Raw genomic sequence first — 230,686 nt, 5'->3', positions numbered from 1 at the left:
ACAGACTATTGATTTTCAATACCATCATCAGACGAACCGTTTCGTCTGACATAAACTCACCGATACCTGCCGCATGAGAAAGAACGATACTGCGTTGCAGTGTTTCTAAATCTTCCGGGGCTATTCGTGTGTTAGCCAATAGCCCAAAACCAGTGTTAATTCCGTAAACCGTTCTATCTTCCGCGATGACTCGGTCTACGACTTGCGTGCTTTCTTCAATGGCCGGAATGGCTTCAGGATCCAAAGTAAGGTTGACTGGTGAACGGCTCACTTGGCGTAGTTCGTTTAAGCTAATATGACCTGGCTTTAGCGTTAAATTTAACATCTCTTTCATCCTTACTTGAGCTTCTTCAGTTCTTCGTTGAGCATTGGCAAATCTAGCCCTTGCTCTGCTGCACATTGTTTAGCAATATCGTATCCCGCATCAGCATGACGCATCACGCCTGTTGCTGGGTCGTTATGCAGCACGCGGGCAATACGTTTTGAGGCATCTTCACTGCCGTCACAGCAGATAACCATACCTGAGTGTTGCGAGAAGCCCATACCTACGCCACCACCGTGGTGCAGTGAAACCCAAGTTGCGCCGCCCGCCGTATTGAGTAGTGCGTTTAATAGTGGCCAGTCTGATACGGCGTCAGAACCGTCCATCATGCCTTCTGTTTCTCGGTTCGGGCTTGCTACGGAGCCAGAGTCTAAGTGGTCACGACCAATGACAACAGGCGCCTTAAGTTCGCCATTTTTCACCATTTCATTGAATGCTTGACCAAGACGCTCACGATCTTTAAGACCAACCCAGCAAATACGTGCAGGTAAACCTTGGAACTGAATGCGCTCGCGCGCCATATCTAGCCAGTTATGTAAGTGCGGATTATCTGGAATTAGCTCTTTTACTTTTTGGTCGGTTTTATAGATATCCTCAGGATCGCCAGAGAGAGCGGCCCAGCGGAAAGGACCAATACCTTCGCAGAATAGAGGGCGAATGTAGGCTGGAACGAAGCCAGGGAAATCAAATGCGTTCTCTACGCCTTCTTCCAGAGCCATTTGGCGGATGTTGTTACCGTAGTCGAGTGTTGCGGCGCCGCGATTTTGCAGCTCTAACATGGCTTGAACTTGCACTGCCATGGATTTTTTGGCTGCTTTAACAACCATTGCTTCATCTTGCAAACGCATTTCTGCAGCGTGAGACATGCTCCAGCCTTGTGGTAAGTAGCCATTGAGCGGGTCGTGTGCAGATGTTTGGTCTGTTACTACATCAGGCGTGATATTACGTTCTACCAACTCAGAGAAAACGTCTGCTGCATTACCTAGTAGACCAACCGATACTGGTGTGTCCGATTCTTTGATGATAGCAAGCGCTTCATCTAAAGATGTCGCTTTCTTATCGACATAGCCTGTACGTAGGCGGTAATCGATACGCGATTCATCACACTCTACCGCAATCATGGAGAAGCCCGCCATCGTACCAGCTAGAGGCTGAGCACCACCCATACCACCAAGACCGCCAGTTAGAATCCATCGGCCTTTTGCTTCGCCGTCAAAGTGCTTTTTCGCAACAGATACGAATGTTTCGTATGTGCCTTGGACGATGCCTTGTGAGCCAATGTATATCCAGCTGCCAGCGGTCATTTGGCCGTACATCATCAAGCCTTGTTTATCGAGCTCGTTGAAGTGTTCCCAGTTTGCCCAATGAGGAACGAGGTTTGAGTTTGCGATAAGCACGCGTGGGGCGTTTTTATGGGTAGGGAAAACACCAACAGGCTTGCCTGATTGAACTAAAAGCGTTTGGTCATCTTCGAGTCTTTCAAGTACTTCAACAATCTTGTCGTAACATTCCCAGTTTCGTGCCGCACGGCCAATGCCGCCATATACAACCAGCGAATGTGGATGTTCTGCAACATCAGGATCGAGGTTGTTCATCAGCATACGAAGAGGGGCTTCGGTTAGCCAAGATTTTGCGCGCAGTTTATCTCCGTGAGGTGCACGAATTGTTCTGCTTGTATCAAGTCGTGGATCTTGTCCCTGGCGCTGTGTCATTTCAGACTCCTTTAGTTTCTCGTGATGACCAAGTACTTGCTTGGTCGTAATAATAAGTGGCATCTAGGATGCGTTATGGTTTGTGTTGCTTTTCCGCCATCGCGTTGGCGATATCCCAACACAAACGGGCAGCTAAGCGTGCAGTTTGACTATCGACGTCATAATTAGGGTTGTATTCGGCGATATCAGCCAGCATGAGCTTATTTTTGTAATGAAGAATTCGATCTAAAAAGGGGGCAATAGTGTCGTAACTAACTCCCCGAGCTGCTGGTGCGCTGACCCCAGGTGCGGTTGCGGCGGGAAATACATCCAGATCAATGGTCAAATAGAGGTAATCACAGTCGTCAATAAAATGTTGAAGCTGAGTTAAGTGATAACTGTGGTTTAGGTAACAAAGCTGATTGTCTTCTACATACCAAACATTTAACGCATCTGCTTTTTCAAACAGCGCTTTAGTGTTGCTACTGCGGCTTACGCCAATGCAAGCGTAATGAAAGTCCCAATCATTGCGTTGGCAAAAATGATGAATTTGGTTGAAGGGAGTGCCAGAGCTTGGTTTGATGTCGGCGATGCCGCTCTCGAATGCGCGTAAATCGAAATGCGCATCGAAATTTATGATACCGATTTTAGGCTTCTTCTCTGGATAGTGCGCTTTAAAATACTCCGCTAAGCCGGAAAACGAGGCCCACGCAATCTCATGCCCGCCACCTAACACGATGACAGGCGTATGAGGTAGTGCGCTTGAAATGGTTGCCGCACATAGAGATTGGCTCTCTTCCAGTAAGTCGTCTTCGCACACCACGGTGCCTAAGTCATATAGTGGGACGTCTTGGTGCCATGCTAAATTAGCGAGTGCTCGTCGGATTAAGTCTGGCGCTTTTTTCGCACCAATGCGTCCTTTGTTTCTCGCAACGCCAGCGTCGGTAGCAAAACCCAGTAATGAGACGCCATGCGCAACTGCCCCTAACTCATCTGCTTTCTGGCGTTGAACCACGTGATGAATTCGCTGACCAAGTTTGCCGTCCTCGGCATCATGACGGCCTTGCCAATGAAATAGGGGAGAGTGTAAGTCGAATTGAGACATATTATTGGCCTCCGTGTGAAATGTATTCACCATTTACTATACGACCTACCAGACGTTTTGCTCCGACTTGATAGCTTAAATCTGCAGGGCTTTCGATATCCCAGATAGAGAAGTCCGCATCAAACCCTACTTTGATTTCGCCACGTGAATTTTGATAACCCAGAGCTTTGGCTGCATGTTGCGTTACACCACGCAGTGCTTCTTGCGGTGTAAGGCGAAATAGTGTGCACGCCATATTCAGCATGAGTGTGAGATCAGAAAACGGTGATGTACCTGGGTTGACGTCCGTAGCAATTGCCATCGGCACGTTATGCTCTCTCAACAACTCAATCGGTGGTAACTGAGTTTCTCTTAGAAAATAAAAAGCGCCAGGCAGTAGAGTGGCGACAGTGTTTGAGCGAGCAAGTGCTTTAACACCTTGCTCATCTAAAAACTCGATGTGATCCGCTGACAGACCGTTGTATTGCGCAGTGAGGGCTGTACCACCGAGATTCGAAAGTTGCTCTGTATGCCCTTTAACCTTTAAGCCGTGGCGTTTTGCAGCTACAAACACTTTTTCTGTTTGTTCAAGATTGAAACCAATCGATTCACAAAAAACATCGACACTCGTGGCTAATTCTTCCTTTGCGACAACAGGGATTATGTCCTGACAAATGTGCTCAATATAGTCATCTGCACGGCCTTGGAACTCAGGCGGAATGGCGTGAGCGGCAAGAAGTGTAGTGGTGATTTTAACTTTGCGCTCTTGTTCAAGCATTTTGGCTGCACGGAGCATTTTTACTTCGTCATTCAGTGTCAATCCGTAGCCTGATTTCACTTCGACAGAAGTGACACCACTTGCGAGTAGCCCGTCTAAACGTGGCAACGCTAACTCAACTAATTGCGCTTCGGTTGCTGAACGCGTCGCATGCACCGTTGAAAGTATCCCACCGCCTTGTTTGGAAATTTCTTGATATGGTACGCCGTTTAAGCGCATTTCAAATTCGTTGGCACGATTGCCCGCGTAAATAAGATGAGTGTGGCAGTCGATCAAACCTGGCAGAACTAACTTGCCTTGAAGGTCGATACTCTGAGCGTAATGTTGGGCAGACAGCAGAGACTCAGTTTGCGGTTCGTCTTCACCAATTGCACAGGTGCTGATCGCAACGATTTTTCCAGATTGAATGCCAATACGAGCAGGAGACGTTGGCAGATAACCGCGCTCTCCCGGTTGCATGGTGACCAGACGTGCGTTTTCAATCAGCAAATCCATGTTTGTGTCCCTGTGTTTATTTGTATCATTAAATGTATATACAAATAAATAGAGCAAAATAAGAACACTGACAAGATTGATGTTGCTAAAATGTGATCAAAACGTAGATCTATAGGACCAATCTTGTCATTAAATGAGCACTTTTGAGCTCAGCTTATATTTGTTACCAGGGTGATAAAGTAGGGCGGTACTGACTAACTTATCTTGGCTCCACGTTCTGCGATTCAAGAGAAGGCAAGGCTCATTGGCTTGCATTTTTAAGTCTTGCTTAATACGGCCGTCAGGCACAATTGCCTCTACGGTATGTTCAATAGCGCTGAGTGGGCAATTATCTGACAGGTATTGATTCGGAGTGATTTGTGTGAAGTCTTGATTTAAATAACTCGGGGCATATTGGCTGTTAACCCAGCGGAGTTCCAATTGAATAGGCGTTTGGTCTTCATAGTGAATGATTTCACTGTAAAACACCGTTGTGCCAAGCATGACGCCGAGTTTTGTCGCAATGCTGTCATCTGCTTTTATGGCAACTTGTTTGAGCACTTTACTGCTATATTGTCGCCCTCGGTCGCTGACTTCTTCGGCAATGTTTCGAATGTCTAACAGAGGAGATTCTGACTTTTCACCAGGATCACACACAAACGTACCTAAGCGTGGGCGACGTTGTAATCGGCCCTCATTAACTAAGTCCCGAATTGCTTTGTTCACTGTCATTCTACTGACACCAAATTGCTCGGTAAGCTCAATCTCTGTGGCGATACGATGACCGACTATCCACTCTCCAGAATCAATTTTATCGAGGATAAATTGTTTGATTTGAATGTAGAGTGGTGCAGACATAATGATTCCCTTTTATTTGACTATACAAATACTGCTTAATTTAGGTACAAATTGCAAACATTTCTCGACGAATGCACCACTTAGTGACAGAACAATCCTATTGTGGGGCTGAATGATTCTTGCTGCTGAGCATTATTTGGATTGATGATGGAATTCGAACATTTTCTTGTGGTCTATTGCTTGCAGAGTATAAAACAATTGTGTAAACAAACGATTATTAGAAGAAAAGTCGCTAAAAAGGAAAAACATGTTTAAAAAATTGAAAGCATCACTGGGGATTGGTTCTGCAAAAGTAGATACGATTTTAGACGAAATGAGCGTGTTTCAAGGAGCGACGCTGAAAGGGCATGTTCATATCAAAGGCGGAGACGTCGAACAACAAATTGATGCTATTACGATTAAATTGAACACAGAGATGAAAGTCGAAGTGGATGATAGCGTAAGTTACCAAACGTTCACTATTGATCAGCTGAAGGCGGTAGACCCCTTTGTGATTCAACCTAATGAAGAGAAGCAGGTTCCGTTTGAGCTAAAACTGCATGATGAAACGCCAATTACTGCGGTTAGCGCACTTAAGAATCAATGCCATGTTTGGGTTGAAACGACGTTAGATATTGATTTTGCGATTGACCCGCGTGACCGTGACTATATTGAAGTGAAACCACTACCAGTAGCATCTCGGGTTATTCAAGCGATCGAGCAAGCTGGTTTCACTATGGTTAAAGCCGATGTTGAAAAAGGCTTTTTGCGCGGTGGCTCGTTTGCTTCTCGCTCTGGAATTTATCAAGAGCTAGAGTTCCGAAATAACGGCTTTATCTCATCAAAAGAAATTGAGCTTTCTTTTATTCTGGAAGGGCAGGTCATGCATTGTTTGGCAGAGATTGACCGTTCGCTCAGCTTGGCTGGTGACCAATATCGCTCGTTTACGTTACCGATCAATGCAACTGATGCTCAAGTCGCTGCCGCGGTTGCACCAACGCTAAATCTATAGTTCTCATCAACTTGATGAGAATATGTACCGATATCCTATTGTGAAAGCGATATCGGTACTGTTATCCATGTTTCGTGCGTTCTCAACGGCTAAAAACTCAAGCGCGGAGTTTTCCATGAGATATCGATAGCCTAATACCAGTTCATTAGAGGCATCAGCAAACTCTGCGGGTCCTTCTGTTGAGCCTTGATACCAATGGTATTCAAACATCAGGTGGTGGTTATCTTCCAATGCATAACGGTACCCAGCTGCAACGGCAATCGTATTATGCCGATAGGGTAGATCCAGCAAGGCGCGATCATCTGAGCGAAAAGTCATGCCAACCATCGAGTAAAATGCATGGGCGTCACTCAAATAACTGTAATTTATTTGGAAGCCTTGCTCGAAATTACTGCCTTGAAAAGTCCCGTGAGCAACATCATTAAAATATAAGCTGCCACCAATAGATAGGCCGTGATGTTCATTCTGAAACACTTGATATTGCAAATAAGTAGATAAGTTGTTGGCAAGCGTTTGTCCTTCGAAATCATCTTCTAGCACATCATATTGCGGCATTGAAATGTAAAAACGATCTCTGTCTACTTTGTCTCGGCCATTCTGTCCGATACCGAAAAGGTTATGGAAGCTTTTAGTCAGTCCATCTAAATGGTTATCAGCGGCAAAAACCCACCGATAATTGAGTTCCCATTGCCAACGGCTATTGATTTGCCACTTGCTGCCAATTTCGATTTGGTTGTGGTAATAATCCAGTGCGTATTCATCAGTATGAGCCCAAACACTAGCCACGGTTCCTGAGCCATAGGTTTCGACAAAGTCAGAGGGAAGGCTATGTCCCGAGCGCAGTATATTGGTATGGCTAACTACTTGCATCGGAGATTGTGCGTAAGAACGTAGCGGCCCATACAGGTCATTTGATGCCATGGCTGGTACACAGCATATCGAAGTGCTTAGAAGCCCCATAAAGCGAGATTTGAAATAGATCATGATGAACACCTACATGCAAACTACTCAATAAAACAACTATATACCTAAATTGCACTTTGAGGTGGAACTAGGTGTGCTGGGTCCTGTGTTGGTTAATATGTATCAGGAACTATTATACCAGTTGTGTATTCAAGTTCTATTGGGAGGGGGTAACTCTGTCTACAAGTGATGTGAGCCCTTAAGAAGAATCATCAGATTGTTGCCACGAGGCCTGAGGTTAAGTTCTTATGATAAAACAAAATCGCGCTTTGCAATCTAAATGTGAGCTAGGTACAATCCCATTTTCGATAACGGTCCGGTATTCGTGTTACCGAGAGGCCTTTATTGACTCTCAACTATTTTCAACAAATAGCTTCTAATTTGAATAACATGTGTTGCTTGGTGTGCAACACCACTGTAAAGGACATAGCATGCCTATTATTACTCTTCCTGACGGCAGTCAGCGTCAATTTGACAACCCAGTTTCTACTATGGAAGTTGCGCAATCGATCGGTCCTGGTCTTGCAAAAGCAACGATCGCTGGTCGTGTAAACGGTAACCGCGTTGATGCGTGTGACCTAATTGAAGAAGACGCAAGCCTTGAAATCATCACCGTAAAAGATGAAGTAGACGGTCTAGAAATCGTTCGTCACTCTTGTGCTCACCTTCTTGGTCACGCTCTTAAGCAGCTTTACCCACAAGCTAAAATGGCGATTGGTCCAACCATCGACAACGGCTTCTACTACGATATCGACCTAGATGAGTCTCTAACGCAAGAAGATCTTGAAAAGATTGAAAAGCGTATGAAAGAGCTAGCGAAAACCAAGTACGAAGTTGTTAAGAAAAAAGTAAGCTGGCAGGAAGCGCGTGATACGTTTGAATCACGTGGCGAACCATACAAAGTGGAAATCCTAGACGAAAACGTATCTCGTGATGATCGTCCAGGTCTTTACCACCATGAAGAATACATCGACATGTGTCGTGGTCCTCACGTTCCTAACATGAGCTTCTGTCAACACTTCACTCTATTGAATGTGGCAGGTGCTTACTGGCGTGGTAACAGCGACAATAAAATGCTTCAACGTATCTACGGTACGGCTTTCCACGATAAGAAAGCACTGAAAGCGCATCTAACTCGCCTAGAAGAAGCGGCGAAGCGTGACCACCGTAAGATTGGTAAGCAACTAGACCTATTCCACATGCAGCAAGAAGCACCGGGTATGGTGTTCTGGCATCACAATGGTTGGTCTATCTTCCGTGATCTAGAAGTATTCATCCGCGCTAAGCTAGATGAGTACGGTTACCAAGAAGTAAAAGGTCCGCTAATGATGGACCGTGTTCTTTGGGAACGCTCAGGTCACTGGGATAAATACGCTGATGCAATGTTCACAACTTCTTCTGAGAACCGTGAATACGCAATTAAGCCAATGAACTGTCCAGGTCACGTACAGATCTTCAACCAAGGTTTAAAATCGTACCGCGACCTACCGCTACGTATGGCAGAGTTCGGCTCATGTCACCGTAACGAACCATCTGGTGCACTACACGGTATTATGCGTGTACGTGGCTTTACTCAGGATGACGCTCACATTTTCTGTACTGAGAGCCAAATTCAAGAAGAAGTAACAAACTGCATCAAGATGGTGTACGATACGTACCAAACATTTGGTTTCGATAACATCGTAGTGAAACTGTCTACTCGTCCAGAGAAACGTGTAGGTTCAGATGAAATCTGGGATCAATCTGAAGAAGCATTGAAGCAGTCTCTTGAATCGATGGATATCCCATACGAAATTCAAGAAGGTGAGGGTGCGTTCTACGGTCCTAAGATTGAATTCACACTATACGATTGTCTAGACCGCGCTTGGCAGTGTGGTACTGTCCAGCTAGACTTCAACCTACCAGGTCGCCTAGGCGCTACTTATGTAGGTGAAAATAACGAACGTCTTGTACCGGTAATGATTCACCGTGCGATTCTAGGTTCACTAGAGCGCTTCATCGGTATCCTTATCGAAGAATATGCTGGTTTCTTCCCAACTTGGTTGGCGCCAGAACAAGCAGTTCTTATGAACATTACTGATAAACAGTCAGGTTATGTTCAAGAAATAGTACAAAAACTACAAAAAAGTGGAATTAGAGCTAAAGCGGACTTGAGAAATGAGAAGATTGGCTTTAAAATCCGCGAACATACTTTGAAGCGTGTACCGTATATGCTTGTTGTTGGTGACCAAGAAATGGAAGCTGGCGAAATTGCAGTACGTACTCGTAAAGGTAAAGATCTTGGTAAATTTAAAGTGGATGATTTTATTGCATACATCCAAGACGAGATCTCTAGCCGTAAGCTCAATCTGGAGGAATAAGCTATTAAAGGCGGAAGACGTGGCCAACAGCCGGTAAAACAAAACCCGCACCGTATCAACGGTGAAATTCGTGGTATTCGTGAAGTTCGACTAACAGGCGCTGACGGTGAATCAGTTGGTGTTGTATCGATTCAAGAAGCCATTGCAGCTGCTGAAGAAGCTGGTATGGATCTCGTTGAGATCAGTCCTAACGCCGAGCCACCTGTTTGTCGTGTGATGGACTATGGTAAGTTCCTCTTCGAGAAGAGCAAAACTGCTAAAGAGCAGAAGAAGAAGCAAAAGCAGGTCCAGATCAAGGAAGTAAAATTCCGTCCTGGAACTGATATTGGAGACTATCAGGTAAAACTACGCAACCTGACGCGTTTCCTTGAAGAAGGCAACAAAGTGAAGGTAACAATTCGCTTCCGTGGCCGAGAGATGGCACACCAAGACATCGGTGTTGACGTTCTAAATCGTCTTAAGGAAGATACTGCAGAACTTGCTGTGGTTGAATCTTTCCCTAAGAAGATTGAAGGTCGCCAGATGATCATGGTGCTAGCCCCTAAAAAGAAGTAATTAACGGCTCATCAAGTAATTAAAACCTAGCCGCTTTCCTTTCGATAAAGGCATAACGGCTGGGTTTTGTTCGCCCTAATTACGTTGTTTATTAAACCTACTCAATGCGGAGTTATTCATCATGCCTAAGATGAAAACCAACAAAGGTGCTGCTAAGCGTTTTAAGAAAACTGCTGGTGGTATTAAGTACAAGCACGCTACAAAACGTCACATCCTGACTAAGCGTACTACTAAGAACAAGCGTCAACTACGTCCGAATGCAATCCTTCCAAAATGTGAAGTGGCTGCAGTAATCCGTATGTTGCCATACGCTTAATTCTTTTTAGTTATCAATCGTTTAGTTTAGGAGAAGCATAATGCCTCGCGTAAAACGTGGTGTACAAGCTCGTGCACGTCATAAGAAAGTTCTAAAACAAGCTAAAGGTTACTACGGTGCGCGTTCACGTGTTTACCGCGTAGCTTTCCAAGCAGTTACTAAAGCTGGTCAATACGCTTACCGTGACCGTCGCGCTAAGAAACGTCAATTCCGTCAACTATGGATTGCACGTATCAATGCGGCATCTCGTCAAAATGGTCTATCTTACAGCCGTTTCATCAACGGTCTTAAGAAAGCATCTATCGAGATCGACCGTAAGATCCTTGCGGACATCGCAGTATTCGACAAAGCTGCATTTGCAGTTCTAGTTGAAAAAGCGAAAGCTGCTCTTTAATTAGCAGTTTAGGATTAAGAGAAGGAGAGCATTAGCTCTCCTTTTTTATTGCTAAAATATATACCCAAATACTTTCAGTTTTTCCATTCAGAATCTTGTCTATCAGTCTTCCCGATTTGATTAGTGATCGCTGCTCTGTTGGTAATAAAATGGCTTGGGTATATATTTTACGTTTATAAGGGACTAAAAATGATCTACACAACGACAGAAAGCATTCCGGGCAAGCAGATCTCTGAAATAAGAGGGGTTGTAACTGGCAATGTTGTTCAATCAAAACACATCGGTCGTGACCTCATGGCGGGTATCAAAAGCATTGTTGGCGGCGAAATTCGAGGTTACACGGAAATGATGACCGACGCGCGTGATATAGCTATACAGCGCATGGTAGCAGACGCTGAATCTAAAGGTGCAGATGCGATTGTAGGGATTCGATTTACCACGAGCTCAATCGTAGATGGTTCTTCGGAAATTTTGGCATTTGGTACTGCAGTGAAACTGGCGGACTAATATACGAGGAAAAGCGTTGCTAGGAATGGTGAATTTTTATTCATTTTCGTTTTTTCTTTTTAGGTTAATTATTCTAGATTTTCGCAGAGCGAATAGGCTTATATTCTTAACTTTACGTTACTATTAAAATTAATCCCAATAATTTAGAGTAATTGCTTCACTTTTGTTTTGTGTATCATTTTATATTCATAATGAAATTGAATTCATATTGAATTTTCCATTTATCTTGTGAATTTTGATTTCGATATATTAATTCATATTTTTCTTATAAAAATATGAACTTATACCTTGCCAAGCGGTTCTAAATTGTTACAAATACTATACAGCTGTAACATTGCCAAAAGGAATTGTAGATGAGAGATCTGACTCCCGAATACTTGCTAGCCGCATTACGCCAAGCGATTAAAACAAAAGGGCTAACATATCGAGAGCTATCTGAGAAAATGGGCATGCCGCTGTCCACTTTTAAGAGACACTTAACAAGCACAAATCTCGCTTTGGATAAACTGCTTGAATATTGTAGAGCTGTTGATTGCACGTTAGATGAACTACAAAAGCTTGCGAATCAATTACAAGGCGAAGACGAGGATTACTTTAGCCGTACGCAAGATGAAGTTTTTTTTCAATTTCCCCATCTTTACGATTTTTATCGTGAATTGAGAATGCTGCGAGGCAAAGATGGATATTCCATTTTAAAGAAAAAGTATGATTTGTCTGAGCAGAGCATGTCTGATTACCTAAAAGCTTTGGAGTTATTGGATCTTGTTTACGTTGATGAAGATAAAAATATAACGTTGCACGGGCCGTTATATTACAGCTATGCAGAAAACTCCAAGCTCAATGATAAATATACGGAAATCATAAAAGAACAGACAACAACCCACGATAAATGTGTTCGTGTGGCTTTGGCACGCATGAAAATTACCGAAGAGCAGCTTTTGCAATTGGAAGATCAAGTCGCAAAAACGGTTATCGATTTTCATTCCAAAAATGTTGTGGCAGAGAACTTCAACGTCTCTGATTTTACTAATATTGTTCTACTTGCAGGGCCACATCAGCCAGTCACATTCTCTGATGGAATTATCGAGACAGAAGGGCGATTTATTGACGATATTCGTTATGCCATCGCATCTGCAGGTGATAAACCAAGCCTCTCGATTTAGAAATTCAGTCTTTTACTTAAAGAGAATCGCTTTTCTCATTATGTTATTGAGTTTTGCAGCTCTAATATTGAAAGGAAGCAGTAAAAGAAAAGCCCAAGACAGAGCACACTTTGTAAATAGAGCATCTATCAGTTACTGTTTTGAATCCAAACTTTAAGTGTTTTGGGCTTTTTTGAATAACATCATTTCAATATCACTCGTTGTCCAATTTTTAAGGTTCTGATTTTTGGGGTTATGTCCCCGCACTCCACTCTAGCCTTTCCTTACAATCAAATCATTCTCGCTGAACCAAGCATCTTGATGTTACTTGGTTATATATAATTAAAGCTTATTTTTCGGTTAGCTATAAATTCATACTTGCAATGTTTGTTTTTTGATCTATTATGACGAAGTGTCATTTATGACGGTTAGTCAAATTTAGTGGCGTTCCTGTATTCAAGAATCGTGTTACAATTATTGGGAGTGTGTTGGTATACGGATCAAAGGATTATGTTTAACTTTCGCTGTAAAAAAGATAGCAAGCAAGACGGATGTCGTACGTCTTCAGGGCTAACTAAAAAACAACAGGCGATTGCTGATCGTGAAATAGAGCTTATTCAATTGGCTAAGTCTCTGGTTCAAGAGCAAGGCTTTGCCAACTTAACGATGGACAAGCTCACAGCGGCAAGCCCTTACTCGAAGGGAACGATCTACAATCATTTTTGCAGCAAAGAAGATGTGATTCTTGCGCTTTGTATTCACTCGCTGAGAAGCGAAGCAATATTTTTCGAACGTACCGCTAAGTTCAATGGCAATACCAGAGAAAAAATCATTGCTATGCATGTAGGTTATCGTATTTACGCTCGTATGGAGCCTGTACTATCAACCTGTGCGATTGTTGCAAAGACGCCTTGGGTCCTAGAGAAAGCTTCGCCTAAGCGTGTGAATGAATTGAACAACTTAGAAGAACAAGTAATAGATGGTGCTGATGCGTTGGTGAATAATGCGGTGGAATGTGGGGACCTTAAGTTCTCTCCCGCAATTGGTTCTGATGCCATCGTATTTGCTAACTGGTCTATTGCCTTCGGTTCAAACGCTCTAGCGCAAAATGCATCGAACAGTCGATGTATTCAGCGAATTCAAGATCCATTCTCAGTACTGCATAACGCGAATATGTTACTTGATGGTTTAGGGTGGTCACCTTTATCGACAGAGTGGGATTACCGTAAAACGTGGCGTCGAGTGGAACAGGAATTGTTCAGCGAAGAGCTTGCTTATTTAGAGTCTGTGAATCGCTAATCGTTATAGAGGCCATCTAATATTTTAGTTGGCTTTTTCATTACACTATTGTGACGAATCGTCAAAAAATAGAGATTGGTACTCAAGTTACCGATCTCGAGAAGTATAGGAAGTTACTCAAAAACTAACTTATATAACCAAATAAATTCGATCTGATTTTTATATGTTGAAGTTATCTGGTTATCACAGCATTCGCTGTTTTTTTTAGTTTTTAAATTTGACGAAACGTCACAAAAGGAGAGTGTGATGCCACATCACAACGTTCAACAACAAGCCCGAATGAGCTGGGTCAAGCTACCAACGAATTACAGTGTGTTGGTTGTGCTTGCTACCGTTTTATTGATTGTTATAGCAACTATTGGAGGAAAAAATCTTTACTTTAGAGGGGATTACGACATCTTTTTTGATGGAACAAATGAGCAGTTACTCGCGTTTGATGAAATTCAGACTACCTTTGCAAAATCTGACAGTCTTGCTTTGGTCATAGCGCCAAAAAGTGGCACTGTTTTTACTCCTAACACCTTATCTCTTATTCAGCAGATCACTGACGAGGCGTGGCAAGTCCCATACTCCACCCGTGTTGATTCCCTTGCCAACTACCAGCATACCGAAGCGTTTGAAGATGATCTTCTTGTCGAAGATTTACTGTATAGCGAATATGAATTGACGCCTCAGCGAATCGAGAAAGTCAAAAGTATTGCGTTGAGTGAGCCGGTTTTGAAAAGTTCACTGATTTCCGAAAAAGGGGATGTCACGGTCGTGAATATTACGGTCCAACTCCCTGAGGTCGATAAAACCGCTGAAGTACAAGAAGTGGTTGCCTACATAAACGGAATGATTGAGCGTTATCAGCAAGTGTACCCGGATACTGATTTCCACAAAGCCGGTATTATTGCAATGAACTACGCGTTTATGACCGCAGCTCAAGATGACAGCGCGACGCTAGTGCCGACCATGCTACTAGTGATATTGGTTTTCCTGACTCTCATGTTGCGCTCATTGCTTAGCGTCATCGCGACACTCATCGTTATTATCGGCTCAGTTATGGTGACAATGGGCTTATCAGGATGGGCTGGTATGTTCTTAAGCACGGCGACAGTTAATGTGCCTACCTTGGTGATGACGCTTGCCGTCGCCGACTGTGTACACATCATAGCGACGATGCGTCAGTCAATGCAAAGCGGCTTTAGTAAAGCCCATTCTATTGAACGAAGTATTGCGCTCAATTTCATGCCCATCCTGATTACCTCCATTACCACCGCGATCGGCTTTTTAATGATGAATATGTCGGATTCTCCAATCCTGAGAGATTTCGGCAACCTATCAGCCCTTGGCGTCATGATTGCTTGCTTCCTTTCCATCACATTACTTCCGGCGTTACTTCATATCCTTCCTGTTAGGGTGAAGTCAGACACTGCTGATGAAAGAAAGCACTTTATGGATCACTTAGGGGATTTCGTGGTGTCAAAGCGACATGCGTTATTGCCGTTGTCTGTGCTTGTTATTGTCGCGAGTGCGAGTTTGATTCCGCTGAATAAAGTCAACGATGAATCCGTCGAATATTTTGGTCATAGCAATGAATTTCGTCGAGCGGCTGATTTTATGGAAGAGCGAATCAGTGGCATGGCGAACATCAGTATCGCGATAAAAACTAACGAATCGCAGGGTATTGCGGATCCTAATTTTCTCAATACCGTGGGTAAATTTACTGACTGGCTAAGGTTGCAGCCAGAAACGGACCATGTTGCGACCTTGAGCGATGTTTATAAACGCCTAAACAAGAACATGCATGGAGATGATCAGGCTTATTACTCGCTCCCTCAAGACAGAGAATTAGCGGCTCAATATCTGCTGCTTTATGAAATGTCACTACCGTATGGCTTAGATTTGAACAACCAAATCAATGTTGATAAGTCGTCAATCAAGATGGTTCTCACCGTGGAGAACTTGGGCAGCGTCGAGCTTGTTGATTTGGAAAATCGTATTTACCAATGGTTTAACGAAAACGCGCCTCAGTATGATGTTGTTGCTTCTAGTCCATCACTGATGTTTGCGCATATTGGCGAAACGAATATGGCTAGCATGCTGTCAACCTTGCCTATCACTCTGGTCTTAATTTCGGCATTACTGATCTTTGCCTTACGCTCGTTCAAGCTCGGTTTAATCAGCCTGGTCCCGAATATCGCCCCTGCGCTTATTGGTTTTGGTATTTGGGCGCTGGTTTCTGGTGAAATTAATTTGGGGTTGTCTGTTGTTGTGACGTTGACGCTTGGCGTTGTGGTTGATGATGCTGTTCATTTTCTCTCTAAATACCAACACGCTCGTAAAGATGGCCATAGCGCGGAACAAGCGGTTCGTTACGCTTTTCGCACCGTGGGGCGCGCGCTTTGGATTACGACTGTCGTGCTTGTTGCTGGTTTCTCCGTTCTGGCGATGTCGAGCTTCCGCTTAAATGCCGATATGGGGCAGTTGAGTGCCATTGTTATCTTCATTGCTCTTGTTGTGGATTTCATCTTTCTACCGACTCTACTGATGTTGTTTGACAAAGGCGTCTACGACGAGGTGGACCGCCGAAACAAGCTTAAATCAACTGACTCTCAAACCACGGCTGTTACTCAGTCATAACGAATCAAAGGATTGAACATGAATTTACTAAAAAATGCCTTAAAAGTATCTGCACTTTCTGTCTCGCTTTTTATGAGTCATGCGGTGTTAGCGGATGAAGCGAAAGGATTAGAAATTGCTCAAGAGCGCAAAGCCCGTGATGAAGGGTGGGGGGATTCTGTTGCTACCATGAAAATGATTCTGCGGAACGCACAAGGAGAAAGTAGCACACGTTTAATGCGCCTCCAATCACTCGAAGTTGAGGACGATGGTGACAAAGGACTCACAATATTTGATGAACCAAGAGATGTGAAAGGCACCGCGTTTCTCAACCACTCTCATACAGTGGGTGCCGATGACCAGTGGCTTTACCTTCCAGCACTGAAGCGTGTGAAACGTATTTCCTCGCGTAACAAATCAGGCCCTTTTATGGGCAGTGAATTTGCGTATGAGGATCTCAGTTCTTTTGAGATCGAAAAATATCGTTTCAATTACTTAAAAGATGACACCATAAATGGGCAAGATGTTTTCGTCATAGAGCAAATCCCGACAGACAAAAATTCAGGTTATACCAAGCAAACGGTGTGGTTAGATAAAGCACATTACCGCCCACTGAAAGTTGAGTTTTACGATCGCAAAGGGTCGTTGTTAAAAACGCTTTCTTTCTCAGATTACAAGCAGTACCTCAACCAATATTGGCGAGCGCACACCATGGCGATGACAAATCATCAAACAGGAAAAAGCACTGAGCTAACAACAAGTGAAATGCGCTTTAACACTGGGCTAGAAGACAATGATTTTCATAAGAATGTGTTAAAGCGAGTGAGGTAGTGGAGGAGAAATGAACCGATCAAATGTTGGGTTGTTGCTTAGCGCAGCAACCTCTTTTTACTCGATGCCTCTTGCCGCCGTTGAGCTTGCTGGACAAGTCAATATTGAGCATCGTCAGTTTTTTGAAACTGGCTCTCAGGGTCAGAGCAAAGCGCAAACGTCATTGGTTTTGCAGCCAGAATTTTATTGGGAGATGCAAAATGGTGATGCGAGCTTTACCCTCACACCTTTCTATCGTTTGGATAGCCTAGACGATGAGCGAAGTCATGGAGACATAAGAGAGGCGCTTTATCTGACTTATTGGGATGATTATGAGCTTCGAGTTGGGATTAGTAAGGTCTTTTGGGGAGTGACGGAATCCGCCCATTTGGTTGATGTAGTAAACCAGACAGACGCCATTGAAGCCGTCGATGGTGAAGATAAACTCGGTCAGCCGATGTTGCATTTTACCTCATTCAAAGATTGGGGCACTGTCCATGCAATGTTATTACCTTACTTTAGGGAACGAACGTTTGCGGGTACTGACGGGCGCTTGCGAACCGAACCTGTTGTCTCAGATGATGCTATCTATGAATCAAGCAGAGAAGAAAAGCAGGTAGATGTGGCTTTTCGATATTCGAAAATGCTTGGCGATTGGGACGTAGGCCTGAGCTATTTATATGGAACAAACCGGGATCCTTACTTTCGTTTTGAGTACGGGGAATTAAAGCCTTACTACGCTCTGATGAGTCATGTCGGTCTCGATGTACAAGGAATCGTTGGCGATTGGTTATGGAAGCTGGAAAGTGTTTATCGAGATAGTGCTGATAATCATGTCGGTCTTGTGACGGGATTTGAGTACACCTTCGTTGGCGCATTTGACACGGTTTGGGATGTGGGTGTGATTGGTGAGTACCTCTACGACAGTCGTGGGAATAACGCACAAACTATCGGTCAAAATGATGTGTTTGCAGGCATTCGTTGGGCGCTCAACGACGAGGACGGAACGGAATTATTGACGGGAATCACAAAGGATTTAGATAACGCCGATGTTTACAATGCCAAGTTAGAAGCCTCGAGCCGAATATCGAATAACTTTAAGTGGCAAATTGATGCTTGGTTGTTCAAAAATGAAACGCCAAACGATTTGCTCTATTTCGCCCGAGATGACGATTTTATCGAGCTATCTATTCAATACTATTTCTAAAACAAAAGGGCACAACTTAACGTCAGATTAATGAAAGATGACATTTTTGACGTTTTTGTGCTCTTTTTATTCAATAACCTCTTCTTTTCGTAATTCAATTTGGCATTGGTGCCCGGTTTGGCTACTATGTACAGCTATCAAAAAACCAATCACTCCCTTATGGACACTACCAACAGGTAGATGAGGAAACGATGCAACATCTAGAAGAGATCATTGCTAGCGCGAGCACTGCAATTGAAGCTGCCGAATCGCTAGTCGCACTTGATGAAGTGCGTGTTCAGTATCTGGGTAAAAAAGGTGAGCTAACTGCTCAACTTCAAAGCCTAGGTAAACTACCACCAGAAGAACGCCGTGAAGCTGGTCAAGAAATCAACAAAGCGAAAGGCGTCGTTCAGCAAGCTATCGCAGCTCGTAAAGACGCACTACAACGTGCAGAGCTTGAAGCGAAACTAGCAGCAGAAACAATCGACGTAACACTACCAGGTCGTCGTATTGAAAACGGTGGTTTACACCCAGTAACTCGTACTGTAGAGCGTATTGAGAAGTTCTTTGGCGAACTTGGTTTCAACACCGAAGCTGGCCCAGAGATCGAAGATGCATTCCACAACTTTGATGCGCTAAATATTGCCGCTGATCACCCAGCGCGTACTGACCACGATACTTTCTTCTTCAATCCAGATTTGATGCTTCGTACTCATACGTCAGGCGTACAGATCCGTACGATGGAAAATGGTAAACCACCATTCCGTTTCATCGCTCCGGGCCGTGTATACCGTAACGACTACGACCAAACTCATACCCCAATGTTCCACCAAGTGGAAGGTATGCTGGTTGATGAGAACGTAAACTTTGCACAGTTGAAAGGCATCCTGCACGATTTCCTATGTAACTTCTTCGAAGAAGAAGTAGAAGTACGTTTCCGTCCATCTTACTTCCCATTCACTGAACCTTCAGCTGAAGTAGACGTGAAAGGCAAAAACGGTAAATGGTTAGAAGTACTAGGCTGCGGTATGGTTCACCCGAACGTACTACGTAGTGTAGGCATCGATCCTGAAAAATACTCTGGTTTCGCATTCGGTATGGGTGTTGAGCGTCTAACGATGCTTCGTTACGGCGTGAACGATCTACGTGCGTTCTTCGAAAACGATCTTCGTTTCCTAAAACAGTTCAAGTAATCCAGAGGGTTCATCAACATGAAATTCAGCGAATCATGGCTTCGTGAGTGGGTAAACCCAGCGGTTACTACTGACGAACTCACTCATCAAATTACAATGGCCGGCCTAGAGGTAGACGACGTTCTTCCTGTAGCGGGTTCTTTCACTGGCGTTAAAGTGGGTCACGTTGTTGAATGTGGTCAACACCCAGACGCAGACAAACTTCGCGTTACTAAAGTAGATGTAGGCGAAGAAGAGCTTCTAGACATCGTTTGTGGCGCACCTAACTGTCGCCAAGGTCTGAAAGTAGCGGTAGCAACAGTTGGTGCTGTTCTTCCAGGCGATTTCAAAATCAAAAAAGCGAAACTACGTGGCCAGCCATCTCACGGCATGCTTTGTTCGTTCACTGAACTAGGCATTGATGTTGAGTCAGACGGCATCATGGAACTAGCAGAAGACGCAGTAATCGGTACTGATTTCCGTGAATTCCTAGGTCTAGATGACGTAACGGTAGACGTAGATCTAACAGCAAACCGCGCTGACTGTTTCAGCATTCGTGGTCTAGCTCGTGAAGTTGGCGTACTAAACCGTGCTGACGTGACTGAGCCATCAGTAGAAGCAGTTGCCCCTTCAATCGACGATAAAGTGTCTATTGAAGTGAAAGCTCCTGCTGCGTGTCCTCGTTACCTAGGTCGTGTTGTTAAGAACGTAAACGTTCAAGCTGAAACGCCACTATGGATGCAAGAGAAACTGCGTCGTTGTGGTATTCGCTCTATCGACCCTGTTGTAGACATCACTAACTACGTGCTTCTAGAGCAAGGTCAACCAATGCACGCATTCGATCTAGCGAAGATCGAAGGTGGCATAGTAGTTCGTATGGCTGAGCAAGGTGAGAAGCTAACACTTCTTGACGGCAGCGAAGCAGAACTAAACGCAGATACATTAGTTGTTGCTGACCACAACAAAGCACTTGCAATCGCAGGTATCTTTGGTGGTGAAGAGTCTGGTGTAACAACTGAGACTAAAGACGTTCTACTAGAGTGTGCACTCTTTGCACCTGACCACATCCGTGGTCGCGCTCGTAGCTACGGTCTGCACACTGATTCTTCAATGCGTTTCGAGCGTGGTGTGGATTACGCACTACAAGTGAGCGCAATGGAGCGTGCAACTCAGCTTCTAGTTGAAATTTGTGGTGGTGAAGTAGCACCTGTTGTAGCTGTAGAGTCTGAAGCAGACCTACCTAAGCCAAACAAAGTTGCTCTACGTCGCACTAAACTAGACAACCTACTAGGTCACCACATCGCTGATGCTGACGTAGTAGAAATCCTAGAGCGCCTAGGTTTGACTGTTGAAGCTTCAGAAGAAGGTTGGCTAGCAGTAGCGCCAACATGGCGTTTCGATATCGCTATCGAGCAAGACCTGATTGAAGAAGTTGGCCGTATCTACGGTTACGACAACATCCCTAACCAACACCCAGCAGCAGCACTTAAGATGCACAACCACGTTGAAGCGGATCTTCCACTGAAACGCGTTCGTGATCTTCTTGTTGACCGTGGTTACCACGAAGCAATTACATACAGCTTCGTTGAGCCTGAACAACAAAAGCTAGTGGTACCTGGTGTTGAGCCTCTAGTGCTTCCAAACCCAATTTCTGCAGATATGTCAGCAATGCGTCTTGGTCTTATCCAAGGTCTGCTGAATACGGTTGTTCACAACCAGAAACGTCAACAGCCACGCGTTCGTCTATTCGAATACGGCCTACGTTTCATCCCATGTGAATCTGCAGAAAACGGCATGCGCCAAGAGCCTATGCTTGCAGGTGTTATTGCTGGTACTCGTGGTGAAGAGCACTGGGATATCGAAACTAACACCGTTGATTTCTTCGACCTTAAAGGCGACCTAGAAGCGATTCTAGAACTGTCTGCTAACGAAAAAGCGTACTCTTTCGCAGCACTGTCACCTGAAAGCAAAAAAGCTAACCCAGCACTTCACCCAGGTCAATCTGCGGCAATCATCGTAGACGGCAAAGAAGTAGGCGTGATCGGTACCGTTCACCCTGAGCTTGAGCGTAAGTTCGGTCTAAACGGTCGTACTATCGTATTCGAAATCGAATGGTCTGCAATCAACAGTAAAGTGATCCCAGAAGCGGTTCAGCTTTCTAAATTCCCATCAAACCGTCGTGACATCGCAGTAGTTGTGGACGAAGCGGTAGCATCTGGTGACATCGTTAATGCTTGTTTAGAGCAAGGTGGCGAGTTCCTTAAAGATGCGAAACTGTTCGACGTGTACGTAGGTAAAGGCGTTGAAGACGGTAAGAAGAGCCTAGCAATCGCTTTGACTCTACAATCAGTTGAGCGCACGCTTGAAGATGCAGACATCGCAGGTGCGGTAGACGCTATCGTTGCTCACGTTTCTGAGAAGTTTGGTGCGTCTCTACGTGACTAAGCGTTAGATGAACTATCTCTCTTAAGAAACTAAAAACCCTGTCAAATCGGCAGGGTTTTTTATGTTGAGCATTGTCTTATTGTGATTCACGTACTAGGCCGTTTACGTCACCTCCCACAACCTCAAAAATCTGGACCAAACTTGAGGTAGCGCTTAATCGAGATTTGGCATATATCGTTTTTCCGCCAACAGACGCTAACGCAAGTTTATTGGCAGCTAGGCGGCGAGTGAGAGGGTATAGCTAAGCAGAAGAGGCAGCGTAAGAATACTGAAAAAGTTGCCAAATAGTACCATTGACGCCACTTTCATGGGCTCTATATTCAGCCTTTCCGCAAATAGGTAATTCATGACGGCTGGTGGCAGCATTGTGAAGAGTACCATCATTTGCAATTGCATCGTTGGAAGGGGAATTAACCAATAAATAAGTGCAAATGCAACCGCCCCAGTTGCAAGCGACTGCACGGTACACAATACACCAACCTTTAAACCGTCCACTCTTAAATGACACATTTGCGCCCCCAGGGATAAAAGCATCACGGGTACTGCCGCTTGGCCAAGTAGAGCAGTCGCTTCGTATAAAGGTACCCATACACCCACATTTGACACGTTGAGAAACAGAGCCAACGACGCAGCTAAAAAGATTGGCATCTTGACTATTTGCTTAAAAGGGTTGCCATTACTAAGTAGCATTACACCTAAACTAATGTGCAAGCATGCTGACACGACAAATAGCAGTACTGCTGAGGATAGCGCAATTTCTCCAAACGTATAGGTAAACAAAGGAATAGCAAGGTTTCCGCTATTGCGAAACATATGTGGTGGTGCCCAGGTTTTAAACGACAGTGACGTCAATCGACACACTGGGATCATGAGTAGTGCGGGAACCAAAACCGCGATAATTGCTGCAAAAAGGAGTGGTCCCTGATTCGAGTCTAACGGCATGCTAACGAGCGAAGAAAACACCAGCGCAGGTGTGAAAACCTCAATGTTAATGCGGTTGATTGGACGAAAGTCAGGCTTGATGTAACGACCTACCAAATAGCCGACGCCGACAAGAGCAAAAACAGGGAAAAGAATATTTATGATTTGATTAATCATGGTCGCCTAGATGAAGTGTAAGGAGCTAATGTGGAGATACACGAAGAACCACATTATCAACCTTTATATATTGCGTCATCGCTGAACAGTGAGAAGCGTGGGTTTAATCAAGCTTTCTAAGCACAGTTACAAAGCCAGGTGGTCATACCATTTAGTTCAATTGTTACGTATCGAGTTACATACAAATCACTGAATTTACGACAAGTTCTATGTCAAGTGTCTGTTAAATAACCAATCTCTGATATTTTTATTAAATAGTGATTAATGTTGATATTTAAACTACTTTTAGTTTTATCAGCTGGATGTTTTTCCTATTAAAGAGAAAACAAAAACAAAAATATCAAAATGTTGGCGTTTAACAATAATTTACATAGTGCTATTCCTTTTGTTCGCCAAGAAAAAAGTTGGCGAAAATCATAAGCTTGTCATACACTTCCTGATGTAACCCCGATATGTTGTTGAATTGGTAGGGTAAAACTGCTCTGGCGCTACACTAACGTAGCATTGTTTAACATAGCTTTGAGGAAAGTTTTATGGCGCTCACAAAAGCCGAACTGGCAGAAAACCTGTTTGATAAATTAGGATTTAGTAAGCGGGACGCCAAGGAAACGGTGGAAGTGTTCTTTGAAGAGATTCGTAAGGCACTGGAAAGTGGCGAACAGGTAAAACTGTCAGGTTTTGGTAACTTTGATCTTCGTGACAAGAATGAACGACCTGGTCGTAACCCGAAAACCGGTGAAGATATTCCAATTACTGCTCGACGTGTAGTGACTTTTCGCCCGGGTCAGAAGTTAAAAGCTCGTGTAGAAAACCTGAAGAAAGTACAGTAAGCCGAATAAATGGATCACGCTAAGGCGTGGTCTTTTTTTTGCGTAAAACTTGTGTCGCATATAAACGAAAACCACCGCAATGCGGTGGTTTTTCTGTTTTTGAGTATATCTTAATGATATGGATTACGCTGCTTCTAGGTGCGTTGTTAAGTATGGTTGCCATGCTTGTTGGTACAAGTTTTTAGACTGTGCACGCATGTTGCGAATAGAAGCGAGTTCTAGTTCGCTTAGTTCGCGTTTCTCCATCATCGCTTGGCGTTCTAGTTTCTGGATTTTTTCGTATAGGTCGTGTTCAGGACCGCTTTTCACATCTGCGATGGCTTTTAAGTGCAGTTGAACTTCGGCAACCAGATTTGTCTTTGGTAAACGAACGAGTAAGTTCAAGTCTCTATAGCCTGAAGGACCAGGTTTTTTGAAGCGATTTTTTACTTTAACAATTGTTGTTTCACGCTCTAAGGTTTCATAAATGGAGACTAAGCTCGCGACGTCTTCAGCAACAATCGTGGCACGGGCTAGGTCAGTAATGCGTTCGACTTTTCCATCTAACTCCAAAGCTATTTTTTCTTCTGCTCGTTGTTTGGACTTTACGCCTGCGAAGTATGGCTGAGCATCATTAAGAAGTGCGGTACTTTTACAGATAGTTTCAAGCTCAAATTGTGCTTGGTGAGCTTTGCTGTAAAGAATGTCGAAGTCAGTGTATGGCTGAGTTGGAGTTGCGTCGATTGACTGAATACCATACAAGCCGCTAAGGCTATGTTTAAAGAGTTTCGAACAAACTTCGTTTTGACTTGTTGAACGATTTTGATCGCCACTCGGCGCTGGGGTAATTGGAAGTGCGGCAAATGCCGGTGCACGGCTAAGTACCAAAAGCATCAATGCTGTAGTACGAAGAAATAAGCTCATTCACTCTCCTTAACTTGCTTGTACTTAGAAAATAGGGAACATAAAGGTCGCTAAGTTCGGCAAATCAGGTACTAACTTATTAATGGGGTCATTACGAAAGATTCCAAGGTTTCAGTTTTGTCTTGAAGTGGAATCGTGCGTTAGATCACCATTTCTCTTTTCTTTATTCTGTTTATCAGATAAAGGCGTGGTTCCTATAAGAACGTTTACATCCTACCACCGCTGTATTAACCAAAGATGAACGGCATAGACAAATTGAAAAAAATCGTTAGTCTTACTTCTCAAAATGAAAATCAGCCGACAAGTAGAAAGTAAAATGAGAGACCAAGAGTTTTGGCATAATAAATGGGCCAGTAATCAAATCGGATTTCACTTGGAAGATGTAAACCCGCTATTACCTGCATATTGGCAACACACAAACCCAAAGCGTGAAGACAAAGTGTTAGTGCCTTTGTGTGGAAAGTCAGAAGACTTGATTTGGTTAGCGATGAAGCATGATTCAGTTGAAGGTGTTGAGCTGAGCCATATCGCTGTTCGTGCCTTTTTTGCTGAACATTTTTATACGCCAACCGTGACGCCTGTTAATGGTATGCACGAGCTTTATCAATTTGATGAGCTTTCTATTTATACTGGGGACTTTTTCACTGCTCCAGTATCTCAAGCCGATATCATTTATGATCGCGCTGCGTTGGTTGCTTTACCGCAAGATATGCGAGAGGAGTATGTAGAGCGTCTCAAGCAACTTTTGAATCCAGGTGGTCGTATTTTGCTTGTTACACTCAACTATCCTCAAGAAGAGATGGCGGGGCCTCCATTTAGTGTGCCAGTCGAAGAGATTGAGCAGTTATTTTCAGGTTACAAAGTTACCTGTTTGAACGTAGATGAAGCTGATGAAAGCCATCCTAAAATTGCGAAAAAAGGCTTAAGTCGCTTCTCTGAAGAAGTGTACCTAATCGAGAGTGAATAGTTTTTTTGGTTTGTAAAACGAAATAGCGCAGCAATTAGAGCTGCGCTGTTTTTTTGTACGATTGGAGCTCGTTTAATAAGTGATATTCACTTTTGATGCACTTTCAATAGCACCTTGAACGGCCTCTTCGGTGGTTTTTCGTCGCGTAAGGACAACACCTAAACGACGGCGACCATCGATTTCTGGCTTGCCGAATAGACGAACTTGCGTTTGAGGTTGAGCTAAGGCTTTGGTTAGGTTGTCAAAGCGAATGTTTGTAGAAGTCCCTTGACCAAGAATAACGGCCGACGCAGATGGACCATATTGTACGATATTATTAATCGGCATTCCGGTAAATGCACGTACGTGGAGAGCAAACTCTGACATTTCCTGAGAAATCATAGTGACCATGCCTGTATCGTGTGGGCGAGGAGAGACCTCATTGAAAATGACCTTATCGCCTTTAACAAATAACTCTACACCAAAGATGCCGTAGCCACCGAGTGCGTTGACTACTTTCTCTGCCGTGTATTCTGCTGCTTTTACTGCGTTTTCTGACATGGCTTGTGGTTGCCATGATTCGCGGTAGTCGCCATCTTCCTGACGATGGCCAATTGGAGCACAGAAGTGAACACCGTCAACGGCTCTGACGGTCAATAAAGTGATTTCGTAATCGAAGTCGATAAAACCTTCCACGATCACGCGACCTGCCCCCGTACGTCCGCCTTCCTGTGCGTAATCCCATGCTTTTGCTACGTCGTCTTCGGTCTTGATGACACTTTGCCCTTTACCTGAAGAACTCATAACTGGCTTTACTACGCACGGGATGCCTACATGCTCAACCGCGGCTTTGAAGTCTTCAAAAGTATCTGCAAAACGATAAGGTGATGTCGTCAGTTCTAGTTCTTCTGCAGCCAAACGTCGGATACCTTCACGATTCATTGTTAGCTTGGTTGCCTTAGCGGTTGGAACAACATTCAGCCCTTTTTCTTCAAGCTCTACCAGTTTGTCGGTTGCGATAGCTTCGATTTCAGGTACGACGTAAGTAGGTTGTTCCTTTGTAATAACTTCTTCTAAGGCGCTTCCATCTAACATATCGATGACGTAACTACGGTGAGCAACTTGCATCGCTGGAGCATTAGCATAGCGATCACAAGCAATCACTTCTAAACCAAGTCTCTGACATTCAATTGCGACTTCTTTACCGAGTTCGCCAGAGCCTAAAAGTAATACACGGGTAGCATTTGCGCTGGTTGCAGTGCCAAACATAGTGTTCCCTTACAAAATAGAGTGGTGAGACAGAAATTGCAGGAGATCATACTGAAGTTTCATGACAAAGCAAACGTTTGCTTTTGGTTTTTAGGCAATAAAAAAGCTCTACATGCCGTAGAGCTTTTTATACTGAAATTGTCGCTTATACGTTGACAAAACTAAGTGGAATATCTGGATTCAACGCTTCTAACGTTGATTGCGTATCAGCCAAATGACTGATCTTGCCTTCTGAGTTTTCTACCAGAGCAGCGGCTTTGATATTGTCAAAAGTTTCACCCGCAAGTAGTACTTGGATCAGCGCAACTTGTAATGGCGGCAAGCTAGGGTTAAACGCCGCATTTTCCGCATAAGCACCTTGGAATACACGGCCGCTAGCCATTTCTAATGCTAAGCCACTCAAGTTGTTGGTATATGGTGAGTGGCTCATGTTCATCGCTTCAACAGCGCTTTGAATTAGAGTGTCTTCATCATCGCATGAGAACTGATGCTTTACTTCTGCCATTAAGCCGGATTCGATACCGAGATCGTTTGGTCCAAAGGCTTCAGGTAGGTATTCATGCAGCGACTTTTCTTCGCGTTCTGGGAGCTGAATTTTAAGCTCGTTTGCGGTAGATAACTCGTTCATGAACTGACGGCAGTGACCACATGGGCTGAAGTTAATAGTGATATCTTTAATACCACGTTCACCTTTCATCCAAGCGTGGCTAATTGCAGACTGCTCAGCGTGAACTGTTTGACCTAACTGAACACCAAAGAATTCCATGTTGGCACCGAAGTAAAGGCGACCTGAGAGACCACGAACGATAGCACCGACATAAAATTCAGAAAGAGGAGCATAGGAATATGCTGCGGCAAAAGGAAGTAGAGCAACACGAAGCTCTTTATCTGATAGACCGGTAGCTGAAAGCAACTGCTCAAACTGTTGAACTGAAAGCGTAGCATCAAAATCATCAGCTTGGATGATAGGAGCAAGTTGTTTGGAAAGTGCTTCTGGAGCGCCTGCTAGCGCCTGTTCAATGCGACTTTTCATGTTGAATCCTTGTTATTGCATGGACAGTTATTCTATGTGAAGGATAGAAATGTTCCGTGCGTTAGATCACGATAAATAATGCAATTGATAATTCTGTTACATAATTAGAGTGAGCTCACACATGTATTCGATTGCACTGACGTGAAGCGTTATCTCCGTCTCACAATTAACCATATCAGTATATATTCATATGACCAAGACGCTGGGATATGTTAATTACGATGCCTACATGTCCACACAAGGTTATTCCTAGATATCTAAGCAACGTTGAGTCAGTAATATTGCACTGAATGTTGAAGTTATTAGTGTGTATCTCGTCAGAGTGCCTTAACGATCTTACTAGAACGGGTTGTTAGATGAGGTAATACAGAATTTTGGAAGGGATAAGGAAGAAACGGGAAGGCCACGGCCTGCCGGAAGGAGGGCAGACCGAGAGCGCTTAACTATTGATATAGCCAGACAGCCAAAGCAAAAAAGCTTGGAGCCAAAATAGAAGTGATGATGCCGCATAAAACCAATGCGAGTGATGAGAACGCGGCATCAATGGGCTGTTTCTCTGCACATGTCGCGGTGCCTAAGGCATGAGACACGGTACCCATTGTTAGGCCACGTGCAATCGGGTGTTTAATTCCAATTAAGTTGTAAATTGGGTATGCCAAAATCGCGCCCAATAAACCAACAATCAGAACCAAGATCGCCGCAACGGCAGCTTCACCACCGAGGTGACTCGAAATTTCCATTGCTATTGGCGTAGTGACGGATTTACCCACTAGACTTGCGATTAAACTGATATCTGCTTTGAAAGCGACTGCGATCAAGGTGGTTGTCATCATCGACATCACACTACCTACTGTGCAAGCAAAAGTGATGATTCGCCAGTTTGCTTTAATCTGTGGTAGTTGTTCATATAACGGGTAAGCCAGAGCAACTACGGCTGGTTGAAGTAAAAAACTGATCCCTTCGTTATCCGCATAATACGTTTCAAACGGTACATTTAAGTAAGTAAGCAAAGGAATGAGCACTGCAATACTGATCAGCAAAGGATTTGCTAGAGGATTATTCACTTTGATTGCGATTTGGCGCGCGACAAGAAAAACCGCAATGGTAACAACTAACCACATATCAGTGCTTCTCCTTTAGCAAGTAGTCCAGCAGCCAAGCGAGGCTGACCAGTACAATGAGTGAGCCTCCAACTGCGCTAGCAATGATAGGGAGGGCATTAGCGAGTAGCATATCGAAATGTTGCATTAATCCCACGCTAATAGGAACGAACAACAAAATCATGTAGCGGATAAATAGCGTGGCGCCCGGTTTGACCCAATCGACCTTTACAAGCCCAAGAGTCATGGAGAAAAACAGTACGAGCATACCGATGACACTTCCTGGGACGGAAACGCCAGTGAACTTTTGAATGGTAATTCCGATGCCAAGCGCCCCCATAATGAGGAAGATTGAAATGAGCAGTTGGATCAGTTGTAAGAATCGTTCTTTAATCATTTTGACAGTATATAAACAACAAGCACACCATAAGGTGCGCTTGTATTGGGAGGAGTTAAGAAGCTAAGCTCTCTACATAACGGTACACGGATTTTAATATCGCAATCTTCTTTTCGTCACTTTCATGTTCGTGAACTAAGTTTTCTAAATTCAGCATGTACTCTTCAATTTGGCTTTCAAACACTTCTCGACAGTGTAATGCCCAGCGTCTCTGTTCTTGCTCGTCTAATGTGCCTGGGAAGTTACGCGCACGATAGCGGAACAATAGAGGTTTAATGCGCTTGTCATCAAATTCAATGTCCAATGCGGCAAGATTGTTCGGGTCGGTTTCTCGAATGATATCCATGGCTGCGCGATCGGCCGGAGAGAAGAATCCGTCGTAAAGTTGTGTATCGACGTCATCACTTTTATCGAATTTACGCTCGACTGAAAAGAGGCTAATCAGCTTTTCTCTAATTTCAGGATGTTGGCGCAACAAAGCGAGATTAGCGAGACATTGCTGGCGATCAATGCCAATAGACTCCGCATTTTCAGCCGTTAACGTTTTTGCAGGGGCGAGAATAGGGCATTTGTTTAAATGAACCAACTTAACTGGCACTGGTAGCAATTCACCAAGATCTTCTCGCTTAGTGTAGAGTCTTTCGTGTAGCTCTTCTGCGGATAGCTCTAGAATAGGTTGAGGGTCTTTCGCTAAATCGATAGTGATAACGGCGTTATTATTGGTTGGATGCCAAGCAACAGGCACAATCCAGCTGGTGTATTGGCATTCGCGCCCTAGCATGCCTGAAACGTGCATCAAAGGCGTCATGTTGACGATGTCGACTAATTCATTGAGCTTACGCTTTTGGCGCATAGAAAAGAAGTAGTCAAACAATTTTGGTTGCGCTGCTTTTACTTTCTTCGCCATTTCGATAGTCGCAACCACGTCTGCCATCGCATCGTGCGCGTTACTATGTTCTATGCCGTTAGCAACAGACAAGTGCTCTAATTTAAAACTAGTGAAGCCATCTTCGTTTTCTGGCCATTCTACGCCTTCTGGGCGAAGGGCGTGGCATGCGCGTAGCACATCGAGTAAATCCCAGCGCGAGTTACCGTTTTGCCAACTCCATGCGTATGGATCGATAAAGTTGCGATAACAAGTATAACGGGTCACTTCGTCATCAAAGCGAATGCTGTTGTAGCCTAAACTGGTGGTATTTGGTTTCGCGAGTTCAGCGTGAATCTTAGCGATAAACTCAGGCTCAGAAAGGCCTTCTTGAACCGTTTTTTGCGGAGTAATACCAGTAATAAGCGCAGCTTCAGGAGACGGAAGATAATCAGCAGGTGGCTGGCAGTACATGACTAAAGGTTCGCCGATGATATTGAAGTTTTCATCTGTGCGGACACCAGCGAACTGGCTTGGGCGATCTTTCGCGGGGTTTGTTCCCCATGTCTCATAATCAAAGAAGAAAAAAGTGGGCTGATTATCTTGGTGCATTCTGCTTACCGTTTACAAAACCGATAACAGTATTAGACCATTCAACGCCTTGACTAGCAACGAAAGATGCAAGTTGAATTTTTGAAAATGAAAAAGCCGATGGCGAACCATCGGCTTGATATTTTACGTTTTATCGCTTTGGAAGGAATTTGAGTTCTATGCTCGTGTTTCTTCCAATGCTGTTTCGCTTTCTGGTGACTTCAGCACTCGGCTAGCAATCGTACCCGCAGTCATTGATCCTGAAACGTTCAGTGCGGTACGTGCCATATCGATCAATGGTTCAATAGAGATAAGCAGCGCCGCGATGGTCACAGGCAAGCCCATTGCAGGAAGAACAATCAATGCTGCAAACGTCGCGCCGCCACCCACACCAGCGATACCAAATGAGCTGATGGTGATAATCGCAATCAATGACAGGATAAAGTGCAGATCCAGAGGGTTGATGCCCATTGTCGGAGCTACCATCACTGCCAGCATTGCAGGGTAGATACCTGCACATCCGTTTTGGCCAATAGTGGCACCAAACGATGCTGATAGGTTTGCAATCGCTGGTGGAACGTTAAGCTTCGTGATTTGCGCTTCTACGTTTAGTGGGATCGTTGCTGCTGAGCTACGAGATGTAAACGCGAAGGTCAGTACAGGCCAGATTTTCTTAAAGTATTCCGCAGGGCTAACGCCGACAAAAGAGACTAATACGCCGTGAACAACAAACATCAGAGCGATAGCAACATAAGACGCCACAATAAAGCCAAGTAGGCTTAGGATGTCGCCTGCGCTTGATGTCGCTACCACTTTTGCCATCAGTGCTGCGATGCCGTATGGCGTTAACGCCATGATCATCTTCACTAATCGCATAACGATTGATTGAGCTGCTTCTACGAAAGTACGAATCGGTGATTCTAACTCTGCTTTTTCCATCATCACTTTACGAGCGGCGATACCGGTTAATACACCGAAGATAACGACAGCGATAATTGAGGTCGAGCGAGCACCTGTTAGATCAGCAAATGGGTTGGTTGGAATGAAGCTAACTAGCATTTGAGGAATAGTCAGGTCACTTACTGTACCAGCACGGCTTTCTAAAACGGCGATACGAGCGGTTTCACGCGCGCCTTCAGTTAAACCCTCTGCTGAAAGGCCAAATGTCGTTGTCACCAAGATACCGATAAGTGCAGCAATTGCAGTCGTTACTAGAAGAACAGAGATGGTCAGGCCAGAAATTTTACCTAATGATCCACCTTTCTCCAATTTAACAACTGCAGAGATCATCGATACCAATACTAGTGGCATGATGACCATTTTCAGTAGACCAACGTAGCCACTGCCTACAATACCGACCCATTCAAGTGTTTGAGCAATAGCACTGTTGCCCTCACCGTGAATGAGTTGCAAAGCAAGACCAAAAAGAGAACCAGTAACAAGACCGATTAAAACGAGACGAGAGAGTGTGTGTTTCTTTTGTTGTTGGTTAAATAGAAAGAACAATATGCCAACAAAGACGGCTAGAGAGGCTATCACTGCAAAATTCATAATCTGACCTTATCAACCTGCCGAAATGGCGGTTGTTTTTTATACGGGGTTTTATACGGATTTGTTTATGGGGCGTAAGATAACGCTCGCGATATAACTTTAAAAATGACAAACGGGTATTAGCTAGATCTAAAATGAATATAAAAACGAGATCTAAGTCGCGTGAGAGTGTGAATTAGCACGTTAAATGTACAAAATGGTTATTCGTAGTGATGCAGTAAGTCACGCATTTCTTGCCTTTGTAAGTAAACCACCGAGTCTTCTTGATAACTGAAAAGTTGATAAATCATCGCTTTGGCGACATCTTCCGCTCGAATAGGTAAAAAGTTGGACAGTTTGCCAAGCATGAATGGGCGAATTACCTTAAACAGAGTTTGCACTAACTTCTCGTCCGTTCTTGGGCTTTGACGTTGACCAACAAGCGGGCCTGGGCGAACAAACACGATTTCCTCAAAACCCATAGCTTCGATTCTTTGTTCCATTTGTCCTTTACAGGCTAAGTAATGGGATGGTGATTTACTATTTGCACCAAGGCTAGAAACAACCGCAAGGCGTTTGACTCCGATCGTTTTCATCTGTTGGGCGACTTTACACACCAGATCAACATCTACTCTACGTAAATTATCCTTACTGCCTGCTTGCTTAAGAGTTGTGCCTAAACAGATAAAGCCGATGGTCGGTGTTGGTTGGTTATCATCCCATTGGTGGATAGAGAGGTCGGCATCAATGAGAGGAACAAGCTTATTGTCCGCATCTAGGACGCCATCGAGTGGGCGGCGAGAAAGATAATATAAGGTACCAACACCTGATTGATTTATGAGGTTTGTAATGACTTTTGAACCGACTAAGCCAGTCGCCCCAGCGATGATGGCGCAGGTGTTGTTATCCATGTCCTTTCTCCTATATGGGAATATAGCCTAAGCTATTGTAGCGGATTTCAAGGAGTTACTTATAATCGAATGCTCGAAAGGTGAGACGCTCTGCGAACTCAGTAGACTTTCCTAACAGAAATCTGATTAGCGCTGCCCCAAGCGGATGCAAGGGTATACAATAGTGGACGCTCAAAACTGGGGCTGAGCAAGATTTCTTAATCAATGGAACACCTCTCACCCAGACAACATCAAAGGAACGTAAAAAATGGATGACTCTTTTGCAGCGGAGATACAAGCGCGCATAGATAACAAAACCAAACCTGTTGGTTCTTTAGGCTTATTGGAAAAGGTGGCACTACAGCTAGCTCTTATTCAAAGTCAGGATAAACCTCAGCCAGTTGATTCCATCGCTATCTGTAAACCGAGCATGCTGGTATTTGCTGGAGATCACGGCGTTGCAGAGGAGGGCGTAAGCATTGCGCCAAGCGAAGTCACTCAGCAAATGGTGGCTAACTTTCTCGCCGGCGGCGCTGCCATCAACTGTTTTTGCGACATCAATGGCATCCAACTCAAAGTAATAGATTGCGGCATGTTGGCACCTATTGATGTGCTGGTTCCAGAATTTAAGTCTCATCCAAACTTGGTTGAACAACGATTGGGTAACGGTACGGCTAATTTTTCTAAACAATCAGCGATGTCCCCAGAACAAGTGGCGCTAGGTTTAGAGTATGGTGCGAAGATTGCTGAGCAAACCATTTTGTCTGGCTCAAATCTATTGATGTTCGGTGAGATGGGCATTGGTAACACCAGTTCGGCTTCCGCACTGTTATCGGCGCTGAGTTCATTAGATATTGATTATTGTGTTGGCGTTGGCACCGGAATCAATCAACAGCAGTTGAGCCGTAAATATAAACTAGTGGCACAGGGCGTGAACCGATGTCGAACTCTGGATACCAAAGCGATTCTCGCACAGGTTGGAGGCTTTGAAATCGTACAAATGGTAGGCGCTTTTTTAGAAGCCAAGCGGCTTAAAACCCCAGTTTTAGTGGATGGATTTATCGTATCGGTTGCTGCGTATATTGCAACGTTGCTAGACGAAGAAGCACGCGAATACATGTTGTTTGCCCACCGCTCCGAAGAAAATGGACATAAGTTTGTATTAGAGTACCTAAAAGCAGAACCTCTACTCGATCTTGGTTTACGATTAGGGGAGGGAACCGGAGCCGCTCTTGCCTTACCCTTGTTAAAAGCTGCTGCCCAGTTTTACAACAAGATGGCGAGCTTTGAGAGTGCAGGAGTTACAGTATAGTGTCAGTCCCTGATAATTCTGAGAACGTCACGCCGTCATCGTTAAGATACCAGTGGGAGTTGTTTCTATTAGCTATCAGTTTTTTTAGTCGCTTACCCGTACCCCAAGCGTTGCCATACAGTGAAGAACGCATGAATCAGGCCGGACGTTATTTCGCGTTAGTTGGTCTCGTACTTGGAGCGCTTTGTGCTCTGGTATTTTCGCTCACCTCAATTCTTTTCCCAGAATCGGTTGCCATAGTATTAACAATGGTGTTTAGCTTATTGTTAACAGGGGCATTTCACGAAGACGGCTTGACTGATATGGCGGATGGCATTGGCGGTGGCATGACTGTCGAGCGACGCCTCTCTATTATGAAGGACAGCCGCATTGGCACTTATGGTGCAGCCACTCTCATTATGGCGTTATTGGCTAAGTATGTTTTTTGGAGTGAACTGGCTAACTTGCCGCAGTTTTGGTTGGTCATTGTCGTCGCTTATACCGCAAGCCGAGCACTAGCCGCGACGCTTATTTATGACATGCCTTATGTCAGTGACAGTGATACGTCGAAAAGTAAACCGCTGGCAAGTCGCCAGTCTTCTCTAGAAGTCTCCACTTTGTTGTTTACTGGTGGCATAACATTGCTTGTGCTTGGTATCAAGCAGGCGATCTTTATATCGCTTGTTCTCGTGGTATTTCGTTTGATGTTCAAACGTTGGTTAATCAAGCGAATTGGCGGCTTCACGGGGGATTGCCTTGGCGCAGCGCAGCAGCTATCGGAACTGCTTGTTTATCTCACTATGATTGGGTTTTATCACATCTCATGAAGCAATTGATACTCGGTGGCGCGCGCTCTGGGAAGTCGCATTTGGCGGAAAAAACAGCCAAGCAATTATCGACCACTTCTCAATACTCATTACATTATGTTGCAACCGCGCTGCCATTTGACCAAGAAATGCGAGAGCGAATAGCGCATCATCAAAAGCAACGAGGGGGCGAGTGGCAAGAGCATGAATGCCCCCTTCATTTATCTGAGTTACTGACAAATTTCGCTAACACCGATGTTGTACTGGTCGATTGTTTAACCTTGTGGCTCAATAATTGGATATTTGAGTTAGGTGATGAATGTTCCAATGAGAAGCTAGAAGCAGAAATTGAAAAGCTTATACAGGTGGTACGTGGCTCAGATGCGACGTTAATATTCGTCTCTAATGAGGTTGGAATGGGCATTGTGCCTTTGGGGGCGGTTAGTCGTTACTTTGTGGATAATGCAGGACGGATGAATCAAAAACTAGCCAGTGTTTGCCATCGTGTTACCTTTGTTGCTGCTGGTTTGCCGTTGGTTCTTAAAGAGTAGGATGGAACAAAATGAAAACACTCAATATCTATCTTGTGCGTCATGGAAAAGTAGATGCTCCACCAGGGCTCCATGGCCAAACAGATGTAAAAGTTACGCCTGCTGACCAAGAAAGCATTGCTCGGGCTTGGATCGAGAGTGGACGAGGTGTGGGTGGAGTGATTTGTTCTCCTCTTTCACGTTGTCAAGAACTGGCAAATATAATTGCTGAACAGCAATTATTACCAGTAATGACGGATGAATCTTTACAAGAGATGGCATTTGGTGATTTTGATGGTGTGCCTTTTGATATGCTCACTGAACAATGGAAAAAGCTAGATGCTTTTTGGCAATCGCCAGCACAACACACGTTGCCGAATGCTGAGAGCTTAAGCACATTTTCTGAGCGCATATGTCGCGCTTGGTCTCAAATCATCAACGATATCAATGACAATCTACTTATCGTCACGCATGGTGGCGTCATTCGTATGATTCTTGCTCATGTATTGGAGTTAGATTGGCGTAACCCCAAGTGGTATTCGACGTTGTCGATAGGAAACGCTTCTGTCACGCATATAACAATTACCATAGATGAGCAAATTTACGCCACGGTCCGTTCGATTGGCGTACCTCTTTTAAATCGTTAACTTATAACAATTAAAATGCCCAGAGCGATATTGCTTATGGGCATAGTCACGGAAGATGTCAGTGGAAGCCCATCTGCTAGATGCAGGAAGCGAAAATTGACTCAGTTACATAAAAAGGAAATATAGAAATGACAACGCCGAGTTGGGATTTGTCCATCGTTTATAACGACCTTTCTGACCCACGAATTCAAGACGATAGTGCTCTTGTGGAACAATGTATTGATCTTTTGAATAAACAATCAGCAGATTGTGGCAACGTAGAGATCATGCAAAATGCGATTTTGACCAATGAAGCCGCGAGTCGTTTAGCGGGCACAGTTGCAAATTTTGCGAGTTGTTATGCTTCTGTTGATGCAACAAACGCCGAAGCGAAATCGTTACTTGGTAAAATGACCCGCATCTTTTCGGAGCTTTCTCAAGCGTTCAGTCCCTTTGATTTGACACTAACGCATGCCGACGAAGAGTTTATCTTGCGCGTGTTAGACCATGAGAACCCTGATATCAGTGGGCAAGCTTTTTCTATCTTGAACTCCAGAAAGTTGGCGGATACTCGTCTTAGTAACGCCGAAGAACAGCTACTGGCTGCGATGAGTGTGGATGGTAAGTCGGCTTGGGGTAACCTATACGATAACCTGACTGGCTCATTGAAAGTGAAGCTTGAGTACGCAGATGGTAAGAGTGAAGAGCTTGGGTTTTCTCAAGCGGCAAGCATCCTTTATGGGTCTGAATTTGAGCGTCAAGAAGCCGCGTGGCGAGGCGTACAAGATGCAATGCAAACGCACCAAGAATCATTCGCTGCAATTTTGAATGCGTTAGCAGGATGGCGTTTAACTGAAAACAAAAAGCGTTCGACGAAGCGTGAAGTTCACTTCCTCGAGCCGAGTTTGCATGGTAGCCGAATCCAAGCTGAAACTTTAAATGCGATGATGACCGTAGCCAAAGACAGTCGAGCTATTGGTCAGAAAGCGGGTTTATTGATGGCGAAAGTACATGGTCTGGATGAGATGAAACCTTGGAATCATCTGGCAGCTATGCCCGCCTTGAGCGGTGAAGCGAAGGTTTACGACTTTGATGAAGCGATTGATGTTATTTGTGAAGCATTTGAAACAGTAAACCCTGAGATGTCGGAGTTTGTCCGTTTGATGGTACAAAATGGTTGGATTGATGCCGCGCCAAATGCCAACAAGCGTCTTGGAGCATACTGCACCAAACTGCCAGCAACGCGAACACCACTTGTGTTTATGACTTGGAGTGGCAGTCGCTCAGACCTTATGACTCTTGCACATGAACTTGGCCATGCGTTCCATAACTGGGTTATTCGTGATTTGCCACTTTGCCAAACTTACTACCCAATGACGTTAGCAGAAACCGCCTCTATCTTTGCAGAAAACATCGTTCGTGATCATTTGATTTCGAAAGCGGAGAACGTCGATGAAAAGCTAGAGATGTTGTGGGAAGAGTTGTCATCTGCGCTAGCTTTAATGATCAACATTCCGGTCCGCTATGAGTTTGAGAAATCGTTCTATGAACGCCGCCAGGATGGAGAGTTAACCGCAGATGAATTCTGTGAGTTGATGTCTGAAACTTGGAAAGAATGGTATGGCGACGTAATGAGCGAGCCGGATCCGTACTTCTGGGCAAGCAAGCTGCACTTTTCTATCGATAGTGTGAGTTTTTATAACTACCCATACCTGTTTGGTTTCTTATTCAGCAAGGGTATTTATGCACAGCGAGAAACCAAAGGCGAAGCGTTTTACACCGATTACATCAATTTGCTGCGCGACACTGGCTGCATGATGGCGGAAGATGTTGTCGAAAAGCATCTATCGATGGATTTAACTCAACCAACGTTTTGGCAGCAGAGCGTTGAGCTAGTGCGTGAAAAAGTCGATGAGTTTGAGCGTTTGCTCGCACAGCGCGGCTAAGTTTTTCGCAGAGTTGATGCATAATCTGCTTTATAGCTACAAAAATTTGATCAAATCATAATGATCTTAATCAGGGCTGTGGTAAAGTTCACAGCCCTAACACTTTGTAATTGTTTAAAAATTAAACGCCTCAATGCTTGATTTGAGTGCCTGGCGCGAAAAGGTATCGGATTTTCGAGGGAAATAGTGATTTCTACTCATAAGTGAGATCGCAGCAACAAAAATCCTTTGTACAATTTATTAACATACCCGCCGTGCTATTAAGGAGTAACGCATGACGAAGTCTCTCTTTCGCCAATCGTTTTTAACTGACACGTTAGATGTTCATATCGATGTTGCACCAGCGGAGCAGGTGCTTTCTAACGGTGTAAAACTTAAACTCTATCAGCGTGGTGTATTAGAAGTAATCCCTGCGAATTATACTCAGGATACGAAGAACATCATCATCTCTTGTGGGGTTCACGGAGATGAAACCGCACCGATGGAGCTGGTGGATTCCATTATTCAAGACATAGAATCTGGGTTCCAGACGGTCGATACCCGTTGTCTGTTCATTATCGCTCACCCAGAATCCACTCTGGCGCACACGCGATTCCTTGAAGAAAACCTCAACCGTCTGTTTGACGAAAAAGAACACAAACAGACAAAAGAGCTTGTCATCGCTGATACGCTAAAGCTGCTCGTTCGCGATTTCTATCAGGATACCGACCCGACAACACGCTGGCACCTTGATTTACACTGCGCGATTAGAGGTTCGAAGCACTATACGTTTGCAGTAAGTCCTAAGACTCGTCATCCTGTGCGAAGCAAGGCATTAATCGATTTCTTGGACAGTGCACACATTGAAGCTGTGCTCTTGTCAAACTCACCATCGAGTACGTTTAGCTGGTACAGTGCCGAGAATTTTGGTGCGCAAGCTCTCACGATGGAGCTTGGTCGTGTGGCTCGTATCGGTGAAAATGACCTCGATAAATTGACTGCGTTTGATTTGTCTTTACGTAATTTGATTGCGGAAACGAAGCCAGAACACCTACCAAAACCATGCATTAAGTATCGCGTAAGTCGCACAATCGTTCGCTTGAACGAAGATTTTGACTTTATGTTCGACGACAATGTTGAAAACTTCACCTCATTTGTTCACGGCGAAGTGTTTGGTCATGATGGCGACAAACCATTAATGGCGAAGAATGAAAACGAAGCGATTGTCTTCCCGAACCGCCACGTCGCAATAGGTCAACGTGCAGCTCTGATGGTTTGTGAAGTGAAAACCCGTTTTGAAGAGGGTGAGTTGGTTTACGATTAATCCAACATTGCTTTGAGAAGTTAATTGCAATTTACCGAGGCTTAACTGTAAGGTTAAGCCTCGTTTGTTTTTATCGGCCGCTATGGATTTTCAACAACTTATCCTGAACAAGGAACGACGCTGGCAACGTAACCTGATGGTTATGTCGATCGTGCTCGCTGTACTCTCTGCCATCCACTTGATGGTCGGAGAAATTTTCCTTTCTCCTTTTCAATCTTTATCTGCATTTGAACATAAGCTACTGGTGGACTTACGTTTACCGAGGTTGGTGTCTGCGGCAATTATTGGTGCTGCGTTAGCGGTATCTGGCGCGACGTTACAAGTGTTGCTTGGGAACGTTTTGGCTGAACCCGGCGTGCTTGGTATATCTGGTGGTGCAAGCTTAGCAATGGTCTTAATCATGTTCGCGTCACCTGTTCTTCCCACCCCGATTGTTTTTATGTTGGCAGCGATTGCAGGCTCGATGGTATTCACGTTTGTTTTGGTGGCGATAGCAAGGGCAATGCATCTGACGACGGCTCGATTGCTTTTGGTTGGTGTCGCATTGGGTATTTTATCGAGCGCGATTGTGACGTGGGCATTTTACTTCAGTGATGATCTTAGCCTACGCCAACTGATGTATTGGTTAATGGGCAGCATTGGTGGCGCAAGTTGGTATCAACATACCGTTACCTTGGTGATGTTACCAGTGCTTATCTGGTTATGTTGTAAAGGCAAGTCGCTTGATAAATTGATGCTTGGTGAGATTCATGCGACCCAATTGGGAGTCGATGTACATCAAATGCGTTGGAAACTGATCCTCGCCATTTCTGTTTTGGTGGGTAGTTCAGTCGCTTTGGGTGGTATCATCAGTTTTGTTGGTTTGGTGGTCCCGCACTTGTTGCGTTTGGCTTTTGGTACAGAAAACCGTTATTTATTGCCACTTTCTGCAATATCTGGCGCTGCGTTACTTGTATTTGCGGATATCGGCGCAAGGCTGTTATTGGACGCCGCAGAGCTACCTTTAGGTGTCATGACAACATCGATTGGCGCACCTATTTTCATCTGGATGCTGGTGAAGAGTCATGATGCACGTTAAACATATGTCGGTTGGTAGTCGATTATTGCCTCTTTCTTTTGAATGCAAAGCAGGCGAAATCGTACATGTCGTTGGGCCTAATGGTTCAGGTAAGAGTACTTTATTGGCTGCGATTTCTGGTACGTTAAGCTACCGAGAGGGTATGAGTGGTGAAGTGTACGTTGGCGACAAAAACTTGCTTACTTTACCGTTGTCAGAGCAAGCTCATGTTCGAGGTTATTTGTGTCAGCAATCACGCCCAGCGTTTAATGTTGATGTGTTTCAGTATCTCGCTTTATCTCTGCCAAGTGGTGCTGAGATTGCGGATATCAAAGTGCGTGATGCCGTCAATATGGTGGTGGAGCTGGTACAACTTCAAGATAAGCTTCATCGCAGTATTCAAACATTATCCGGTGGTGAGTGGCAACGTGTCCGATTAGCAGGTGTATGTTTGCAGGTGTGGCGTACCATTAATCCTTTTTCGCAGTTTTTAATTTTGGATGAGCCAGCAGCACCGTTAGATATTGCGCAAGAGGGTCTGCTCTATCAATTGATTAACGCTATGGCGGCGCAGGGAATTGGAGTATTGGTTGCTAATCACGATCTCAATCGCACATTAAAGCACGCAGATAAAGTATTGCTGCTTAACAACGGTGTGCTGCACTCATCAGGAAATGCCGATACTGTGCTAACGGAAGAAGCTCTCGGGGAAGTGTTCAATACTCAAGTCAAAAAGGTCATCGTAGATGAGCAACCTTATTTAATCTTTGATTAGTATTTAGGGACAATAAAAAACGACCTACTTGAGGCCGTTTTTTTTAATCGAGATAGCCAAACTCAACGCTTATTGAGTTAACGGTTTTAGATCTGCTGGGCGGTAGTAAACAGATTTGAGTACTTTGCCTTTACGAATGGTTTTACCTTCCGATACGAAATCTTCGGCGCATTTCGCGATGATGTATTCACCTTTCTGCACCGCCATCAACTTGATGCCTTGTTCCGCGTAGAATGCTTCTGTTTCTGAGTACTCTTGCTCGTTACGGCATACTTTGCTCATGTTGCTTGAATGTACTTCATCCCAGCAAGGAATAAATTCGATACCACGGTTTACCGCAACGTTTAATAGAAGATCAATTAAGTAGCTGATCGCCAGGTTGTCTTCTACTTTGCTGTGGCCAAGATGAACGAGACGGCCCATTAATACATACACGCTGTCTACGATGGCATCTGCTTGCTCAGTTTTACAATCCGCTTCTGCTAGCTCTGTTAGCTCTTCGATCGCCAAAGAGGTGTGTAGTGTATCTGCTTGTGCATCAAGGCTTGCAGCGTCTGCGACTGGTAAGTCGAACGTACTACGGAACTCGGTGATATCACGGTATAAGTGATCAAAAATCTCTTGGGTTAGCTTTGACAGTTGCATTCTAATTTCCATTGAATCGATTGAAGCGGCAATGATACCAAACCGCACTTTGAACCCCAAGGGCATTGCATCTAACTGGTGATAAATCTGCCTTTGGGGAATGGTGGTGCTTAACGAAATAGGTAAGGGAACAGCTTTTTACGTTCTTCCTCTGAAAGGGCGGAAACACGAGCGATGTTCGTATCGGGAATGGATTCAGGATCAGGATAGTGTTTTAGTACCTTTTCCATACTCTCTTCGCGAATCAAATGGAAGATCGGGTAAGGAGAACGATTGGTCAGGTTTTCGTCGTCTTCAGGCCTTGCGCCGCCAAAACAGTAATCAGGGTGGAAAGTCGCTACTTGGAAAATACCTTCCCAGTTTTGCTGCTTAATTAATCCTTCAACCCAATCTATGCAAAAGTTGTAGTCCCAGAAATCTTGTAGCATGTTGGGAACCACAACCAACGTGGTCTCAAGTTGTTCGGGCTCTGTGTTACTCAGCTCAATCAGCTGCAATAAAATATCTTCAAGAAGCGCTTCTTCTTGAGTCGCTTCACTAACAAAGATTTTGATTTGTTTATTACGTTGCGGTTTGGCAGCAAACGGACATAGGTTGAGTCCGATTACCACATCGTTGAGCCATTGATCGACCTGTTGAGTGATCGCTTCGATATCTGTGTTTTGTGTTGAACGCGTTGACATACGACTTTCTGGTTTTATTAAAGTAGCGCAAGCATAGCAGAGTTGGTTATCCAAGTAACCAGAGAGGTATTACGTAAATGAGCGTACCTTAGCTACTCTTTAAACTCGCAGTGTCAGGTGTTTGGTCAGTGTGCTTTCTTTCGGCGATGTGTTTCAAATACGCAATCGCAGCAAACATCGCTAGGTAGACTGCGCTTCCCCCCAGAAGAACACTCGACCAACCACCATGTTGCCAACAATAAAGAAGTAAGAATCCTCCCAAACTACCGCCTACATAGTAGTGTACTAAGTAGAGCGCTGTCGCGGTGGCTTTGGCGCGAGTGGCATTCTGACCGACCCAACCGTAGGCGAGGGTATGAGTAAAGAAGGCACCAAAACTTATCAGCAACAACCCAGCTAGCATTGCGGTCAGACTCTCAACCGCAGCAATCCACATTCCCGTCATGCTCACTATCGCGCCTAAGAACATACCGAGGATTGATGAATAACGTTTACTCCAGTGGCCTGCGCAACGAGAGGAGAAAGTCCCTCCCAAGTAACAAATAAAGATCAGTGAGGCCAACCCGACGGGCACATTGTGAGGTTCACTCACCAGACGGAAACCCATGACGGAGTAAAGGTTGACGAACAAAGCAAAGTTGAGTCCTCCTATCAGCATCGCGAACCACACGCGTTGGTTTTTAAAATGACCAATAAGCGCACGATTTTGATGGCGCAAACTGCTTGATGACGGGGTGAAGTTGCGCTGTGTTGGCAATAAATAGTGAACACCAATGACACCAAGAAGAGTGAACACCATCATAACTTCAATGGCGACATCAACACTGAAATTGTCCGCCAATAAGCCGCCGCTAATACGCCCTGCAATACCGCCTAATGAGTTAGCCGCAATGTACGTTCCAATTGCCATCGAGAAAGCGTGCTTGTCGAGCTCTTCTGCCATGTAAGCCACGGCGACCGCCGCAAAAGCGGCGAGCGCGACACCGATCAATGCTCGACATACCACCAAAAGCAGGAATGAGTCACCAAACAGCATCAAAGCGGAAAGGGTAGGAATCGAAAACAGACCGGCCATCATGACTGGCTTTCGTCCCACTGATTCTGATAACACAGCCATTGGAACGAGGCTAAAAGAGAGAGCGAGTGTTGAGGCCGCAAATAGCCAGTTAACTTGCGTTTCTGAGATCGTGAAAATTTGGGCAAAAGTGGGCAGCATTGGCTGTAATAGGTATAAATTTGAAAAAACCAAGAAGGAACCAAGCGCTAGCGAGAGCGTAATGCGTTTGTATTCCGGTGTGCCAAAACTGACCATGAATCCTGCCTAATGTGAGCAAATGGAGAGACTGTGATCAATCTATCAGTTCGTTGTAAATTAAAAAAATATATTAAAAATATGGATACCATATATTTTTGATCTAATGGAATCGAAACAACTTAAACATTTTCTGGCGGTCGCTGAACATGGAAACATTACCCATGCGGCGAAAGCCCTGCATATTGCCCAGCCCGCTTTAAGCATTTCTATTAAAAAGTTTGAGCAGTCTTTGGGCGTTACCCTATTTCGCCGTGATGATAAAAAAATCAGCTTAACGAAAGAGGGCGAAACGCTACTTGTACATGCCAAGCGGGTGATTCAACAGTTGCATGACGCGCAGCTCGCGATTGATGAGTTGAAAGGTTTAGCGAAAGGAGAAGTACGACTCGGGACGCCATCAATGATGGGCAGTTATTTCTTTCCACGAATTGTGATGGCGTTTAAAAGCCAGTTCCCGGAGTTAAAATTGACCTTGGTCGAAGCTGGGACTCAATCGATTCGTCGTATGCTGCTTAATGGTCAACTTGATATCGGTGTGATCAGTTGTGATAACGTGCCTGATGACCTAGAAACTGACCATTTGTTTACTAGCCAAATGGTCGCAGTTGTTTCACCTGAGCATGAGTTAGCCCAGCGAGACTCTCTTACTTTTGATGAGTTCTTTGAACACGATTTGGTTATGTTTCAGCATGGCTATTTTCACCGCGAATTTTTGGATCAGGTGAGTGAGGAGCATGGGTTTACCATGAAGTCATCATTCGAGACCAACTTACTGCCTTTGATTTTGAGTATTGTGAAACAAGAGTTTGCGATTACCGCGTTACTGGAACTGGTGACTCAACATGAGTCGGGCGTTGTTGGCCTACCGTTTGAACCACCAGTGACGCTGGATCTGGCACTTGCTTGGCGCAAGCAGGGGTACTTATCAATAGCAGATCGAACGTTTATCGACTTTGTCAAGCGCTACGTTTAAACGCAGCGCAGATTCATCGTCCGAGCACTAGTCGCCTTTGTACATCTTCTCGAAGTTCTTTGGGTTCCAGCCAATCATTACCCGATCACCAATTTTTAAAACTGGCACTGAACGAGCACCAAGCGCATCAAGTTCTTTGCGACCGCGTTGCATCTTAGCATTGCACAAACGATAGTTAATATTTTTCGAATCCAGATAACGTTGAGCATCTTTGCAGTGAGGGCATTTATCTTTGACGTAAAGAACGACACGTTTCATTGAATTTCTCTCCATTATCATTGGGAGGCGAAGTTTAACGGCCTTTCACCATAAATGAAAGGCGAAAGCTAAGGTGAAACTGTCCTTTATCTCAGGTATATTGAGCGCCTTTATTTTGTCATAACAGACGTTAATTCTATGCATCCGTCACTTCGATACATTCAAGGCTACCCACAAAACATCATAGAGCAGGTGGGCTCATTGATAGCGAGTGGCAAGTTTGTTCCTTGGTTCGAAAAGCGTTATCCCGATAGGCACCAAATCAAAAGCGAAAGGGCGCTCTATGAGTACGCCATGGCAATCAAAAACCGCTACATGAAGAAAGCTGCGCCAATCAGTAAAGTTGTCTACGATAAGAAAATTCACGCGGTAAACAATGCGCTTGGTTTGCACAGTGTTATCAGTAGAAACCATGGCGGTAAGCTGAAGTCGAAAAACGAGATTCGCATTGCCAATGTATTTAAGGATGCGCCCGAGCCACTATTAAGAATGCTGGTGGTACATGAGTTGGCGCATACTCGTGAGAAAAACCACGACAAGGCGTTCTATCAGCTATGTTGCTACATGGAGCCTGAGTATCACCAACTCGAATTTGATGCTCGTTTGTTTATGATTTACCTCGATTTAAAAGCGAATTTGAATGAAGAACAATAATCACAACGCGAAGCAAGCAAAGCCAAAGACTTCAAAGGCGGCTCAGAATAAAGACGCGAATAAAGCCAAACCGAAGCGTGTTAAAGACAAAGTTGCGCGCAAATCCCCGCAGCCTGCAGGAAAGAGCGAAGTCGAGTTCATAAAAATAGCGAAGAATGGTTTGCATGAGCGTAATGTTCATCGAGGTCGTTACGATTTTAAAAAACTCGTGGAAAGTGAACCACAGTTAAAGCCATTCGTTATCAAAAATCCGAAAGGGGAAGACTCCATAAACTTCGCTGATCCTAACGCTGTCAAAATGCTCAATAAAGCATTGCTTGCTGCGTATTATGGTATCGAGTTCTGGGACATTCCCGACACCTATCTTTGCCCACCGATTCCGGGCCGCGCTGATTACATTCACCGAGTGGCAGAACTACTTGATGGTGAAGTAAAAGGTCAGTACGCGCACCAAAAAGTGAAAGCGTTGGACATTGGCGTGGGAGCAAACTGTATTTATCCGATTGTTGGTGTAACAAAATACGGTTGGCACTATACGGGCAGCGATGTCGATCCAAAATCCATCCAATCGGCTCAAACGATCGTAGAGCACAATCGTGTTTTGACGGGAAAAATTACACTGGTACAGCAACACAATGATGCCAATATTTATCTAGGTATCATTCAACCGAATGATCGTTATGATGTGACGACATGTAATCCGCCATTCCACCGTTCGGCGGAAGATGCCGCTATGGGCAGCCAGCGTAAAATCGATAATCTAAAAGCAAACCAGCGTAAGAAAGGGCTAAAACCTCAAACCGCACCAGTAAAGACAAGTAAGCCCGCGTTGAATTTTGGCGGTCAAAACGCTGAATTGTGGTGTGAAGGTGGAGAAGCGGCGTTTATCCGAAAAATGGCGAATGAAAGCCAAGCTTTTGCCGCGCAGGTCTTGTGGTTTACAACACTTATATCCAAAAAAGACAACGTTCGTCCGATGCGCAAGCAGCTTGAAAAATTGGGTGTGAAAGCCATTCGTGTGGTTGAAATGAGTCAAGGGCAGAAAGTGAGCCGCTTTGTAGCTTGGTCATACATGGATAAGCAACAGCGCAAAGCATGGATTGAACTAAAGTAACGTTGACCGTTTCACACTGAACAATAAAGTAGGAAGCCCGCTGATATCAGCGGGCTTCTCTTTTGAGGAGATCTAAAACTTAATGATGGGCTCACAATCTAGTGAACTGAGAGTGACAAAGGTATCTGTTTTGGCGTAGTACAAGCCGCAGGTTTCACCTCTTATCTGCAACGTATATTGGTCTGGAAGATCCGTATAGCTGCCATCCAACAGTTGATTGTTTTTCCCTTTTACTCGTCCTTTTTCAATCAACAAATGCGGTGAAGATTCAAATACGTTATTTGCGATTCTAGGTGCTGGTGTCCCTTGGATTTCTGCGATCGCGTTTTGAATCTCTATGACTGTTTCCGGAGAGTTCTTTTTACTCAATGCTTCAACGGGTTCTTGTGACATAGCTTGGCATCCTATCAAAGAAATCGAAGTGCCTAAGAAAAGCGCAACCCGAATCAGCATTCGTAAAAAGTTAGTTGATCTCAACATGAATTGCCTCTGTTCGTAGCGGAGAGCGAAGATCGCTTAACTCCGGAGATGAAATATTACGCGGCATGGCGTTGAAACTTGAAGAGGAGACTGGCGGACAGGTTCCAGTTTCCATGTAGTTTAGTGCCGCAGAAAGCATACCTTCAGACGGATCGCCTAATGGTTTTGTTAGGTCGTCATTGACCCAGCAACCTTCCACTCTATTGTTTAAGCCTAGCTCGGTATTGATTTGGCTCTTTGGAGTAGGAATAAAACCATCAGAGAAGTCGCCAAATTTTTTCTCGTTCGCTGACTTGAACTGAATAGTGTAGTACATAGTGCCGCAGTTTTGTTCTGCTGAGAACCCATACGGTTTACCTGTGGTTGTTGAGCCTATTTGGATAACCTCAACATCAATGCCGCGCAAAGCGTTGATCAACAGTTCACTTGAGGAAGCCGTGCCTCCTGACGTCAGCACATATACGCGCTTTTTGTTCAGTGTCGGCAGCACTTGGTCCGAATACTTTTGTGCTGCCCAGTCTATTGCTAGATTCGTAAAGCGATAGATGTTATCCCCATCTTTAATGGTACGCATCACTTTGTCGTTGTGAATCAACTCACTGAAGACTCGGTTCTGACCAGCACCGCTTAGCATGTAGCCTACTTGCGAGGACTGAAGTACTAAGCCACCGCCGTTGTAACGTAAATCAACGACGATCTCGTCAACATTCTCTGCCGAGAGCGTACTGAACGCCTCAATAAGTGGGGCTTGAGCGCTTGGTTCAAATGAGTTGTATTGTAGATAGCCGATCTGCATACCATTGTGTGCGATCACTTTGGCATTTTTAACTGGAGAAGTCATGACATCAGAGGCGGTAAGCGTCACGGTTTTCTCTAGGCCGTCAACACTCTCAAATGTGAAGGTGTAATCTTGATTGATGTCAGGGTTAAAAAGCGTTTTATTAATAAAATCAATGTCGGACTGACTACCGGTGTTAACCACATCAATATTATTGATTTTTAGAAGCTTATCACCGCGAGCAATGCCGTTTCTATCAGCTGGAGAAGCTTCTTCAGTATAGGAGATACGAACGTCTCTAGGTTGTACGCCACGTAGGAATGCCCAGTTAAAACCAAACCCCGCGACTAAACCAGATTGCGATGACTTCATATCATCTTCATAAGGGACGGTAAAGTGGAAGCGATCTTTCGGTTTACCAGTCGTGGTAGTAGCAGAGGTGACCAGTGTGTTGAAGTAATCCGTCACGGTTTTGTAGTTTGCTGGATTATTATCAGGAACTTCGTCATACCAAAGGTAAGTTTCGTTAGTAAAAGCTCTTAAAAAGAGTTTTTCGTGTAAAGAAGAACCTAATTTATCTGGATAGGCGGCATAATTGTTATATGGGTCTCGACCCACTCGTGGGGTTTCACATTGGTTGACAAACGAGCTTGATGGTTGGCTAAAATCACCGGCTTTCCATGTTGGTCCGGTTGCGCTGCTAGTTGATGGAGTAGATGAATCATCACCGCCGCCACCGCCACAACCTTGTAATAATGCGAGAGTGACTGCCGTTGCTAAAGAATACTTAAATTTCACTTTTCTATGTCCTTATAAATAATAGAATTATAATTATCTGTTTTGCTTTTGTTTTTATTAGCTAGGTGAATGTATTAATTTAATTCGTTCGTCTGCAAATTTATATTTAAAGAGTGTGAGGTAAATAACGTAAAAATGGTTATCTTTTATTCTTAAAAATCCATTAGTTATTCCTTAAGTTCCTTAGCAGTTTCAACGTAATAATAAGGAAAAAACAAAGATGAAATGGAGGGTTCTCTTTGTCGACTAATTGTTGTTTGCTAAATAGAAAGTAAGTTTTGGGTCGGGAAATTCTATTTATTAGAGATTTAGCAGGAATAAATGATGCGTTCTAGGTTTGGGGTAAATTTTTAATCTGATGTTTTAATTTATTTTAGTCAATTGGGCGACGTGCTTTAACAGGCTTCCATCAATATCCGGCAAGTCATCTGCGAAAAATATCTGAGCGCCAGGAGTGCAGCGCATTAATATATTTGTTAGTTCACCTTCGTTGTTGGAAGTGTTAACTGCGTTAAGTTTCGCTAATTTATTACAAAGCTCGTCCTCTATTTGCACTTTTTGCTCTTCGGTGAGCCTAATGCGACCCACACACACACCTGGGTTGATGTTATGAGAAAGCGACTCTTGTTGAAATCGCTCTTTGAATAAGGTGTCCAATGCGGTACCTTCTTCCATAATAAATCGACGACCAGAACGGTAAAACAAGCCGTCTCCGAAGTTTTCGACATATCCTAGAATTTCCGCGATACGCAAATAGAATCGTAAGCTTGTATCAGAAAGTCCGTAAGTATGGGCTATCTCTTGCGGTTTAATATCACGAGAAGTCAGCATATAAATAAAATCAAGTAAATAAGGATGCTCAACGAAAAGGGCGCTCTCTTCATCTGTTAGCATTTGCTCGTTTTGGTGCTGAAGCTCGTTGGCTAAGGTTGCGAGTTCGATGAGATCGGTATTCAGGTAGTTCAGATAAATAAGTACTTTATCCAAACCTAAAGCTGGATTATGTAGGTGGCGTTTAATACTAGATAGAGGGATGCCACTTTTCTCTGACAAGGAATTGTAGCAAAGCCCTTCTTCTTTAATCTTTTGTCGTAGCGCTGCGAGTAAAAACTTTGGTCCAACATTCATCCTTGAATATCACCTTATTCGTTATTCCGTTTACTGGCTGATATTTTGCCTTTCAAGCAGCAGGTTTCGAATCGCTGTGCCTGCTTCTAGAATGTGTTTTTTCAGCAGATACTTGGCGCCTTCTATATCGCGATTTTGGCACATTTCAAACAAGCTTAAGTGCTCTTCTTCTGCCTTTTTAATGCCTGTTGTGAACAATAGCTGCATACGTATGTATCGGTCACACTTTGTGTTCAAGTTGTAAATGACGTCCATAGTTTCAGGCATGTTGGCTGGCGCATATAGGGCTTTGTGGAACTCGTAGTTGTAGTTGCTCCATTCTTCTACTTCGTCGCCACTGTTCATTACAGACTCGAAACGTTCGCGAACTTCGCGCGCGCGTTCCAGGTCAGCGTCTGTCATATTTTGAATCGCACGCTCTAAAATGTGGCATTCCACGACAGCGCGCAGTTCAAATAGCTCATTGATTTTCTCTGGAGATAGCTCAGTGACCGTCGCACCTTTGTGAGGTTCAAAGCTAACGAGTCCTTGTGCTTCCAATTGAACTAACGCTTCACGCACAGGAATTCGGCTAACATTAAACTCTTTTGCTAACGCATCTTGACGTAAAGGTTGACCAGTTTTTAACTCGCCCTTCAAGATCTGAGTTCGAATTGCTTCCTCAACGAGCTGAGTGCGCGTTTTAAAAACAGGTTTCTGTGACATTGAAGTCTCCCGTTAAATTAATATTGTATCCAATCCATTTTACTTTAGTAGTTTATTATTTTTCTGGCACAAACCAACTAGGAAAGAAGGTTTTGAGAAGTAGAGTGAAATAAAAGGCATCAGTTGATGCCTTTTTGAGCCATTTGGTGAGCTTATTGGGACACTCTGCCGTCTATGGCGCGTTGAATACCCAGTGGGTTTGACGCTTTTAATGAATCCGGCAATAAAGATTCTGGTAAAGCTTGATAAGCGACGGGACGCAACCAACGATGAATAGCCTCTGCCCCGACAGATGTTGAGGCAGAATTGGTTGAAGCCGGATATGGTCCACCATGAACCATAGCGTAACCAACCTCGACGCCAGTTGGCCAACCGTTGAATACAAGGCGTCCGGCGATTTCTTCCAAACTTGGAAGCAGTTGCTTGGCTTGTTCTTCGTCTTCAGCGGTAGCGTGAAGGGTTGCGGTGAGCGAGCCAGTCAGTGAATCACTCAGTTTCAACATGTCATCGAAATCTTCACAGATTACGATTAACGATTGAGGACCAAATATTTCTTCCTCCCATTGTGGGTTTTTACGCCAGTTTTTACTGTCCGTCACGAACAGTACTGGTGCGACATTGGTCACTTCTGCTTGTTCAGAGCGAGTTACATTAATGCCCGTTTCGGAAGCTCGCTTGTTAACTTCTGATTCATACGTTTCTCGGATTCCTTGCGTTAGCAAAGTGGCCGTTGATTGTTGTCGAATTAACCCTTGAGCAGTTTCGATAAAGGCTTGCGTTTCTGGGCTATTCAAGACAAATACAACGCCTGGTTTTGTACAAAATTGTCCACAGCCCAAAGTCATAGAAGCCACAAACTCTTCAGCCAATGATGCGTTTGCTCGTATGGCTGAAGGGAGAATAAATGTTGGGTTAATCGCCCCTAGTTCGCCATAGAAGGGGATTGGCTCTGGTCTTTGCTGAGTTAGGTTAAACAGCGCACGGCCACCACCGACTGAGCCTGTAAAACCAACCCCTTTAATTTTTGGATGGGTAACGAGTGCTTGGCCAAGTGCGCGTTTGTTGCCTTGCAATAGCGTGAAGATGGCTTGCGGTAAGCACTCTTTCTCAAGTGCAGCCTCAATACACTCAGCAACAAGTTGACTGGTGCCAGGGTGGGCGGTATGGCCTTTTACAATCACAGGACAGCCAGCTGCCAGTGCCGAAGCCGTATCACCACCTGCCGTAGAAAATGCGAGCGGAAAATTAGACGCACCAAACACGGCGACAGGGCCAATTGCGATTTGCTGACGACGAATATCTGATTTCGGCAGTGGTTGACGGTCTGGGTTTGGCGTATCGAAAATTGCTTGATGGTGATTACCCGAGCTCACAACCTCGGCAAATAGTCGTAATTGGTTGGCGGTACGTCCTATTTCACCGCTTAAACGTGCTTCGGGAAGGGCAGTTTCTAAATGACCACGAGCAACGATTTCTTCACTCTTCACTTCCAATTCAGAGGCGATAGAGCAAAGTAAGCTCGCTCGCTTTGCATTGCTTAGTTGGCGAAACTCACGCGCAACGCTTTGGGCGGCTGAGGCGGCTTGATTAACTTCTTGCTCTCCATGTACCGGAAACGCTATAGGTAGAGGCTCACCAGTAAAGGCGTTGACTGCGTAAAAAGTGGTTGGTTCTTGTGGGTTCATCATTCTTCCTTACTATCCTTATTACTTCACTTCAAATCCGTACGCATATGGGTCTTCATCGTCTACCCATATCGTGTTGTGACCGTATACTTGTGCCCATCCTTCAATGCTTGGCAAAATAGCGGCTTTGCCATTCACTTCGGTAATGCCTTCTATACGTCCTTGAAATAGGCTGCCGATGATACTTTCGTGAACAAAGTCTTCCCCTTGAATGAGTTTGCCTCTTGCATGCCATTGCGCCATACGTGCACTTGTTCCCGTACCACATGGCGAACGATCCAACGCTTTGTCGCCGTAAAACACAGCATTTCGAGCGGTGGCGTTTTCTTGAGTGGGCTCTCCGGTCCATAACACGTGAGAAACACCGCATACTGTTGGATCTTCTGGATGTACGCATTCAACCGCTCGAGATACCGCTTCGCGAACTTTTGGTGAAAGCATCAAAATTTCATCTGGAGAGTAGTGTTCAAGTCCGGCGTAGTTTTCTTGAGGGTCGACGATTACGTAATAGTTTCCGCCATAAGCAACATCGACAGTGAGCTCACCTAAGCCCTCTATGTCCACGGTTACGTCTTGGTGGGCAAGGTAAGCTGGTACGTTAAATATCTTCACCGACGTGACCTTGTCACCTTTTGTTTGGTAGTGCACTTCGATTTGTCCTGCTGGGACATCAAGTATCAAACGGCCTTCTTTTTTGGGAGTGATAAGGCGATTCTCGATAGCGGTAGTGACGGTTCCAATGGTGCCGTGGCCACACATTGGTAAGCAGCCACTGGTTTCAATAAACAGAATTGAAGCGTCTGCGTTATCGCTGCAAGGAGGCAAAACAACGGATCCCGACATCATTGAGTGGCCGCGAGGCTCAAACATGAGTGCCTGACGAATCCAATCATAATGCTCAAGAAAGTATTGGCGCTTTTCGCTCATGGTATTGCCTTCGAGTGGAGGCACACCGCCTGCGACCAGCCTAACTGGGTTGCCGCAGGTGTGGGCATCAATACAGAAAAAAGTTCCTTGTCTCATTTTTCGCTCCTTGCTGAAAAAATGGTTGAATTAAACAATAGTGATGTTAACGTAATGTAAAATATATTGTATACAATCTACGTTTTCAAGTGTGACTCGGAGCATATTTATGTTGGTCAAGGATGAAACCAAAAAGGAAAGGATCGCCGTGATAGGTGCGGGGATTATTGGCTTATCAATTGGATTGAAGTTGCAGCAGCAAGGTTATCAAGTCACGATTTTTGATCCCAATGGCGTGGGGAATGGATGCTCTAAGGGAAATGCAGGTCATATCGCGACTGAGCAAATCTTCCCTCTTGCAACGCCAGCGCTGCTTCCACAATTACCTAAAATGCTGCTAGATCCCAAAAGTCCGGTTTCGATCCGTTGGCAAGATATTCCAAACACAATCGGGTGGATGATTCGTTTTCTATTACAAACAAAGCCATCAGTCGCGAAGCGGGCAAAAAACGCGATTAAGAGTCTTAACGAGCGGTCAGTGGCAAGTTGGCGTGACGTGCTTGATTCAATCGGAAAAGCACATCTAATAAAAATGAATGGTTCATTGCTCACTTTTGAAAACGAGAAACTGTTTAAAGACTACCAAAGTACGCTTAACTCACTGGCTAAAAACGGTGTGGCGTATCAAGTTTGGACACAAGAGGCGATTCGAGAGCGGATACCTGATCTCAGCCATAAGGTTCGTGTCGGAGTCTTTTTTCCCGAAACAGGTCATACGCTAGACCCTTATCAGCTCTGTGCTGAGCTAAGTGAAGCCTTTGAAGTTCTTGGCGGTAAGGTTTTACAAAAAGGTGTATCTGCGTTGGCGAAAAATGGCGATGTGCTGGTTGAGTCTCAAACACATTCATTTGACCGAATCATTGTTGCCGCAGGTGTACATTCTAAGCCTTTGATACGGCAACTAACCGGAGTCAAAGTGCCTATTCAAGCCGAGCGTGGTTATCACCTAATGGTGGATGACAAGCGTGATGTATTGCCATTTCCTATTAGCTCTGCCGATAGAAAATTCATCATGACTCCTATGTCAGGTGGGTTACGCTTGGCAGGCACTGTTGAGTATGCCGATGTAGAGTCACCACCCAATATGAAACGTTCAGAAATGCTTTTTCAGTTAGGTGATGAGATGTTTGAATCGGGGTTACATCCACTCAAGCAAGGAGAAAAGTGGATGGGGAATCGGCCTTCAACAGTCGACTCGTTACCGGTTATTGATAGCATTTGGGATGGAAATGTATTACTGGCATTTGGCCACCAACACCTTGGGCTAACTCAAGCGGCGATTACGGCAGAGCTCCTTTTCGAGCTTATCAAAGGAAAGCCGACATCGATTGATCTTTCACCCTTTTCACTACAGCGATTTGTCTAAAAAATTTAACATTAAATATTGTATAAAATATATTAAATGCTAATGTTAACTTAATTTTAACAAATCTGGTGTCCAACAGCCGTACTCGGATGCCTCCAGAAAAACAACCAAAAGGAGTAATACATGTCACGAATGACCAAAGCACCATTGGCGCTGTTGATTTCAGGAATGCTGTTGGGGACCTCTGCTTATGCTGAAGACAAATTGACGGTCGTATCTTGGGGTGGTGCATTCACCAAGAGCCAAGTGGAGGCATATCACAAGCCTTTCATTAAAAAAACAGGTGTCGAGATCGTATCCGAGGATTTCAGCGGCGGATTAGCCGAAATTAAAGCGCAGGTGGAAGCGAACAACGTGCGCTGGGGTTTGGTTTCTCTCGACAAGCCGGACATTGTTCGTGGTTGTGCCGAAGGGCTATTAGAACCAGTGAACCCAAGTATTTTGCCTCCGGGCGCAGATGGAACACCAGCACAAGAGGATTTCATTGATGGTGCGATTCACGAGTGTGCAATCAATACCATCGTTGTGTCCACAGTATTAGCGGTGAACGAAGACGCGTTTAAAGGTAAGGTTTTGCCTAGCAAGTTGACCGATCTTTTTGACCTAAAAACCTTTCCAGGTCGACGTGCATTGCAAAAACAACCTCAGGGCAATCTTGAGTGGGCACTATTGGCTGATGGTGTAAAGCCAGAAGAGGTCTACAGCCTGCTCGAAACCGAAGCGGGGCGTGAGCGTGCTTTTGCTAAGTTGGATACGATCAAATCAGAAGTGCTGTGGTGGACAACCGGTGCCCAGCCACCTCAAATGCTTGCTGACAAAGAAGTGGTGATCGCCTCGGCGTTTAACGGCCGAATCCACAATGCCCGTAAGGATGAAGGTCAACCATTTCGGATTATATGGGACCGTCAAATGGGTTACATGAATGGATGGGCGATACCTAAAGGGAGTGAGAACACAAAGCTTGCATTGGACTTCATTGCTTTTTCTTCAGGAACAAAACCATTAGCTGATCAAGCTAAGTACGTTGCCTATGGGCCTACGCGTAAGTCGTCTTCGGCAGAGGTGACCCCAGACATTTTAGCGAACCTTCCTACCGCACCTCAAAACTTCCAAACCGCCTTCCTGATTAACGATGAATGGTGGTCAGACTACGCGGATGAACTAAATGAAGAGTTTAATACTTGGCTGCTTAATTAGGCGTTAATTTGTGTATGGGGCCGAGTTTTCATCCATAAGCTAGGTTCCGTACTTTTCCTCAATTGTATTTATGTTTTCGGAGAAATGATGAAAGTCATCGAAGCACAACAAGTCGCGCAATGTTTAACAATGGAGTCTCTTATTGAAACGATGCGTGAAATGTACTTGCGGCCAGCGACAATACCTCAACGCCGAGTCATGCCCTTAGAAGAGGGAGAATACGAGGCGTTTGCGCTACTTCCAGCTTGGAACCAGGAGTTGATTGCGGTGAAAGCCTTTACGTATTTCCCGCATAACCCTGAGCAAGGCAAAGATACGCTTGCATCTAAGCTACTTGTTTTCAGACGAAATGATGGTGAGCCGATCGCACTTGTAGACGGTAAAGTTTTAACGTTTTGGCGCACCGCCGCAGCTTCTGCACTGGCAGCGGACTATTTAGCGCGCCCCGATGCTGATCGTTTGTTGATCTGCGGAACGGGCAATCTTGCGCCTTATTTTGCGTGGGCATACGCTGCGGTTCGCCCACTTAAGCAGGTTTACATTTGGGGGCGCAACTCAGACAAAGCCGAGGCGACGGTAGATGCCATTGTGTCATCTTCAGAGTATCAGTCGCTTCCCGATGAGCGTCGGTTTCGCGTTTCAGTCGTAGAAAATGTGGACCACGTTATCAAACACGTTGACATCATCAGCTGTATTACCGCATCAGCAGAGCCTTTGTTTGATGGCGCAGACGTGCAGCCGGGCACCCATATTGATTTGGTCGGTAATCATGACTTGGACAAGCGTGAATGCGACTCTAAAGCAGTGCAACGAGCGCAGGTGTATGTCGATAGCCGCATTAATGTATTAGCCGAAGCGGGCGATCTTCTCATTCCAATTCAAGAGGGCGTATTCACGTCAGACGATATCAAAGGGGAATTACCGCAGCTTTGCGCCCAACAAATCTCAGGACGTCAAAACGATGAGGTCATTACTTTATACAAATCAGTTGGCAGTGCTTTGGCTGATTTGGCCGCTGTAAAGGCGGTGTTGTTAGAAAATGGCATAGATAGCCATGTCTGAGCATTTTCGCTCGTTCATTTAAATTGCATACAATATACATATAAGGAAAGTAGTTCATGAAAATTGATTGGAAAGGTGTTTATCCGGCGGTCAGTACGCAATTTCGTCAAGATCAGTCAATCGACTTAGACGCAACGCAAACCGTTATAGACAACCAGATTAAAGATGGTGTGAATGGCATTATCTGCTTGGGTACCGTCGGTGAGAACTGTGCGTTGTACCCGGAGGAGAAACGCCAGGTCTTGCAAGCGGCAAAAGAAGTCGTAAATGGCCGTGTGCCTTTGATTGCTGGTACAGCAGAGTCTATTACCACAGCAGCTATTGATTACATGCAGGATGCGTACAAAATTGGTATCGATGGTTGTATGGTGATGCCTGCCATGGTTTACCGCACGTCTGAGAACGAAACGTTCGAATATTACCGCACGCTAGCAGAAGCAACGCCAGAAATGCCAATCATGATTTACAACAACCCGGTTGCTTATGGTGTCGATGTAAACCTCGATATCATGGCGAAACTGGCTGAGTTTGAAAGCATTGTAGCTATTAAAGAGTCGACCACTGATACTCGTCGTATCACTGAGCTTTACAATAAATTTGATGACCGCTTTACCGTGTTCAGTGGTGTTGATGACATCGCTCTTGAATCATTGATGCTAGGCGCGACTGGCTGGATTTCTGGTTTAACCAACGCATTCCCAGAAGAGTCCGTCGCGATTTATAAACTGGCAAACCAAGGTCGTTATGCTGAAGCGTTAGAAATCTACCGTTGGTTCTTACCGCTGCTGCGTTTAGACACCATTCCTACGCTGGTTCAGTGCATTAAACTGGCCGAGCAAGTCTGCGGGCGTGGATCTGAACAAGTTCGTGCGCCACGCCAACTTTTACAAGGTGAAGAGCGTCAACAAGTCATTCAAATGGTTGAACATGCGTTAGAAACCCGCTTAGACCTATCCAAATACAATCTGTAATTGTGCTGTTTAGTAGAGCGTTAACTGACGCTCTACTCATTCGTAATATTCAAAAAAAGAGAAGAGGGAAGTCATGAGCACGGAAAACAAGGACTATGTCAGCTTTCAACACGTTAAGAAAACCTACGATGGCACGAATTTGGTGGTGAAAGACTTCAACTTAGATATTGCTCCTGGAGAGTTCGTTACTATGTTGGGGCCGTCAGGATCGGGCAAGACCACTTGCTTAATGATGCTAGCGGGCTTTGAAACCGCGACCGGTGGAGACATTTATATCGATGGCGTTCCCGTTAATCATCTCGCGCCGCACAAGCGCGATATCGGTATGGTGTTTCAAAACTATGCGTTGTTTCCACATATGACCATTGCTGAGAATCTTGCGTTTCCTTTAAAGGTGCGAAAACTCGACAGTGACACGATTCAAAGCAAAGTTCAGAGTGTATTAGAAATGGTCGAGCTTGAGCATGTTGCGACTCGATACCCGAAGCAGTTATCAGGCGGTCAACAACAACGTGTTGCGCTAGCGCGAGCATTAGTGTTTGAGCCTAAACTCGTGTTGATGGATGAACCGCTAGGCGCATTAGATAAGCAGCTGCGTGAGCAAATGCAGATGGAAATTAAACATTTGCATGAAAAGCTTGGCATCACCATTTTGTATGTGACGCACGATCAAGACGAAGCTCTCACTATGTCCGACCGTATTGCGGTTTTTAATCACGGCGAAGTGCAACAACTCGCGACGCCAACCGAGCTTTATGAATCTCCGAGTAATACGTTTGTTGCGCAGTTTATCGGAGAAAACAACCGACTCTCAGGTTTAGTCAAAGAGTGGAACGGAAAGTATTGCCAAGTGCTCGTTGGGAAAGAGTTATTTACTGCGAAACCTGTCAGAGTATCTGAGCAAGGGCAGAGGACAACACTTTCCATTCGACCAGAAAAGATTGTTATTCAACCAGAGAAAGCGTCTTGTGAGAACCAAGTCTCGGGCGTCCTACGAGAATTGATTTATCACGGTGATCATTATCGTTTGGTCGTCGAAGTAGAGAGCGTTGGTCACTTCATCGTTAAAGTACCTAACGATAATCGTAAACACTTGCAGTTAACGCCTGGCTCAATTTGTCGTATTGGTTGGCAAAGTGACGATTGCCATGCTCTTGATGGGACACAAACTCAAAGTAGCGAGGTAGCAGCATGAGTCGAGAGCTAACCGCATTAGATTCTGTATTGGAGATCGAACGCCAAGTTCATCAGCAAGAAACCAATCTGAAAGCGCAGTTGCAAAAGGCAGAGCGCCGAAAAAAGCTTCGCTCCATTATGCTCACAACGCCATTGGTGTGTTTTATTCTGCTTACGTTTGCTTTTCCTATCCTCGATATGCTTTATCGAAGCGTGGATAACCGAGAAATATCCCAGTCACTACCACAAACTATTCAAGCATTAGAAAGTTGGGATTATCAAGGTCTGCCTCATCAAGAAGTCATTGAGGCATTCTCTGTTGAAGTACTTGCGCTTTATCAAAGCAAAGAGCTACCGAAAATAGCCAGCCGAATGAATATTGAAGTGTCTGGTATGCGCAGCTTATTGATGAAAACAGGTAGAAAGTTGTCTCGTTTGGCGTCGCTGCCGAGCTCGGTGACACAGCTGGCTAAGCTGGATAAGCGATGGGCTAATCCTAAATATTGGGCGGCGTTTAAGAATCTTAGTGGCGCATTAACATTCAGTCATTATCTTGCTGCGCTAGACTTGCAAGTGAATGAGTTTGGAGACATTGAGCCCCAACCAGAAAAACGCCAAATATACGTCGACCTTTTCTTTAAAACTTTTTGGATGTCTATTTCAATCACCTTAATTTGTTTGGTGATGGCGTACCCCGTTGCTTACCTGCTTGCCAATTTACCTGATAAGCGCGCGAACTTACTTTTAATCATTGTGCTGCTGCCATTTTGGACGTCATTATTAGTCAGAACCACGTCTTGGATTGTTCTGCTGCAAAACCAAGGGGTCATTAATGATCTCCTTATTTGGTCGGGTTTTACTTCCGAACGAATTCAGATGATTCACAATACCTTCGGAACGGTGGTGTCTATGGTTCACATTCTGCTGCCGTTTATGATCCTGCCTCTATACAGCGTAATGAAAGGAATTAGCCCAACTTATTTCCGTGCCGCTCGTTCTCTAGGCGCGACGCCTTTCATTGCGTTCATCAAAGTTTATATGCCGCTTACGTTACCGGGGATAGGTGCGGGGGCCTTGCTCACTTTCATTCTTTCTATTGGTTTCTACATTACGCCCGCTTTGGTTGGTGGAAGAAGCGGACAGATGATATCCAATATGATTGCCTATCATATGCAGACATCACTGAACTGGGGGATGGCTGGCGCATTGGGTGGACTGCTTTTGTTCGTTGTACTGGTTCTGTTTTATATATTCAACCGTGTGGTTGGCATGAATAACCTTAAGGTAGGGGGATAACCATGGCATTACCAAACTATGCATCAAAAGTAGAGCGAGTCGCTTACGCAGGTTACTTAGTTTTTTGTGGGTTGGTGCTGTTCTTTTTAATCGCTCCAATTCTGACCATCATCCCGTTATCGTTTAATGCAACGCCTTACTTTACTTTTACCGAGGGGATGCTAAACCTTGATTCGGCAGCGTATTCTACTCGCTGGTATCAAGAAATGTTTACTAGTGATCAGTGGCTGTTGGCGCTGAAAAACAGCACGTTCATTGCTTTTATGGCGACACTCGTTGCAACAGGGTTAGGAACTCTGGCGGCGTTGGGTTTAGCCAGTAGTAATTTGCCTTTTCGCAATACGATTATGGCGCTGTTGATCTCACCCATGATCGTACCAGTCATTATCTCTGCTGCTGCGATGTACTTTTTCTACACACGTCTTGGCTTATCACAAACTTATCTAGGCGTCATTTTGGCACACGCCGCGTTAGGTACGCCTTTTGTTGTCATTACCGTTACTGCGACCTTAAGCGGCTTTGATCATAGCCTGGTAAAAGCGGCGGCTAGCTTAGGAGCAAACCCTGTTTATACTTTCAGACACATTACCTTTCCGCTGATTCGTCCGGGGATGATTTCTGGCGGCTTGTTTGCCTTTGGCACATCGTTCGACGAGGTTGTGGTGGCGTTATTCCTGACTGGGGCAGAACAAAAAACCGTTCCGAGGCAGATGTGGTCAGGAATTCGAGAGCAAATTAGTCCGACCATATTGGCGGTCGCTACGTTGCTGATTTTTATGTCGGTGTGTTTGCTCGTGACATTAGAAGTTTTACGTAGACGTAATGTACGCATTAGAGGCATTCAAGAATAACCAGACTTTTTCTTTGTTGGTCACTTTGCACTTTTGTTTAGGGGCACCTCAATTTTTGATCAAATGCGCCTCATTGTAGGCGCTTTTCTTTTGTGTTTGTCGTCAGCGATGACTGACATATCACTCTTGTAGCTTAATGCCAGCTTGCTCGAAACGTGCCAAAGGCGACTTGTTCGATTGCTGATACCAACTAGCTGGCATGTTTGATTTAAGTTGCTCTTTTTCTTCCTTGCTAATCACAACATAGTGCAAAAACATATTAAGTGTGGTTACCATCACGTCAAACGTCATTTCCCCATCTTTGCTGATGGTTTTCAATAACCCAACGACGGTTTCCTCAGAGACTAACGGTTCAACCACCGCGTTTTTTCGCTCTTTTATTGATGTTGAAGCGGGCAGTCTTGCACGTGCCGTCTCCCAGCAAACTTTGTTGGTTTTACTGACAAGGTTGTGCTTGTAGCAGTAGTAACTGAATAAAAAGCGTGGCAGGTTTTGCCAGCGTTCGGCTTGGACTTCTAACCAAAGGTGTTGTAGCTCGATATCAGCGTCGGTCATAAATATTATGCTAGGTTACCAGAGTAGTGGCATTCTAACGTTTCATCAGTAACCCCGTCTATGATCAGCATAGTCCGATGTAGTATGTTGAAATTTTGGTTCTCAATGAAATAGTGGCTTTTCATTACTGTAAATAGTGAGTGTTTTGTCCAATCTCTGACATTGATATTTGACTTTGGTAGTAGAGTGTGAGCGTTTTTGTTTTTATAGTGTCAATTTTATACCGTTACATACTTGGGATTGCCTTTTCTAAAATAAATACTTTTATCAAAGTAACTGTGTGATTTTCATTCAAATAGTTGGTGGTTCTAAGTGATGAAAATTCTGTTTATTACGTTACAATCGAGATTAGGTAGTAATGTGTAGCGTGCTGACGAAAACCTCGCGTCTTCTATCTTGCTTTTTGTGTGCTACTTTTTAGTAAGTATCTTTTGGGTGGATTTTTATGTTTGGAGTTAAAAGAAATGCTGCTATATCTGGCTTGTATCAAGCAAGTGAGTTAAAAGCAAAGCTGTTCTCCAAGGAGTTGGAAATCTTAAGACTTAGGGCTGAGTCTGAGTTTAATAAAGTGCTCGATGAGTTACTAAGAATTAAAGATAACAATACCAGACTACGTGAAAGTGGACTTATTGATAAGCTCGAGCAAGAAAAGTCTAAGTGGAACAGCGGTCAGCTTAAAGATATCGAACAGCGCATAAGTAACGTTGAGCTCTTTATCAAGGATTGTGTTTTATATATCAGCAACATTGAAACCCAATTCGCTAAAGATAGCGACTCAGGGTATGGTGAATTGAGTTGCCGTGCTCTTGAAGATGAATTGGAAACACTGTCTTTTAGTAAGATCCTTAACGCATCAGCGCATGAGTACTTTTATAATTCTAAAGAGTATGAAATGTACCTTGAAAACACACCAAATACCGAATTTTTGCATGCGTTAAAAGAACAAATTACCGCACTCTTCGACCACAAAGCAGCCTAGAACCTACAGAGTATTAGCCCATTGTCCGATTCCTTCTTTAGGGGCTTTGATTCGCGAATTTTTACCGACCCGCTTTGGAGTATACCTAGCCATTTAACGTGCTGGGTATACCCGTTTAACTACACGTTTCTTCTCTAGCTCATCTCTATTTTTTAACAAATACGAATTTTTAAAGCTCACTCCGTGTTCCTTCTGGTACCAAAAACTGATACCGCTACATTCGGTTGTTAACAAAATGTTTCTTCTTGTCTTGCGAGTAGATTATATGGAGATGCTCTTGCAGTAATAAGGGCAGTGGCGATGCAAAAGACGTAATGCATCTAAGGAAAACTCAATATAGAAGAAATTAGATGGAACTGAAGATTTTGAGTGTCGCGATTGCGACAACATTAACCAGCACTGGCGTATTTGCGTTAAGCGAGCCAGTTTCTCAAGTTACAGAGCAACATGCACATTCGGCTCATACACACGGTGTTGAATCCAATCGAGTTGAATACCAACCAACCGCAACTCTCCCAATTCAGCCCTCTAAGGTAACTCGAGTACAGTCACTTGAAAGCCTTGATGAGTCGAGCACTGCTTGTGATTTGGAGGCATTGATTACCGAAAGTAGTAACCAATTGATCAGCGAAATTTTAAGTCAGGGCGCGACGTGTGTGGACCAGTTATTCTCTGCTGAAAGTCGGATTCAAGAGTCGGTATTTAGCTCCGATCATATGTACAACATCGCAAAGCACACTACGACATTGGCGAAGGGTTATACGGGGGGCGGGAGCGATGAACTCGAAACGTTGTTCTTATACTTACGCGCGGGTTATTACGCCGAGTTTTACAATGACAACATCTCATTTATTGAATGGGTCACACCAGCGGTGAAAGAATCAGTGGATGCGTTTGTTAATAACGCAAACTTCTACGAGAACAGCGACCGTCACGGCAAAGTGCTTAGTGAGGTCATCATCACTATGGATAGTGCCGGCTTGCAGCACGCGTACTTACCGCAAGTGACCCAGTGGCTTACACGTTGGAATGATCAATACGCCCAGCACTGGTATATGCGCAATGCGGTTAATGGTGTTTTCACTATTTTGTTTGGTGGGCAGTGGAACGAGCAATTTGTGCAAGTAATTGGTAACCAAACAGACCTTGCCAAAGCTTTAGGCGATTTTGCTCTAAGGGCGTCATCAATCGGTGCTGAAGATGAGTTTATGGCCGCGAATGCAGGGCGAGAGCTCGGGCGTCTGACCAAGTATACGGGTAACGCGAGTTCTGTTGTGAAGAGTCAGCTGAGTCGAATCTTTGAACAGTATGAAATGTATGGTCGGGGTGACGCGGTTTGGCTTGCGGCGGCGGACACCGCCTCATATTACGCAGATTGTAGTGAGTTCGGAATTTGTAATTTCGAAACTGAGCTAAAAGGCTTGGTGCTATCGCAAACTTATACTTGTAGCCCGACAATCCGAATTTTGTCTCAGAATATGACGCAAGAGCAACACGCGGCCGCATGTTCTAAAATGGGCTACGAAGAGGGTTACTTTCATCAGTCATTAGAAACTGGTGAACAGCCAGTAAAAGATGACCACAACACTCAGCTCCAAGTCAATATCTTCGATTCAAGCACTGATTATGGTAAGTACGCAGGGCCAATTTTCGATATTAGTACTGACAATGGCGGTATGTACTTGGAGGGCGACCCTTCCCAGCCGGGGAATATTCCCAACTTTATTGCTTATGAAGCCTCTTATGCGAACGCAGATCACTTTGTCTGGAACTTAGAGCACGAATACGTGCATTACTTAGATGGTCGATTTGATCTCTATGGAGGGTTTAGTCATCCAACTGAAAAAATAGTGTGGTGGAGTGAAGGCGTTGCAGAGTATGTCGCTCAAGAAAATGACAACCAAGCAGCACTTGAGACGATTCTAGACGGTTCGACATATACCTTAAGTGAGATTTTCGAGACTACTTATGATGGGTTTGATGTCGATCGAATTTATCGTTGGGGGTACTTAGCTGTACGTTTTATGTTTGAAAATCATAAAGATGACGTAAACCAAATGCTGCTGGAAACACGCCAAGGGAATTGGATCAATTACAAGGCCACGATCACCCAATGGGCGAATTTGTATCAAAGTGAGTTTGAGCAGTGGCAGCAAGCCCTTGTCTCAAATGGTGCTCCTAATGCAGTCATAACCGCAAACAGTAAGGGGAAAGTCGGTGAAAGCATTACATTTAGCAGTGAAAACAGTACAGACCCAAACGGGAAGATCGTCAGCGTCTTATGGGACTTCGGTGATGGCTCGACAAGTACACAAACCAAGCCGACGCACCAATATGGGAGTGAAGGGGAGTATTCGGTCAGCTTAAGTGTGACAGACAGTGAAGGCTTGACGGCAACCGCCACTCATACTGTTGTTATCTCAGCGTTGGGCGGTAATGACACATTGCCACAAGACTGCGCGGTGCAAAGTAAAGTAAGCGGTGGGCGCTTAACAGCAGGAGAACCAGTTTGCTTGGCAAATCAACAAACCATTTGGCTGAGCGTACCAGCGGTGAATGAGAGCTCAAACCTGGCGATAACGACGGGGAATGGTACGGGCAACCTAAAGCTTGAATACAGTAACTCTGGTTGGCCGGATGATACTAATCTTCACGGGTGGTCAGATAATATTGGTAATGGAGAGTGTATTACGTTGTCAAATCAGAGTAACTACTGGGGCTACGTTAAAGTATCTGGTGACTTTGAGAATGCCGCCATCGTGGTTGATTTTGATGTTCAGAAGTGTCGTCAGTAGGGCAGTTTAACTGCATCATTTTAATTTAATTGATCGCCTCGCTAACATTGCGGGGCGTTTTTGTTTTTCACACCGTTATCTCTATAAAAAAAACCAGCCCGAAGGCTGGCAAACAAGGAGTTTGAGATGAAAATGAAAACGTTATAAAGCTTGCTGATATCCTATTTCTCAATAAGTTGGGTTGTGCGTTGAAGCCAGTTTTTATCTTGCGTATCAAGAAAAGGGCTAAGTGCTTGATAGACTCGTGAATGGTAATGATTAAGCCAGTCTAGCTCTGCTTGATCTAGCATTGATAAATCAAGGGCGTTGGTCGAAATTGGAGCAAGAGTGATGGTCTCAAAACCGTAAAACGTGCCGAACTCATTTTGTTCTACTTCTACAACTTTAAGAATGTTCTCTATTCTTACCCCGTACTCACCTTCGCGATAAACGCCTGGTTCATTAGTAATGACCATACCTGGTTTTAGCTCAACCTCGCGGTGGCTTTGCGAGAAATTTTGTGGGCCTTCGTGAACATTCAAGCAAATGCCTACGCCGTGTCCAGTGCCGCACTTGTAATCAATACCATGTTGCCATAAGACGCCACGCGCCATGATATCAAGATTGGCACCCGTAGAGCCTTTCATGAATCGAGTCTGAGTCAGTCGGATGACCGCTTTGAGCACCAAGGTATAATCTTTGCGCTGCTTAATGGTCGGTGACCCGAAGTGGAAAGTACGGGTGATGTCTGTTGTCCCGCCAAGGTATTGGCCACCAGAATCGACGAGAAAGAAGTTGCTTTCATTGACCGCCGCATTACTCTCTTCATCGGCGGCATAATGCATTTTTGCCCCGTGAGCTGCGAAGCCTGCGATAGTGCAGAAACTGTCACTTACATAATGTCGGGTTTGACGGCGATAGTGATTCAGTTGTGCCTCAGCAGATAATTCTGTAACGAGTCCGCTTGGAACTTGCTCTTCTAGCCAGTTCATAAACCTTACGATTGCCACACCATCATCTGTTAATGCCTGTTCTAGGCTAGTTAGCTCGGTTGCATTTTTTATGGCCTTCATTGCCGTTACAGGGCAAGCCATTGGCTTCAGATTCACATTCCGTTCAATCGAACTCACCAATAAGCTGTCTGTGTGGGTCGGGCTAAAAGCGAGCGATAATCCCTCACATTGCTGATTCAAATACTGACTTACGTAGTTGTAATGGCGAATGTGTACACTCTGCTCGGTCAGCGCTCTTTCAACGTCTTGAGGCAGTTTGGCCTTATCAATAAACAGTGTCGCAAGTGATTGCTCTACGATTAGATAGGCTTCAGAAACTGGGCAGTAATTCGTATCACCACCTCGAATATTCATTGTCCACATGACATCATCTAGCGTTGACACTAATAAGCTATCTACTTGGTTCTCGGTTAACCAAGAACGGATTCTCGCTAACTTATTTTCTGTGTCAACGCCAGCAAAAGCGGTGGGGTGCTCGAATACGGGGGCACTTGGGCGAGGTGGTCTTTCAAGCCAAATCGGTGTGAGCAAATCTAGGTCGAGAATGATCTTAATGTTTTTCGCTTCAAAGGCTTGTTTGAGGCCTTGATAAAAAGCGAAACTGATGGCGCGCCCGTCAACCGCGACAATACTGTTTTCTGGGAGCGTGGTAGCCAGCCATTTGGTAATTGTCGGCGTTTCTGGTTGTTTGGCTTTAAACAGTTCCAGCCCTGTGCCGTGTAACTGTTCTTCAGCTTGAATATAGTAACGACCATCAGTCCACAGGCCACCACCTTGTTGGGTAATGACGACATCGCCTGCTGAGCCGGTAAAACCTGAAATCCAGCTTCGCGCTAACCAATGATCCGCTGAGTATTCGCTGTTATGTGGGTCATTGTTGGTCACGATATATGCAGACACGTTGTAAAAGGACATTGCCTCACGCAATAACGTAAGGCGTTGGTTGACTGAGTTAGTATTGTTCATTAAATGGTTCCTAAAGTCATATTTGAGCAATAGATATGATGCTGCTCCGAGCCTGTTTTTATTGGGCTCTGTTGCTCGCATACTTCTGTGGCTTCTGGGCATCGAGTACGAAAAACGCAACCGCTCGGTGGGTTAAGTGGAGAAGGGAGATCGCCGGGCAATAGTTGTATTTCACGGTCACGTGCTAATTGCGGATTAGCTATCGGGACAGCAGATAACAGTGCTTTGGTGTAGGGGTGTTGTGCATCATCAAATACTTTATCGTAACGTCCTACTTCCATAGGTTTACCAAGATACATCACCATAACGCGGTCGCTGATGTGGCGCACCACGCTTAAGTCGTGCGCAATCATTACCAGTGTTAACCCCATTTCTTGTTTAAGATCATCTAGAAGATTGATGACCTGAGCTTGTATGGAGACATCTAGTGCACTAACGGGTTCATCACACACGACCAAATCTGGATTGAGAATTAACGCTCTAGCAATGCCCACACGCTGACATTGACCTCCGGAAAATTCATGTGGATAGCGGTTTCGCTGGCTCGCCAAGAGACCCACTTTATCCATCATAGCGATGACACGCTTTTCTATCTCTGCCCGTTTAAGTTGCGGCTCGTGGGTGAGCAGTGGTTCGGCGATGCATTCTGAGATGGTTAACCTCGGATTCAAACAAGCGGATGGGTCTTGAAACACCATCTGAAATTCTCTGCGTCGAGAGGAAAGCTCTTTTTTACTAAACCCGAGCATGTCTTGACCTTTCCAAGTCAACTCGCCATGTGTAGGTTCAATTAAGCGAAGTAAGGCGCGTGCAAGCGTTGATTTTCCGCAGCCTGATTCCCCCACAATGCCAAGTGTTTCGCCTCGATAAACATCTAAGTCGATACCATTGACCGCTTTCACGATTTTACGTCGACTTGGAATAAGGTGACGCGACACAGGAAAGTGGACGTTTAAATCACGAGCAGACATGAGGACTTCTTTTTTATTCATAACGCCTCCTTAAGCTTTTATTTGAATAGGAGTGATAACACTGGGTGCGTTAACGTGACAGGCAATGGACTGGCTCGTGTTTAATGGAGAAAACCGTGGGGTTTCGTATTGGCAACGCGTCTCTCGATGCTCGCACCGCTCTCTAAACGGACACCCTTGATGGTTAATCAACGCACTTGGTGGGTTACCTGGGATGGTTGGTAAACGTGGCATATCTTCAGTGATAGAAGGAATAGCCTTTAGCAGGCCTTGAGTATAGGGGTGCGCAGGTTGAGCGAACAATGTCTCGGTATCTGATTGCTCCATTTTTTGACCACCATACATGACCAATACGCGATCACACATCTCGGCGACGACGCCCATATCGTGAGTGATCAGTAAAATAGCCGTGTTGAATTCTTGTTGTAAGTCTCGTAATAGCGTCAAAATTTGAGCCTGAACGGTTACATCTAACGCGGTGGTTGGTTCGTCTGCAATTAACAGCTCGGGCTTACACAACAACGCCATCGCTATCATGATTCGCTGACGCATTCCGCCAGATAGCTCGTGAGGGTATTGATTCATCCGAGTTTCGGGAGAGGGAATACGCACCGCATCCAACATGTGAATCGATTCAACTTTTGCTTGTTTTCGGCTCATTCCTTTATGAATCATGAGAACTTCACAAAGCTGTTTGCCAATTTTCATGAATGGATTGAGTGACGTCATCGGATCTTGAAAGATCATTCCGATTTTCTCTGCACGGATGCGGTTGAGCTGCTTTTTCGACATCGCGAGTAAATCATCATCGTGGAACATCGCGCTGCCAGACACAGCGCCGTTATCCGCGGTTAACCCCATTAACGCGAAGACAGACTGGCTTTTTCCCGAACCTGACTCTCCAACAATCCCAAGAGTTTCGCCTGCTTTAATCGAGTAGGAGAGATTACTGACCGCTTGCACTTGCCCATCTGGCGTATCGAAGCGCACGTTCATGTTTTCAATAGATAGCATGGGTTTGTCCTTATCGGTCTTTCGGGTCAAGAGCATCACGCAAGCCATCGCCGATGAAGTTAAAACAAAAGAGGGTGGCAACTAAAAACAGAGAGGGAAAAAGCAGCATCCACAATGCAACGTCAATCGTTTTTGCGCCTTCGGAGATTAGGATTCCCCAGCTTGTATCTGGTGGTTGAACACCAAGCCCTAAGAAGCTTAAAAACGATTCGAACATAATGAATCCAGGCACCATTAAGGAGGAATAAACCATCACGATCCCAAGCACATTAGGCAGAACGTGGCGTCGGACAATTGTCAATTTAGAAACCCCAATAGAGTGTGCGGCTTCGATGAACTCTCGCTTTTTTAGACCGAAGGTGACACCACGTACAACACGGGCAATGCCCAGCCAAGATACCATTCCGATCACGATAAAAATCAGGTAGATGTTGTTGCCAAAAAGGGTAACAAACAGGATAACCATAAACATAAATGGCACCGAATCGAGCACCTCAATAATGCGCATCATTACGCTGTCGACAACGCCACCAAGATAGCCGGAAATACTTCCCCAAATCGTACCAATAACAACGGCGACTAAAGCCCCAACAAAACCCACCAAAATAGAGAGCCTGCCACCTTGCATTGTGCGAGCAAAGACATCTTGCCCGAGATCATCGGTACCAAAGTAATGACCACTGCTCAGTGAAGGTTTTCCTAGCTCGTATGGATCGATGAGCACTTCCCAGTCAATTTCATCATGGCCAAAAGCGGCAAGAGAGGGGCCGAAAGTGATGCATAAGGTAATGAACGCCAAAACATACACTGATGTCATCGCGGCTCTGTTTTTACGAAATCGAGTCCATGCATCCTGCCAAAGACTGCGACCTTCGACGGCTTCAATATTATCGACGACTTGATCTTGAAGAGCTTGTGTATCCAGTTTTTTGATCGTTAACATGCCGGACTCCTAAACGCGTATACGAGGGTCGATAATCGTATATAGCAAGTCGACCACAAGGTTAAAGAAGATAGTGAGTGAAGCGACAATCAGAGTAATGCCCATTACTAGGCCGTAGTCGCGGTTGAGAGCCCCAGATACAAAGTGTTGTCCCATGCCACCTGTACCAAAGAAAATGTCGATAATCACCGAGCCTGTCACGACAGACACAAACGCAGGGCCGAGCATCGCAACGACGGGAATCAAGGATGGTCGCAAAGCGTGATGGAATAAAATGTAGGTTGTGGACAAACCTTTGGCTTTTGCCGTTCGAATGTATGGTTGGTTGAGCGTTTCAATCATTGCGCCACGCATGACGCGTGCAATACTCGCAATGGAGCCAATCGCCAGGCTGAGCACGGGAAGAACAAGAAAAGCCAGCTTTCCTCCTTCCCAACCACCAGCAGGTAACCAGCCGAGCTGAACAGCGAAGATCATGACTAAAACTGGAGCAAGCACGAAAGCCGGAACCACAACTCCAGTCATCGAAAGTGTCATCAGGCCGTAATCTAGGCGGCTATTTCGGTTCAATGCCGCAATGGTGCCAAGTAACATGCCAAGTGGAACGGAGATACAAAAAGAGAGTACGCCTAATACTGCTGAAACTGGCCATGATTGTGCGACGAGCTGTGTAACACTGAAGTCTTGATAAACGAAGCTCGGACCGAGATCTCCTTGTATGAAATTACCAATGTAAATCCAAAACTGAGTAAGGAAGGGCTGGTCCAAATGGAATTTTGCTTCGATATTCGCACGTACCACTTCTGGCATAGGCCGTTCCATATCAAATGGTCCCCCTGGTGCAATGTGCATCAGCCAAAATGATACGAGTGCGATGAATAGAAGCGTGGGGATAGCGATAGCTAATCGCTTAACAATGTACCAAATCATGATCCATCATCCTTTGGTCATCCGAAATCACTTCGAACGGTTATGAATAAAAATGGTCTGAGCTCAGGTTGCCTTCTCCACCGAGAGATATGAGGAACGACAAGTAAACATTGAACTTGCCGACTCAGACCGAAAACATGCTTTTAGTGGGCTTTCACATAGACATTCTTGCGGTAGTACGACGACTCAGGGTTTGTCAGTTCGTAGCCGCCCACATAAGGCTTGATGAGGTATTGATCGTTACCCGGACGATAAATAGGAATAATGGCCATGTCTTCAATCAGCATGCTTTCTGCTTGTAGATACAGTTCTGATGGGTTGCTCATGGTCTTTGAGCGAGCCATTAACTCGTCGTATTGCGGGTTGGTATAACGAGAATCGTTGTACTCGCCATTAGAAACAAAGATATCTAACCACGTAGAGGCTTCATTGTAGTCGGCCGTCCAGCCGCCGCGAGTAATGTCGGTCGGCTCTTTAAGTGCGTAGAACACTTTCGGTTCTAGCTGTTTTATCGTGACTTGCGCACCCAGTCGGCTTTTCCACATGCCTGCCATGGTTGTTGCCATTTTTACGTCCATCGAGAAAGTTGGTACGGTAAACGTTAACTTAAGCGGATTGCTTTTATCGTATCCAGCTTCTGACAGTAATTGCTGCGCTTTTTCGATACGTTTATGACGGTTCCAAGTTGCGAACTCAGGAGTGTGAGATTTAAAACCATCTGTTTGAGGTGGCACAAGGGTATACATGGGAACCCCACCGTTTCTCAAGATAGCACTCGTTAACAGTTGACGGTCAATGGCATATGAGAGGGCTTTACGGACCCGCACGTCTTTTGTTGGTCCTTGTTGAGTGTTGAGGTAATAGAATGTGGAGCCAAGAGACGCACTGGTGCTTGCCACTTCTTGTGGGCGTTGTTGAATTAACTTTTTCTTCTGAGCAGCAGGAATGGAAACCGCTTGGTCTATCTCACCAGCTAGGTAGCGGTTTAGCACTACGTTTGCATCACCAATTGGTAGCCAGGTGACTTTTTCCAGCACTACATTGCTTGCGTCCCAGTAATGTGGGTTTTTAACCATCACCATTTTTTCGTTAACTTTCCATTCAGAGACAGTAAACGCACCATTTGTAACGATATGTTCTGGCTGGGTCCAACGGTTGCCATGTTTTTCAACGGTCGCTTTGTGAACGGGGGCAAGCACTGGATGACTTAATAGTTTCGTAAAGAAGGGAATAGGCTCTTCGAGTGTAACCTGGAATGTTTTTTCATCCAGCGCCTTCACGCCCAAGGACTCAGGATCGGATTCGCCCTTCATAATGGCTTGCGAGTTTTCGATATTTGGAATGGCGGCAAACCAAGCGTACGGTGAAGCAGTGCTTGGATTCAGTAAGCGTTGCCAGCTGTAGACAAAATCTTGTGCAGTGACCGTTTCGCCATTTGACCATTTTGCATCACGTAAGTGGAAGGTATAAACCGTATTGTTGTCATTGACTGACCAAGACTCAGCAACACCAGGAATGGTTTTACCTTGCTTATCTTGAATGACCAGACCTTCAAACAGGTCTCGACCGAGATTAAAAGCGGGCTCTGCGGCTTGCTTGGCTGGGTCAATAGAAGTAACTTCAGCCCCATTGTTTAGCGTAATTTCTTGTGTCTCATCGAGGGTCACACCTGCGGGATACGGCGCGGCATAGCTTGATGTTGCCAGTATTGGACTCATCATCGACGCTAACAAAAGCAACTTAGGTAATTTCATCCTTGTCTCACTCTTTTCATCCTGAAAGATGTTAGAAATGTATATTGTATAAATTGTCCACACAATCGAGTTTTAACAATGTTGTAACAGGGTGCCAAATGTTGGGCTATTTGGTCTCAAAAAGTGAGCTGGGGGATTGATATGGAGCCGGCACTAAGTCCGCATTACGGGGTAGGCTTTGTTTCGCGCAAATAAAAAATCCCCTTCAAGCGCGCGCTAAAAGGGGAGGGTAGTTCGTCTGTTCTTCAAAAGGTACGACGTTAACTGACTAGGAAATGTTTCACGAACTCAGTGATTTTGACCATATCACTTACCGCGATAAACTCTTCTGTCGTGTGTACTTTTGCCATGCCAGTTGAAAGATTGACCGTTGTGAGACCTTTCTTGTTAAAATTGTTAGCATCGCTACCGCCGCCAGTGCCTTTTGTGAAAGCCTCAATTCCCAACTCTGCAAACGCTGCTTGTATAGCGTTTACGTGTGGGTGGTTTTCTTCAATAACAAAAGCGTCGTAGGCTCGGCTAGATTCAATTTCGACTTCTGCACCGTGTTTTTCACAGACAGACTCTAATGTTGAGATCATATGATTGACCTGAGCATCTAGTTTATCGCCATTCAGGGAGCGTGCTTCCGCCACGATTCTTAATTCAGGCATAACAATGTTTGTGGCCTGACCGCCATTCACTACACCGATGTTGGCTGTCGTTTCTTCGTCGATGCGAAGCAGCTTCATTTGGTTGATGGCATCTGCCGCCACCATGATCGCACTGATGCCTTCTTCTGGCGCAAGCCCTGCATGTGCTGGTCGACCTTTGATTGTTGCCACGATTTTTTGCTGGCCTGGGGCTGCGGTCACAATAGTGCCAATAGGACCACCCGTATCTAACACGATTGCTTCCGTTGAAGTGACGTGTGACATATCGAAGTACTGTGAACCGAATAAACCGCCTTCTTCATACACGGTGAAAGCAAGTTCTAACGTTTTGTGCTCACGGTTTTCCGCTTGAATACAACGAACGGCTTCCATGATGGCAGCAATACCAGATTTATCATCGCCACCAAGAATCGTATTGCCTTTTGAACGGATAATGCCGTCTTCGATGATTGGCTCAATGCCAATACCTGGAGTGACCGTATCCATATGACAGCTCATTAGGATAGAGCCGTCTTTTTTGCCGTCTAAACGGGCGTACAAGTTAAAACCGTTAGAAATGTGCTCAGGCACTGGAAGCTTGTGCACGGTAAAGCCTAGCTCGCCTAGCTGTTCTGCCAGTGTTTCTGCAATTTGTTTTTCGTTTTTTGATTCGCTGTCGATACGTACTAGTTGGCAAAAGTGTTCAACTAGGCGTTCTTGATTGATGTGTGTCATTAGATGTCTCTTTTTCTGATCGAGCGTGAAGCACTGTGGCTAGGGCTCGATAGGGAACAGAGCACCACTTATGGCACAGTTACTTTTGAATAAAACTGAGGTGAATCAATAAAGGGGTATCCATGACACGATTCTGACCGATGAGTCTTTCGAACTGTATGAAGCGTCACGAAACATTACTTTTGATGTTTTGCAGGATCAAATGAATAAATCGGATAGAGATAGGGTGCAATAGACTTTCCATCCCCTTTTACTTTTTGAGCTACGTTGCCAAGATAAAATGCCAAGGTAACAACTTGTTTACATTTTGTGTGTTGGCGTAAAGCCGAAAATATCAATCTAATATATTGAAAATAAGTAGTTTGTTTGATGTTTACGAAAGTGGGTTCGATGCGCCCACTGTGTGTAACATATGTTTTACAATTGTGCGTAAAAATCGCCAAGGTAAAGATTTCTCCCCACGTATTCCAATTTCTCAAGACCTGCGCCAAGTTAGAAAAATAAGTCCAAACAAAAGCTACTGAGACAAGGAGAAAGTCATGGTTGATGCATATAACCCACTAGGAACAGACGGATTTGAGTTTGTTGAATATACCGCTGCTGACAACAAAGGCATTCAACAGCTTAAAGATCTGTTTATATCGTTAGGTTTTGCGGAAATTGCAAAGCATCGCTCAAAAGAAGCGTGGTTATATCGACAAGGTGACATTAGCTTTATTGTGAATGCGCAGCCGCATAGCCAAGCTGAGGGATTCGCCAAAGTCCACGGTCCGTCGGTTTGTGGCATGGCATTTCGAGTGAAAGACGCGACCGTTGCTCTGGCGCATGCGTTAGAGAATGGCGGTAAAGAATATAAAACGGAAATTGGGCCGATGGAGCTTAGCATTCCTGCTATTTATGGCATCGGTGAAAGCTTGCTTTATTTTGTCGATCGTTATGGAAAGCAGAGCATCTATGATGTCGATTTTCGTTTTTATGATGATGCTGATGAGCGTTTATCAAAAGCGAATGTTGGTCTTTACGAAATCGACCACTTAACGCACAACGTTAAGCAAGGCAACATGGATGTCTGGTCTGGTTTCTATGAGCGCATTGGTAACTTCCGCGAAATTCGTTATTTCGATATCGAAGGTAAGCTGACTGGTCTTGTCAGCCGCGCGATGACCGCACCTTGCGGCAAAATCCGAATTCCTATCAATGAGTCGTCAGATGATAAATCACAGATTGAAGAGTTTATCCGTGAATACAATGGCGAAGGCATTCAACATATCGCATTGACCACAGACGACATCTACGAAACGGTCAAAACATTGCGTGAGCGAGGCATGGACTTTATGCCAACGCCAGATACTTATTACGAGAAAGTCGATCAGCGTGTTGAAGGCCACGGTGAAGATGTAAGCAAGCTTCGTGATTTGCAGATTCTTATTGATGGTGCGCCAACGAAAGATGGCATCTTGCTACAAATCTTTACTCAAACCGTTATCGGCCCTGTGTTCTTCGAAATCATCCAACGTAAAGGCAATGAAGGCTTTGGCGAGGGTAACTTCAAAGCGTTGTTTGAATCGATAGAAGAAGACCAAATTCGCCGAGGAGTATTGAGCGATGCATAAATGGATCACATTCCCTCACCGGGAGGGAGTGTGCTCTAAACAAGCGCATGCTGACTTCCCGGAAGAGGCAATTTATGAACGTGAGGCAGGTCGAAGTGGTTTTTTTGGCCCCGCAACACATTTTCATCATCAACATGCCCCAACGGGATGGTCTGAGTGGGAGGGCGAGCTACGTCCACGAGCGTTCGATTTTAATCTAGTCGAGAAAGCCAGCCATATTACCCCTTGGGCAGTCCCGCATCTATTACACAACGCGAATTGTAAAGTTCGTGTCTGGCGTATGGATGAAAAAATGGACTTCTTGGTAAGAAACGCGGATGGCGACGAACTGCTGTTCATCCACCAAGGAACGGCAGATCTGTATTGTGATTATGGTCATTTGAAAGTGAGTGAGGGGGATTATGTCATGATCCCGCGCTCAACGAGCTGGCGTTTAGAGCCAAGCGAGCCGATGTTCATTTTGATGATCGAAAACACCGATGCGGCCTATACATTGCCCGAAAAAGGCATGGTTGGAAACCACGCGGTGTTTGATCCAGCGGTTTTGGAAACGCCGTCGATCAACGATCAGTTCCGTGATCAATATTCTGAGAATCAAACACAGGTTCAGGTGAAACGCCACGATAAAGTCAGTGTTATCACTTACCCATTCAACCCGTTGGATGCGATTGGCTGGCATGGTGATTTGGCGGTAGTAAAAGTGAACTGGCGTGATATTCGTCCACTTATGTCACATCGTTACCACTTACCGCCTTCTGCACATACTACATTTGTAGGAGCAGGATTTGTGGTGTGCACCTTTGTTCCTCGTCCGATTGAAAGTGATCCCGGAGCGCTCAAAGTACCGTTCTATCACAACAATGACGATTATGACGAAGTCTTGTTCTACCATGCAGGTGACTTCTTTAGTCGTGACAACATTGAAGCGGGTATGGTGACATTCCATCCAGCAGGTTTTACACATGGTCCTCACCCGAAAGCTTTCAAAGCAGGGCGAGAGCATGAGAAGACTTTTACCGACGAAGTCGCGGTGATGATAGATACGCGCCACGCACTTCAGTTTTCGGATGAGCTGGAAAAAGTAGAAAACAAAGAATACGTCTATAGCTGGCAAGAGAAGTAAGAGGCAAGGATGAAATTAGCAACCAAGAAAAATGGCACTCGTGACGGTTTGTTGATGGTCGTGAGCAAAGACTTAACGCGCTGCGTACCTGCGACAGAAATATTCCACCCAATGAATTTGGCACCGACGATGCAGGTGGCACTTGATAACTGGGATGCGCTAGCACCGCAACTGGAAGAGCTATACGTTGCACTGAACAACGGTACGGTCGCGGGGTATGAAGAGTTTGAAGCGCACTACTGCGAGTCGCCGCTTCCTCGCGCTTATCAGTGGGCTGATGGCAGTGCTTACGTAAACCACGTTGAGTTGGTTCGAAAAGCTCGCGGCGCTGAAATGCCAGAGAGTTTTTGGACGGACCCGTTGATGTACCAAGGAGGCTCTGATGCCTTTATTGGACCTTGTGACAACATCGAGTTTGGCAGTGATGAATGGGGTATTGATTTCGAAGGTGAAGTCGCTGTGGTAACTGGTGACGTACCAATGGGCGCGAGTGTTGCAGAGGCTCAGGAGTCGATTCGTTTGATCATGCTGGTGAATGATGTGTCGCTGCGTGGACTAATTCCCGCAGAATTAGCTAAAGGGTTTGGTTTTTTCCAATCTAAACCTTCCTCTGCGTTTTCTCCTGTGGCAGTAACACCTGACGAACTAGGCGATGCGTGGTACGAAAACAAAGTGCATTTACCATTGGTCTCGACATACAACCACAAGCCGTTTGGTCGCCCAAATGCGGGTATCGATATGACGTTTGATTTTGCAGACTTAATTGTTCATGCGACTAAAACGCGCCCGCTATCTGCTGGGGCGATTATTGGTTCTGGCACGGTATCTAATAAGCAAGGCACCGAACATGGCACTTCGATTGAGGAGGGTGGCGTTGGTTATTCATGTATCGCGGAGGTTCGTATGATTGAAACCATTCGTGATGGTAAACCGTCGACTAACTTCATGTCGTTTGGCGACTCAATCAAACTGGAAATGTTCGATGCGGATGGCAACAACATCTTTGGTTCGATTGACCAACAAGTTAGCCAATATCTCAAGCATTAAGAGCGCCAGTTGGGAGACGATATGAGCGATAGCATGGTTTTGTACGGATATTGGCGGTCTTCAGCGGCGTATCGTGTGCGTATTTGTTTGAATCTTAAAGAGTTATCGTATGATTCAAAATCGGTACACTTGGTGCGCAATGGTGGTGAACAACACAGTGACGAGTACCATGAGTTAAACGCTTCTGAACTGGTTCCTGTGCTGGTGGATGGGGAGGTTCAGTTAACCCAGTCACTGGCCATCATTCAATACTTAGAAGAACACTATCCGGATGTCACTGTGATCCCCGAGCAAACGCCACTTCGATATCAAGCACTGGCTTTGGCTCAGGATATTGCAGTGGAGATTCATCCCCTGAATAACTTAAGAGTTCTGCAGTATTTAGAGGGGGAGTTAGCTTGCGAGCCAGAGCGCAAAGTCGCTTGGATTCATCACTGGATTCACAAAGGTTTTACAGCATTAGAAGAGAAACTTCAGAAGCATCGTAAACTAAATGGTGATTGTAAGTTTAGCCTGACAAGCTCGCCATCTATTGTCGATATTTGTCTGGTACCACAATTTTATAACGCACAACGCTTTGGTGTAGATACTTCTCTTTATCCAACCATTAACGCTGTTGTGCAGTCATGCAATCAACTGCCTGCTTTTATTGATGCGATGCCAGAGAATCAGCCAGACGCTAATAGTTGATTCTTAGCATCATAATGTATTAACAAAAATTTAAACGAGCCAATCCAAGTGTGTGATTGGCTCGTTTTTATTGGGGAGTCAAATTTTCTATTTCTCGCTATCGTCGTGGATCCTCAAAATTGCGAGGTTTTGTTGCTCTGCATAGCATTTCCATTTACGCTTTGAGCAACGAGTTGTTTTGGATGCACTTTATTTATGACCAACATTTTTATCATTGTTGTTCTTCTGGTTTTATTCTTCTTTGTTATTCAAAAGTACGTGATTAAGCACGACGACACGCGTGATTATCCTTATCGCTCGAAAGGACCGTTACTCAGGGGGCAAGAGAGCGCATTCTATAATGCGTTAAGGGCAGCGGTAGGTGAGCATGCGGTGGTATTTGCGAAAGTAAACATGTCCAGTTTGGTTACGCCAAAAGAAATCAAAAATAAGAAGCAGTTTTTTGTCGCGAACAATCGCATATCTCGAAGTTATTTTGATTACGTTATTTGTGATCCTAGGACGCTAGAGCCGCGTGTGATCGTTGAATTGGATAACGGGCAAGAGTTAAGCAAGGGCAAGGTAGAAAGACAAAAGTTACTGATCCATGTTTGTAAGACGGCAAACCTACCTTTAATCGGCGCTTCGATAAAGCACAGTTATCAAGTTGGGCGATTACGTCGTTTGCTTGCGGCACATATAGATTTGATTGAGCCTGATAAAGAAGTGCGCTTTTGCAAAAAATGCGGTAGTCCGATGATCATTAAAACAGCAAGCCAAGGTGAATTCAAAGGTCGACGCTTCTTTACTTGCAGCCGCCAACCAAATTGTACTTACACCGAGAATTACAATGTGGTGTTTGAGTCGGACGACTAAAGACGACAGTTGAACAGCAAAACGGATGAGGCTTTGATTCGAGATGATCAAAGCCTTTTTTGTATCAGTCCCCAAGGCAAGACCTATACTTTGAAAAAGAGTGCAGAATAGGGAAGCCATATGCGATACGGATGGATTTTGTCAGCGTTGTTCATCGCATCTAATGTTAGTGCGATACCTAATTTGAAACCACTGGAGTGTGAGTTAACGGAGACACCCCAAGATCATTTCTTGTTTTACCGAGAACAAATGGTTTACCACAGTGAGCAGTTTGTCATATTTCAAAACTTCAAAGGCAGGGTGAGCACTCAAGTGGATGTCAAAACAGGAGAGTTGATCCGTACAACCTATATCGGCGAACCATTTAAACCTAAATATCAGATTTTGTTCGGCACTTGCCCTAAGGTATCGCAAACCTTACAGATTTGGATGCTCAGTGAAGTGCCTTACGACAATTAAGTGAGATAATAAAAGTTATATAGATCACACTTTTAAACCCTGCAGGCTCAGTCCTTGTCGATAAAATCATCTGAAAACGCGTGTTGAGTTTACATTTTCGCCAAACGGTTCAAAGTTGGTAAATTTGTGCTTGCACCGTCGTTCGCTTATAGCTAATATCCTCGTCGTTCCAGAGAAATGCGTCCGTAGCTCAGCTGGTTAGAGTATCGCCTTGACATGGCGGGGGTCGGTGGTTCGAGTCCACTCGGACGCACCATTCTGAATTGAATGGTTAGGAACACAAAATTTGGGTCCGTAGCTCAGTTGGTTAGAGTACTACCTTGACATGGTAGGGGTCGGCGATTCGAGTTCGCCCGGACCCACCAAATTTTAGAAAAAGCCCACCAAACGGTGGGCTTTTTTTTATCTATAATTTGTTGATACTCAGATTTAAACACCTTACTTTTCCTTTGCACACTTTCTACAAATACTCCGCATTGCCATCAGTGTAAATTTGAGTGATTTTACAAGAATTTAACACGTTCATCTAAACATTCATTGGAGCCCATTTCGAATTCGCGGCAAATCCAAGGCCTATTTTCATAAATCGTACACATTAATGTGTCTCTATCTAAAGCTGCACACCAACCATCATTTAGCCGCATCATGGTTTCGCCTCCATACTGGTCACGTGCAATAAACTCTTCAGGTACGCCAGTATCTGAAATAATCATAACCTCGAGACGGCAACAACAAGCCTTACAGTTAGAGCAAGATACATCAGAGGGCAGGGGAGAGGGAGTCTTAGTTGGTATAATCATGAATAACTACAATTTGGTCAATTGTGCATGGTACCGTAAATCTAGCATGAATGAACTTTATTTCTGAAATAGAACACCCTATGAACGATAAACCTAGTGAACGCATTTTATGCGTTCACTTGCATTTCTTTCCGAGTAAGTCGGTAGAACTGACAGTGATTCACACCAATTAACCTTATAGTCAGTGTAAATTTGAACGCGATTTTTTGTCATACACGTACTTTACACAAGATCTGCTTCTGTAAAGTTTGTTTTAAATGTGAAAGCAAATGGCGTATCTCCGTTTTCGCGCAAATGCTGAAGGCGTAACAAGGCTTCTTGTGGTATTGGTATATAACCGTCTTCTACCCACCACAGAACATAGCTATCCTCCGCTAAACGATGAAACCATTCGCTTTTTCGGCGCATGAAATCTCTATGACCGGTACGAAACATAAAGTTTTTAAGTGAGTCAGTACTTTCCCAAATAGACATGTTTACAATCATGTTCGGGTCATCAAATAATTTAATGTTTGTTGCATCACCGGAGTCGTCTTTTAGACGCCAGATAAAGCCTTCACTTTCTTCAGCTATACCATTAATTAAGTCCAAATTGTCTACGAACTCTTTAATTTCTGGTGCATCCAAAGGATATTTAGCAAGCGCAATATTTAATTGAGCTAATTTCATTTCATGACCCTCCCTGGTCGATAAGCCTGTAATGCTGGTAAAAAGCTCTAAGTAGCTTTTCCTATTTTATCATGCAGTGTGTTGCTAGTGCCTTCAAAGGTCAATTAGAAAGTTAGTGACTGTGGCGAGTCATTGGATGGCAAAAAAGTCGTTTTATACATTGGTTATGTTGAGCATAACCCCCTCTTTTCTCGCGATTATCGTCGGTAAGTCTCACTCAAGAGAGTTGCTATCTTGGATATGCAGCAGTACTCTCATTTTTCTGTGGCAAGCCTTGCACTTCTATACTTCTTATTGAGATTCGATCCTCACTTTTTGGTGTGTGAACGTGAGATAGTGTTCATATCACTCTTTAATTTAAGTTGTTTGGCTGAACGTTAGGAGGAACTTTGATTACAAAGATAACAAGAAATGCCATTTTGCTTGGCCTAGTTCCCATTGCAGTTTTTGTTGTGGCTTTTAATTCAATAGCCAATTTTTACATCAGCTATATCAAAGAGACTAAAATAGACACCTATGTCGATTATTTACACCAACGATCCATGTATTTGGATGAGGCGATTGTAAAGCAGGTTTCGCAGTTAGATTTCACGTGCAGTAATAGTGATGTTAGAACATTACGCGACCCACGTTTTTATAACCATTACATCCGTTTTATTGCGATGGAAACGAGTGACGGTAAAACATGCTCCACGATTGGTCGTGAAGTATCTCATTTATCCAATGCGCAACGATTTCAGCTTGGCGAAAACTTTTTTGCATCACTTATTTTACCGGAACACCAAGATCAAGTTGAGTGGATGGTCATTTATGAAAATGAACATGTTGAAGTTGTCTGGATTCTCGATAATAGTTGGGTTAAAGAAGTGATAAAAACGCCTTGTGAAGACTGTTTGTTCGTCGAGTTTATATATGATGAGCCTGTATTTGGAGATTTAACAATAAGTCGAGGAAAACCAGCCATTGCAGCAGAAGAAGCGGCAGTTTCAAAGGAGTTATTCTTCTCGGCTGATTCTCAAGCCAATATGCTCATCAAAATACACAGTGGCGAGAAACTGAAGAGCTATGCTCAGGAAAGAGTCTTTCTATGGGGAGGCCTAGTCAGTGTGCTTATGGGGCTGGCTTTTGCGTTTGTATATGTGTCCAGTAAGAGCTTGAGAAAGTCTATCAAAGGCTTGATCCAGAATGGGATTAATAATGCGGAATTTGTCCCTTATTACCAAGCGATTGTCGATAGCCGTGATGGTGCGACAGTGGGGTATGAAGCACTGATTCGGTGGTCTCGTCGTGAGGGTATGGTGTCGCCAAACATGTTCATTGGCGCTGCAGAAGAAAGTGGTCTGATTGTCCCAATGACGAATCAGCTTATTCGTAAAATCATACAAGATCTTAGTGTATTACCTGAGCATGTGTGGGTCAGCATCAATATTGTTTCTTCCCATTTAGAGTCAGGTGAACTCACTAAGTTACTGTCCGAACTGAATTGGCCATGTCCGAAGAGAGTGCATTTTGAGTTGACCGAGCGAATTCCTGTAAAAGATACAGAGGCAGCGAAAAAAGAGATTTTGTATCTGGCGAATAAAGGCTACAAGTTCAAAATTGACGATTTTGGGACTGGGTATGGCGGCTTTTCTTATTTGCAAGATCTGGGTATCCGATGCTTGAAAGTGGATAAGATGTTCATCGACCCAATAGGCTCTGATGACCAAAAATTGAAAGTGTTGGATTCTATTGTCTCGGCAGCAAAGAAAGCGGAATGTGAGATGATTGCAGAAGGTGTAGAGAGCGAGGCTCAAGTCGCGTATTTGGCTCAGCATTCTATTTACCTTATTCAAGGGTATGTCTACGCTAAACCAGAGCCTATTAACAACCTTGTGATGACTTAAAGCAAGGCATAATGGGGCGTATTCATTATTAAAGGTGTCTTTCGGCACCTTTTTTATTACTGAACCTTTTTGGGTTCACTGCTCGATAGAACACCTGTTGAGGTCTTAGAATTCAAACGGAGTTTACAGAGAATATGAACGCCCGATTCTAGCATCGGGCGTTAGGATTTTACTTAGGAAGAAAGGGCGGCTTTTTTGGTTTTTAATGAAGCGATCAATTGAGGGAGCAATGACATAACAATCATCCCTAGCATCAAGCTGTATTGGAGAGGGGTGAAAGTCTCACCTAATAGCAGCAAACCTGACACAATGCCCGCAACGGGGTTGGCAATACCACCAAAAGTAAAGTCAACGACCGACATACGCTGCAATAGCCAAACATACATGCCGTAGCCTAATGCAGTGTTCAGAATGATCACCCACAGCAGCCCAAGGGTGTTCGTCATTGATAAGTTTTGAATGGCTGTAACGTATGGCTCTGGATTGTTTATTGCCAGCACGCTTGTTGCGACAGACATAATCACACCACCCAAAATGAGCTGCCATGTTAATACTGTCCACCAATGCATTTTCGTTCCTAGTGATTTCGTTACGCTACTGCCTACCACAATACACATGATGGCGGAGATCATCGCCAGCAAGCCCATAGGGTTGAGCGAAATAGAACTAGGATCAAATAAGAACCAAGCCAAAGCAATCAAAGTCGCTCCACTTATTGCCTGTATTGCGCTTGGCTGGCGCTTATAGACTGCCCAGCCAAACAGCATCGCAAAAACGGGCACTGATACCATACCGACACCTGAGATCGCAGAAGGAAGCGTCAACGCCATGACAAAAATGAGACCAAAGAAGCAAGCGATGTTGATAGTTCCTAAAACAAGCAGCACTTTCCATTCACTCTTTTTCGGGAAAGATGGCTTTATTGCGAGCAGCAAAAGACCCGCAGGCAATGCTCTTAGCGCACCAAGTAAAACGGGAGGCCAGTCCGGAAGTGTAAACTGAGTAACAGCATAAGTTGTCCCCCAAAAAAAAGCCGGGATCATTGCAAGCAAAATATTCATGTTAAATATCTTTACGTTGAGATAATTAATTGTAAAGATATCGGTAAGGTTACTTTTTGTAAAGTATCTTTATGTTAAAATAAAAATTAAATGACGTTTGGAGAGAAACCATGGACGCAATTGATAGAGTGGTAGAGCAGTGGGCTAAGGAGAAGCCAGAGCTCGACACTGAACCGATGGCAATTATGGGTCGGCTAATGCGAATTGCTAAGCACATGGAGTGTCGGGTCGCTGACCTACATAAGAAGTACGATCTTAAGATGGGTGAATTTGATGTGTTGGCGACACTTCGCCGAGCAGGTTCACCATACTGCCTTACTCCCTCGGCGCTAATTGATTCGATGATGCTCACTTCGGGCGCGATGACGAACCGATTAGATAAACTCGAGAAGAAAGGCTTTATTACCAGAACACACAGTAAAGAAGATAGACGCAGTGTCACCGTTGAGTTAACCGAAAAGGGCTTAACCTTAATTGACAAGTTGATCTTAGAGCATGTGGACGTTCAGCAATCGCTGCTACATGGTTTAGAAGGTAGTGAGAAAGCGCAGGTTAACCAGGCGTTAAAACTACTATTGCCTTTGTTTGAGTAAAAGATACAGGAAGGGTGGGACGGAATGAGAAGCAAAGAGTTAGAAGGTTATTTAAGTACCTTTATGTGTGCAGAGAGTGATTTCCCATTTGGGCCAGAAGCGCTTGTATACAAAATCAAAGGTAAAATGTTTGCGATTATTGCAGAGAGAAACGGTCGGGAGTATGTCAGCGTAAAAGTAAAACCAGAAGATGGAGAAGTCTTAACATCGCAGTTTACGGACATCACTCCTGGTTATCACCTAAATAAGCGTCACTGGATAACGGTTTATTTTAATGGTGATGTGGAAGATGGATTGATTCAGGATTTATGTGAACGCTCTTATACTCTCGTCGTTGCCAAACTACCAAAAGTGCAACGAGCATTGCTTGGTCAGTAATAGCTATTACAGAAAAATTCGCACCTTTTCCATCCTCAAGCTATATAAGAATAAGTAGGCGGAAAAGTAGGAATGATATGCGAGCATTATCTGAATGGCTAAAAGAATATGGGGAGAGCCATCAAAACCCCATCAACCAAAAGATTCACACAATCGCAGTTCCGGGTATTTACCTATCTGTGGTCGGTCTAATTTGGTCAATTCCTCAAATCTCCATCTTGGGTTTCGAGTTTAACTGGGTCTGGATTGCTGTCATACCCGTATGGGTTTTCTATTTTCGTTTGTCTCTCAGCGTCTTTATGATGATGTTAGGGTATACATTAGCGTGCATCGGCCTGATATGGTCTTTGGAGGTATTGGCGCTGCCCGTACTGCATATTTCGATGCTCCTATTCGGTGTACTGTGGATCTTGCAGTTCATTGGTCACAAAATAGAAGGGAAGAAACCGTCTTTTTTCGAAGATTTGCAGTTTCTTCTTATTGGTCCAATTTGGGTGTTCCGAAAACATTAACTCACTCCGTAATTAACAAGCTGATATCTCCCTGTATTGCACGATCATGCTAGCGTCCATAAGGTCGTAAAATGCGCAGCATGATGTGCCGCTTTCTGATTGCCATGACAAGCATTCGCTTCTGATTCACACTATCATTAGAGTGCAGCTAAAGCCGTTACTTTGCCTGAATGTTTGTGGCTAGTGACATTGTCACTTGGGGGGATGAATGTACGACCGACAACATAAATATGCCTATTGGCGAGAAGAGCGTAAAAAAGGCAAATGGCATTACATCATGAAGTCTTTTTTTATGATTTGTTGCGCACTATTGCTTGGTAAAGTCATTGGTTTATTCATTTTTGGTGAGCTGCACTCCCTGAGTGATATTTTGGAGCAGCTGCCCGCGGATCTTTTTATCATGATGCTAGTGGGCTTCCCGGTTAGTGTTATCGGCTGGTATCACGAGGAGTCGAAGTTTTTCCGAGCGTTACGACGTAAAGAAAAGCGCTTGAAAATGAATCGAGATAAACAAAGCTAACTCTGCATCGAGCTTTGTGTTATTTACTCGTCTGATTCACATATTTCTTTCAAGTTATTCGGTATTTTGCGTTAGGCCTCGCAAGCATGTCATTAAACTTATTGTAAAAAACGACATCATGCATTCTGTTAGCCAATCTTGACAGGAACTCGTATTGCGAGGTGTTCCAGCAGCCTGAAGCTACTGGGCAGATAGAACGGAGGATTTTATGGATAGTGAATCAATGCTTCATAGTCAGAAAATATATTTTTGTAATGATGAAGCGTTAGCCGAGCAGCAAACACAGTGTTTAGAAGTTCTTTACGATTACAACCAAACTCGGCCTTCTGAATCTGAAAAGCGTACAGAAATATTACGACGTTTGCTCGGCGCTGTTGGTGACAACTGCTATTTTGAGCCGCCGCTTCGAGCGAATTGGGGGAGGCATACATACGTTGGTGATAACGTGTATGCAAACTTTAACTTAACCCTAGTCGATGATACGTATATCTACATTGGCAATAGCGTCATGATTGGACCCAATGTGACACTAGCAACGGCAGGACACCCGATTGAACCGGAGCTCAGAAGAGAAGTTGCGCAATTCAATATCCCTATTCATATTGGTGATAATGTATGGATCGGCGCTAACTCAGTGGTATTGCCTGGCGTCAAGATTGGAGAAAACAGCGTAATTGGTGCTGGTAGCGTGGTAACGAAAGATATACCAAGTAATGTTGTTGCGGTAGGGAACCCGTGTCGTGTATTGCGAGAGATAGGCGAACATGACAAAGAATTCTATTACAAAGAGCGTCAAATCACGCACAACATGTATCAACGATAACAAAGGTAAATGCCCATGGTTTATACGGTGTCAGTATAGAAAAGTTAAAAAACGAAATTTAACATCAGGGTGTAAAGATTGGCGCTGTTATCTTCTGGTATTGATGAAAACGCGCCAGTATCGTTATTGTGGGCGTTAAACTTTTGCCATTCAGCATTCAGTGACACGTTATAATCTAGGTCGTATCTCACCCCAAACAGATAGCTGTCCCCATTCTTTGTATCACTGCTATTAAACTGCTGGCCGTAAACTATGTAGGGGGTCAATTTATTCACGTTGTAACTCGTTGTTGCGTACCAAGAGGAGGAAATGTTGCTGGTTTGTCCTTCCGCCATTATCACAACGTTATCAAGCTCATACCTTACTCCTAGAGAAAACTGGTCAATCGTATTGCCTTTTTCTTTTAGAACCAAACGGTCAATTAACATGGCTCCCCCTTCAGGTGTGGATTGCTTGGTATTGGAGAGAACCGTAGTTTGGTCATAATCGCCATGTAGATAAGAAAAGTTCAAACGGTAGGCATTTCCGCTGAGTGTTAAGTTTATTCCGGCTGTGTTGTCTGATTCGATCTTCAGTTCAGTGTCTTCGTTGAGGGTGACATCACTGCTGTCTTTAAACCCTATAAACGGCATTGCAGTAAGCATGATTTGCTCATTGAGGTCGTGATTCCAGCGAATGGATAAACCATTGTAAGCGGTGATGCCTAATATGCTGTCATACACTTCATTTGGTGGTCGAGCTTGAGTAAAAGCGTGACCGACATAATTATACTCAGACATCAAAAACAGCGGCAGCCTCAATCGTCCCCCACGTATCTCTATATTTTTATAGGTATAAGCTAAATATGCCCACTCTAATTGGGGCGAGCTCCAATGATCTTGCGGACGCTTGACTATCTGTGCGGATGCTCGAAATGCCTTGTAAAAGTAATCAAGCTGCAGGCCGAAGGTTGTGTCACAATCGTAGCAGGCTTCATCATGAATAAAGCGGTTGACGAGAACCGTTGTAGAGTTATCGGACTTAGACCAAGATGTCGAACCAAAGCCACTCAAAGACAGGTGATCTGATAACTCAATGGTGGCTAAGCTCGGAAAGGCGACAATACTCAGTGATAACATGGTCAAATATTTTTTCATATTAATCCTCCGAGCTCACCACACACAAAATACGAGCATTTCCAGGCACGCTCGACGCAGGGGCATAACCAATCCGATTGGGCTTTTCTTGCATCCACGTGATCAGTGCATCAATGCTAGAGTTTGCAATCACTTTGGGTGGTCTCGCTTTGCCTGAAAAAGACAAGCTTGCCCAGTGCGCGTTCATTTGCGCCAAGTTTTTATTGAGAAGGTAGCGATAGAACTCCGCTCTCTCCGCTGATGTCGCTGGCCAGTCAGATAGCTCAATTCTCTGCCCTTGTAAGAGTTGCGTTTTTCCTCTGTACAACTTTCGCGCTTTATTGATGGTTAGGGGCGAGAACTCACTATTAAACGAGAAAACGGCGTAGCTCTCTGCAGCAAGTACTTGACTATCTATGGGTAGAAGGAAAACAACAATGAATAGGTAGCGTTTTATGCAGCGCAAAAGAAAACAGAGGAGAGAAATGTCGCCGCTCATCATCGCTACCTATATCGCATTTTCAATCTGGTACAACAGCTTTTCTCTACGAACAGGCTTGGGTACATAAGCGTCCATGCCTGAATCGAAGCAGCGTTGAATGTCATCATCCACAACACTTGCCGTTAGCGCGATGATGGGAGTCTTAGGAAGACCTTTACTTGCTTCATAGGCGCGTATTTGTCGTGAGGCTTCGAACCCATCCATGATCGGCATCATGCAGTCCATCAAAATGATGTCAAACCCACCATCTTTTTGGAACATTTCGACCGCAACCTGTCCGTTTTCGGCCACTTCAAATTGATAACCTGCTTTGGATAAAAGCAGCGAAGCGACTTTTTGATTTACTCTGTTATCTTCGACGAGCAAAATCCGTTCTGAGCGAATAGGCGTCACGGTCGCTTCTGATTGTTCAGCATGCGAGGTTTTTTCAGGAGTGTGAGTGGTGTTTGTTGCCAGTCGCTTTTCATCAGACGCAATATTGGAAATGCGTAGTCCAATGGCTTTATCTAATTTCTCTTTCAACAAACCCGCTTTAAAAGGTTTGGGCACATAATCATCCATTCCAACATCAAAACACTTTTGAATGTCATCATCGACTACACTTGCTGTTAGCGCGATAATTGGGATTCTGACCGTCCGTTTTTCTTTTGCTTCAATTTGACGGATCATTTTGGTTGCTTCAAACCCATCCATCACCGGCATCATGCAATCCATTAGGATTAAGCAGTATTGATTCTGTTGAAACATATCTACGGCTTCTTCTCCGTTTACGGCGATATCAAAGTCGAAGCCCGCTTTTGTGACGTGTAATCCAGCGATTTTTTGATTGACGGTGTTGTCGTCGACCACCAAGATTTTTGGGAGAGTCTTAGCATTGGGTGTTGTCGTGTTCTCCTGGTTTGCTTGAGGGAAGTTTGCAGCACAAGTTTCAAGTGCTTTTACTAAGCGCTGTCCTAAGAGGGGTTGAGTGACCAATGCACTAATGCTGTTACCAAAATCACGTTGGGCACTATGAAGGTGTTTAATAAGACACACTCGAACATTTTGCATGCAAAGTCTTTTCATTTCACCTAGATGTTTGGCTGCGGTATTTGGAGAAGTTTCTACGTTGATAACAATGATGCGCTCGTTATCAATCCACGTTGGTAGAGCATCCAGTGTATTTACTGATTGCTGAACATTGATGTGGAAAAAGCTCAACTCGTCACGCAGCTTTTGCTCCAAAGTAGGGTTGTTGCAAACTATCCATATATCGTTGTGATTAAGGGAGTGATAGCCATTGAACTCTTGAGTCACAATAGGAGCCGTAAGTTCGAAGAAAAATCGGCTACCTTTTCCTTTCTCGGATTCAAGCTGAATCTCACCGCCCATCAACTCTACCAGCTGCGTGCTAATTGCAAGCCCGAGCCCTGTCCCTCCAAACTGTCGGGTGGTGGAGTTATCTTCTTGGGCGAAAGGAGCAAATATCTTTTTTTGTTGCTGCTCATCAATACCGATCCCTGAGTCTTTGACTGAAAACTCGATACTCGCTTCACCATTTTTGATTTCTCTAGTGATGACAGAGAGTTCAACGCAGCCTTGTTCGGTGAACTTGACGGCATTGGACATGAAGTTCATGATAATTTGGCGTATACGGTGATCATCCAACATAACGTGATAGGGCGTATTGCGGCTGATGCTGACTTGAACATCAATGCCTTTTTCTTTCGCTTTCGGGGAAATAATAGAAGCAATATCGTAGATGGATTCACGAACACAGGTTGAATGAGGGCTGATAAGCAACATACCAGATTCAATTTTAGAGAAGTCCAGAACGTCATTTATTAAGCTCAACAGTAATTGCGAGGAGGTTTCTATCGTGTCAACATAATCACGCTGTGTCGCCGTTAGCGGCGTGTCTGACAAAACTTCTGAAATGCCAATAACGCCGTTTAAAGGGGTTCGAATCTCATGAGACATATTCGCCAGAAAGCTACTTTTGGCTTTGCTTGCCTCGATGGCATCATCTTTTGCCTTTTCAGCATCTTCTTTGGCTTGGGTTAACTTTTGTCTTGACTGCTCACGTTCATAACTCAGTTTTTTTACCTCTTTAGCAAACTTACTGAGCTCATCTTTCCCTTTGGTCAACTCTGTCAGTGGTGAGTTTTCATTGTTGTCCTCTTCGTAAGTGTCTCGACTTAGGAATTCGAGGACTAAATTCAAGTTGCCAGTGACCTTACGCACTAACCTCAGGGTTAAACTCACAACCAGTAATGTCACGAGGCTCATTAGCGCAATGAAGCCAATGCGGTGCTGTGTTGTTTCACTGATCGTCTTGGATATATCCTTAATAAGTTGCTGTTCCATCTGGTCATCAACGTTACGTAATAAACTTAAGCGTTTATAAAGCGCAGATAACCCGTCATCTATTTGAGTGGGTGTCAATACTCTAAGGTTTGATGGCTGCAACAAATTGGCTCGAAATGCTTGGCTTTTAGCAAAGACATTATCGGTAAAGGTTTCGATGAGGAGGTTGACTTGCTGCTTATTCGCATTAAGTGTGACAAAGCGTTCGAACAGCAGTTGTTGGTTCTGGATTAATGATTGGATACTGGCTTGGATAGCTGGATCGTAAATCTGCCCCTGCTCTGTAGATTCCACTAAGTATTTGCTGAGTCTATGCTCTTCTGTTGACCAAAACATTAACCACTCAAGCTGCATCAATGAGGAGAGGTGAGTATTGGTTTCATAACTTACATGGCTGAAATAGACTCTATCCAAACTCAAAAGAATCTCTTTGAATGTGTCGGCACGCCACTCAGCAGCATCTAACTTATCTTCTGTATTATTGGACGAGAGCATTGACAGTGTTGCTTCTTCGAAATTCGTGAGCTGATTTAATATATCGGCATTGTCGCCAAAAACAGGTGAAGCTGTATCTTGTAAAGTTTGAACGAGCTGGCGGGTTTCTTGAGCGTTATTCGCGACCCTTGGATCGCTCGTCAAATAATACAGTGAGGAAACACGATCTATATATTGGGAGAAGAGTTGTGCTTTTTGAAGTTCTTGAGCTTGGATAGAGAGGTTTTGTACATGTTTACCTGCAAGAAGCAATAACAATAAGATTGGTAGTAGGACCAATCCAAAAAGTTTCTGCTTTACAGACAGGTTGTTCCAAGCAAATATCCCGACCACACGCGTTTCCATATCCAAAGAGTTGATATGAAAAGTGTAGTTTACCTATCTCAAATGTTAGATTTTAAGAGGAAATTCATACTTGTGAGATGGCGAAGTGTGACCAATATTGCAGAACGAATCCCCTTTAATTCAATGAACGCGATAAATTATTCAGTTAAGCGTAGTTGCTGGCGGTTGAGTCATCTATTGCTTGGCGTTGTTGCTCAAACTCTATGATTTCTTCTGCCGGCACTGGTCTACCCAAGAAAAAACCTTGAACAACGTCGCAGTGAAGTGATTCCATCCTTGTTAGTTGGGTCTGGGTTTCTATGCCCTCAGCTACCACTCTCATTCTTAGGTTATGAGCCATGGATATAATCGCACGGACTAATGAGTCATCTTGTTCATTTTTTTGGATTTGAGCGATAAATGAACGGTCAATTTTAAGCCCATCAAACGACATTTGTTGTAGGTAGGCGAGGGCTGAGTACCCAGTTCCAAAATCATCTAGCCACACTTCTACGCCGTTAGCTTGTAATTTTTTGAGCACGTACTGCGCTTTCTCAATATCATCAATAAACAGAGACTCTGTCACTTCAACATGAATGGTTTGAGGGGGGACTTGATATTGTTGTAAATATTTCGAAAAGAGCTGACTTAAATCTTGGCGGTAGATCTGCCTAGGAGACAAATTTAATGCGATATGAAAATTAGCAGTGAAATGATCCGCCCATTGTGCTCGCTGGCTAATTGCTGTCTCGATGAGGTATTCACCAAGCTCTAAAATTAAGTCACTTTGTTCTGCAATCGGGATAAATAATTCTGGGCTGATATAACCCTTCTCCGGATGATTCCACCTAACCAATGCTTCAACACCAATCAACTGGTAGGTGTTGAGGTCGAACTGGGGTTGATACCAAAGCTCGAACTGAGACAAATCACGTATTGAGCGGCGCAGTTCTTTTTCTATGTATAAGCGCTGTTTCACGGTCTCATCAAACGCGGAATCGTATATCGTCATGATATCTTTGCCGCGTCGTTTAGATTCTTGCGCCGCTAGTGAGGAGAGTTGCAAAAGAGACTCTGCGTTTGAGCCAAATTCCGGATACACCGCGACTCCAAGGCTTGCCGTAATTTGAATATCGTTCTCTTCCAAGTTAAAAGGAGAAAGCAGTTGGCGATGAATATCGTCCGCTTTTTCTCTAGCGTCGAGACTGTCTTTGCATGGAAAGACCAGCACAAATTCGTCAGCGCCGACTCGGCTTACGATGGTTGAAAGACGGTAAAGAGGCTGGAAGTAACTCGGCAAACGACCTTGAAGTTCAGAGGCGAGATGACCTAGCAATTTATCCCCGATACTATGCCCGTAGTTATCGTTAATATGTTTAAAGTCATCCAGATCAATAAAAACAACCGCGAGTGAGGGTGATTTGCGGTTCGTTATTTGCTTTTGGATATCAATGAGCAACTTTTCTCGGTTAGGCAGGGAGGTAAGAATGTCGTGATACGCCATGAACTCCACCCGGCTTGTGTATCGGTTCACTTTGTTCGACATTTTGTTATACGCCGAAATAAGATCACCTACTTCATCTTTACTTTTTATATCAGTGATTGGCAGTGCTTGAGTATTTGACTCTGTAAATTGTTCTTTAAGTTGTTTGAGTGGCTTTATCAATGAGCGACCCAAAGCATACGCGATGGCACTTCCGAGCAGAACGGATATCGCACTGATCGTGAGCAGCAAGTTAAACATCTTTTGCTTATCGTTTGAGGTAAGCGCTTGTACTTGAGCAATGTTTTGTTCTTTCTCTTCTAATAGATGTGCTAGGTTGAGTTCAAGATACACCGCGCCCAGTGTGATATTCGATTGCTGAATCGGTGCCGCAATTTCTAATTGATGTTTAGAAAAAGAAATGAGAATTCTAGACTCTTCTATTGCTTTTAAAATAAAGCGAGAACGGTAATGAGGCTGGGCAAACATACTCAGCTGAGTAGTACCGTCGTGAAAGATTAGCCCCTCATTATCAACAACGTGTATCTTCGAGACATCTGGTTGGCTTAATGTTGCTTTAATCTGCTCGTATGCTTGGCTGATATTATCCGTATAGAGTGGGTCAAAAAGTTGCTTTGATAATAACCCTGCGTAAACCAATCCTTTTTGCTTGACGTAAGACTCTGTTTTTTCTTGTGAGTTCTCGGTGATTTGGCGGGTTAAGTTATTTGAGTACGTATCGTAACCATGCATATATAGTGCGAGGTTTATCACTACGACAAACAGGACAACAAAAATGGTCGAGCAAATGTATTTAGTTTCGAGTGAGAGTTTGTGGAACATCAATCCACCTTCGGTAACAAGTGAATAGATGTTCGAACGGTATTTAAAGACGCGGACATTTCTGGCGTTAGAGCGGTGATCTTTTTCGTGTTTTGGAACTGTTTAAGTGCTAAAGCACCTTGCTGAGATGCCTCCATACCGAGCAATATTGACGTGATTTTATGTTGCTGATCTTGACTTAAGGTCGGAGAGGCGAGAATTAAGTCTCTAGGTATTTCTACCGAGCGAGCGAAAATCGTTAGTTTGTCTTTCATGCTTTCTGGAAGATCTTTAGGGTTGCTCCAATTGAAATTGCTGAACGCTCCTGCTGCGACTCTCTGCTTATACACCCATACTGAAAGGTTGATTTCATTCGATTGAGCCAAGTGCTCGTCAAGGAATAAATATCCAATACTGTCTTTGGCTGGTTTGTCATCGGAGGAGGGGAGGTATTCTAATTTCTCCCCTTGATTAAGCAGTGTAATAGCGGGTAAGTAATAGCTGCTGGTGGATGTACGCTTTTCAAAAACAAGTGTTTTTCCGCGCAGGTCAGAAATCGACTCGATACCACTCTCTTTGTGGGTAAAGAATACCGTATGATATTTTTGTAAACCTTTTTTCCAGCGTATGGCAATGGCTTGGCTACCAGACTCTGCCTCGAGGGTCATTGCATTGAAGGGGGTGGCTGTTGCAATTTGAACGGTGCCATTTTCAAGTGCCACCGCGAGCTGGCGATAATTTTTAAATACTTTTACAGCACCCTTGGTGTATCCGTATCCGGCCAAACCATTGGTCACGTACTGCGTAAAAGGCGTCGACTTTTTGATTTTGCTTTGAGCTTTATTGGAAACAATGCCAAACGTGAATGTTTTTTCAATATTTTCTTGTGCACTGACGACAAAAGGCGAACTCAGCAAAGTGAGTGATAACAGAGTGCAGGCAGGTTTCATCCGGCTTCAACTTCCTTCTGGTGCATGTCAGTAATATTTAGCATTTATCAATGCGCCCCAAATCAATAGTAGAAACAGTATGATGTACAAATTTCGTTCTACTAGCGCACTTTTATAACGTGACTTGGTCACTTATTCCGTTCAAATAGTACCGAATTTGAAGTTTATGTACAGGATGAATGTTTCACCGTGGGTTTTAATTCACTGGATTCTTAGTCAAGTTCAGTAGTGTCTGTGAGCGAGTACACCTTCTTTATCATGATGTCGTGTTAAGAAAATCTCTCCAATTGCTTTTGATATTTTTTCTCGAGTGCTTCATTACCTGCTGCACGTTCAAGTTGAATCATGAGCTGTAAAGAGGGTTTCTTAACGCCATACATTTGATTAAATCTCATTAATCGAATTCTGGCTTCAGTGTAATTGCCGCTATCAATTTCTAGCTTGGCTAGCTGCAAAATAGATTTTGGCCTATGAGGGTCATGATCAATAGCTCGGGCGAAGTAGTATTTCGCTTTGTCTTTATCTTGTGACTTCAACGCGCAAAATGCGGCGTTTTCATAACTGGCCGGAATGAGATAGTAATAAGGTTGCTCAATGGCTCGATTAAACATTTGATCGGCTTTCTCGAAGTCACCCCGCTTGCAAAGAAAGGTGCCGTAGTTATTGAGCACGTTACCGTTTTTGGTGTGTTGGCGTAGAGAGCGTTTATACATTTGCTCGGCTTTAGCATCTTCACCAACCGTTTCATAGTAGTGAGCCATCGATAACTGAGCACGATAGTATTGAGGTGCGTGGGTTAAGGCTTGTTGCAAGTTATCATGCGCGCGAATCATATTGCCGCCTTCTAAATAACCTAGGCCAAGTGCGATACGTGATTCTGCCATTGCTACAGGATCGGCTTTAACGACAGGGCTACCATCTTCTTTCACCGTCACGCAGCCCACAAGTGCAAACTGAGAGATTAATAGTAGTGCACCGAGCTTTGTTGTTTTCATTCTTTGTCCCTACATCCCTGAATCTCCCAGCATGATATGAATTACGTAGCAAAAGCCTATTGAGGAAAAAACACTATGCGATCAGGTTTGCAAACTGGTATGAAAAAGCCGCCATATGGCGGCTTGGTTCACATATTACATTTAGGCATCATAAGCGCTTTGTTTGCGTGCTTTGAGGTTAATCGTCTTTAGTAAAAGCGTCTTCACTGAAGTGATCAAGATCATAAGGTGTTTGCTGGTAAACGCAGTAGTTCAGCCAGTTTAAAAAGAGGAGATGTCCATGACTTCTCCAACTGGCAATTGGTGGATTATCAGGATTGTTGTTTGGATAGTAGTTGACGGGAATGGCTGGTTCCATGCCTTCGCTTAAATCGCGGATATATTCGTTATGTAAGGTATGCGAATCGTATTCAGGATGCCCAGTAACAAACACATTTCTCTTGTCTTTTGTTGTAGCTAAATAAACACCTGCAACATCCGATGTGGCTAGGATGTCTAAGTCGGTATGTTCTTCTAAAAAGTGAGGTGAAAAGTCGGCATAGCGTGAATGAGGCGCTAAAAATGTGTCATCAAACCCACGTAACATAGGATGGAATTGATGATGAATTTGGTGATGGTACACGCCTGAAAGTTTCTCTTTACGCGTTTTTTTAGGTAGATCGTAGAGCAACTTCAGCCCTGCTTGTGCTGCCCAGCAGACATAAAGAGTCGATGTCACATGATCTTTTGCCCATTCCATGATGGTTTTTAGGTGGTCCCAATAAATGACATCTTCAAATTGAACCAAACCTAGTGGGGCACCAGTAATGATCATGCCATCGAAATTTTTATCTCTCACCATTTCAAATTGACGATAAAAAGTATCCAAATGTTCGGTTGGCGTATTTTTGCTTGGGCGGTTATCAATGCGCAATAACTCGACATTGACTTGTAATGGGCTGTTTGAGAGTAGACGCAAAAACTGAGTTTCAGTTTCTATTTTTTTGGGCATCAGATTCAGGATCAGCACTCGTAAAGGACGTATTTCCTGACTCGCAGCACGCGTTTCACTCATTACGAAGATGTTCTCTGTCCTTAGCACATCGGTGGCTGGTAATTGATCTGGAATTCTAATTGGCACGACTTTCTCTCCCTAAGCATAGTCAATCTAGACGTCTATACTTCTAAAGCTAACTTAATTAAGTTTAGATGTCGATACGAAATATGACTTTTCAATCTACTCTTTACATTATGGTAAACCGAGCTCGAAGCTGTCACACAATTGTGACTAGAGCGGAGTTTCTGATGAGATATGTTTGAAACGCTGTTCGTACTATTTGCTGGTAATTATGTGATCACGTTAATATGCGAAAGTGATTTCGTTGTAAGGAAGTCTCAGATTAATGAGCCATACTAAAAACAATTAGCTCACCAATATGCATTAAAGTGTGTATTTGGAAACATCGTCAGTGGAGGACATTATGTTCGGTATTTTTAAAAGAAAGACAAAAATTCAGAGCATCGCTCAAGAGGTTCCTAGCGTACTATTGCGCTTGTTTGGCGATAAAGACACTTATACGCCGAAAGAAATTGATCAAGCCCTTCAAGAGCTTGGTTATGATAAGAGCAAGGATCTAAGTCATTATCAGTATGCCTATGGAATGTTTGCCAATGAAGCTTCTTACGAGCAGTTAGGGTTGACGGATGAGTTAGGTAATTATGGTCACTTTCAACGAGAAGTGGGCAAGATGCTGCTCAATACACCAGAGCCAATTGATATGCACATCTACTTTGAAATTGCCCGGCAGCACGAAAAAGCAGGCCTGTCGCTTACTCATCAAGAAGTGAGTGAAAGCGATGGCGTGTGAATGTCTCTATATTCAAGTGATCACGCTGTGAATCCTGCATTTTGAAGCTGCTTGAGTAAGAGGTATTCCATCGAGAGATGAGTTGGGTATAATGCGCGACCTAATTATCCGGACGTGTTGTCGGTTACATTTCTGTTGAGCGTTAATGCCTTATGTTCAAAATGCTTGTCTCTATGCCGCCAATGTTGGCGCTGTCGATCGCGATTGTATGTGAAGTGATTGCCACTTCCTATATTCCCAAAACAGAGCAATTTACGAAAATGATGCCTAGCACAGTCGTTCTGATTGGTTACGGCATTGCTTTCTTCTTGCTTTCCGTCACGGTAAAAACGATGCCTGTTGGGGTTGTTTACGCCATATGGAGTGGAGCGGGTATTGTTTTAGTTGCTACGGTTGGCTACTTTGTTTATGGACAGCGGCTAGATGTGCCTGCGATTGTTGGTATTGGGTTTATCCTCACTGGTGTGATGATCGTGAATCTGTTATCCAAGACTGTAGGACACGGATAACCAACACTACTTGTGATGCCAAATAAAAAGCCGTAGCGAGAAATTGCTGCGGCTTTTTAATGTCAATCCAATAGTTAACTTACTAGTACCTCAAGCATTTTGCTTTGTTGACGATGTTTTCGATTGCGATACATCACGGCGGCGAACGCTGGGAGGCTAAATGTGATAAATCCTAATATCAGTGCATATGCACCAGTTTTTGCGCTAATTCCTGCTGGCACGTCAAAAGATACAACAATCGTCACCAAGCAACTCATCAAGCCTAACCCAGCCACTAAACACATTCCTATTTTTCCGCCCGAAACTCGAAATGGGCGCTCAATATCTGCGTGTTTGTAGCGTGAGACCAAAAAGCTAACAAAAATACAGATGTACATCACCATATAGAGCTGAGTCATCAGGATATTCAATAACCACATGCCTTGATTGACGTTAGGAACAAAAATGAAAACCAAAGAGAGCACGCTAACAATCGTGCCTTGCAAGAGCAACAATGAGACGGGGGCTTGGTTGCGGTTTTCTTTGGCGAGCGACATCGGCATGAAACTATCTTTTGCGGCAACATGCAGACTTTTAGTTGGGGCGATTATCCAGTTATTCAGGCTTGCAAGCGTGCCAAAAACAATAGCAAGGGCAATGACAGGCAGCAGGAATGAGAGGTGCAGATCATCAAAAAAAGCTTTGAAGGCAAGTATCACTCCTTCACTCAAACTAGAATGGTCACTTGAGACGACCGAAGAAATAGACAGTGAGCACGCCGTCAGAGAAACCAAGATTAAGGTTGTGGAGATCAGCAGAGCTTTGGGATAGGCTTTTTGCGGATTTTCGACTTCGCTTGCATAAGAGGTCGTGATTTCAAGGCCTGTCAGTGAAAGAACTACCGCAGTAAAACCCGCTCCGATCCCATCTTGAGAAAGGTCCGGCAACCAGTCAGATACGTGGCGAAGCGAGATATGAGACTCACCAGGATGGGTATACGCCCAGTACCCGCCTAATCCGATAATCAATAGAATCGGAAATATCAAACCTAGGGTGCCGAATACATTTGTAATCAGGGAAGAGAGGCGCAAGCCAAAGATATTAACTAAAGTTAACGCCCAAAAAATCACATTAATCATCACCAACATAAACATGTTGTTTTGCGCCAGGTCTGGGAAAAAAGGGTAGGCCCCCGTTGCAACAATGAATGAAATTAAAGGTGGATAGTAAACAATATTTTCAGCGTATTGATACCACACGGTGGCAAAGCCAAAGTTTGGCCCTAGTGTTTCTTTGCCCCAAAGATATACACCACCTTGCTCTGGATAAGTGGTACTTAGCTCAGCACACACTAGCGCTGTAGGGACAAAAAAACAGAACCCAGCAAGTAAGAAGAAAGAGATGGCATGGCTACCAAACAAAGCCGCCCCAGGAATGTTCCTTATGCTGTCGACCGAAGTTACGGTGATCATGATGATAGAGAAAACACTCAATTTAACGGCGGATTTAACGATATTGCTCATTCGATACCTTTAATGGATGAGCGCACAGCTTCTAGGTTGTAAAAGTAGCGTGCTACAAGTAAGACTCGCGTATTGTAGATTCCTCATAAATAGTGGGTATATAGCGAAAAACGGTATGTATTTATCCGAAAATGAGCTGAAAACAACGCGCTTTATTTCCATGGGATATAAACGAGTGATATGTCGGATAAATAAACACTTATAGCGATAAATTAGAACCTTTAGGTAAAGGTTTGACTTTCCCCTAAGGTCAAGGAGTACATTAATGCCATATCGAAATGAAACGATGGAGAAACACAATGGGATGCTGTAACCAAGCGCCAAAAGGTGGCACCGGAAAGTTGTCTTACTTGTTCAGGGTAATGATTATCATGTTTATTGTTATTTTCATGATAGCTGCATTATGGGGTTAAAAAAACACCATTATCTAGCGCATTGAAAACACAAAGTTATGTTTGTCCAAACTTTATGAAAGTGCGGTAGATTAATCACTCCAATCGATGTTAACGTGGTGATTCATCTTTGCTGCTTTTTCATCCCCCTACATATTTCTGCAAAGTTCTTATTGTGTAGTGTGTCGAAGAACCATAGAATCCGCGCGCTTTAATTTATGTTATTAGCGCTATCAATGATAAAAGTGCAGTCCATTATCATTGTTTTTATCACTTATAGATGGGCACATCTGACAATACTCACATGAATAAATACCAAAAGCCTGAATTCAAGGCTGAATTTCTTTTGCCTCGTTACTGGGGAACCTTAATTATCATCAGCGTGATGTACTTACTCAGTCTCCTTCCTTTCAAAGTTCAGTTAGCATTAGGACGTGGCATTGGCCGTTTAGCTATGCGAATCATGAAAAAACGTCAAGTTACGATTAGGCGCAATCTTGAACTTTGCTTTCCTCAGATGGAAGAATGCCAACGCGAAGCAATTTTAAAAGACAATATCGACAATACAGGTATTGCGCTATTTGAGACGGCGATGGCATGGTTTTGGTCTGATAAACGGGTAAACAAACACGTTACGATAAAAGGAATGGAGCACCTCCAGGCTTTAGAAAAATCAGGCAAAGGGGCATTAATGTTGGCCGTACACTCGATGAACTTAGAGTTAGGTGCTCGTGCTTTTGGCATTAAAAAGTCTGGAACTGGTGTTTATCGCCCAAACAACAATCCGTGTTTTGATTACTTTCAATACAAGGGGCGTTCTCGCTCTAATCGTACGCTTATTGATCGCAAGAACGTTAAAGCCATGCTTGAAGCGCTTAGAACGGGTGAGCGGGTCTGGTATGCACCGGATCATGATTATGGAAACCGACGCTCAACGTTTGCGCCATTATTTGCCGTTAAAAATGCTTGCACGACGACAGGTACAAGTCTGCTGGTTGATTCGACAGATTGTGCCATCGTGCCTTTTACGATGGTAAGAGGAAAAGACGGACACTATACCTTGACGATTAGTGCGCCAGTCGACGGTTTCCCGAAAGAAGATCCTCAAGGTGCGGCAGTTTTCGTGAATAAGATAGTTGAAACGTCAATCATGGCAAGTCCGAGCCAATATATGTGGCTGCACCGTCGGTTTAAAACCAGACCTGAAGGCGAGGATTGTTTGTACAAGCCCAGACTTATCCCTAGCTTGGCATAGCATAGAAAGAGCTTAAAAAAGCCCAAGGAACATACGAACCTTGGGCTTTTACGTTCTATTCTTTTTCTATTTACAAGTAGCGGCCTTTTAGGTGCGCTTGGAAGTGCTTAGCATTTAGTGTTTCACCCGTTGCTTCTCTTACGAGATCATCTGTTGTTAATAAGCTACCTTTACTCCAGATGTTCTTCGACAGCCAATCGAATATCGGCGTCAGATCGCCAGAGCGAATAACCGCGTCCACATCTACTGTTTGCTTCATTGCGGCCATGAACTGGGCTGCGTACATCGCACCGAGAGTGTAAGACGGGAAATATCCAAAACTTCCATCTGTCCAATGAATGTCCTGCATACAGCCGTTTTTGAAATTGCCTTCCGTTGAGAGTCCCAAATACGCTTTCATTTTTTCGTTCCAGAGCTCTGGTACGTCTGTATGCTTGATGGCACCGTTAATAAGATCACGTTCAATTTCGTATCGAAGAATAACGTGGGCAGGGTATGTTAATTCGTCCGCATCTACGCGAATAAAGCCTTTGTCTACTCGAGTGTAGATTTTGGCTAGATTGTCTTTTTCAAATTCATCCCCAGAAAAATGCTTGGAAGCCATGTGAGCAAGGTGGTCGATAAATGCGTTGTTTCGTCCTATTTGCATTTCAAAGAAGAGCGACTGTGACTCATGAATTCCCATAGAGCGGGCTTGACCAGCTGGTGTTCCTGCTAAATCTTTTGGTAGCCCTTGCTCGTATCTGGCATGGCCAGTTTCGTGGACGATCCCCATCAATGATTGGACAAACTCGCTTTCATCATAACGTGTTGTAATACGCACATCTGTTGGTACACCGCCACAAAATGGGTGGACACTTTCATCAAGCCGACCGTGTTCAAAATCGAATTGAAGTAGCTTCATGACTTCCAGTCCCAGCGCTTTTTGTTTTTCCGCAGGGTAGTGCGCAGTTGGCAATAAGATGTTGTCTGATTGCTGTTTTTCAAGCGCTTCGTCTATCAAGGAAGGTAGCCACGTTTTTACGTCAGCAAAAAGCGTGTCTAACGATGCAGACGTTGTGCCTGGTTCATAAATATCAAGCATGGCATCGTAAGGCGTTGTGCCGTTTGCTTCGGCTCTAATTTGCGCTTCTTCTTGCGATAGTTTGACGACTTCTGCCCAGTTCTTTTCAAAGCCAGACCAGTCATTTTCTCCGCGTTGCGTACGCCATGCATGTTCACATTTGGAGCCAGCAAGAGATTGAGCTTGAACTAATGATTCTGGTAGCAAGTTAGCTTGTTGCCATTCACGTTTCATTTCTCGTAGGATGGACTTTTCACTTGCAGATAGCGTCTCTTCTTCTGCCCGAGCGAAAAGTTCGCCCAAGTGTGGCTGAGTCATTAATGAGTGGATGTGTACATCAAGTTCTGCCATAGCATTGGAGCGCGCTTCAGCGCCACCAGATGGCATGACCGCTGCTTGGTCCCAACCTATGATGGAAGAGAGGTGCTCAAAGTTTGCCACTTTTTTGGAATGTTCAATGAGTTTTGTAAATGCTTTCATGTGACTACTCTTATTCTTTGTTCTTTCCCTAAACACCCGATAACGGGTCCTTTACGTCGAGTTGCACGAAACAACCTGCGTTAATTTACTAATAATTAACAATTAATCGTCACTCATTGTCCATAAATTCACTCAGTTGTATAGCTCTCTTAAAAAAGAAGCTTGCGAATCTCGTGGATTGACGGTATTGATGACGGATTAACAATTAATTATCACGATAATATGGATATCTTGAATTTTGAGGCATTTATTATTGCCATCACTATTTTAACGCTAACGCCGGGTTTAGATACGGCCCTTGTTATCCGTAATACCAGTCGCGCGGGTTTAAAAGACGGATGTACAACCAGTTTAGGGATTTGCTTTGGCTTATTTGTGCATGCTTTCTTTTCAGCGGTTGGAATTTCGGCCATTCTGGCGCAATCTGCAGAGTTGTTCCAAATCGTAAAAATGATTGGTGCAGCTTATCTTATTTGGCTTGGTCTGAGCAGTTTAAAAGCCCTGATGTCGTCGAAGAATGGTTTGTCAGTGACTGAGCAGGTTCATGAAGTGTTTAATGGCAAACGCTCTTTTAGAGAGGGCTTTCTTTCTAACGTCTTGAACCCAAAAACGGCAGTTTTCTACTTGGCGTTCTTGCCACAGTTTGTGAATCCAGAAGGTTCTCCTTTGCTTCAATCAATGATGATGGCATCCGTGCACTTTATTATTGCGATGGTTTGGCAGTGTGGTTTGGCTGGCGCACTTAACTCAGCTAAGAGCCTGTTAAAGAATGCAAGCTTTATGAAGTGGATGGAAGGGGCGACGGGCGCTGTCTTAGTCGCACTTGGCGTAAAGTTATTGATTGAAAAGCCCGTGTAATGCGCAATATTTACCACCTTTTGATATTGCTCGTTGTGTTTATTACTGGCGTGGTTGGTGCCATTGTTTGGCAGACATGGCCACAGGTACAGTTTGCGCAACGTGGCATGACTTGGTCTTGGCACTGGGGCTATTTCGAGCCATTTTCCAATGGAATACAACAGACGCGAACTCAAGATACGAAACAGCTATTACTTCGACGTGTGTATATGAATGACGGTATTGTCGTTTTTGTCTCGACAACAATGGACAATAAATTTGAAGTTGATGTTGTAAAAGAGCAAAGTTGCGAACCTAAAACGACAACTTGGGCTTCAGTATCCGTCAACCATCAACGCATGAGACATGTGCCGATGGTTTGTGATGCACTGGGGCAGAGCTACTTTTATCGCTACATCGGGAAGCATCTTGAATCGATTGAAGTTGGGGTTGGAGATTCGTTCGTAACAGAGGCGTTTTCAGACTGGCCGCTATCAGAGCTGAAGTCGGATCAATTCAAGCAAAAAAATGCGAAGTTTTTTCAAGAACGTGGAGAAAAGGTTGAGCATCAATGGTTGAGAGATTAACCGCTTAACTTAAGATAAAATAAAGCCCGCTGAATACCAGCGGGCTTTATGTTTTTACCATTTCCAATTTACTTTCAGCGATTGACGGTTCATTACTGAACACTTGTCATGTCACTAAGCTTTTACTGCTTCAATTTGATCAGATTGCGATGCTGAGCTAAAGAACAGCTTGGTTTCTGCCAGCACGACGTGACGCAGTGCGATCAAACCGATTAGGTTAGGAATCGCCATCAGACCATTTACGATATCGGCGAGTAGCCAAATCATGTCTAGATGGAGGAACGCGCCTGATGCCACCAAAGCAACGAAAATCAGCTTATAAGGAAGCACCGCTTTTGTACCAAAGAGGAACACAACGCAACGCTCACCGTAGTAGTTCCATCCAAGAATGGTTGTGAATGCAAAAAACATCAAACCAATTGACACCAGCATTGGGCCAAATGTATCCGCATTTAAACCTACCGCAAAGGCATGAGTCGTCATTGCTGCACCAGAAAAGTCGCTTTGCCATGCGCCAGTAAGGATCAAGGCTAGGCCCGTCATGGTACAAATAATGATGGTATCAAAGAAGGTACCTGTCATTGAAATCAGGCCTTGTTTCACACAAGAGTCTGTTTTCGCTGCCGCTGCTGCCATAGGCGCGCTACCCAAACCAGATTCGTTTGAGAATACGCCACGAGCGATACCTGATTGGATCGCCAGCATGATACTTGCACCTAAGAAACCGCCAGTCGCTGCTGTTGATGTAAATGCTGATACCAACACTAGTTCAACGGCATTGAACAATTGGTCTGCATTCATGATGATCACGCTTAAACACGCCAACACGTAAAATACAGCCATGGTAGGAACCACTTTTCCTGCAACGTTAGCAATGGATTTGATGCCACCCAAAGTTACGAAAGCAACCAAAAGAGTCAGTACAAAGGCAGAGAGCTCACGGTCAACACCGAGAGATATCTCACTTGCATCCAGAATCGCGTTTACTTGTGGAAACGTACCAATACCAAAACAAGCAACACCCAAAGCAAACACTGCAAACATGATCGCGAGGGCTTTTGAGCCAACACCGTATTGCAGATAGTACATTGGGCCACCAATCATTTGGCCTTTATCATCTACTCTTCGGTATTTAACCGCTAACAAACATTCGGCGTATTTAGTCGCCATTCCGAAAAGGGCGGCGAGCCACATCCAGAATAGGGCACCTGGTCCACCAAGTTTGATCGCGGTGGCAACACCAACAATGTTACCAGTACCAATCGTTGCTGAGAGCGCAGTACAAAGTGCTGCAAAGCTAGAAACGTCACCTTGTTTATCAGATGACTTATCTTTACTGAATACCATCGCTAGCGCTGTTGGGAGATGTTTAAACTGGATCAAGCCGAGGCTAAAAGTGAAGTAAACACCGGTACCCACTAGCAAAATAAGCAGTGGTGGACCCCAGACAAAATTATCGATGGTTTGTAGTAAAGATTGTAGGTCGTTCATGATTTCCCCTTAATAAAACAACTAATAAGGAGAAGAGGGAAAGGACGAGATCAACGATCTCTAAAAGAACTAAGCTATTGGTTGTAGGCGGGAAGGCCAAGCAAAATAGTTAGGTTGTAACTTTCCACTCCTCTGTCCTTTTGCCTGAGAGTTTCACCTTGCGTGAGTGCAAGACTTGCTCCTTCGGCGACCGATTTAACGGTTCTCTCCAGAGGTTCCTCCAACTACAGTCCCCGCTACCTAGGTAGCACCTGAAATAGTTAATTCTTCGGCGAGTTATGCTAATCAAATGTTACAATTTGATTAATAACCACTCTCCTGCAGTCTTCATCGGAACAATTACTCAATTAAATGAGTAAAGGTTAGTTAATGATGCTGGTCATCATTAACGTGTGAACTCTATCATGTTTTTGGTCTATTTCAACACCCTATATCAATTTATTTTCAACGAAATAACCCCACTTATTTTCACGAAGCTATGTTTACCAAGTTTTTTGTGTGAGTAACTGCATAAACAAAACTCATTGGGCTAGGGAATAGAACCAAGAACACACTTCAGAACGATAAATGTGTTTCGATTATTACGGCATAAGTTATTCAATTGAGAACACAAATTTGATTAAAATCGAAGCACTTATTTTAAAATCTACGCTAAGTTGACCTTATGGGGCGTATAAATGAGTTACAATAAATCTTTGTGAAACCGTCTATGGACCTAGGCAGTTTTTCATAAGTGGACAAGGAGGCGGTATGACCAGATTATTAGCCATTGCGGTGTTGATTGCAGTAGCATTTGTGCTGTTTCGTTATCGAACCAATGAAAAAGTCCAAAAAGCGACCGTTATAACATTAATTTGCGCCTTTCTGATTTATACAGCATCGATTATGTTTGCGGAATTGATCCGCTAGCAAAGTAAAAGAGTCCTTGGAGTAGTATACGGTGAGTTCTCAGAACAAGATGGAAGAACAAGACGACGTTGTTGTCATTGAAGAGCGTGACAAACGTACTCATATCTATATCGCGATTGCTGCGGTATTAGGCTTGGCATTTGGTGGCCTTGTTGGATCGATTGTCACTGCGAACAAGTGGGAATCGACTTATCATGTGCTAGAAGAAAAATACCAAGCGTTGACGCAAGATAAAACGCAGTTGGTGTCTCAAGTAAAAGTGCGCGAAGAAGCGCTCGACCAAGAAATACAAGATAAAGTCACTGAACTGCTCGCAGCGAAAGATGAAGCGCACGAGAAAGCGCTTAAGAAGTTACAAAAGCAATTGACTGAGGTCGAGAAAGTTAACCTGTCGCTAGAGTCTCAATTGAAACAACAGGCAGATAAGATCAACACGACAAAGTCAGAAAATGAGAAGCTGAGTCGTCAAGCGGATATGCAAGCGACTATCTTTGAACGATCGCGCGAGGTGTTTCAAAAAGAGCTGAAAATTTCGCAAGAATTGGAGTCTCTAGAGAAAGAAAGGGCGAAATTATTGCCTAAGATCGAGAAACTCAAAAAAGAGTGTGATGTATTTTTGGAAGGTAAATCTTGGGACGTGAAATCGGACGCGTGTGATAAACACGATGAAGCCAATTCACGACTAAGTCAGGTCGATCAAATGATTGAAGTTTATAAAATGGATCTCAAGCAAATCAAAGCAATAACTGAAGATATCGGCCTCTAGATCTTTTATACCTGATTTTGGAAAGTAAAAGGAGCTCTTTAAGAGCTCCTTTTTCGTTGCTAGCTTTAAACTCGGGAGCTAACGTTTATTCTTAGATACGCGAGGCGTCATAGCCTGAAGCAAGCAGCAATTCTCGCTCATGTTTAATCAGTTGGGCGCGATCTTCAATCAGCTCATTGAGAGCTAGTGAGGGCTTGCCTGCTAAAGCCTTGAACGACTCAAAAGATTCCGCGGTGTCGATTTTATCAATCATCTGACTGATGACATTACGAGCCTCACACGGGTTACTCGTAGTGGTAAAGTATTCCACTTGCTTTGCTGCCGATTTCATCTCTGTCAACAGCTCAAGTGGGCTGCTCTCTTTTGCTACCGCCATGTAGTTATCCAGCACGCGCTTTGCATAAAGCAGTTCTTTGAGGGGGATATCTCTTCCACTCTCGATTAGAGATTCGCTAAGGATCATACTTGAGCTCATGGGCATTCCTTCTTATATACTACGCAGCTTTTGATGTTTCCCTGAGTCTAATTTATTGAAGTCACATTGGGAATGGGTAAAAAGCATTTTTAACGCATTTTTATTCACTAATAAAAACGCGAATGCGATGTTTATCCGGATCGGTAGCCACAAAATTTAAGCCATACACCGAAGTCATTGGTGGTTGAGCAAACTCAACGCCCATGTTTTTCCAACTGTTGTAAACGTGCTCTAACGTATGGCGGTTGCGCACTGCAAATGATAACTCGGTGCCACCACCTTTGATGTCGCTGGAAGGGGAAAGAACATCACTTTGCTTGAGTGTCAGTTTTAAGCCATTTGCGAGTGGCATAGAAGCAAATGTTGGAGACAAAAACGTGACCTCACAATCAAACAGTTTCGAGTAAAAAGCTTGGCTTACGTGGATGTCCTCAACATAGAGGACGAATGAATTGATAGTTAGCATGGTCTGTTTCTCAATTTACTAGAAGTATGAGGTTGAATCTAACGGAAGGGTAAGACAGGCTTTGTCAGTAGACCAAGTTAAAGTACCTTGTTTGAAATAGTGAGAAGTATCACTTTCAATTTTATTGGCTCAGGATCGAGCATATGAACATATCGTTTGCTTTGTATTTGATTCCATTTATCTTCTCGACATTTCCTTGTCAAAAGCAATCCCGTTCATATGTGTAAAACGATTAGTTCACTGTTAATTATTATTTTTTGTGTTACATGTTCATTAAGTATTTCAGCAAAAAATATAGAAAAGAAAGAAAGTCAAATTTTAACTATCAATGAAATTAATAATAAAGAAAAAATTCGTGATCTTACAGAAATAGAAAGAGTGAGCCTTTCAACTATCTATCTTCTTTACAAAAATGGAGTGATAACGGAGAGTGAAGCAAACCAAGAGTTTGGACACTTTCTCGAAAATGAAGACAGAAAAAATGCCTTATTGAAACTCGCTCACATTGATGACGCTCAAAAAGAGCTGAAGCAAGCCGAAGAAAGTAGTGACTGGGTGAAACTATTTAACTTAGTTAACCTGATGAAACTATGTGGAGTGTTGCTTCTTATCGCTGCTGTTGCTTATTTTATCGCTCAAACCTACGAACTTCTTCAAGATATCGGTAGGGTATTTTGGCGACTTATTTGCACATTACCCGCGATTTGTTACCAGATTCTATTTGTTATCATTGGCTTAACCCTAGCCTTAGTTCCAATGATTATCAGTATCTCAGAAGCGCAATATGTTGTCATTTTTGGTGTGTTGCTCGCTTATGTCGCACTAGTATGGTGGACTATTCATTACGAAGAGCAGTCAGAAATTCTCCTAGAAAAACTCTCCTTGGGTTTACCAATTGGTATGGTTTGGTCTTTTTATCATGCTATTTACTTTGGCTTTTTTGCCATCCGCGAAGAGATCGCATTTTTACAGCTAGTGACATTTGCATGGGTTGTTCTTGGTATTGCAGTGGGAATTTTTAGTTTATTTAACTTTGAAGACAAACCTTACAAAGGAACAAAGTGTTTTTCTTTAGCGTTATCATCGACCATTGTTACTTGCATAATACTATTCTTAAACCAGAGTTCAGATTGGATTACGCCATATTACAAATTTACTTATTATGGGTTAGTGCCATTGCTGTTGTTGTCCTTTTCTATTTCGGGTTTTTATCTACAAAAACCAAGTTGGGTTAAAAAAATTTCAAATATTATGATGTTTTCACTCCTATTTATTAGCGCACCCTTACCAAGTTTTGGTCTGGATAATTTGTACGCTATGATTAATAGTGGTGTATTTGCCTATGGTTTTATCACGATAACAACGATGGTATTTCGGGTCAGTTTTCTGTTTGGCTTGATATCAACAAGCCTCGTTGTTTACGTGTTGGCCTTAGTTATCGAACACAATCCTGAAAAGTTCATCCTCTACATGTGAACTATGATTTTCTAGATACAAAGTGTGCGTTCCTCCATGTACTCTAAGAGTGAAGAGTCTTACAGAATAAAGAAAAGGAGCCAGTTGGCTCCCTTTTAACTGAATCAGCGGATATTAGTTGGTACGTTTCGAAGCGTACCAGTTGTTTTGATACGCCTTAGATGCAAACAATGCGTTTGCTTTTGCGCGTTCAATAACGGATTCATCGACTTCTAGCGGTTTCATGGTTTGGCTTTCAAAGTCGTACGCCAGGGTCGATACTTTTTCACCAGGAGAAAGCACAACTAGGTTGTCACGCGTTAAATAACCAAAGTTTTTGTCGTATTGCATCATTGCGCGTTCATCTTCGCGAGCCAGTGGTTTCGTTAAATCACGACCAATCATCGGCGTTTTGGCGTCTACGCCAATAAGAGACAACAGCGTAGGCGGCATATCTATGTTGTTTGCGATACGGTCATCTTTACGTGGTTGAATGTCTTTACCAATGATCAATGCAGGAATGTGGAAGTGCTTAACTGGAACCAAGTTAGCGCCAGACACGCGGGCATCGTGGTCTGCAATGACAATGAAAATAGTATCATCCCAGTAGGATGAGTTTTTCGCCTTTTCAAAGAACGTACCCAAAGCGTAATCTGAATATTTCACCGCGTTGTTACGCGTCATGTATTCGGAATCGTATGGCTCAATTTTACCTTTCGGATACTCATAAGGACTGTGATTACTTGACGTAAAAACTAAGCTGAAAAAAGGTTTGTCGCTTTTTGAAAGGCGTTCAAACTCTTCGTCTGCTTTGCTGTATAAGTCTTCATCACTGACCCCCCAAGAGCCAACAAAGCTTGGGTTATTGTAATTATCTTCTTCGACGATTTGATCAAAACCATTACCGAAGAAGAAGGTTTTCATGTTATCGAAGTTTGCTTCACCGCCATAAATAAATTGCGTGTGATAGCCTTGTGCTTTGAGTAAGTCTGCGATGGTAAAGAAGCCTGTTTGGCTTTTGCTTAGTTTCACCACTGCGCGAGAAGGGGATGGTGGAAAACCCGTGGTTACAGCTTCGATACCACGAACAGAACGAGTACCCGTTGCGTACATTTGCGTGAACTGCCAACCTTCAGCCATGAGTTCATCTAGGTTTGGCGTAAGAGGCAGACCACCCAAAGAACCCACAAATTGTGCTCCTAAGCTCTCTTGTAGCAAGATCACTAAGTTCTTACGTTTACCATGGTAAGTCGCGGGGTTACTGTTCATGGTTGGAAGCAATGTTGGATCAAAGTCGGACTTTTTTGACGAAGCGCGAACTAGCTCCAGCATCTTTTGATTATCCATCTTGCCGTAGAACTGCTCTGCGCTTTTTTCTGACTTCATGCTGTTGACAGCAAACAGCAGTGAGTAAGATGAGTTTAATGCTAAGTCGTTAAGCAGTGGATCGTTAGAAAATGCCACCATGGCAGGATTTAGTGGGCGGTGGCCTAAAGACGAGCGTGCGCCTGCAACACCAAGAAGTACAACAAAAATGGCTAATAGTGGGCGCCACTTCCATTTGATCTGCTGTGCATTGTCGGTCAGTTTTTTGCTCCACTTCCAACCCAAAACTAGAGTTAATGCCGTGCCTAACGCGCCAATAAACAGCTCTAGCTTATAGCCAGTCCAAAGCATGCTCATGACCTCTTTCGGATAGATAAGGTATTCCACAAACAGACGGTTTGGGCGTAGGTCATATTCCTGAATGAATGGTGCCGTTGCCAGTTCCATGTACACGAGAATCCAAAGCCCTACAACCATCCATATGCGCAATATCCATTTCCAGAAATGCCCAATCTTGCCGTTTAATGGCATTAGGGCTGAAAGCAGTGCAGGGAGGATGAATAACCAGCACAGTGTTGCAATGTCTACGCGTAGGCCTTGGCCTAGGATGTAAATTAAGTCGTTGAAAGAGTCAATTCGATCAAGTTGCCAAAAGGCGAGCAAAACGCGTGAGATAGACAAAAATATAAGTGAAAACAAAGAAAAAGCAGCAATTGGCTGCAAAGGCCCCCACACAGAGCCCTTAGATAAGTTTTTCATATTTATTCGAATAGTTTAATTGTTATGTTGTGTTGTTTTTAACAAAGCAAGCGTGAAATAAACGTGAATTATAATGTGGGTTTATGGTCGAGTAGTGTAAGTGTTGGTATGTCTATGTAAGTGTGGAATGAAGCTCATGTTCGGCTGGAACATAAATTAAACACGTTATGGTCTGTATCGCTTTTGTTAGCACTTTGGGAAAGTGACGACAAACGTATTCCTACTATTTTCTCTGGGAATGAGCTCAAGTGTTGCACGGTGTAGTACTGTAATGTCTTTGCAAATTGACATCCCTAAACCCGCCCCGTCGCCAAGTTCGGAATGACCCCGATAAAACTGTTCGAAGATTCTTTCACGAGTTTCTTTCGGGATTTCTGGGCCTGTATCGGAAATTAAGACTTTGATTGTATTATTGTTCTCAGTGACGCTGACTTGTATGTCACTGTGCTCGCCGGAGTAACGAATCGCATTATCGACGAGGTTACGAAATAACACCTCTAACAACATTCGATCACCGGATATAGCGATGTTGGAAGATGATAAACTGATGTCTTGCTTCTGCTTCAATGCTAACGGTGCCAAATCAGCAACAACGGTTTGCAACAAAGGGGTTAGCTCAACGGTGTCGAATACACGTTCTGATAAGCTATCTACTTTAGCTAAAGTCAGTAGCTGATGGATAAGGCGGTCAGTGCGTTTAATGCCTTGCAGAATGTTGTGTAAATCTCCTCTCAGTTGCTTCGGATCATTACTTTCAAGTGCATTTTCTACGTTAAGACGAAGGATTGTTAGTGGGGTTTTTAGTTCATGCGCTGCAGCACGTGTAAAGCGTTTCTCTCTTTGCCAGGCTAACTCTAGTTCAGAGAGGAGCGAGTTGAGTGAATCGATAAGTGGTGCGAGTTCAACGGTGTTGTCTTTTACATGAATGCGATCTAATCGGTGTACGTTTCTTTGTGTGATGGCGGTGCGCAGGTCGTTAATCGGTCGGAAATGTTTATCGATCAACCAAAACAGCAAAAGCAACAAAGTTGGTAGTATCAGCAATTGTTCTATTGATGTGGATAGGGCAATTTCGTGAATGATCTCTTTACGTATCTTGTATTTTTCTGCAACCACGACGTATTCATTATCATGTTTTGTTTGTGGCAGTGAAATCTGAAATGTACGCCATTGTGTGCCGTCTTTTACGATATCAGCGTAGCCGTTATTATCAAAGGATGTAGAGAGTGCGTGCAAGGTTTGATCAGAGCTCCAGATTAGTGTGTTGTCTCGATAGAATTGAAAAACCAAGTTTTGTTCATAAGGGTGGCCGAACGTTGTGACATTGTCATCGTCAGACTTTGACATTGACTCAATGTTTTCCATCCACTCATTAAATAATTCTCGATGGTTAGCGAGAGCCCTCTCTTCCGTTGAAATTGAGAGCGTCAGCAACATTAATTTTGCGGATTGTCCAAGCCTAGCGTCATAAACTTCTTCGACCTCGTGCTTCGCAGATTGGAAACTGAAATAAAGTGAGATGAGTAAGAGAACACTTACCAACACGCCTACTGATAGAGTTAACTGACGTTTGATCGAGTACGACTTCTTATCTTTCAAGAATGTACCCCACACCGCGAATATTTTTAATGACCACTTTGGGCGCTTTTTTACGCAAATTGTGAATATGAACTTCGATAGCGTTGTCGCTTGAACCTTCATCCCAGCCGTGTAGTGATTGTTGCAATTGCTCCTTACTTTGCACGCGTCCGGCGTTCGTCATCAAGCTGGTGAGGATTTTAAATTCATTGCGTGTGAGTTTAAGCGGCGCGTCATCGTAGCGAATGCTTTGTTCCGATAAGGATAAAGATAACTGCCCAACTTGAATGATTTCTTCTGCACTACCGGATTGACGGCGAATCAACACACGCAAGCGAGCGAGCAACTCTTCGAGTGCAAACGGTTTTCCGAGGTAATCATCTGCGCCGCCATCAAGGCCTTGAACGCGATCGCGAATGTCGTCTCGTGCGGTAAGTATCATCACTGGGAGCTTAAATCCGCCTTTGCGAATATTACGCAGAACTTCCAATCCATCGATATCGGGGAGAGTGAGATCCAATATTACGGCGGTGAACGCTTCTGTTTTGAGTGCGCTAGTCACGCCAGAGCCTTTTTCCACCCAATCCACGGTGTACCCATGGCGACTTAATGAAGTCACCATGGATTGACCGAGTAGTTTGTCATCTTCTACGAGTAATAAGCGCATGGATTATTTCAAACTCCCAAGAGTCGCTTCAATTTCCAGTTTTCGACCTTTATCAGCCAAAGGTCGGTCAGGGCGAGGTGACGCCTGCATTGCGCGAGTCAAATACACTTTCGCTTCCTTGTCTCGACCTTCTTCTGCAAGGAAGTCTCCATAAAAATAGTTCGGATCGATGCCTTTTGGATTGATCTCTAACGCTTTTTTCAACATTTCTTCGGCTTTATCGTCATCACCAAAGCCAATTGGCCACCCCGGAACTTTGTAATACAGAGAACCTAAACTGGTGTATGCAGATCCATCAAGCGCTTGCGGTGAAGTTGCGATTACCCCTTCGAGTAAAGATTTGGCTTCTTTGGCGAGTGATAGTGCACCCAAGCCACCTTGAGCACCAGCCAGCGATGCTTTATTGATTGCCAGCCAAACAGTGAGTTCGGGATTGCCCGGTTCTCTGTCGAGATAAATACTGGTTTTGGCAATCGCGCGATGGAAGCATTGTTCCTTTTCGTCTCCATCGGGCGTGCTGTACTGACATTCCGCCCATTTCTTTTGAACCTGTTGCAGTGGAGTATTACTTGCCAACGCAGCGGTCGAAGCTAACGTTGAACAAATCGTCAAAGCGCAAAATAGTTGTTTGGTCTTCATCGTCTATGTCCTCTTCAGTGACTGACTCGGTTTACGTATTGGTGAATGGTTTCTTGCTGCTTACGAATCGCAGAAGAAACCACGCTTGGAAGCAGTTGATTGATGCGCGCAAAAAGCTTTTCTGGCCAACCAATCCATTTCGCGGAAATTTCTTTTTCCAACATGGTGACAACGTGATCGGCTACAACTTGCGGCGAGTCCGTTTTGTTACCCAGTTGTCGATTCATTTCATTGACGGCATCGCTATTGAGCGAGGTTTCTGTCGCTCTTGGTGCCAAATACAGCGCACGGATTCCGGTTGCGAACAGCTCTCTGTCGAGCGATTCGGTAAAACGGTGCAACCCCGCTTTTGCCGCGCAATAGGAGGTATAGCCTGGGTAGCCAATTGAGCCGAATGTGGAACCTATATTGAGAATCACCCCAGGCTGCTTTAACCACGTTAACGCTGATTGGCACAGCAGCATCGGCGCAACGAGATTGAGTTGGATTTCGTCTGTAATCTGCGTTGGTCGTTTGTGGCTTAACAACGAGAAATCGTTGCTGCCCGCATTGTTAATCAGTGCGTCCACTCTTTGATGTCGGCGCGCTCGAGCTTTAATCGCAGTTAATCCTTCTGATGAGGTGATGTCTGCAACGACTAGGTTATGGCGCTCTGGATTCGACAGTTCACGCTGTAGTGTTTGCAAGCTCTCTTCGTTTCGCCCAACAAGAATGAGGCTGGCACCGCGTTTTGCTAACTCTTGCGCGATGGCTTGCCCAATTCCGCCTGTTGCGCCTGTCAGGAGAATGGTGCTGTTGTTAATGATCATGCTTCACCTCACGCCGCTTGTTGGGTTGAGAAAGAAGGCAAAGAACGCAGCATTTGTCCGTACAATGCGAACACCATTTTTGCGGAGTCGATGATGACTTGCTGATCTTCCACTTTGGTGATTTTGTTCATCAGTGATTCAAAAAATTGCAGATGATCTTGGTCTAACACGCTGTGTGAAACTAGGTAAGTCATTGCCGAAGGCGGTAGGCTTAGCGTTGACTGGATTTTTTCAGCCATTTGGCCACCAATGCCGACGCTGGTGCCTTCTAATACCCACACCATGCCAAACAGCGCGAGTGGGTTGTGGCGGTCAATGTTGTGGTAAAGGTAGGAAACCATCAGTTCAATCGGTGCACCTACTTGACCTACATCTTTGTTGTTGCGCACTGCTTCGGCATCGCCGCCGCACGCTTTGATGTCATTTAAAATCCATTCTTGATGGCCTTTCTCTTCCTCGATGTACTCGGCAATGGCATCTCGTACCCATTCGTATTCGCCAGATAGTCGGCCTCCACACGCCATCAGCAAGGGAACAGTGTGCTTAACGTGATGGTAAGCTTGGGTTAGAAAGGCGATATACATATCTTTGGAAATGTTGCCTTGTTGAACGTCTGCGATGACTGGCGCAGTTAACATTGCTTGTTGAGCAGCGGCAGTGCTTTGTTTGAGTTGTTCGAAAAATAAAGTCATAACCTTCTCCTTAAGAAGCCGTTAACTAAGATGCAGTTTGGAAAGACGTAATGTGTTGCTGGAAGGGCAAATCGATGCGTTGGATCTTTTGCGCTTGCAGCGTTAATTCAGGCGTTGTGCTCGCCAATAACTGAGCCACATCATGTTCGATTTGATTTCGTTTGAGCTTGCCGTTATCCGTGTACCAACCAGAGATGGCTCGTGGGTTGTCAAGTAGCAACAAGGTTCGGATTTGAGCGTAATCGGGTAGGGTTTGGTTTAATGTATGAACCTTTGCTTCGACGTCTTCGCTATTGGCAATGACAGCACATAATGTTTGTTGGCTATCACCTGTAACGATCAGTGGCGTCATCGGCAAAAACGCCAACGCTTCTGATTCAATCCATTCCGGTGAGACATTTCTGCCATATGCGGTGACGATAAGGTTCTTCTTGCGCCCCGAGAGAGTGACAAAACCTTGCGCGTCGATTTGGGCTAAGTCGCCAGTTGCTAACCATTCTTTAGTAAACGGCTCATTCAAATAACCAAGAGCAACGTTGCCTTTGACGAGCAGTTCACCATCTTCCGCGATACGAATCTGAGCGTGGGGAAGTGGTTTGCCACACGTTCCTGCTTTAAATGCGGCTGGTATATTCAAACAAACGACGGAGCCACATTCAGACAAGCCATAACCTTCAAACGCAGGGATGTTCAGCGCATGCGCGGTGTTAATCAGTTGCGACGACACTCTTGCGCCGCCAACGGCGACAAATTTTAGAGAATCCACAAGAGAGGGCTGTTGTTTCGCGATGTGAATGAGCGCAAGCAATAAAGCCGGTGTTAGCACTAAGCTTTCTGGTTTGATGGTCACTAATGCTTGTGCAAACAAACCCGGTTCGAGTTGGCTCGAACCGAGTAGGCCGGTTTGCTCTCCGGGTAAAATATATGACGTCACGCCCAACATGAGTGGAACATAAACGCCGGTTATGTTCTCGAGAAGCGTCGATAACGGAAGCAGCACTAAGTGTGAGTGCTCCGCGCTGTTTACTGCGTCGGCGAGCGATTTCGCCACCAAACACAAATGATCATTGCTTAAACACACGCCTTTAGGCTGACCAGTCGAGCCAGAGGTAAAGGTGATTTTTCCGGTTTCTGGTAGATAAGCTACCTGTGTATCTTCATCTCCCAACTGGTTACGACGCAGCAAAGGCAAATTTGCAATGGAAAACGAATGGTCTTGCTGGTTAAAGCTTTGCTTAGGATGAGAAGCCAACCATGCTTGCCAATCGCCGACTAAAGCGTCGACTCCTGATTGCTCTAGCGTGTGCTCTACTTGAGCATCAGAGAAAAAAGTCGGAATAGGTACGACGACAATGTCGGCTGCCATCGCTGCCAAATCAACGATGGTCCAATCAATGCTATTTTCTGCGCGTAGCGCGAGTGCTTTGATATTGTATGCAATAAGTTCGGTGGCAACGAGTTCGATTTTTCTTAACAATTTAGAGTAAGTCAGTTCAACCGTTTGACCCGCTTCATAGCCGACAAATGCTATTCGGTCTGGTGTCGTTTTTGCCCATTTTGTAATGGCATCGAGGAGAATATTCATACATCACCTATATTCTGGCGTTGTGTTTAACCAAGTTGTTCTGGCTGTGTTTGCGGTTTTAACGACGTTTACTTTTCTATCTAGGCTTGTTTGCGTTTTCTTTCTTGGACTAATCGAAGGCGCTCTAGTCCTTTTTGCAAATTACCAGCTAACACACGCGGTTGATGTTCGTAGTACGAACCCCAAGTGGACTTGGCATAGGGGACTTTATTTTGATCGGCCTGCGCGATGATATGAGGCTCCAATCCTAGACGCGCCATCATTGCGTGAAGAGGGTCTGTCGCGGTGAAGATGCACCATTCAAAACCGAGATTGACCAGCATTTCTGCGATCAGGTAGAAGTGCAGAGATGACATGCCCTTAGCGAAAGATGCCAAGTGACCAAACTCCACTAAGTTCGAACGTTTTACGTCGCAGTTAAATACGTTAGAAACCAGCTTTTGAGCGTCGTCTTCTAAATACTGTTCAAGGAACAAGGGCTCATATTCGGCGATGCGAAAGCCGCATACGGAAATAATTTGAGCGCCTTCAATGAGGGTTAAATACGCCGGCATAAATTGTTTCAGCTCGGCAAAGAATGCTTCTTGATAACGCTGAGAAACATGCTCGATAACTTGGCTCCAAAGCGGATGCATTGGATAGACGATGTCTAAAGTAAAGCCATCTGCAGAAATTTGTGCATGGTGTTTCATGAGCGCTTCCTTTGTTTGATTGGTTATCAACAAAATAAAACGCGAAACTTAAGAAATTCTTAAGGAATGAAATTAAGTAGAAACTTTAAGAAAATACTGAGGAGCAAGGCTCAGTATTGTTGCAATCCTTTTTACTAATGTGAATAAAATAAGAGCCAACCGATGTGATCGGTTGGCTCTAAAGTTAGGTGTCACGTATTTTAATGGTCGTGCCGATTACATGGCTGCTTTTTTAGCTTCGTCTACCCATGCGTCGAACTTTTTCTGGTTCGCTTTAATCCAGCCATTTACATGAGACTCGATGTCTGCTGAGCTGTTCTTACCTTGGCTCATCATCATATTCTGCGCACTAACATCATTGATGTTTAGCTTGATGATTTCAAACAGCTTCGCTGCTGCTGGGTTCTTTTCAGTAAACTCTTTGTTCGCAACGATGCGCATAGAGTTCATCTCAAAGCCGTAGTTCTTACCGTTCTCTAGTGTGGTGTCGATGTCCTTACGCTCACCAGGAAGTGAAGAGAATGGCACTTCTAACCAAACAACATCTTTACCCGGAACTAAGACGCCACTTACCCAGTAAGGTGTCCAAGTGTAGTAAAGAATCGGATCGCCTTTTTTGTAACGAGAAATCGTGTCAGCGATAATCGCAGCGTAGTTACCTTGGTTGTGCGTTACTGTGTCACGAAGCTTGAACGCATCCAACTGATGCTCAACGACCATTTCACAACCCCAACCTGGGTTACAACCTGTTAAGTCCGCTTTACCGTCACCGTTGGCATCGAAAAGCTTGGCCAGTTTTGGATCTTTTAATTGACCAATATTTGTGATGCCATATTTTTCAGCGGTTTTTTTATCGATCAAGTAACCTTGAGCAGCACCACTTACATATTGACCTTTGCGGAAAAACTTATCATCACCGCCAGACATCGTGTACTTATCGGCGTGAAGAGGGAACCAACCTACAGCTAAGAAAGTGGCGTCGCCTTTAGCAATAGAGGTATAGCCTACGTTGTAATCGACTTCTTTAGTCGGTTTTACATCGTAACCAAGCTCTTCAAGTGCACGGTTTACGATCAATGTTTGAAACGTTTCCTCTGCAACGGTTGATTGAACTGGCTGAACAGTCACACCTTCACCCGGTAGTTCGCTTGCCACACCATAAGTTGAAAATGCGATAGTACTTAGAGCTCCAACAGAGAGCGCTTTCTTCCATGAATTATTCATTGATGTTTCTCCTAAGTTTTAGATCGTCTTGGTTCGTCTTTGTTTTCAGTTTTAATAGGTATGAAACAGGACCTGTGTGATACCAGCGAAGCTTGGTGTTACCCGCATTAACCCCTAATACTTGGGTAATACGGTCTAATAAAATGGCAAGAATTACGATGCCTAAGCCACCGACGGCAGCAAGACCCATATCAAGTCGGCCGATACCACGAAGTACCATTTGGCCCAAGCCGCCAACCGCAATCATTGAAGCGATCACGACCATAGAAAGTGAAAGCATCAAGGTTTGGTTTACCCCTGCCATAATCGTTGGTAACGCCAATGGCAATTGGATGCGGTAAAGCATCTGTTTTTTGTTTGCCCCGAAAGAGTGGCCCGCTTCGATCAGCTCTTCAGGTACTTGCTGAATCCCTAAAATAGTCAGGCGCACAACGGGAGGCAGTGCGAAAATGATGGTTACTACAACGCCAGGAACGTTACCAATACCGAATAGCATAACGATTGGCACTAGATAAACGAACGCGGGGGTCGTTTGCATTGCATCGAGTATTGGTCTAACAAATTTGGCTGCGGTTTGGCTTCTCGCCAACCATATCCCCATCGGTAGCCCGATAAGCAAACAGAAGAAGACGGCGGTTAAAACCAGTGCGAGCGTTGTCATCGCCTGTGACCAAGCACCAATTAGGCCGATAAAAACAAGGGATACAAGCGTTGAAAAACCGAGTTTTACATTGGAAAACTGCCACGCCAGCAAAAATAAAATGAGCACCATGATGGGCGCAGGTGTGGAAACCAAAGCAGTTTCAAACGAGGTAAGAATAAAGTCGATTGGAACTCGAATTGCTTGGAAAACAGGGCGACCATGTTCCACCAACCAGTTCAATCCCGATTCTACCCAGCTATCAAGTGGTAGAACCGCATCTTGGAATGGGTTCATAATGTCGAATGGCGCTTGCTCTACAGTTTCTGAGCTTAACCAGTCATTACTTGGGGCAGCGTCAGCACCTACACCTTGTGACCAAGGATCATCTTGTGCAGGAGCGGTATTCGACCAGGGATCATTGTTAGTTTGCTCTGAAGACATCGTGTTAATCCTTATCTAATGTTTGTAGAAGACGTGATTTAGTCACGACACCAAAGTAAGTACCTTGCTCATCAACGACAGGTACGGCATAAGGAACGCCTGCAACTAGTCCCAAAATGTCATTGATTGACTGCTCTGGCTGAAGAGTGACTTCATCCGTCAATTGAGCACTGGCTAGAGAGCGGTTTTCTTTGTGAGCCAAACGTAGTGAGTCAAGAGACACGATGCCGGAATATCGGCTAGATTTATCCACGACAATGCCGTAATCACGGTCATGATCCATCAGAATCTGCATCGCAGAGCCTGGGCCATCATTTTCCGATTTCTTAAAGACGGCGGCTGGCTTCTTGCGAGCGATATCTTTTGCTGTCAAGACACTTGCGATGTTTACGCCGCGGAAAAACGCTTCGACATAATCATTTGCTGGGCTGTGCAATATTTCATCAGGTGTGCCAACCTGAACAACCTCACCGTTTTGCATGATGGCGATACGATCACCAATACGCATTGCTTCGTCCAAATCATGAGAGATGAAGACAATTGTGCGTTTGTCATCGTTTTGTAGACGAATAAGCTCATCCTGCATCTCAGAACGGATTAATGGGTCTAAAGCGGAAAACGCCTCGTCCATTAATAGAATGTCTGGGTCACAAGCCAATGCCCTTGCTAAACCCACGCGCTGTTTCATACCACCGGATAACTCGTCAGGGAAAGATTCTGCATAAGGGTCTAAGCCAACTCTTTCCAAGGCGGAAAGGGCACTTTTCTGACGTTCATTAACATCAATGCCAGCAAGTTCTAAACCGAATGCAGCGTTTTCGATCACCGTCATGTGAGGCATAAGTGCGAAACTTTGAAACACCATTGAGATATTGTTGCGACGAACTTCTCGAAGTTCGTCTTCAGAGATATGGGCAATATCTTTCCCTTTGAGATAAACACTGCCTTTCGTTGGCTCAATGAGTCGGTTTAGGAGTCGAACGAGAGTAGATTTTCCCGAACCAGAAAGCCCCATGATTACGAAAATTTCACCTTCGTTAATGGTGAGAGATACATCGTTTACGCCGACTGTTAAACCTGTCTGTTCAAAAATACCGTCCTTATCGATACCTTTTTCGATAAGCGAGAAGGCTCTTTCTGGGTCTTCTCCAAACACTTTATACAGTCCCTTAACTTCCAGTATGGGATCCATGTTATCTGTCCTTTTTGTGTGTTTATAACTGTTTAACGATTTGTACTCTAATTAATTTTAGTTCAATTTTCAACGAATGGGGTTCGGTTAACTGGGTTTTATGTGCATACAATGAACAATTAAGTAGGTGTGGCTAAATGGTGTTTTCATTAATTAAAATAGATACTTACTGTTGGTCTTGTCTTTGCATAACTTTTCCATGACATTGGTTTGAATTTATTTTGAAGTTTTTAGTACATTTCAACTCAGCCCACCTGCATAGCTATAAGGAGAAATAGATTAGAGGTCTATATTTAAAAACGTTAGAGCTCTAATTTTTGATTGGAGTTTTATTCTGCGAACTGGGTTAGGTGTTGTTATTCTTAGATTTATTCATTGATTGATTTCAATCTTGGTGATATTTATCGCTGTAGTTTAGGCAACGTATGGAATAAAAGATGGAAGCCGAACAGTTAGAAGTGCTCAACTTCATTAGCCAGTACCCACCTTTCGATGATCTACCCGAAGAGCAGTTAAAAAAGATCGCTCTAAATGCCGAGGTTGCATACTTTCGACAAGGCACGGAGATACTCAATTTTGGAGACACGATCCGCGACTTATATATGGTGAGAAGCGGCGCTGTGGAGATTTACCGACGTAAAGGCGAACTCTATAACAGGATTGACGCTGGTGGACTGTTTGGACAGATGGGGTTGTTAATGAACAACCGTGTGCGTATGCCGGCCAAAGCGATAGAAGACACCTTGGTTTACTGTATTCCGGAGGATATTTTCAACGAGCTTTGTGATGAGTTTGAAAACTTTGCTGACTATATGGAACTGGAAGACAGCGCGCGTTTGCGAAGCGCAATATCCAGCCGCTCAGAAAGCAATGACTTTACCACTGCCAAGGCACGTAAAATCTTAGCGAGAGATCCGGTAACGTTGGAGGCGACGGCATCGATTCAAGAAGCCGCGATACTGATGGCGGAGGAAAATGTCACCTCTTTGCTTATTGTTCGCCCAGCAGAAGAACTCACAGAAGAAGATGATGAACAACTACTTGGAATATTGACTGATCGCGATCTATGCATTCGCGTAATAGCTCAGGGCATTGATACCAATATCCCCGTGAGTGAGGTCATGAGTTATGACGTGGTGTCTCTGGATTACAACGCTTATGTCTTTGAAGCCATGTTAACCATGTTGCGCTACAACGTGCACCATCTCCCAATTTTAAAAGATAAAAAGCCGATAGGAATTATTGGCATGACGGATATTGTCCGTTATGAATCTCAAAACAGCTTGCTGCTCGTTAGCTCTATCTTCCAACAAACCAGCGTTGAAGATCTCAAGCAAGTTTCTGAACAAGTGAAAGACTGCTTTGTACGAATGGTGAATGAAGATGCCAACGCTCATATGATTGGTCGAGCCATGTCGGTCATTGGTAGTAGCTTTAAACAGCGTTTGGCTGAATTAGCAGAGCAAGAGCTTGGCCCTGCGCCAATTCCGTATTGTTTGGTCGCTATGGGATCGATGGCCAGGGATGAGCAGTTAATTGTAACGGACCAAGACAACGCCCTTATTCTCGACAACAGTTATGATGTTGAGATGCACGGGGAGTACTTTGAAAAGTTTGCCAAATTTGTTTGTGATGGTTTAGCAGCATGCGGCTATGCTTACTGTACTGGCGACATTATGGCAACCAATCCAGAGTGGCGAAAAACCCGAGCGGAGTGGGAGGAGTGCTTTGGCAACTGGATAGATAACCCAACTCCTGAAAGGTTGTTAAACAGTAATATCTTTTTTGATTTATTAGGTGTTCATGGGCGAGTGAAGTGGGCGGAACAATTAAGCAGCTTTATTGTTAGGCGCGCGAAAAGAAACAACCGCTTCCTTGCATGTATGGCTTACAACGCGATACGTCGTACACCGCCATTGGGCTTCTTCAAAGATTTTGTTATGGAAAAAGATGGTCGTCATCGCAATTCTATTAACTTGAAAAGAAGAGGTACTGCGCCATTGGCAGATTTGATTCGAGTACATTCATTGGCAATTGGTTCCCGTTCGCAAAACTCGTTTGACCGTTTAGACGATATCAATGATGCGGGCATTTTACCTAAAGGTCGAGGAATGGACTTGAGGGATGCAATGGAATTGATCTACATGGTTCGAATTCGTCATCAAGCACTCGATATCGAAAATGGAGATGAACCAGATAACAACATTGAGCCAGAGAACATGTCAGAGTTTGAGCGCCGAAACTTAAAAGCTGCTTTCCAAATCCTTAGTAATGCACAGAACTTCATCAAGTTCCGATACCAGAGAAGTAGCAAATAATGTGGTTCTCAAAAAAGGCAGCAAAAGATCAGCCGTTGTTGGATACGTCTCGGACGCCAGAGTGGTCAACCTTATTTAAACAGCTCGCGACCGAAGCAAGAGACGAGAGACTCAAACGTTATTACTCGACACCGATGGTTAATGGGGAAACCCCAGTTGAGGAAGTGCCATTTGTCTCGGTAGATTTTGAAACGACAGGTTTGAATGCGGAAGAGGATGCAATTCTCACGATTGGACTTGTGCCGTTTACTATTGATCGTGTTCAATGTAGTGGCTCTGCGCATTGGGTTGTTAACCCTAATCGTGAGTTAAACGAAGAGTCAGTTGTGATTCATGGCATCACTGATTCTGAAGTCAAAAACGCGCCCCAATTAACCCACATTTTAGGGGAAATATTGGATGCGCTGTCAGGCAAAGTTGTGCTTGTTCATTATAAAAATATCGAAAGGCAGTTTTTTAATAACGCGTTGCTAAATAGCATTGGGGAGGGGATACAGTTTCCCGTTGTCGATACGCTAGACATTGAACACGCGATACAGCGCCGTGAATGCAGTGGCCTATTCAATAAGTTAAAAGGTAAGAAGCCAGGCTCTGTCAGGCTGGGGCATGCTCGTGAAAGGTATCGCCTTCCTGCTTATCAACCTCATCATGCTTTGACCGATGCGCTGGCTACTGCTGAACTGTTTCAAGCACAGTTGCAATATCATTTTAATCGAAGCATGCCAATCTCTTCGATTTGGCAATAAGCGTTGTTTATGATGAAGACAATAAAATGCAATGAAAGGTAGGGGGCTTTGCGATTATGATGGCGGACTGAGTAACCGCTTATAAGAACTATGTTTTTTGAACATGTGCTTGGTAGTGATGGGAGGTTTCATCACTCAAACTCCGACGAAAGTAATTTAAATTTGGTCACGTATTTTTAAGGAGATTATCCGTGAGCACCGATAATAACGGTGGCATTCAACGCCCCGATGGAAAGGTAAACGCGATAGACACTGACTATCAAATTGGTCAGGATAACGTCGCGTTAAAAGTAGGCCCGTTTGGCCTTGATATTCATAACCGTGTTTTTGCAATTTCTGGTTTAGCAATCATCCTATTTGTTGTAGTAACACTATTATTTCGAGAACAGGTAGAGCCGTTTTTCGCAGATCTAAGAGCGGGTTTGTTACACCATTTGGATTGGTTCTTTCTCGCATCTGGTAATATTTTTGTCATTGTCTGTGTTGGGTTGATTTTTACACCGCTAGGTCGTGTACGAATCGGCGGTACAGAAGCGACACCAGATTATTCCTATGCGGGTTGGCTGGCAATGCTCTTTGCAGCAGGTATGGGTATCGGTCTGGTGTTCTTTGGTGTATCAGAACCTATGTCTCATTTTAGTTCTGCTATTGGTGGCGTGAACGTTGAGAACGGTGTTCGTACTGACTGGGCCCCTCTAGGTGGTGCAGAAGGCGATGCAAGTGCTGCATCTGCACTAGGCATGGCGGCGACGATTTACCACTGGGCACTTCATCCGTGGTCAATCTATGCGCTATTGGCTCTTGGTTTGGCGATTTTCTCGTTTAACAAAGGCTTACCACTTACCATGCGATCCATTTTTTACCCACTGTTTGGTGAGCGTGTATGGGGTTGGACTGGTCACATTATCGACATTCTTGCCGTTGTTGCGACAGTTTTTGGTCTGGCAACGTCTCTAGGTTACGGTGCGTCTCAAGCCGCAACGGGTTTGAACTTCCTATTTGATGTTCCAATGACGAATACTACGCAGGTACTATTGATTATTGGCATCACCGCACTCGCTTTAATCTCAGTTGTTGCGGGACTAGACAAAGGCGTGAAAATCTTATCTGAGATCAATATGGGTCTCGCTGCGCTTTTACTGCTTTTCGTTATTGTTGTCGGCCCGACGATCGCGATTTTAACGGGTTTCTTCGAAAATATAGTGTCATATGTGGCTAATATTCCTGCCCTATCAATGCCATTTGGACGAGAAGACGTAAACTATTCTCAAGGTTGGACAGCATTCTACTGGGCTTGGTGGATTTCTTGGTCACCATTTGTCGGTATGTTCATTGCGCGTGTATCTCGTGGTCGTTCCGTTCGTGAGTTCATTATTTGCGTTATCCTTATCCCTTCCTCTGTTTGTGTGTTATGGATGACCGCTTTTGGTGGTAACGCTATAAGCCAATACGTGAGCGATGGTTATGAAGCCGTGTTCAACGCGGAATTACCGTTAAAACTATTTGCCATGTTAGATGTGATGCCTCTAGCTGAAATTACATCTTTCGTCGGTATTATTTTGGTGGTGGTATTCTTCATTACCTCTTCAGACTCTGGTTCACTGGTTATTGATACTATTGCTGCGGGCGGTAAGGTCGATGCGCCAACGCCTCAACGCGTGTTCTGGTGTACGTTTGAAGGCTTAGTTGCGATTGCATTGATGCTTGGTGGTGGCCTAGCGGCAGCTCAAGCAATGGCCGTGACCACAGGCCTACCATTTACGATTGTTCTGCTTGTTGCAACGGTTTCTCTAGTAAAAGGCTTGATGGATGAACCTCGTCCAAAAGCGGTTTCTAAGAAGAAATCGAAATAACCAACATCAGCAGTTAAATATTTGCATAAAGCGGCATGCGAAAGCATGCCGTTTTTTTTGATTTTTGAATTTTTTGCTGAGAAATGAAGACCATGGAGGACTGTTTTTTCTGTTCGTTTTTTATACTTATTCTTTAAGTGATTTTTTAATAAATTAGACCTCGAACTATTTTAAGATTTGGTTAAATGGCGTATTTTTGTGATACCTGTCACAAAAATACCGATAAAAAGGCGGATTATTTGATTTTTAGTCGCGAGGGATGCCCATAATAAAAAGGAAATTTAATTAGACCTCAAAGGATATGTATTTCCACATGATCACATCAGCACCTTGGGTTCTTTATCCAGAGATTGGAGAAGACTCAAGTAAAAAATGGATTTTTCGTGAGCCTAAAATCTCTGATGGTGACGACATTTACAGCTTAATTGCAGACTGTCCTCCATTGGACATGAACTCATCTTATTGCAATTTCCTACAGTCTACGCATTTCAGCAAAACCAGTATTTTGGTTGAGCAAAAAGGCGAAATCGCAGGTTTCATTTCCGGTTATCAGAAACCAGACGAGCAAGACGTTTTATTTGTCTGGCAAGTTGCAGTCTCACCTCGCTTTAGAGGTCACGGTTTAGCATTCCGCATGTTGAAAGAACTTCTCACCCGAGAGGAATTGGGCGGTGTTAAATCGGTAGAAACTACCATCACGGAAGATAATAAAGCCTCTTGGGCATTGTTCAAAAAGTTAGATGCGATGAACGGCAACTCTGGCCAAGTAAGCACATTTTTGGATGAAGAAGCCCACTTTAAAGGCAAACACGATACAGAATATTTGTATCGCATTCCTCTCAAATAATCCTCAAACAATAGGAATTAAAAACGGTCTCATCATGGATATTTTCAAAAAGCAGGAATCCAACGTACGCTCATATTCAAACAATTTCCCAGTCGTTTTTCGTAAAGCGAAAGGCTGCTGGCTGGAAACAGAACAAGGTGAACGATACTTAGACTTCCTTGCTGGAGCGGGATCTCTAAATTACGGCCATAACAACCCAGTACTTAAGCAAGCACTGCTTGAGTACATTGAGATGGACGGTATTACTCACGGTTTGGATATGCACTCAGAAGCGAAAGCATCGTTTCTTGAAGCGTTGGATACTTACATCCTTAAACCAAGAAACTTGGACTACAAAGTCCAGTTTACTGGCCCAACTGGTACTAACGCCGTTGAGGCAGCACTTAAGTTAGCGAAAAAAGTAAAAGGTCGCGACAGCGTCGTTGCATTTACCAACGGTTTCCACGGTTGTACAGCTGGCGCACTGGCTGCAACGGGTAACCAGCATCACAGACAAGGTAACGGTTCTAGCTTAAGTAACGTCACTCGTATTCCATTTGAAGGTTACGCTGGCGTTGATGGTCTAGCATTGTTCGAAACCATGCTAAACGACAACTCTGCAGGTATGGATAAACCAGCCGCTGTACTTCTTGAAACTGTGCAGGGCGAGGGTGGTTTAAATGCTGCTTCAAACGAGTGGTTACAACGTTTGAGCAAAATCTGTAAAGCCAACGACATTCTTGTGATTGTCGATGACATTCAAGCTGGCTGCGGACGTACAGGTACTTTCTTTAGCTTTGAGCCTTCAGATATTCAACCAGATATCGTGACGCTATCGAAATCGATCGGTGGTTACGGTTTGCCAATGGCCGTCGTTCTACTTAAACCAGAGTTAGACCAGTGGAAGCCAGGTGAGCATAACGGCACGTTCCGTGGTAACAACCATGCATTTATTACCGCGGCGAAAGCTTTAGAAATTTATTGGGCAAATGATGACTTTGAAACACACATCAAGCAGTGTTCAGACAAAGTAAGTGCTGTTATTGATCGCTGCGTTCGTCGCTTCCCACAAATGTTTGTACAGAAAAAAGGTCGCGGCATGATGGTTGGTATTGAGTGTATCAACGGTGATATGGCATCTGAAATCGCGAAAAACTGTTTCGAAAACGGAATGGTAATTGAGACAGCTGGCCCTGACGACGAAGTCGTTAAGTTCTTCTGCCCACTTACGATTAGCGAGTCAGAACTAGACCAAGGACTAAGCATCTTTGAAAGTGCAGTGGAAACCATTGCTGCGAAACATTTCAAACAAGCATCTTAATAAGGATTATTAATTATGATCGTCAGAACACTCGATGAGTGTCGCAACAGTGAGCGACGTGTGGTTTCAGATAACTGGGAAAGTGTCCGTATGTTGTTGAAAGATGATAACATGGGTTTTTCTTTCCACATTACTACGATTTATGAAGGTACTGAAACACACATTCACTATCAAAATCACCTAGAATCGGTTTTTTGTATGAGCGGTGAAGGTGAAATTGAAGTCGTTGGTGGAGAAACTTACCCGATTAAACCGGGTACGTTATACATCCTTGATAAACACGATGAGCACTACTTGAGAGCTTATAAGAATAAAGAAATGGTAATGGCGTGTGTATTCAACCCACCAATTACCGGCGCTGAAGTGCACGATGAAAACGGTGTTTATCCTCTCGTTGACTAAAAGATAGAGGTGGGGTGCTTGTCACCCCACGATCAACTATCTCTTCTTTTTTCTTTTAAAGTTACCAATCAAAAAAGGCTTATCATGACATTTACCGTAGAAAAAATCGGCGGTACATCAATGACAGCATTTGATGCTGTTCTCGACAACATTATTCTTCGTCCTAAATCGCCATACAATCGTATCTTTGTCGTCTCTGCATATGGCGGTATGACCGACGCGCTACTCGAATGTAAAAAAACCAGTAAGCCAGGTGTTTATCAGCTTATCGCGAAACGTGATGACAAATGGGAAGAAGCGTTAGCATACGTTGAAAGCCGTATGCTGCTCACAAATGAAAATATTTTCGCGGACCCAATGAATCGTATCCGTGCAGATAAATTCATTCGCTCACGTATTGCTGAAGCGAAAAACTGTATTGCGAACATTTTAGAAACTTGTCAGTACGGTCAGTTTTCGCTACGTCAGTATTTGCCTCAAATTCGAGAGTTTCTGTCGTCTATCGGTGAGGCGCACAGTGCTTACAACACGGCATTGAAACTAAAAAATATGGGTATTAACGCTAAGTTCGTTGACCTGTCCGGTTGGGACAATCAAGCGCCAAGAAGCCTTGATGAATCGATCAGTGATGCGTTTGCTGATATCGATGTGTCAAAAGAACTGCCAATTGTTACAGGTTATGCTTACTGTAAGGAAGGCCTAATGCACACTTATGACCGAGGTTATAGTGAGATGACATTTAGCCGAATTGCAGCGATAACAAAAGCGGATTTAGCGGTAATTCACAAAGAATATCACTTGAGCTCTGCAGACCCGCGTGTTGTTGGTCCTGAAAAAGTTTTGCCAATTGGTAGTACAAACTATGACGTAGCAGACCAACTTGCTAACCTTGGCATGGAAGCGATTCACCCAAATGCAGCCGCAGGTTTACGCGAGAGTGGTATTGAGCTACAGATCAAAAATACATTTGAACCTGAACACGAAGGCACTTTGATCTCTTCAAGCTACCGCCCAGAAGAAGACAAAGTCGAAATTATCGCAGGTAAAGAAAAAGTGTTTGCACTGCATTTGTTTGACCAAGCGATGGTGGGAAAAGCCGATAACGTTAGCTACGAATTAATGGAAATTATCTCTGATGCTCGCGTAAGTTTAGTTGGTAAAGAGATGAACGCGAACTCTATTACTTACTATCTAGGTGGCAGTACTGATAGCTTGAACAAAGTATTGTATAAAGCTGAAAAACGCTATCCGAATGCGTCGATTAAAGGCCGTATGGTCGCGCTGATTTCAGCCATCGGTTCTCAAATTGACACTAACAAGACACTAGCGAAAGGTGTACTTTCTTTGATGAACAATGGCGTAACGCCAGTTGCACTTCACTCATCAATGAGAAATGTAAACGTTCAGTTCGTCGTGGGTGATAAAGAATATCAGCGTGCGATTTGCGCGTTGCATGATGAATTCTTTCAGAGCAATAGTTTAACTAAATCGGTTAACGTAGCTTAGTTTATTCACGGTTAAAATACAAAGGAGAGCAGGTTTGCTCTCCTTTTTTGTTTTTCTGTGTTCTCAATATAGGCCCGCTTTGCATGGAGTAAACTACCGAGCTAAGTGTGTCCGTAGAGATACAGATAAGCCAGCAGAACTCTGCTGGCTCAGTAACGCAATCTAGAGTGATTAATTAAATTACTTAACTTTATTCACTTCTTGTTTAAGCATTTCTAACTGCTGCATCTTTTCTTGCATCTGCAAAGAGTCGTAATTTAAAGAAGCAGGGTTCATAGTTGTACCGCGTTGCATTGGGTATTCAGGTAACGTTTTAAAGAAGTCGCCAACAACGTCTTGAATTGGTACAAACAACCACATGTTGTCTGCCATCCAACGTAGGTACATTTGTGACTCGCTAGGACCTTTTTCAAATGGGTCAGCACGTAAGTGAATGATCTTAGGCCAGTTTGGTACAGATCGCACGGCGTCGCTTAGGTTTCCTTCTAGAGTTGCAAAGTGAAGTTTCCAGTCATTCCAGCGTACTGCGTTTAGTTCACCATTTGAGGTGAAGTAGAGCAGAGACTCACGTGGTCCTTTCTCTTCTTTTCCCTCGAAGTATGGCATGAAGTTGTAGCCGTCTATATGGACACGCCAGTCTTTACCATTTGCTTTGTAACCTTCAGCAAGCTTTTCTTTCACGTCAGGAACGCCAGCTGCCGCCAACAATGTTGGCAACCAGTCTTGATGAGCCATCATTTCGTTGATTTTCGTTCCTGGCTTAATGACACCAGGCCAACGCACAAGTTGAGGCACACGCATACCGCCTTCCCAAGTCGTGCCTTTCTCACCGTGGAATGGGGTTGCGCCCCCATCAGGCCAAGTCATGGTCTCCGCTCCATTATCTGTTGTATAAATAACGATGGTGTTGTCAGCAACGCCTAACTCATCGAGTTTGTCGAGCAATACGCCGACTTGATCGTCATGCTCTAACATGCCATCAGCGTAAATGCTAACACCGGATTTGCCTCGGTACTTCTCTTGTAATCGGGTCCACACGTGCATGCGCGTAGAGTTATGCCAGATGAAGAAAGGCTTATCTGCTTTAACAGCTTTCTCCATAAACGATAAAGTGCTTTCGAGGAATTCTTCGTCCGCGTGTTCCATGCGTTTACGCGTCATTGGGCCAGTATCTTCAATCTTACCGTCGGCATAAGATTTAATTACACCACGAGGACCATAGTTTTTACGGAACTCTGGGTCTTTAGGGTAATAGTAGGTTTCGGGCTCTTCTTCTGCATTAAGGTGGTACAAGTTACCAAAGAATTCATCAAAACCATGATTGGTAGGTAGGTGCTTATCTTGATCGCCCAAGTGGTTTTTACCGAACTGAGCTGTCATATAACCTTGGTCTTTTAGTAAGTCAGCAATAGTTGGTGCCCAATCTGGAATCCCATGGTCGGAACCCGGCATACCAATCGTCAGCAAGCCAGTGCGAAATGGTTCTTCGCCAGTAATGAATGCTGCTCGACCGGCAGTACAAGATTGTTGGCCGTAATGGTCTGTAAACAAAGCCCCTTCGTTCGCGATACGATCGATGTTAGGGGTTTTGTAACGCATCATACCTTGGTTATATGCGCTGATGTTCCAGTAACCGACATCGTCACCGAAAATTGCAAGTATGTTGGGTTTGTCTGCCGCCATCGCTGCGCTGGACGTTGCTAACAGCCCGACGCCTACTGCGATTTTTCTCAATTGGTTTGCCATAAAAAACTCCAGGTGGTTGAGAGTAACGAGAAGCACAAGTAAACCTTGTGCTTAGGTGCTGCATAAGTTAATGATGTGTATAGAAAAATCCTCTTATACTCTTTATAACCATAAGTTATTGAGGGTATTTAACTATTTGTTTCTAAATAAAAATACTTGTCATTCTGATGATTTGGGGAGGTTTTAAAAATAGAGATGGGTCACTAATGAACACCAGAGCAGGTTGCTGGTGAGACGAATAAAGTTTCAGCAAAAACACCGAGATACTCCCTAATCGGGGGACGAAGAATGGAGCACTCATTTTGAAGGCCTTTCACTTCTAATTATTTGTATAACCAAGGGGTTAGCGACTATATTGATTCAAGTTGCACCATCTAAATACTAAGGATAGTTATGAGTCAGTGGGCAGGTCGGTTTCGGTGTCTATTTCTGGGTATCGTCATGGTGAGTGGTTCGTTTTTTTCCCAGGCATCAGTGATAGAGAGTCCCCAAAATACTACGAAGCTTGGGTTGGAATATGTCGGCACGCAAACGTGCGCGGAATGTCACCAACAAGAGGTGGAGGCTTGGAAGGGCTCTCATCACGATATGGCAATGAAACATGCAAACTCAGAATCTGTTCAAGGTGATTTTGATAACCGCACAGTGACGCATGATGGGCAACCCAACCGTTTTTTTAGACAAGGCGAGGAGTATTGGGTCAATATTCAAGGCCCTGATGGTCAATGGCATGATTATAAAATTAGCTACACATTTGGCTGGAAACCGTTACAGCAATATATGGTGGAGTTTGAAGACGGTCGTGTACAGCTCATTCCTTTTGCGTGGGATTCAAGGACGAAATCGGAAGGTGGTCAGCGCTGGTTTCACCTTTATCCAGAGACAACAACGACAGATGAGTTTTACTGGACTAACACTGGGCAAAATTGGAATTTCATGTGTGCAGACTGTCATTCGACCAATGTAAAGAAGAACTATGACGCAATCAAAAATACCTACAACACGTCTTGGTCCGAGATCAATGTTGGTTGTGAAGCGTGTCATGGCCCTGCAAGTGGACACATCGAGTTGGCGAAAAAGTCCGCATCTACAGGAGGCTCTTTCGATACAGATAGTCACTATGGTTTTGACCGAAATTTATCTAAAGCGGTAACCGAGTGGGTATTTGAGAAGGGCCACAGAACGTTACAACCAAAAGCAATCGCAGAAACAAATCAAGTTCAGACGTGCGCACAATGTCACAGCCGTCGAACGCAGTTAAATGAGACAGGTGATCACATTCAAGGCTCATTTTTCGATAAATATCGGTTAAGCCTGATCACTCCAGAACTCTACTACCACGATGGCCAAATTTACGATGAAGACTATGTTTACGGTTCATTTCTTCAGTCTGAAATGGCTGAAAAAGGCGTAACATGCACCAATTGCCACGATCCTCATTCGGCAAAACTAAACATCCCAGAAGAGGCGGTATGTTCACAATGTCATATTGCGTCAGAATATACCCCAGAAAACCACACCTTCCATGAAGCGGGATCCAAAGCGTCACAATGTACGACTTGTCACATGCCAGAAACGACTTATATGCAAGTCGATCCTCGTAGAGACCACAGTTGGCACGTACCTAGACCTGACTTGAGTAAACACATCGACACGCCCAATGTATGTACGTCTTGTCATGAGGATAAGAGTAACCAGTGGGCGGATGCGCAGATAGCCGAATGGTTTCCTCACTCTCAATACCGCAATCAACAACACTTTGCTGTCGCGTTTTATGCCGATGTAATTGGGCACAAAGGGGCGGCGAATGCTCTGGCTTACTCTGCTCAGGATTCATCATTAAAAGACATCATACGAGCTTCTGCATTAGAGCGAACGGGCGGTAATACTGACCAAAATACGACAGTTTCGCTCGCAAGGGCCGTTAAAAATGAGAATGAAATGATTAGACTCGGCGCAGTCGCGGGCTCGTCTGGTTATGAGTTTCATGATCGATGGCGAATTTTAGAACCACTGCTGGATGATCCCGTACTTTCAGTGAGGGCGGAGGCGGCTTCGGTATTAGTGACCAGCTATGCACAAATGACGCCGTTACAAAAAGATAGTATTCAACCACCGCTTGAAGTGTACATGGACATTCAAAAGTTTAACGCCGATCGTGGTTTCGGCAGAACCAATTTGGCAAATGTATACCGCAGCTTAGGCGAAATCGATAAGGCAATTGCGTTATACCAAGAAGCGATAAGTATCGAGCCTTATTTCGAAAATAGTTACGTGAATTTATCGGACCTGTATAGACGCCTTGGGAAAGAAAAAGCTGCGCTCTCGGTGTTACAACAAGGGATGAAAGCTCAGCCTAAATCCAGCTCATTACCTTACAGTGCCGGTCTTTCTTTGTTACGCCAAGGCAAGGAAGATGAGGCCAAAGCTCTACTTAAACATGCCGCAGAACTAGGAAAGACTAACGCTCACTACTGGTATGTTTATGGTCTAGCTTTAGAAAAAAGTGACGTTCTGGAAGCCAGTAAGGCATTGCAGACTGCGTTTAAAGTTGGTGGGAACCCTCAACATTTATATGCTCAATGCGAAGTTCTAGCGAGAAATCATAAAAAAGGTGCTGTCGCTTTTGCTTTCGATAGGTGTCTAAAAGAGCTGAGTAATTATGCTCCTAAGCAGGCTATTGATCAGCTGAAAGCATCTATTGCGAATCTGTAGAGATTAAACACCAATAGTAAAAAGTGGAGCCTTTATCGCGCCACTTTCTCTACTTAGTTTAGTCTACGTCTTTCGCTAGTCTAAGGCCCATGTCAGACATAATGACGGATTGGCTGGCAAAATCGCGGCGATAGTTTTCAGATTCGTCTGCGCCATAAGCAAAGCTGCCGCCACGTACAGACTTGTGTGCAAGGCTTTCTTTTTCCTCTTTTGCGTTTACCGGATTATCACTGGGCGCTGTTTTGTAATAACCTTCGTCAAAAGCATCAATCACAAACTCGCCTACGTTACCTGTCATATCGTACAACCCGAGCTCGTTTGGTTGCTTTTGACCTACCTTATGAGCCTTATTGTGCGAGTTATTCGCATACCAAGCCACATCGTCAATATTGTTTGATCCAGAAAAAGTGAAGCCTTTACTTAAAATTCCGCCTTTAGCGGCAAACTCCCATTCAGCTTCTGTTGGTAGACGGTAATGCTCTCCCGTTTTTTCATTCAATTTCTGAATGAAATAATTGGCTTGTTGCCAACTAATATTATTGACGGGTGTATTTGGATCTCGAAAGTAGCTCAGAGAGGAGCCAGTGACAGCTTCAAAGACCGATTGAGTTACCTCGAATTTTGACAAATAGAATCCATCAACGTTAACAGTGCGAGCTGGGCGCTCTGACTTTTTGGCTGATGGATTATCTGCGCCCATCGTAAACTGCCCACCTTCGACAAGAACCATATCTTGATCGATTTTCTGAGCGAGAGAGTGTGGTGGGGTTGTTGCACACCCATTAATTATCAGCGTGACCGACATGGTTGAGACAAAGGAAATAATCTTACTTTTGGGATGCTTCATTCGGCGACTCCGTCAACGACTTTGGTCAGAAAGTCTAGCAAGCAAAACCATAACAAACGGTTATACACACTATAACAAGCGCCGAGAATAATTGAACATTATCATAACCCTAGGCGATTAACTCGATGATTAGGTTTGACATCATTGGGGACAGGTTAGCAACTAAGAAGGTGATGAATGCACATAACTCAAGGGCCGCAGTTCAACGGAAAAGCATCTAAGCGTTTACATGTGATGGCAAAGCCCATTGGTGCTGCCTGCAACATCGATTGCACTTATTGTTATTACTTAAGCAAACAAGATTTGTTGGAATATAAGCAAGGGAGCTCGCCAATAATGGATGACGAAACCTTAGAGAGCTATATCCGCCAATATATAGAAGGGCAGAACACACCTGAAATTATCTTCTCTTGGCAAGGTGGAGAGCCAACCATGCTGGGGTTGGATTACTTCAAAAGAATTGTTGAATTACAAGATAAATACCGCCCTCATGGTATTACGATTTCCAACGATCTTCAGACCAATGGCACGCTTCTTAATGATGAGTGGTGCGAGTTTCTAAAAGCGAACCACTTTCTTGTCGGTTTAAGCATCGATGGTCCTGAGATGATGCACAACGCTTACCGAACAAATCGAGCGGGAAGAGGCACATTTAAACAAGTGATGAACGCCGTTGAGCTATTGCATAAGCATGAAGTGAAGTTTGCAACGCTCACGTGTGTGAACAACTTGACCAGCCGTAACCCATTGGAAGTGTATCGCTTCTTACGAGATGAAGTACGTTCCCCTCAAATGCAGTTTATTCCGATTGTTGAGCAGAAAACTTTCAGAACAACAGCGCCACAAACTTGGAAGCTCAATGAGCAACTAATGCAAGGTGATAAACGTCTGATTCCCGGCCACAAGGATTCAGTTGTCGAGCCATTTTGTGTGGCGGATGAAGCATGGGGTAACTTCCTTATCGCGATATTCAATGAGTGGGTCGTGCATGATATTGGTAACGTTTTTGTACAGTATTTTGAAGCGAGTTTGGAAACATGGATGGGAAGAAAAAACCCACTATGCACGCTAGGTGAAATCTGTGGCAAAGGTTTAGCAATGGAACCAAACGGTGATGTCTTTGCGTGTGACCACTATGTTTACCCGGAATACAAGATCGGAAATATTCACCGCGAAAAACTCGATACTCTCGCTTATAGCCCTGACCAGCAGAAATTTGGGTTTGCTAAAAGTCGTACACTGCCTCAGCAGTGTGTTAATTGCGATTATCAGTTTGCATGTTTTGGAGAATGCCCTAAAAACCGCTTTATTCGCACCAGAGAAGGTGAACCCGGCCTTAACTATCTATGTGCAGGTTGGAAGAAGTTTTTTGCGCATGTCGACAAATCAATGGCGTACATTTTACGAGCGATGGGCAACCCTGTGGTACACGGCAAATACAGTGATAAGGCTTTGCACCTGAAAGCGTCTAATCGACCTGTTTTTGACACTAAGTTCTAAGATTCAACTGGTCCAGTTTTATAAAAGTAAGGTCTCATCAATGCAAAAGATAACGCGTTTTACGAAGTCACTTTTAACGTTCACGCTGAGTGTAGCGTTAAGCCAAGGCGCTTGGGCTCAAGATAAACCTCCGCTCAATTCAGATAGAGTTTCACCCGTTGAGATAGCATCTCAAGAAGAACCAATGACGCTAGCACAGCAAATCGAAAAATTGTCTTATGATGCACAAAACAAGAAGTTGTCTTCAGAAAAGCGTATTGATGCTTTACGTGAACTAGCCAACTACCCCAGCCAAAACGCTTTGGTTGCCGTCGCTCGTGGTTTGAAAGATGCAGATGCTGGAATTCGTGAAGCAGCAATTGTAGGAGCTCAACCCTATATGATAGAGCATCGCTGGCGTCTGGTTTCCCCGTTGCTAAGTGATGACGATGCAATGGTTCGAATTACCGCAGCGATAAACTTGGTTCGAGATTATGCCAGTTTAAGTTCGGAGCAGCAACAGTCACTTGAAGGCGCGGTGACTGATTTAACATCCTACTTGTCGCAGAAAACTGACAACGTTTCTAGATTACTCCTTGCCGATGTATATCGTTGGCATCGAGAATGGGACAAAGCGGCATTGATTTATCCAGAGCTAACTAAACTGATGCCAAGTAACCCGCAAGTCTGGTTAAGCTATGCGGACAATTTTCGAGCGCAACAAAAAGATCGACAAGCTATCCAAGTACTTGATGAAGCAATCACACTTTTTCCTCATAACGCTGCTTTGCATTACTCGAAGTCATTGGCGCTAGTAAGACTTGGTGAGAAGCATGATGCCGCTAGCGAAATTGAAAAGGCCGCTAACATGGCAAAGAACAACAGTTATTTTTGGTACTTAAATGGTGTTCTGCAAGAAGAGTTAGATCTTAAAAAATCTGTGGACGCTTTTGAAAAAGCTTATTTGATCTCTGGCGCTCCGGAGCAGCTTTATGCAGTGTGTGATATCTACATTCGGTACGATAACCCCAAGTCTGAACAGTGTTTAGCGGAACTTAAGAAAGTGGCTCCGGATTACGTGATTGATGAGCTTAATCAGAAAAAGGGACGTCAAAGTACTTCAGAGCAGGTTGACGCCAGCTAACTCAACATTTTATCAGTAAGCTTCTTTAATTAAAGCGTGTTTCTAGTTACAAGGTCACTTTCTGGTGTCGTTGCATATGTTGCTCTGAATTGCGCTTGTTAATCGTGAACTATACTTTCATTTGGATTTGCATCCCGTACCTCAATATAAGGAATTAAAATGGCTATAAAGTTAAAGGTGATTGTCCTTGCGACAAGTTTTGCTCTGTCTAGCTATAGCATTGCTGCTGATGTGCAAGATCCTCTGCCGTCATGGAACAACACCGGTGCGAAGCAAGCTATTATGGCGTTTGTTACTAAAACGACGACTCAAGGCTCGGACGCTTATATTCCTGAAAGCCAAAGGATCGCTACGTTTGATAATGACGGGACGCTGTGGGCAGAAAAACCCGTTTATCTACAGCTGTTTTTTGCGATCGATAAAGTGAAAGAGATGGCCTCTGAGCATCCTGATTGGAAAACAACAGAACCTTTTGCTTCGGCAATAAAAGGTGACTTGGAGGGGGTTGGCAAGCAAGGCCTTGAAGGTGTGATGAAGCTTGTTATGGCGACTCACTCCGGAATGTCGACTGATCAGTTCCATCAAGAAGTGAAGGAGTGGATGAAAACGGCCGTGCATCCTACGACGGGAAAGCCATACACTGAAATGGTTTATCAACCGATGCTTGAGTTACTCGACTACTTGAGAGCAAATGACTACCAGACCTATATAATTTCTGGAGGTGGCATTGATTTCATGCGTGTTTGGGCACCAGAAGTGTACGGGATCCCAACGCAAAATATCGTTGGGACGACATTAAAAGCGGAGTATCAGGTTGTTGATGGAAAGCCAACGATTCAACGCTTGCCAGAAATTGATTTTGTGAATGATAAAGCGGTGAAGCCTGTCACGATTCAGAACTTCATTGGTAAGCGCCCGGTGATGGCATTTGGTAATTCTGACGGTGACTTACAAATGTTAGAGTGGACTAAAGCGGGGTCTGGCCCACGATTTTCAGCGGTTATCCATCACACGGATGACAAGCGTGAATGGGCGTATGATAAAGACTCTCACGTGGGGAAATTAGACAAATCATTTAAAGTGGGTGAAGAGCAAGGTTGGTTGTTTGTCGATATGAAACAAGATTGGAATCAAGTTTTTAAAGAAGCCATGAAAAAGTAGCGACCCAGCCAACGCAAACATTACACCAAAAATTTTTTGATAGGGGGTGATGAGCAAAACGCTCTTCATCTCCTCAACTTAACAATTCTGTTTGGTATCAGCATAAGCAAATATTGCGTGCGTCCGTATTGGTTATTTGATTGCTGTGTGGCATCATTGCTTAAAACCACTTAAGTGAATTTAAGTAATGACGCAAGAAGAGCGATTGATAGAGCTCAGAGCCAAGCTAGAGCTACAAAACAAAATAACGTTATCGGAAGTTTGCGAGTATTTTGGCATCTCGCGAGATTCAGCGCGTCGAGATTTAGTTAAGTTGAGCCAACTACCGGGATTACAAAGAATCCGAGGTGGCGTCATGCTTGCCCCGATATCTTCCTCTACAGAGGCGTACTCCAGTCGAGCAATTAGCGACACTAAACATCGCCTCGCTCAAGCGGCCGCTAAGCTTTTGGATGAGCGTGACCACCTTGTTATTGATACCAGCACTATCTTATCTCTGCTCCCACTTTACGTAGAAAAAGCACGCTGTGAAGAAGATAAGCTCAACGTGGTCACCAACAGTATTGACGTACTAATCGCTGCTGAAAAAAGTGAATCAATGGACGTCCATTTCTTAGGTGGACACTTTGACCCCTACGCCAGAGCGATCTTGGGTGCACAAGCAGAACAGCAAATGAAGCAATATCATGTGAATAAGGCGTTTATTGGTGTGTGCGCGTTGTCATCCCGAGGGTTGACGACAAATAATGAGCTAGAAGCAACCATGAAACAAACCATGATAGAGCAAGCTCAACAAGTCATTGTCGTTTGTGAATCCCGCAAAATTGGAAGCGACAATTTTCACCATGTATGTGATTTGTCAAAGATCGACATCGTTATTACCGATCATGCTCCTCAATCAGATTTTCAACAACTTCTCGACCACAATGATATTGAATGTATTGTTGTTTCACCGAAATAAGGAATCTTAGTATGGCTTACGATCCCGTAAAGACCGCCGTGATTGGTTACGGATATTCAGCAAAAACTTTCCACTTACCCTTCATTAAAGCACTGCCAAACTTGACGTTGAGCGCAATAAGTTCTCGTCAACAGGAAGCGGTCCAAAATGATTGGCCAGATGCTCAGTGGTTTGCTGATGCCAATACTTTACTCGATGACAGTGACGCTGAGCTTGTGATCATCACTGCGCCAAATGACGTGCACTACGAGCTCGCAAAGCGCGCGTTGAACAATGGGAAACATGTCATTGTCGAAAAGCCGTTTGTAACGCGCATAGAAGATGGGAATGAGTTGATCGCCTTAGCAGAAGAAAAAGGATTGGTTCTGAGCGTTTTTCATAATAGGCGTTGGGATGGCGACTTTCTTACCGTTAAATCTCTTATCGAACAAGGTAAGTTAGGTGATGTGAGGCTGTTTGAGTCGCACTTTGATCGCTACCGTCCTGAAGTTCGTCAACGCTGGCGAGAGCAGGCTCAAGATGGCGGTGGTATTTTATTCGATCTTGCTCCCCATCTTCTCGATCAGGCCTTGGTGTTATTTGGTTTGCCAGATGCGATAGACGCACAGTGTCGAATGATGCGTCCGGGCGCGACCACGATTGATTACTACAACTTAGTGCTTCATTACCCAGACCATATTGTGCATTTACATTCAAACTTATACAGCCCAGAACCAAACCTGCGTTATAAAGTATTGGGTACTGAGGCTAAATATGAAAAATACGGATTAGATCCTCAAGAAGGTTACTTAAAAGAAGGCCGATTACCGGAGAACGATGCTTGGTCAGAAGAGGACGAGGCGTTATACGGTGTCCGCTACGACGAAGACGGTGCGCAAACTATCAAAACGGAGAGAGGTGCGTATCAAGCTTATTTTGTTGGTGTGGCGGACGCAATTCGCCTGGGTACTGATAACCCGGTTCCTGCCGTTCAAGCAATACAGAATATCGCTCTGATTGAGATGGCATTGGAAAGCAGTAAAACGGGTAAAACGATTCAGGTGAAATCATGAGCTTAACGCTTGAGCTCGTCGCTCAACAAGAGCATGAGCTTCAATTGAAAGAGTTTAACCACCAAGTAGCGTGGTCTATTGGTTTAGCTTTAAAAGAAGCGGCGGAAGCCTGTGACGCGGCTGTGGCTATTGAGGTCTACGGTTTTGGACAAACGCTATTTCAATACGCGATGACAGGAACGTGCGCTGACCATTTGGATTGGGTTCGTAGAAAGCGAAATTCAGTATTGAGATATGGTCACAGCTCTTACTACCTCTCGCTGTACAATAAGCAAAAGCAGCGTGATTTTGAAAATCAGCCACATCTCGATGCGCGTGAGTATTGTGCTCATGGTGGCGCGTTCCCAATTCGAATCATGGGTTCTGGTTTAATTGGGGTTGTGACGGTATCGGGTTTACCGCAGTTAGATGATCATCAGCTTGTTGTCGATGTATTAAAGACAATGGTAATGACCAGCACAGAGCTTGCTTAAAGTTGTGCGATATTACAGTGGCACGGCATTTATTTTGTGTCACTGAATTCTCTTATTAGCTCATTTTGCGTCCTATTATGTGAGAAAATATTTAATATTGCTCCCAACTTCCTACCTGAAAATTAAATCGATTTCATATAACCTATACGCTCATTCATACAAAAAGCCATCGAAGCTGGCAGTTGGCAAATGTCCTTTAGAAGAAAAGAAAAACTTAATCTTAGAAACCTTATTGTAATCCTGTGTGTTTTCAGTGTGCTTGTCACTTTGATCAATGCGTTTTATTCGATCTATCGAGTGCAACGAGATCTCATCATCAATAACACGTTAGAGTCCAACCGCGTTTATGCGCAAAAAATGTCAGAAATGACTGACTCTTTCATAGAAAGCTCAATGTCGCAGCTAAAATACAGTGCGAACTTGCTAAAAGATAAGATGCACGATGCTCAGTTTCTTGACGAAGAGGCGGAGAGGCTGAGAAAGCAAACCAAATCATTCAACTCTGTGGTTGTCGTTAATGCGAAAGGCGTCATTATTTCTGTCTCACCAGAGACACTTCAGGTGAAAGGTGTAAAGCTCGTTGGTGAAAGAAAACGTCAATCTTTAAATGCTCAAGCGCCCGTTGTCACTGAGCCATTCATCTCACCCGCAGGTAATTATCTGTTAACGATCTCATACCCTATATTTTCTCAGTCCAATGAATATTTAGGCTATATCGGCGGTACTATCTATTTAGAGAAGGACAATATTCTTGCGGAATTACTTAGCCAGCATGCTTACAAAGATGGCTCTTTCCTTTACGTTGTGGACGAAAGCAATACGCTGATCTACCACCCAGATAAATCGCGGGTTGGCGAAGTGATCAACGATAATATGGCAATTAACGCCGTGACAATGGGTCAGCGTGGTAACAAAGAAATTGTGAACTCTCGCGGTGTTGAAATGCTTGCAGGGTACGCACCAGTTGAATCATCAGGGTGGGGAATTGTCGCTCAGCGCCCGAAATCAATGACGTTAATGGTGCTAGATGAGCAGATGTGGAGTGTATTTTTCAAATCGATTCCAATTGGTTTATTAACTCTGCTGTTAATCTGGTTCTTCTCTCTACTTATTTCAAGACCATTATGGCAATTGGCTGGCGCTGTTCGAGGAGTAGAAGAGCACTCCTCATCCATCGATGATTTGAAGCTGGTTAAGTCTTGGTATTTTGAGGCTTCACATTTGAAGCTCAGTTTTCTCAAAGCGTTTGGTATCGTTTCAAAAACCATTGATAAGCTGCAATTGGATACGCTAACAGACGCGATGACTGGGTTGTTAAATCGACGCGGCTTAGACAAAGTTCTAGGCTTGTTTAAGCAGGAAAACACCGCTTTTTCTATTTTAGCTTTGGATATTGATCACTTTAAGAGCGTCAATGATAACTATGGTCATGATGTGGGTGACAATCTACTCAAAGAATTCGCTCAGTTGATGAAAGAGCAAGCCCGAGCGAATGATCATCTTTGCCGTTCCGGTGGGGAAGAGTTCATGATGTTCCTTGAAGCGACGGATGTTCATCACGCGGTTGATGTCGCAGAGCGGATTAGGCATAACGTAGAAAAACACGATTTCCTGGTCGTTGGTAAGGTAACGGTATCACTTGGAGTTTCTCACTGGAAAGGCAACGATATGCCAATTGAAGCGGTAATGAAAGACGCTGACAACGCTCTGTATAAAGCAAAGCGCAACGGAAGAAACAGAACCGAGTTAGGTGAAGACGCACAATAGGTATAGTGCTATGCGCTGAACGTAAAACGCGCCAGTTACCAAGCTTTTGTTTTACTCGTTGGCGTAGCCGCTACCAATTGCTCTAAATGGCAAGTCGAGTTCTAACTCCGGAATTTGCTTGCCCACCCAAGCCGGGAATGTATTGCTATTTGGTCCTGGAAACAACGTGTATTCTTCAGCCCAAGGGTATTGGTTGATAACGCTTTGTATTTTGGGGATAAGTTTATCGGCTTTTTCACCTTGTATTGAGAGTATTTTTTCTGGCTTCGCACCATACCAGTAGCGATCTGGTGTGCCCGTTTGGTATTGATACAGAGCGGGTTGTCCACGATTCACGCGCCACCCGACCACTTCATACACGGTATATTCGTTCGCATTTTCAGGCTTTATCGCAAACCAAGTGTGCACCGCAAACCAGCCTCGCCAACCAAATGCATCTGCGGCATAAAACTCAATTACGGCATGTTTCACATTGGAAGGGTCAGGCGCGATACCGGCAGGTTCTCTGCTTGCGGTACGCCAATCTCCTTGAGTGCATCCACCCATCAAAGCTGCGATTGATATCAAGCCAACTTTTAATAGATGAGTAAAACTGAGAGAGTTTTTCATTGATCGCTCCTAGACCAACTGATGTTGGAAATGCTTTATTGATTTTAGCTATAAAATAGGTGCAAGCCTTATTGTTAAAACTTCCCTTCGTTAAAAAGAAGGGAAGGCTAGTGCCACAATATCGGATCATACGTGATAATGAGATGAGTAGATTTGTAACATGTGGCATAGAAAATATTGTCTTTCTCTATTAACTCGCTTAGTTGCGTATGAAAAAGTAAGAGCTTGTACGTATATTGCTTACATTGTTTATTACTTTTAAATTCAATAAAAACAATTGCTTGGGTGTTGTTTGGAGTGATTAAGTAGGCTGGCTTATCCTCAGCTGCATTGTGATTTTCCCATTTTTAGCGGAATTTCATCGTACATCCTTTTACTGTATTTAGAGACTTGCGTACACCTGTGGCACAATGGGCGATTATTGAAGGAGTGCTGTTTGGTAATGCAAATGGCAGAAAAATAATTAGAAATTGAATAACCAATGTTTAAATCAAAAAGTATACTTGCATTATGCATGTTCGCATTTGGCTGTTTTGCCAATCAAGATAGTGAACCAACGTCCATTGTACTGAACTATGGTGACTCTTCACTCAGCGCTGATATTCAAGCAAATCGAAAATTTCATGTGGTTCAAGATAATGAAAGTGAACATGTGGAGTTTTCTGGAGGAGTCACGAAGGAATATTCCGATTACATTGTGAATATACATATCATCAGAAAAAGCAAAATACGCAGATCAAGTCGAGAGCTAAATACCACCGTATTGATGAACAGCGATCAGCTTGAAAAGCCTTTAGTGGTTGGTATTGAAAATGATGAGTTCACCAGTATTACTTTGCGTTAATACTTGGTATTTATCGAATAGGAATGGTTGAATCGATGCTCTCAATACGTCGCTATCGCACAGAGGATGCTCCAATATTGTGGACACTTTTTTACCACACTGTACGAGTCATTAATCGTCGCGATTATACCGAATCACAAGTTTCAGCTTGGGCCCCATCAGACTTTGATCTCAATTCATGGCAACGCACAATGGATGCTATTCAACCCTATATCGCGGAAATAGAAGGGCAGATCGTTGGCTATTGTGATTTGCAAAGTGACGGCTTGATTGACCATTTCTTTTGTCACCATGAATATCAAGGCCAAGGTATTGGTCGTGATTTGATGTCTTTTCTATTTTCACAGGCGAAAGTAAAGGGGATAGAGCGACTGTACTCTGAAGTGAGTATCACTGCCCGACCTTTCTACGAGAAAATGGGGTTCACAGTTAAGGTTCAGCAACGTGCTGAAGTTAGGGGAGAAACCTTAACTAACTTTATGATGGAAAAGTATATTTCACTGAAATCGTGAGCATTTAGTGAGCTTGAACACAGATATAAAATGTTTTCCAATGTGAAAACAAGTTCATTGATCTCGCACCAAAGTTTTGTTTGAAAACAGTGTGCATAATCTTCTCTGGAACAAGCCATTACTGCATTTTTCGTCTCTGAAGGCTTAGTCAGAGCCTAAAAGCTTCGGTATTGCGGTGGGTAATGACGTTCCAAACGCTAAATGTGTCTGGCTAACCATCTCAGGAAGAGAAGTAGTACTATGCGCCCTTATCTCAAATACATTATTCCAACATTGATACCATTGCTTATTTGGTTAATGCCCCTCTCTGCATTCCCATTTGATGGCATTACTATCGTCCAGCAGAGAGTGATCGCAATCTTCTTGCTTGCTGCACTCTGTTGGGTGTTTGAACCCATTCCAATCTACGCCACTTCGGTCGTTATCATTGTGCTCGAACTATTGCTTGTTTCGAATAAAAGCATCGTACTTTTTCGTTTGCAAGAAGGGCAGCCACATTTTGGTGAGCTGTTGCAATATAACGAGATAATGGCGACTTTCGCTAGCCCGATTATTATGCTGTTCCTCGGTGGGTTCTTCTTAGCTATGGCGGCGACAAAGTACAGGCTGGATGTCAACTTAGCACGCGTGTTGCTAAAACCATTTGGGCAAAACCCAAAGTTCGTTATGTTGGGTTTGATGTTGATCACCGCTGTCTTTTCCATGTTTATGTCAAACACCGCAACAACAGCGATGATGTTGTCGATTCTAACCCCTGTGATTGCGGTATTTGGACCTAAAGATCCCGGTCGAATTGCGTTTGCCTTGTGTATTCCTGTTGCCGCCAACATTGGTGGTATTGGTACACCAATCGGCACGCCCCCGAATGCTATCGCGCTGAAATATTTGGTTGGTGACAACTTAATTACCTTTGGTGAATGGATGGTATTTGGCGTGCCATTCGTCATTGTAATGATGGCACTAGCGTGGTTTCTGATTGGCTTTTTGTATAAAGCCGAGCAAACCACCATCGATCTGAATATTAAGAGCAAGTTTTTGAAAACACCAAAAGCGATGATTGTCTATGTCACCTTCGCAGGTACGATTATTCTTTGGTTGATGGGTTCAGCACATGGAATGAACTCTTACACAGTGGCATTAATTCCGGTCGCGGTATTCTCATTGACGGGCATTATCAACAAGGAAGATTTGAAGAAAATTTCTTGGGACGTGCTTTGGTTGGTGTCAGGTGGTATCGCTCTGGGTCTTGCTCTGGATAAAACAGGGCTTGCGAAGCTGGTGGTACACAGTATTCCGTTTGATCAGTTCTCGCCATATGTGGTCTTGTTTGGTGCGGCTTTCTTGTGCTTGTTAATGGCAAACTTTATGTCGCATACGGCTACTGCAAACTTACTTATGCCGATTATGGCTGCGCTAGGTACCTCGATGACTTCGTTAACGCCATTGGGTGGAGAAGTGACGCTGATCTTAGTCGTGACATTTGCCGCTTCACTCGGTATGTCGTTACCAATCAGTACGCCACCAAACGCGTTAGCTCATGCTACTGGGCATGTCGAAAGCAGCCAAATGGCTCGTATCGGTGCAGTGCTGGGCGTGATTGGTGTATTACTTAGTTTTGTTATGGTTTGGATTTTACATACCGTTGGGCATATTGGGTAACCCATGTACGAAACGAAACTAGATGCGTTAGTACAACGCTATTTTAACCATCTTGAACGCCGATTAACGGTTTTATCCGGATCGGTGCTGATCGAGCAAGCTGGCTACAACGATCGGTTGTACTACGTGCTTTCAGGAGAGTTGGCTGGCTATTATGCGGAAGACGACAAGAAGCCAATTCAGGTATTTTCTGCGTCTCAAGGTGCGTTTATTGGCGTACATAGTTTCTTTTCTGGTACATGGACAGCCTCTTCGACAGTGATTGCTCAAACCGATGTTGAACTGGCTTGGATACAGCGTGATACGCCCGCGGTGGAAGAGGCGACATACGGACCATTGACGACACAATTTATGCCTGTGATGGTGAACGAATTATCTCGGCGTCAACGGCGTGCAATGCAAGAGGCCTTAGCTAAAGAAAAAGCGTTGCAAAAGCTTCATACTGCAGAGCAAATGACAACGTTAGGGCAGCTTGCCGCGGGTATTGCTCATGAGTTGAACAATGCTATTGGTGTGGTAAGCAGTAAATCTGAGCGACTCGAGTCGGTCATCATGGAATTGCTTGAAGAAGTTCATCCGGAAGCGAGTCAGTTTTTTGATTTTGGTTTGATGCAAGGACAGAAAGTCTCTTCCAGCGAAGCGAGAAAGCGGGGGCGTCACTTCGAAAAATATTACGGCTTACCCAAGGATCTCGCGCGTGATCTCGCTCGTGCCGTTCCAAATAATTTCCTGTCGGAGCATTGGTTAAAAAGACCCGAAGAAGCGATACGTTTCTGGCAAATGGGGCGAGACCTTCATGATTTGCGTATTGCCTCTAAACATACTGTTGGCATTGTACGTTCAGTGAAACAATTGGGGCGTACGGATATCGACTTGGATGAAGCTTTTAATATTAATGACTCAATCAATCGAGCGCTGGCCCTATTGCAAAGTGACTTAAGACGCGTGAGCGTACGTTTTAGCCCAGCGGAGTTGCCGGACTTTGTCGGCTCTCAAACCGAACTCGTCCAAGTTTGGGTCAATATTTTAAAGAATGCGTGTGATGCACTTGGTCAAACCGAAGATCCGGGGATCGAAATACATACTCGAGAGAGTAAGGGGAAAATTTTGGTCACGATTGCTAACAACGGACCAGAAATCGATGAAGCGACACGCAGAAAAATTTTCCGGCCAAACTTCACCACTAAAAAGGGTGGGTTGTCGTTTGGTTTAGGATTAGGGCTGTCGATTGTGAAACGCATTATCGCCGGATATAACGGCTCTATTGTGGTAAAGAGCGACAGTGAAAAAACAATTTTTAGAATCAAGTTACCAGTAGAGGGTGAACATGGAGAAGCTTAATGTAATTTGCGTTGATGACCAACGAGAGGTATTAAGCGCGGTTCTACAAGATTTAGAGCCGTTACATCAGTGGTTGAATATCGAAGACTGCGAATCCGCAGGTGAGGTTCTAGAACTGATGGATGAGCTTGATGCAGAAGGCGAGATGATCGCATTAATAATTTCCGATCATGTCATGCCAGGTAAAACAGGAGTGGAACTACTGACAGAGGTATCACAAGACAGTCGTTTTGTTCGTACACGTAAAGTGCTTCTGACGGGGCAGGCGACGCACACGGATACCATTAATGCGATTAACTCCGCAGGTATTGATCGCTACTTTGAGAAGCCATGGCAAGCGAGCCAATTGATTGAGTGCGTTAGAAACTTGGTGACTCAATATATCTTTGATATGGGCTTAGATTACACTCAATATCACGAACACTTAGATCAGAGTGTTGTTTTTGAGCGCCTACGTTAATCAAGGCTCTCTAAGGTTGTTTTCGTCACGGCCAGTTAGTGTCTGAAATTTACTGCGAGTAGTTCAGCATGCTTAACGTGGCCGTGCGGAATATCGTTAATTCTGGGATTATTTCGCCGAAGAACGGTTTAGCTCAATGAATAGCGACTGGCACTGGCAACAGAGAGTGGTTTAGAGAACCAATAACCTTGCAAATAATCGACGCCCATCTCGGAAAAGAAGTCACACATTTTTGCGTCTTCGATGCCTTCTATCACCACTTCAATATTATTTTCCTGACACATAGTGATAAGAAACTTCAAATACTCTTGAGAAGAGCGATTGGTCAGTGTCTTCCATGCCATCGACTTATCAATTTTGATTTGTGTCATCGGCAAGTCGAAGAAGCTATTTAATGAACTGTAACCAGAGCCAAAGTCATCGAGCGAGAGTGCAAAACCTAACTCCCTCAGCGTGCTTAGGGGAGCAATGGCCGTCTGGTTATTATCCAAAATAAACGTTTCTGTCAGTTCCAAAACAATGGACTCGGGGTCAACGCCTGCTTCATCCGCCATGGCTTTAATTCGCGTAGGGAATTCGCTGTTCATCAACTGAAGTACAGAAACGTTCACGTTAACACGAACTTGGTTTTGGTAACGTTCACGGTAGTTTTTGATGAATTCACACGCTTTGGCAAATACTTGATATCCCAGTTCGACGATCAATCCTTTGTTCTCTGCTACAGGGATAAACTCGTCGGGATAAATTTCGCCAAACTCTTTGCTACGCCAGCGCACTAGTGATTCGAAGCTCACCACTTTTGAGCTTTTGGCGTCAATAATTGGCTGGAACTTAACACTTAATGTCTGTTTTTCTAGCGCACTTTTAAGACCTTGCTCAATAAAGAAGTAGCGATCAACGGCATGCTGCGTCTTCTCACTGTAGACCGCGACGCGGTCTCTATTTTGTTCGCTCGCGTACTGACAAGTTCTTGCCGCTTTACGTAAAATTTCCTCTGCGGAGTGACTAGGGTCAATACAAGGATACAAACCAATGCTAATGTTGCTACCTAGGTATTGGCCTTCTTCAATCACCGCTTCATGGTAGGTTTGTTTTAAACTTTCAGCGTAACTCTGTAGCGCTTCTATTGAGCACTCATCGTGAATCAAAATCGCAAAGTCATCATCATGCACGCGATACACCGAGCTGTTTGGAGAGGGCAAGTGACTGAGAGTTTGTAGCAACTTCTCTACTAACCCATCGACCAGTTCACTGCCATATTGATTCAAGTAAGATTTGATGTCTTCGATCTGAATATAACAAATAGACGCGCAAGAATCGGTGGTACGTACACTGTCCTCGATATCCAGCAAGAGATGGGCGCGGTTAGCCATGCCTGACGCGTTGTCATGAAATGCAACTTGATGGATGTAACTTTCCATCAGCTTACGCTCAGAAATATCGCGATGGCTGCCAACCATGTAATGGCCATGTTCTGTTTCTTTGGTCATGGCTACGCCTTCTATCCAGACGTATTGTCCATTGGGTTTACGCACTCGGTAAGTGGTTGTAACCCTCTTATTGTTGGTCGTGATGTGCGCATCGACCCTTGTGGACAGCCCTTCTCGATCAAGAGGATGAACAAGCTCTAACCACTGCTCTAAACTGATTCGGCCAGCGTTAATACCGAGCTGTTCATAGAAGCCTTTGTTGTAAAATACCATGGTACCAAACTCATCCATGTAGAAGAGGCCTTCGTTAAATACGTCGAAGATATGAATGAATCGTTCTTCAACGATTTTCAGGAACTCTCGGTCACTATCTGAGGCTTGTTGGTCAAATATGGTGGTCAAGATATTTCCTCCTCGAGCGTGTTAGCATCAGAGATGAGTGTGTGGGGGTGATAACATAGAGTTGATCTGTTGGCGTACATTACAATCACAAAAGTATCAGTTCAAATTGTTTGGCTATCATTTTATGCGCTACTAGGTTAATAACATACTAAGATTAGGCGGCTAATCATCGACATTTATAAAAAATAGTCAACAGTAAAAATCATTTATAAAATACAGTTATTGATGCTGTCCGCAATCTATAAATATTTATGAATAATTATCCTCAAGTTATTTTAAGACGTGTCGGTTAGAGGTTCTGCTCTTGAGTGTCATATCTGTATATTTGCTAGGCTAAAGACCATAATAACAAAAAGGGCTTAGTGATCGCGATGGGTTATTAATTGACAGGATGCTCATTAATAGTAATCAATTCTAATTTATTATCACGCCAATTAATCAAATCTCTTATAATACTGCCGTTAATATCGAGTAAGCTTTCTTTTTATGCAGTACGATCCAAAAAATTCAATTAAAATTGCGCTCGCTGATGTCGGCGTTGGTATGTTTGTTACCGCGATAGAGCACAACAAGCGCGTAAATTTAGCCAATGCAGGGCGGATATCTAGCCCAGAGGGCATTAAGAAGCTTACCGCGAGCGGCGTGAAGTATGTTTGGGTAGATCAAACATTATCTTCTCAGAAGTGTGTCTTTAAGCCTGTGGATGAATCCATTGTTGCCGTAGAAGAAGAGCGAGAGCCCAAGCCCTCTGACTTTTCGAAGGTTCAACGCGCTTATCGCTCGAGAGATGTTCAACATAAACGAGCCAAAAAGCTAATTGCGGAAGCAAAAGATCTGGCGCAGAAACTATTGAATCAAACTTTTGAAGGCAAAATCATTGAAGTTGATGAGGTAGAAGCTTGGGCCGATGATGTCATTGAAAGCGTTTTTATCGACTCAGATGCGTTGCAATGTGTTTCTGCACTCCGAAAAAAAGACTCCTACTTGTTGGAACACTCCGTCAATGTGGCTTGCCTTTTAGTGTCATTTGGTAAGTACTTGGGGTTAGATAAGCAGACATTAAAGCAGCTCGCTATTGGTGGCATCATTCATGATGTAGGTAAAATTAAAGTTGATGACAAGATTTTGCATAAACCAGCAAAGCTAACACCTGAAGAGTTTGAACACATGAAGCTACATCAAGTGTTCGCTGGTGAGATTATTCTCCATGTAAAGGGCCTTAGTGATGTGAGTCGCGATGTCTGTTTGATGCATCATGAGAAGTTAGATGGCAATGGCTACCCTAGAGGCTTGAAGGGCGATGAGATTCCGATTCACGGCCGCATGAGTTGTATTGTTGATATTTACGATGCGTTGACGGCCGATCGCTGCTACAAAAAAGGCATGAGCTCAGCAGAAGCGTTTAAAATCTTGTTGAGTTTAACGCCATTTCATTTAGATGCAGACCTAGTCTACAAGTTCATTAATTGCGTTGGGATGTACCCAGTGGGCTCTATTGTTGAGTTGAGTGATGGGCGTGTTGGTATTGTTTGGTCCTCAAATGACTCTCAAGCTTTAAAGCCAGAAGTGAAGTGTTTTTACTCACGCAAATATCAGCGTTATATCGATGTGGCGATGGTCGATTTGAAAAATAGCCTACACAAAATAGAAAGAGCAGTCGCTCCGTCATCGTTAGAAATCGATCCCAAGCCTTTTTATGATTAAGAAAAATAAACATGCTTTACAACCTTGCATGCAGAGCGTATTTTTATTGCATAACTATCTATTAATGGTTTCTAAATTATGTAGGGACTAGGTGGTTATTAAAGAATCGAGTTTCATGGATGGAAACCGAGTTAGGAATATCTCAATAAAGATTGAGGTATAACCCTCTACTTTTTGCGGAAGGGATGCCAATGCAAATTGATACATGGATTTTTTACACCCTGGCCATTTTGGTGCTTACTGCATCGCCTGGACCAAGCTCATTGCTGTGTTTAAGTAAAGGTGTGAGTAGTGGGTTTCGTATTGCCCTCATGACTGCGCTAGGCAGTTTATCAGCGATCACTATTATACTAACGCTTTCTTTTACCGGGTTAGGAGTTGTGATTGCCTCATCTGAGCTGGTCTTCAATATCATCAAATGGTGTGGTGCCGCTTATTTAATTTGGTTAGGCATTCAAGCGCTGCGCTCTTCTCAAACGGATTTTAACAAAACGGCAGCCGTCCAAAGCTCCTCGAATGCGCTCAGCGCGTTCACCAGTGGTTTTATTGTTGGCGCTAGTAACCCGAAAGCGATTGTCTTTTTTACCGCTTTGTTTCCTCAGTTCATTGATCCCTCTGCGCCTTTGTTGGCTCAATACGCGATTTTTGCATCTACATTTGTGGTGTTTGAGCTAAGTTGGCTAACATTTTATGCATTATTAGGTGTAAAAGCTTCAGGCTGGCTGTTTGTCGCTGGAAGAGCCAAGTTGTTCAATCGCCTGACTGGCGGAGTATTTATTAGCGCGGGCGTCATGTTGTCGACGGCAAACCGATGAGAAAGCGCGTGTTCGGTGCATGGTTGGATTATTTCAATAGCGTAAGTTGCAATAACCTAATTTAGCGTTAGCTTATTTCCATTATGGAAATAGACGTTTTGTTTATTTTCATTAGTGGCAACAGGTAAGCCGGAGTAAAATCACGTTACTCTTTAGGGGTAGAATCCATGTTTTATCTTGTGGGTTTGTGGTTACTTTTTCAGGGACATCTCAGATGAAAAGCCTTTCTGAACTACAACAACGTTTTCTAGACATTGCGACTGATGTTCGTCTTTCTCCAAAACAAAAGTCGAACTTTTTGGCCTTGGAGGCGGAAGCATGTATTCCTTACATGTCGATTTCCCCATCGCTAAGACAAGCTATGGATGAAGGAATCATCTGTGATATGTTTGAAGGCCATGCACCTTTCAAACCACGCTATGTGCTGCCTGATTACGCTAAGTTCCTATCGCAAGGCTCTGAGTATCTAGAGTTGCTTCCAGCTGACGATTTCGATGATGCGCTGAATATGCTCACCATCATTTACCATCATGTTCCATCGGTAACGAATATTCCGGTGTATTTAGGTCAGTTGGATGATGTCTTGCTGCCTTACATAGGCGACCTAACAGAGAATCAAATTTACAAAAAGTTAAAACATTTTTGGATCATGTTGGATCGCACATTGCCAGATGCGTTTATGCACGTGAATGTCGGACCGACAGACAACATTATTTGTCGCACTATTTTAAAAGTGGACGCCGAGCTCAAGCAGATTGCGCCAAATCTTACTTTTATGTACGACGAGTCGGTCACGCCTGATGATTTACTTCGTCAAGCGACGCAGAATATTTGCGAGTGTAGTAAGCCTCATATTGCCAATTACCCTGTGCACTCGAAAGCCTACAGCGGTTCACGTTTTGGTATTGTAAGTTGCTACAATTCACTGCCACTGGCTGGTGGTTCAAACACGCTGGTGCGAATGAACCTAAAAGAAGTCGCAGAACGAGCATCGGATTGTAACGACTTCTTAAACAGTGTTTTACCTCTATACCATCAATTAATGGTTGAGTTGATGGACGCTAGAAGTACGCACTTGCATGAAAAGTCCAATTTCTTTCAAGGATTTTTGACGCAAGAAGGGTTGATTGAAGAGTCCCGTTTCGCACCAATGTATGGCATTTATGGTATGGCAGAAGCGGTGAATCTTCTGTTCGAAAAAGAAGGCCAAACGGGGCAGTACGGAAAAGATGAACGTGCGAATGCCTTTGCTCATGATGTTTCAGCCACACTGGCGAAACTAGTGGAGTCAACCTCAGTGAAATATGGTTTGGATGGCAAAGCGCTCTTACATGCTCAAGGTGGTATTAGCTTAGATCTTGGCGTTACGCCAGGTGTGCGTCTTCCTTATGGCACGGAGCCAGACCCTGTCACTTATGTACAAGCAACAGCTGAGCATCACCAGTATTATCGAGCAGGTATCAGCGATATTTTGACGATTGATGAAACGGTGAAATCAAACCCAGAAGCGATGTTCAATTTGTGCAAAGGGGCGTTAAATGCTGGTTATCGTGAGTTTACCGCGAATGTGGCCTCAAATGATTTGATTCGCGTTACGGGATACATGGTTAAACTTTCTGATATCGCAAAATATGATGCAGAAGGTTCGAGAACCAATACGACGTTTCTGGGAGCAGAGGCGGCAAAAAATACTGGGATTTTAGATCGCTCACCACGTGTGGTGAGTCATGAAATGACACCGACCTACACGCAGGCGTAAAGGTCGGTTTAGGAAAGAACAAGATGTCTAGACGAAGTGGAAGCCTTTTGGCAAAAGTCACTCGTATCCTTCCTTTCTCTTGTGTTGATGGGCCAGGAAATCGTCTAGTCATCTTTCTACAGGGTTGTAACTATCAGTGTTTGAACTGTCATAACCCTCATACAATAAACCATTGTAATCACTGTGGTGATTGTGTGAGTGAATGTCCGGCAGACGCACTGAAGTTCGACGAAAACAACAACGTTGTTTGGCTTAAAGAGGAGTGCACCCACTGCGATCATTGTATAGAGATATGTCAGAACCAATCTAATCCAAAAATTACTGACTACTCTGTGGTAACAATGCTCGATTTGATACGCAAGCATCGCTTTTTCATCAGTGGTGTTACAGTATCCGGTGGGGAATCTACCTTACAACTTCCTTTCATTATTGAGCTGTTTAAAGGGATGAAGCAAGATCCTGAGCTACAGCACCTTTCTTGTTTCATCGACAGCAATGGCTCTTTATCAGTGACAGGTTGGCAGCGTGTGCTTCCTTTTCTGGACGGTGCGATGATCGATTTGAAATCGTGGCAGACAGAGACGCATCAATGGCTAACTGGGCGTGATAATCATCGTGTATTCAAAACGCTTCAGTATCTTGCAAAGCATGAAAAATTGTATGAAGTTCGGTTACTGCATATTCCAGGGAAAAGTGATTTAGATATAGAAATCGTAGCGATTGGGCGCTATTTGAGTACTTTGCCTGAATCGGTGCTTATCCGTTTAAATGCATTTCAACATCACGGAGTCATGGGGGAGGCGCTAACTTGGGATGTCTGCTCGCGCCATGATATCGAACGCTTAAAATCAGAACTTTTACGTTACGTGAGTAACTCCATCGCAGTGCCGACTGTACTCACGTAATGCAGTTTTGATTCGTTATCTTACTCACGCATCGCACGCGTCTAGCATGGCACAGGCATCGAGCAATTGTTTTTGTAGCCATTTTAAAGCCGGATCGTTCAAGCTCGCTTTGTTCCAAACGAGGCTGTAGGCTACCTGTCCATAATCGAATGGAAGGGATTGTTCAACCAAGCCTTTTGCTTGCATGGCCGCCCTTGCCCAAAGTTTGGAACAGGTGAACAAGTAATCTGAGTGCTGACACATCACCGCAGCTGAGCCAAAATCCGCTACACGCATAGCCATATTTCGCTTCGAGTGCCTTTGTGTGAGGTTCTGCTCGAAATAAGGTTGTGAGAGATCTTTATCATGAATCCCAATGTGTCTTGCACAGAGGTAGCTTTCAATAGACAAAGGCTGATTAGAGAGTGGATTTGATGGTCCCATTAAACAAACCATTTCATCTTTCAGAATGGTTTGCCATACCAAGTCTTTGTTTTGCGTGGGCGGCTGACTAAGATCGTGTGGAAGCAGCAAAAAGTCCACTTGGCCTCTTACCAACGCATCGAAACTCATTTCCTCTTTTGCATGCACATTCAAATGTGCGTGATTACCGAGTTGCTGAGATAAATGCTGTAGAACTGGCGCAAAAAGCTCAAACGAACTTTCACGCATAGCTAATGAGAAACTGCCCTGATAGTAAGCTGGATTAAATGAGCCTTGATGTAATAATCCATTCATGCTAGAGAGTATGCCATGGATCGAGGGGCCAATGTGCAGCGCAAATGCCGTTGGTACCAAGCGAGTACCATCGCGATAGAAGAGGTCATCTTTCAGCGTTTCACGTAATTGTCCAAGTGTTTTACTGACGCTCGAAGGTGTTACACACAGGCGCTCTGCGGCAAGCGTAACACTGTGAGTGGTTAACAACATATGCAATACAGTGAGGTGTTTTAGGCTAATGCGTGAAAGAGCAATGTAGTCCATAAATAGCATGGTTTCTTATGATTTTTGGCAGTATATCAGGATGAAACAAATTTTTACTATTGTTTATCTCGTAAATGAGCATCTTTCGCTTTGAGCTCAATGTATTTAACGTGTTGCGTAATAAATAACTTGACCTTTGTAAGATTAAAGAATTCTCTTGGATTTATTAGGTCTTTGGCATTTTCCTTTCCTCAATTTTAGAATTTCTATTTCATTTATCTTTCTAGTGCGATGGCTGAATAGTTTGTGTACGAATGAAAAGCCGTCATTGCCTTTAAAAATAGCCATTGTGTTGTTAATTGTTTGGTGATTTACTCAAGATCCTTAAGTAACAGAGGTATAAATAATTAATGGACGACCCCTTTAGTCGACAGAACCCTTCACCGTATGTCTTCCCATCATTGGAGGCGTACTCATGTTAGAACTTTTCATGCAACCAGAGGCTTGGGCGATTTTCGCCACTTTGTTTGCGCTTGAAGTTGTCTTAGGCGTTGATAACGTCGTTTTTATCTCCGTCCTATGTGAAAGATTGCCACAGCACCAACGTAAACTGGCAAGAAACCTTGGCATCGGCCTTGCCGTTATTGCTCGTATTGCATTGGTTTTTTCTATCTCTTGGATTATGCAGTTGACTCAACCACTGTTTTCCATCGTAAACCAAGCGTTTACCGGAAGAGACGTGATCATGATCGCGGGTGGTGCATTCTTATTGGCAAAAAGCCTGAAAGAGTTGTGGAGCTGGCTAAATCACAATGAATCTGGCCACTCGACTCATGCTCGTACTGGATTAGCGGTAGTGCTGCTGCAGATTGTTGCTGTGGATGCGGTATTCTCAATGGACTCGGTGATAACCGCCGTCGGTTTGACAAGTGATGTCCCGCTTATGGTCGCGGCGATTGTCTCGTCTGCAATCGTGATGGTAATGACTGCTGAAAAAATCAATAATCTGGTGACGCGCTATCCCGGCTTTAAAACGTTGGCATTGCTGTTCCTCGTTTTATTGGGTGGCTTATTGATGGCAGAAGGCTTCGCAATTCATATCAATAAAGGTTATGTGTACTTTGCGATGGCATTTGGTTTGATTCTGGAACTTTGTCATATCCAGCTAAAAAACAAACAGCGCCCTAGCATTAAGCGTCTTCGTCCGTTGCGAATTAGAGCAACGAGATTAGAAGCTCGTCAATAACAAACGACATTGCCGCTCACATGAGCGGCATTTTTGTATCTTGTATCGTCTATTTTAATTCTCGTTTTGCTCCGTTGTCGTCTCGATAAAAAATCGCATTTGTTGTTGTGTCGCAGATTTTTTATATAGAGCGCCCAACTAACACGAGTGAACGAAAATAATGAATAAAATGATCGATGCGTTAGCAACCAATGGCTACTACATCTGGGATGACTTTCTTTCTGAACAAGAGGTGGCTCAACTGCGAGATTGCATTCCAAGCAATTGGAAAAAAGCACGTATTGGTCGTAACGATGATGTTACTCGTATTGAATCTATTCGTAGTGACAAGATTCAATGGTTATCGCCAAATATGGGGCATGCTGTTACTTCTTACTTGGATAAAATGGAAGAGATCCGCCAAGAAGTGAACCGTCACTTGTTTCTTGGACTTTTTGAGTACGAAGCTCATTTTGCCAAGTACGAGAAAGGGGACTTCTATCAAAAACATTTAGATTGCTTCAAAGGTAACGAAAACCGTCGATTGACGACCGTTTTTTATATGAACGAATCCTGGACGGAAGAAGACGCGGGTGAATTAGTAGTATACGATTTGAATGACACTAAAATTGCAACCATTCCCCCACGCTCAGGGCGTTTGTTCGTATTCTTATCAGAGCAGTTCCCACATGAGGTGTTACCAACTAATGCCGAGCGTTTTAGTATCGCTGGTTGGTTCAGAATCAATGGTGTGCGAGATAATTTACTTGATATTGCTAGGTAGCTATTTATCTGCCTAGTTTTATCATCCTAAAAAAGGGGGCGTGTGTTCGCCCCTGTTTTGATTAAACGTCGGTTGAGAGTTCGTAACACTCTGTCATGTGTCGTTCTAATACCGCATAAACGTCAGAGCAAAGCTCCTCTTTGGCTATTTGCTCACCCATAATGTCGGCGATCTGTGTTTGAGTCATTCGTCCTCGATAGGGGCGATCTTGAGACAGGGCTTGGAAGACATCCGCGACAGCAATGATACGCGATGGAACATCGAGCTCGTCGCCTGTTTTGTGATAGGGATAGCCCGACCCGTCTAAACGTTCATGATGATTGGAAGCCCATTCCGCTATTTTCGCGTTAGGAAAGACCTTGTGCAATGCGAGCTGAGTATCAATGGTATGGCGTTTAATGCGTGTGTACTCTTGTTTGTTTAGAGAGCCTTCTTTGTGAAGGATTTCATCTGGTGTTTTTAACTTTCCAATATCATGCACCAGCCCCGCAATATATAACATTTCTTGGTCGTGCTCGTTTAGCCCAAGCTTAATTGCTAGATAACGAGATAATTCCGCTACTTTTTGTGAATGTTGATAAGTGAACGGGCTCTTTGCATCGACAATTTGAGCGATAAACATTCCCAAACTGTTCATATCTTGGATGGTTAATTGTTTTTGAAGCCAATCAATGCTTTTAAAATTTAGGCCTATGGTTTCAATATTTTCCGACTCCATCGCGAACCAAAACGCGTCGGTCATGACGAGTTTAACCATTGCTTCGGCCATACTTGGATTAAACAAGGTTCCAACGTTTGCCATGATGCACTCAGCAATCAATTCCTCATGAAGCGTGACAATGTCACAATGGCAGTTCATGACGTATTTTGAGCGCATAAAATCAAGGCGATCCGATAAGTAGAGCAGGGCGGCCACCTCTTTTTCAAAAGGCGGTAAATCGAGCTCTTTTAGTTCGCTCCAATGTGTATGGTGGTAAAGAACTGGTGTCGCAAATTGGCGCAACAAACGACACTGCTTGAGGCTTCGGTACCCTCTTAAGCAGTGTGTTTTCACGTCTTGTGGCACCAGCTCTCCAAGTAACATTTTATGTTCTTGTGTTTCGGAGACTCCACAGTCGTGGATCATACCCGCGAAGTAACAAAACTCCGCTTTTTCTGGCTCCCAACCCATGACGCGAGCACATTGGTAAGCGATATAAGCGACACGATGGCTGTGGTGAGTATCGTCAACACCGACATAATCGAGTGCTCGAGCAACCCAGATAAGCGCTTGTTTTAGATCGACTTCAAAGCCCGTGTCCGTATGGGAATGGCAAGAATGATTCATGGTTTATACCGACATTGCTAATTAGCCCACGCGAAACCCAAATCAGAAGGTGATAGGAAAATTGGGTACGACAGCGAATAGACCCCAAAAAGGTGGGCGTTTAGACGTAGTTTTAATTATGGGGCGGATAATAATCCTAGTTGCATAACAATATCACCTGAAGCTCATGATTAAGAGTCAGTTATTTGAACTAAGTATTAGTTTTGAAAGATTATTGTTGCTTTTATTGACTTATTTGAAAACGACAATAAATCATGATGTAACGCATTCTTATTTGTGTTTTTATAAGTGATGTTCGGATTAGATTACTGATATACCGTACAGTTATGTGATTAAGCAGAATCCATATTTTTGAGTTTGTATGAATGATAAAGCATCTTGAATAACCACTTTATGATCGGCGAAGCCGAAGAGGGGGGAGTCATTAAGGTAACGCTAATGGCAAATCATAAAAAATAATTTTCTCTACAGCTCACGTGGTGTGGGGAGATCAAGATAACGGTATTGCTCCCTCAGCAGCATTTATGTGTTGATGAAATGACTTAATTAAAAATGTGTGATTGCAAAGTAAGCATAGGTGATAAAAGTAGCTAGAATGATAGCTCTAAATGAAAAGGATTTCGTATGTTGAAGCATCGCTTATATCGGACTTACACCGCAGGGCTAAAAATAGCAGCTCTTATCCTTCCTATGCCGAGACCAACCTTGTTTTCCGGCCCCGGTTCGATGAATGAGCTATTAGAATCGATGACCGAACTGGGATTTAAACGCGTCTTATTAGTTACCGATGAAGGGTTAGTCCAAGTCGGTATTGTCGATAAGGTGCTCGAAGCGGCAGAACAGCTCGATTTGCAGTTAGATGTTTTCTCGAAAGTGCAGCCCGATCCTACCTATGATCAGGTAGAAAGCGGTCTAGAGGCTTACCATCGTTTTCATTGTGAGGGCATATTAGCTTTGGGTGGTGGCTCGGCAATGGACTGCGCAAAGGTCATTGCTGCGAAAGTTACCAATAAACGGCCAATAAAAAAGTTAGCTGGACTATTGAAAGTATGGCGAATGCCAGCGCCTCTGTTTGCTATTCCAACGACCGCAGGAACAGGAAGTGAGGTCACCATCGCCGCGGTCGTATCAGATCCCTCCTCACACATTAAAACCCCTTTGATGGATCCAAAGTTGGTGCCACTAATGGCAGCTTTAGATGCGAACTTAATGATTGGTTTACCTCCTAAGATCACGGCTGATACTGGCGTTGATGCATTAACTCACGCTATTGAGGCGTATGTGTCGAGAAATGCTACTCAAGAAACTAGGGCTTATTCTGTTGCCGCCATTAAGTTAATTTTTAAGCATCTTCCTCGGGTCGTAGCACAAGGGGATGATGTTGAAGCTCGACATAAAATGGCCATGGCATCCTATTACGCAGGTTTAGCATTTACGAAAGCGAGTTTGGGTTATGTTCATGCGTTTGCTCACACATTCGGTGCGAAATATGGAATACCTCATGGCATGGCAAACGGATTAGCCTTGTTACCTGTGCTGCGCTTTTCATTATCAGAGATAGAGCCTCAACTAAGAAAACTAGATGCGTTGACGGCCGAAGGGCAGTCAGGTGAGGCGAGTGCTCAACACTTTTTGACGCATGTGGAGTCTTTGTTTGCAAGCATTGATATTAAGCAGAAAAGTGCACTCATTCAGCGCGAAGATGCTGATGCGCTTGTAGATTTAATTATGAAAGAGGCGCACTGGAATTACCCTGTCCCTAAGTTCATGAGCAGGGAAGAATGTACTCAGATATTGTTGGACATTAGTGGTGTGTAAATTTTTATTTACACTTGTGGTTTTTTATCCTTACACTTTGCTTGATCTTCTGCTGAAGATCCTACAATATCGACAGTATTACAAATATGGTATTGGTTTCGGTACGCCGTTGCCCGATCTAATACCGATAATTCCTAATAAAGTGTAAAGATAAATATACAATGAGTCGTTCTAAAGTATTCGGTAGTACTCTAATTATCGCGGGAACTACAATAGGTGCTGGCATGCTAGCCCTTCCACTTGCCTCTGCCGGCATTGGTTTTTCAACTTCAATCATCATCATGCTCAGTTTATGGGCTCTGATGGCTTTCACTGCCTTACTCATGCTTGAGCTTCATCAGCATGCAGAAAGTAGTGCAACTCTTCATACTTTAGCGAAACAGATCCTAGGCCAAAAAGGCAAGTGGGTGGCAAGTTTTGCGATGCTGTTTCTTTTCTATTCATTGTGTGCAGCATACATCGCTGGCGGTGGTGCTCAGTTCGGAGATCGCCTCGCACAATGGTTTGACCTTGATATTTCAGGGTCTACATCAACGATAATCTTTACCTTGATTGTGACTTTAGTTGTGACAGTTGGTACAGGTACGGTCGATAAAGTTAACCGAGTGTTGTTCGCGATGAAACTTGTTGCGATGGTTGCTGTGCTTTCTTTTCTTGCTCCAAACGTTACGGAATCTTACTTATTGAGTATGCCGATTGAGCAAGGTCTTATTGTAGCGGCGATTCCTGTTATCTTTACTTCGTTTGGTTTCCATGGAAGCATTCCGGCAATTGTGAATTACTTAGATGGCGATACTTCTTCTTTGCGCAAAGCCGTTATTATTGGCTCGACGATCCCGCTCGTGATTTACATCTTTTGGCAGATCGTGACATTGGGTGTGGTTAGCCAAAGTACGCTTATTGAAAACGGTGGGTTGAGCGCGCTTATTGGTCAACTATCGCAGACGGTGCACCAATCAAACTTAGGCAACATTGTCGGTGTATTTGCTGATTTGGCACTGTTAACGTCATTTCTTGGTGTGAGTTTGGGTCTATTCGAATTTTTGGGTGATACCATCAAAGGGAGCAACGATAAGCCTAATCGCTTGGTTGCGGCACTCGTGACGTTTACCCCACCGCTGGGCTTCGCACTTTTTTACCCTCAAGGCTTTATTATGGCTTTGGGTTATGCAGCGATTGCATTAGCGATTTTAGCCATCTTTTTGCCTCTGGTTATGGTGATCAAGGTTCGTAAATCGGATGATTTTACGGGGGAGTACCGAGTTGCTGGTGGCCAAGGAGCATTAGTGATAACGGGTATCGCTGGCACAGGTATCGTATTAGCTCAGGTGTCAATTACTTTGGGTGTGCTTCCTGCTTTGGGCTAGTTGTTTGGAACGTCTCTGAATAACCTCTAGTTACTGAATTCATCGTAATCAATCAGTATTGTTAAGCTAACGAGTTTCGCTCGTTGGCTTTTTTAATCTGGATCAAATTACCGTAAGATATTCGGTGAAAGAATTGGTAGAAATGTGCTTTTATTTCGTACACTTAAGTTGTGGTATATCGATAATTTAAGTGGAGAAAACCGCTCAAAATACCATTGAATTTGCAACACAATGAGCTTCTCTTGTTTCTCTGCTTGGGTGTGGAGGTGAAGTATGGCGCACCGGAGTTTTTACCCGTTTGCAAAACCGCTTAATGAGCAACTGCAAACGCTAAAGGGCAGGATGCAGGCGCACTTGCCGTGTATTGATAGGGTGTCATTTGCTAAATATCACCCAGACCAAGATGTGCTCAAATCATTTGCAGAAAGTGAGTTCGACACTTGGTGTTTAGCCCACCATGAGTCAGCATTCCGTAAACTCCACCACCTCAATATTGCCTCCAAAAACGCGATTCCTCGCATCGTCGAAGACCTTCACGATATTAATCATTGTCCTCGGGTTCAAACCTTACTCAAACACGGATACCAGTCGTCGGTTGCGATTCCTTGTTACGACAATAAAGCATTTACAGGCTTTGTGTTTTTAAATTCCACTCAGCCCAATGCGTTTAGCTTAGAAGCGTTGAATAGTCTCAAACCTTATTTCGAAATGATTCAATTTGCGGTTGAATCAGAAGACCACGTCGTTAGCGCGATAGAAACGTTGGCGAACCGAATGCAATGTATGATGCCAGGCTACTCCCCTGAGTTTTACGCGCATACCAAACGAATGAAGTACTACAGCCAAGTCATCGCAACGCAGTTAGCGGATCGTTATCACCTGAATGATGAAATGGTCGAAGATATTGGTATTTTTGCTCAATTCCATGCACTCAGTGATATTCAGCTGCCAGTTGAAATTGCTAGTCGCCGAACAAATTATACTCAAGAACAAGAGGCGATATTGATTCAACATATTGAGCGTTGCATCGACTCGGCCGATGACATAGTGGCTCGTATCGGAAATCCGGTTCACCCGAGTGTGACTTTGTTTTTGCAGATGGTTACTTATCAATACGAAAACTTAAATGGTACTGGTTATCCGTATGGTTTAACCAGTGGCGATATACCAATAGCCGCGCAAATTACGGCTGTCGCGAATGCCTTTGATTTTATGACGACGCACCATCCGTACAGACAAGCGTGGTCCATCCCATACGCATTGTTAGAACTTGAAAAATGGGTATATCAGGGATGGTTATCTCGAGAATGTGTTAATGCTCTGCGAGAGCATCAAGGTTATATAAAGCAAATCATCCACAAATATCCGGAGCACTATACAGGCTTGGGGTTAATGTGAAGAGCAGTAACGAAGTTGAAATGTTGACGAGGAGGAATATTTAAACAATACTGTTTTTATATACAGTGGTAAGTTTGGAGGTGAAGTATGTTGTGGGAAACCCTTGAAAGAGTAAACCGCTTACGCCAACAAGCACTTGCAAATCCTGAGTTTGTTGAGTCAGCAAAAGAGCACGAACAAGCACTTCAGGAGCAAGAATACCATTATCAAACGAAGAAAAAGCGTTCAGCCAAAGACAAACAAGGTAAAAAGTCGCTGGCCGATATCTATAAAGAAGTAGAGTTTGGCGCTGACGCTCGTCATTAATTTAGTCACTGCGGCATTTCTCATTTCTTCATGCGCCGCAGTATTCATTCAAATTTATGCGAGGGCAGTGGTAGATCGCTGCTCTCGTTGACCTGCCGACAATCCGCTAATGAAGTCATCCGCAACGAATAATCATTAACGCTTAGTAATTCTCTCAATGATCTTGTTGATGTAATGATAATGACAACGGTTTGCATTTGTATCTTTGTTGTTATATAAAACCTCCCTTATTAATCGTTCTGTTGAATAAGAACGGCAAACGTGATGAACGAATGAAAGCGGTTGATTAGCTTTCATTTGTGAATGGCTATTAGGTGAAGTAGGGATGTTGGAAGCTAAAGCACTCCAGTTTGAGATTGAAGGCAAGTCATTGCTAAAAGCGTTTGATGTGACATTTGAACCCGGAAAAACATACGCTCTTGTTGGGCACAATGGTTCAGGAAAATCTACATTGTTAAAGTTGCTGGCACAGCAACAGCCATACACCGCTGGTGACGTGGTTCTACATGGAACGAGCATTAACGATCTCTCAGCGAAAAAATTCGCCCAACACATTGCCTACTTGCCTCAGCATCTTCCGGTGACCGACAGTATTTTAGGTCGCGATTTAGTCGGATTTGGTCGTTACCCATGGCATGGTTTACTTGGTCGTTTGAGCAAGAAAGATCATGACATTATTGAAGAATCAATGGCGATGACAGGAACACTAAAATACGCAGATCGCTTAGTTGATACGCTATCTGGAGGGGAGCGCCAACGAGTGTGGCTAGCCATGCTATTAGCGCAAAAAACCGAGTATTTGCTTCTTGATGAGCCTTTGTCTGCGTTAGATATTAGCCATCAAGTCGATATGTTGAAGCTCATCTCTAAACTCAGTAAAGAGTTGGGTTTGGGCGTTATTATTGTATTGCACGACATCAACTTAGCGGCGCGCTTTTGCGATCATATCGTTGCATTACATCAAGGTGATTTGATTGCACAAGGCAATGTTGAACAGGTGTTTACTGAACCTAAGCTGAGGGACATATACGGGATAGAGATGAAGATCTCTGACCACCCTGCGGGTTATCCGGTGGCGATGCCAAGCTAGAGGTTGAATAATGAGCAGTACAAACACTCGACTTAAGCATTTCTCTTTCGCTCTCTCACTTAGTGCGCTTTTGGTCAGTTCCTTTCAAGCAGTAGCTGAGGCGTCACCTCGGGTGATGTCGGTTGATTGGACACAAACTGAAACGATGTTGGCGTTAGGGGTCGTGCCCGTAGGTGTCGCTCAAGGGCAAGATTACGATGCTTGGGTAAAATCGCCACCGTTACCACCTCAAACTAAGGATGTAGGGTTAAGAACTCAACCCAATATAGAGCGTATTTACGAGCTCAGACCTGACCGTATTTTTATTGCCCCGTACTTCTCCTCAATGAAGCATCGCTTAGTCGATATCGCCCCCGTTACCACGATTGACTTATATGAAAGCGGGATTACAGATTGGTCGGTACTTACTCGTTTCACTCGGAGGTTTGGTGAAGAGCTAGGAAGAGAAGCGGAGGCTGAGGCACTTATCCAACAATATGAAGAACGTTTCTCTTTACTAAAACAGCGCATAAACAAAGACCAGCCGCCGCTTTTAATGATTCAGTTTATGGATACGAAGCACGTTCGTGTTTTTGGTCAGAATAGTCTTTACTCTCAGGCTATCGAAAAGATTGGGCTGAGTAATGCGTGGAACGAAGAGACAAATAGCTGGGGCTTCAGCTTACTCGGCATCGATAAGTTAGCAGGTATAAGAGCCCAAATTGTTATCGTTGAGCCATTGCCTCACGGTGGCGAAAAGCAGCTCTCTCAAGATCCGTTTTGGCAATACGTTGTTCAACAGTCTGGTGAGAAGGTCATGCAAGTCGCGCCTGTTTGGAGTTTTGGTTCTATGCCTTCAGCGCTTCGGTTCGCGGAGTTAGTTACGGCGAGTAAGGTCGAGGAGTTAGAACAATGAAAGCCATGCCTTTAAGCCTTGTGGTGTTACTTTCGGCATTTACCTTTTCTATTGGTGCTTTCCAATTGTATCAAGCAAGTTCATTCTCACTGGCTCTTAGCAGTTTATGGAAACCTAACTTTCAATCTATCGATTCCGTCTTACTTCACTTTAGCTGGTGGCCTCGAGTCTTCACCACGATTATTTCTGGCGCCGGATTAGCGGTTGCTGGGGTATTAATGCAGCAAGTTCTGCGCAATCCTCTTGCTTCACCCACGACACTTGGTGTGGCGAGCGGTTCAAGTTTTGCTTTGATGTTAGCTACGCTATTTGCCCCTTGGATGTTGGATATAGCACCTAATTTGGTTGCTCTCATCGGCGGTGTGACATCGATGGGGTTGGTGATGCTGTTGTCATGGCGACGAGCGTTATCTCCAACGGTCGTCGTCGTTTCTGGGTTAGTGATAAACCTGTACTTTGCATCATTAAGTACGGTTATTCTGATGATGAATACCGAAAAGCTGAATGGATTAATGATATGGGGAGCGGGCTCGCTTGTTCAGAGCGGATGGGGTGATTTCTCGTATCTTGCACCTCGAATCGCACTTGCTACGGTTATCGCATTTGTGTTTGCAAAGCCGTTAAGTCTGTTAGAACTCTCCGAGCAAGGTGCCAAGAGTTTAGGTGTCTCGCTAGCCAAACTGCGCTTTGTCTGTCTTGGGCTTGCGGTACTAATCACTTCTTGGGTCGTTTCTGCAGTAGGAATCATCGGTTTCATTGGGTTAGCAGCGCCAGCGATTACTCGATTGATAGGTATCAATAAAATCCAGCATAAGCTTTGGGTATCAATGCTGATTGGTGCCATGTTATTGACTTTAACCGATTTGGTTATTCAGCAACTGCCAGGGCTAATGGCGAGTTTTATACCAACGGGAGCAGCAACCGCTGCACTGGGCGCTCCGCTACTATTATGGCTGCTACCTCGCTTATCACAAAAGACGCAGGGTCATACTCAAACGGTGTTAACTCGACATCGTCAACATGTTTACAAGCTAAACCCTAAAGCGATCTCATTGGCGTTGATCGGCACATTAATTTCCGTTGTTCTTTTTGCCACGGTTGCTGTGCAAAATGAAGGGTGGACAAACTTGTTTGCTAGCCAAAATTGGATTTTTTTGGAATGGCGCGCACCTAGATTATTTGCAGCAGCAATTGCGGGGGCAATGTTAGCGATTGCTGGCACCATGATTCAACGCCTAAGTGGAAACCCAATGGCCAGTCCAGAAGTGATCGGCATCAGTTCAGGGACAGCGATGGGATTGATCATCGCGATGTTTACTGGGTTAGGTTCGTCAATTTTCACTCTTTCTCTAGGCGGGCTCGTAGGCGCATTAGCGACGGTATTGGTCATTGTGCTGCTAAACCGTAAATCAGGTTTTCAGCCGGAGCGCATTTTGTTGACTGGTATTGCTATTACCGCACTGATGAATGCAATACAGAGCTTTATTCTAGCCACTGGTGACCCAAGAAGTTATCAAGCATTGGCTTGGTTGTCTGGGTCTACCTACTATGTTTCGGTTGAAACGTTACTCCCATTGTCTTTATCTGCGCTTGTCTTTATAGGGTTGAGTTTTCTCTGCGTAAGATGGCTAGATATTCTTCCTGTTGGCGCCGCTTCCTCTAAAGCACTTGGGATTCGCGTTGATCGTTCGCGCGCGATACTGCTGCTTTTAGTTGCTTGTCTCACGGTCAGTGCGACATTGGTTGTTGGTCCTATTAGCTTTGTTGGGTTACTGGCTCCGCATTTAGCTCGCTTATTTGGCTTTAACAAAGCGTCACAACACATGTTATGCGCCGCGATATTGGGTTCCGGCGTGATGTTGTTGGCCGACTGGTTGGGACGACAAGTTCTTTACCCACAAGAAATACCAACAGGGCTGATGGCGTCTCTCATTGGCGGTTTGTATCTGATGTGGGGATTACGCCGTTTATAGATACGAGCTAAGCCTCAACCAAGAAAGTACTTATACAACAAACAAGCACTCGCATTGGCATTCGCAACCTATGCGAGTGCTTTATGCAAAACCTCTGGTTTGTCTTTTATGGAAACAACTGGCGATGCCGTAACTCGCTTTTCTTTCAGCGATCGCTGAAGTCATGAAGGGTTGGTTTGGCTGCCGACAAAAAAGGAGAATAATATGACTCGGCAGTTTATGCTGACACCAACGTCAATGGCGGTTGTATTAGCGTTATCAACGCCAAATGTCTTGGCTCAGGAAGATGAAAATATAGTTGTGATTGGACAGCAGCAAGACAGTGCAGTTGGTCCTGATTTTAGTTATCTTGGAGCGAAGAGTCGGGCAGCGACGAAAACTGATATTGCCATCAATGAAACCCCAAGAGCGGTGTCTGTTGTTACGCGAGAACAAATGGATGATCGGGCCTCTATTAGCATTTCTGACGCACTACAATACACACCAAGTATTCAAACTAATTATTTCGGCGAAGATAACAAGCAAGATTGGTTTATTATTCGTGGTTTTAAACAGGCGAACAGCGGGCTGTATCAAGATGGTACCCGTTTATATTCTTCTGGTTTTTATAGTTGGCAAATAGATCCGTTTGCTTTGGAAAGGGTTGAAGTTTTACGTGGTGCAGCGTCTGTTCTTTATGGGCAAAACCCTCCTGGTGGGGTCATCAATGTCGTCAGTAAGCGACCTCAATTTGATGGGGGATCAGGGCTTGTATCTTTGGAGTACGGTTCTGAAGACCGTAAACAACTTTCTCTTGACGTAAACTCTGAGGTGAGTGAGCAGTTAGCTTTCCGCTTTCAGGGGTTAGCGAGAAAAAATGGGACGAGAATTAGTGGGGTAGAAGCAGAGCGCATTCTTCTCTCTCCATCAATGACGTACAAATTTAATGAGACGTCTGAAATTACCTTTCTAACGAGCTATCAAAAAGACGACTCAGATCCTTATCTGCAATTTTTGCCAGTTGAAGGAACGTTAACGCCAAACAAAAATGGAAAGATCAGTGATAGTTTAGCGATAGGCAATCCTAACTGGGAGACCTTTGAGCGTGAGCAGGTGTCTTTAGGCTATGAGTTTTCTCATGCGTTTAATGATACCACTTCGTTTGTTCAAGCTGCTCGTTACAGTGAAATGGATGTTAAGTTGAGACAAATGTATTCGTACGTTTACTCGGCTGATGTACCTGGGTTGGGGCCGATTTTAGATCCATCAAATGAACGCAAGACCATACTTCGGGGCGCTTCAGCAGAAGATGGATCATCCGATGCTTTTAATATTGATAATCGTTTGATGCACCAAGTAAATTGGGGAAGCGTTGAGCATAACTTGATGTTGGGTTTAGATTTTCAAATGATCAGTATCGATGGTAAGGACTTTGCGAATGATCCTATCGTTGCTGATGGTAATGCGCTCTTAAACACACCAATGGGAGCTTTGCCTGACCCTAGGTTTAATGTATTTAATCCCACTTATTCGGATAATATAACGTTACTCGATCCGAATACGCTACAGCCATTGAGCGAAACCGATAAGCAAAGAACGAAAGTTGAGAACCGACAGCTCGGTGTCTATTTTCAAGATCATATGCTGATTAACGATAAATGGGCAATGTTATTGGGTGCGCGTTACGACGATACAAGTAATGAAGTACATAATGTTACCACGGGTGCTCGCACGAAAGTCGATAATGGAGAGTGGACGTTTAGCGTGGGAACGGCTTATATTTCTGATTCTGGCTTCACACCATACTTTAGTTACTCTCAGTACTTTGATCCAATAATTCAAGAAGATAGCAATGGTAAGCCAGCGAAACCGGAAAGCGGTGATCAAATTGAAATCGGTGTAAAATACCAACCGGATTCATTCGATGGCTATTTCAATATCGCAACGTATCGGGCAACAAAAGAAAACTTGGCTCGTATCTACTTGAGTGAATTGACGCAAATAGGAAAAATAGAAAATAACGGCGTTGAGTTTGAAGCTGTAGCCAATGTGGCACCTTCTTTAACATTAATCGGAAACATAGCCTATGTTGATGCAGAGATAAAAGAAGACGTCAATAAGACATGGGTTGGCAAAACACCTTCTCAAGTCGCGAATACCGTATCATCAGCTTGGGCACATTATCGTTTCTTTGATGGACCTCTTGATGGCTTTGCTGTTGGCTTAGGTGCGCGCTATACAGGTGAGTCATACGGAGATAATGAAGAGAGACTAAAAGTACCAAGTTACTTTTTAATGGATGCGACGGTCAGCTATCGCATTGGAGATTACAAGCTACAAGTCGCAGCCAAAAATATCACTGATAAAGAGTACATAGCGACATGTGATGGTTTTTGTTGGTATGGCGATCGACAAAATATTATTGCCAGTTTAACTTACGATTGGTGATTTAACGGATAAATAAACACCCCTAGTGTAGGGGTGTTTATTTAGAAATCGGCTTTGCGGACAAAGTGTGGGTTTTTGTACTTTTTCTGCGGACCAAACGATGATACGACGAGCTTGTTCCATAACGTTTTGTCAAACTCACCCTTTGGAATCGAAGGGTAGAGGGTTTCCTCTTCTTCTCTTGCAAAGTTCATGTACTGTTTCTTCTTAATTTGATTGTACTTTTTGGCGATCTGGTTATGTTTCCTTACCCACTCCAGTTTGTAATTGTGGAGCACTTTTTCACCTTCTTCCGCACTCATTCGAGATAGGAATAATCGCTTGTACGAGACCTTTCTGTCCAACATTGTGCGCATGACGGTTTGGATATATTTACCGTGGTGCGTGACAGTAATATCTTTTTCGTCAATAGGAGTGACGCACCAGCCTTTAGGTAAAAAGTCTGGCTTCTTAAACTGCTTATTACGCTCCATTAGCGCCTGATGTAAAATCAAATCAGAGGTACCGCGGAACGTTTTTTGCCATTTACCGATACGAATTTGAATCGAACCAGGCAAGCGATAGATGTTAGTAAACTTATCTTTGTCCATGGACTTGTGTCATGAGATTAATATGCATTATTAGAAAGTGAAAAACAGTCTAGTGCAAAGGGCACCAGACTGAAGTACCGTACGATTTTACAACGACCTTGCGTGATATAGCGAGGGGTTATGTCAATAATAGGTAAGAAATAGAAAATTAGTTCACATTATGAAGAAATTGGAAGCTAATCAGGCTAACTTTTGAAGTTGGGCCGATTATGCCCATGCCTACCAAATAAAAAGAAGGCATGGGTATAAAAATCACACCGCTTCTTCGAGTTGCTTGGTTTCTTCTTCAATCTGCTGTAAATGTCGGTTTGCTTGCTGTAACTGATACATTTGGGCATAACGACCATTTTGTTTCAACAGTGCTTTGTGTGTGCCTTTCTCTACTAACTCCCCATGATGAAGAACAATTATTTGGTCCGCATCCAAAATAGTTGAAAGTCGATGAGCGATAACGACTAGTGTCATGTCTTGTCTGAGTACTGCCAAGCTCTTTTGTATTAAAGCTTCTGTTCCTGAGTCAATATTGGCCGTTGCTTCATCTAATATCAATATTTTAGGTTTTACCACAAGCACACGTGCTAACGCTAAGAGCTGTTTTTGTCCAGCAGATAGATTGGTTTCACCTTGACCTAACTGCGTGTCTAGCCCATTAGGATAACGGTGAATTTGCTCTGCCAAACCTACCTTGTCTAACGCATCCCATATTTGAGTATCGTCAACCGCTCGACTAAGAGAGATGTTTTCTCTGACTGAAGCAGGGAGAATGTGCGGATCTTGCTGAACCATTGCCACATCTTTACGAAGGACGTCTTTCCCTAGTGTTTTAAGTGGACGACTATCGATGAGCAGTTCACCATATTGCGTTGGATAAAAGCCCATTAACAGTGACGCTAATGTGCTTTTACCGCTTCCTGTATGCCCGACAAGCGCGATAAAGTCTTGGTGGTTGGCCCTCAACGAAATGTCTTTTAGGACGTCCTGTTTACCATCGTAGCTAAATGTGAGGTCTTTAAGTTCGATAGCACCTGACCTTAATGGTTGATGATCGTTCCCGTAAGTTTGTTTTTTCGCATCAATCAATTCAAAAACACGTTCGCTTGATACTAACGCTTGCTGAAGTAGAGCAAGTTGCTGAGTCATCTCAATTAGTGGTTCAGTAACTCGCGCAAGATAACTGATAAATGCATACAGTACCCCCACACCAATCAACTCAATACCATTAAAACCAAAGATCGCAACCAAGCAAAGCAACGCAAGACCTGCGAGCAAATCCATTAATGGTCTTAGCAGATAGCCGTTTAGCCGAATCACTCGTTTAGATGCCACCAAGTGCTCTGCGGTTAGCTCGTTGAACTGTTTATTAAAACGCTCTTCTTGTTGCATTAATTGAATGACACTCATCCCTTGAATGGATTCACTCAGATTCGCATTTATATCAGTCAATAGGTCACGCATCTTTCGGTAGCTTTCTGTACTTAGCTGCTTAAACAAGTACATAAAGCCGATGACGATCGGTAGCAATACAAGCACAACAAGTGTGAGTTTCCAGCTCATGAAAAACATAACGCCAAGCATCACCACAATCATGACCACGTTTTTCACCACGGTCGCGATCAAGAGCTCATAAAATTGCTGTAGAGATTCCGTATCGTTGGTGATTCGCGATACCAATTTCCCCGCAGGAGTGTAATCAAACGCAGATAACGGCTGCTTAATCACGCCAGAAAATACTTGCTTACGAATCGTTTTGATAGTGTTAGCCGCGACAATGCTAAATTGCAATGACTGAAAATACTGGAATGTTGCCGATACAATCTGAAGAGCGATATAACCTACTGCTAGCGAAATCAGAACATTCTGTGAATAGTCACCTTTAGCGATGTGCTCATCAATGAAATATTGAATCAACCAAGGGCCGCCAGCGCTGGCTAACGCTGCGATAAACAGCAAAGCAAGTCCTTTAATCATTGGCTTTGGTTGAGATAATGGGTAAGACATCAACCGTTTAAACGTACTGGTCTGGTTCATTCATTATTCCTCCATCGCCTGTTCTAGTTTTTGGTACTCGAACATTTCGGCGTACCATCCTTTATGCGCTAATAAAGCGCTATGTTGCCCACGTTCAGTAATGTGTCCGTGATTCAATACAATGATCTCGTCTGCTGCTTCCAATGCGGTGAGGCGGTGCGCAATAACGATTAGGGCTTGATCACGGTAGTGCGTTTCCAAATTCTTAAGGATTTGATTTTCGGTCCGTCCATCAACAGCGGAAAGTGCATCGTCCAAAACCAACACTTGGGCATTCAACAGCATAGCGCGTGCTATCGCAATTCGTTGTTTTTGTCCTCCAGAGAGAGTAATGCCTTTCTCGCCAACTTCAGTTTGATAGCCTTCAGGAAACTTCTCTATATCATCATGAATACAGGCTAACTTTGCTGCTCTGTAGACTTCTTCCTTTCCCGCGTTAGGGTTTCCTAAGGCAATATTGTCAAAGATAGATTTGGAGAATAGAAACGGGCTTTGATTAACCACGGCAAAGCGGTTGCGCCACTGAGGAAGTAGGGCATCTTTAATCTCAACATCCCCGAATGTAATTGAACCGTTTGTTAGGTCGTGCTGACGCAAAAGCAGCGTTAGCAGGGTTGATTTTCCGCTTCCGACAGGGCCAGCTACTCCCAACATTTTACCGGGTTCAAGTTCGATTTTTATTTCGGCTAAAGCTGGTGGTAAATCACTGGACCAGTGGAAAGCATCGATATCAATTTTTAATGGCAGTGGTTTATCTTCTAATGGTTTATTTCCACTGACAATCTCTGGTGTTTCATCAAAGATCTCTTGTAGGCGATTCCATGCTGCGGAGCCTCGCTCTAAAATATTAAATAAGAAAGCGAAGGCCAGCATAGGCCATATCATTAACCCTAAATACATCGTAAAGGCTGTTAGATCACCAAGCGTGATCTCTCCCTTATCGACAAGGTAAGCACCAGCAGCGACACTGAGAAGGAAAGAGAGGCCGATGGTGAGTTGGATAGCTGGATCAAATCTCGCGTCGACTCTAGCGACGGCGATATTTTTCTGACCGGTATCATCGACTACATCGTCAAAGCGCTGTTGTTCTTGATTCTCTAACCCAAAAGCTCGCAACATTCGCACGCCGTTAAGTGACTCTTGCGTCATGTCTGACATGGTAGAAAAGGCTTCCTGAGCAATGCGGAAACGTTGATGCAGTATACGGACGATAAAAAAGATGATGATTGCAAGAAACGGCATTGGAAGAAGTGCCATAACGGTGAGCTTCCAGCTAACTTGCGTTACCATGATGATTAAAACTGCAATACCCGTGATCAAGGAATCGGCTGCCGTTAAAACCCCTTCGCCGGCTGTCATTACGATGTTACGTACATCATTAGTACCACGCGCCATCAGATCACCGGTCTTATAACGTTCGAAAAATCGGGGTGGTTGTGTCGATAAGTGCCTATAGAGACGATTACGTAGAATGGTTCCGAGTTCCCAGCTTGCGCCGAAAAGCCAAATTCGCCATAAGATACGGCATCCATAAATGGCAAAGATCAGTGCAGTGAGTCCCAAGAGCCACAGAATCAGCGTATTTGTATCTAACGTGTTATCTACGACCCCATCAACGATGATACCGACCGCTTTAGGAGGAACAAGTTGTAGAGTTGATATCACAGCGAAAAGCAAAATCGATCCGACATAATGCTTCCACTTTTGTTGGAAATACCAACGTAACTGCCAGAATATTCTCATCATGCCTCCCGCTTTAAATTATTGAATTTGTTATAGAACTATTATTGAGCGAAATGATGAGTTTACAAGCACAAATTATTGGCGGTCGGAAAAACGATAGATTGTTTCGATTACGGGCGCGTGCGGTCGCGAATTACTTGTTTTCTCGCTGCAAGCTAACTATGAAACAACATTATGTGAAATAGTTGTTAATAATGGATTTTGGGGCCAGTGTTCTGCTAAAAGCGATGAAAGCACCAAAAGTGCAACTGTCACTTTCACTCACTAGGGGAACTAGCAGTCGTCAGTTTGTATTTTGTAGCTGACTTGGCCACCTGGAGTTTCTGGGTAGTAAACTTCGACATAACACATATGGTCTGGACCAACAGGTTTGTTTGCAAAGCCGATAAGGAAATAGGGTTCGTCCGGGCTGTCTACCCCGTACCAAGTATTGATAGTGAGTTGAGGGTCGAAACCTGCCAGCTCTTTTGCGGGAATGACATTCTTAATAAATCCAAAGTAACCAATTAGGTCGTTATTGCCGTCATTATCTAGATCAATGTTATGTTGTTCGCCGCCATCTACCGTCTCTTGAGATTGAATAACGGCTTTGGTGTACACAAAGTTGTTTGCAGTCATGAGCGCTTCCCTCGCGCCATATAGAACCGCCACTCGGGCATCTTTTTGCAGACCAAGAAATTTAGGAAGGGCAATAACACTAACGACACCAAGGATAATGATGCACACAATGAGTTCAATGAGGGTAAATCCTTGAGAGCGATGCACTGCCTTTTCTCCATGAGTCATGAATAGTTTGGCGGCTATTTTGATATAAAAATGCGTAGGTCAAGTATTAAAAAAGGATGGGAAGGGGTGACCAAGCTTGCAGATCTTAAATATAAAACAAGTTGCTTATCTGTTGCATGCTGGTGGGAGGCGGCTATCGAATAAGGGGAGAGAGTTAAATTCGGGAGGATAAAATACCTCCCGAAATGAGCAATTAAGACTCGTTTGCGACGGCTTGACCGCTGCGCTTAAACACAAATCGCCAAATAAATAAGACAACGGCAATATAGGTTAGACCAACACCTAAAGCTTGCCAGTGCATGCCGTTATACATTGCGATTGGCATAAGCGAGATGATGAAAATGTCCGTAATTGAGCCTGGAACATAAGCGATAGCATAGTCGTCTAACACTTTACTGCGCATTTTGGGGTCGACAATGCGTAATAACGCGATACCCATAGCGACTGTACCTGTTAACCATCCCCAAGAGAAAATGCCTTTCTCAAACCAGTCATCTCCCATGATGCGAGGTGCAACCCAAAAGATAAGCCATAGCGTGAACGCGATACCACCAATTGCGAGCACTACCATTGGCATTAAATACTGCGCTAGAACCGTGATCTTAATCGCTGAGATACCAAAGATGATCAGGTAATCCGTACTAATACCCGCTGCGTGTTTGAATGCGCCGTCACATAGGTAATGAGATGCCTTGGTTTGCTTAGCGATAATTCGAACTAACATACCGCCCAGAAAGCCAGTAACGAAAGTCGGAATTTGTACCTTATCGTGGAAAGAAGATAAGTAGTTGGCTGCTACATAAGAGAAAGCGGTTACCACTACAACCAGCGCCGCGTGAATCGCGAAAGAATCGACTGACAATGATGACATCGTATCTTTCATCACAGGTTCTTGATCGTCAGGTTTCACTAAGCCTTTGCGCTCGTGTTCGTCCATGCTGTCGAATGTCGTAAAGCTACGAATCCAGCCCATTTTCAACGCAAACTGAAGCATTAACATGCCCACCGAGATTGAAATAAAGATCCCAACCGTGGCGAACGTTAAACCAAGTGTAAAACCATCTTCCCAGCCAAGGCCTGTGAAGATTTCACCGACTACAGATGCTGAACCATGTCCGCCCATGAATCCAGCGGACATGGTCACGCCAAATCCAGGATTAATGTCAGGCCAAAAGAAGGTGGTAAGTACTAAACCAAACATTGCTGCAAACAGCCATTGCGACAAGGATGCAATTTGGTTAAACGCCCACAATGAGCCTGCTCGTTGAGCAACCACTTTTGGTGACGGGACATCTGTTGCTAAACCCAACGCAGAAAAAAGTGCAGCAGTTAAGAGGCTTGCGTTTGCGGTAAAGGTATCTGTCCAAGGTAATACGTTAAGCAGAGCTGGGCCAAAAATAAGACCAAATAACCCAGCCAATACAGCAGATGGAATGTACATGCGTTGTAGTAAAGGCATATGTACACGAATTACTTTTGCTGCAATTAATAGTAAGCCAGCGATGGCTAAGTCAGTCAGCATTAGACCTTTTGGCATTTCTTGTCCTCCAGTAAATGCGTTCAAGGGGCTCATCCTTTTAACCAGCCTTGATGTAATAAATAACTTCCAGCACAAAACCACGAAAATAGTCACTCATGTGACATCGCGTCATGGTTGTTCTAGTCAGCACTCTATTGCGCTGTCGAATTTGTATTAACGGATCTGTTGATCCTTAAATCTATAAAGTGAGTGCAATTGTTGTGAGTGCTCACGAAGTGTTGAGAAATTTGAATAAATTCCTCGATCAAGTTTCTGATAGTTCACTCAGGAAGGGCGTGTATCCTAGTCAGTTTGTCAGCGCAATGCAATTGAGCGTCATCAATATTTAGTGCCTAAAAACTGTGCACTTGTAATTAAATGTTTGATAAATAAAAATATTGAACAAGAAAAATAATTTGTCGATATGATAACTTTTTGTGATTTGAAGGGGGATTTTGCCACTTTAAGGAGGTTTTTTGTGGAGGAATCGAGAAAGTAGTAATATCAGTAAGAGCTAAAGTAGAGTGATTCGCGCAAATATCATGCGTTATAGGGGGGCCGGAATTTCGCCCCCAGAACTACAAAGTGCTTGTTTAAATTCGGTTGTCACCAGTACTAAACGCGATAATTTGACTGATTTCGGTCAAGCTTCTTCCACTTTCTTGCTGCCACTGAATAAAGGCTTTATTAGCAGAGTCCAAGGACTTTTTCGTGTCTTTGCCGCCTTCAATGATCTTGCAGTTGCGTAAATAAGCTTCGACATCGTTAGACAGAATAAAAGTGTCCACGCCCATTTGGCGTAAAGTGTAAGGGCCTGTATTTCCACCCAAACGACTACCATGCTTCTTCAAGTAGCCCCATAGTTCCGTGATCTTTTCCCGAGGCCATTCAGCAATCATGTTACTGAACGAGCCATATTCGATTCTTGCTTCATGGATCATGCGAGCGTTGGCCGGAATCGACATGACTTTAGTGAGGTGGCGAATGATGCGTTTGTCGGTCGCTTTGGTTTCCCATTGCTCGTCTGACAGCATCAACAACGGCTCAATCTTAAATCCGAAGAACACTTCTTCGAAGTTCGGCCACTTGTTGCGAACCACGCTCCACGAAATCCCACTTTGGAACACCTTCATCGAAAAAGCGGCGAGCCAACGGTCATCGGGAATCGCTGCTAATTCCTCTTTACTTAATGGGTGAGACAATAGCGCTTCAAGCTGATCTTTTCCGCCTTTTCGCTTAGCAGCACGTTGATAAATCGCGTCAAATTTTTCGATACTCATAAAAGAAGTTAGTCCTAGTTTATGTCGATATTTGCGAAACATACTACGCTTAAGTGGCTGAATCGTAAATTGATGGAGTGTCACAAATGAAGAAGGTCACATTAACGTTTGTCGGGGAAGGTTCGGAGCGTATCGCGGATAAATTTTATACTTGGCTGGCTGATGGCGGATTAGAAGACAGCTTAATTGAAACTCTATCGGACAGAGAAGTGTCGGTGGTCGGTATTAGCGATATGGATAACGAAACGCGCGATGTAGTGATTACGACAGAAATGAATTAGCGCGTTGTACACGATAAAAACCAAAAGAATGCGATACAACAAAGCCCTTCGTCGGAAGGGCTTTGTACGTCTAACTCGTCTTCTTGTGTAGAGTGGATTTAATGATGAACCAGCGTTAAACCGCTTGGTAAAGCATCACCGAAGACGCGTTTTGATTCGCTTTCTGAAAGCTCTTTCACTTCTTTAACTAGTGATACCCAAGATTCGGGCACTTTACTTTGTTTCAGCTTCGTTAGAACTTGCTCTCGGTAATCGTCAGAAATATCAAACAGGCGGTCCCCCGTCTTACGACAAATCATTACGGCTGCGAAAGCGATCATTGGCTCTTTCTGCCAGTTCTGCTCTAACAACTTAGGCAACCACTGTTCTGCTTGTTCACGAGGAATGACGTTGTGCTGGCTGCCATAAAGTGGTGTGCGAGAAGCCAAACGTCCCATCGCCCACCAGTGCGCTTGTTCAAACTGGTTTTTGTTGATCGCTTTACTCAAGAACCACGTTGCCAAAAGAACTTTATCTTCCACTTCTAGATGCTCTAGAGAGGCTGAAAGACGCACCATGGATTCGTAACCCATGTCTTGTGCCGCTTTGGCGGATTGTGGGTTTTTCATCGCCCCGGGATGCAGATATTTTGCGATGTCTGCCAAAATGGTTTCTTGTTGTTCTTGGCTTAGACCGCCCGCGATACGTCGCCAGAATACCCACCAGTCTGTCCAGCCTTGATGGTTTTTGAACTGAATATTTTGTTGATACAGTCCCCAAACTTGCTCAATACGCCAAGAGTCTGTTGGATCGCCAAAGCCCGGACGCAGTGCAAAGCCAGCCAAACGAAGCCAGTTTTTCTCATGTTGTTCAGAGCGACGACGACGCTTACGACCTTGTGCAAAAGTATCGAAAAGTTGACGGAGTGTGGTGAAGTCCCATTCGTCACGTTTGCCGAGCTTCTTCTCAAGATCTTTGGCTAAGGTTTTGATCTCTTTGCCTTCTGCGCTTTTCTTATTACCGCTGTAAAGGCGAGCGATCAGCTCCTTACATTCGTTCAGTTTAGGGTGAAGCTTAACTTGTTCACTGTCGTCGGTTTGCTTGTTACGGACTTCGAATTCCAGCTCCCAACGTTTGTTGTCGTCTTCTGCGCTGACACATTCCATCTTAAGTGTGCCGACTTCAGTCAACTGACACGCCAGTTGTACTTCTACGCGCTCTTTCTGGTTGGCTTGCAGTTCGGCACCTTCACCTTCAAGGGTGGTGATGTAAGGCGGTAGCGGAGCAAACAAGTCTGGGTCAACATCAACCATCACGCCATTTTGAATGGCGGTGTTATTGGTTAAGGTATCGTGGGTAGAAGTCAGCAGGTTAAAGCGGACTGGCTCTCCAAGAGTGAGCGAGAAACGACGACCGCTTAAACGGATCTCATGGCCTTCTTCTGTTCCTTTTGCAAGTAAACAGAGGGCTTTACCCATTTTGTTTTTTTCTTGAAGATGCAAGAAGTAAGAACGCGCTGCACCACCACCAATTTTAAGCTGCGCACCACGACGTGCTTTACCAAACGCAACAGCACCCAGTGCAACAGACCAATCTGGATGTGGGTTATCTAATACCGTAACTGGTGCACCGCGCCAGTCAGAAAGTAGGGCGGTGACACGTTCAGTCACCAGATCACTGTTAAACACGCCTCCGTTCAACAACACGCCAACTGGAATCGCGTTTTGTTTATCGTCTTCAATGCCAAGAGCGGCACGAGCGACTTGCTGGTGCTGAGTTAAGAACTCGGCAACGTGCTTGCTCACCGCTGGGTCAGCAACGTATGGAAGGCCAAACTCGACAACCGCGCTACGACGTTTGTCTGGTACGTCACTGAAATCAGAAAGCGGGAAGAAGCCATCTAATGCGATTTGGTGCACTTCTTGTTTGCTTAGAGCAATACTCTTTGTGCCCCCAAGTAGCTTAGAGCCGCTACCTAACATGGTGATCTTCACTTCGTCAGGTGCGCTCGCTGAAAGCAGGTTCTCTTTCGCTTTACGTGTTTGCTGAATTAGCTTTGTTAGGCTTGCTGCAGTGAGCTTCTTACTTTGATTGAAGCGGCTTTCTGCAAGGTGTGCTAATGCTAAGTCGAGGTTATCACCACCCAGCATCAAGTGTTCGCCAACGCCAATACGATCAAGGGCTAGCTCATCTTGAGAAGAGAAACTTGCTTCAATCAAACTTAAGTCGGTGGTACCACCGCCCACATCGCACACCAGAATCAGCGGTAACTCTTTGAGCTCATCAGCTGCGGTTTTCTGATGGCGTGCGTACCAGTCGTAACATACGGCTTGTGGCTCTTCGAGCAGGACGATTTTCTTTAAACCTGCCAACTCTGCGGCTTCAAGCGTGAGCTTACGAGCGGTTTCATCGAACGATGCTGGAACGGTCACAACCACATCTTGGTCTTCTAGCTTGTTACTAGGATGACGGTAGTTCCATGCTTGACGAATGTGGTTAAGGTAGCTTGCGCTGGCAATGACGGGCGAGACTTTATCTACGCCTTGCGCGCCAGCCCAAGGGAGAATGTCTGAGCTACGATCTACCGCTTGGTGCGATAGCCAGCTTTTTGCACTGGATACCTGACGTCCTTCCACCTTCGCGCCTAATTCACGAGCCCATTCACCAACGATGACATTGTTAATGTCGCCAGCAACAGGTTCGTTGTCCCAAGGAAGAGTGAGGTCAGAAGGGGAGATTTGACCTACAGCTGGATGATAGCGGAAAGAGGGCAGAAGTGGTTTACGAACGACTTCGCCCGGACCAATCAGTTGGTCGATGTCAAATAGGGATACTTCGGATTGTTCAAGGTTGTCGGTGATTTCACAGTAGGCCACCACAGTGTTTGTGGTGCCGAGGTCAATACCAACAAGGAAACGAGGAGATGCCATACAAAACCAAACCTTCGTGTATTTAAAAACGGCACCCGATTGGATGCCGTTTGACTTCTAATTATTGTTCTTCGTTTGAGTCACTTTTCGCGTCTTCGCGCACATCGAACTCAACATGCCATTTTTGCCCGTTATCAGCGGCAATGGCTTCTAAGTAAAGCGTACCAAGCTCTGTTACGCGAGAAGCTAGGGTAACTGGAACCACTTCACCTTCACGACGACCTTCAGATACAGGCAGCGTTACTTGGATTTCTGGTAGCTCTTCAAGCTCTTCTGGTGCCCAGTAGTCAAGGTGAGTACCTGCTAGGTCGTCACGACGAACGGTTGAGCCGAAGAATTGGAAGTTAACTGGCTGGCCGATGATCAAACCAAACTCTTGGCTTGGTACGTCAACGCTTGAGCCTTCTTCCATACCAAATGGTGCTACACACAGTGCTTCCATTGGAGGCGCCATGCCCGGAATCGCAGGCATCGCACTTTCGATACCCACGTAGTACGCCGAAGCAATACCGCCGCGGATACGAACGCCTTGACCACGACGCACAGAGCCGTAGTAAGCCGCACCGCTAGCAACTGCAAGGTCTAGATCCACACCTGTTAGGCGTTTCGCCATTTCTGCGTCTGCTTCAATTAGCCATTCGTTGATCGTGTCTTCTAGACGAGTGGCTAGAAGTTTTGATTTCAGCACACCACCGTTGAATAGGATTGCCGTTGGTTTGATGAAGTCAGCCGATTGCGCTGCATCCGCCCCTGGCATACCTGGCATGTTTGCAAATGGGTTGAAATCTTGAGCTTGCGCTGATTCAGCACCGCTTTGCGCGTGTGCTTGCTTAGACAAGAACGCTGCAATGTGACGAGTAATACCCGCATCTTGTGCGTAAGGCAGACCCATTTGCGTTAGTGCGCCACGGTTACGTTGAACAGGGTGGTCCGTAATCGAAACTTGAGGGAAAAAGCCGTCAACCAATGTTTGTTGTACTTCTTCTTGAGTCAGTTCTGTCTTCAACGTTGCTCCAAGCAGTTTAGAACCGCGGCTTGGTACCACGATTGGCACTGACTGCAGCTCGCTGTCGTTCAATAGCGCTTCTTTCGCATCGCGACATGCGTGCGTCATCGCCTGAACTTGCCATGGCTGTAGCTCTTTGCCTTCTTGCGCTAGCTTCATCTTCAAGCGGTACGCAAGTGCAAGGTCCATGTTGTCACCGCCAAGTAGGATGTGTTCACCTACCGCGATGCGGTTCAAAGTTAGGTTGCCGTCGTCTTCAGTTACTTCAACCAAAGAAAGGTCAGTTGTACCACCACCGATATCGACCACAAGCACGATGTCGCCAACTTCAACTTCGTCGCGCCATTTGTCGTTGCTGTTATCAATCCAGTTGTAAAGCGCAGCTTGAGGCTCTTCTAGAAGCGTTAGGTGCACAAAACCAACGTTGCGTGCTGCTTCGGCTGTTAGATCACGAGCAGCAGGATCGAAAGAAGCAGGAACCGTAATAGTTACGTCTTGATCGGCAAGGTTGTGATTTGGGTTCGCGTGATTCCAAGCATCTTTTAAGTGCTCTAGGTAAAGCTCTGTCGCGCGAAGAGGGGATACTTTTTCCACTTCTTCAGGGCTACCTGCTGGCAGGAAGGAATCACGACGATTCACACCTGCATGGCAAAGCCAAGATTTCGCACTTGCAACAAGGCGAATCGGTGTTTTTGAACCTAGGTTACGCGCGATAGCACCAACCAGAGCTTTTGGCTCACTCGACCACGGAAGAACGCGTGATTGCGGGTTCATTTCGTGTTCGTGTGGTTGGTATAGGAAAGAGCCTAATTGGCTACGAGTCTCTACTGTACCCGGCGCAGTCAGCTGCGGGATAGGCATTACTTCTACGCGAGCATCTTCGTCGTGTGTATCAACAAAAGACATGACACAGTGTGTTGTACCTAAGTCGATACCAACACTGAATTTAGGCGTCTGTTGAGTTTCAACAGACGCTTCTTGAGAGTGGTTTTCTTGGTTCATGTGTTCCATTACAGCTCAACCTCGGCTGGAGCAATCACAGATGCATCGTAGTTTTCAGCCAGCTTAGGAAGGTTCATCGATGTTGCCTTCCAGCCTTTGTGCACTAACGTGCCTTGGAATGGCGCGCTACCTGTCACGTTGCCAGTAAGGCGGATTTCTTGTGGGTTGAAGCCTTCTTCAACCGTAATACGAGTTTCTTCGTCTTCGTTGCGAACGTGCGCAAGTGTTACGTAATCGTTCAATACTTTCTGGCCACCAGTATGAATTACGCGAGCTGCTGCGCCTACTTCTTCATCAGAGAATGACGTTAGGTCTTCTTGTAGGAAGTCGATCAGACGAGCTTCTTGCTGCAGGATAGAAAGCAGCTGCATTGCAGAGTCTGTTGATGCTGTTGCAAGTTTCGATTCAACTTCAACCACTTTTTCTACGACCTTCTCAACTTCAACGACTTTTTCTACTTCGACGATCTTCTCAACTGGCTTCTCAACTTCGACGATTTTCTCGACCGGTTTTTCTACGACTTTCTCAACCACTTTTGATTTGCGAGAGACCGCGACTAAAAGAAGCAAAACGCTCGATGCGGTTAGGCCAGCGTGAAGCATATCGAACGTTTGAGGAATTAGGTTCAAATCAATGTTCATGACGTTTTTTCTCTTTCTATTGATTATTGGTGCTCAGTATTGGCTCATATGTGTTCACTAAAACGATCGTCTTTGCGATCTTGCACCAAGTTTAGACATTAAAATGATGACGGATGGTAGCATATTCAAGGCTTAAGGCTGTAATAATTCGTGACTATACCGTACGAACAGCGTGAAAAATCGACGATCGGACCGCCCTGCATAGGTTGTTGCTTGATGTTTGTGCGTTGCTAACGCAGTATTTCAATAGATCCCGAAGTTTAACTTACGGAAGTATCAAAATTACGATATGACACAAAACACCGCTCACAAGAGCGTTATCAAACGACATTCAGACTCTATTCTAGCTTTTGCAGCGACGTTGTGTGTCACTGCTGGTGTGGTCGGTGCTGCTTATACGATGCAGCAACGGTATACGCAGACGACGTTTGATACTTTAGCTGACCGACAAGCAGAATCACTGAAAGCGAACGTCGAAAATGATTTAAAGTTCATTGGTGCAGGTGCAAACTTTTTTCATTCTATTGAACGCACCTATTGGTCTTCGTTCCCAATGTATGCGGAACAAGTAATCAATAGCTCGCGAAGTCTAATCGGACTTCAATGGATGCAAAAGGTCGAATTCGAAGACCTTGATGAGCATATTTTAAAGACCCGTCAAACATTTCCTGATTTCCAACCGTTTACCGTTCCTAAAGATGGCCCCAAAACCTACGGGTACATTTTTGAACACAAAGAGCCAATTTTTATCGCATCGGATATTTATCCAAGAACACCAGAAAACCTTTCTCTATTAGGTTTCTATTTTTCACGTAAACGCTTCGATCTCATCTTGGATGATATATCCACAAATGGGCGAGCGAATGTCTCGGATAAAGTTCGCTTACTGCAAGATGGGTATGACAAGTCCATTCCTAAAACTGGGCTGCTAGTGTTCCATCCAGTGTTTGACTTCGAGAACAAACATTTATTAGGTGTAGTGACAGGGGTGATTCGAAGTACGGTTTACTTTGAGGATTTGATCACGAAAACCGCGACCGAGCTAGATATGTCGGTGCGCGTAGAAGATTTAGGCTTTGACGCAGCAGATGACCCCGTTCTCTTCCAAAGTTCAAACTGGGACAACATTCGAGGAACGGTTATAAGCCGTACCATTCAACTGCCTAATCGTGAGTGGCGGATTGATTTTAAACTTTCTGATGCCGTCTCTGCTTGGGAGCGTTCTATTTTAGCGGGCACGACATTAGCCGGGTTGGTAATCGCCTTTTTGATTAGTTGGATTGTGAATTTACAGTCACGAGAAAAAGAGCGCTTGGCGGTCATGTTAGAGCTTAAAACCGTCGAATTAAAAAGGATGGCTGAGCGTGACCCTCTAACTCAGTTACTCAATCGCCGAGCGTTTAACGATCACTTGCTTAGCCAGATAAATAAAGGTGTTAGCTTCGCATTGGTTGGTTTTGATATCGACCACTTCAAAGTTATCAATGACAAGCATGGTCATTTAGGGGGAGATGAAGCATTGCAGCATGTGACTAAGCTAGTCAGTGCGAATCTAAAACCTGGAGACCGATTTTATCGTGCTGGTGGTGATGAGTTCTGTATTATTTCTAAAGTCATTGATAAAGAAGCACTGGAAGCTTATCTGGAAAAGTTGCGGAGCATCGTGGCAAGTACGGCTTTTGACTATGGCGATGCTTCAATCATTTGCACGTTAAGTATCGGCGCGGCTGTCCATAAAGATGAAGATCCTGAAAGCTTGTATCACAAAATGGATAATCAACTTTATTTGAGTAAAAAAAACGGTCGTAATAATGTGTCGATTGGCGATTAAATGGGCGCGCAAATTCGAGTTTTACACCGTGTTACGGTAGAATCCCACGCTTTAAAATTTTATGTTAGGAATCAAGACAAACTATGAACCATAACCGTATTGTATGCTTCGATTTAGAAATGTGTTGCTGGAACGAAAATGGCGTCGGCAGCACGGGTGAAATTATCGAAGTTGGGTTGGCTGAAATAGATTTGTCTAGAGGCGAGATAGTCAAGCGAGCTCAATACTACGTAAAACCTGAACATGATGAAGTTTCGCTGTTTTGTGCCGAGCTAACAGGTATTACGCCACGTAAAATTGAAAAACAAGGACGCCCATTAGATGAAGTGCTTAAATCCATGGTTAAGAACTTCGGTGGTCGTAACAAGATTTATGCATCATGGGGCCGAGATGACCTCATCCTGCTTGAAGAGTGTAAGCAAAAAGGTATTGAAGCGCCATTTACGGAGTTCATCAACTTAGCGACGCTTTATCGCATTCAAAATCGTCTTAAGGATAAGCGTATTGGTCACCGAGCAGCTCAGGAAGCAAAAGGCATTGATTGGGAAGGGCGCCAACATTCTGGTTATGTGGATGCGTACAATTTAGCTAAGCTTGCTCTGACTATGCTTTAATGGTCCGCTATAGATAGGCAAACTTGTAATCAAATCGTCATTCAACCATTGTTGTTTTGTCATGGAATCTGTTTAGTGTAGAGCTCGTCAAACACATTCATATCTTGACCAGTATTTTAATAACAATGTCGTTGGCTTATCGAAAAAACGCGCGTAATGCGCGTTTTTTTATGGCTATAGAACTCAATCTTCGCCATCATTTCACGGTAGACTTGAAATAGCTTGCGCGACTTACATGTTTACCTTGTTGCCTTACTGAGATTGCAACTTTGCTCGAATGAACTCACTGTGATCAACGTAGAGTAGTTCTGCTGTTTTTCGGATCACAGCATCTTCTAGTGGATCAATTTCGCCATCGGCATAAGCCACTTCCCACATGCTTTTGATTAAGTTGTAGCGCGTTTCTTGAGTCAATTCTCTCAGTTGAGAAGTAAAATCGTACAGAGACGCGGAGTTTTTTATTTTCTGTTGCGCTTGCTCTAACAAAGCATTTGATTCTTCTTCATTTAATGACAGAAGCTTCATCAATAATGAACGCTTTGTTTCTTGCTCTTTATCATCGACGTTATGGTCTGCGCCAGATACTTCACAGAGCAAGCACGCGATAGCCATATTCGGAGAGAGTGTGTTGGTTTGACTTAAATCAGAGCCTTCAATGAGCTGTTTAAATAATGAGGTAAGAGAGTTAAACATATTGAACACCGAGCTATTGTTTATTTGGTTAACATGGTCATAAATACGGTAGATCTCAAGGTGTGGTATCAAATTTAGCACGCCGTTGACAGTCAAGAGCTTTGCTCATCTACCCAAATCCCTCGTACTTTTAAGTTCAGTCAAAAATGACTTGTCTTCAAGAAAGGGCAAGTCATTTTGGGAGCGAGATTTAGCCTTCTGCACGAGTTGGTGGAAAATGTACCTCTTCGCCATCGCTCGTTAGAATGCTAATTTGGCTCGGCTTTCCTTCGTCATCAAGACGCAGCTCACCAATGGCGCTGTGGTTAACTAAGCGATAAAAATTGTGCGAACTTGGTGCGCGTTTGTAGATCTTTAGCCGCTTACGTTTTGTGAACCAGTTTAAAGGCGAACGAGGGCTATATAGAAGCCTATCTAGACCATCACAAATATTGAGCAATTGGGTTGGGAACTGATTTTTAATCCCGCTACAGGTGATTTGATAGATATTCGGACTATTTTTTCGGTAGCGAAGTTTAATGTCGTATGCAAAAGAGTAGTGCACGTCGCCAGAGAGAATAACGAAATTGGTCGGCGTCTTAGTATGTGTAAAAATACTAATAAGCGTATTCGCACTTCCGGGGTGCGCCATCCAGTTTTCAGCATCGACCATTAATGGTTTACCAAGCATCGTTACTACTCGCTGCAGTGCTTCGATAAATTTCACTCCGAACATCGGCGCGGCAGAAACAATGATAACTTTGTCTTGATGAACAAGTTCTTGGTGGAACTCAATCATTGCTTCCCAGTCCATTAACCCAGAGGGCTTGTTCATTTTAGACTCAGAACGCCAGCGTCTGGTTCGCGTATCTAGCACGACAACTTTTGGCGTCGTCGGAATGGTGTAATGCCAATTCTCAAAGCGATACAAATATTGAATAAATGCATCTTGAGTTTGTGAGGAACGCTCGTTGAAAAAGCGTTGAGCGATACTCATAAACTCATCATTGAATTTTTCTGGCGCGTTTCCCCACCCTTGGCAGAGCCAGTAGGCAATCAGGCTGTTGCCTATAATACGTTTTGCAAAGGCGTTGCTGTACGCGGCTTGTTCCCAGCCTATGGTAAGGTTCCAATCGTCGGTGACATCGTGATCATCAAAGATCATGTAGGTTGGAATGTGAGCAAGTAGGCGTTGAACCTTATCTAGACCTGAGACGAATTTATCTATTTGAGCTTTTTCTTCTCGCCATTGCTGTTGCCATTTGGGGTCGAGAGTTGCTCCGCCGACAGTAAACTCATTTTCTAATAAGCGATCTGTCCGAATAAGCTTCCATAAGGTCGGAGACCAAACCAATAAGTACATTGCAAAGCATTCGGCAAAGCTTATTAGATGGTTTTCACACTCTTTGGCGCTGAATATTGGCGTCCCTCTGTGCGGGAAAAACGTACTCAGTAAACTGCCATCATTCACATAATGAGGCAACAATTTGTCCCGACCATAATAACAAGCTGAGTGCTGGTAGAGGGCATTGGTATTTTTTATCGGCGCTTGCTCGAATTCTTCGCCCGGTAAACCGAGTAGGGCAATGACTTGTTCGATGGCGTCCAGAGTAGGGCCTGCAACATGGTCTGCGTAGATTTGGTCACCACTCATGATGAGCATATCTGGTCTTTCTTCGATGGTTTGAGATGCGATTTTATGATCCGCAGCGACCAATGTATCTTTACTGAAGTGGTGGGGATTCCGGCACGAGCCATGCAGAACATAATCTGCTTTTTCGCTGATTAGGAACTCAACGCCCAAATTTGGACAGTTATCTCGTTCATAAGTCAGATGAGGAAGCAGTTCCGTTACGGAGCCGTGTTGCGTTTGTATTTGATAGTGTAACGTTTGATGGGTCGGAAACTCGCTCTTTAATTGCAACAAACAGCACCACGCATTGAGACCGATTTGAAGCTGTTCTTTTTGCTCACTTAAGGGGGCTTGATGAAGGACGGAGGCGTTTTCATCCGTAATTTGCACCATACCCTCCAAGCGTTGGGTGGTGACTAGCCAAATATTGATTTCAGTTGCGGTCACTTTGCGCAAAATCGGACCTGCAACGATAAGAGGAAGTGAAGATGTTTCAGTCGTATTCATCAATGCTGGCAAAACGGCTCCTTATGTGTCAGCTTCTTCTAATATTTCGATAACTTGCGAGCTACTAAGTTCATGTCCCATAAGGAATAAACCTAGCATGGCATCGGCTTTTGACGCGTTATCACTGTCTTCATCCAAAATCTGCTGAAGTCGCGTTCTGATTAGATCTATTTCGTGCTCGACGAAGCCGCGTCCCTCTTCGTCTCCCTGACCATCTTCTGGAGCATTATCAAAGTGCAAAAATAACATGTCACCTTCAAGTTGAGTCCCTATCAACCTTTCAGGCAGCCATGCTTCTCCCATCACAATGTCTGGGTCCGTGTCTGCGGGTAAATGATTCAAGGTAGAGATAAGTTCTGATGCTTTCACTTTTTACTTCATTATGTTTGATTTAGAACTAAGCTAGAATTTTAAGAGCTTGTTACGATAGTAAAAATATTCACAAATAAGCTCATCTAGTCGTGCAATATTAATATAATCTTGGGACTCAAACTGTCACGAGGATGACAACATTTGTCATTGTAACGGCTATCATCAGAAGAACATAAGCTTTAAATGGCAAATCATTGATGTTTGCCTGCTTCTCAACCAACATTTTTCGAACTCATGAAGAGATTAATTCTAACAACCCTCACTTTGCCTTTAGCTGCGATGACTTCTTCTGCGTATGGTGTAGAAGAGCAAACGTGGGGAATTGCAGCGATGTATCGCACCGCATCGATCCCGTTTTATACCGCCGATAATGACTCGACGGTGAGTACATTTGTACCAATGATGTTCTTTGAAAACGAGCATTTGTATATCAATGGCATTGAAGGCGGCGTTTTTCTGTATGACGAGAGTGATTCTGACTGGCGCGCGAGTGCGATCATGCGATTGAGATTTGTTGATATTCCCATGTCGCTACAAAATGCCAATGAAGGGGACAGAGTCGACTTTGGTGGTCAAGTTCGTTATAGCATTAACGACAACTGGCGCGCAGAGTTAGAATTAATGACGGACGATGAACTCCAGTTTCACTCTAATTATCGCCTTGCCGCTAATTATGCGTTTGGTGATTGGGAGTTAGAGCCATCTATCACGATTCGATACAAAGACGCCGACTTCAACAGTGAATATTATGCGTTTAAAGATGTTACTGGGGAAAGAATTGGAGCAGGACTTGACGCCAACATCGGCATCAAAGCGCGTTATCATGTGACTTCCAACTTGTATTTATTGGGGGAAACGAGTGTCACTCGCTTAGATGATAATGCCTACAACAGCCAGCTTGTAGAAGACCGATATCAAGGTGAAGCGTTTGTCGGTTTTGGCTTTTTCAACGATAAAGGCAAAGCTCCGAAATCAGCACTGAGCAATAAACCATACCTACGTATCGCGCATGGTTGGGCGACGCCTTCAAATATTGGTGAAATATTTAGCTTTGAGAGAGAAAAAGACCCATACGACAATCAACTTACTTCATTGTTTTATGGGCACCCGCTAACGGACGAGTTGTTTGGCTTTCCTCTTGATATTTATTTAACGCCAGGTTTGGTTCATCACTGGTCGTCCAGTGTTCAGTCCGCGAGCACAGAATACGTGATGGCGATTAAGGCTTATTATACCGTTAATTGGCCAACGACTTGGCGATTTGGTGTTGCGGAAGGTATGTCATACGTCGACAACATTACCTACATCGAAGGAACCGAAATGGAAGACAAGGGTTATACACCAAGTAAGCTACTGAACTACTTAGACTTCTCGTTTGATGTAAATATAGGTGACTTATTCAACCAAAAAAACTGGGAAAATATGTGGGTGGGTTATTCATTGCATCACCGCTCAGCAATTTTCGAAAGTGCGTCCCAGTTTGGGCGCATTAAAGGCGGGAGCAACTACAATACCATTTACTTCCAGTTCGAGTTTTAGAGCATCGTAAGATGCATATAGGTCGGATTTGCAACTGACTTCTTTATCGCCCATTATGAGTAATGATGAATAATACAATGCTGCTTTCAACGCGAACCTTCGTGTATCGTGCCAAAGTTAAGGCTGTTTGTGATGCATCTGATGAATCGGATGGCATGAGCACCATGAGTATCGACTCCTCATTCAATATTCAAATTGAGGCGATAAACTGTACCAACGATGAATTTGCCAAGCGCTTTTTTGTCGTCCACGGGGAAGGACATTTAGAGGGTGATGAATGGTTAGTGTTGTACGTCAATTCTCTTGAGGTTGACGTTGGAGACGATCTCGAAATTCCGAGTGATGTCGCGTTTGATGCGATGATTGAGAATATGATAAACGAAGCCGAGCAGTCTTTGGAAAAGCTCTATCACGAAGCGCTACACAACTTAGAGAAAGTGAATCGCTCTGGGAGAAATAAGATAATTTCTAAACACGATTAGGGTATTTTGATCGACAAGGGATTGGCGCGAACCAATCCCTTGTTATTTACATTCTTCTATCTAGCTTGGCCAATTTACGCTATCGCTGCAAGTTGGCTCTGCGCTTCAGAAATGCCTTTCGCAGCGAAATCTTCACCCATGTTTAGCGCTTCCGCATAAACAAATTCCACATCAGTGATACCAACGAAACCTAGCACGGTACGCAGGTATGGTGTGACGTTGTCTGTTGGTGAATCTTTATGGATACCACCGCGAGTCGTGATGACAATCGCTTTCTTACCTTCGATCAGGCCTTGAACGCCGTTTTCTGTGTATTTGAATGTCACGCCAGCGCGAGCAATCAAATCAATCCAGTTTTTAAGCTGAGTCGGAATCGTAAAGTTATACATTGGTGCGGCAATAACCAAAGTGTCTGCGGCTTTTACTTCTTCAATAAGGGTATCCGACAGTTCGACAACCTCTTGTTGTTCTTGTGAAAGATCTTCCGTTGCGCGAAGTGCAGTGGCAACGGCGAAGTCCAAAACTGGTAATGGGTTGGCAGCCAAATCACGAACAGTTAGCTTGTCTTGGTCTACATTTTTGATGAAGTCTTCAACCAGTTTGTTTGATTGAGAGTAATCGCCAAGGATGCTTGATTTTAGAGCTAGTACACGAGACATAATGGTTATTCCTTAAATAAGTGCTTTTGACTATGGGAGCCATTATAAGCGAGGCTCGTTGGTTAAAAAGTATAGGGATTTGCTGAACATGTTCGAAAAATTTGAATGTGGTTTCGGTTATCTTGTTGCAGATCTTGTGTGATACAATCCGCGCAGTTTTTGTAATGAAAAGAATAGGAAACGCTTTGACTTCGTCACAGCCCCCAAAAAAGAATCCCGCTGAAGAGCAAGCGACACCGTCAAATGGTGTGCAAAAGGCGACAGCGAAACAAGATAAAGCACCTCAGGCTCAAGTGAATAGCGCGGCGTCTCTACGCAAAGCGTTAAGCCAGTGCATGATGCGTGACCGCTTCCGTTTAAGTAAACGCATTTCTGGTGCGAGCAAAATTAAGAAAGATGCAGCACGTAATGCTGTGTTTGATGAAATTGCACTCGACATTGCTAAATCGATGATGGTTGCGGAACAACGCAGCAACTACAAACCAACGATTGAATACCCAGAAATTCTGCCCGTCAGCCAAAAGCGTGACGACATCGCGAAAGCGATTGAAGAAAACCAAGTGGTTATCGTCGCGGGTGAAACCGGTTCTGGTAAAACCACTCAGCTGCCAAAAATCTGCGCTGAGCTTGGTCGCGGTAAGTTCGGCCTGATTGGTCATACTCAGCCTCGTCGTCTTGCGGCGCGTTCGGTTGCGAACCGTATTGCCGAAGAGATGGAAACCAAACTGGGTGAGTTTGTTGGTTACAAGGTTCGATTCAACGATCAGATCTCTGAAAATACCCAAATCAAATTGATGACGGACGGTATCTTGTTGGCTGAAATTCAGCATGACCGTTTCTTGAATCAATACGACACCATTATTATCGATGAAGCGCACGAGCGCAGCCTTAACATCGATTTCATCTTGGGTTACTTGAAAGAGTTGCTACCACGCCGTCCTGATTTGAAAGTAATTATCACGTCGGCAACCATCGACCCAGAGCGTTTTTCAAAACACTTCAACAATGCACCAATTATTGAAGTGTCAGGTCGTACTTACCCAGTAGAAACCCGTTACCGCCCACTAAGCGGTGATGACGACAATGATCGTGACCAACTTGAAGGCATCTTCGAAGCGGTAGACGAATTGTGCGATGAAGGTTTAGGTGACATCCTGATCTTCATGAACGGTGAGCGTGAAATTCGTGATACCGCAGATGCATTGTCCAAACGTAATCTGAAGAGCACGGAAATTGTGCCGCTTTACGCGCGTTTGTCGGCGGGCGAGCAGAACAAGATTTTCCAACCTCATGCTGGTCGCCGAATTGTACTGGCAACCAACGTGGCAGAAACCTCGCTAACCGTTCCGGGCATCAAGTATGTTATCGACCCGGGCACGGCGCGCATTAGCCGCTACAGTTACCGAACTAAGGTTCAGCGTCTTCCAATCGAGCCGGTTTCTCAGGCGAGTGCGAACCAACGTAAAGGTCGTTGTGGTCGTGTGGAAGAGGGTATCTGTATCCGTCTGTACTCAGAGGAAGATTTTGAGTCGCGCCCAGAGTTTACCGATCCCGAGATCCTGCGTACCAACCTAGCATCGGTTATCTTACAGATGACGGCACTTGGCTTGGGCGACATTCAAGCCTTCCCATTTGTAGAAGCGCCGGACAAACGTAACATCCAAGATGGTGTTCGTTTGCTGGAAGAGCTTGGCGCGATTAATTCTGAGGTAAAAGACCCGAAAAAACGCCTAACTTCCATTGGTCGCCAATTAGCGCGTTTGCCAATCGATCCACGCTTGGCGCGTATGGTTTTGGAAGCGCCAAAATATGGTGCGCTTAAAGAAGTGATGATCATTGCAGCGGCCTTGTCGATTCAAGATCCACGCGAGCGTCCTTCAGACAAACAACAATCATCAGATGATAAGCACCGTCGTTTCTTCCATGAAGAGTCGGACTTCCTGACGTTTGTAAATTTGTGGGAATACATCCAAAAGCAGCAAAAAGCCTTGTCTAGCAACCAGTTCCGCAAGCAATGTAAGCAAGACTATTTGAACTACTTGCGCGTGCGTGAGTGGCAAGATGTGTACTTCCAAATTCACCAGTCGATGCGTGAAATGGAATTCAAACTGAACGATGAGCCTGCGTCTTACCATGGCGTACATAGTGCGATCTTGGTTGGTTTGTTGTCACACATCGGTATGAAAGACCAAGAGAAGAATGAATACCAAGGCGCGCGTAACGCTCGCTTTCATATCTTCCCAGCATCGGGGCTATTCAAGAAGCAACCTAAATGGATCATGTCGGCCGAGCTGGTGGAAACCTCAAAACTTTGGGGTCGCATCATTGCCAAGATTCAGCCGGAGTGGATTGAGCCATTGGCCAAACATCTTATCAAGCGCAGTTACAGCGAACCGCATTGGTCGAAGAAACGCGCGGCGGTGATGGCGCACGAAAAAGTCATGCTTTACGGCGTGCCAATCGTACCGAAACGTTTGGTGAACTACGGCAGTATCGATTCGACCGTTAGCCGAGAAATCTTTATTCGCAGTGCACTGGTTGAAGGTGAGTGGGAAACCAAACACGCGTTCTTTAAGCAAAACCGTAAGCTTCTGCAAGAAGTGGAAGAGCTTGAACACAAATCTCGTCGTCGTGACATCTTGGTGGATGATGATGAGCTGTTTGATTTCTATGACCAACGTGTTGGTACCGAAGTGGTGTCTGGTAAACATTTCGATACGTGGTGGAAAAAAGCATCGAAAGAAGATCCTGAACTGCTGAACTTTGAAAAAGAGATGCTGTTCAAGGGCGATGCTAGTCATGTCACCGACTTGGATTACCCGAACTTCTGGCATCAAAATGGTTTGAAGCTCAAGTTGAGTTACCAATTTGAACCGGGCGACGATAGTGACGGTGTCACAGTGCATTTGCCGTTGCCGATTTTAAACCAAGTTGAACCAGCGGGCTTTGACTGGCAGATCCCAGGTTTACGTCATGAGCTTGTGGTTAGCTTGATTAAATCGCTGCCGAAGACGATTCGTAAGAACTTTGTGCCTGCGCCAAACTATGCCGATGCATTCTTGGCACGCGTCAAGCCAATGGAAGCGCCGCTGCTAGACTCGCTAGAGAAAGAACTGCGCCGCATGACGGGTGTAGAAGTATTGCGTGAAGACTGGAACTTGGAACAGGTGCCTGAGCACTTGAAAGTGACGTTCCGCGCGGTTGATCATCGAAATCGCAAACTGAAGGAACATAAAGACCTTCACGAATTGAAAGAGAGCTTGAAAGACAAAGTTCAAGAAACGCTTTCTAAAGTGGCGGATGACGATATTGAACAGCAAGGTCTGCATACGTGGAGCTTCGGTGAATTGCCGAAAGTGTACCAACAAAAACGTGGTGGCTACGATGTAAAAGCGTATCCTGCACTTGTTGATAGCAAAGACAGCGTTGAAATCAAACTCTACGAAACGGAGTACGAGCAGATAACGGCAATGCGTGCTGGTCAGCGTCGTTTGATTTTGTTGAATGTGCCGTCTCCAATTAAATATTTGCACGCTAACTTACCGAACAAATCGAAGTTGGGTTTGTATTTTAACCCTTACGGCAAAGTGCTTGATCTGATTGATGACTGTATCGCCTGTGGTGTCGATAAGCTTATTGAAGAGCAGGGTGGCTTAGTTTGGGAGCCAGAGAAGTTCGAAGCGTTGAAAGAACACGTTCGTGCTGAACTGGGTGATACCGTCGTAGAGATCGCGAAACAGGTTGAGACTATTCTGACAACGGCGTTCAGCATCAATAAGAAGCTCAAAGGCAAAATCGACTTCACTATGGCGTTTGCTTTGTCCGATATCAAAGCACAAATTGAAGGCTTGATCTTCAAAGGCTTTGCGACGGAATGTGGCTGGAAACGCTTGCCGGATATTCTTCGCTACATGCGTGCGATAGAGCGTCGTATGGAGAAGTTGCCAATCGATCCAAACAAAGATCGTTTACATATGCTGAAGATTGAATCTGTGACTCAAGACTATAAAGAGTTGCTGAACAAGATCCCGAAAGGCGTGGCCATTCCTGAAAACGTAAAAGAAGTGCGTTGGATGATTGAAGAGCTTCGCGTGAGTTACTTTGCTCAACAATTAGGCACTCCTTATCCTGTTTCTGATAAACGAGTCAAAAACGCGATTGATGCTTGCTAATCAACCAGTAAAATAGCGTCAGATTTGCAATTATCGCGTATGAGGTTACTGGTACACTAATTGCTAGTAACTCAATAAGCGTTATTTTTTAGTTCTGGGAGGCAATGGTTCGCCTCCCTTTATTTGTAGTACCAACGACTGAGTTATGCAGACGTGGGAATAATAAAGAGTAAAGGTAGATGATGAAAAAAACTCTATTAGCAGTGGCGCTACTTGGCGCATCTTCTGCGGCAATGGCAGATTCTTGGATTTACGGTGGTGCAACAGTAGGTCAGTCTGACTACAAAGGTGAGACGGATACATCATACTCTGTTCACGTTGGTACAGGCATTCTACCTATCATTGGTATTGAAGCTGGTGTAACGCAACACGGTGAATTTAATGTAAATGGTCAAGACACTAAGCTAACGTCTTACTACGCAGCACTTAAGCCAAGCATCGACTTTGGTCCACTGCATGTGTATGCAAAAGGTGGTTTCCACCAGTGGGACAAAGAAGTGAAAGGCGGTAAAGACGATGACGATTTGGATCTAATGTACGGTGTAGGTGCTGAGTACTTCATTTTTGGTCCGATGTCTGTTGGTGCTAGCTACATGAACTACACGGCGGGTAAAGACGATATCGGCACGTTCTCTGTTAACGCAACACTGCATTTCCTATAAGCGTCTAGCTTTCTAACACACATATGAAAAACACCGACTTTATGTCGGTGTTTTTTTGTCTGGAAGTCACAAAACAAAAGTTGAACATAAATTATTCACTTTTGGATCTTAAAATGCTCATGCTTTCCAATATATAGTGGCGATTAAATGCGCATATTTGCGTAATGTTTCGCTTAGGAATCGCTCAGGAAGGGATAGTATGAAAAAAACACTCTCGTTATTAGCTCTAACGTTGTGCTCAACATCAGCAATGGCTGACTCATGGATTTACGCTGGCGGTCAAATCGGTCAATCTGATATCGATAGCGAAAACGATACAACCTACGGTATTCATGTAGGTACTGGTATTTTGCCATTCATTGGCATTGAGGCAGGTTACTTTAACCACGGCAAGGTGGATTTATCACTGAGTGGCAGCAGGGGTAGTGCTGATTTTGATTCATTCTATTTAGCAGCGAAACCAAGCATCGACTTTGGGCCGCTTCATGTCTATGCCAAAGGTGGCATCAATGCATTCAATGTTGATTATGACGGCGGACTGAGAAATTTAGATAAAGATGATGGTGTCTCCTACATGTATGGTGTCGGTGCCGAATACTTCTTGCTCGATAATGTTTCTATTGGGGCAAGCTATCAAGCGTTTGGCGTGGATATTGACAGCGATAGTGACACCGTGAGCAGTGTGACGGGGAATATTACCTTCCATTTCCTATAATACTCAATCTATATGAAAACTTTACTGACATGGTTTCATCGCTAGCTTTGAAACCAAGTCAGTGTTACTTATCTCAATTTACGCGTCCATCAATGATAAAGCCACAGAGCGCAAGTATTTCCAGTGCTTTTCTAACGATCAAATTACGATAAAATCAATCGTTAGACCTCATAATTTTTGTGTTGATATTACTTTGTTCTCATCTGCCTTTAACTGAGCCAAAAATGCAATAAATGGCGATTTTTTGCAAAAATATGTGATTACTGCTAAACTTCGCCCCGCTTTAAAACTTTAGAGTTCAAATTAATGGAGGGCGGTATTGGAGTTCTTCTCACCTGAGGGGCGTTTCAAATTCACGTTAAATTTGTATTTATGGATAATGCATTTAAAAAATATAGTATCGACACAACAGACTATCAGGTTGGACAGGACAACGTTCAAAAGTGGGGATTCGACATACATAACCCCGTTTTTGGCATCAGTGCGGGTCTCGTTGTTTTCTGTCTAATTTCACTTCTTCTTGTTGAGCCAACCACTGCTCGTGATGTATTAAACGGTCTGAAAAACGGAATTATCGAACAGTTTGATGCGTTCTTTATGTGGTCGACAAACTTCTTCTTATTATTCGCTGTTGCTCTTCTTTTTTCTCCGTTGGGTAAAATCCGCTTAGGTGGCAAAGAAGCAACGCCGGATCACTCAACCGTTTCTTGGTTGTCGATGCTCTTTGCAGCTGGTATGGGTATTGGTCTTCTGTTCTGGAGTGTGGCGGAGCCGACCGCGTACTTCACTGATTGGTGGGGAATGCCACTGAACGCAGTGCCATACACAGAAGAAGCGAAATCTCTAGCGATGGGTGCCACCATGTTCCACTGGGGTGTGCATGGTTGGAGTATTTACGCACTCGTTGCACTAGCACTTGCGTTTTTTGCTTTTAACAAGGGTTTACCGCTTTCATTGCGCGCGGCGTTTTATCCAATTTTTGGTGACCGAGCATGGGGTTGGTTAGGACATGTTATCGACATTCTTGCCGTTTTATCCACGCTGTTTGGTCTTGCAACGTCGCTGGGTCTCGGTGCTCAGCAGGCGACCAGTGGTATTAACCATGTCTTTGGTCTAGAAGGCGGCATTGGTACACAAATGATTGTGATCACCTTTGTTACCTTTATCGCGGTGCTATCAGTAATTCGTGGTATTGATGGTGGTGTTAAACTACTGAGTAACGTCAATATGGTGGTTGCATTTGCCCTGCTTATTTTCATTACCTTTATCACGTTTGATACGGCGTGGGGTTCGCTACGCGACACAACAATGGCTTACATTGAAAATATTATTCCGTTGAGCAACCCCCACGGTCGTGAAGATGAAACTTGGATGCACGGCTGGACGGTATTCTACTGGGCTTGGTGGGTATCTTGGTCACCGTTTGTTGGTATGTTTATCGCGCGTGTGTCTAAAGGTCGTACGGTTCGAGAATTCCTGTTCGCAGTGATCGTTATTCCTACTGTCGTTACCTTGATTTGGATGTCTGTATTCGGTGGCATCGCGCTTGACCAAGTGGTGAATAAAGTCGGTGAGCTAGGTGCAAATGGTCTAACTGATATTTCACTGACTCTGTTCCATGTTTACGATGCGCTTCCGTATAGCTCAGTGATTTCAATGCTTTCTATCGTGCTGATTCTGGTGTTCTTTATTACATCATCAGACTCTGGCTCACTGGTTATCGATAGTATCACTGCGGGTGGTAAGATTGATGCACCAATTCCACAACGTATTTTCTGGGCTTGTATTGAAGGTGCAATTGCAGCCGTTATGCTTTGGGTTGGTGGTAAAGAAGCCTTGCAAGCATTGCAGTCAGGTGTGGTTGCAACGGGATTACCGTTTACCTTTGTTCTGTTGTTGATGTGTGTAAGCTTGGTTAAAGGGTTAAGAACCGAACTGTCAGCTTACAAATAAACACTATCCACTATTGAATTTAAATGCCGAGCCTAATGCGCTCGGCATTTTTTATTTCTACTTTTCTTTTTCAATATTTCCGTTACAGTTTGGGCTTATTCCCACCTCATTTAACAACATTATGTCACTGGCTAAACTCATTCTTATTCGTGGACTTCCAGGTTCAGGTAAAACAACCTTAGCAAAGCAACTAGCGATAGAGCTTGGTGCTAAGCATTTTGAAGCTGACATGTATTTTGAAAATGATGAAGGTGATTATCACTTTAACCCAACTCAATTGTCCCAAGCGCATGAATGGTGTTTTCAGCAAACTCGAAAGTGGTTGAACAAAGGGAAAGTCGTGATTGTGAGTAATACGTTTGTTCGTCACTGGGAGATGAAGCGTTACTTGGACTATTGCGTGAAGAAGCGAATTGAGGTGGAAGTTAAGGTGTGTCGCGGAGCGTATCAAAGCATTCATGATGTGCCACCAGCGACCATCGAAAAGATGCGACGCCAGTGGCAAGAGTGACCGTTACCAGAACTAGGGGTTACTGACCTCGTCCGTCAATCATCACAACGAAAGTTTTGCTCATGATTGAAAGGTCCATTGAAATCCAAGAGTAGAACGAACCTAAGCTTAGTGCGTAACTGTGGTCAAAACCAACTTTACGTCTTACATCTTCAATGCATGCATCATAGCCTTGGTTAACTTGCGCTAGGCCTGTAATTCCTGGTAATACGCCATATGTGCGTTCTACAAAATAAGGGATTTCATCTTCCAACTTTTGGTAGAAAGCAGGGCGCTCTGGACGTGGCCCGATCATCGACATTTCACCTCTCAACACATTAAACAGCTGTGGTAACTCATCTAAACGCGTCTTACGTAAAAAACGTCCTACTGGTGTGATTCGAGGATCATTCTCGGTTGCCCAAACTGCACCGGAGCGTTGTTCCGCATCAATATACATGGTGCGAAACTTCATGATTTGAAAAAGATCCATTTTTTCTGGTGTACAGCGCCCAACACGCAGTTGACGATAGATCACTGGGCCTTTTGATGTGATTTTTATAGCTAGCGCGATAAATGGGAATAGTGGTGCAGTGACGAGCAAAATAAACATTGCAACCAGTACATCAAACGTTCTTTTCGCGTGGCATACATTTGAATCGTAGCGTGAGTTTTTCATGATGCTTTCCTTATTGGTTGACGCGTTTCCAACGTCCATTTTCCATTCCTAGCAAATACTTCATACCGCCGATGAAATTGGCGAGATGACCAATGACGATGTAGCTAATCAGTTTAAAAGGCTTGACTGTGTTAAGTGCAGGCACCAAGTAAGTGACAAGTGCGATACCATAAACACAGGCTTGAGCGAGCAGCATTATTTGAAACAGCGGGTTGTGTGCCAGTAGTAGTGAACAAACCAAGCAAACAATCATCAAATAGGGTGTTGCTAAGCGCAGAACCTTTCCCGATAGAAATGCAAAGGCAGTGCCACGATAGCGAGGTAGCAGTAATTTCTTTAATTGCATGAGCTGCTGCATGTTACCCGCTGAAATTCTTAGGCGTCGCTTGAAGTCTGCGTCGTCTGAGCTTTGTTCGAGTTCAAGAGCTAGCATGTTAGGTTCGTAGATAGCGTTATAGCCTCGCAAAACGATTCTCATAGGGAGAATAAAATCGTCATTAATGGTGCTGACTTCAAGTGGTTCAAATAGGTGGGTTCTGAATGTATAAAACGCACCGTGAGAGCCAATCGTTGAACCTAGCAAGGATTCTTGGTGCTTCACTCGAGACTGGTATTGCCAGTACGCTGCTTCACCTTGGTTATCGGTACTCATTATTTGATATGTCGCGTTAACCACTCCAACCTTCTCATTTTGATAATGCTGACTAGCTAGCAACAGAGAATCGCAAGAAATCAATGCCGATGTATCACTCAGTGCGGTAATGTCCGAGCTAACATGACGCATTTCTTCGTTGAGTAGGGCAACTTTACCGCGATTGACTTGGTGGTCATTAATGATGAACAGTGTATCGGAGCAGATTGCTTCTTGAATCGTCGCTTGAGCAATCTCGGCTGTGTTATCTGTGCAGCCATCACATGCGATCACCACTTTCAATTTATCTCTTGGGTAATCTAAGCTCGCAAGGTTGCGGATCTTTTCTGCTATCCATTGTTCTTCATTGTAGGCGGGCACGATGACAGTAATAGATGGTAACTGACTGTCTGTTTGAGAGGCTTTGTAAGCTCGCTCTACAAATGGTGCTGTGGTTTTTTGCTGTTTTAAAGGAAGCCATTTAAGTAGCAATGGATAACCAACATGATGATAGACAATCAAAAATGCGGATAAACCAAAACCTGTAATCCAAAGTAAATCATTCATAGCTAGCCTCCTTGGCCAAACGTGAGTAGCGACTCACCATGTCTCTGATATCAAAATGTTTGAGAATAAAAGTTCGAGGAGAACCATGGGTTGATTTCAATTGCAGCGACAAAGCTTCCGCCAAAGAGAACACACGGTTGGCTTCAACCAATGTGCTGTTAATCGGGCAGAGCGTCTCTTTCACGCCACCAACATCGGTTGCGACACAAGGAACGTCACATGCTTGAGCTTCTAGTGTTGAGAGGGGGAAACCCTCTTGAAGCGACGGTAAACAAAATAAATCGAGGCTTTGGTAAAAGCTGGGCATATCGTCGACCAAGCCTAAAAAGGTAACGCGATCCTCAAGTTTTAACGTTCTAACTTGTGCTTCCAATTGAGCTCTCTGAGAACCATCTCCAGCAATGGCTAGGTGTGTGTTTGGCGTAAGATGAGAGAAGGCTTCGATAAGCACTTTATGGCCTTTAACTGCTTCTAAACGCCCGGCAACGCCAATTACGGTTTTGTTGGCTGGAAGCCCAAACAAGTTTCTCTTGGTTGCTTGGTTACCGCTTTGAAATTTCTGGCAATCGATCCCATTATGTATGGTGCAGACTTTGCGGTAATTCAGTTTTGTCTGGATTTGTTCGGCGACAAAGTTCGCATCGGCAACCACATGTGGACGAATCATTTTTAGCAGTAGGGACTGAAGTCGAGCCGACTTTCTGTTATTCAGATGCCAGGCGTCGTGCTCAGTATGGATAATTACTGGCACCTGCGCTAAGCGTGCCGCAATCCCACCATATAATAGTGGACCGATATGGTGAGTGTGGACCACATCAGGCTTAAGTCCTTTGAGCATGGAAGTCAGCGTACTGATGGTTTTTCCGCTGAATCCAGGTTTCTTATTGAGAAAGTGCAGTTGGCCTTGGTAGGCCGAGAGTTTTGACCAGCATTGCAGTGCTTGCGCTTTGCTTCCCTCTAAACTTACGACAAACACGGAATGATTCGGTTGCGCAAAACGAAGCATCTCTAATACGAGCGTTTCCAAACCGCCAGGAGCTAAGTGCTGCACGACGTGTAATATCACTTTTTTATTGCGTTGAGTGCTATTTTGTTTTTGTCTGAATTCCATTCTCAAACCCTCGTTGAGTTCTTTGTTTATTTAGGAATTGCAGACTGCGTGCCAATAAATTAAGTTTTTAAAAACATAAGGTTAATGGCAATGCATATGAAGGGCGATGTTTATTCTCAATTTGAGATTCATATTAGTGGAAACCTTACACGGAGTTAGAATAAGCACAAAAAGAAAAGCACTCGCTGAACGAGTGCTTGTCATGGAGTGTTAACGGCTGTTAGCTTCCGTATACCACTTTAGGTAGAGTGGTGATCACAGGAACGCCAAGGTGCTTTTCTAATGCTCTTTTAGAGCGGATAGAGTTATCTGCTAACTCAAGTATCGTCGCTAATCCAATGCCCAAACCCGCGCCACCGATAAACCCTAAAATGACAAACACAAAACTAGGTAAGTTAGACGGAATGGTTGGTGTGAAAGGTTCATCAATGATTTTCACGCGTTTATTCTCTTCAAATACGCCAAGTGAACCAGTTAATTGAGCCATTTCATAACGCTCTACAAGGTCATCATACATTTCTCTTTTTACCGCGACATCACGAGCTAGGCGGTTGATTTCTGTTGCGGTGCTACCAAATCGATGCGCATTACTTTCTAACTCTTGAATCATTGTTCGTAAGCTATTTGTTTCTTCTGTGAGGGCTTCAAAGCGTCCGCGCATAATTTGCAGTTGGTGAAGCTGAGAGACCAGAAGAGGCTGAGCTTCTCCAAGACTGTTTACGGTGGTATTGCTTGCGATATCCCAAAGTTGGGCGCTGTTTAATTCCGGTTGTTTAGAGTTCAATAGTACTGAGCGCTCTTGCTCCAAGCGGTTTAACTCTCGTAGCTTGCCTTGAACCATGCTATGCGCCTCAGTGTACTTGGCGCGAAGCAAAGTGAGCTCACTACGAATGTCGATGATTTGTTCTTCAAGCTTACCGATAACCGGGTTGGTTTTAGAAAGTTGTTGGTCCAAACTACCTAGGCTTCGGGTAACACCAGCAAGCTCCGCTTCTTTTTCTGCCAAGGTTTGTTTAAGGCTTGCCAGACGAGTCAGGCTTTGTGCTTGCATTTCAGGCGTCGCGTGAGAGTAAGTATTCTTGTATTCCGCGAACGCTTGCTCTGCTTTATCCAGCTCTTCTCTGCGTTTATTAATATGGATGGTTAAAAAGTGACTTGAATCTTTAATTGAAGATCGTTCAGGAGCTAAAAGCTGTTCGACAAAATGTTCGCTGACGGAGAGTAACATCGACTCCATGCCATTCGGTTTACCACTTCGTAGTTGGATTTGAATGAAGTCCTTACCGAGCTGCTGAACAGACAAACGCGACGCGAGATCTTTAATGATGAACTCTTGCTCTTTGGCACTCATTTCGTCACTAATCAGCGCTTGTTCTTTGGCAACTGAGTACAAAACATGTCGGCTTTTTAGCAAGGTACTGAGTGCGCTCAATCGATCTTTCAGCATGGTTGAGACGGCAAGGTCTTGAAGGAATGGGTTCATTTTCGCTGTCTCTTGGATAAGCATACTCGTATGAGCGACATAAGTCGTCGGAACCAGTTTACTTACGATGAAACCCAGCACAGGCAATACAAGCATAGGAATAACGATCATGTAGCGACGTCTCCAAGCACCATGTAATAGTACGCTGAGGTTTTCTCTTAAATCGTTCATAGCGCCCTCACTAATTTATCAACTTGGTTGGCTCTTGCTTCCCAGCTTTGCTGTTGAACAAATGACTTTGAATCTGTCGGTGGCGGTAGGAGGTGATCGAGACTGGCACGCACGTCTTCGACATCTTGAACCACATGAAGCATATGTTTGTAGGGCATTAATGCAGGAAACGGTGTGCTGATAACAGGGGTTCCTGTTGCCAAGTACTCAAGAAGTTTAAGCGGATTACATGCCTTGATTTGAGCGTTATCAACAAAGGGCAACCAACTGGCATCCCAGTGTTGGGAGTAACGTGGCAGAGTGTGATGCGCTCTCGGGTCCAGGTAGTATATGTTGCTTCTTTGTGGAAGCGGATTATCACTGAACTCGTTAGGGCCGATGAACACGAGATCCCAGTCAGGCGCTTGGTCTGCGACTTGGGCAATTAAGTCGTAGTCTAACCATTCAGACAAACTGCCATAAAAGCCCAGCACTTTGCGACCATCATTAGGAAAATCTTCAGCCTTAGGTGCTGGCTCAGAAAACAGACTAAAGTCGACACCGTGAGGCAAAGTGACGGTTTTACCAGATGGAAATTGAGTGGCGAGTTTGTCACTTGCTGTAAAAATCACATCAGCCGCGTTAACCAGTGTACGTTCATGCTTGGCAACCGTGTCGTGGTCAACACCAGCTAAAGCGCTAAAGTCATCGCCACAATAGTAAATTAGCCCACGTGAATTCATTTCCGCACAAACATCTGCGGCCGTCGGGAGCGATGTCCAAAATATAGGCTTATCAAAACCAAGAGCGTGTAACTGTTTATTGAGCTGGTATTTCATCATCTTAGCCGCTACTTTTCTTGCCAGCGCAGAACTTGGAGCAGGAATAGTGAGTAGGTTAATGGTGTGAATATTTGGGTTTATTTCAGACTCTAACGTTGGCTTATGCGATCCAGCGTTATTAAACACACGAGCGAGCTTGTTTAACGCACGTTGCATGTCTTTAGCGGTCAGCCTAGGTTGACGCAGACCAATTGAGTTAACCCAAAGGATGCGGTGGCTCGTTGCTAGTCGTTTGACAATGTGTTGAGTGGAGGAGGGTAGCCCGCCAAAATCTTCTCCAAATACTACGATGTCTGTCATGTAGCTCTCCTTGAGTCTTCGTTATTTGATTACTAATCAAGAGAGTAATCACAATACGTGCCAAGGAATTATTTGTTATAAAACAGGTAATTAGACTTTCTATTGGTATTTGAAATTAGGGTTTCTCATTTTGACAATCACTTTGAACGATTCGGCTAACGACAACCGTTAATGCTGCCAGAATGTAAATTGGCCAAGTGAAACCTTGAGTGAGGAAAGTGCCTGATACGATGGTCCCGATCAGCCCACTTAAGACTGCGTTTGCTCCAACAGAGAGGGTGTAATCCGATGTTGGCGTCAGTAGTGAAATAGAATGCAAAGAGGTTCGAATCAATGACACAATCAATGTAATGAACACAGCTAGTCCAACAAACCCTGTTTCTGCTAATACGCCAAACCAAGTACTGTGTACGGCGTGATTGATACCATCCCAGTGAGGGCTATAGAAATAGTAATTGAAATAGAAATTATCAAGCCCAACCCCAGTTAACGGATGGTGGAGAGCCATTTTAAATGCGGCTTCCCACGCGTAAAGTCGCCCCATCGCAGAGGCATCTATACCATCCTCGGCTGCGCCACCAGATTCTCGCCCTGAGATACCAGCAAATGCGTAGAGTACGATGGCTGCGACGGCGCCTAGTACTAAGACTAACGTTTTGCTTTTGATGTGCTTAAAGGCAAAGTACGCAAATACCGATAGAGAGCCTAACAAGCCCCCGCGGCTTTGTGTCTCAATAATCGCAAAAAACAATACCAAACAGGTAACAAGTGCGAAGAGTCGGAGATGCTTAGGTGAACGTTTCTCCATCAACTGACTAACAGTAAAGGCGAGGGGAAACATTAATACCAGCGCCAAGTCGTTCGGATCGCCGAGTACTGAACCTATGGAGCGTCCAATCGATACGCGCGTTCCTTCGACTAAATCAATGCCATTCGCTGCGTTTTGTAATGCGACTAAACCAATCAACAATCCGGCGAAAATTATTGCTTTCGACATTTGTGCCAACTGAGCAGGCTTGGTAATAAGCCAGGTGATCGCCAATGTCATAATGATGATTTTCCAATAGGTATTTTTGAAAACTGTAATGGCAATGTCACGACTGGAGGCAAAGACGATGCCGATGATCACCAACCCCCAAAATATGCACAGCCATTTTAATGAAGGGTGCCAAAAAGCAGTAAGCTGGCGACTTATCAAAAGGTGGAAAGCAAGTGCGGCCAGTGCCCCCAATGATAGTAGCAATGGGATTTTAAAGTTATAGATAACGGGAAACGCTTCATGAATACGAAAGAATGAAAAAATAACGAACAGCGTGACGAGCCAAAACGTTTGGTTGAGAACGAACAGTAAAGCCAGCGGGGCGAAACATAGTGCGACAATTAAAATAGGGTGAGGCATAACAATCCAAAGCAGGCCGATACAGACGGTAATCGTCAGCGCTGCGATGGACTGCTTTCTTCTCACCTTGGTTTCAGTCATAACGAGTATCTCTTCACCTGTCCACGCCATTTCACCATGTATCGAGTGAGCGCATTTAGCGTCTCTTTACTCATATAGCGAGTGGCTATCCCTGCCAGCAAAGTGCATGTCAAAATGCAAATTGCGATGGCGATGCCTATTGATTGTGAAGAGTGAAGCAGGAACAGTGCCACACCGGAGATAATCTGCAATAAAACCATCAGACTTAGGTGAAAAGGCAACGACATGCATTGTTGGCCTACCACATAAGTAAGGCCAAGCTTACACAGTTGAGCGTAATAAAGCGCAATGAAAACTCCATAGATACCCAGGGACGATAGGCCAAACAGCAAAGCAATTGCAACGCATGCAGAGACGACATTAATACCCAGTAACCAGCGAGTACGACGCTTGTACAAAATGGAAATATTAATGAGTTCGCTCCACTCTTTTAGCATAGCGATAGGCAGTAAGAACAAGCTGAACAGTACCGCCTCATGATAGGTTTCTGGTAACAGGTAAGTGATCATCACCATTGCTAATGTGCCGACTGCAACACTTAAACCGGTAATGTAAATCATGCCTAGATGAGTGATGCGCATAGCTTCTGTACTCTTACGCGCTTCTAGGTAATTAAATCGACGTGGCATCCACCACATGCCAAATGGCTGAACTAAAATACACATGCCAACCGCAAATTTTACGGCTATCGCGTAAATCCCTAATGTCGCAAGGGAGGCGTTCGCGCCGATGAACCAGCGTTCAGCGCCATTGAGACAAAACGCAACCAATCCAGCCATCATCATTGGCAGACAGTAATTTAGATATTGTTTCGCCACTGTCAGATTTGGCAGAGTCATGCTGTAGCGGTTAATGATGTGCAGCCAGACAAACTGAGTAATAGCAGCCAACAAGCCACCCCATAAAACAGAAATAACATGTGGGTGAACAGACAGTGCCGTGATGATGAAAATGACCTGAAAAACAGTGGTAGTCACCATGACGTTAAGTAGGGTTCTTGCTTTGTCGTCCTGTGTTCTCAACCAAGCTGTGCCGATTGCGATACTGCCTTCTAGAACGATAGCAAACATAACAATAGCAAACTCGACTCTCGTAAAAGGTGCAGGAATAGGCGCGAGCATAATGATAGCGAGTAGGCATAAAGCCACGATGCCAGCGATGAATAAAGCAAGTGAGTACAGCTGGTTTAGTAGGCTTGTGCGCGTATTTTGATCCTTTTCAACCCCGACGAATCGATACAGCGCTTCATGCAACGCGAAACTGACGAATAAGGTTGTGACAACGCCAAAGGTGGTAAGCAGTTCAAGCTTGCCCATTTGTTCTGGTGAGAGAAAGTGGGGCAATACAGGCAGCATGATTAGGCTGATGCTTTTGTTTATCACTAACGCGATAGCGAACAGCGACATATTGGTCATTGCTTTAGACATGGTCATATCCTTTGATGTATCGCGGTGTTTTGAGTTTACAATCGCCATTCGGTGCGGATTCTGCTGCAAGGTGCTGAGCGATTGGCAGATAACAACGTTCGGCCGTATAAAGTTGAGAAACGTTGAGTGCTTCGATACCCATTGTCACTTTCATCCATGGAGACTCATTCAAAAGGCGAATTGCGTTATGTAACGACGCCACATTGTTTGGTGTGTACTTGATGCAATTGCGGCCATGCGTCAATACGCGATCCCAGTAGCTATCATCATGTGGGATGACGATGCACATGCCTGCTGCGAGAGCTTCTAAAATGGATAATCCAAAAGGTTCGTTAACACTGGTGGAAACAAACACACCACACTGAGAGCGTAGGTCATCGAGGTTATCTGGGCATTCATGCCATTCAACACCTTTTGTGGTGAAGTCTGGTGTTGAATATTCCACACCTGCCACATTTGGTTTGATGTAACACACGGTAGATTTGATCTCTTTTGTCTTATCAAGTGTTAAAGCATCAAGAAAAAGATCGATGTTCTTCCATTTTAGTAAGCTGGCCGCCCAGAAGACGCGGTTTGAAATCGGATTTGCTTGTTTTGGCCAACGGTCTCTCGATAGTCCGTTAACAAACGTAGACGCATTCAAACCACACCAATAGCGTTCAGTGGCTGGCTTCTCTGTTTTGAGGTAGACCTGTAAGGCCTCTAGCATCGATTCTCGGGTGTTTGCCAAGTAATAAATTGCGGATGCTTTTACCAAGCAGTAGCCGGAAGATCTTGAACGACCAACTGGACCATGAACCATTTGTACCACAGGCTTTTTGCTGATTAATCTTAGTAAGTACAAAGGCATATCGTTACTTGGGCAAGATAGACCTAAAAAGCTATCTATCTTTGGTAGTTTCATGCACGCAAAAATCAGTTGGATAAAGTAATACGCGTTCATTAACCAGTAAGTGAGGCCATGAGTGGAGCTCAGTGGTGATGGTTTGATTTTGATAATCTGCACACGAGGCGTATCGCTAAGTAGTGACTCCCAATGCTCTGGATTCGTGGTCAGCAGATAACCAATTACGTTCAGTTTATCGCACTGTTTGAGGAGCTCTGCATTCGCAATTTTAGAACCACCTTGCATTGGGATGGCGTCGAACATTAATACACGTTTCATGACTGGCCTCCTCAATTGATGCTCAACCAGCGTGAAAGAGGCTTCATGCAGTGAGTCATTGGCATTGGTGTAATACTGTTGTTCTCAAGCTCACCTTCATAAATACGTTCAATGGCGCTTATGGATGCTGCAGTCGTGAGGTTTTGGCTAGCATGAAGATAGGCGTTTTCAGCTAGCTTGTTTCTTAGTGCTGCATCCTGCATGACTTGTTGGATCGCGTTTAATAAGCCTGCCATTCCGCGATTCTGGTACAGTAGCGCAGAGTGATTATGCTCGAACAACTCAGGGATGCCTCCTGTTTTTGGTGCGACGATAGGCAATTGGGCTAAAGCCGCTTCCCCTAATACGAGACCAAAGGCCTCTTCATAGGCGCCACTAATAAAAGCGTCTGCATTCCCAGACATCCATGCACCAGCATTACTTTTTTCCCCGACAAAGTGGACTCTGTCTTGGATACCGAGATCCGAAGCAAGTTGTTGCAATGTTTCTCTTTCCTCGCCATCGCCAACGATAACAAGATGAGGATTATCGTGATGGTAATTGTGCATGCGCATAGCGCGAATAAGGCGGTCGAATCCTTTTCTTTTAATCAACGAACCCACCGAGAGAAAGGTAAACGCTTGTGGAGGTATTCCGAGGTGAGCCTTGATATCAATGGGCGTATCAGAGTCTTGAAGCGATACACCGTTGTGCACAACATAAAGCTGGTCTTCTGGGTAACCGTCCTGAATAATTTCACGACCGACATCTTTACTAACGCAAATCAATTTTGGGGAGAGGTGTAACCCAAGAGAGAAGCGATCTCGCAATGTATAGTGACAATGAAGTTGGGTGACAAGTGGGATGTGATTCATGCGTGCAGCCAAGCACATCCATTGACAAGGACCACCGCTATTAACGTGTACCAAGTCGATATTGTGTTTTTCGATCAGTGCTGAGCCCTGTTTGATAAGGCTATTCCATCCGCTAATATCCCAGCGAGGCGCACTCCAGCCACCAACTAGATTGAAAACAGAATGTTCCGCTTCAATTCCGAGCGATTGACACTTATCGATTAGTGGCTGGCAGTTTGACCACACGAATGGCTCAAACTTATCACGGTCAATCCCTGAGATGAGATCCAGAAGTACCACTTCACTGCCGCGAATCCAGTTATCACCATAATGAACATATAGAATGCGTTTTGGAGTAGTCATAAGTCACCTCTGTCTCATCATTAACTTGTGTTAACTGCTGAGTTGCAACAGAGATGCCAAAATATGCCATTAGTTTATGTGTTTGAATATTATTAGATATTTGTGCTTGGACTCAAGGGGAGAAGCAATATTCTCATATTGAGAACCAATATGGCTTATTGCTCCGTTTCAATTTGATATTTTCGTAGCAATACAGGAATAACGCTTTGTGCCGAGAAATCATCAATAATGGTCTGCCGAGCGTTTTGACGAATGAGAGATTGCTGCGCTTCATCAAGAGACATCCAATGTTTAAGGCATTGAGCGAGAGATGGGACGCCATCGACAATAAAGCCATTTTCGCCAGTTTGGATAATATCGGGCAAGCGACCCACGCGTAGGCTCATCACGACTATTCCTCTAGCCATTGCTTCAAGCGCCGCCATAGGCAGGCCTTCATAGCGAGAAGAAATTACCAGCACGCCAATGTTTTTCCAAACGGTCTCCATTTCAGTTTGATGACCGAAAAATGTCACATTTGAAGGGGCAGTTTGGGCGAGTGATTCTCTTTCTGGCCCATCACCGAAAACACTAAAATGCAGTGTTGGGCAGAGCTTAGCTACTTCGATAAATTGGTCGGCACCTTTTTCTTGGCTCAATCGGCCGACGAAAGCGATTTCTTGATAGTTGAGATTACGATCGGGAATCGAAACAAAGTTATTCAGCAGTTCCGAAGGGAAAATGACTTTGCGCTGAATGCTTGGGCTGACGGAAAAGCAGTGGTTAGAGAGGTAGCCTGAACTTCTATCAAGCCAATCATAGAACCACAGTTTTCCCGAGGATGATTCTCCTGCATGATAAGTTGAAATCAAGCGAGGAAATGTGCGCGTGAGTAGCTTGGCACAGCGCGCTAAGATTGACGCTTTGTAACCGTGGGAGTGAATGACCGATGGTTGGTGATTGGCGACCGCGCTTGTTAGGTGTTTGATCTTTAATGCCTTATGTGGCTCACCGGACAAATGGTTCAAGTAACTCACAGGGATGGTGGATTCTTCTGCTTTCTCTACAATCTGTGCTGGTGGCGAGTACTCAGTCGTTAAAACAACACGTGCTTTGTGCCCAAATGTCATTAATCCACGAGCAAGCTCTATGACGTGACTTTCGATACCGCCAAACAGGCGGCTATCAAGAAAAATCCAAATTTCACCAACGGCAAGTTTCTCAAGATTGTTCGAGATTAATTTCATCCGCTTCCCACGCTTGTTTTTTTCGGTAAACCGTAGATGGGCTTAGCTCCAGCATTACGGCGGCATTGAGTACGTTGCCATCACAGTATGCGATTGCGTTTTGAATCGCCTCACGCTCCACTTGCCACATAGGGCGAATGGTTCCATCAGAGTTAAAGTACGGCGAGGCAGCCGCTGATGATTGTATGTTAGGTTCCGGTGTCGGTATTGACGGTTCTCTAGCGGGGGCCAACTGTTCCTCAACATACACAGGTTGGGATGTTATTGTTGGAGGGGGTGCTGGCTCTTGAGTTACATGTGCGGGAGTGGATGTTCTCACCGTTTTAGACTTTCTAGTCAGTTGAGCGGGTAGGTGATTCACCGTTTTAGACTTTCTAGTCAGTTGAGCGGGTAGGTGATTCACCGTGACTTTTTCGTCATTATTAAGCACCACAATGTTACGTATGATGTTTTGTAATTGCCTTACATTACCCGGCCATTCGTAATGCTTGATGATATGTTGAGCTTCGCTGTCGATTGTTGAGAATTTCTTTTTGTCCTGTTTGGCATAAGTGGTCAAAAAGTGCTTGGCTAGCGTGACAATGTCACTTCCTCGCTCGCGTAGGGGGGGCATATCGATAGGTATTACGTGTACGCGGTAATACAAATCTTCACGAAAACGACCTTCTTCCACTTCTGTTAATGGATCTCGGTTGGTGGCACAAATGATTCGAACATCCACCTTCATCTCTCGAGTGCCACCAAGCGGTGTGTAGGTTCCTGTTTGAAGAAAACGGAGCAACTTCTTTTGCATCTCAAGTTCCATTTCACACAGTTCATCGAGAAAAAGCGTCCCACCGTGAGCCAGCGTCGCAGCACCTTTTCGGTCTGTTGTGGCCCCGGTAAATGCGCCTTTGACGTGGCCAAAAATCTCACTTTCCATTAAATCTCGTGGGATAGCCCCGCAGTTAATAGCAATAAAAGGCTTGTCTTTACGGTCGCTCTGACGGTGCACGGCTTCAGCACAGACTTCTTTACCTGTGCCGCTTTCACCCACAATAAAGACACTGGCAGATGTTGGAGCAACGGCATCAATGGTTTTATATACCGCCTGCATTGGGAGGCTTGAACCGATAAATCCGTGATAGTTATGGCGATCAAACTTGGACTGAATGTTTTCTACTAAATCTTCCAGTTTGGCGCGTTTGAGGTGTAATGCAACAGAAGTTTTTAGGCGATCGGCGTTAATAGGTTTTTCTAAGAAATCTTCCGCACCTTTTTGAATTAGGTTAACGGCTAAGTCTACGCTGCCGTGCGCTGTAGCAATAATAACGGAGGTAGGAATGTCATTCTGGTTGATCCAATCCAATACGTCTTCACCAGACATATCGGGCAGTTTCAAATCGAGAATGATGAGCTGAGGTTTGCTTCTTTCAATAAATTGAATTGCTTCGCGACCTGTTTCGACATGAAAAATGTCATAAGGTTCGTCTTTGACATACTGCTTATAAAGTATGGCTAGTGAAGTAGAGTCTTCTACCAGTAACACCCTTGGTCTCATAGTCCTATCCCAACGTAGTTCGTTTCACTTTTAATGATTTTTGTCAGCACTATTATTTGTATTTGGCGTGATGAGCGAGTTATATGGCTTAGTGCTCTCTAGTGCTGAATATTCTCAATTTGAGAAAAGCGTTATCTAAGTATTAGCACAAGGTGGGAAATTTGCGAAAAATCCATACTTTTTAATTGATTAAGTTAAATTGTAAATGTCTTAGATGATATCGGCATCGCACTTTAATAAGTGCGATGATTCATAAGATAATTTATTATTGAAACGGTTACTCGAACCCCTGATCTTTTCGCTTTTCTAGCGCGTCAAACGATTCAATTGCCAGCTGGGAAAGAGACTCACAGAGAGCCAATGCTTCTAGTGTTTTCCCTTCCACACAATATTTCTCAATCATTCTTGCTTGTCTGGAAAGCGTTCGGTTACCTAAAGCAAGGGCAGAGCTGCCGAGTGTATGAACTTCGAACTCTAATGTTTGGATGTCTTTCGCGCTTAATGCTTGCTCTATTTTCTCCATGCGCTCTCGTGACTCTTCAATATAATGTTCAATCAGCGTAGGGATGATTTCGGCGCACGTATCTTTGATCATTTGCTGGAGAATGTGTTCATCCACCAATTCTTGTTCGATAGTCGGTGTGTTATTTGCAGTCATATTGGCGCTCCCTATAACATAAACAGTTCACTTTTCTTAATTTGTTGAGATATCTTTTCTTTCCACTTTTTGGGTAAAAAGCGTAGCTTGGAAACTTGGCGGATCAACTCATCTTTCAGGCTAGGTGTATGCTTCATATTCAGCACGGAACCAATCAAATTCGCATCGCTAGCATCAAGTAGTTTTTTGGCTTGTTCGAGTTGGGTTGCCGTCGTAGAGCCATAATGTGCGACTAATAAGGTGGCATCACATACGCCCGCAATCACTTGAGGGGCAATATTGCTTCGGTTGACACTCAGAAGTGGAGATGTGTCTATCACGACGCGCTCGTACTGCGTTAACCACTCTGCAATATTGCGCTTCAGCATCGTCGGATCTCGGTACGCAAATTGAGTGCTGGCGAGAGATGGAGCAGGGAGACCGACTAAGGTTTGATGCGTATTTTCTCTTGTGATCAGGTGGCCAACTTTTTCTGTATCATCAAACTCGTGAATGGTGCGATACGCGGGCTTGAACAGGTTAAGATCCACATACAAAGTATTGTGTCCAGCTAAAACCAGACGCTCTGCTAGAGATGAAGCCACGGAAGTGACGCCGTCTTCAGACTTACAACCCACGACACAAATCGTTTTGTGGCCTTTCTGTTCACTCTGAAGATAAATTTGCTCAATCTCAGCGTGAGTGGCAGGAATAGTCATTACAACGCTCCTATTAACACGATGGTTGTGGTGATTTGTAAAATATCTCTTAATCCGGCTCTCGCTTTTTCAGCAAAGCTTTCGTCTTTATGTGGAATGTAAATAGTGTCGCCTGCACGGATGACTGGTAAATCATAAATGTTGGCGGTTTTGCTAAAGTTCACCAAATCAAATGTTCGAGCTTGGCCCTGACAGCAAGACATGTTGACCACACTGATTTTTTCAAGATACGCATTGTTTGTCGGGCCTCCTGCTTCGGCCAGCAAGTCAAGTACCGTCATGTTGTCATTAAATACATAGCGCCCAGGGTCTCTTACTTCACCTAATACACGCACGGTGGATTCTTTGGAGCGATCCAACCAGTTTTTGTTTTTTTCCGGAATGTAAATGGTATCGCCGGGACGAACGTGGGGCAGAATAGACTCATCGCCCGTTTCAAAGTACATCGACAAATTCAATTTACTCACTTTGGCATAGCCTAGGCCACGGTGCGTCACACGAATATTGTGAATATCGGCATCCATTGTTGGTCCATCGGCGGCAGATAAAATATCCAGAAAGTGCATCTCTTCGGTAAAGCGATAGCGGCCTGGGGCATTGATTTGACCGAAAACATATATCGACGCATCAGAGCTCTGGCTTACCCATTGCGATTTGTTGTCTGATGGATCGTCAGGTAATGCATGGACTCTTACGACCGTACCAGCAGAAACTCGGGGCAGATTCGATGTTGGTGAGCCATCTAAAATGTATTGATCTAAATCGAACTGTGTCATTTGACCATTATTGGCGACTTCAATTTTTGTGGTGTCAGCTCTGCGTGTTGGGCCGCCAACATGGGCAAGCAGATCAATTAAATCCATTTCGTCTGACCATTCAATACGTCCCGGGCGCACGACTTCTCCCATCACAGCGACCGCTCGACTTGGCGCCACTTTTAGCCATGACTTCTCGTTGAAATCGGTTTTCTCAGGGACGAAAATCGCGTCGCCAGGTCCGACATTCGGTGGTCTAACCGAAGACAGCCCCTCGGTATGCGCGGTTAGGTCGAATTTGATGACCTTACCATCGGCTTTTATGACACGAATTTGGCGAGATTCTGCATAGCGAGTAGGTCCGCCTGCATTGGCGAGAATATCCATGAAGCTAGCGTCTTGCTTTCCTTCATACGCGCCAGGGTGGGCAACTTCACCCATGACATAAACCACATTTGCACCCGCTTTGATTTCTTCTTCCTGTTTTGGAACAAAAATGGTGGCACCCGGTAGGATTTCTGGTAGTAAGCTTTGATCACCCGTATCCAGATACTTTTTTAGATTAAACATGGTTGGGTTGTTATTTGTGATGACGCGAATTTGCTCAACACTGGCATATCGCGTTACGCCGCCAGCTCTCATCACGACATCAACGAGCGTGGTGTTCGGTTTGTAAGAGAATGAGCCGGGAGCATTCACTTCACCAAAGACTTTGATGGCACGAGCGGAGTCTGCGCTATCGCCTGAGTTCGCGAGTTTTGCTGCATCAAATTCTTGCTCAATATTCCCAACGAGTGGAGATGCTGGAACAAACAGTACATCCAGCGATTCCAATTTCGGGAGCTGGCTATTATCACCAGTATCAAGGAAACGTTTGTAGTCAAACTCGATGTTTTTGTCGCCGCGTTTAACGATCATTTTATCGAGCTGAGCACCAGCGCGAAGGCCTCCAGCTTCGTATACAAACATTTGAATGTTGGAACCTGAAGGTAAGGTATATTCCCCGGGTTTGACCACGTAGCCTTGGACTGACACTAATAACTGTTGTTGTTTGATAAAGACTCGAGCGTTGTTTACGTCACGATACACGGTTTTTAGCGTTTCGATAATCACGTCTTGGAGTTGTTGCTCATTATATCCAGCAACAAATACAGGGCCGACTTCTGGTAAGTTAATACGCCCACGGCGATCAACTTGAAACCCTTTGTTTAAAGACGCTTCTCCAGGTAGGTTAATCTGAATTAAATCGCCGACCTTAACAGTATTGTTTTCATCAGCTGACGAAGTAGGTACCCAAGCGACCAAGCACAAAAGAACGAAGGTGATAAATGGTTTCATCGTGTTCATAGCGTACCTCCTGCAGATAGATTGCGATTTACTGAGGTATCGCTATCTGAATTAGGGCTAATAACCTCGATGCTTACGCGGCGGTTGGTTAAACGCACGGCAGGTGTTTCACCTTCATAAAGCGGTAGGCTATCTCCCACAGATTTGGTGGTTACGCGTTCTGAAGTGATGCCAAATACAGTCAGGTAACGCTTCACTTGTTCTGCACGCGCTTGAGCGAGTTTCTGGTTGTAATCTGGTGCTCCAGTGACATCTGCATGCCCAGTCACCACAAGAGTTAGGTTAGGGTGGTCACGTAAAATGTAGGCAGCTTCTGCCAAATGTCCCATGTACTTTGGATTAATTTCTGCTGAATCGACAGCAAATTGATTATCAATATTGAGGAGTGCATAAATTTCAGCGACGACGTTCAAATCGCTACGCAATGCTTCAATATCATCGGGTGGCGTACAAGTGGTTTGGCTTAATACATAGTCGAGTTGCTGTTCAAGTTGGTTTAAACGTCGACGTTGAATCACCAGGTCGTTAGCAGCATCGAGTAGAAGTCCGCCCTCTAACTCACGTGCGATTCTGTTTTGCTTCTCAAGCGCTTGCACGACTGCTGCAGGAAAGCACCAGCGTGCGCCTTCTTGAATCAACGCGTCTAGGTGTAGCTTGGTGAGTTGCCAATCAAACCTCAACCCATGCTCTGGACCTAACGGTTCATCGGGCATGACTGGGGAAAACTGATAATTTTCAATTGAGATATCTTGATAGTTTTCCGCCAAGCCACCTTTTCCGTGGTCTGGGTAGTCAAACGACGAACAACCAAACATGCCGACAACAAGACCGCTTACTACATATCGTCGTATAAGATTTACCATGCCAACCTCCGTTTAAACCGGTATTTTTAGTGTCCTTTTGAGTTAACGGGAATAGCATGGTTAATACGAAGCAAGCTCATGATTTCTAAAGGTTGGCCTGATACGTTTTCAATACTCATGCTTCTTTCACGTTCAACTAGACGCTTATATAAGTAAACAATGGCACCAATCCCTGAAGAATCAAGAAATTGGACGTGCTGTAGGTTAATTTCGACTTCTTTGTGATGATTGTCGTGAATTACTTCATCAATGTAATGTTGTGCTTGTCGACAGCCACTTGCGTCTAAGTCACCAAAAAACTCAATGGCTAATTTGTCTTGATTAATTTCTAGTTTGCGTAATTCCATGACTCTATCTCCGTTTGTTTTCTCTACTTGGATATAGAGCAGGTAACGTGCCAGATTTAAATGCAAATAAAATCAGATGGTTATGATTTTTTGGTGGTGTCATTCAAATTGAGAAGGAATAGGTTCTCAATTTGAGAATCAAAAACGCATAGACAAACGGCTTGTTCAGGAGAGATGTCGAATTAATATCGAGCGCTAACGTAAGAGTCTCATCGAGATTAGATTGCGACTTGATTTGAGACTCCCCCATCTTATTGTGAACAATATGTAAATATTAAATGCAAAATCTGTCTAAAGTTTATGATTATCCTTGCAAATCATTGCTTAAGTTGATTGTTCTGAGTCGAAGAATGACTAGTAACAAATAGGTCATCGAGAGGAGTTACGGTTCAATAAAGGCGCTTTTTTGTACAAGGTCTTCTTATGCCATTAAAAATGACATTAATCGCGCTGGCTGTTATGACAGCGTCTTCTCAGCTTCAAGCTGATACTTCTCTCACACCTCCAGTTTCTCTTGCGCAAAGCTATCAAGATGGTATCGATGTATCTGAATATTGGTATAGCGAAAAACTCGACGGCATTCGCGCCTATTGGACAGGACAACATCTCGTGACGAGAAATGGTAACCGAATCTACGCTCCAGATTGGTTTATCGATTCACTACCTGACTATCCGTTAGATGGTGAGCTATGGGCGGGACGAGGCAATTTTCATCTCGTACAACAAACGGTTTTGGATAAAACGCCTGTGGAGTCAGCTTGGCGAAACATTGATTTTATGATCTTTGATATGCCGTATTCTGCTGGTGATTACCGGAAGCGTTATTACAACATCAAAGACTTAGTGCTCGAAGTAGACCAACCTCATATCAAATATGTCGAACACCGAGCGATCCAAAATGAAGCCCACCTGTTTACGCAATTGGATAAGATTTCGATATCCGATGGTGAAGGGGTGATGCTACGTAAGGTATCAAGCCGTTATCAAGCTGGACGTGGTAGTGATTTACTTAAACTGAAACGATACGCGGATGATGAAGCGCTAGTTGTGGGTTATAAGCCAGGCACGGGGCGTTTATTGGGTATGATGGGGGCGATGTTAGTTCGCTTACCAGATGGTACAGAGTTTTACATTGGTAGTGGGTTTACCGATGAAGTGCGTCGTCAGCCTCCGAAAATAGGTTCAACCGTCACGTTCAGGTACAACGGTTTTACTCATACCGGTAAGCCACGTTTTGCCCGATTCTTGCGTGAGAGGCTGAAGGAATAGAACGCTCTGTACTTACTAGTTGCCAACGGTTACGCCGCACCGCTTGAAGAGACCCTGCCAAAACTGAACGTGGTTTAGGGTTTCTTGTCTAAAGGTTTTGTGTGCTTCTTTTATACCATATTGATGACCATGAAGTTGCATACGCTTTTCTATCAAGGTGGCGCCATCATGAAGTTGTTGATAGGTACTGTCTAAATAGGCTAAGTAAGGTTGCACTTCTTCAACGTAAATAGATTGGAAGACATTTCTTAGGTAGCGGAACTGGGTCACGTCTCGGTTTGGCCCGCACAACACATTATTCTGATGTTGTTCAAGTAACTGAGTCGTAGCTTTGAGCCAGTGAGAAGCGTTTATCATCGAATAGTAAAGTCGTCCGATTAAACGAGATTTCTCTAGCTCTTCTTGATACTGCACAATCTCAATATCGGGCAGACGTGAAATGGCGCGATGAGGTAAGCCGTACATTTCACTGAAAAGGCGATAGACGTCGTTAATACGTGCAATATCATTCGTCGTTTCTTGAGGTAGCCAATCCGACGCCGTTAGCTGCTTTTGCATTGCATCACTCGCGAGTAGCAAGTTGTCAAGATGAGTACCTAAATGCTGCCACTTAGTCGAATAAAGCTTTGTTAATGTAGTACGTTCTTCATCGCTGAGCTGAAATTCGGATAGACATCGATTCATGACTCTTAAAAGGGCAGTTTGATAATCAAAATCATGAAATGCATCCTGCACCTTACCAAGTTGCGAGTTTTTCTCGGCAAGTAGATTGAATAATCCACACTGGCGTAATTGGTAGCTTTCTAGTAAACCAATCGATAGCCTGGGAAGTGGCTCGAATAAGTCGCGTTTTGCAGGTATGGTCACCGTAGGTTGTGATTCGATTGGAAGAGTAGGAGCGTCCAACACATTGGCGACACGTTGGTGATACTTGTCAAACATTGCTCTTTCTGGGTTGAACCAGTTATCGCAACCGTTAAGAAACAAGACTAAAAACAATAAAATAGACCGCACAAATATCCTTTTTATAACTTCGTATTCGTCACCAAAAGAGCAGGCTGAACTGGCTCACAAGCTTGTTATAAGTATACTCAACAGCGTTATTATTCGATCAAAAAAGCCAGCGTGTGCTGGCTTTTTTCTTATTATCACTGAACTGAAAAGTTCAATTGCACCTCTGGTTCTTGGCGGTGCATCCAGCGCATTCTTACCCCTAACATAAGTGCGGCAGAAGAAAGGCCGATGATAAAGCCTAGCCAGAAACCTTGCGCTCCCATTGGCTCGACGATCCAGTCTGTGCGGCCAAGGACGTAACCCATTGGTAAACCAAGAATCCAGTAGGCGATAAACGTACGGTTGAAGATGGCTCGCATATCTTTATAGCCACGTAGTGCACCTGCCGCGATTACCTGAACTGCGTCCGTACATTGATAAACAGCAGCAAATACGAGCAGTTGCATCGCTAGAGTGATGACTTCTGGGTTGCTAGTGTAAAGTTCGGCAATCCATTCACGAGACAATACGGTTAATATCGCTGTAAGAACAGATAAACCTAGGCCAACCATTATGCCCACTCGTGAAGCAACGCGAGCGCCATCAACGTTTTCTTCGCCAAGTCGGTGTCCGACACGAATACTCACTGCCGCACCGATACTCATTGGAAGCATAAATACTAGCGACGAGAAGTTAATCGCAACCTGATGCGCAGCAACGATGATTGGTCCTAGTGGTGAGACCAATAGTGCAACGACAGCAAATAGTGTCACTTCAAAAAACAGCGCTGCTGCAACAGGAAAGCCGAGCCTGAACAGACGAACTTGCGCTTTCCATTGTGGTCGATGCCATTCACCAAATAAGTTGATGCTTTTAAGTCGATCTGATGTCATTACATAAAGCAATAGTAGGGCAAACATGACCCAGTAAACAATCGTGGTTGCGACACCACAGCCAATACCGCCTAATTCAGGTGCTCCAAACTTGCCATACACGAAAATCCAGTTTAGGGGAATGTTGAGCAGTAAACCGATAAAGCCAATGACCATTGCTGGTTTCGTCAATGACATACCATCCGTAAAGCTTCTAAGCGTTTGAAAAAGCAAGAAGGCAGGGACTGCTAAGATAACAGCATGAATGTACCCCACTGTTTTTTCTGCCATCAGCGTTTCAACATCCATAAATCCGAGAATAAATTGGGTTTGAAGCAGCACTGCAATAATCGGCACACTGATCAACAATGCCAAAACGACGCCTTGTTGAATTTCAAACGGGATTTTTACTCGACGACCAGAGCCATTTAACTGTGCGACAACAGGGACTAACGCCATTAACAAACCCACACCAAATAAAATGGATGGAAGCCAAATACTTGAAGCGACAGAAACCGCAGCCATGTCGGTGGCACTAACGCCTCCGGCCATAACGGTATCAACAAACCCCATACCAGTTTGAGCAACAGATGCGATCAATACCGGGGTCGCCAATTTGATGAGACTTGATGCTTCTTCTTTATAGCGATGCACGAAAAATACTCCAGAGCGGAACAATAAGTTGAAAGAATGAGAGTGCTCGAGGACAAAAGATGTGGTGAACTGATCTGATGGTTGATTTTAGTCACGATAAGGTGAAAAAATGCCTCGGAGAAACTCCGCGCAAATGATAAACAATTGTATGTTTATATTCCATAGTTAGGTTGCGAATAGTGGATAACACTAACTTAATGCTCGCTAAGCTCAGGATACGCTAATACTGAGAGCTGTAATAAATCATGTTAATGTTAGAAGCATGTATGAGAACAAGGCTCCATTTTTCAATAGGTCGTTGCTCTATAATCTACAGGTTTTATCTCGATACACAGTGCTGTGCTTAAGGCTCTGTCATCGATTGCAGCTTGTATGAAATCAATAGGTAAAAAGAATGTTTACAGGAATAGTTCAGGGTACGGCGAAGGTCGTTAAAATTGATAAAAAAGAACGCTTTCAAACGCATGTTGTCGAGTTAAGCGAAGAGCTTAGTAAAGGATTAGAAATAGGGGCATCTGTCGCTCACAATGGCTGCTGCCTGACCGTGACCAAAATTAATGGCAACCTTATCAGCTTTGATTTAATGCAAGCGACATTGGCTCTCACCAACTTAGGCGAGCTAGTTGAAGGTGACAGCGTAAACATTGAGCGAGCTGCCAAGTTTGGTGATGAAATTGGCGGACACAGCATGTCTGGCCATATTAGTTTGATGGCTGATATTGTCGAGATCATCGATACGCCTAATAACCGCACTATTTGGTTCCAACTGCCGCAAGAATCAATGAAATATGTGTTAGCGAAAGGCTATATCGGCTTGGATGGTTGTTCTTTGACGATTGGTGAGGTTGAAGCGTGTCGTTTTTCAGTACATCTAATTCCAGAAACCTTGCAACGAACACTCTTTGGAGTAAGACAAGTAGGGGACCGCGTTAATATCGAGTTTGACCCTCAGACTCAGGCCATAGTTGATACTGTTGAGCGAGTTCTCGCAGCAAAACAGCTTTAGAATGATAAAAAGGAGCCAAGCGCTCCTTTTTAATTCAAGTGACTTTGTGTTTCCAACGCTTACATGCTCGAGTTGTTATTCGTAATTGTCATCGATAAACAGTTCGACTTTATCTTGCAGCTCATCTACTCGCATATTTAAGTGAATGGCATGGCAACAAGCTGGACAATCATCATAAAACTCTTGGTCACCATTACTTGCATCTAGTGTAATGCCGATTGAATGTCCACAATGGGGGCATTTGACATGCCTTTCGGTATAATTTTTCATACAACAACTCCTAATATCGCAGGGCTTTTAAACACTCTATTCTTTAAGGAAGTACAGCCCTTCACTTACTTTGCCTACAAGGAAAATAGGCACAATCCAAAGTTAAGTCTCCTTTGATATTAGGTGGAGTTGTTGCTAATTGAGTCGAAATAAGTATAAAACTTGACCCCAAACTCAACCTTGAGCTTAGGGTCATTTTCTGTAGTGATGTGCCTCGAGGTTTTACATCTTGAAATATGCAGTGGCTTCCAAATTAATAAGAAATAATTTTATTAATAACTTGTTGAGCCTGCTCCAAGTAATGGCCGCCAAATAAATTGCAATGGTTGAGAACATGGTAAAGGTTATAGATATCTTTACGCTCTTGATAACCAGCAGAAAGTGGCATAACAGATTCATAACCTTGATAAAATTCCGGTTGAAATCCACCAAAAAGCTCAGTCATCGCAATATCACACTCCCTGTCACCCCAGTAGCAGGCGGGATCGTAACAGATAGGGCCACATGCCGTGAGAGCCGCATTCCCGTTCCATAAATCGCCATGCAGCAAGGAGGGCTCTGGAGCATGGTTTGCTAGCAGTTGTTTTACGACATCTATAAAGTCGTCGATATCAACTAAAGTGACGCCTTTTTCTTTAAGGAGCTGTAATTGCCATCCTATGCGTTGTTCAGCAAAGAAGACACACCACTTCTTGTGCCACTTATTGGGTTGTAGAGTGGACCCGAGATAGTTATCCGTATCAAAACCAAATTCCTTTTGCTCGCCCCATTGATGAAGGTGAGCTAATTGCTGTCCTAATTTAAAGCTGTTTGGGCCATCTTCTAATGGCTTTGTTGGAAGGTAGTTAAGAATTAGGAATGAGGCATTTTTGGTTTTACCAACCAACACAACCTCTGGAACAAATAGGGTAGATGTCTCGCGCAAAAGATGCAGACTTTCTGCCTCAACTTCAAACTTAGACAAAAACTCGCGATCGTTAATTTTCACGAAATAGCGCTGTTCGCCGTCATTAATCATGTAGCTTTCACTGATATCCCCGCCAGACAGTCTTACTTTTTCCGTGATCTGGTACTCGAATAATAAAGTATCAGAAAGCTGTTGCGATATTGCTTGCCACATACAAAACCTCGCGAATCTATTTGACCACCAACAGTTTAGGATAAAAAGCAAGGTGTTGGCGCTACGTTGAGCATACTTCGTAAAGAAACCTTCCTCTCAGTGTAGTCAATTTGTATAAATGTGAATCAAATCGCTTATAAGCCTCTGATTTGTCGGCATAGCATATGGAGATGAACGTATACAACAGGTATTATTATTTTTTTGACGTTAGTTCCATTGGTGACATGAAAATACTGATATGTGATGACTCAGCGGTTGCAAGAAAGCTCATTGCGCGCTCCATCGTACAAGATACATCATTGCACCTGATCGAAGCTCAAGATGGGTATGAGGCGCTAAATATTCTTGCGGAGCAAAATATCGATATTTTGTTTCTCGATTTAACGATGCCGATCATGGACGGTTTTGAAGTCCTCGAGTCATTACCTGTTAGTCACTACCAGACTAAAATCGTCATTATTTCTGGAGATGTTCAACAAGAGGCAAAACAGCGCTGCATAGAGCTAGGTGCTCAAGCTTTTATCGCTAAGCCTCTGGCAGAAGAGCAGGTGATACCGCTCTATGAACAATTGGGGCTGCACTATGCGTTCAAGCCTAGCCATTCGATTGATCCTAAAAGCCAGATTTGCGAGGAGTTCTCCTCATTAGCCAAATTCCGCGAGATTGCAAACATTGCACTTGGTAAAGGGGCTGCGATTATGGCAGACCACTTACACGAGTTCATCCAACTTCCTGTTCCACATGTTGGTCCGTTATCCTATGGCGAACTTCATATGACGCTTGTCGACGTTGTTGGGCGTGATGGCTCTGTCGCGGTTGCGCAGAGGTTTGTTGGTGGCGGTATTCATGGTGAAGCTCTGGTGTGTCTACGAGGTAGAGACATCAATCAAATTGGCGAGAAGTTAGGCTATCTGCTTGAGTTTACACCTCATAATGAAATCATTTTGAATATCTCGAACTTACTGGTTTCGTCATTTCTCACATCGTTAGGGGATCAGCTCGACAAGCAATTCTCACTTCGTCAGCCAGGCATTGTGGATACGTTAACGCCTTACTGTGAAGAGCAGGGTGAATTAGGTGAGCTGTTTACTATCGAATACACCTACATGGCAGAAGCGCTCGATTTTGAGTGTGAGGTACTGTTTTTAATTGATAAACCATCCGTAGAAATTATTTATGAAATCATGGAGCTAATCTAATGTCCGATATTACGCTGGACATAGCAGACTTTCATTGGGTCACACAAATTCTCGATACGATGGACTCAGGGCTTATCGTGTTGGATCAAGAGTATAAGGTCTGTGTGTGGAACAGTTTTATGCAGTCATACAGTGGCGTTCTGTCACAAGAAATCCTTGGCCAATGTTTATTTGATCATTTTGAAGAGCTGCCAAAAACTTGGCTAGAAACCAAGATAAAAACCGCCGCCGATCTGGAAACTCGTTCCTTCTCTAGCTGGGAAAACCGACCGTACCTTTTTAAATTCAACAATTTTTCTCCGGTTTCAAACAGCAGTGATTTCATGTATCAAGACATCGTAATCACCCCGTTAATCGGGCTCTCAGGAGAGGTCAGCCACATTGCTATTCAAGTGAATGATGTCTCTGAAACGGCAAGAAATCGCATTCATTTGAAAGAAACAAATCAACATTTGTCTGAAATCAGTCGCAAAGATGGTTTAACAGGTTTATTTAATCGTGCTTATTGGGAGCAATCGCTGAAAGAAGAGTTTGCTCACCTAAAAGTTATCGACGGACCATGCTCATTAGTAATATTTGATATCGACCACTTTAAAAAAGTGAATGATACCTATGGTCACCCGACGGGAGATGAAGTCATTCGTCGTACTTCTTCGTTATTAAGAAAGACAGCAAGAAGCAGTGATGTGTGCGGTCGTTTTGGCGGAGAAGAGTTTACGGTATTGCTTCCTCATACGAATCAAGAACAAGCTTGCTATTTCGCGGAGCGTTTACGTAAAAGAATTGAGCAAGAGATCGTGAAAGTGGAAGATTTTTTGATTAATTACACGATAAGTATTGGTGTTTGCGAGTATAAACCTTATTTTGAAACTCACACTCAATGGTTAAAGAGTGCCGATGCTGCGTTGTATCGTGCAAAAGAAAACGGTCGTAACCAAACTTGTTTGCATGAAAATGACTGAAATACAAAAAGGTT

The 230,686-nt window shown here is 44.1% G+C and carries 201 protein-coding genes, 2 tRNA genes and 1 riboswitch (1 of these 204 cut by a window edge); of the genes, 105 read left to right on the top strand and 98 right to left on the bottom strand.

Annotated features, from left to right (window positions below; translation table 11 throughout):
* From hutH to hutC, 5 genes are all read right to left on the bottom strand, one after another.
* Positions 1-325: the start of a histidine ammonia-lyase gene (gene hutH, locus FR741_RS09150; protein ID WP_005395884.1), read on the bottom strand. Its footprint begins 1,211 nt before the window's first position; only the first 325 of its 1,536 coding nucleotides appear in the window; its start codon is at positions 323-325; its stop codon lies off the left edge, out of view.
* Between the two features lie 11 nt (positions 326-336).
* A complete protein-coding gene (gene hutU, locus FR741_RS09145; RefSeq protein ID WP_005395885.1) occupies positions 337-2,034 on the bottom strand; it encodes a urocanate hydratase in 1,698 nt (565 codons plus the stop codon).
* 73 nt (positions 2,035-2,107) lie between these two features.
* Positions 2,108-3,118 carry a formimidoylglutamase gene (hutG, locus tag FR741_RS09140; RefSeq protein ID WP_104971555.1) on the bottom strand — a complete coding sequence of 337 codons (1,011 nt, stop codon included), beginning with the start codon at positions 3,116-3,118 and terminating at the stop codon, positions 2,108-2,110.
* 1 nt (position 3,119) lies between these two features.
* Positions 3,120-4,370 carry an imidazolonepropionase gene (gene hutI, locus FR741_RS09135; RefSeq protein WP_005395887.1) on the bottom strand — a complete coding sequence of 417 codons (1,251 nt, stop codon included), beginning with the start codon at positions 4,368-4,370 and terminating at the stop codon, positions 3,120-3,122.
* A 129-nt stretch (positions 4,371-4,499) separates the two neighbouring features.
* A complete protein-coding gene (gene hutC, locus FR741_RS09130) occupies positions 4,500-5,207 on the bottom strand; it encodes a histidine utilization repressor (RefSeq protein WP_005395889.1) in 708 nt (235 codons plus the stop codon).
* 247 nt (positions 5,208-5,454) lie between these two features.
* On the opposite strand from hutC, the gene FR741_RS09125 reads away from it, so the two are divergent.
* The gene (locus FR741_RS09125) at positions 5,455-6,198 is read left to right on the top strand and encodes a sporulation protein (RefSeq protein WP_005385491.1); all 744 of its coding nucleotides are present in this window, start codon (positions 5,455-5,457) and stop codon (positions 6,196-6,198) included.
* 6 nt (positions 6,199-6,204) lie between these two features.
* Here FR741_RS09125 and FR741_RS09120 read toward each other — a convergent pair whose 3' ends face one another.
* Positions 6,205-7,182, bottom strand: coding sequence for a DUF3187 family protein (locus FR741_RS09120; protein ID WP_167426678.1), 978 nt, complete (start codon positions 7,180-7,182; stop codon positions 6,205-6,207).
* A 410-nt stretch (positions 7,183-7,592) separates the two neighbouring features.
* Between FR741_RS09120 and thrS the strand changes: the two genes are divergently transcribed.
* The 12 genes from thrS (at position 7,593) to pheT (ending at position 21,954) form a co-directional block, all read left to right on the top strand.
* Positions 7,593-9,521, top strand: a complete 1,929-nt coding sequence (gene thrS, locus FR741_RS09115) for a threonine--tRNA ligase (RefSeq protein ID WP_005395892.1) — start codon at positions 7,593-7,595, stop codon at positions 9,519-9,521.
* 3 nt (positions 9,522-9,524) lie between these two features.
* Positions 9,525-10,076 (top strand): translation initiation factor IF-3, encoded by a 552-nt coding sequence (infC, locus tag FR741_RS09110; RefSeq protein WP_074191168.1) that lies wholly within the window; start codon positions 9,525-9,527, stop codon positions 10,074-10,076.
* Positions 10,077-10,197: 121 nt separating this feature from the next.
* On the top strand, positions 10,198-10,392 hold the full coding sequence (rpmI, locus tag FR741_RS09105) for a 50S ribosomal protein L35 (RefSeq protein ID WP_005377932.1): 195 nt from the start codon (positions 10,198-10,200) through the stop codon (positions 10,390-10,392).
* Between the two features lie 40 nt (positions 10,393-10,432).
* Complete coding sequence (rplT, locus tag FR741_RS09100; RefSeq protein ID WP_004727974.1) at positions 10,433-10,786, top strand: 50S ribosomal protein L20; 354 nt, start codon at positions 10,433-10,435, stop codon at positions 10,784-10,786.
* 189 nt (positions 10,787-10,975) lie between these two features.
* Positions 10,976-11,293, top strand: coding sequence for a heavy metal-binding domain-containing protein (locus FR741_RS09095; RefSeq protein WP_005377919.1), 318 nt, complete (start codon positions 10,976-10,978; stop codon positions 11,291-11,293).
* Positions 11,294-11,646: 353 nt separating this feature from the next.
* The gene (locus FR741_RS09090) at positions 11,647-12,456 is read left to right on the top strand and encodes a helix-turn-helix domain-containing protein (protein ID WP_006741660.1); all 810 of its coding nucleotides are present in this window, start codon (positions 11,647-11,649) and stop codon (positions 12,454-12,456) included.
* Between the two features lie 489 nt (positions 12,457-12,945).
* A complete protein-coding gene (locus tag FR741_RS09085; protein WP_005395898.1) occupies positions 12,946-13,734 on the top strand; it encodes a TetR/AcrR family transcriptional regulator in 789 nt (262 codons plus the stop codon).
* A gap of 246 nt (positions 13,735-13,980) precedes the next feature.
* The gene (locus FR741_RS09080; RefSeq protein WP_167426677.1) at positions 13,981-16,359 is read left to right on the top strand and encodes an efflux RND transporter permease subunit; all 2,379 of its coding nucleotides are present in this window, start codon (positions 13,981-13,983) and stop codon (positions 16,357-16,359) included.
* 18 nt (positions 16,360-16,377) lie between these two features.
* The gene (locus FR741_RS09075; RefSeq protein ID WP_005395903.1) at positions 16,378-17,169 is read left to right on the top strand and encodes an outer membrane lipoprotein-sorting protein; all 792 of its coding nucleotides are present in this window, start codon (positions 16,378-16,380) and stop codon (positions 17,167-17,169) included.
* Between the two features lie 10 nt (positions 17,170-17,179).
* On the top strand, positions 17,180-18,355 hold the full coding sequence (locus FR741_RS09070; RefSeq protein ID WP_167426676.1) for a hypothetical protein: 1,176 nt from the start codon (positions 17,180-17,182) through the stop codon (positions 18,353-18,355).
* 191 nt (positions 18,356-18,546) lie between these two features.
* A complete protein-coding gene (gene pheS / locus FR741_RS09065) occupies positions 18,547-19,530 on the top strand; it encodes a phenylalanine--tRNA ligase subunit alpha (protein ID WP_005385470.1) in 984 nt (327 codons plus the stop codon).
* Between the two features lie 18 nt (positions 19,531-19,548).
* Complete coding sequence (gene pheT / locus FR741_RS09060) at positions 19,549-21,954, top strand: phenylalanine--tRNA ligase subunit beta (protein WP_167426675.1); 2,406 nt, start codon at positions 19,549-19,551, stop codon at positions 21,952-21,954.
* Positions 21,955-22,170: 216 nt separating this feature from the next.
* On the opposite strand, the gene FR741_RS09055 is transcribed toward pheT, so the two are convergent.
* Positions 22,171-23,052, bottom strand: a complete 882-nt coding sequence (locus FR741_RS09055) for an AEC family transporter (RefSeq protein WP_167426674.1) — start codon at positions 23,050-23,052, stop codon at positions 22,171-22,173.
* Positions 23,053-23,585: 533 nt separating this feature from the next.
* Here FR741_RS09055 and ihfA point away from each other — a divergent pair.
* Positions 23,586-23,882, top strand: coding sequence for an integration host factor subunit alpha (gene ihfA / locus FR741_RS09050; protein ID WP_005377899.1), 297 nt, complete (start codon positions 23,586-23,588; stop codon positions 23,880-23,882).
* 123 nt (positions 23,883-24,005) lie between these two features.
* On the opposite strand, the gene FR741_RS09045 is transcribed toward ihfA, so the two are convergent.
* Positions 24,006-24,785, bottom strand: a complete 780-nt coding sequence (locus FR741_RS09045; RefSeq protein WP_006741655.1) for a RelA/SpoT domain-containing protein — start codon at positions 24,783-24,785, stop codon at positions 24,006-24,008.
* A 316-nt stretch (positions 24,786-25,101) separates the two neighbouring features.
* Between FR741_RS09045 and FR741_RS09040 the strand changes: the two genes are divergently transcribed.
* Entirely contained in the window at positions 25,102-25,752 is a 651-nt protein-coding gene (locus tag FR741_RS09040; protein WP_104969334.1) for a thiopurine S-methyltransferase, read from the top strand.
* A 72-nt stretch (positions 25,753-25,824) separates the two neighbouring features.
* On the opposite strand, the gene purT is transcribed toward FR741_RS09040, so the two are convergent.
* The 7 genes from purT to FR741_RS09005 all read right to left on the bottom strand — a co-directional run bounded on the left by purT (position 25,825) and on the right by FR741_RS09005 (position 33,427).
* Positions 25,825-27,000 carry a formate-dependent phosphoribosylglycinamide formyltransferase gene (purT, locus tag FR741_RS09035; protein ID WP_167426673.1) on the bottom strand — a complete coding sequence of 392 codons (1,176 nt, stop codon included), beginning with the start codon at positions 26,998-27,000 and terminating at the stop codon, positions 25,825-25,827.
* A gap of 145 nt (positions 27,001-27,145) precedes the next feature.
* A complete protein-coding gene (cdd, locus tag FR741_RS09030; RefSeq protein ID WP_005397788.1) occupies positions 27,146-28,033 on the bottom strand; it encodes a cytidine deaminase in 888 nt (295 codons plus the stop codon).
* A gap of 443 nt (positions 28,034-28,476) precedes the next feature.
* Positions 28,477-29,154, bottom strand: a complete 678-nt coding sequence (locus FR741_RS09025) for an LrgB family protein (RefSeq protein ID WP_005377888.1) — start codon at positions 29,152-29,154, stop codon at positions 28,477-28,479.
* A gap of 1 nt (position 29,155) precedes the next feature.
* Positions 29,156-29,530 (bottom strand): CidA/LrgA family protein, encoded by a 375-nt coding sequence (locus FR741_RS09020; RefSeq protein ID WP_005397786.1) that lies wholly within the window; start codon positions 29,528-29,530, stop codon positions 29,156-29,158.
* 55 nt (positions 29,531-29,585) lie between these two features.
* Positions 29,586-31,007, bottom strand: a complete 1,422-nt coding sequence (sbcB, locus tag FR741_RS09015) for an exodeoxyribonuclease I (RefSeq protein ID WP_167426672.1) — start codon at positions 31,005-31,007, stop codon at positions 29,586-29,588.
* Between the two features lie 156 nt (positions 31,008-31,163).
* Positions 31,164-32,537, bottom strand: coding sequence for an L-cystine transporter (locus FR741_RS09010; protein ID WP_109168439.1), 1,374 nt, complete (start codon positions 32,535-32,537; stop codon positions 31,164-31,166).
* Positions 32,538-32,737: 200 nt separating this feature from the next.
* Positions 32,738-33,427, bottom strand: a complete 690-nt coding sequence (locus FR741_RS09005; protein ID WP_005397784.1) for an NAD(P)H-binding protein — start codon at positions 33,425-33,427, stop codon at positions 32,738-32,740.
* A 247-nt stretch (positions 33,428-33,674) separates the two neighbouring features.
* Between FR741_RS09005 and cobT the strand changes: the two genes are divergently transcribed.
* The 8 genes from cobT (at position 33,675) to btuD (ending at position 41,740) form a co-directional block, all read left to right on the top strand.
* Complete coding sequence (cobT, locus tag FR741_RS09000) at positions 33,675-34,718, top strand: nicotinate-nucleotide--dimethylbenzimidazole phosphoribosyltransferase (protein ID WP_167426671.1); 1,044 nt, start codon at positions 33,675-33,677, stop codon at positions 34,716-34,718.
* A complete protein-coding gene (locus tag FR741_RS08995) occupies positions 34,718-35,524 on the top strand; it encodes an adenosylcobinamide-GDP ribazoletransferase (protein WP_167426670.1) in 807 nt (268 codons plus the stop codon). The genes cobT and FR741_RS08995 overlap by 1 nt, the downstream gene beginning before the upstream one ends.
* Positions 35,521-36,054, top strand: coding sequence for a bifunctional adenosylcobinamide kinase/adenosylcobinamide-phosphate guanylyltransferase (gene cobU, locus FR741_RS08990; RefSeq protein ID WP_167426669.1), 534 nt, complete (start codon positions 35,521-35,523; stop codon positions 36,052-36,054). The genes FR741_RS08995 and cobU overlap by 4 nt, the downstream gene beginning before the upstream one ends.
* 11 nt (positions 36,055-36,065) lie before the next feature.
* Complete coding sequence (gene cobC, locus FR741_RS08985) at positions 36,066-36,680, top strand: alpha-ribazole phosphatase family protein (protein ID WP_167426668.1); 615 nt, start codon at positions 36,066-36,068, stop codon at positions 36,678-36,680.
* Between the two features lie 128 nt (positions 36,681-36,808).
* Positions 36,809-38,605, top strand: a complete 1,797-nt coding sequence (locus FR741_RS08980) for a M3 family oligoendopeptidase (RefSeq protein ID WP_167426667.1) — start codon at positions 36,809-36,811, stop codon at positions 38,603-38,605.
* Between the two features lie 274 nt (positions 38,606-38,879).
* Positions 38,880-39,908: a succinylglutamate desuccinylase gene (locus FR741_RS08975; RefSeq protein WP_005377878.1), complete on the top strand. Its 1,029-nt coding sequence runs from the start codon at positions 38,880-38,882 to the stop codon at positions 39,906-39,908.
* An 82-nt stretch (positions 39,909-39,990) separates the two neighbouring features.
* A complete protein-coding gene (gene btuC / locus FR741_RS08970) occupies positions 39,991-40,986 on the top strand; it encodes a vitamin B12 ABC transporter permease BtuC (RefSeq protein WP_031780659.1) in 996 nt (331 codons plus the stop codon).
* On the top strand, positions 40,973-41,740 hold the full coding sequence (gene btuD / locus FR741_RS08965; protein WP_084742362.1) for a vitamin B12 ABC transporter ATP-binding protein BtuD: 768 nt from the start codon (positions 40,973-40,975) through the stop codon (positions 41,738-41,740). The genes btuC and btuD overlap by 14 nt, the downstream gene beginning before the upstream one ends.
* Positions 41,741-41,809: 69 nt before the next feature.
* Here btuD and FR741_RS08960 read toward each other — a convergent pair whose 3' ends face one another.
* The 3 genes from FR741_RS08960 to FR741_RS08950 all read right to left on the bottom strand — a co-directional run bounded on the left by FR741_RS08960 (position 41,810) and on the right by FR741_RS08950 (position 44,380).
* Positions 41,810-42,385 (bottom strand): nucleoside triphosphate pyrophosphohydrolase family protein, encoded by a 576-nt coding sequence (locus tag FR741_RS08960; RefSeq protein WP_005397767.1) that lies wholly within the window; start codon positions 42,383-42,385, stop codon positions 41,810-41,812.
* A gap of 110 nt (positions 42,386-42,495) precedes the next feature.
* Entirely contained in the window at positions 42,496-43,068 is a 573-nt protein-coding gene (locus FR741_RS08955; protein ID WP_053807305.1) for a DUF1415 domain-containing protein, read from the bottom strand.
* 88 nt (positions 43,069-43,156) lie between these two features.
* A complete protein-coding gene (locus FR741_RS08950; protein WP_167426666.1) occupies positions 43,157-44,380 on the bottom strand; it encodes an MFS transporter in 1,224 nt (407 codons plus the stop codon).
* A 106-nt stretch (positions 44,381-44,486) separates the two neighbouring features.
* Between FR741_RS08950 and FR741_RS08945 the strand changes: the two genes are divergently transcribed.
* Positions 44,487-45,356 carry a LysR family transcriptional regulator gene (locus FR741_RS08945; protein WP_167426665.1) on the top strand — a complete coding sequence of 290 codons (870 nt, stop codon included), beginning with the start codon at positions 44,487-44,489 and terminating at the stop codon, positions 45,354-45,356.
* 27 nt (positions 45,357-45,383) lie between these two features.
* On the opposite strand, the gene FR741_RS08940 is transcribed toward FR741_RS08945, so the two are convergent.
* Entirely contained in the window at positions 45,384-45,614 is a 231-nt protein-coding gene (locus FR741_RS08940; protein WP_005377871.1) for a glutaredoxin family protein, read from the bottom strand.
* Between the two features lie 138 nt (positions 45,615-45,752).
* On the opposite strand from FR741_RS08940, the gene FR741_RS08935 reads away from it, so the two are divergent.
* Positions 45,753-46,268, top strand: coding sequence for a M48 metallopeptidase family protein (locus FR741_RS08935; RefSeq protein ID WP_048626292.1), 516 nt, complete (start codon positions 45,753-45,755; stop codon positions 46,266-46,268).
* Complete coding sequence (gene rlmF, locus FR741_RS08930; protein ID WP_167426664.1) at positions 46,255-47,382, top strand: 23S rRNA (adenine(1618)-N(6))-methyltransferase RlmF; 1,128 nt, start codon at positions 46,255-46,257, stop codon at positions 47,380-47,382. Before FR741_RS08935 ends, rlmF begins: the two co-directional genes overlap by 14 nt.
* Positions 47,383-47,454: 72 nt before the next feature.
* On the opposite strand, the gene FR741_RS08925 is transcribed toward rlmF, so the two are convergent.
* From FR741_RS08925 to FR741_RS08900, 6 genes are all read right to left on the bottom strand, one after another.
* A complete protein-coding gene (locus FR741_RS08925; RefSeq protein WP_052764190.1) occupies positions 47,455-47,775 on the bottom strand; it encodes a hypothetical protein in 321 nt (106 codons plus the stop codon).
* Between the two features lie 70 nt (positions 47,776-47,845).
* Positions 47,846-49,438: a S41 family peptidase gene (locus FR741_RS08920; protein WP_167426663.1), complete on the bottom strand. Its 1,593-nt coding sequence runs from the start codon at positions 49,436-49,438 to the stop codon at positions 47,846-47,848.
* A 363-nt stretch (positions 49,439-49,801) separates the two neighbouring features.
* Entirely contained in the window at positions 49,802-50,566 is a 765-nt protein-coding gene (locus tag FR741_RS08915) for a hypothetical protein (RefSeq protein WP_006741636.1), read from the bottom strand.
* Between the two features lie 30 nt (positions 50,567-50,596).
* Positions 50,597-51,271: a GntR family transcriptional regulator gene (locus FR741_RS08910; protein ID WP_167426662.1), complete on the bottom strand. Its 675-nt coding sequence runs from the start codon at positions 51,269-51,271 to the stop codon at positions 50,597-50,599.
* A gap of 152 nt (positions 51,272-51,423) precedes the next feature.
* Positions 51,424-52,956: an aldehyde dehydrogenase (NADP(+)) gene (locus tag FR741_RS08905; RefSeq protein WP_167427105.1), complete on the bottom strand. Its 1,533-nt coding sequence runs from the start codon at positions 52,954-52,956 to the stop codon at positions 51,424-51,426.
* Between the two features lie 21 nt (positions 52,957-52,977).
* Positions 52,978-53,979 (bottom strand): 4-hydroxyproline epimerase, encoded by a 1,002-nt coding sequence (locus FR741_RS08900; protein ID WP_114322422.1) that lies wholly within the window; start codon positions 53,977-53,979, stop codon positions 52,978-52,980.
* A 109-nt stretch (positions 53,980-54,088) separates the two neighbouring features.
* On the opposite strand from FR741_RS08900, the gene FR741_RS08895 reads away from it, so the two are divergent.
* From FR741_RS08895 to FR741_RS08865, 7 genes are all read left to right on the top strand, one after another.
* Positions 54,089-55,345: an NAD(P)/FAD-dependent oxidoreductase gene (locus FR741_RS08895; RefSeq protein ID WP_167426661.1), complete on the top strand. Its 1,257-nt coding sequence runs from the start codon at positions 54,089-54,091 to the stop codon at positions 55,343-55,345.
* 123 nt (positions 55,346-55,468) lie between these two features.
* Positions 55,469-56,542: a polyamine ABC transporter substrate-binding protein gene (locus tag FR741_RS08890; RefSeq protein ID WP_167426660.1), complete on the top strand. Its 1,074-nt coding sequence runs from the start codon at positions 55,469-55,471 to the stop codon at positions 56,540-56,542.
* 87 nt (positions 56,543-56,629) lie between these two features.
* The gene (gene lhpI, locus FR741_RS08885) at positions 56,630-57,604 is read left to right on the top strand and encodes a bifunctional Delta(1)-pyrroline-2-carboxylate/Delta(1)-piperideine-2-carboxylate reductase (RefSeq protein WP_167427104.1); all 975 of its coding nucleotides are present in this window, start codon (positions 56,630-56,632) and stop codon (positions 57,602-57,604) included.
* A 56-nt stretch (positions 57,605-57,660) separates the two neighbouring features.
* On the top strand, positions 57,661-58,575 hold the full coding sequence (locus FR741_RS08880) for a dihydrodipicolinate synthase family protein (protein ID WP_167426659.1): 915 nt from the start codon (positions 57,661-57,663) through the stop codon (positions 58,573-58,575).
* A gap of 73 nt (positions 58,576-58,648) precedes the next feature.
* Complete coding sequence (locus tag FR741_RS08875) at positions 58,649-59,770, top strand: ABC transporter ATP-binding protein (RefSeq protein WP_167426658.1); 1,122 nt, start codon at positions 58,649-58,651, stop codon at positions 59,768-59,770.
* Positions 59,767-61,047, top strand: coding sequence for an ABC transporter permease (locus FR741_RS08870; RefSeq protein WP_167426657.1), 1,281 nt, complete (start codon positions 59,767-59,769; stop codon positions 61,045-61,047). The genes FR741_RS08875 and FR741_RS08870 overlap by 4 nt, the downstream gene beginning before the upstream one ends.
* 2 nt (positions 61,048-61,049) lie before the next feature.
* On the top strand, positions 61,050-61,898 hold the full coding sequence (locus FR741_RS08865) for an ABC transporter permease (RefSeq protein WP_005393492.1): 849 nt from the start codon (positions 61,050-61,052) through the stop codon (positions 61,896-61,898).
* Between the two features lie 120 nt (positions 61,899-62,018).
* Here FR741_RS08865 and FR741_RS08860 read toward each other — a convergent pair whose 3' ends face one another.
* The gene (locus FR741_RS08860) at positions 62,019-62,453 is read right to left on the bottom strand and encodes a hypothetical protein (protein ID WP_167426656.1); all 435 of its coding nucleotides are present in this window, start codon (positions 62,451-62,453) and stop codon (positions 62,019-62,021) included.
* A gap of 445 nt (positions 62,454-62,898) precedes the next feature.
* Between FR741_RS08860 and FR741_RS08855 the strand changes: the two genes are divergently transcribed.
* Entirely contained in the window at positions 62,899-63,432 is a 534-nt protein-coding gene (locus FR741_RS08855; protein ID WP_012841894.1) for a hypothetical protein, read from the top strand.
* Between the two features lie 350 nt (positions 63,433-63,782).
* The gene (locus FR741_RS08850) at positions 63,783-66,227 is read left to right on the top strand and encodes a collagenase (protein WP_167426655.1); all 2,445 of its coding nucleotides are present in this window, start codon (positions 63,783-63,785) and stop codon (positions 66,225-66,227) included.
* A 161-nt stretch (positions 66,228-66,388) separates the two neighbouring features.
* On the opposite strand, the gene FR741_RS08845 is transcribed toward FR741_RS08850, so the two are convergent.
* From FR741_RS08845 to FR741_RS08815, 7 genes are all read right to left on the bottom strand, one after another.
* Positions 66,389-68,185, bottom strand: a complete 1,797-nt coding sequence (locus FR741_RS08845; protein WP_167426654.1) for an aminopeptidase P family protein — start codon at positions 68,183-68,185, stop codon at positions 66,389-66,391.
* Positions 68,185-69,177: an ABC transporter ATP-binding protein gene (locus FR741_RS08840; protein WP_167426653.1), complete on the bottom strand. Its 993-nt coding sequence runs from the start codon at positions 69,175-69,177 to the stop codon at positions 68,185-68,187. The genes FR741_RS08845 and FR741_RS08840 overlap by 1 nt, the downstream gene beginning before the upstream one ends.
* Before the next feature lie 9 nt (positions 69,178-69,186).
* Entirely contained in the window at positions 69,187-70,170 is a 984-nt protein-coding gene (locus FR741_RS08835) for an ABC transporter ATP-binding protein (protein ID WP_134646753.1), read from the bottom strand.
* Between the two features lie 10 nt (positions 70,171-70,180).
* Positions 70,181-71,113, bottom strand: coding sequence for an ABC transporter permease subunit (locus tag FR741_RS08830; protein ID WP_005377839.1), 933 nt, complete (start codon positions 71,111-71,113; stop codon positions 70,181-70,183).
* 9 nt (positions 71,114-71,122) lie between these two features.
* Positions 71,123-72,043, bottom strand: coding sequence for an oligopeptide ABC transporter permease OppB (gene oppB / locus FR741_RS08825; RefSeq protein WP_053807326.1), 921 nt, complete (start codon positions 72,041-72,043; stop codon positions 71,123-71,125).
* A 143-nt stretch (positions 72,044-72,186) separates the two neighbouring features.
* Positions 72,187-73,797, bottom strand: coding sequence for a peptide ABC transporter substrate-binding protein (locus tag FR741_RS08820; RefSeq protein ID WP_167426652.1), 1,611 nt, complete (start codon positions 73,795-73,797; stop codon positions 72,187-72,189).
* Between the two features lie 260 nt (positions 73,798-74,057).
* The gene (locus FR741_RS08815; RefSeq protein WP_167426651.1) at positions 74,058-75,164 is read right to left on the bottom strand and encodes a M20/M25/M40 family metallo-hydrolase; all 1,107 of its coding nucleotides are present in this window, start codon (positions 75,162-75,164) and stop codon (positions 74,058-74,060) included.
* Between the two features lie 539 nt (positions 75,165-75,703).
* On the opposite strand from FR741_RS08815, the gene hppD reads away from it, so the two are divergent.
* The 8 genes from hppD to FR741_RS08775 all read left to right on the top strand — a co-directional run bounded on the left by hppD (position 75,704) and on the right by FR741_RS08775 (position 81,316).
* Positions 75,704-76,777 (top strand): 4-hydroxyphenylpyruvate dioxygenase, encoded by a 1,074-nt coding sequence (hppD, locus tag FR741_RS08810; RefSeq protein ID WP_005377835.1) that lies wholly within the window; start codon positions 75,704-75,706, stop codon positions 76,775-76,777.
* Positions 76,770-77,900 carry a homogentisate 1,2-dioxygenase gene (locus FR741_RS08805; RefSeq protein ID WP_167426650.1) on the top strand — a complete coding sequence of 377 codons (1,131 nt, stop codon included), beginning with the start codon at positions 76,770-76,772 and terminating at the stop codon, positions 77,898-77,900. The genes hppD and FR741_RS08805 overlap by 8 nt, the downstream gene beginning before the upstream one ends.
* 9 nt (positions 77,901-77,909) lie before the next feature.
* Positions 77,910-78,947 (top strand): fumarylacetoacetate hydrolase family protein, encoded by a 1,038-nt coding sequence (locus tag FR741_RS08800; protein WP_167426649.1) that lies wholly within the window; start codon positions 77,910-77,912, stop codon positions 78,945-78,947.
* A 21-nt stretch (positions 78,948-78,968) separates the two neighbouring features.
* On the top strand, positions 78,969-79,637 hold the full coding sequence (maiA, locus tag FR741_RS08795; protein ID WP_167426648.1) for a maleylacetoacetate isomerase: 669 nt from the start codon (positions 78,969-78,971) through the stop codon (positions 79,635-79,637).
* Between the two features lie 195 nt (positions 79,638-79,832).
* On the top strand, positions 79,833-80,492 hold the full coding sequence (locus FR741_RS08790; protein ID WP_006741618.1) for a DUF2726 domain-containing protein: 660 nt from the start codon (positions 79,833-79,835) through the stop codon (positions 80,490-80,492).
* A gap of 120 nt (positions 80,493-80,612) precedes the next feature.
* Positions 80,613-80,951 carry a hypothetical protein gene (locus FR741_RS08785; protein WP_005377830.1) on the top strand — a complete coding sequence of 113 codons (339 nt, stop codon included), beginning with the start codon at positions 80,613-80,615 and terminating at the stop codon, positions 80,949-80,951.
* A 179-nt stretch (positions 80,952-81,130) separates the two neighbouring features.
* Positions 81,131-81,207, top strand: a tRNA-Val gene (locus tag FR741_RS08780).
* Between the two features lie 32 nt (positions 81,208-81,239).
* Positions 81,240-81,316 (top strand) — tRNA-Val (locus tag FR741_RS08775).
* 138 nt (positions 81,317-81,454) lie between these two features.
* Here FR741_RS08775 and FR741_RS08770 read toward each other — a convergent pair.
* The gene (locus FR741_RS08770; protein WP_074191235.1) at positions 81,455-81,751 is read right to left on the bottom strand and encodes a YkgJ family cysteine cluster protein; all 297 of its coding nucleotides are present in this window, start codon (positions 81,749-81,751) and stop codon (positions 81,455-81,457) included.
* Positions 81,752-81,973: 222 nt separating this feature from the next.
* Positions 81,974-82,420, bottom strand: a complete 447-nt coding sequence (locus FR741_RS08765) for a DUF3291 domain-containing protein (RefSeq protein ID WP_167426647.1) — start codon at positions 82,418-82,420, stop codon at positions 81,974-81,976.
* Positions 82,421-82,809: 389 nt separating this feature from the next.
* On the opposite strand from FR741_RS08765, the gene FR741_RS08760 reads away from it, so the two are divergent.
* Positions 82,810-84,306, top strand: a complete 1,497-nt coding sequence (locus FR741_RS08760; protein WP_167426646.1) for an EAL domain-containing protein — start codon at positions 82,810-82,812, stop codon at positions 84,304-84,306.
* Between the two features lie 173 nt (positions 84,307-84,479).
* Here the strand turns inward: FR741_RS08760 and FR741_RS08755 are convergent, their stop codons facing one another.
* Positions 84,480-85,367 carry a DMT family transporter gene (locus FR741_RS08755; RefSeq protein WP_005393452.1) on the bottom strand — a complete coding sequence of 296 codons (888 nt, stop codon included), beginning with the start codon at positions 85,365-85,367 and terminating at the stop codon, positions 84,480-84,482.
* Positions 85,368-85,477: 110 nt separating this feature from the next.
* Here FR741_RS08755 and FR741_RS08750 point away from each other — a divergent pair, with 110 nt between their 5' ends.
* From FR741_RS08750 to FR741_RS08730, 5 genes are all read left to right on the top strand, one after another.
* Complete coding sequence (locus tag FR741_RS08750; protein ID WP_074191238.1) at positions 85,478-85,960, top strand: MarR family winged helix-turn-helix transcriptional regulator; 483 nt, start codon at positions 85,478-85,480, stop codon at positions 85,958-85,960.
* 24 nt (positions 85,961-85,984) lie between these two features.
* Positions 85,985-86,338 (top strand): MmcQ/YjbR family DNA-binding protein, encoded by a 354-nt coding sequence (locus FR741_RS08745; protein WP_005393450.1) that lies wholly within the window; start codon positions 85,985-85,987, stop codon positions 86,336-86,338.
* 77 nt (positions 86,339-86,415) lie between these two features.
* Positions 86,416-86,850 carry an Mpo1 family 2-hydroxy fatty acid dioxygenase gene (locus FR741_RS08740; protein ID WP_012841889.1) on the top strand — a complete coding sequence of 145 codons (435 nt, stop codon included), beginning with the start codon at positions 86,416-86,418 and terminating at the stop codon, positions 86,848-86,850.
* 208 nt (positions 86,851-87,058) lie between these two features.
* On the top strand, positions 87,059-87,370 hold the full coding sequence (locus FR741_RS08735) for a hypothetical protein (protein ID WP_005393448.1): 312 nt from the start codon (positions 87,059-87,061) through the stop codon (positions 87,368-87,370).
* Between the two features lie 208 nt (positions 87,371-87,578).
* On the top strand, positions 87,579-88,193 hold the full coding sequence (locus FR741_RS08730; protein ID WP_167426645.1) for a sugar O-acetyltransferase: 615 nt from the start codon (positions 87,579-87,581) through the stop codon (positions 88,191-88,193).
* A 44-nt stretch (positions 88,194-88,237) separates the two neighbouring features.
* Here the strand turns inward: FR741_RS08730 and FR741_RS08725 are convergent, their stop codons facing one another.
* The 7 genes from FR741_RS08725 to metA form a co-directional block, all read right to left on the bottom strand.
* Positions 88,238-89,329: an outer membrane protein gene (locus tag FR741_RS08725; protein WP_167426644.1), complete on the bottom strand. Its 1,092-nt coding sequence runs from the start codon at positions 89,327-89,329 to the stop codon at positions 88,238-88,240.
* 1 nt (position 89,330) lies between these two features.
* Positions 89,331-89,807 carry a hypothetical protein gene (locus FR741_RS08720; protein ID WP_005393443.1) on the bottom strand — a complete coding sequence of 159 codons (477 nt, stop codon included), beginning with the start codon at positions 89,805-89,807 and terminating at the stop codon, positions 89,331-89,333.
* A gap of 9 nt (positions 89,808-89,816) precedes the next feature.
* On the bottom strand, positions 89,817-92,984 hold the full coding sequence (locus FR741_RS08715) for a response regulator (RefSeq protein WP_167426643.1): 3,168 nt from the start codon (positions 92,982-92,984) through the stop codon (positions 89,817-89,819).
* Positions 92,985-93,141: 157 nt separating this feature from the next.
* A complete protein-coding gene (locus FR741_RS08710; protein WP_167426642.1) occupies positions 93,142-95,301 on the bottom strand; it encodes a GGDEF domain-containing phosphodiesterase in 2,160 nt (719 codons plus the stop codon).
* Positions 95,301-96,230, bottom strand: coding sequence for a phosphate/phosphite/phosphonate ABC transporter substrate-binding protein (locus FR741_RS08705; RefSeq protein WP_167426641.1), 930 nt, complete (start codon positions 96,228-96,230; stop codon positions 95,301-95,303). The genes FR741_RS08710 and FR741_RS08705 overlap by 1 nt, the downstream gene beginning before the upstream one ends.
* 269 nt (positions 96,231-96,499) lie before the next feature.
* Positions 96,500-97,225, bottom strand: a complete 726-nt coding sequence (gene pilW / locus FR741_RS08700; protein WP_053807335.1) for a type IV pilus biogenesis/stability protein PilW — start codon at positions 97,223-97,225, stop codon at positions 96,500-96,502.
* A gap of 178 nt (positions 97,226-97,403) precedes the next feature.
* Entirely contained in the window at positions 97,404-98,345 is a 942-nt protein-coding gene (metA, locus tag FR741_RS08695) for a homoserine O-acetyltransferase MetA (protein ID WP_006741610.1), read from the bottom strand.
* A 340-nt stretch (positions 98,346-98,685) separates the two neighbouring features.
* On the opposite strand from metA, the gene FR741_RS08690 reads away from it, so the two are divergent.
* Positions 98,686-99,072, top strand: a complete 387-nt coding sequence (locus tag FR741_RS08690; RefSeq protein WP_167426640.1) for a DUF6559 family protein — start codon at positions 98,686-98,688, stop codon at positions 99,070-99,072.
* A 173-nt stretch (positions 99,073-99,245) separates the two neighbouring features.
* Positions 99,246-99,581 carry a DMT family transporter gene (locus FR741_RS08685; protein WP_174856104.1) on the top strand — a complete coding sequence of 112 codons (336 nt, stop codon included), beginning with the start codon at positions 99,246-99,248 and terminating at the stop codon, positions 99,579-99,581.
* Positions 99,582-99,655: 74 nt separating this feature from the next.
* On the opposite strand, the gene FR741_RS08680 is transcribed toward FR741_RS08685, so the two are convergent.
* Positions 99,656-101,083 (bottom strand): APC family permease, encoded by a 1,428-nt coding sequence (locus FR741_RS08680; protein ID WP_167426638.1) that lies wholly within the window; start codon positions 101,081-101,083, stop codon positions 99,656-99,658.
* 696 nt (positions 101,084-101,779) lie between these two features.
* Here FR741_RS08680 and FR741_RS08675 point away from each other — a divergent pair.
* On the top strand, positions 101,780-102,730 hold the full coding sequence (locus FR741_RS08675; protein WP_167426637.1) for an LpxL/LpxP family Kdo(2)-lipid IV(A) lauroyl/palmitoleoyl acyltransferase: 951 nt from the start codon (positions 101,780-101,782) through the stop codon (positions 102,728-102,730).
* Between the two features lie 70 nt (positions 102,731-102,800).
* On the opposite strand, the gene FR741_RS08670 is transcribed toward FR741_RS08675, so the two are convergent.
* Positions 102,801-104,273, bottom strand: a complete 1,473-nt coding sequence (locus FR741_RS08670) for a carboxypeptidase M32 (RefSeq protein WP_167426636.1) — start codon at positions 104,271-104,273, stop codon at positions 102,801-102,803.
* A gap of 222 nt (positions 104,274-104,495) precedes the next feature.
* Between FR741_RS08670 and FR741_RS08665 the strand changes: the two genes are divergently transcribed.
* Both FR741_RS08665 and FR741_RS08660 read left to right on the top strand, forming a co-directional pair.
* Entirely contained in the window at positions 104,496-105,131 is a 636-nt protein-coding gene (locus FR741_RS08665; protein WP_005393419.1) for a LysE family translocator, read from the top strand.
* Entirely contained in the window at positions 105,131-105,697 is a 567-nt protein-coding gene (locus FR741_RS08660; RefSeq protein WP_005393418.1) for a hypothetical protein, read from the top strand. Before FR741_RS08665 ends, FR741_RS08660 begins: the two co-directional genes overlap by 1 nt.
* Positions 105,698-105,811: 114 nt before the next feature.
* On the opposite strand, the gene FR741_RS08655 is transcribed toward FR741_RS08660, so the two are convergent.
* Positions 105,812-107,188 (bottom strand): alanine/glycine:cation symporter family protein, encoded by a 1,377-nt coding sequence (locus FR741_RS08655; protein ID WP_005393417.1) that lies wholly within the window; start codon positions 107,186-107,188, stop codon positions 105,812-105,814.
* Between the two features lie 122 nt (positions 107,189-107,310).
* A riboswitch (glycine riboswitch) is annotated at positions 107,311-107,410 on the bottom strand.
* Positions 107,411-107,938: 528 nt separating this feature from the next.
* On the opposite strand from FR741_RS08655, the gene FR741_RS08650 reads away from it, so the two are divergent.
* Positions 107,939-108,097 (top strand): hypothetical protein, encoded by a 159-nt coding sequence (locus tag FR741_RS08650; RefSeq protein WP_167426635.1) that lies wholly within the window; start codon positions 107,939-107,941, stop codon positions 108,095-108,097.
* A 31-nt stretch (positions 108,098-108,128) separates the two neighbouring features.
* On the top strand, positions 108,129-108,863 hold the full coding sequence (locus FR741_RS08645) for a hypothetical protein (RefSeq protein WP_046874891.1): 735 nt from the start codon (positions 108,129-108,131) through the stop codon (positions 108,861-108,863).
* A 91-nt stretch (positions 108,864-108,954) separates the two neighbouring features.
* Here FR741_RS08645 and FR741_RS08640 read toward each other — a convergent pair whose 3' ends face one another.
* Both FR741_RS08640 and FR741_RS08635 read right to left on the bottom strand, forming a co-directional pair.
* Positions 108,955-109,338, bottom strand: a complete 384-nt coding sequence (locus FR741_RS08640) for a hypothetical protein (RefSeq protein WP_005393414.1) — start codon at positions 109,336-109,338, stop codon at positions 108,955-108,957.
* Positions 109,339-109,438: 100 nt separating this feature from the next.
* Positions 109,439-109,804: a VOC family protein gene (locus tag FR741_RS08635; RefSeq protein ID WP_005393412.1), complete on the bottom strand. Its 366-nt coding sequence runs from the start codon at positions 109,802-109,804 to the stop codon at positions 109,439-109,441.
* A gap of 219 nt (positions 109,805-110,023) precedes the next feature.
* Here FR741_RS08635 and FR741_RS08630 point away from each other — a divergent pair, with 219 nt between their 5' ends.
* Complete coding sequence (locus FR741_RS08630) at positions 110,024-111,280, top strand: MFS transporter permease (RefSeq protein WP_167426634.1); 1,257 nt, start codon at positions 110,024-110,026, stop codon at positions 111,278-111,280.
* A 114-nt stretch (positions 111,281-111,394) separates the two neighbouring features.
* Here FR741_RS08630 and FR741_RS08625 read toward each other — a convergent pair whose 3' ends face one another.
* The 11 genes from FR741_RS08625 to proV form a co-directional block, all read right to left on the bottom strand.
* The gene (locus tag FR741_RS08625; RefSeq protein ID WP_167426633.1) at positions 111,395-113,344 is read right to left on the bottom strand and encodes an LTA synthase family protein; all 1,950 of its coding nucleotides are present in this window, start codon (positions 113,342-113,344) and stop codon (positions 111,395-111,397) included.
* A 186-nt stretch (positions 113,345-113,530) separates the two neighbouring features.
* Positions 113,531-114,943 carry a sensor histidine kinase gene (locus FR741_RS08620; protein ID WP_167426632.1) on the bottom strand — a complete coding sequence of 471 codons (1,413 nt, stop codon included), beginning with the start codon at positions 114,941-114,943 and terminating at the stop codon, positions 113,531-113,533.
* Positions 114,933-115,589, bottom strand: coding sequence for a response regulator (locus tag FR741_RS08615; RefSeq protein WP_005393404.1), 657 nt, complete (start codon positions 115,587-115,589; stop codon positions 114,933-114,935). Before FR741_RS08615 ends, FR741_RS08620 begins: the two co-directional genes overlap by 11 nt.
* A 3-nt stretch (positions 115,590-115,592) precedes the next feature.
* On the bottom strand, positions 115,593-116,228 hold the full coding sequence (locus FR741_RS08610; RefSeq protein ID WP_167426631.1) for a tetratricopeptide repeat protein: 636 nt from the start codon (positions 116,226-116,228) through the stop codon (positions 115,593-115,595).
* A 14-nt stretch (positions 116,229-116,242) separates the two neighbouring features.
* Positions 116,243-117,037: an SDR family oxidoreductase gene (locus tag FR741_RS08605; protein WP_109168398.1), complete on the bottom strand. Its 795-nt coding sequence runs from the start codon at positions 117,035-117,037 to the stop codon at positions 116,243-116,245.
* An 8-nt stretch (positions 117,038-117,045) separates the two neighbouring features.
* On the bottom strand, positions 117,046-117,729 hold the full coding sequence (locus tag FR741_RS08600) for a TenA family transcriptional regulator (RefSeq protein ID WP_006741597.1): 684 nt from the start codon (positions 117,727-117,729) through the stop codon (positions 117,046-117,048).
* A gap of 25 nt (positions 117,730-117,754) precedes the next feature.
* Positions 117,755-119,314, bottom strand: coding sequence for an AMP-binding protein (locus FR741_RS08595; RefSeq protein ID WP_167426630.1), 1,560 nt, complete (start codon positions 119,312-119,314; stop codon positions 117,755-117,757).
* Positions 119,315-119,394: 80 nt separating this feature from the next.
* A complete protein-coding gene (locus tag FR741_RS08590; protein ID WP_167426629.1) occupies positions 119,395-120,006 on the bottom strand; it encodes a thermostable hemolysin in 612 nt (203 codons plus the stop codon).
* A gap of 216 nt (positions 120,007-120,222) precedes the next feature.
* Positions 120,223-121,230 (bottom strand): glycine betaine/L-proline ABC transporter substrate-binding protein ProX, encoded by a 1,008-nt coding sequence (proX, locus tag FR741_RS08585; protein ID WP_005393392.1) that lies wholly within the window; start codon positions 121,228-121,230, stop codon positions 120,223-120,225.
* A complete protein-coding gene (gene proW / locus FR741_RS08580) occupies positions 121,223-122,314 on the bottom strand; it encodes a glycine betaine/L-proline ABC transporter permease ProW (RefSeq protein ID WP_005393390.1) in 1,092 nt (363 codons plus the stop codon). Before proW ends, proX begins: the two co-directional genes overlap by 8 nt.
* Positions 122,315-122,318: 4 nt before the next feature.
* Positions 122,319-123,506, bottom strand: coding sequence for a glycine betaine/L-proline ABC transporter ATP-binding protein ProV (proV, locus tag FR741_RS08575; protein WP_005393388.1), 1,188 nt, complete (start codon positions 123,504-123,506; stop codon positions 122,319-122,321).
* 437 nt (positions 123,507-123,943) lie between these two features.
* Here proV and FR741_RS08570 point away from each other — a divergent pair, with 437 nt between their 5' ends.
* The 7 genes from FR741_RS08570 to FR741_RS08540 all read left to right on the top strand — a co-directional run bounded on the left by FR741_RS08570 (position 123,944) and on the right by FR741_RS08540 (position 132,478).
* Positions 123,944-125,824: a DUF294 nucleotidyltransferase-like domain-containing protein gene (locus FR741_RS08570; protein WP_167426628.1), complete on the top strand. Its 1,881-nt coding sequence runs from the start codon at positions 123,944-123,946 to the stop codon at positions 125,822-125,824.
* Positions 125,824-126,570, top strand: coding sequence for a 3'-5' exonuclease (locus FR741_RS08565; protein ID WP_114322387.1), 747 nt, complete (start codon positions 125,824-125,826; stop codon positions 126,568-126,570). Before FR741_RS08570 ends, FR741_RS08565 begins: the two co-directional genes overlap by 1 nt.
* Positions 126,571-126,761: 191 nt before the next feature.
* Positions 126,762-128,423 carry a BCCT family transporter gene (locus tag FR741_RS08560; RefSeq protein WP_005393381.1) on the top strand — a complete coding sequence of 554 codons (1,662 nt, stop codon included), beginning with the start codon at positions 126,762-126,764 and terminating at the stop codon, positions 128,421-128,423.
* A gap of 313 nt (positions 128,424-128,736) precedes the next feature.
* On the top strand, positions 128,737-129,270 hold the full coding sequence (gene ectA / locus FR741_RS08555; protein ID WP_005393379.1) for a diaminobutyrate acetyltransferase: 534 nt from the start codon (positions 128,737-128,739) through the stop codon (positions 129,268-129,270).
* A gap of 34 nt (positions 129,271-129,304) precedes the next feature.
* Positions 129,305-130,570 (top strand): diaminobutyrate--2-oxoglutarate transaminase, encoded by a 1,266-nt coding sequence (gene ectB / locus FR741_RS08550; protein WP_065646776.1) that lies wholly within the window; start codon positions 129,305-129,307, stop codon positions 130,568-130,570.
* Positions 130,571-130,585: 15 nt separating this feature from the next.
* Positions 130,586-130,972 carry an ectoine synthase gene (locus tag FR741_RS08545; RefSeq protein WP_005393369.1) on the top strand — a complete coding sequence of 129 codons (387 nt, stop codon included), beginning with the start codon at positions 130,586-130,588 and terminating at the stop codon, positions 130,970-130,972.
* A gap of 84 nt (positions 130,973-131,056) precedes the next feature.
* Positions 131,057-132,478 (top strand): aspartate kinase, encoded by a 1,422-nt coding sequence (locus FR741_RS08540; RefSeq protein WP_005393366.1) that lies wholly within the window; start codon positions 131,057-131,059, stop codon positions 132,476-132,478.
* Between the two features lie 180 nt (positions 132,479-132,658).
* Here the strand turns inward: FR741_RS08540 and FR741_RS08535 are convergent, their stop codons facing one another.
* Complete coding sequence (locus FR741_RS08535; protein WP_012841879.1) at positions 132,659-134,224, bottom strand: arylsulfatase; 1,566 nt, start codon at positions 134,222-134,224, stop codon at positions 132,659-132,661.
* A gap of 393 nt (positions 134,225-134,617) precedes the next feature.
* Here FR741_RS08535 and FR741_RS08530 point away from each other — a divergent pair, with 393 nt between their 5' ends.
* The gene (locus tag FR741_RS08530; RefSeq protein WP_167426627.1) at positions 134,618-136,939 is read left to right on the top strand and encodes a multiheme c-type cytochrome; all 2,322 of its coding nucleotides are present in this window, start codon (positions 134,618-134,620) and stop codon (positions 136,937-136,939) included.
* Between the two features lie 58 nt (positions 136,940-136,997).
* Here the strand turns inward: FR741_RS08530 and FR741_RS08525 are convergent, their stop codons facing one another.
* Complete coding sequence (locus FR741_RS08525; protein WP_167426626.1) at positions 136,998-137,786, bottom strand: formylglycine-generating enzyme family protein; 789 nt, start codon at positions 137,784-137,786, stop codon at positions 136,998-137,000.
* 177 nt (positions 137,787-137,963) lie between these two features.
* Between FR741_RS08525 and FR741_RS08520 the strand changes: the two genes are divergently transcribed.
* From FR741_RS08520 to FR741_RS08490, 7 genes are all read left to right on the top strand, one after another.
* The gene (locus tag FR741_RS08520) at positions 137,964-139,286 is read left to right on the top strand and encodes an anaerobic sulfatase maturase (RefSeq protein WP_167426625.1); all 1,323 of its coding nucleotides are present in this window, start codon (positions 137,964-137,966) and stop codon (positions 139,284-139,286) included.
* A gap of 40 nt (positions 139,287-139,326) precedes the next feature.
* Positions 139,327-140,409 carry a tetratricopeptide repeat protein gene (locus tag FR741_RS08515; RefSeq protein WP_167426624.1) on the top strand — a complete coding sequence of 361 codons (1,083 nt, stop codon included), beginning with the start codon at positions 139,327-139,329 and terminating at the stop codon, positions 140,407-140,409.
* 159 nt (positions 140,410-140,568) lie between these two features.
* Complete coding sequence (locus FR741_RS08510; protein WP_167426623.1) at positions 140,569-141,570, top strand: HAD family hydrolase; 1,002 nt, start codon at positions 140,569-140,571, stop codon at positions 141,568-141,570.
* A gap of 187 nt (positions 141,571-141,757) precedes the next feature.
* The gene (locus FR741_RS08505; protein WP_167426622.1) at positions 141,758-142,531 is read left to right on the top strand and encodes a DeoR/GlpR family DNA-binding transcription regulator; all 774 of its coding nucleotides are present in this window, start codon (positions 141,758-141,760) and stop codon (positions 142,529-142,531) included.
* Positions 142,532-142,542: 11 nt separating this feature from the next.
* Complete coding sequence (locus FR741_RS08500) at positions 142,543-143,583, top strand: oxidoreductase (RefSeq protein ID WP_167426621.1); 1,041 nt, start codon at positions 142,543-142,545, stop codon at positions 143,581-143,583.
* Positions 143,580-144,056, top strand: coding sequence for a heme-degrading domain-containing protein (locus FR741_RS08495; RefSeq protein ID WP_048626342.1), 477 nt, complete (start codon positions 143,580-143,582; stop codon positions 144,054-144,056). Before FR741_RS08500 ends, FR741_RS08495 begins: the two co-directional genes overlap by 4 nt.
* Positions 144,057-144,245: 189 nt before the next feature.
* The gene (locus tag FR741_RS08490; RefSeq protein WP_047008725.1) at positions 144,246-145,823 is read left to right on the top strand and encodes a sensor domain-containing diguanylate cyclase; all 1,578 of its coding nucleotides are present in this window, start codon (positions 144,246-144,248) and stop codon (positions 145,821-145,823) included.
* Positions 145,824-145,874: 51 nt separating this feature from the next.
* On the opposite strand, the gene FR741_RS08485 is transcribed toward FR741_RS08490, so the two are convergent.
* Entirely contained in the window at positions 145,875-146,432 is a 558-nt protein-coding gene (locus FR741_RS08485; protein WP_012841873.1) for a DUF3750 domain-containing protein, read from the bottom strand.
* Positions 146,433-146,913: 481 nt separating this feature from the next.
* On the opposite strand from FR741_RS08485, the gene FR741_RS08480 reads away from it, so the two are divergent.
* The 5 genes from FR741_RS08480 (at position 146,914) to FR741_RS08460 (ending at position 151,248) form a co-directional block, all read left to right on the top strand.
* A complete protein-coding gene (locus FR741_RS08480) occupies positions 146,914-147,276 on the top strand; it encodes a hypothetical protein (RefSeq protein WP_074191410.1) in 363 nt (120 codons plus the stop codon).
* A gap of 35 nt (positions 147,277-147,311) precedes the next feature.
* A complete protein-coding gene (locus tag FR741_RS08475) occupies positions 147,312-147,788 on the top strand; it encodes a GNAT family N-acetyltransferase (RefSeq protein WP_150918632.1) in 477 nt (158 codons plus the stop codon).
* A 240-nt stretch (positions 147,789-148,028) separates the two neighbouring features.
* Positions 148,029-149,447 (top strand): SLC13 family permease, encoded by a 1,419-nt coding sequence (locus FR741_RS08470; protein WP_005394158.1) that lies wholly within the window; start codon positions 148,029-148,031, stop codon positions 149,445-149,447.
* Positions 149,448-149,450: 3 nt separating this feature from the next.
* Positions 149,451-150,788: a sensor histidine kinase gene (locus FR741_RS08465; RefSeq protein ID WP_005394159.1), complete on the top strand. Its 1,338-nt coding sequence runs from the start codon at positions 149,451-149,453 to the stop codon at positions 150,786-150,788.
* A complete protein-coding gene (locus FR741_RS08460) occupies positions 150,775-151,248 on the top strand; it encodes a response regulator (protein WP_047008729.1) in 474 nt (157 codons plus the stop codon). The genes FR741_RS08465 and FR741_RS08460 overlap by 14 nt, the downstream gene beginning before the upstream one ends.
* 128 nt (positions 151,249-151,376) lie before the next feature.
* Here the strand turns inward: FR741_RS08460 and FR741_RS08455 are convergent, their stop codons facing one another.
* Positions 151,377-153,080 carry a putative bifunctional diguanylate cyclase/phosphodiesterase gene (locus FR741_RS08455; RefSeq protein WP_167426620.1) on the bottom strand — a complete coding sequence of 568 codons (1,704 nt, stop codon included), beginning with the start codon at positions 153,078-153,080 and terminating at the stop codon, positions 151,377-151,379.
* A 486-nt stretch (positions 153,081-153,566) separates the two neighbouring features.
* On the opposite strand from FR741_RS08455, the gene FR741_RS08450 reads away from it, so the two are divergent.
* The 4 genes from FR741_RS08450 to FR741_RS08435 all read left to right on the top strand — a co-directional run bounded on the left by FR741_RS08450 (position 153,567) and on the right by FR741_RS08435 (position 158,263).
* Positions 153,567-154,784, top strand: a complete 1,218-nt coding sequence (locus FR741_RS08450; protein ID WP_109168384.1) for an HD-GYP domain-containing protein — start codon at positions 153,567-153,569, stop codon at positions 154,782-154,784.
* 191 nt (positions 154,785-154,975) lie between these two features.
* Positions 154,976-155,599 carry a LysE family translocator gene (locus FR741_RS08445; RefSeq protein WP_109168383.1) on the top strand — a complete coding sequence of 208 codons (624 nt, stop codon included), beginning with the start codon at positions 154,976-154,978 and terminating at the stop codon, positions 155,597-155,599.
* Positions 155,600-155,813: 214 nt separating this feature from the next.
* Entirely contained in the window at positions 155,814-157,358 is a 1,545-nt protein-coding gene (locus FR741_RS08440) for a YjjI family glycine radical enzyme (RefSeq protein WP_167426619.1), read from the top strand.
* 23 nt (positions 157,359-157,381) lie between these two features.
* Positions 157,382-158,263 carry a YjjW family glycine radical enzyme activase gene (locus FR741_RS08435; protein ID WP_145474058.1) on the top strand — a complete coding sequence of 294 codons (882 nt, stop codon included), beginning with the start codon at positions 157,382-157,384 and terminating at the stop codon, positions 158,261-158,263.
* A 24-nt stretch (positions 158,264-158,287) separates the two neighbouring features.
* On the opposite strand, the gene FR741_RS08430 is transcribed toward FR741_RS08435, so the two are convergent.
* A complete protein-coding gene (locus tag FR741_RS08430) occupies positions 158,288-159,226 on the bottom strand; it encodes a LysR family transcriptional regulator (RefSeq protein WP_041853038.1) in 939 nt (312 codons plus the stop codon).
* A 415-nt stretch (positions 159,227-159,641) separates the two neighbouring features.
* Here FR741_RS08430 and FR741_RS08425 point away from each other — a divergent pair, with 415 nt between their 5' ends.
* Positions 159,642-160,412, top strand: a complete 771-nt coding sequence (locus tag FR741_RS08425) for a TerC family protein (protein WP_167426618.1) — start codon at positions 159,642-159,644, stop codon at positions 160,410-160,412.
* A 160-nt stretch (positions 160,413-160,572) separates the two neighbouring features.
* Positions 160,573-161,175: a 2OG-Fe(II) oxygenase gene (locus tag FR741_RS08420; RefSeq protein WP_046875222.1), complete on the top strand. Its 603-nt coding sequence runs from the start codon at positions 160,573-160,575 to the stop codon at positions 161,173-161,175.
* 61 nt (positions 161,176-161,236) lie between these two features.
* Here FR741_RS08420 and FR741_RS08415 read toward each other — a convergent pair whose 3' ends face one another.
* The gene (locus FR741_RS08415) at positions 161,237-162,502 is read right to left on the bottom strand and encodes an HD domain-containing phosphohydrolase (RefSeq protein ID WP_167426617.1); all 1,266 of its coding nucleotides are present in this window, start codon (positions 162,500-162,502) and stop codon (positions 161,237-161,239) included.
* A gap of 624 nt (positions 162,503-163,126) precedes the next feature.
* Between FR741_RS08415 and FR741_RS08410 the strand changes: the two genes are divergently transcribed.
* The 8 genes from FR741_RS08410 (at position 163,127) to FR741_RS08375 (ending at position 173,776) form a co-directional block, all read left to right on the top strand.
* Entirely contained in the window at positions 163,127-164,320 is a 1,194-nt protein-coding gene (locus FR741_RS08410; protein WP_167426616.1) for an iron-containing alcohol dehydrogenase, read from the top strand.
* A 161-nt stretch (positions 164,321-164,481) separates the two neighbouring features.
* A complete protein-coding gene (locus FR741_RS08405; RefSeq protein WP_167426615.1) occupies positions 164,482-165,687 on the top strand; it encodes an aromatic amino acid transport family protein in 1,206 nt (401 codons plus the stop codon).
* Positions 165,688-165,960: 273 nt separating this feature from the next.
* Positions 165,961-167,085, top strand: a complete 1,125-nt coding sequence (locus FR741_RS08400; protein WP_104971656.1) for an HD-GYP domain-containing protein — start codon at positions 165,961-165,963, stop codon at positions 167,083-167,085.
* A gap of 87 nt (positions 167,086-167,172) precedes the next feature.
* Positions 167,173-167,391, top strand: a complete 219-nt coding sequence (locus FR741_RS08395; RefSeq protein WP_005377723.1) for a hypothetical protein — start codon at positions 167,173-167,175, stop codon at positions 167,389-167,391.
* Between the two features lie 325 nt (positions 167,392-167,716).
* A complete protein-coding gene (locus tag FR741_RS08390) occupies positions 167,717-168,481 on the top strand; it encodes an ABC transporter ATP-binding protein (RefSeq protein ID WP_167426614.1) in 765 nt (254 codons plus the stop codon).
* A 10-nt stretch (positions 168,482-168,491) separates the two neighbouring features.
* Positions 168,492-169,376 carry an ABC transporter substrate-binding protein gene (locus FR741_RS08385; RefSeq protein WP_167426613.1) on the top strand — a complete coding sequence of 295 codons (885 nt, stop codon included), beginning with the start codon at positions 168,492-168,494 and terminating at the stop codon, positions 169,374-169,376.
* The gene (gene fhuB, locus FR741_RS08380; protein ID WP_167426612.1) at positions 169,373-171,349 is read left to right on the top strand and encodes a Fe(3+)-hydroxamate ABC transporter permease FhuB; all 1,977 of its coding nucleotides are present in this window, start codon (positions 169,373-169,375) and stop codon (positions 171,347-171,349) included. Before FR741_RS08385 ends, fhuB begins: the two co-directional genes overlap by 4 nt.
* Positions 171,350-171,553: 204 nt before the next feature.
* Entirely contained in the window at positions 171,554-173,776 is a 2,223-nt protein-coding gene (locus FR741_RS08375; protein ID WP_167426611.1) for a TonB-dependent siderophore receptor, read from the top strand.
* Between the two features lie 41 nt (positions 173,777-173,817).
* Here the strand turns inward: FR741_RS08375 and FR741_RS08370 are convergent, their stop codons facing one another.
* From FR741_RS08370 to FR741_RS08345, 6 genes are all read right to left on the bottom strand, one after another.
* On the bottom strand, positions 173,818-174,366 hold the full coding sequence (locus tag FR741_RS08370) for an MSHA operon transcriptional regulator (RefSeq protein ID WP_012841863.1): 549 nt from the start codon (positions 174,364-174,366) through the stop codon (positions 173,818-173,820).
* Between the two features lie 252 nt (positions 174,367-174,618).
* Positions 174,619-176,394, bottom strand: coding sequence for an ABC transporter transmembrane domain-containing protein (locus tag FR741_RS08365; RefSeq protein ID WP_167426610.1), 1,776 nt, complete (start codon positions 176,392-176,394; stop codon positions 174,619-174,621).
* Between the two features lie 3 nt (positions 176,395-176,397).
* Positions 176,398-178,137, bottom strand: a complete 1,740-nt coding sequence (locus FR741_RS08360; protein ID WP_167427102.1) for an ABC transporter transmembrane domain-containing protein — start codon at positions 178,135-178,137, stop codon at positions 176,398-176,400.
* Between the two features lie 273 nt (positions 178,138-178,410).
* Positions 178,411-178,923, bottom strand: coding sequence for a prepilin-type N-terminal cleavage/methylation domain-containing protein (locus FR741_RS08355; RefSeq protein WP_264301720.1), 513 nt, complete (start codon positions 178,921-178,923; stop codon positions 178,411-178,413).
* Positions 178,924-179,116: 193 nt separating this feature from the next.
* Complete coding sequence (locus FR741_RS08350) at positions 179,117-180,460, bottom strand: sodium/glutamate symporter (RefSeq protein ID WP_167427101.1); 1,344 nt, start codon at positions 180,458-180,460, stop codon at positions 179,117-179,119.
* A gap of 575 nt (positions 180,461-181,035) precedes the next feature.
* Entirely contained in the window at positions 181,036-181,722 is a 687-nt protein-coding gene (locus FR741_RS08345) for a DNA-3-methyladenine glycosylase I (protein WP_065646753.1), read from the bottom strand.
* A gap of 86 nt (positions 181,723-181,808) precedes the next feature.
* On the opposite strand from FR741_RS08345, the gene FR741_RS08340 reads away from it, so the two are divergent.
* Positions 181,809-182,003 carry a hypothetical protein gene (locus FR741_RS08340; RefSeq protein WP_005394200.1) on the top strand — a complete coding sequence of 65 codons (195 nt, stop codon included), beginning with the start codon at positions 181,809-181,811 and terminating at the stop codon, positions 182,001-182,003.
* Between the two features lie 98 nt (positions 182,004-182,101).
* On the opposite strand, the gene FR741_RS08335 is transcribed toward FR741_RS08340, so the two are convergent.
* From FR741_RS08335 to FR741_RS08325, 3 genes are all read right to left on the bottom strand, one after another.
* Positions 182,102-184,912, bottom strand: coding sequence for an Hsp70 family protein (locus FR741_RS08335; RefSeq protein WP_167426609.1), 2,811 nt, complete (start codon positions 184,910-184,912; stop codon positions 182,102-182,104).
* A gap of 61 nt (positions 184,913-184,973) precedes the next feature.
* Entirely contained in the window at positions 184,974-186,929 is a 1,956-nt protein-coding gene (locus tag FR741_RS08330) for an Hsp70 family protein (protein ID WP_167426608.1), read from the bottom strand.
* On the bottom strand, positions 186,929-187,561 hold the full coding sequence (locus FR741_RS08325) for a DUF2760 domain-containing protein (RefSeq protein ID WP_167426607.1): 633 nt from the start codon (positions 187,559-187,561) through the stop codon (positions 186,929-186,931). The genes FR741_RS08330 and FR741_RS08325 overlap by 1 nt, the downstream gene beginning before the upstream one ends.
* 289 nt (positions 187,562-187,850) lie before the next feature.
* Between FR741_RS08325 and FR741_RS08320 the strand changes: the two genes are divergently transcribed.
* Positions 187,851-189,392, top strand: a complete 1,542-nt coding sequence (locus FR741_RS08320; RefSeq protein WP_167426606.1) for a sensor domain-containing diguanylate cyclase — start codon at positions 187,851-187,853, stop codon at positions 189,390-189,392.
* Between the two features lie 83 nt (positions 189,393-189,475).
* Complete coding sequence (locus FR741_RS08315; protein WP_167426605.1) at positions 189,476-190,006, top strand: 3'-5' exonuclease; 531 nt, start codon at positions 189,476-189,478, stop codon at positions 190,004-190,006.
* Positions 190,007-190,258: 252 nt separating this feature from the next.
* Here FR741_RS08315 and FR741_RS08310 read toward each other — a convergent pair whose 3' ends face one another.
* The 3 genes from FR741_RS08310 to FR741_RS08300 all read right to left on the bottom strand — a co-directional run bounded on the left by FR741_RS08310 (position 190,259) and on the right by FR741_RS08300 (position 193,187).
* Positions 190,259-190,699 carry a tellurite resistance TerB family protein gene (locus FR741_RS08310; protein WP_167426604.1) on the bottom strand — a complete coding sequence of 147 codons (441 nt, stop codon included), beginning with the start codon at positions 190,697-190,699 and terminating at the stop codon, positions 190,259-190,261.
* A 190-nt stretch (positions 190,700-190,889) separates the two neighbouring features.
* Positions 190,890-192,830 (bottom strand): alkaline phosphatase D family protein, encoded by a 1,941-nt coding sequence (locus FR741_RS08305; RefSeq protein WP_167426603.1) that lies wholly within the window; start codon positions 192,828-192,830, stop codon positions 190,890-190,892.
* 9 nt (positions 192,831-192,839) lie between these two features.
* On the bottom strand, positions 192,840-193,187 hold the full coding sequence (locus tag FR741_RS08300) for a VC1380 family protein (protein ID WP_167426602.1): 348 nt from the start codon (positions 193,185-193,187) through the stop codon (positions 192,840-192,842).
* A 237-nt stretch (positions 193,188-193,424) separates the two neighbouring features.
* On the opposite strand from FR741_RS08300, the gene FR741_RS08295 reads away from it, so the two are divergent.
* Entirely contained in the window at positions 193,425-194,729 is a 1,305-nt protein-coding gene (locus FR741_RS08295; RefSeq protein WP_167426601.1) for a MipA/OmpV family protein, read from the top strand.
* 62 nt (positions 194,730-194,791) lie between these two features.
* Positions 194,792-195,211 carry a hypothetical protein gene (locus FR741_RS08290; RefSeq protein ID WP_225311865.1) on the top strand — a complete coding sequence of 140 codons (420 nt, stop codon included), beginning with the start codon at positions 194,792-194,794 and terminating at the stop codon, positions 195,209-195,211.
* 74 nt (positions 195,212-195,285) lie between these two features.
* Here the strand turns inward: FR741_RS08290 and FR741_RS08285 are convergent, their stop codons facing one another.
* Positions 195,286-195,870 carry an FMN-dependent NADH-azoreductase gene (locus FR741_RS08285; protein ID WP_167426600.1) on the bottom strand — a complete coding sequence of 195 codons (585 nt, stop codon included), beginning with the start codon at positions 195,868-195,870 and terminating at the stop codon, positions 195,286-195,288.
* Positions 195,871-196,055: 185 nt separating this feature from the next.
* Here FR741_RS08285 and hrpA point away from each other — a divergent pair, with 185 nt between their 5' ends.
* From hrpA to FR741_RS08260, 5 genes are all read left to right on the top strand, one after another.
* Positions 196,056-200,042, top strand: coding sequence for an ATP-dependent RNA helicase HrpA (gene hrpA / locus FR741_RS08280; protein ID WP_174856096.1), 3,987 nt, complete (start codon positions 196,056-196,058; stop codon positions 200,040-200,042).
* Positions 200,043-200,224: 182 nt separating this feature from the next.
* Positions 200,225-200,704 (top strand): outer membrane beta-barrel protein, encoded by a 480-nt coding sequence (locus FR741_RS08275; protein ID WP_005394221.1) that lies wholly within the window; start codon positions 200,225-200,227, stop codon positions 200,702-200,704.
* Between the two features lie 199 nt (positions 200,705-200,903).
* Positions 200,904-201,419, top strand: a complete 516-nt coding sequence (locus FR741_RS08270) for an outer membrane beta-barrel protein (protein ID WP_005394222.1) — start codon at positions 200,904-200,906, stop codon at positions 201,417-201,419.
* A 372-nt stretch (positions 201,420-201,791) separates the two neighbouring features.
* Positions 201,792-203,372 carry a BCCT family transporter gene (locus tag FR741_RS08265; RefSeq protein WP_005394224.1) on the top strand — a complete coding sequence of 527 codons (1,581 nt, stop codon included), beginning with the start codon at positions 201,792-201,794 and terminating at the stop codon, positions 203,370-203,372.
* 121 nt (positions 203,373-203,493) lie between these two features.
* Positions 203,494-203,883: an ATP-binding protein gene (locus tag FR741_RS08260; RefSeq protein WP_167426598.1), complete on the top strand. Its 390-nt coding sequence runs from the start codon at positions 203,494-203,496 to the stop codon at positions 203,881-203,883.
* A 19-nt stretch (positions 203,884-203,902) separates the two neighbouring features.
* On the opposite strand, the gene FR741_RS08255 is transcribed toward FR741_RS08260, so the two are convergent.
* From FR741_RS08255 to FR741_RS08180, 16 genes are all read right to left on the bottom strand, one after another.
* Positions 203,903-204,541 (bottom strand): sugar transferase, encoded by a 639-nt coding sequence (locus FR741_RS08255; RefSeq protein ID WP_005394228.1) that lies wholly within the window; start codon positions 204,539-204,541, stop codon positions 203,903-203,905.
* Between the two features lie 10 nt (positions 204,542-204,551).
* The gene (locus FR741_RS08250; RefSeq protein WP_006742949.1) at positions 204,552-205,739 is read right to left on the bottom strand and encodes a glycosyltransferase family 2 protein; all 1,188 of its coding nucleotides are present in this window, start codon (positions 205,737-205,739) and stop codon (positions 204,552-204,554) included.
* Complete coding sequence (locus FR741_RS08245; RefSeq protein WP_167426597.1) at positions 205,732-206,850, bottom strand: glycosyltransferase; 1,119 nt, start codon at positions 206,848-206,850, stop codon at positions 205,732-205,734. The genes FR741_RS08250 and FR741_RS08245 overlap by 8 nt, the downstream gene beginning before the upstream one ends.
* A 220-nt stretch (positions 206,851-207,070) precedes the next feature.
* Complete coding sequence (locus tag FR741_RS08240; RefSeq protein ID WP_006742947.1) at positions 207,071-208,504, bottom strand: GumC family protein; 1,434 nt, start codon at positions 208,502-208,504, stop codon at positions 207,071-207,073.
* Positions 208,501-209,625, bottom strand: coding sequence for a glycosyltransferase family protein (locus tag FR741_RS08235; protein WP_167426596.1), 1,125 nt, complete (start codon positions 209,623-209,625; stop codon positions 208,501-208,503). The genes FR741_RS08240 and FR741_RS08235 overlap by 4 nt, the downstream gene beginning before the upstream one ends.
* Positions 209,626-209,740: 115 nt before the next feature.
* Positions 209,741-211,105 carry an O-antigen ligase family protein gene (locus FR741_RS08230; RefSeq protein ID WP_006742945.1) on the bottom strand — a complete coding sequence of 455 codons (1,365 nt, stop codon included), beginning with the start codon at positions 211,103-211,105 and terminating at the stop codon, positions 209,741-209,743.
* A complete protein-coding gene (locus FR741_RS08225; RefSeq protein WP_074191435.1) occupies positions 211,102-212,532 on the bottom strand; it encodes a lipopolysaccharide biosynthesis protein in 1,431 nt (476 codons plus the stop codon). The genes FR741_RS08230 and FR741_RS08225 overlap by 4 nt, the downstream gene beginning before the upstream one ends.
* A complete protein-coding gene (locus tag FR741_RS08220) occupies positions 212,525-213,697 on the bottom strand; it encodes a glycosyltransferase family 4 protein (protein ID WP_006742943.1) in 1,173 nt (390 codons plus the stop codon). Before FR741_RS08220 ends, FR741_RS08225 begins: the two co-directional genes overlap by 8 nt.
* An 11-nt stretch (positions 213,698-213,708) precedes the next feature.
* Entirely contained in the window at positions 213,709-214,893 is a 1,185-nt protein-coding gene (locus tag FR741_RS08215; protein WP_046875248.1) for a glycosyltransferase, read from the bottom strand.
* Positions 214,894-215,048: 155 nt separating this feature from the next.
* A complete protein-coding gene (locus tag FR741_RS08210; RefSeq protein WP_167426595.1) occupies positions 215,049-216,119 on the bottom strand; it encodes a glycosyltransferase family 4 protein in 1,071 nt (356 codons plus the stop codon).
* A complete protein-coding gene (locus tag FR741_RS08205) occupies positions 216,094-217,659 on the bottom strand; it encodes a sigma-54-dependent transcriptional regulator (RefSeq protein ID WP_167426594.1) in 1,566 nt (521 codons plus the stop codon). The genes FR741_RS08210 and FR741_RS08205 overlap by 26 nt, the downstream gene beginning before the upstream one ends.
* A 277-nt stretch (positions 217,660-217,936) precedes the next feature.
* Positions 217,937-218,317, bottom strand: coding sequence for an Hpt domain-containing protein (locus tag FR741_RS08200; RefSeq protein WP_167426593.1), 381 nt, complete (start codon positions 218,315-218,317; stop codon positions 217,937-217,939).
* A gap of 11 nt (positions 218,318-218,328) precedes the next feature.
* Positions 218,329-219,015: an AAA family ATPase gene (locus tag FR741_RS08195; protein ID WP_167426592.1), complete on the bottom strand. Its 687-nt coding sequence runs from the start codon at positions 219,013-219,015 to the stop codon at positions 218,329-218,331.
* Positions 219,015-221,117 carry an SLBB domain-containing protein gene (locus tag FR741_RS08190; protein WP_005394266.1) on the bottom strand — a complete coding sequence of 701 codons (2,103 nt, stop codon included), beginning with the start codon at positions 221,115-221,117 and terminating at the stop codon, positions 219,015-219,017. Before FR741_RS08190 ends, FR741_RS08195 begins: the two co-directional genes overlap by 1 nt.
* The gene (locus FR741_RS08185) at positions 221,114-221,980 is read right to left on the bottom strand and encodes an OmpA family protein (RefSeq protein WP_031780391.1); all 867 of its coding nucleotides are present in this window, start codon (positions 221,978-221,980) and stop codon (positions 221,114-221,116) included. The genes FR741_RS08190 and FR741_RS08185 overlap by 4 nt, the downstream gene beginning before the upstream one ends.
* Before the next feature lie 26 nt (positions 221,981-222,006).
* A complete protein-coding gene (locus FR741_RS08180; RefSeq protein WP_124008851.1) occupies positions 222,007-222,327 on the bottom strand; it encodes an STAS domain-containing protein in 321 nt (106 codons plus the stop codon).
* A gap of 423 nt (positions 222,328-222,750) precedes the next feature.
* On the opposite strand from FR741_RS08180, the gene FR741_RS08175 reads away from it, so the two are divergent.
* Positions 222,751-223,596 (top strand): DNA ligase, encoded by an 846-nt coding sequence (locus tag FR741_RS08175; RefSeq protein WP_048626372.1) that lies wholly within the window; start codon positions 222,751-222,753, stop codon positions 223,594-223,596.
* 15 nt (positions 223,597-223,611) lie between these two features.
* Here FR741_RS08175 and FR741_RS08170 read toward each other — a convergent pair whose 3' ends face one another.
* Together FR741_RS08170 and FR741_RS08165 are read right to left on the bottom strand one after the other, a co-directional pair.
* Complete coding sequence (locus tag FR741_RS08170) at positions 223,612-224,610, bottom strand: DUF3080 domain-containing protein (protein ID WP_167426591.1); 999 nt, start codon at positions 224,608-224,610, stop codon at positions 223,612-223,614.
* Positions 224,611-224,744: 134 nt separating this feature from the next.
* Positions 224,745-226,115 carry an MATE family efflux transporter gene (locus tag FR741_RS08165; protein WP_065646737.1) on the bottom strand — a complete coding sequence of 457 codons (1,371 nt, stop codon included), beginning with the start codon at positions 226,113-226,115 and terminating at the stop codon, positions 224,745-224,747.
* A gap of 394 nt (positions 226,116-226,509) precedes the next feature.
* On the opposite strand from FR741_RS08165, the gene FR741_RS08160 reads away from it, so the two are divergent.
* Entirely contained in the window at positions 226,510-227,121 is a 612-nt protein-coding gene (locus tag FR741_RS08160; protein ID WP_167426590.1) for a riboflavin synthase subunit alpha, read from the top strand.
* 75 nt (positions 227,122-227,196) lie between these two features.
* On the opposite strand, the gene FR741_RS08155 is transcribed toward FR741_RS08160, so the two are convergent.
* Both FR741_RS08155 and FR741_RS08150 read right to left on the bottom strand, forming a co-directional pair.
* Positions 227,197-227,391 (bottom strand): CPXCG motif-containing cysteine-rich protein, encoded by a 195-nt coding sequence (locus tag FR741_RS08155; protein ID WP_005396219.1) that lies wholly within the window; start codon positions 227,389-227,391, stop codon positions 227,197-227,199.
* Between the two features lie 253 nt (positions 227,392-227,644).
* A complete protein-coding gene (locus FR741_RS08150) occupies positions 227,645-228,511 on the bottom strand; it encodes a fructosamine kinase family protein (protein ID WP_005396217.1) in 867 nt (288 codons plus the stop codon).
* A 224-nt stretch (positions 228,512-228,735) separates the two neighbouring features.
* Between FR741_RS08150 and FR741_RS08145 the strand changes: the two genes are divergently transcribed.
* Both FR741_RS08145 and FR741_RS08140 read left to right on the top strand, forming a co-directional pair.
* Positions 228,736-229,710, top strand: a complete 975-nt coding sequence (locus FR741_RS08145; RefSeq protein ID WP_167426589.1) for a response regulator — start codon at positions 228,736-228,738, stop codon at positions 229,708-229,710.
* On the top strand, positions 229,710-230,672 hold the full coding sequence (locus tag FR741_RS08140) for a GGDEF domain-containing protein (RefSeq protein ID WP_005396213.1): 963 nt from the start codon (positions 229,710-229,712) through the stop codon (positions 230,670-230,672). The genes FR741_RS08145 and FR741_RS08140 overlap by 1 nt, the downstream gene beginning before the upstream one ends.
* The last annotated feature ends 14 nt before the right edge of the window (positions 230,673-230,686 follow it).

Origin of the sequence: Vibrio diabolicus (assembly GCF_011801455.1) — a bacterium.
Lineage (GTDB): Bacteria > Pseudomonadota > Gammaproteobacteria > Enterobacterales > Vibrionaceae > Vibrio > Vibrio diabolicus.
Note: the sequence above shows the minus strand (reverse complement) of the source record. Positions and strands in the feature narration are given on the sequence as shown.

Coding starts and splice junctions, on each gene's coding strand:
- FR741_RS08340 (WP_005394200.1), top strand. CDS start 181,809: ATGAAGAAGGTCACATTAACGTTTGTCGGGGAAGGTTCGGAGCGTATC.
- FR741_RS08325 (WP_167426607.1), bottom strand. CDS start 187,561: ATGAACATTGATTTGAACCTAATTCCTCAAACGTTCGATATGCTTCAC.
- FR741_RS09005 (WP_005397784.1), bottom strand. CDS start 33,427: ATGGATAACAACACCTGCGCCATCATCGCTGGGGCGACTGGCTTAGTC.
- FR741_RS09120 (WP_167426678.1), bottom strand. CDS start 7,182: ATGATCTATTTCAAATCTCGCTTTATGGGGCTTCTAAGCACTTCGATA.
- FR741_RS08230 (WP_006742945.1), bottom strand. CDS start 211,105: ATGACTGAAACCAAGGTGAGAAGAAAGCAGTCCATCGCAGCGCTGACG.
- FR741_RS09085 (WP_005395898.1), top strand. CDS start 12,946: ATGTTTAACTTTCGCTGTAAAAAAGATAGCAAGCAAGACGGATGTCGT.
- FR741_RS08405 (WP_167426615.1), top strand. CDS start 164,482: ATGAGTCGTTCTAAAGTATTCGGTAGTACTCTAATTATCGCGGGAACT.
- FR741_RS08605 (WP_109168398.1), bottom strand. CDS start 117,037: ATGATCATTAACAACAGCACCATTCTCCTGACAGGCGCAACAGGCGGA.
- FR741_RS08955 (WP_053807305.1), bottom strand. CDS start 43,068: ATGTCAACGCGTTCAACACAAAACACAGATATCGAAGCGATCACTCAA.
- FR741_RS08395 (WP_005377723.1), top strand. CDS start 167,173: ATGTTGTGGGAAACCCTTGAAAGAGTAAACCGCTTACGCCAACAAGCA.
- FR741_RS08510 (WP_167426623.1), top strand. CDS start 140,569: ATGGCTATAAAGTTAAAGGTGATTGTCCTTGCGACAAGTTTTGCTCTG.
- FR741_RS08535 (WP_012841879.1), bottom strand. CDS start 134,224: ATGGCAAACCAATTGAGAAAAATCGCAGTAGGCGTCGGGCTGTTAGCA.
- cobT (WP_167426671.1), top strand. CDS start 33,675: ATGGATGACTCTTTTGCAGCGGAGATACAAGCGCGCATAGATAACAAA.
- pheT (WP_167426675.1), top strand. CDS start 19,549: ATGAAATTCAGCGAATCATGGCTTCGTGAGTGGGTAAACCCAGCGGTT.
- FR741_RS09080 (WP_167426677.1), top strand. CDS start 13,981: ATGCCACATCACAACGTTCAACAACAAGCCCGAATGAGCTGGGTCAAG.
- FR741_RS08140 (WP_005396213.1), top strand. CDS start 229,710: ATGTCCGATATTACGCTGGACATAGCAGACTTTCATTGGGTCACACAA.
- FR741_RS09010 (WP_109168439.1), bottom strand. CDS start 32,537: ATGAATTTTGCAGTGATAGCCTCTCTAGCCGTCTTTGTTGGCATATTG.
- FR741_RS08915 (WP_006741636.1), bottom strand. CDS start 50,566: ATGAATGTTGGACCAAAGTTTTTACTCGCAGCGCTACGACAAAAGATT.
- FR741_RS08190 (WP_005394266.1), bottom strand. CDS start 221,117: ATGAACACGATGAAACCATTTATCACCTTCGTTCTTTTGTGCTTGGTC.
- FR741_RS08385 (WP_167426613.1), top strand. CDS start 168,492: ATGAGCAGTACAAACACTCGACTTAAGCATTTCTCTTTCGCTCTCTCA.
- FR741_RS08350 (WP_167427101.1), bottom strand. CDS start 180,460: ATGCCAAAAGGTCTAATGCTGACTGACTTAGCCATCGCTGGCTTACTA.
- FR741_RS09020 (WP_005397786.1), bottom strand. CDS start 29,530: ATGATTAAAGAACGATTCTTACAACTGATCCAACTGCTCATTTCAATC.
- FR741_RS08900 (WP_114322422.1), bottom strand. CDS start 53,979: ATGAGACAAGGAACTTTTTTCTGTATTGATGCCCACACCTGCGGCAAC.
- FR741_RS08905 (WP_167427105.1), bottom strand. CDS start 52,956: ATGAACCCACAAGAACCAACCACTTTTTACGCAGTCAACGCCTTTACT.
- FR741_RS08540 (WP_005393366.1), top strand. CDS start 131,057: ATGACATTTACCGTAGAAAAAATCGGCGGTACATCAATGACAGCATTT.
- FR741_RS08460 (WP_047008729.1), top strand. CDS start 150,775: ATGGAGAAGCTTAATGTAATTTGCGTTGATGACCAACGAGAGGTATTA.
- FR741_RS09040 (WP_104969334.1), top strand. CDS start 25,102: ATGAGAGACCAAGAGTTTTGGCATAATAAATGGGCCAGTAATCAAATC.
- FR741_RS08980 (WP_167426667.1), top strand. CDS start 36,809: ATGACAACGCCGAGTTGGGATTTGTCCATCGTTTATAACGACCTTTCT.
- FR741_RS08420 (WP_046875222.1), top strand. CDS start 160,573: ATGAATAAAATGATCGATGCGTTAGCAACCAATGGCTACTACATCTGG.
- FR741_RS08870 (WP_167426657.1), top strand. CDS start 59,767: ATGAGTCGAGAGCTAACCGCATTAGATTCTGTATTGGAGATCGAACGC.
- FR741_RS08465 (WP_005394159.1), top strand. CDS start 149,451: ATGTACGAAACGAAACTAGATGCGTTAGTACAACGCTATTTTAACCAT.
- FR741_RS08255 (WP_005394228.1), bottom strand. CDS start 204,541: ATGAAAAACTCACGCTACGATTCAAATGTATGCCACGCGAAAAGAACG.
- FR741_RS08675 (WP_167426637.1), top strand. CDS start 101,780: ATGAATAAATACCAAAAGCCTGAATTCAAGGCTGAATTTCTTTTGCCT.
- FR741_RS08295 (WP_167426601.1), top strand. CDS start 193,425: ATGAAGAGATTAATTCTAACAACCCTCACTTTGCCTTTAGCTGCGATG.
- FR741_RS08450 (WP_109168384.1), top strand. CDS start 153,567: ATGCAGTACGATCCAAAAAATTCAATTAAAATTGCGCTCGCTGATGTC.
- rpmI (WP_005377932.1), top strand. CDS start 10,198: ATGCCTAAGATGAAAACCAACAAAGGTGCTGCTAAGCGTTTTAAGAAA.
- FR741_RS08735 (WP_005393448.1), top strand. CDS start 87,059: ATGTACGACCGACAACATAAATATGCCTATTGGCGAGAAGAGCGTAAA.
- FR741_RS08830 (WP_005377839.1), bottom strand. CDS start 71,113: ATGTTAACGATCAAAAAACTGGATACACAAGCTCTTCAAGATCAAGTC.
- FR741_RS08730 (WP_167426645.1), top strand. CDS start 87,579: ATGGATAGTGAATCAATGCTTCATAGTCAGAAAATATATTTTTGTAAT.
- FR741_RS08180 (WP_124008851.1), bottom strand. CDS start 222,327: ATGGAATTACGCAAACTAGAAATTAATCAAGACAAATTAGCCATTGAG.
- FR741_RS08740 (WP_012841889.1), top strand. CDS start 86,416: ATGCGAGCATTATCTGAATGGCTAAAAGAATATGGGGAGAGCCATCAA.
- FR741_RS08640 (WP_005393414.1), bottom strand. CDS start 109,338: ATGAGCTCAAGTATGATCCTTAGCGAATCTCTAATCGAGAGTGGAAGA.
- FR741_RS08895 (WP_167426661.1), top strand. CDS start 54,089: ATGTTGGTCAAGGATGAAACCAAAAAGGAAAGGATCGCCGTGATAGGT.
- FR741_RS08525 (WP_167426626.1), bottom strand. CDS start 137,786: ATGAAGCATCCCAAAAGTAAGATTATTTCCTTTGTCTCAACCATGTCG.
- FR741_RS08520 (WP_167426625.1), top strand. CDS start 137,964: ATGCACATAACTCAAGGGCCGCAGTTCAACGGAAAAGCATCTAAGCGT.
- FR741_RS08270 (WP_005394222.1), top strand. CDS start 200,904: ATGAAAAAAACACTCTCGTTATTAGCTCTAACGTTGTGCTCAACATCA.
- thrS (WP_005395892.1), top strand. CDS start 7,593: ATGCCTATTATTACTCTTCCTGACGGCAGTCAGCGTCAATTTGACAAC.
- FR741_RS08790 (WP_006741618.1), top strand. CDS start 79,833: ATGACCAACATTTTTATCATTGTTGTTCTTCTGGTTTTATTCTTCTTT.
- FR741_RS08365 (WP_167426610.1), bottom strand. CDS start 176,394: ATGAACCAGACCAGTACGTTTAAACGGTTGATGTCTTACCCATTATCT.
- pheS (WP_005385470.1), top strand. CDS start 18,547: ATGCAACATCTAGAAGAGATCATTGCTAGCGCGAGCACTGCAATTGAA.
- FR741_RS08835 (WP_134646753.1), bottom strand. CDS start 70,170: ATGCTATCTATTGAAAACATGAACGTGCGCTTCGATACGCCAGATGGG.
- FR741_RS08750 (WP_074191238.1), top strand. CDS start 85,478: ATGGACGCAATTGATAGAGTGGTAGAGCAGTGGGCTAAGGAGAAGCCA.
- FR741_RS08570 (WP_167426628.1), top strand. CDS start 123,944: ATGGAAGCCGAACAGTTAGAAGTGCTCAACTTCATTAGCCAGTACCCA.
- FR741_RS08495 (WP_048626342.1), top strand. CDS start 143,580: ATGAGCTTAACGCTTGAGCTCGTCGCTCAACAAGAGCATGAGCTTCAA.
- FR741_RS08850 (WP_167426655.1), top strand. CDS start 63,783: ATGGAACTGAAGATTTTGAGTGTCGCGATTGCGACAACATTAACCAGC.
- FR741_RS08685 (WP_174856104.1), top strand. CDS start 99,246: ATGCCGCCAATGTTGGCGCTGTCGATCGCGATTGTATGTGAAGTGATT.
- FR741_RS08840 (WP_167426653.1), bottom strand. CDS start 69,177: ATGAATAAAAAAGAAGTCCTCATGTCTGCTCGTGATTTAAACGTCCAC.
- FR741_RS08590 (WP_167426629.1), bottom strand. CDS start 120,006: ATGAAACACCATGCACAAATTTCTGCAGATGGCTTTACTTTAGACATC.
- FR741_RS08820 (WP_167426652.1), bottom strand. CDS start 73,797: ATGAAATTACCTAAGTTGCTTTTGTTAGCGTCGATGATGAGTCCAATA.
- FR741_RS08650 (WP_167426635.1), top strand. CDS start 107,939: ATGACCAGATTATTAGCCATTGCGGTGTTGATTGCAGTAGCATTTGTG.
- FR741_RS08770 (WP_074191235.1), bottom strand. CDS start 81,751: ATGATTATACCAACTAAGACTCCCTCTCCCCTGCCCTCTGATGTATCT.
- FR741_RS08890 (WP_167426660.1), top strand. CDS start 55,469: ATGTCACGAATGACCAAAGCACCATTGGCGCTGTTGATTTCAGGAATG.
- FR741_RS09125 (WP_005385491.1), top strand. CDS start 5,455: ATGTTTAAAAAATTGAAAGCATCACTGGGGATTGGTTCTGCAAAAGTA.
- FR741_RS08425 (WP_167426618.1), top strand. CDS start 159,642: ATGTTAGAACTTTTCATGCAACCAGAGGCTTGGGCGATTTTCGCCACT.
- FR741_RS08505 (WP_167426622.1), top strand. CDS start 141,758: ATGACGCAAGAAGAGCGATTGATAGAGCTCAGAGCCAAGCTAGAGCTA.
- FR741_RS08945 (WP_167426665.1), top strand. CDS start 44,487: ATGGAATCGAAACAACTTAAACATTTTCTGGCGGTCGCTGAACATGGA.
- FR741_RS08200 (WP_167426593.1), bottom strand. CDS start 218,317: ATGACTGCAAATAACACACCGACTATCGAACAAGAATTGGTGGATGAA.
- FR741_RS08690 (WP_167426640.1), top strand. CDS start 98,686: ATGTTCGGTATTTTTAAAAGAAAGACAAAAATTCAGAGCATCGCTCAA.
- lhpI (WP_167427104.1), top strand. CDS start 56,630: ATGAAAGTCATCGAAGCACAACAAGTCGCGCAATGTTTAACAATGGAG.
- FR741_RS08240 (WP_006742947.1), bottom strand. CDS start 208,504: ATGAACGATTTAAGAGAAAACCTCAGCGTACTATTACATGGTGCTTGG.
- FR741_RS08245 (WP_167426597.1), bottom strand. CDS start 206,850: ATGGAATTCAGACAAAAACAAAATAGCACTCAACGCAATAAAAAAGTG.
- ectB (WP_065646776.1), top strand. CDS start 129,305: ATGGATATTTTCAAAAAGCAGGAATCCAACGTACGCTCATATTCAAAC.
- FR741_RS08410 (WP_167426616.1), top strand. CDS start 163,127: ATGTTGAAGCATCGCTTATATCGGACTTACACCGCAGGGCTAAAAATA.
- FR741_RS08400 (WP_104971656.1), top strand. CDS start 165,961: ATGGCGCACCGGAGTTTTTACCCGTTTGCAAAACCGCTTAATGAGCAA.
- FR741_RS08485 (WP_012841873.1), bottom strand. CDS start 146,432: ATGAAAAACTCTCTCAGTTTTACTCATCTATTAAAAGTTGGCTTGATA.
- FR741_RS08360 (WP_167427102.1), bottom strand. CDS start 178,137: ATGAGAATATTCTGGCAGTTACGTTGGTATTTCCAACAAAAGTGGAAG.
- hppD (WP_005377835.1), top strand. CDS start 75,704: ATGGTTGATGCATATAACCCACTAGGAACAGACGGATTTGAGTTTGTT.
- FR741_RS08635 (WP_005393412.1), bottom strand. CDS start 109,804: ATGCTAACTATCAATTCATTCGTCCTCTATGTTGAGGACATCCACGTA.
- FR741_RS08935 (WP_048626292.1), top strand. CDS start 45,753: ATGCATCCGTCACTTCGATACATTCAAGGCTACCCACAAAACATCATA.
- FR741_RS08815 (WP_167426651.1), bottom strand. CDS start 75,164: ATGACACACATCAATCAAGAACGCCTAGTTGAACACTTTTGCCAACTA.
- FR741_RS08615 (WP_005393404.1), bottom strand. CDS start 115,589: ATGCGCTTATTACTCGTAGAAGATGACAAACTACTCGGTCAATCCATG.
- hutI (WP_005395887.1), bottom strand. CDS start 4,370: ATGGATTTGCTGATTGAAAACGCACGTCTGGTCACCATGCAACCGGGA.
- FR741_RS08260 (WP_167426598.1), top strand. CDS start 203,494: ATGTCACTGGCTAAACTCATTCTTATTCGTGGACTTCCAGGTTCAGGT.
- FR741_RS08415 (WP_167426617.1), bottom strand. CDS start 162,502: ATGAATCATTCTTGCCATTCCCATACGGACACGGGCTTTGAAGTCGAT.
- FR741_RS08150 (WP_005396217.1), bottom strand. CDS start 228,511: ATGTGGCAAGCAATATCGCAACAGCTTTCTGATACTTTATTATTCGAG.
- FR741_RS08250 (WP_006742949.1), bottom strand. CDS start 205,739: ATGAATGATTTACTTTGGATTACAGGTTTTGGTTTATCCGCATTTTTG.
- FR741_RS08865 (WP_005393492.1), top strand. CDS start 61,050: ATGGCATTACCAAACTATGCATCAAAAGTAGAGCGAGTCGCTTACGCA.
- FR741_RS08565 (WP_114322387.1), top strand. CDS start 125,824: ATGTGGTTCTCAAAAAAGGCAGCAAAAGATCAGCCGTTGTTGGATACG.
- hutG (WP_104971555.1), bottom strand. CDS start 3,118: ATGTCTCAATTCGACTTACACTCTCCCCTATTTCATTGGCAAGGCCGT.
- FR741_RS08285 (WP_167426600.1), bottom strand. CDS start 195,870: ATGTCTCGTGTACTAGCTCTAAAATCAAGCATCCTTGGCGATTACTCT.
- FR741_RS09090 (WP_006741660.1), top strand. CDS start 11,647: ATGAGAGATCTGACTCCCGAATACTTGCTAGCCGCATTACGCCAAGCG.
- FR741_RS08805 (WP_167426650.1), top strand. CDS start 76,770: ATGCATAAATGGATCACATTCCCTCACCGGGAGGGAGTGTGCTCTAAA.
- FR741_RS08910 (WP_167426662.1), bottom strand. CDS start 51,271: ATGTCACAGAAACCTGTTTTTAAAACGCGCACTCAGCTCGTTGAGGAA.
- FR741_RS08625 (WP_167426633.1), bottom strand. CDS start 113,344: ATGAAAAACTTATCTAAGGGCTCTGTGTGGGGGCCTTTGCAGCCAATT.
- cobC (WP_167426668.1), top strand. CDS start 36,066: ATGAAAACACTCAATATCTATCTTGTGCGTCATGGAAAAGTAGATGCT.
- FR741_RS08435 (WP_145474058.1), top strand. CDS start 157,382: ATGTCTAGACGAAGTGGAAGCCTTTTGGCAAAAGTCACTCGTATCCTT.
- FR741_RS08610 (WP_167426631.1), bottom strand. CDS start 116,228: ATGAAGACCAAACAACTATTTTGCGCTTTGACGATTTGTTCAACGTTA.
- FR741_RS08265 (WP_005394224.1), top strand. CDS start 201,792: ATGGATAATGCATTTAAAAAATATAGTATCGACACAACAGACTATCAG.
- FR741_RS08215 (WP_046875248.1), bottom strand. CDS start 214,893: ATGACTACTCCAAAACGCATTCTATATGTTCATTATGGTGATAACTGG.
- FR741_RS08680 (WP_167426638.1), bottom strand. CDS start 101,083: ATGAGCAATATCGTTAAATCCGCCGTTAAATTGAGTGTTTTCTCTATC.
- rlmF (WP_167426664.1), top strand. CDS start 46,255: ATGAAGAACAATAATCACAACGCGAAGCAAGCAAAGCCAAAGACTTCA.
- FR741_RS08430 (WP_041853038.1), bottom strand. CDS start 159,226: ATGGACTACATTGCTCTTTCACGCATTAGCCTAAAACACCTCACTGTA.
- FR741_RS08665 (WP_005393419.1), top strand. CDS start 104,496: ATGGATATCTTGAATTTTGAGGCATTTATTATTGCCATCACTATTTTA.
- FR741_RS08630 (WP_167426634.1), top strand. CDS start 110,024: ATGTGTAAAACGATTAGTTCACTGTTAATTATTATTTTTTGTGTTACA.
- FR741_RS08950 (WP_167426666.1), bottom strand. CDS start 44,380: ATGGTCAGTTTTGGCACACCGGAATACAAACGCATTACGCTCTCGCTA.
- FR741_RS08725 (WP_167426644.1), bottom strand. CDS start 89,329: ATGAAAAAATATTTGACCATGTTATCACTGAGTATTGTCGCCTTTCCG.
- FR741_RS08785 (WP_005377830.1), top strand. CDS start 80,613: ATGCGATACGGATGGATTTTGTCAGCGTTGTTCATCGCATCTAATGTT.
- FR741_RS08155 (WP_005396219.1), bottom strand. CDS start 227,391: ATGAAAAATTATACCGAAAGGCATGTCAAATGCCCCCATTGTGGACAT.
- FR741_RS08855 (WP_012841894.1), top strand. CDS start 62,899: ATGTTTGGAGTTAAAAGAAATGCTGCTATATCTGGCTTGTATCAAGCA.
- FR741_RS08545 (WP_005393369.1), top strand. CDS start 130,586: ATGATCGTCAGAACACTCGATGAGTGTCGCAACAGTGAGCGACGTGTG.
- FR741_RS08480 (WP_074191410.1), top strand. CDS start 146,914: ATGTTTAAATCAAAAAGTATACTTGCATTATGCATGTTCGCATTTGGC.
- FR741_RS08720 (WP_005393443.1), bottom strand. CDS start 89,807: ATGAGCGGCGACATTTCTCTCCTCTGTTTTCTTTTGCGCTGCATAAAA.
- FR741_RS08355 (WP_264301720.1), bottom strand. CDS start 178,923: ATGACTCATGGAGAAAAGGCAGTGCATCGCTCTCAAGGATTTACCCTC.
- FR741_RS08875 (WP_167426658.1), top strand. CDS start 58,649: ATGAGCACGGAAAACAAGGACTATGTCAGCTTTCAACACGTTAAGAAA.
- FR741_RS08310 (WP_167426604.1), bottom strand. CDS start 190,699: ATGTTTAACTCTCTTACCTCATTATTTAAACAGCTCATTGAAGGCTCT.
- FR741_RS08705 (WP_167426641.1), bottom strand. CDS start 96,230: ATGAAACCTGCCTGCACTCTGTTATCACTCACTTTGCTGAGTTCGCCT.
- FR741_RS08330 (WP_167426608.1), bottom strand. CDS start 186,929: ATGGAACACATGAACCAAGAAAACCACTCTCAAGAAGCGTCTGTTGAA.
- FR741_RS09045 (WP_006741655.1), bottom strand. CDS start 24,785: ATGAGCTTATTTCTTCGTACTACAGCATTGATGCTTTTGGTACTTAGC.
- FR741_RS08500 (WP_167426621.1), top strand. CDS start 142,543: ATGGCTTACGATCCCGTAAAGACCGCCGTGATTGGTTACGGATATTCA.
- btuD (WP_084742362.1), top strand. CDS start 40,973: ATGATGCACGTTAAACATATGTCGGTTGGTAGTCGATTATTGCCTCTT.
- oppB (WP_053807326.1), bottom strand. CDS start 72,043: ATGATTTGGTACATTGTTAAGCGATTAGCTATCGCTATCCCCACGCTT.
- FR741_RS08205 (WP_167426594.1), bottom strand. CDS start 217,659: ATGAGACCAAGGGTGTTACTGGTAGAAGACTCTACTTCACTAGCCATA.
- FR741_RS08975 (WP_005377878.1), top strand. CDS start 38,880: ATGACGAAGTCTCTCTTTCGCCAATCGTTTTTAACTGACACGTTAGAT.
- FR741_RS08440 (WP_167426619.1), top strand. CDS start 155,814: ATGAAAAGCCTTTCTGAACTACAACAACGTTTTCTAGACATTGCGACT.
- purT (WP_167426673.1), bottom strand. CDS start 27,000: ATGTTTGGCACTGCAACCAGCGCAAATGCTACCCGTGTATTACTTTTA.
- fhuB (WP_167426612.1), top strand. CDS start 169,373: ATGAAAGCCATGCCTTTAAGCCTTGTGGTGTTACTTTCGGCATTTACC.
- FR741_RS08290 (WP_225311865.1), top strand. CDS start 194,792: ATGATGAATAATACAATGCTGCTTTCAACGCGAACCTTCGTGTATCGT.
- FR741_RS08320 (WP_167426606.1), top strand. CDS start 187,851: ATGACACAAAACACCGCTCACAAGAGCGTTATCAAACGACATTCAGAC.
- FR741_RS08335 (WP_167426609.1), bottom strand. CDS start 184,912: ATGGCATCTCCTCGTTTCCTTGTTGGTATTGACCTCGGCACCACAAAC.
- FR741_RS09070 (WP_167426676.1), top strand. CDS start 17,180: ATGAACCGATCAAATGTTGGGTTGTTGCTTAGCGCAGCAACCTCTTTT.
- FR741_RS08515 (WP_167426624.1), top strand. CDS start 139,327: ATGCAAAAGATAACGCGTTTTACGAAGTCACTTTTAACGTTCACGCTG.
- FR741_RS08800 (WP_167426649.1), top strand. CDS start 77,910: ATGAAATTAGCAACCAAGAAAAATGGCACTCGTGACGGTTTGTTGATG.
- FR741_RS08710 (WP_167426642.1), bottom strand. CDS start 95,301: ATGTTCCACAAACTCTCACTCGAAACTAAATACATTTGCTCGACCATT.
- FR741_RS08225 (WP_074191435.1), bottom strand. CDS start 212,532: ATGTCTAAAGCAATGACCAATATGTCGCTGTTCGCTATCGCGTTAGTG.
- proV (WP_005393388.1), bottom strand. CDS start 123,506: ATGGATCCCATACTGGAAGTTAAGGGACTGTATAAAGTGTTTGGAGAA.
- FR741_RS08185 (WP_031780391.1), bottom strand. CDS start 221,980: ATGGTAAATCTTATACGACGATATGTAGTAAGCGGTCTTGTTGTCGGC.
- hutC (WP_005395889.1), bottom strand. CDS start 5,207: ATGTCTGCACCACTCTACATTCAAATCAAACAATTTATCCTCGATAAA.
- sbcB (WP_167426672.1), bottom strand. CDS start 31,007: ATGCACCAAGATAATCAGCCCACTTTTTTCTTCTTTGATTATGAGACA.
- FR741_RS08595 (WP_167426630.1), bottom strand. CDS start 119,314: ATGAATATTCTCCTCGATGCCATTACAAAATGGGCAAAAACGACACCA.
- FR741_RS09025 (WP_005377888.1), bottom strand. CDS start 29,154: ATGTGGTTAGTTGTTACCATTGCGGTTTTTCTTGTCGCGCGCCAAATC.
- FR741_RS08175 (WP_048626372.1), top strand. CDS start 222,751: ATGCCATTAAAAATGACATTAATCGCGCTGGCTGTTATGACAGCGTCT.
- hutU (WP_005395885.1), bottom strand. CDS start 2,034: ATGACACAGCGCCAGGGACAAGATCCACGACTTGATACAAGCAGAACA.
- FR741_RS08765 (WP_167426647.1), bottom strand. CDS start 82,420: ATGAAATTAGCTCAATTAAATATTGCGCTTGCTAAATATCCTTTGGAT.
- proX (WP_005393392.1), bottom strand. CDS start 121,230: ATGAATAATTCATGGAAGAAAGCGCTCTCTGTTGGAGCTCTAAGTACT.
- pilW (WP_053807335.1), bottom strand. CDS start 97,225: ATGAAAACAACAAAGCTCGGTGCACTACTATTAATCTCTCAGTTTGCA.
- FR741_RS08960 (WP_005397767.1), bottom strand. CDS start 42,385: ATGCAACTGTCAAAGCTAACCCAAGAGATTTTTGATCACTTATACCGT.
- FR741_RS08390 (WP_167426614.1), top strand. CDS start 167,717: ATGTTGGAAGCTAAAGCACTCCAGTTTGAGATTGAAGGCAAGTCATTG.
- rplT (WP_004727974.1), top strand. CDS start 10,433: ATGCCTCGCGTAAAACGTGGTGTACAAGCTCGTGCACGTCATAAGAAA.
- FR741_RS08315 (WP_167426605.1), top strand. CDS start 189,476: ATGAACCATAACCGTATTGTATGCTTCGATTTAGAAATGTGTTGCTGG.
- FR741_RS08845 (WP_167426654.1), bottom strand. CDS start 68,185: ATGAACAATACTAACTCAGTCAACCAACGCCTTACGTTATTGCGTGAG.
- FR741_RS08860 (WP_167426656.1), bottom strand. CDS start 62,453: ATGACCGACGCTGATATCGAGCTACAACACCTTTGGTTAGAAGTCCAA.
- btuC (WP_031780659.1), top strand. CDS start 39,991: ATGGATTTTCAACAACTTATCCTGAACAAGGAACGACGCTGGCAACGT.
- FR741_RS08490 (WP_047008725.1), top strand. CDS start 144,246: ATGTCCTTTAGAAGAAAAGAAAAACTTAATCTTAGAAACCTTATTGTA.
- FR741_RS08670 (WP_167426636.1), bottom strand. CDS start 104,273: ATGAAAGCATTTACAAAACTCATTGAACATTCCAAAAAAGTGGCAAAC.
- FR741_RS08220 (WP_006742943.1), bottom strand. CDS start 213,697: ATGAAACGTGTATTAATGTTCGACGCCATCCCAATGCAAGGTGGTTCT.
- FR741_RS08475 (WP_150918632.1), top strand. CDS start 147,312: ATGCTCTCAATACGTCGCTATCGCACAGAGGATGCTCCAATATTGTGG.
- FR741_RS08530 (WP_167426627.1), top strand. CDS start 134,618: ATGAGTCAGTGGGCAGGTCGGTTTCGGTGTCTATTTCTGGGTATCGTC.
- FR741_RS08755 (WP_005393452.1), bottom strand. CDS start 85,367: ATGAATATTTTGCTTGCAATGATCCCGGCTTTTTTTTGGGGGACAACT.
- ihfA (WP_005377899.1), top strand. CDS start 23,586: ATGGCGCTCACAAAAGCCGAACTGGCAGAAAACCTGTTTGATAAATTA.
- proW (WP_005393390.1), bottom strand. CDS start 122,314: ATGTCTTCAGAGCAAACTAACAATGATCCCTGGTCGAATACCGCTCCT.
- cobU (WP_167426669.1), top strand. CDS start 35,521: ATGAAGCAATTGATACTCGGTGGCGCGCGCTCTGGGAAGTCGCATTTG.
- FR741_RS08445 (WP_109168383.1), top strand. CDS start 154,976: ATGCAAATTGATACATGGATTTTTTACACCCTGGCCATTTTGGTGCTT.
- FR741_RS08940 (WP_005377871.1), bottom strand. CDS start 45,614: ATGAAACGTGTCGTTCTTTACGTCAAAGATAAATGCCCTCACTGCAAA.
- FR741_RS08345 (WP_065646753.1), bottom strand. CDS start 181,722: ATGAGTATCGAAAAATTTGACGCGATTTATCAACGTGCTGCTAAGCGA.
- FR741_RS08470 (WP_005394158.1), top strand. CDS start 148,029: ATGCGCCCTTATCTCAAATACATTATTCCAACATTGATACCATTGCTT.
- FR741_RS08660 (WP_005393418.1), top strand. CDS start 105,131: ATGCGCAATATTTACCACCTTTTGATATTGCTCGTTGTGTTTATTACT.
- FR741_RS08925 (WP_052764190.1), bottom strand. CDS start 47,775: ATGTCACAAGAACCCGTTGAAGCATTGAGTAAAAAGAACTCTCCGGAA.
- FR741_RS09075 (WP_005395903.1), top strand. CDS start 16,378: ATGAATTTACTAAAAAATGCCTTAAAAGTATCTGCACTTTCTGTCTCG.
- ectA (WP_005393379.1), top strand. CDS start 128,737: ATGATCACATCAGCACCTTGGGTTCTTTATCCAGAGATTGGAGAAGAC.
- FR741_RS08210 (WP_167426595.1), bottom strand. CDS start 216,119: ATGAAATTAATCTCGAACAATCTTGAGAAACTTGCCGTTGGTGAAATT.
- FR741_RS08195 (WP_167426592.1), bottom strand. CDS start 219,015: ATGACTATTCCTGCCACTCACGCTGAGATTGAGCAAATTTATCTTCAG.
- FR741_RS08655 (WP_005393417.1), bottom strand. CDS start 107,188: ATGAACGACCTACAATCTTTACTACAAACCATCGATAATTTTGTCTGG.
- cdd (WP_005397788.1), bottom strand. CDS start 28,033: ATGAAAAGTCGCATTGAACAGGCGCTAGCAGGCGCTCCAGAAGCACTT.
- FR741_RS08275 (WP_005394221.1), top strand. CDS start 200,225: ATGAAAAAAACTCTATTAGCAGTGGCGCTACTTGGCGCATCTTCTGCG.
- FR741_RS09095 (WP_005377919.1), top strand. CDS start 10,976: ATGATCTACACAACGACAGAAAGCATTCCGGGCAAGCAGATCTCTGAA.
- FR741_RS08600 (WP_006741597.1), bottom strand. CDS start 117,729: ATGACTTTATTTTTCGAACAACTCAAACAAAGCACTGCCGCTGCTCAA.
- FR741_RS08880 (WP_167426659.1), top strand. CDS start 57,661: ATGAAAATTGATTGGAAAGGTGTTTATCCGGCGGTCAGTACGCAATTT.
- FR741_RS08745 (WP_005393450.1), top strand. CDS start 85,985: ATGAGAAGCAAAGAGTTAGAAGGTTATTTAAGTACCTTTATGTGTGCA.
- FR741_RS08375 (WP_167426611.1), top strand. CDS start 171,554: ATGACTCGGCAGTTTATGCTGACACCAACGTCAATGGCGGTTGTATTA.
- FR741_RS09055 (WP_167426674.1), bottom strand. CDS start 23,052: ATGATTAATCAAATCATAAATATTCTTTTCCCTGTTTTTGCTCTTGTC.
- FR741_RS08235 (WP_167426596.1), bottom strand. CDS start 209,625: ATGACAGACATCGTAGTATTTGGAGAAGATTTTGGCGGGCTACCCTCC.
- FR741_RS08145 (WP_167426589.1), top strand. CDS start 228,736: ATGAAAATACTGATATGTGATGACTCAGCGGTTGCAAGAAAGCTCATT.
- maiA (WP_167426648.1), top strand. CDS start 78,969: ATGAGCGATAGCATGGTTTTGTACGGATATTGGCGGTCTTCAGCGGCG.
- FR741_RS08370 (WP_012841863.1), bottom strand. CDS start 174,366: ATGGACAAAGATAAGTTTACTAACATCTATCGCTTGCCTGGTTCGATT.
- FR741_RS08160 (WP_167426590.1), top strand. CDS start 226,510: ATGTTTACAGGAATAGTTCAGGGTACGGCGAAGGTCGTTAAAATTGAT.